Raw genomic sequence first — 227,800 nt, 5'->3', positions numbered from 1 at the left:
CAGGAAATTTGAATTTGTACGATCCCATATCAAACATACTTTTTTCTGGAGATATCGGTGCTGGTGCTCAAGGCTGTCCTCATAACGATGTATGGGTAACAGATTGGCCTATTTACAAAAGATGTATTACACCATTTCATACAAGATATATGTCTTCAAACAAGACTTTAAGGTTGTGGGTAAATTATGTAAGAGAACTAAATCCGCATATCATCGCTCCTCAGCATGGATATTTGTATAGCGGTGATAATATAAATAACTTGTTAGATTTCTTATGGGAATTAAAATGTGGTGTAGATATAGCTGAGGAATTTTATCCTAAAACATTGGATAAAAACAAGATTTTATGAGCACGTATAAAGTTTTTAAAATAAAAGCCGATTTAGGGAACATATGATGAATGAACTTAAGGAAAAAGTTTTAAACTGGTATAATTCCCTTACGGAAAGGGATAAAAACATAGTTATTATCTTTATAGCTGTTTTGTTGCCAGGGATATTTGTATATTTTTATTTCAAGCAAACAGCTGAAAGAGGTAAAATAGAACGAAAGATATCAAGCTTACCTTCTTTGGAACAATTGAAATTGCAAAGCATTGCCCTAGAAAAACAACTTCTTTACTATAAAAGCCAAATACCAAAGTTGCAAGCAGAGCTTTTAAATCCCAACATAAATTATGCTTATGCCACTACACCAAATCAAATACCAATAGTTTTATCTTCTGCTATATCAAAAGCAGGAGGCTATATTACATCTATGGAAGAAGGTATACCAAGAGATGTTACAGTTGATAAAAACGGGAAAGAGGTTACAGTATTAAAACCTAAAGCAAACAATAAGAAATCCAAAAATGTTGAACATATGCAAGAACTTTTTGATGTTGAAATTTTACCAGTGAAATTAACAGTGGCTGTATCACAAAACAATATAAAAAGCTTTTTATCTTCTTTGAATAAACCAAACCCAGCTTATCCGTTTTTATTTATTAATAGCGTTAAATTTGGATTCGGCAAATCTCAATGCAGCAACAATATTTTTGAAGATAAAAGCTTCTACATTGTAGATACAACAAATGTATATTCTCAATTTTTAGATACATCTAAACCAGTAATATTGTGTATGTCAGGCTATGTTGTTTCTAGTATTACAAGCAAAGAGCATTTTAACGAAAAACAGGGAGTCAAAAATGCCAAATAAAAATAAACTTAAAAAGCTAAATGTCAACTTGCTTAAAGACAGACTTTCCAATGAGAGTTCTTTCATTTCAAAGATTCCTACTCAAGCTATATTTTCTTTGTTACATGTTAGTTTAGACGAAGAGAAGATAAAAAGCCCCAGTTTTATAATCTTGTCTTTATCCCTAATCGCTACTATAATTTTTCTAATTTTAGACACTTTTTTGTTTTTCTCTAACTTATCACTTAAACATGCTTATAATGAAAAATTACAGGCTGTCAAACCTTATCAAGATAGGTTATCTATGCTAAACAATCAAGTATTTTCTTTAAAAGCTAAATACGATAAATTAAACGAACTCGTTTATAGCTTTAAAGATATAAATAATATATTTGATAACTATTATAAGCAATATTCTTCTTTATATCATTTTGTAGATTTTGCTTTAGATAGTTTTACAGCTAATGGTATATATCCATCTTATATAAGCATAAATACCAATCCTGTTAATATAAATCCAAATATTGTAAATATATCCATAGAAGCTAGCTCTTTTAAAAATAGTTCTCCATTTTCTTCTTTTAAGTATGTTAATGGTTGCTACAATATCGATATAAATGGATTATGTGTTGGTTCTATCCAAGAAAAAGATACGCTCAAAGTAAATAAATTCGGATTTGTATATTTTGATAAAAATTTCAATTTAACTGCCAATTTAATATCTACTTTTCCCCAAGAGCAAGGAGGATTAAAAAATGAAAAAAAGAAATAACATTTTATTTAGTATTGGTAAAGGTATTATAGTTTTACTGCTAATTGGTTTAGTGAACATGTCTTATTCTCAAGGTTTACCAAGTTCTATAAATGGTTATAATCTACAAAATGCCGAAGGATATGTAAGTGTAGAAAAAAATGGTGTTGTAAAACATTTTATAGTAGTATCTAATGGAAATGGCATAGGGCTTATTCCGGTAAAGGAAAATCCAGCAAAAGTTCTGAAAAGCGTAAACAACATAGTCAGCAACATAAACAATCAAGGAGGAAATACCGATGAAAAATAAATTGAAGAACAGATTTAAACATAAACTTTTGGCTACACTATCGTTTTTTGCTTTTAACCTAATGATTATGAACAATTCTTACGCTGTAACTATAAGAAATATGAAATTTGAGAATGCTAATCTATCTGATGTAATTAAAACAATAGCAACTATAGATAATAAAAGCATTATATTTGGTCCAAAATTTAAGGATGAAAAAGTGAATATAAGTATTACAAAACCTATATCAGCAGATCAACTATTTCATGACATTATAAGAGAATATTGCTTAACTTATACTACAACAAATGGTATAGTAGTTATAAACTCTGGAAAATGTGAAGCGAGCACATCACCTAGTGGTTTGCCACCTTTGTCTTCCCTTTTAAAAAGTGGAAGCTTGGCTACTACACCAAGTTCTTTGCAAAGTGTTAATAGAGAGGAATTAGTAAACACTGAAACGATGATATTAAGAGGTATATCTGCTGAAGAAGCGTATTCACTAATTAAACCTATTAAAGGTATACTTAAGGTTTATAGAGCTGATGAACTTGGTGTAATAATAGTTAGTGGTTCTCCAAAGGCTATAAAGCAAGTAAATGAAAAGCTAAAACCATATTTTGCACAACCACCAAGACCTGGAGAAGCAATGATAAGTGTTCCGCTTTATGTTTACAACATAAGCCCTGTTAACTTTGAAAAACTTATAACTCATTATCTTTCAAAAGACGCCGTTATAATACATGAAGAAGGTAACAAAATCATTTTAGAAGATTATCCACAAAACATTGAAGATATATTAGATTATTTTCCTCAATATGTGTCTCTTAAACCAAAATATATTACAGAGGTTTTATTTATAAAAAAAGACTTGGAAAAAGCGTATAATTTAGCAAAATCCTGTAAACTTAAAAAAGTAGCTAAAAGCGAAGAGTTTAAAGCCATAATACTAACTGGTAATCCAAGTAACGTTATATCTTGTGAAAAAGTGCTTTCAGCCTATGTCTCAAGCGCTCCAAGACAAAACGTAATGAAATCCCAAACATTTTATATAAAATATATCACGCTTGATAAGTTTGAAAAGCTTATAAAACCTTATCTTTCAGACAAAGCTATAGTAACACCTATAAATAAAATGGATGCTGTAACGGTAGTAGATTATATTCAAAACCTTGAAGATATAAAAAAACATCTAAAAGAATATATATCCACCAAACCACTATATATACAGATAGACGTAAAAGCTGTTGAGATAAGCAAAGACTATCAGAAACAATTAGGCTTAGGCATAGGCGGTTCTTACGCAGGTAGAGGTATCACGATTTTAAATACCAGCAATTTTAATCCAACAAGTCCACTGGCAAATGCTTTTAGTTTTATAGGTAGTGGTGGTAGCCCAGAGGTTACAGCTACACCTATAAACGCTCCTAACGGTTTGATATCAGGCATATATTCAGAAGGCAAGTTTCATGTCCTAGGTTTTGAGATTCAAGCGTTAGAATCTATAAACAAAGCAAAGAGCGTTTTCAAAAGTACTTTGTTAGCTATGAATGATCAGCCAACGTCTTTAACCCAAGGCATTGAATATCCATTTACCACAATATCAACTCCGGGCCAAGCAGTGCCTACAGTTACATTACAGAATGTTCTTAACTCCATAAAAGTTACACCTCAAGTGCTGCCTAATGGTAAAATATTGCTAAATATAAATATTCAAAACATGTCTTTAGGTCCTTTAGCGGCCAATGGACAACCTACTATAAACCAAAATAGCAACTCTCTATCGATAGTTTTATCTGACGGCGCAACTTTAGCGATAGGAGGAGTGGGGCTTAAGAATGAAAGCAATGGTTTACAAGGAATACCAGGATTGGATAAGGTTCCAATTGTTGGTAATATTGGTATGACAAAAAACGAATCAAAAAATAACACAAATCTTTTTATATTCATAACCGCTAAGAGGGTTGAGAAATGAAGTTAAGTTTAGGTTTAAAACATAAAAAAGCTTATAGTATTTTTCTATCTAATACTTATTTTAGTTTAACGCTTTTAAAAAAAGATTCTTGTGAATTGATAACAAAGCATGAGAAAAGTCAAGATTCTTATACTATAATTGATGATATAAGATCAAATGCTTCTTTATTTAAAAATATAGAGCCAGGCGACGCCCATATAATTTTAGATGTAGGACTTAGCATAGTTAAGACTAGGTTTTTACCAAAAGCTATAAAACAAAAAGATATTGAGAATGCTTTAAAGCTATCGCTTGAAACTGATATTGGTCATAAATTAAACAAGCATTATTTAGCTTATGACATATTGTTGAAAACTGATGATGGGAATATATATTTGGTGGCTTATGCGGAAAAAGAGGATGTGATACTTGCTGAAAAATCTTTTAAAAAATATGGGTTAAACGTAAAAAGTGTATCTCATTTTGTGGTATATTTTATAAACGCCTTGATAGAATTGAATGTAAATATACCTATAAATGCTGTTTATATTAATAAAGATTATTATTTTTTATTAAAACTAGGAGAAAGATTTATAGATTATAAAAAAGTAGATATAACTAACTTTAATGAGCAAAAGGAAAGTATTTTGAAAGATATTGACAGTTCAGCACTTTTTCTAGGGTTAGAAGATGTAAAACTTGTGTATTCAAGCTTGTTTGCAGAAGATCATGATTTTTACGACAGATTAAGAAATCTTTTGCATGTTAGAGGGGAGATCTTTCCTCCTTACGATTTTGATTGTTATCTTCTACAGGTTAACAGAAGCATTTACTGATGCCTAAATTTCAATATGTAGCTTATACAAAAGATGGTAAAGTAGAAAAAGGCGTTATAGAAGCTCAAAATCAAGATGTGATAGCTCAAATATTATCTTCCAAAGAACTTATTCCTGTATCTATAGAGCTTGCCAAAGAGAGAACTCTTTCTTTTTCCTTTGGTAAGAAAGTGAAAGAAAAAGAATTATCTTTAGTATTGCGACAGCTTGGGTTTTTAATTCAAGTAGGTATAAGTGTACCACAAGCTTTTGAAATGGCAGCAAAACAAATACATAACAAATATTTTCAAAAAACGCTTTTAGAAGTTGCTAAAGATGTTAGTGAAGGGCTTACTGTAGGTCAAGCGATGCAAAAAAGAAAAAATGTTTTTCCACCGCTTCTTATAAGTCTAGTAATAACAGGAGAAGAAACCGGACAGCTAGATAGATCACTAATTTTGGCTTCAGAATATTATGAAAAATTAGCTAAAATAAAAGGTAAAATAAAAAGCGCTTCTTTTTATCCTTCTTTTGTACTTATAATAGCCACCATTATAACAACAGCCATTATTTACTTTTTGGTACCAATATTTGCTAGCATATACAAAGGTTTCGGCGCATCGCTACCTCTCCCTACGTTAATGCTTTTAAAAGCTTCTAATTTTTTACATGAAAATATATTAAAATTTGTAATTCTTCTTTTTATTTCAGGTTTTGTTTTTAAGCGCCTTTATCAAAATAATATGAAGTTTAAAAAACGAATAGAAAAAACACTGTTAAAACTACCTGTTTTAGGCAATGTTTTCCATAAAATAATGATGAACTCCTTTGCTACATCGTTATCGTCTTTGTTTTCTAGCGGTGTGTCTTTGGATAGATCTATGGAATTAATATCTCAAACTAGCACAATGCAAATAGTAAAAGAGGGGATAGAAAAAGCCTCTAAATCTGTAAAAGAAGGAAAACCGCTATGGCTATCTCTAAAAGAGACAGGGCTATTTGACGATCTTTTTATATCTATGGTTAAAATAGGCGAAGACACCGGACGCCTTGATGATTTGTTACAAAGTATCGTAAGGTTTTACGAAGACGAAGTAGATAAAGCAATAGATGCTATGATATCTTTGATAGAGCCTACTATGATTGTAATAATAGGAGGTATAATAGGTGTTATATTAATAGCTCTATATATGCCAATATTTAAAATAGGCTCGTTGATAAAATCTTAACTATTTTATATTTTTTTCACAACTATATGGTATATTTTATGTATGCATAGGGATTGGTCAAATACTTATAAATTTTTACATTGGACTTTTGCCCCTTTGATAGCATTGCAGCTGTTGCTATCGCTTTTCATGAGCTCTAAGAAACAAGGGCTTCCATATTTGCTATTTAACATTCATATAACAATAGGTCCTATTCTAGCTGGTGTTATAATAGCTCTATGGATATATATATTAACAAATGCTTCTATAAGATCTCACTTTTTCCCTTACAATAGATGGGATGAAGTAGTCAATGATTTTAAAAACCTTACAAAGTTTAAACTAGCAGAGACTGGACCAAGGCCTGGGCTTCCTGGTTTTGCTCATGGGCTTGGTTTAATAGACGTTAGCATAGTGCTTGTAGCAGGTGTTATAATGCACTTTCTGTTTCCATTTTCTTTGAAAGATCCATCTTTAAAACCAATCATTCATTTTTTTATGGAAATTCATGATTTTTTTGGAAATTCAATGTGGGTTTATATGGTAGGTCATATGTTTATGGCTTTGTTGCATAGAATAGTTTCTAAATAACTTTGCCTGGATTAAATAAATTTTTTGGATCAAAACTTTGTTTTATGGCTTTTAAAAGCTCAATACCAACATCTTTTAACTGCCATTCTAAAAATTTCTTTTTAGTAAGACCAACACCATGTTCGCCAGTGATAGAACCTTGATAATGAAGAGCTAACTCAAATACTTCATCTACTGCCTTTTCTGCTCTTTCTAATTCTTCTTTGTTTAATTTATCGTAAAGTATGTTTACGTGGAGGTTGCCGTCTCCTATATGCCCAAAGTTTACTATAGTAAGGTTATATTTTTTTGCTATTTCGTTTATTTTTTGCAGTGCTTCAGATAGATATATCCGTGGGAAAACTATATCTTCGTTTATCTTACCGGATTTGATGTTAGCAAGGGCTGGACCTATATTTTTTCTTGCACTCCAAAGTTTTTGTTCGTGTTGAGGGTTTTGGGCTGGTATAACATCAGCTCCTAAAGACTTTAGTATGTTGGATACCTCCATTTTTTCTTTTTCTACACTTTCTTTTTGTCCGTCAAGCTCTATCAGCAAGACTCCTTCGGCATCTTCTGGAATACCTGCTGGATAGAATTTTTGTACAGCTTGTATAGAATTTTTATCCATAAATTCCAATGCACAAGGCAATATACCAGACGTCAGTATTTTAGTTACAGATTTACCTATATTTTCTATGTTGTTGAATATGCCCATTATGGTTGATTTGTAAGGTGGTTTTGGTATCAATTTTAATATAGCTTTTGATACTATACCAAGTGTTCCTTCCGAACCAACTACAAGTCTAGTTAGATCATATCCTGCTACATCTTTTATAATGGGATTTCCAGTTTTTAACAGCTTTCCTTCTTTTATGTACATTTCTAGCCCTAACACATATTCCCTTGTAACCCCATACTTCAAACACCTTGGACCACCGGCATTTTCTGCTATGTTGCCACCTATAGTAGAATATTTAAAGCTAGAGGGATCTGGCGGATAAAATAATCCTAGAGACTCCACGTAGTCTTGCAACTCCGATGTAACAACCCCTGGCTCCACGTAAGCTGTGGTGTTGTCTACATCTACATAAAATTTATTCATTTTTTCAAGGGATATCACGATAGACCCCTCTACAACAGGTGTAGCGCCACCTGTCAAACCTGATCCGGCACCTCTTGGTACAATGGGTATATCTTCTTCATAACAGATTTTTACTATTGTTTCTATATCTTCTGAAGATGTGGGAAAAGCTACAGCTATAGGAGTAATATGTTCTATTGGAATGGCAGTGGCATCGTAAGAGTAGAGTTTTCTTTCTACTATAGAATCGTTAATTTTATCGCCCAAAGCGTTTTTAAGTTTTTTTAATTTTTTTTCCATGTATTAGATAATAGCTTAAATCTTAAGCAAGTCAAGGGTTTTAATCATTAGAGATTATGTACCATGTTCCCAGGAGGACATATAAGCTATCTGTTCTGGTGTAAGTATATCAATCTCTATGCCCATGGAATCAAGCTTTAGTTTAGCTACTTTTTGGTCTATGTCATCTGGCACTTTATACACATCTTTTCCTAATTTGCTATGGTTATTTAAAATAAATTCTGCTGATAGTGCTTGATTGGCAAAAGACATATCCATAACAGAAGCTGGATGACCTTCGGCTGCTGCTAAGTTTACAAGTCTTCCTTCTGCCAACACGTATATACGTTTTTTACCGCTTTTAGTGTTGATAATATATTCTTTAACCATAGGCCTTCTTTCGTTTATTTCCAATGCAACACTTTCTAAATATCTGACATCTATCTCTACGTCAAAATGTCCTGAGTTTGATACGATAGCTCCGTCTTTTATCACTTCAAAATGCTCTTGCCTTATCACTTTTGTATTTCCTGTTACGGTTACAAATATATCTCCCAATGGAGCTGCTTTTTCCATTGGCATAACCAAAAAACCATCCATCCTAGCTTCTAACGCTTTTAAAGGGTCTACTTCTGTAACTATAACATTAGCACCCATGCCTCTTGCTCTCATAGCTACTCCCTTACCACACCAACCATAACCAGCAACTACAAACGTAGAACCTGCTATAAGCCTGTTGGTGGCTCTTAATATACCATCCAGAGTTGATTGGCCAGTGCCGTATCTGTTGTCAAACATATGCTTTGTAAGAGCATCATTTACTGCTATAACTGGAAATTTAAGAGCCTTATCTTTTGCCATAGCTTTTAGTCTTATAACACCTGTAGTTGTTTCTTCCATTGCTCCAAAAATCTTTTTGGTTAGCTCTTCGTATTCTTTGTGAGCAGTAGAAATCAAATCAGCTCCATCGTCTATTAGTATATTTGGATTTTTATCTAGGATGCTTCTTAAATGTTTATAAAATGTATTGTTATCCTCACCCTTTATTGCAAATACAGGTATGTCATAATCTTTTACCAATGAAGCAGCTACATCATCTTGAGTTGAAAGCGGGTTTGAAGCACAAAGATATACGTTTGCTCCTCCTTCTTTTAATGTTATCATAAGATTTGCTGTTTCTGTAGTTACATGAAGACAGGCTCCTATGGTTATACCCTGAAAAGGTTTTGTCTTAGAAAACTCTTCTCTTATAGATTTTAATACGGGCATATCAATGCCAGCCCATTCAATTCTATCCTTTCCTTGTTTAGCCAAATTAATATCTTTTATATCGTAGTTCATTATTTAGCCTCCTTTTTTATTTTGAAAGTGCATTTTTCATGTCCTTGAGCTTGACAGGATACCTCTACAACGTTATATTTTGTCTGTAATAATTCTGTTAAAAAACCGCTGAAAAATCCAGCCATTGGCTCACAAACAGGTTTTTTGCTTTGTGGTATAGCTTCTACAAGTATAGAGCCCTCTACATATATTTCCATGTTTTCCACCGATGTTTCCATAAACGTTATTAGTCTTGATGATTCAGCTATTATAGTGAGTAAGTCTAAAGCCTCTGAAAGCTTATCTGTGGTTACTTCATACCGTTCTTTCAAAGTTATTGCACCCTTCTTCCCTCCAAGCTCTGCTGCCTTTTTAATAAAGGTACCTATGCCTAGCTTGTTTAACTTGAAAAGCTCTTTATAACCATCTATAAGAGCTGATCTATGTATTAAAACGGACTCCCTTTCTATAGCTTCCGCTAATATCCTTAGATTATCTCTAAATTCCATATTTTCACCCACCCTACTATTATAACATCATAAAATAGCTTCGTCGTAATCTATGTAATCGTAAGTTTCCCTGCTTCTTATAAGCCTATATTTTCCATTTTCTACAAGCACTTCTGCAGCTCTTGGCCTTATGTTGTAATGGCTTGACATAGAAAATCCATAAGCACCGGCGCTTAATACTGCAAGATAATCTCCTCTGTCTACTTTATGTATTTCTCTGTCTTGAGCTAAAAAGTCTCCAGTTTCACATATTGGTCCTACTATATCGGTTTTAATAAAATCTTCTTTATATTTGTTGTGGGTAGGAACTATGTGGTGATAAGCTCCGTATATGGAGGGTCTTATAAGGTCATTCATGCCAGCATCTACTATTACAAAATGTTTATGACCTTTATCTTTTAAAAATTGCACTTCTGTTATCAAGATACCAGCGTTGCCTACCATCGATCTGCCAGGTTCTAAACAAAGCCTTGCTTTTATATCTTTAAAAGCCGGATACAAAGCTTCTTTTAAATCTTTAGGATGTGGTTCCTGCTCTTCGGGTTTATACTTTATACCTAAGCCTCCTCCCATATCTATATACTTAATATCAAACCCATCTTTTACAAGCTTGTCGTAAAGCTCTCTTACTTTCTCAGAAGCTTCTATATAGGGTGATACATCCAAAAGCTGGGAACCTATGTGACAGTGTATACCTATTACATTAAGGTGTTTTAGGCTTTTAGCATACTGATACTCTTTGTAAGCAGTTTTTATATCAACTCCAAATTTGCTTTTTTTCATACCAGTGGATATATAAGGATGGGTTTTAGGGTCTACGTCAGGATTTACTCTTATTGCTACGTTGGCTTTTTTCCCAAGATTTTTTGCTATATCGTTTAATATATCGAGTTCCATTGAAGATTCTACGTTAAACATTTTAATCTCTGCTTCAACGGCAGCTTTTAACTCTTGTATAGTTTTACCAACACCAGCATAAACTATCTTAGAAGGCTCTATCCCGGCTTTTATAGCTTTTCTAAGCTCGCCGCCAGAAACTATGTCAGCTCCAAAACCCTCATCCTTTAAAAGCTTTACAATGCTTAAATTTCCATTTGCCTTCAAAGCGTAATGAAAATCCGTATCTTCGAACGCTTCTTTATAGGCTTTAGCTTTGTCTTTTATGTAAGAAGCCGAATACACGTAAAGAGGTGTCCCAAATTCTTTAGCAAGCTCCTCTAAATCCACATTTTCTAAAAATAACTTATCTTCTTTGTAATCTAAATACTTGTTGTAATCTTTTAGCATATTCTCTCCTCTCTTGTGATATAACAAACGGCCACAGAAAACTCCTTCTCATGAGATATGGATATAAAAGGTTTTAATTTTTGAGCCTTTAGGAAATCATTTGTATGAGTATCTTTAATCCTTAACTCCGGTATCCCGTTTTTAGACTTTACTATTTCAAAATCTTTAAAGCTAAAACGTCTAACGGATAAAAATGAGAAAGCTTTTATAGAAGCTTCTTTAGCAGCAAATCTACCAGCTAGACATTCAATATTCATTTTGCATAAATTTATTTCGTACTCTGTATATACCCTATTTAAAAAATGATAACCAAACCTTTCTAGGGCTTTAGCTATCCTTATGTTTTTTACAATGTCTATACCTAACAATCCTCTTTTAACCCTAGATTCTTAAGCATTGTAATGGCTGGGCACCAATTTGTAAAAGCAGATTGTATTTGATTTATAGCCATAAACAGTATGAGAAGTTTCCAAAGGAAACCTACATCAGAACCCAATATACCAAATAGGAAAATAAAAAGAAGCATACTACCAGATAACAATCTTAGGCCTTGATTAATTGTTAGGCTTTTAAGAAAATCCATATTTACCTCCTTTATACTAATACTTCAGAAGCTACTTCTTCAGGATGAGCAATTCTACCCAAAACAGCACTCGCAGCAACTACGGCTGGGCTTGCCAAATAAGCTTCACTTTGTGGATGACCCATACGACCAGGAAAGTTTCTATTGGAAGTAGATATACATCTTTCTCCTTTAGCGAGTATTCCCATATGCCCACCTAAACAAGGACCACATGTTGATGTGCTAACGGCACACCCAGCTTCTATAAATATATCTATCAAACCTTCATGAAGAGCTTGCAAGTATACATTTTTTGAAGCTGGTATGACAATGCATCTCGTGTAAGGATGAACTTTTTTACCCTTTAATATGCTTGCCGCTATTCTCAAATCCTCAATACGACCATTTGTACAAGAACCTATAAAAGCCTGATCTATAGTTATATGAGTAGATTCAGATACTGGATGTACATTTGATGGTAAATAAGGCCATGCCACCATAGGTTCGATAGAAGAAGCATCCCACTCGTATACTTCTACATAGTGTGCATCTTTATCGCTTTGATATATCTTGTAGGGTTTCTTTGCTCTTTTTTCTACATATTCTATGGTTTTTTCATCTGGAGATATGATACCGCTTTTTCCACCAGCTTCTATCGCCATATTTGCTATGGTTAGTCTCTGGGATATGTCCAAGCTTCTTATGGCTTCTCCGTCAAACTCCATAGCTCTGTAAAGCGCACCGTCAACACCTATTTGACCTATCGTATAAAGTATCAAATCTTTACCACTAACCCACTTATTAAGCTTTCCGTAGAATATAAATTTCATCGATTCTGGCACTTTTAACCATATCTCGCCAGTGGCTATAGCATAAGCTAAGTCTGTACTTCCTACACCTGTAGAAAAAGCTCCAATACCTCCGTAGGTGCAAGTATGAGAGTCAGCTCCTACTACCAAATCACCTGGCACGACTATTCCGTTTTCTGGCAACAATGTATGCTCTATACCTTCACCTTCCCCAAAAAACCATTTTATATTGTGTTTTTTAGCAAAATCTCTCACTATTTTGGCTTGTTCTGCAGATTTTATATCTTTTGCTGGAACAAAATGAGATAGGACAAGTGCAATTTTGTCCTTGTCAAATACTTTTTCTATGCCGTATTTTTCTAAAGTTTTTATGGACAAAGGAGCAGTGACATCGTTGGCCATTGCCAAATCTATTTTGGCAGTAACAAGCTCTCCAGGAAACACTTCCTTTTTCCCAGCATGATCTGCAATTATTTTTTCAGTAATAGTATGTCCCATATAATCACCTCTTAAAATCTAGCTAACTATTTTACAATATGAGAAATTTATTGTCAACAGTGGTTTCCTCATATGTTAACCACATCTTTATCAACTTTAGGCTCTACGTTATTTTCTTTTTTCTCTAAAGATTCCTCTTGTTTACAAGCATTTTTTATCTCAACGCCGTGTAAGCTAAGTATCTCTACAAACTCTTTACAGTCTATGGTCTCTTTTTCTATTAGTCTTTTGACCACACTGCTTAAGGCTTCCTTGTTCTCGGCTATAACTCTTTTTGTTTCTTCATAAGCAGATGCGAGGAGTTTTTGTACTTCTTTGTCTATCTCTTTTAGAAGATCTGGGCTACCTTCCATGACTGTAGAACCACCAAGGAAAGGGTTGATATTCCTTCTTACAGATATTGGTCCTACATTTTCGCTCATTCCCCAAGTAGCTACTATACGGTAAGCTAAATCGGTAGCTCTTTGAAGATCGTTTTCTGCTCCTGTAGTTATACCATCCTTACCATAAAACACTTCCTCTGCACATCTTCCACCCATAAGTATATGTATTCTTGAAAGAAGATCTGCTTTGTCGTAAATATGCTTATCGTCTAGTGGAAGCTGTGTAGTCACTCCTAAAGCCATACCTCTTGGTATAATTGAAACTTTGTGAAGAGGATCAGCGTTTGGCATCATAAGTCCCATTAAAGCGTGCCCTGCTTCATGAACGGCTATTTTTTCTTTCTCTTTTGGTGATATGGCCATACCTCTTCTTTCCAATCCCATCATAACTCTATCTATAGCCTCTTCCAAATCCTCCATATGTATAAGATCTTTTCTTTTTCTAGCCGCCAAAAGTGCCGCTTCGTTTAATATGTTCTCAAGGTCAGCTCCAGTAAACCCTGGTGTTGCTCTTGCTATAAGTTCCAAATCTACATCCTTTGCAAGTGGTTTATTTTTAGCATGGACTTTTAATATCTCGTATCTTCCTTTTACGTCTGGCTTTGGAATAAATATTTGCCTATCAAACCTTCCAGGTCTTAAAAGGGCTGGGTCTAAAATATCCGGTCTATTTGTAGCTGCTATTATGAGTATGCCTTCAGAAGTGTCAAAGCCATCCATCTCGACTAGAAGCTGGTTTAACGTTTGCTCTCTTTCATCGTTACCACCTAGGTTGATAGCCCCTCTGGTTCTTCCTACCGCATCAATCTCATCTATAAATACTATACAAGGAGCATTTTTACGAGCTGTTTCGAACGTATCTCTCATTCTAGCTGCACCTACACCTACAAACATCTCAACAAAATCTGATCCAGATACCGATATGAAAGGTACATGTGCTTCTCCCGCAAGAGCCTTAGCCAAAAGGGTCTTTCCAACACCTGGTTCTCCATAAAATAGTATGCCTTTTGGAGGTCTACCACCTAATTTTCTAAATCTTGCTGGGTCTTTTAAGTATTCTATAACTTCAGCCACCTCTTCTTTAACTTCATCCATACCAGCTACATTGTCTAACTTTACGTTTGGTTTTTCTTCTATATAAACTTTTGCCTTTGATTTTCCAAAAGAGAAAGCTCTTGTGGGTCCACCATTTCCCATTTGTCTCATCATTAAAATCCAAATACCAGCAAACAAAAGCACTGGAAACCAAGATATTAGCATTGATACAAGCCAGTTTCCACTGGAGGATATATCTTCTCCGCCAGATGGGGAAGCTTTTACCTTTACTCCATCTTTTATCATTTCATCTATAATAGATGTATAACCTTTTGGAATATAGGTTTCTACTTTCTGGCCGTCTTTGGTATAAGCTATTATCTTATCGCCTTTGATATCAGCCTCACCTATCTTGCTTTGTTTTACCATGTTTACCAACGTTGTTAAAGACATAGGAGTTGCACTTGGTGAGGATGAACCTTTTTCCTCAAACAGATTAAAAGCCACTATCATAAAACCTATAATTAGAAACCAAATAAGGATATTCTTAGCTGTTTGCAAAGCACTTACCTCCAAAACGAAGTGATAAATATAAATTTAAAATAAAATTAAAAATTAGCAATACTTTTCCAGATATTTTCTGCAAGGTTAATTCTCTGATTTTTGTCTGGGTTTTTATCTAGTTTCCATATGTTAATATGCTCTTCTATCATATCTTGAAGTATATCAGCATTTGAATATTGCGAGGGTTCTTCATAATCAAAACCATTTAAAATAAAGCCAAGAGGTTTTATATCGTGGCTTTTAAGATAAAAATAAGTTAAAAAGCTATGGTTAAGCGTCCCAAGATAAGCTCTTGCTACAATAAGAGGTAACGCATTTAAAGATTTGATTAGATATGCATAATCTATCAAAGGTTTTACCTTTATAGGCACAGCAATACCACCTGCTCCTTCCACTATAAGCACACTAGCTTTTTGTTCTCTTTCTTTTATTGTTTCAACGATTTTATCAACATTTATATCTACTTTTTCATCTAAAGAGCAAGCATAGGGCGACATTGGTTTTTTGAAGGTATATATTACGCTTTCTTGCCATGGTTTACCTAAAATACTACTTATTTTGTAAGCATCTTCTGGTTTTTCATCAACACCAGTTTCTATAGGCTTTATATAATCAACGTTTACACCTTTATTTTTTAAATATTCCACCAAAATAGAGCTAATATAAGTCTTACCAACGCCTGTATCTGTGGCGCTTATAAACAATATCATCTTTTATTTTGAATAGCAGTTTTTAGCTTTTCTATAAAATCATAAACATTCATAACACCTTGGAATTCTTCATTTTTACTTCTAACAGAAAGTGACTTTTCTTGCACCTCTTTATCCCCAACCACTAAAAGTATCGGTATCTTTTGAAGTTCGTTGTCCCTTATCTTTGCATTCATTCTTTCTGGTCTATCGTCTATATAGGCTCTAATGTTTCGGGCTTTTAAAAGCTCAAAAACTTCTTTGGCATAATCTAAATGTCTATCGGCTATAGGTATTATAGCAGCTTGTATAGGAGAAAGCCAAATTGGTAAGTGGCCTGCATAATGTTCTATCAAAACACCTGTAAATCTTTCTATAGAACCAAGCAAGGCTCTATGTATTATGTATGGTCTATGTTTTTTGTTGTCTTCTCCTACGTAGGTAAGATCAAAACGCTCCGGAAGATTAAAATCAAACTGTATGGTAGAGCACTGCCAGAATCTACCTATAGCATCTTTTATTTTTATATCTATCTTAGGACCGTAAAAAGCACCACCGCCTTCGTCTATTTCGTAATTTTTATCAAGGGCTTCTAAAGCTTCTTTTAAAGCCTCTTCCGATATTCTCCAGTTTTCTTCCGTGCCTATGGCATCTTTTGGTTTTGTGGATATAAATATTTGATAGTCTGAAAAGCCAAAATCTTTCAACACATCAAAAGCTAGTTCAAGCGTTTCTTTTATCACACTTTTTACATCTTCTTCTTTGCAAAAAATATGTGCATCATCTTGGGTAAAACCTCTTACTCTCATCAGTCCATGTAAAACTCCTGACATTTCGTATCTATAGACAGTACCAAGCTCAGCTATTTTAATAGGAAGCTCCTTGTGACTTCTTATCTTTGATTTGTATATAGCCATATGAAAAGGACAATTCATAGGTTTTACATAATAAGATTCTTCTTCAATCTTCATTTCTGGAAACATGTTTTCTTTGTAATAGCTAAGATGTCCACTTGTTTCCCAAAGTGTTGATTTTCCTACGTGAGGTGTATATACAAACTGATAATTTAAAGCTCTATGCTTTTCTTTAAGATAGTCCTCTACCACCTGTCGTAGTATGGCACCTTTTGGAAGCCAAATTATAAGCCCTGGACCCACTTGTTCATCTATTGTAAAAAGCTCAAGCTCCTTCCCTAATCTTCTATGGTCTCTTTTTTTGGCTTCTTCGTAAAGTTTTAGCCTTTCTTCAAGTTCTTTTTCCGTCCAAAAGGCTATGCCGTATATTCTTTGTAGCATTGGTTTTGATGCATCCCCTCTCCAATAAGCACCAGCTATAGAACTGAGTTTAAAAGCCCCAGCCAATGCTGTGTTTGGAATATGCGGCCCTCTACATAAATCTACAAATTCTCCTTGTTCGTATACACTTATTCGTGCATCGTTTGGCAAAGAATTTATTATGTCTAACTTATAAACTTCTTTTTTGTTTTCAAAAAACTTCAGAGCCTCTTCCCTTGAAAGTTCTTTTCTTTTAATATCTAAGCTTCTTTTTATTATCTCTCTCATTTTATCTTCTATGATCTTTAAATCTTCTTCGCCTATGTGATGCCCTTCTACTTCTACATCGTAGAAAAAACCATCCTCGGTGGTTGGTCCTATCCCAAGATGTACTTTTTCATCTCCGTATATTTCTTTTAGGGCTTGTGCCATAATATGTGCTAAAGAATGCCTTAGTATGTCTAAGCTTTCTTTGTCTTGTTTCGTTATAGGTTTTAACGTTCCACCGTGGTATATTGGTGTTTGAAGATCGTAGATAATACCGTCTATAGATATTCCTATAATATCTTTTGAATCTAAGTTTAAAGCTTTTAAAAGCTCAATACCAACTATACCTTCTTGTAAATCGTATTCTTGATTGTTAAATACTATTTTCATACTAGAACCTCTTTATACGTTGAATCTAAAGTATATTATATCACCATCTTTTACAATGTAGTCTTTTCCCTCCAACCTTATAAGCCCTTGCTCTTTTGCCTTTGTCATGGACTTAACTTTTATATAGTCATCGTAGTTTATTACTTCTGCAGCTATAAAGCCTCTTTCTATATCAGAATGTATTTTGCCAGCAGCCTTTTGAGCTTTGGTATCTTTTGCAATAGCCCAAGCCCTAGACTCTTTTGGGCCGGCGGTAAAAAACGTTATAAGTCCCAAAAGTTTATATCCGCTTTTAATAATAGAAGATAAGCCAGTTTCCTTTAAACCATAAAGGTTTAACATTTCTTGAACTTCTTCTTTTGACATATCAATCATTTCTGACTCTAGCTTTGCACACACTGGAATTACTGGAGCGTTTTCTTTTTCTGCATATTCCAATAGATTTTTGTAATGTTGGTTGGAAGTAGGTTCTTGAATTTCTTCTTCAGATAAATTTGCTACAAACATTGTAGGTTTAATACTAAGAAGAAATAGCTTATTTTTTGCATATTCTTTCTCTTCTTCTGTAAGATCAGCTCTTCTTAAGGGTATCATTGAGTTTAAAATATCTTCAAAATTTTTTAAGTATTCTAACTCTTGTTTTGCTTCAGCGTTCCCACCTTTTGCAATTTTTTCTATTTTTTGAATAGCTTTTTGTACAGATTCTAAATCTTTTGCTATAAGCTCCAAATCTATAATTTCTATATCCCTTATGGGATTTACAGAGCCTTCAACGTGTGTAATATTGTCGTCTTCAAAACATCTTACCACTTGTACTATGGCATCTACGTTTCTTATGTGTGATAAGAATTGATTTCCAAGGCCTTCACCTTTGCTTGCACCCCTTACCAAACCAGCTATATCCACAAACTCTATAAATGTCGGTACTGTTTTGGCAGAGTTTTCTAGTCTTGCTATTTCGTAAAGTCTTTCGTCTGGGACTTCTACTGTGCCTATGTTTGGCTCTATTGTACAAAATGGATAATTGGCAGCCTGAGCTTTGGCCACCTTTATAAGAGCATTAAATAACGTAGACTTTCCTACGTTTGGTAAACCAACTATACCGCAACTAAGGGGCATTTACTCTTTTTTTTCTCCTTCGTTTTGCTCCTTATTCTCCCCTTCTTCTAAAGCTTTTTTGGCTCCTTCTATAGCACCGTTTGCAGCTGCTGAAGCAACCTTTATGATACTTTGAGCCATATTCATAAGCTTGGTGGTTATTTCTTTACCTTTTTCTAGTGGTATCTCCACTATGCTTTTGCTTTCTTTGTCCAAACCAAGCTCTTTTTTAATCCTTGCTATTTCCTCTTCTAAGCTCTCAATAGCTTTTTTTACATCTACTTTCTCTTCCATATTACACCTCCTTATTTATATTATAAAGCTTTTCATATAATTTAGCTATGTGTTTAAACATTAAAAATACTTTTAAGCTCTTTTGATAGCATTTTACATCCAAGTTCTTCAAAATATTTGTCTAGTTCTTGGTGATCAAGTTTAGCTATTTGCCATATCAAAGAATCCAAATGTATCATGTTTATGTTGGGTACATTTTTCAAGATCTCTTCAAAAAAAGTTATTATTTTATTATCATCAACGTTTTCTAAGCCTATTCTTGTTGCAAAATGCTTTATCCTTGAATCCACAGGTATAGGTATACCGTCAAAGTCAAAATCTTTGCAACCTTTCATAATAAGCCCTACACCTAAGCACTTCATTGCAAAAGCTATGGTTTTTCTCTCTTTTTTAGACTCCATCGTAAAAGCCAACTCTTCCCATATATCTTTGAAATATCTTTTAAAATAATGGGTATTTTCTTGTTTCCACATTGTTTTTGCAAGGTTTGAATCAAAAAAGTTGTTCACTCTTTTAAGCTTTCCTTTGTAAGATCTTTCTTTTTCATAAAAGCTTAAAAAAGTATTTCTAAGAGCTTCATAATCTTTCTTGTTTTCATTTAGCAACAAGATATTTTTTAATATTGGAAAATACTTTTCTTGAGCTTTTCCCTTTAGCTGATAAGCGTTTAAACCGCTCATAACCATTATGATTGCAAAAGCCCCAAAATGATAAAAAGGCATAAGATCTTTAAAGTAAAGATACTCTGGTTCTTTTGATATTATTTTATCCCAAGCTTTTGGTGGTATTTTTTTTAAAATTTCTTCAAGTTTTTTTCTTTTCATTATCTTGAATCATATGAAGCATATTTTTTGCTGCCTCTTGTTCCGCGTTCTTTTTACTGTTGCCTTTTCCTGTAGTTCTTAGATCTTTAAATAGACATTCAACTGTAAAGGTTTTCCTATGCTCTGGACCTTCTACGCTTATGACGTTGTATATAGGTCTTTCTTTCCACTTTTTTTGAGTTATCTCCTGTAAAGCTGTTTTGTAGTCCTGCTTTAAGCTATTTGAGTTTACTATCTCAAGTATTTGGCTTTTAAAATGATGCTCAAACAAACTTTTTGTGAGCTTACAATCGTATCCACTGTCTATGTATATGGCAGCCCAAAAAGCTTCAAACACATCGCAGAGAATAGAAGGGTTTTTGTTAGAACCCTTTAGCTCTTCACCCTTACTTATAAGTATATACTTTTCAAAGTTTAGAGATTTGGCGAGACTAGCTAAAAACTCTTCGCTTATTAAAAAAGATTTCAATTGAGATAGCTCACCTTCCTTTTTATTTGGAAAAGCCTCCACCAATATATTTACTGTCATAAAGTTAACGAGAGCGTCCCCTAAAAATTCTAATACTTCGTAGTTTTCTGAGCTTTTGGAAAAAGATATATGTGTAAAAGCTTTTTTTACTAAATTTTTATCCCTAAATCTATAACCTATTTTTTCTTCTAAAAGCTCAAAACTATCCATTTAATTGTGTTTTTAATCAACTTTGCTAAGTATTATGCAGGCGTTTGTGCCTCCAAAACCAAAGGAGTTGGATAAAACGTTTCTTACATCGTACTGTATAGCTTTGTTTGGTACATAATCCAAATCACATTCAGGATCCGGATTTTCGAGGTTTATAGTGGGTGGTATCGTGCCGGTTTCAATGGTTTTAACAGATGCTACTGCTTCTACAGCCGATGCAGCTCCCAATAGATGCCCAATCATGGATTTGTTGGAGCTTATCTTTAGCTTATAAGCATGATCTTTGAAAACTTTCTTTATCGCCAAGGTTTCTATTTTATCGTTTAGAGGTGTAGAAGTGCCGTGTGCATTTATATAATCTATATCTTCTGGGTTTAAAGAGGCATCTTCTAAAGCCAATCTCATACACATAGCGGCACCTTCTCCATCTGAACAAGGTGCTGTCACGTGGAAAGCATCGTCTGTGGCAGCGTACCCTTTTATCTCAGCATATATCTTAGCGCCTCTTTTTTTAGCGTGTTCGTACTCCTCTAATATCAATATCCCAGCTCCTTCTCCCATTACAAAGCCGTCTCTATCTTTATCAAAAGGCCTTGAAGCTTTTTGAGGTTCATCGTTTCTAGTGGACAGGGCTTTTAACGAAGCAAAACCAGCTATACCGAGTGGGGTTATGGCACTTTCTGTACCGCCAGCTATCATAATATCTGCATCGCCTCTTTGTATAATCCTGAAAGCATCTCCTATAGAATGATTACCAGTGGCACAAGCAGATACTACGCAGTAGTTTGGCCCTCTAAATCCATATTTTATGGCTATGACTCCAGATGCCATATTTGCTATACCGTAAGGTATGAAGAAGGGAGAAACCCTTCTTGCACCCTTTTCGTTTAAAATATCGTGTTGTTCTTCTATATCTTTTAATCCACCTATACCTGTACCTACTATTACACCAACTCTATCTTTATTTATGTTGGCATTTTCAAGATCGGCATCTTTCATGGCTTCCATTGCGGCTGCGTAGGCAAATTTTATAAAATCAGAAAATTTTTGGGCATCTTTTTTATCGAAATAATCTTCTGGGTTGAAGTTTTTTACTTCGGCAGCTATTTTAACTGTCAAACCATATTTGTCTGGATCAAAAGAAGAGATGGTATCTATGCCGCTTTTACCAGCCACAAGGTTTTGCCAAAAATCATTTACGTTGTTTCCTATAGGTGATACAACACCTATACCTGTTATAACCACTCTTCTCATTTTAACTTTTCATTTAGATAGTTTATAACATCACCAACAGTCTTTATCTTTTCAGCGTCTTCGTCTGGTATTTCTATGTTAAACTCTTCTTCAAAGCTCATAATAAGCTCTACAACGTCAAGGGAATCAGCGCCTAAGTCTTCTACAAATTTTGCGTCTGGAGTAAGTTTATCAACTTCTACTCCAAGCTGATCAGCTATTATTTCTTTGATTCTTTGTTCTCTGTCCATAAAATGCCTCCTTTAAAAATATTTAATTTTACAACATACCACCGTTTACGTTGATTACCTCACCTGTTATGTAAGATGCTTTTTCAGAAGCTAAGAACAACACAGCATTTGCAACATCTTCTGGTGAGCCAAACCTTCCCAAAGGAATTTGCTTTTTATAAGCTTCTTTTATATCCTCTGGCAAGCCTTGAGTCATGGGAGTATCTATAAAACCAGGAGCTACTGCATTTACCGTAATACCCCTAGAACCAACCTCTTTTGCTAAAGACTTTGTAAAACCTATGAGAGCTGCTTTTGTGGCGGAATAGTTTGTCTGACCTGCGTTACCCATTATGCCCACCACTGATGATATGTTTATTACACGACCCCAGCGCTTTTTAATCATTTGCTTAACAATGGGCTGTGTTATATAAAATATAGATGTAAAGTTTACTTTTATCACATCTTCCCATTCTTCTTTTTTCATCCTTATAAAAAGATTGTCTTTAGTTATGCCTGCATTGTTTACAAGTATATCCACTGTTGTTGTTTGTTCTATTTCTTTTACGGTATCTTCTATAGAATTTATATCTAACAAATTTAGCTCAAAAGCGTAAGTTTTGACGTTGTATCTTTCTTTTATCTCGTTTGCCGCTGATTCTGCATCGCTTTTGATAGGGGCTGTTATTATAATGTCTGCTCCATTTTCTGCAAGCTTTTGAGCAATGGCTTTTCCAATGCCTCTGTTAGAGCCTGTTATCAAAGCAGTTTTACCGGCCAATTCCATATCTTAATATTATATCAAAAATATAAAATTTTTTCATTAGTTGAAATATTAATAGTTCTATATAATAGATTTAATGAGGATTAAAGATATAGCATCACCAGAGGATTTTGCAAATATAGCTTGGTTGTGTGCTCTTGGGGCTAGAGTTTGCTATACAAAGAAAACTTTGGAAGAGCTTTTACAAGAGTCTAAAATAACAAATAAACAAGAAACAAAAGAATTTCTTTTAAGACTTTGCTCTTACAAGCATTTCTCCGTGTTTTCTCATGCTTTTACATATAAAAAGTTAGAAAAAGAAAAGGCTATCTATCTGGCGGCAAAGTATTTTAAAACCTACTGGAACGAAGAAACACCAGATATAATAGGTTTTAGTTTAAGGCACTATTTAGAAGATTTAACAGAAGAAGAAAGAGATAAAGCTATCGAAGAAATATTAACACTAAATAAAGACTCTATGATTCCTAATATAGTTGATTCGAACGACAATGTAACTCTTGTTTATATATCAAGAGAATATTATGGATATGCGGTATTTTATCTTGAGAATATATCAAGGGTAATGACTCATCAGCTAGTAAGACACACTTTTTTGAATTTCTCTCAGCGTTCTCAAAGGTATGTGTTGCAGTTTCCAAAAAAGAAAGATGTCCCAAGGCAAGATATGATGATAATCCCACCTACCATTAAGAATAACCAGCAAGCTTTGGATATCTTTCTAAAAGCTACAAAACAATCTGAAGAGGCTTACATAGACCTTGTAAATATGGGAATACCAGCAGAAGATGCAAGGTTTATCTTACCTCATGGTCAAAAAACAAACATAGTTGTATCTGGCACAATACCCCATCTAATGGATTTTATAAGTAAAAGGATAGAAAAAGGCGCTCAGTGGGAGATAAGAGATACCGCTATTAAGATGAAGGAGCTACTTGATCGTGGCAGACTTGTTGATCGTGGTAGACTCGTGGAAAGAAATTGACATATGTCTCAAAACGTATTATATTTATCGTGATATATTATATTTATTATGATATTAAGTTATAGGAGGAAAAGTTTATGAAAAATGGACAAAGGCTAGAAAGGTGGTTTAATAAGGGTTTCTCAATTATTGAGTTTCTCTTGGTTTTAACGGCCTTCGTAATTTTCTTAGGAGCTGCCTTTATAGGCTATAGGACATTAAAAGCCAACGGCAATGAAACTCAGATAGCCAACAGGTTTAAGCTATTTGCCACAGGACTCAAGAACTATGCACATGACTTTTACAATGCGTATCCTTACGTTAAATGTGCAAGCCCAAACGATTGGACAACAGGTACAGCACCAACCAACAACGTAGCTTCATGTGCAGCTTTAGAGCAGTATATTGGCAGTTTTGTGGAAATAGGACCAACCGCATCGAACATATGGACTTACACTGCGTATACTGGACCAGTTGGAGCTGGAACACCAGCTACTGCCAACAACGGTGCAAATTCTAACGTTTCTGTAACCCAAGGCTATTACACATTCACAACTGCTCCTATAGACAACGCTTATGTTCAATCTATACTTAATCAAGCTAATGCTTACGGATTAAATTGTGCAACAGTTCCTGCATCTGGTGTTACTGGTTCTTCTGTTATCTCTTGCACATCTCAACCAGTACTTGTATCTGGTTCTAACACTGTAAATTATTTCTAATCAAAGCTTATGGCCGTGGTTTCCCGGCAGTTTACCACAAATTTGTTTTTTTAAAATATAAGCATGCCATCTCCGTATGAGTAAAATCTATATTTGTGTTTTACAGCCTCTTTGTAGGCTTTTAGTATGAACTCTCTACCATTTAGGTTTTTTGTATTACAAAAAGCACTAACAAGTATAAGAAGTGATGATTTTGGAAGATGAAAGTTTGTAATAAGACCATCTAGGACTTTAAATTTAAATCCAGGTTTTATATAAAGATCTGTAAAACCAAAATATGGTTTATCTATAGCGGTTTCTAATGCCCTTGTAACTGTAGTGCCAACCGCTATTACCCTTTTACCCATTTCTTTTGTCTTTTTAATATTTTTTATGAGAGATTCTGAGACCTCTATATACTCTTCATCTACTTTGTGCTCTTCTATGTTTTGTACGGTTACTGGTTTAAAAGTTCCGTAGGATACATGAAGTGTGACAAAATCTATATTTACTTTTTTCTTTAGTTTTTCTAAAAGCTCTTTTGAAAAATGCAAAGATGCCGTTGGGGCTGCTACAGAAAACTCTTTTTTTGCAAATACCGTTTGATAAAACTCTTTATCTATTGGTTCTTCATCTCTTCCTAAATATGGTGGTATTGGTATCTTGCCGTATTTGTTTATGGCCTCAATTTGATTTTGGTTTTTAGCTTTTAAAAGCACCAAAAACTTTGATTTTTCTATTTGAGAATGTATAATTGCTTCAAAATCATCAGATATTTCTATCACGAGCCCTGGTTTTATATTTTTGCCCCCCACAAGAGCTTCCCATTTTTCATTTTCTAAGTGTCTTAAAAGAAGTATTTCTACATTTGAGTTTTCTATCCCCTTTTTCTTTCCTAAAAGTCTTGCCGGAAGGACTTTTGTGTCGTTGAATATCAATAAATCCCCTTCTTCCAAAAACTCATCTATATGCCAAAACGTTGAATGAGTTATATTGGAGCTTTTTCTATCTAAAACCATCAGCTTAGCGCTATGTCTTGGGTTTACTGGGTATTTGGCAATGAGCTCTTCTGGTAAATCGTAATCAAAAAGTGATATATCCATTGTAAATTTCCAACAAATCTGTGGTATCGTCTATAATCTCAATCCTTCCTTTGTATATTTTTGAAAAATCGCTATGAAAATCAAGACTTATGCCCTTTCCTATAAATTTATAACCTCTAAATATAAGCATCTTATCCCACATATTTTCTTCTAAAAATCTTGATATCGTATAAGCTCCACCTTCTACAAAAATGTGCATTATATCTATCTCGTATAGAGCTTTTAATATGGATTTTATATCAAAACTTTCTAATTCTAAAAGCCTAACACCAAGAGATTTAAGGTATTCTTTCTTTTTTTCATCTGCTTTTGTGGAAACTATAATAATAATTTTTTCGTATCCTTTTTTAAACATGTTTGCATCGTAGGGAACATCTAAGTTTGGGTCTATGACAACGCTGTAGGGCTGATATTCATTCCCTTCAAGCCTTACGGTAAGTTCTGGATTATCGTTTAAGATGGTGTTTATACCTACTAATATTGCGCTTGAATGCTTTCTATATATATGAGATATTTTCCTTGCTTTTTCTGAGCTAATCCATTTGCTTTCTTTGTTTTCTTTAGCAAGTTTTCCATCCAAAGACATAGCGCATTTTAGGGTTACAAAAGGTCTTTTTCTTGTTATATAAACAAAAAAATCTTCATTTAACTTATCACATTCTTCTTTTAATATACCTACTTCTACTTCAATACCAGAAGATTTTAGCCATTCTATGCCTTTTCCAGAGACTTTTGGATTTGGATCCACTGAGCCTATAACAACTTTTTTTATACCACTTGAGATTATAGCAGGACAGCATGGGGGTGTTTTACCATGAAATGAGCAAGGCTCTAAAGTTACATACATCGTAGCCCCTTTTACATCTTCTTGGGCATTTTTTAAAGCTACGATCTCAGCGTGATCAGTGCCTGCTTTTTTATGAGCTCCTATTGATAAAATCTTGCCATCTTTTACTATAAGTGCTCCTACGGCAGGATTTGGATGGGTTTGTCCCTTGTATTTGTAAGCTTCCTCTAAGGCAAGTTTCATATAATAAATATCTTTATCCATTTTTTAAAAGATCTTCTACAATCATATCTTTTATTCTATCCATAGCATCTTCTAAAGCTTGTCTTTTTGGCAAATCTCCTTCCCCACCGGTAGGCAAAGCGTAATAAGAGCTTTGAAAGTAAGTATATTTTTTGTTACCTATATCAAGCTCTATGCTTAAGTTTAAAATATAGTTGTTTGCCCTTTGATATATAGAATATCCTATTGGCATATCAGATAAATTGGTGACTTTTAAGAAAACGGTTTTATGGCTTTTAGAGTTACAATCTAAAGGTTTTTTTGCTTCTATAAAAGCATCTTCCACAGACTTTATCACATACTCTTTTATATAAGGATCTTCTATAAAAGCTCCTTCTTTTTCTTTTATACAAAAACTTTGAGCGTAGGATATAACTATAAAACAAAGATATAAAGGAATTATAAGTTTCTTCATATAAAATAATATGATATCATAAAAAATATTTTATGCTATAATATTAATAACCTTGCAACGGGACAGGGTGAACCCCGCCAGGTCCGGAAGGAAGCAACGGTAAGCCTGCCGTCTCGGGTGCAAGGTTTTTTATGAAAGTAATAGCGCTTGTAAGCTCTGGTTTTGATAGTGTCTCGCTTTTAAACTATTATATAAATAAAAACTATGAAATATATCCAATATATGTAAAAAGCGGATTTAAATGGGAAGAGGAAGAGCTAAAACATCTAAAAGATATAATAGATCATATATCTAAAAGCTATAAACTCATAAAACCTTTAAAACTAAGCCATGCTCCTAATGATTTTTTTGAGGACTTCAACAAAAGAGCATTTATAAATGATGAAGACGTAGAGATTCCTTTTAGAAACCTAGATCTTTTGATAAGTGCTTTAAAATATGCTTACGCTGTTGATGCAAACCTTATAGCCATAGGTATCATGGGTCTTGTGGCTTTTAAAGATAATTCTTATAATTTCATAAAAACCATAAACGATCTATTTTCTATGTATGGAGATTACAAGGTAGAGACGCCTTTTTTGGGTATGTCTAAAAAAGATGTATTCGATAGATACTTCATAAAAGAACTGTTTGATAAAGCCTTTTGCTGTATGAATCCAATAGACGGTAAAGAATGCGGTGTTTGTTCAAAGTGCAAGGAAAAAGAAAGTTTGATTTTATAAATCTTACATATTGCTTTTAAGACAAAAACAAATTATAATAATATAGTGGATAGAAAGAGAGAGATTTTAAAACTAATAAAAGAAGGCGAGCAAAATACCAAAAAGTTGGCGGAGAGATTTGGCGTTTCTTTGATGAGCATATATAGAGATTTAAAGGAGCTTGAGAAAGAAGGCCTAATCGTAAGAAAGTATGGAAAGTTAGAAGTAGCAACTAGAAACATCAAAGAATCTCAAGAAAAGCAAAAAGATACATGTGCTTTTTGTAATAAAGAAAATGACGATAGATTGAGGTTTACATTCCATTTAGAAAACGGCAAACAGATACACACTTGCTGTCCTCACTGCGGGCTTCTTTTATACAAAAGCATATTGGATCCCATAGATGCAATAACCACCAAAGACTTTATAACCTGCAACCTTTTAAGCGGTACTTCTGCTTACTATGTGCTAGGTTCCGCAGCAGTGTCTTGTTGTTCTCCTTCTGCTTTGGCTTTTGCAAGAAAAGAAGATGCTATTATGTTTAAAACAGGATTTGGAGGGGAAGTTTTTGAATTTGAAGAAGCTACAAAGGTGATATGGGATCTTATGAAATACGGCAGTATTCTTAAAATCGGAAAACTTAATAAATAGGAGTTTAAAATATGGCAGGACACAGTCATTGGGCACAAATTAAGCATAAAAAAGCTAAAGTTGATGCGCAAAAAGGAAAACTGTTTGGTAAGCTTATAAGAGAAATAACAGTAGCTACAAAGTTAGGCGGGCCAGATCCAAACGCAAATCCAAGGCTTAGAATGGCTATAGAAGCTGCAAGAAAAGTAAGTATGCCCATGGATACCATAGAAAAAGCTATAAAAAGAGGCTCTGGTAACGATAAAGAAGGAGCTTTGGAAGAAATAGTTTACGAAGGATATGGTCCTGGCGGTACCGCTATAATGGTAGTAGTGGCGACTGACAATAGGAATAAAGCTACATCGGAAGTAAGACACGCTTTTTCAAAACATGGCGGAAACCTAGGCTCTTCTGGATGCGTGTCTTACTTGTTTGAGCAAAAAGGTGTAATAGAGATTCCAAAAGAATCCACAGACGAAGAAAAGCTTATGGAAGCTGCTTTAGAAGCAGGAGCTGATGACGTAGAAACCACTGAAGATATGTTTATAGTATACACAAACCCTAAAGATGTATACACTGTAAAAGATATTTTAGCCAGCAAGGGATTTGCTATAGAAAGCGCTAAAACAAGCCTTATTCCTACAACAACTGTAGAGATAAAAGATATAGATACCGCTAAAAAGCTTCTAAACTTACTAGAGCACCTTGATGAGCTTGATGAAGTCCAAGAAGTTATATCAAACTTTGAGATAGACAAAGATATATTAGCAGCTTTAGGTTAATGATATAATAAAAGCATGAAACTATCGATAGTAGGCACTGGATACGTAGGTTTGGTTACAGGTACTTGCTTTGCTGAAATGGGCAATGAAGTTTACTGTGTAGATATAGACAAAGAGAAAATAGAAAAGTTAAAACAAGGGATTATACCCATTTATGAACCAGGTTTAGAAGAACTTGTAAAAAGAAACACATCTCAAGGAAGGCTATTTTTTACCACAGACATAAAATATGCTGTTGAAAATACAGATATTATCTTTATAGCTGTTGGTACACCAATGGGAGAAGATGGTAGCGCAGATTTAAAACATGTGTTAAGCGTAGCAAGAGACATAGGAAAATACATGAATAGGCATAAGTATGTTATAAACAAATCCACGGTACCCGTTGGCACAGCTATAAAAGTTAGAGAAGTTATCCAAGAAGAGTTAGACAAGCGTGGTGTAAATATAAGCTTTGACGTTATATCAAACCCAGAGTTTTTAAAAGAAGGGGCAGCAATAGAAGATTTTATGAAACCAGATAGAGTAGTAGTAGGGGCAGATTCAAAAGAGGCAATAGAGCTAATGAAAGAGCTTTATGCACCTTTTACCAGAAATCATGAAAGGTTTATAGCTATGGATGTGAAATCTGCAGAAATGACAAAATACGCCGCCAACGCAATGCTCGCTACGAAAATAAGCTTTATGAACGAAATAGCAAACATATGCGAACGAGTAGGGGCAGATGTAAACAAAGTGAGAATTGGCATAGGCTCAGACCCCAGAATAGGATATCATTTTATATATCCAGGGTGTGGATATGGAGGTAGCTGTTTTCCTAAGGATGTAAACGCTCTTATAAAAATAGCAGAAGACGTAGGCTACGAACCTAAGATACTAAAAGCTGTAGAAGATGTAAACGCAAGACAGAAAAAAGTACTAGTAGAAAAAGCAGTAAAACGCTTTGGAGAAGATTTAAAAGATAAAACCTTTGCAGTATGGGGTCTTAGTTTTAAACCAGAAACTGACGATATGAGAGAGGCAAGTTCTATAGTAATAATAAACGAATTAACCAAAAGAGGAGCAAAAATACAAGCTTACGACCCGGTAGCAATGGATCAAGCAAAAAACTTTTATTTAAAAGACAATCCAAATGTATCTTATTTTAAGAGTAAGTACGATGCTCTTAACAACGCCGATGCTTTGTTTCTTATAACAGAATGGAAAGAGTTTAGAAGCCCAGATTTTGAAGAGATGAAAAAAAGGCTTAAAAATCCAATCATATTTGATGGTAGAAATCAATACAACAAAGAAAAGATGCAAAGCTTAGGTTTTGAGTATTATCAAATAGGTGCTTAAGGAGGTTTTTTATGCTTTTAAAAGCCAAAGACAAAGAAATATACGATGCTATAGTAGGAGAGTTAAATAGACAGAACTCTTACCTTGAGATGATAGCATCGGAAAATTTTACATCTCTTGAAATTATGGAAGCTCAAGGGTCTGTGCTTACAAACAAATACGCAGAAGGATTACCTCATAAACGTTATTACGGTGGTTGTGAGTATGTAGATATAGTAGAGGATCTTGCAATCCAAAGGGCTAAAGAGCTTTTTAAAGCAGAACACGCCAACGTTCAGCCTCATTCTGGTTCTCAAGCTAACATGGCAGTTTATATGGCAGTGTTAAAACCAGGGGATACAATACTAGGTATGAGCTTAGCCCATGGAGGACATTTAACGCACGGTGCTACAGTAAACTTTTCTGGCAAGATATATAACGCAGTTTATTATGGTGTTAGGGAAAGCGATTATCTTATAGATTACGATCAAATGTATAAACTTGCTAAAGAGCATAAACCAAAAATGATAATAGGTGGAGCCTCCGCTTACCCAAGGGTGATAGATTGGGCTAAGATGAGAGAAATAGCTGATTCTGTAGGGGCATACTTGATGGTAGATATGGCCCATTACTCTGGTTTGATAGCTGGTGGTGTGTATCCTAGTCCAGTGGAAGTGTCTCATTTTGTAACTTCTACCACTCATAAAACACTCAGAGGACCAAGGAGCGGATTTATCTTATCAAAACAAGAATTTGCAAAAGATATAGACAAAAGCGTATTTCCAGGTACTCAAGGTGGACCTTTGATGCATGTTATAGCGGCAAAGGCTGTTTGTTTCAAGGAGGCCATGAGCAACGAGTTTAAACAATACGCTGCCCAAGTAGTGGAAAATGCAAGGGTTTTGGCAGAGGAACTTTTGAAAGAAGGAATAAATGTATTAACAGGTGGGACAGATTCCCACATGGTGCTTGTGGATCTTAGAAACATAGGCCTTACTGGAAAAGAAGCAGAGAATAGACTTGGAGAAGCTGGTATTACAGTTAATAAAAACGCTGTACCCTTTGATCCATTGCCACCTACAAAAACAAGCGGTATTAGAATAGGAACACCGGCTCTTACCACCAGAGGTATGAAAGAAGATCAAATGAGGATTATAGCAAAGATAATAGCTAAGGTGCTAAAAGATTACTCAGAAGATACACTGCAAAAAGCAAGAGAGCAAGTAAAAGAGCTTTGTGAAGCATTTCCCCTTTACAAAGAGCTAAAAGATGAAATTTGTGTTTGAAGGGCATGAGTACGAGCTATCTGATTTAGAGCTAAAAATTCTAAAATACCACAAAATAATGGGGCCAGATTACTCAAAGCTCATCTCCCATAGATTTCATATAAGTTTACAAGAGGCTTTTGATATACATAAAAAACTTCTTTCTATGGGGCTGCTACAAAAAGTGACAGCCCCCATTATAAACTACCATTCAAAAGATAAGAGGTTAAAATCTCTAAAACATAGAAACCACACCTACTACGATTTATCAAGAACTGGCAAACTCTTACTAAGAGAGTATGAAAGACAAATAAAAGAAATAGAGTTAGAACTAGAGTTTCCTTATAAAAGATAATTGATTTTATTTGGTAATTTTATAAAAGCTATCAAAAGCAATATATAAGAAATATAGACTATAAGTATACCCACAAAGAAGATTACCAGCGTAGAACCAAAAAACATCAAATTTCCAACAGTTTCAAAAAGCTTATGGTTTGTGGCTTTTGAAAGCTCATAAAAAGCCTTTTTATAATTGTAAGATATAAACATGCCAACCAGATAAACCCCTACAAAAATCATCAGGCTAACCAAAAAGAAAAACGTCCCTTCGTTAAAACCTGTTTTATAAACTTTTGATAAAACAAATCCAAAACCAAACATAATCTCAAAGATGAGTACTGCAAAACTAAGTATTATACTTGGCACAAAAGCTTGTAAGAATTTACTAAATAACTTGTTATTGTTAAAAACCTTGCTAAATCTATTGAAAGCCATCAAAATCAAAGACATCCCAGCAAAAAAAGCAAACACACCCAAAAAAGGTATAAAAAAAAGACAAAGAAACAAACTACCCATTATACCAAGCCTTTTAGCAGAGGAAATATCTATCTCTTTAGTCATAGTACTCATAACGATTGCTCTAAATTTTCAATAACTTTTACAAGATGCTCAGGCACTTCCATCACAGAAAGCCTTGGCATCTTAACCAAATAAAAATCTTTAAAAGCATCTATGGATTTTATCTCTGAAAGACTTATCTTTCTTTTTAATCTTCTTACTGGTACTATATCAAAAACAAACAAACCAGAAGGATCTTGATAAGCTGAAGATACTATCTTTGCCAAACCTACAATGGCTTTTTCATCACCTGTATGATATATATAAGCCATATCTTCTGGTTTTGCGCTTTTAATAAACTTTTGAGCCAAAGGGTTTTTAACCCCGTCCCAAACGGTTTTACCTTCTTTTTCAAGCATATCGTAAGAATAAGAGCTTGGTTCTGTTTTTAAAAGAAAATATTTCATAGGCTCTCCGTAATAGCTTTTATAGACTCATACAAAACATCTAAAACCTTGTCCATCTCTTCAAAGCCTATAGAAAGTGGCATCACAAGTATCATATTGTTTCCAAGAGGTCTTAAAAATACTCCTTTTTTCTTAGCGTAATTTGCCACTTTAAAGCCTATTCGTTCTTTTATTTCATAGGGCTCTTTCTTGTCTTTGGCTAGTTCAATGGCAGCCATAAATCCAAGCTGTCTTGTTTCTTTAACGTGTTTTAAAGATTCAAACTCTTTTAAACGCTTTTCAAGATAGTCTATTTTTTCTTTTAAAAGCTCCAATACGTTTTCTTCTTCAAAAATCTCTATATTCTTAAGAGCCACTGCACATGCTAAATTGTTGCCAGTGTATGTATGTCCATGGAAAAAGTGCTTTAGTTCTTCGTACTCACCTAAAAAAGCTTCGTATATTTCTTTTGTGGTAAGTGTGGCTGCCAAAGGCATATAACCACCGGTTATACCCTTACCAAGTGCCATAAAATCTGGGCATATGCCTTCTTGTTCTACATAAAACATACTACCGGTCCTACCAAAACCAGTGGCCACTTCATCGGCTATAAAAAGAACACCGTAATGCTTAGCTATTTCATAAACGCTTTTCATAAAACCCTTAGGATATACCAAGAATCCAGAGGCTGCTTGCATACCAGATTCCATAACTATAGCTGATGTTTTATCATGTATATCCTTTAAAAGCTTTTCAAGCATATCAAGAAGTTCTTGAACACTATGGGTTCTTGTAAAATAATATGGAGATGGGAGCTTGTAGGTTTTAAAAAGTAAAGGTTTATAAGTGTCATGAAACAAAGAAACACTGCCAACGCTTACACTTCCTATGGTATCACCGTGATAAGCCCCTTCAAAACTTATAAAATAAGGCCTTTCTTGGCCTAGGTTTTTAAAATAATGATAACTAAGTTTTATAGCTATTTCCATAGCTTCAGCGCCGTCTTCAGAGTAAAAAACCCTTTCAAGGCAAGAAGGTGTTATGTCTACTAGTTTTTTTGCCAGCATAATAGCCGGTACATTGGAGTTTCCAAGGGTTGTAGTGTGAGCTACTTTGTTGAGTTGGTTTATAAGGGCTTGGTTTAATTTTGGATGATTGTGCCCGTGGATATTGCACCACAAAGAGGATATAGCATCTATATATTTGTTTCCATAAATATCGTATAGATAAACCCCTTCTCCTCTTTCAAATATAATACCTCCTTCTTCTTCATAAACTTTCATTTGGGTAAATGGATGCCAAAAATACGTTCTGTCTGTTGATTCTAAAAACATTAAAGATTCAATCTTCATGGGGTTTTGCCATCTTCTCCGGTCTTACGTATTTATCAAACTCCTCTTCTGTAAGTATACCAAGCTCTACCGCCGCTTGTTTTAACGATATATCTTTTTCATAGGCAGTTTTGGCTATTTTTGCAGCGTTATCATAACCAATGTAAGGATTAAGCGCTGTCACAAGCATAAGAGACTCTTGCACATAAGAGTTTATTTTCTTTAGGTTTGGTTTTATACCCTTTACCATGTGATCGGCAAAGGATCTCATAGCATCTGAAAGAAGTTTCGCAGAGTTTAAAAAGTTAAATATAATAACTGGATTAAACACGTTTAGTTCAAAGTTTCCCTGAGAATCGGCAAAGCCTATAACTGTATCGTTTCCCATCACCTGCACACAAACCATCGTCATAGCTTCTGACTGGGTTGGGTTCACTTTTCCTGGCATTATTGAAGAACCAGGTTCGTTGGCTGGGAGTATAAGCTCTCCTATGCCAGCCCTTGGACCAGAGCCAAGCCATCTTATATCGTTTGCTATTTTCATCAAAGCCGCCGCTAAAGATTTCATAGCACCGCTTGCCATCACAAAAGGATCGTGAGAGCTCAAAAATGCAAACTTGTTTCTAGACAGTTTAAAATCTATACCGGTAAGCTCTGATAAAACTTCTACCATTCTTTTATCAAAACCTTTTGGAGCGTTTAGACCAGTGCCTACTGCTGTAGCACCTATACCTATTTCTTTTAACTCTGGTAGCACCAACTTTATACGCTCAAGGGCTGTGTCTAACTGATGCACATACCCCCCAAATTCTTGTCCAAGGGTCATTGGTACAGCATCTTGAAGATGAGTCCTTCCTATTTTTACAATATCCTTAAATTCTTCGGCTTTTTCCTTTAAGGCATCTCTTAGATATTGTATAGATGGTATAAGCTTATCTTGAAGGATTTGAACTGCAGATATATGCATAGCGGTTGGGAATGTATCGTTGGAAGACTGAGACATATTAACATGATCGTTTGGATGTATTGGGTCTTTGGAGCCTAAGGGTTTACCCGCTAGCTCAGCCGCTCTATTTGCTATTACCTCATTTACATTCATATTGCTTTGGGTTCCAGAACCCGTTTGCCATACTTTTAAAGGAAAATGTTCATCTAGTTTGCCTTCTAATATCTCATCTGCTACTTTTATAATAAGATCTTTTCTATAATCATCTAGTTTTCCAAGTTCGTTGTTTACAATAGCTGCTGCTTTTTTTATAAGTGCTAAAGCTCTAATTACCTCTATAGGCATTATATCGTTTGAAATGTTAAAATACATTAAAGATCTTTGAGTTTGAGCTCCCCAGTACTTATCGGCTGGGACTTTTACTTCACCCATGGTGTCTTTTTCAATCCTATACTCCATACTACGCTCCTTAAGGTTTTTTAATATTATATATCAAAAGCCATATACAAAGTATTTTTCATATAAACTGATACGTATCATATTGCATAAAAGATGATAATGTGATATAATGAAAATTCTAAGCGAGCGTAGCTCAATGGTAGAGCACCACGTTGCCAACGTGGTTGTTGCGGGTTCGAGTCCCGTCGCTCGCTCCATTTAATATGAAAAAATATATACTGACAGCTTTTGGAAAAGATAAACCTGGGATTGTAGCCTCTATTACAGAGATTTTGTACAAGATGGGTGCCAACATAGAAGACTCATCTATGAGCAGATTATCTGGTCAGTTTGTTATTATGCTTCTTTTTACTTCTAAAAACCCCATACAAAAAGAAGATTTTAACCTAGAGGATATAGAAGTAGACATAAAACCAGTAGAAGACAAAGAACCCCAAGAAGAGTCAAATTGCAACGCTATTATATCCATATATGGAGCGGATAAAGCCGGCATAGTTTACAGCGTTTCAAAGCTTTTAGCATCAAAAAATATAAACATAACCGATCTTAGGACTCACAAGGTGAAAGATATATATATAATGCTTATGGAAGTAGAGCTTAAAGACGTTAGTTTATCATCTTTAGAAAAAGCTTTAAAGGATTTGTCAAAAGAGCTAAACGTAGATATATCTTTGCAGGAGGTTTGCAAAGAGGTCCTTTGATATACGAAATCCTTGTTTATCCAAATCCTTTACTCAAAGAAAAGTCAAAAGATGTTAATAAAGTAGACGACAATATTATTAAACATATAGAAAACCTTAAAGAAACTATGTATTCAAAAGATTTTTGTACCGGCATAGCCTCTTCTCAAGTGGGTGTGTTGCAAAATATAATAGTAATGGATGCTTCTCGCTTTAGAAAACCACCAAAAAACCACCATGGCCTTATCACACTTATCAACCCTGTCATAATAAAAGCTGAAGACAGCATAATTTTTAGAGAAGGATGTCTTAGTATACCCGAATACACCGCCAACATCCAAAGGTATAAATACGTATCAGTAAAAGCCTTAGACGAAAAAGAAAATGAAATAATACTAGATTTAGAAGGTCCAGAAGCGGTTTTATTTCAACATGAGTTAGACCATTTAAACGGTATATTGTTTCTTGATAGACTCACCTCTTTAGATAATTTATTTAAAAGAAAAACCTAAGTAGTATATTCAGCGTTTATTTTAATATATTCATATCCAAGATCAGAAAATCTATAGCTAAAATGTTCTTTACCCTCTTTTAAATCTAAAACAATCTCTATATCTTGGGATTCTCTCATTTTTTGGCTTAGTTTTTCTTTATTAAAATGAATCGGTGCCCTATCGTATACTTTTACACCCATTATATGTAAACTAACTTTTAACGGGTCTATAGGAAAGATGGTAGAACCGGCGGCAGCCAATATACGACCCCAATTTGGGTCAGCTCCAAACATTGCAGTTTTTACAAGGTTAGAAGTGGCTATGGCATTTGCTATAACTTTTGCTTTTGTCTTAATGCTAGCGTGTTTAACTTCTATAGTTATTATCTTTGTGGCTCCTTCTCCATCTTTTACTATCATATCAGAGACTTCTTTGCAAACTTTATATACACAGTTGTATACATCATCAGAATAATCTAAGTCTCCGTAAGATATAACACCAAAAGAATCGTTGGTGCTTTGACACCCATCTACATCTATAGAGTTAAAGGTTTTCTCTAAAATATCATCAAAATGTTTTCTTGGCATAAGTTTTGAGTTTGTAAAACAAAAAGCAAGCATAGTAGCCATATTAGGATGAATCATACCCGCTCCTTTACCAAAGCAAAAAGCTTCATAGTTGTCTTTTTTGCAAAAAGCGTACTTTGGAAATCTATCGGTGGTGGATATTGCCTTAGCAGCCATTTCAAGGTCTAAAACCTCTAAATGATTTACAGCATATTCTATACCTTCTAATACATTTATTATAGGAAGGGGCTTTCCTATGATGCCCGTAGAAAATACAAGCACTTCTTCTTTTGGTATATCAAAAAGCTCTGCTACTTTTTCTCCCATCATCTTTGCATGTTCATAACCCTCTATACCAGTACCGCAATTGGCATTTCCACTGTTTATAACCATAGCGCTTACCCTGTTACCAGAAGCCTCAAGCATGTTCTTAGAATATATCACAGGAGCTGCTGCAAAATGATTTGTAGTAAATACAAAGTGAGCTTCACAAGCAAAGGGAAGTTTTATCACAAGCAAATCTTCTTTACCAGATTCTTTTATACCAGCTTTTGCAATACCCATTAAAACGTTGTTCATAATCTATACCTCTTTCTTTTGATGCTCTTTTAATATTATATTTAAAGGTGCATAGTTTATATTTAGTTTTTCTCTTATTTTTTTTTCAAAAAACCTAAGATAATCCTCTCTCCAAAAATCTTTGTTGTTGGTATGAAGCACGATGGTTGGTGGCTTTGGCGAAAACACTGTATAATAAACTTTTATAGGTTTTGTAGAGTTTTGCGGATACTCTTCTAAAATTTTTTCTACAGTTCTATTTACATAGGAAGTCTTGATAGGTCTTGAATATTCTTCGTAAATATCTATAGCTTTTTGCAATATAGAAAAAACATTTATACCTTCTTTTGCAGATACGTAAACTCTTGGAGCAAAATAAACAAACTCCAACTTTTTATCTACGTGTTTTTTAAGAGCCTCGATGTCTTTTATCAAATCTATTTTATTTAATACCACTATAAGCCCCTTACCTTTTCTATTCACAAGACTGGCAAGCCTCATGTCTTGCCTTGAAACTCCTTCTGTGGCATCTATCACAAGAGCACAAACATCTGATTTTTCTATAGCTTCTAAACTTCTATTTACCGCAAAAAACTCTATCCCATAATCTATATTTGAAGGCCTTCTTATACCAGCAGTATCCACCAAGATAAAATCTTTACCTTCATAACTAAATTCTACATCAACAGCGTCTCTTGTAGTACCTGCTATGTTTGAAACTATTACTCTATCTTGCTTTAAAATAGAATTTAGCAAAGAAGATTTTCCGCTGTTTGGCTTTCCAATAAAGCTTAGTTTTATAAAATCAGCCTTTTCTTCTATCTCTTCCATTGATGGTAAATCTTTTGTTATCTCTTCTAAAAGCTCAAAAACACCAGTACCATGAGTGGCTGAAATCTCAAATACGTTGTCAAACCCAAGCTCGTAAAACTCTGAAGCGCTGGCTTTTTTACTATCTGTTTTGTTTACCGCCACATAAACTTTTTCTTTGTAAGGGTAAAGAAGCTTAGCAATATCTTTATCTTCTGGTATAAGCCCAGCTTTGCCATCTACTACAAATATTATCTTATAAGCTTCTTTGTAAAGTTTAAGCACTTTATCCCTTATAGCTTGAGATATTTCTTCTTTAGAATCTGTCAAACCACCGGTATCCACCAGCTTAAAAACCTTATCTTGAAAAACAGCTTTAGACTCTATCACATCTCTTGTGATCCCTGGTATATTTTCTACTATCGATATCCTTTTTTTGGAAATCTTGTTAAATAGTGTAGACTTACCGACGTTTGCTCTTCCGGTTATAACGATTTTCTCCATTTATTAATTATCTCACAAAAGCCGTTCTGACATCAAAGACTTTAGTATAAAATTCTCATCGTATTTGGCTTTTAAAGATAATAAAGCTTTTATTTGGTCTTTGTATATATGCCAAAACACGTCTTTAGGAAGCCTTGAATCCTTTGCCATGTATATAAGTCCGTTATAACGCACAACGACATCGTCAAATTTATGAAGCATCTTAAGGACATCATCTTTCACTGGAAAATCTAAAGCCAGCGTAAAGCCCTCTTTCGCAAAAGAAAACACTCTATTTGAAGCGTTTTTCATTCTTTTTAACACCACTAGATATGGATATATCTTATGAGATTTTATAATATCAAAAACTTCAAGACAAGCCTCTTTTGGTCCTACAAGCTGATATTGCAAAAAACCTCTTTTACCGTAAAGTCTGTTCCAATTTTTTATATTATCCAAAGGAAAGAAAAAATCAAAATAATGTACCAAAGACTCGCCTTTTGGCATCTTGGTAAAATAATAAACATTGTAAGCTTTCATATTAATATCGTTTAAAATAAAGTTTGGCATCACAAAAGGTATATCTATTGTTTTTTTGCTTTTAAAAGCCTTAAAACTAAATTTTAAATCAAGAGGAAGCTTTTCATAATACTCATAATCCCCAAACATTACCAAAGCATTTTCGGTAAAAGCGTCTATCCAACATACTGAAAATTCGTAATCTTTGTCAAATGTTTCCAACAACTCTATAGCCTTGTCTATGCCTTTGGTAGGTATGATATTTTGTCTTATATACTGACTTGCCTTTACTATCTTTAGCTTAGCTTTTGTGATAACTCCAAGAAGACCCATTGATCCTATGGCACCCCAAAAAAGCTCACTGTTTTTTTCTTTAGAACATAGATAAACATCTCTTGGTGTTATTATTTCAAAACCTTCTACAAAATCTCCAAAAACCCCCTTTGAGCTTTTACCGTGTATATCGTTTGCTATAGCACCACCTACGCTTATAAGAGAAGTACCAGGAACTATAGGCAAAGCGTATCCTCTTGGTAATAAAAATTCCAATATTTTTTGAAGTTGTATACCAGATTGAACTTCTATACATTCTTTTTCAAAATCTACATTTAAAAATAGATTTAAACCCGTTGTATCGTATACGTTTTTATACAAAGCTTCATCGCCGTAACTTCTACCGTAAGCTCTTGGTATAAAGATTTTAGAAAAATCTACTTTATCTAAAACATTTGCTTCTATACAAGGAAATCTACCCCACCCACAGAGAAAGCTAAGGTTTTTTGATGTATTCATCAAGAGGTTTTGCTTGTTCTACAAGAAGAATTGGTATATCTTCTTCGATTTCATAAACGAGTTTACAATTACCACAAATTAGTATATTTTTCTTTTCATTGTAAAGAAGCTCGCCCTTGCATTTAGGGCAAGCTATGATATCTAATAGTTCTTTGTTTATCATAAAGTAAGTGTTTTTATCCTATCGGCTGCTTCTTTTAGTCTATTTGTATCTACGGTAAGAGATATCCTAAAATAACCTTCTCCCGCTTCACCAAAACCACTACCCGGCGTTACCACTATGGCAAGTTTATCTAACAAAAGCTCTGCAAAACCAGCAGAGGTAAAACCTTTTGGCACTTTAATCCAAAGGTAAAATGTGGCATCTGATTCGAATACGTCAAGGTTTATGGCTTTTAAAGCCTCTGTCATAACTTTTCTTCTTTCTTTATATATATCTCTAAGATTTTGAACTACGCTATCGTCTAAGCTAAGGGCCTTTATACCTGCTTCTTGTATGGCTTGAAACTGCCCTGAATCTACGTTTGTCTTGATCTTGCCAAGACCAGCTATGAGACTTGGATTACCAACTGCCATACCAATACGCCAACCAGTCATGTTGTAAGTTTTGGATAAAGAGTGAAACTCTATAGCCACATCTTTAGCTCCTTCAAATTCAAGAATAGAGCGAGGCGGTTCTGATGCGTATATTTCAGAATAAGCCAAATCAGAGGCTATTACAATACCGTATTTATGAGCAAAGTCTATAAGCTTTTTATAAAAAGAGTCCGGGGCTTTTGCAGAGGTGGGATTGTTTGGATAGTTTACCCATATTATCTTGGCTTTTTGTAACACATTTTGAGGTATAGAATCTATATCTGGCAAGAATCCATTTTCCTCTTTTAGGGGCAACATGTAAGGAATGCCACCGGCAAAGATAGTGGATATCTTGTAAACCGGATAACCAGGATCTGGACAAAGCACGTAATCTCCAGGATTTACAAAAGCAAGAGGGAAATGAGCTATACCTTCTTTAGAACCTATAAGCGTCACAACTTCTTTATCTGGGTCTAGCAATACACCAAAACGCTTTTTATACCAATCTGCTACAGCTTTCCTAAAAGCATACATACCTTCATAGGATGGATACCTATGATGCTCTGGTTTTTCTAAAGCCGCTTTACCAGCTTCCACTATAGGCTTTGGCGTTGGGAGGTCTGGATCGCCTATACCCAAATCTATTATGTCTGCTCCTTGAGCAGCCTTTTCCCTTTTCTTTTTATCAATAGCCGCAAACAAATAAGGTGGTAAAACCTTTAGCCTTTCAGAAAACTCAAATTCCATAGGAATATTATAAAATATTTTTTAAAATTTTACATATTATCTTATTAGTAAACTTATGTTATAAGCTAAGATTAATACTATATCTTTTCCCACTCAAAACTTACAATGTTCTTATCTTTTTTGCTAAACTCTATCCCTATTAGATAGATCTCTTGGTATTTGCCTTTATACTTTTCATAATACCTTTTTTCTTTTATCTGTTTTAAAGCAACGCCTTCTTCTTTGTCTTCTACCACTTTAAACTCTATTATATAAACGCTGTCTTGGTTAAAGACACTAAGATCTATTTGGCCTTTGCTGGTGTTGTCTTCTGCTATTACATTTAGCCCTGCTCCGTTAAAAAGTGCATATACAATAGATGCATAAAAACCTTCATACGAGTCTATATCGTTTTTCCTATACCAATCATGTGGAATGCTTGCAAAAAATCTATGTAAGATGTCTTTTAATTTTTCTACTTGTCTATTCTCAAAAGCCTCTATTAGACCTATTTCAGTTTTATCTTTTAAAGAAATATTTTCTATCACATAGCCTAAGAAAAAGTCGTTAAAACTCATTTTTACTTCAAGGTTTGGAAAAGATAGTGTGTATAAGTTTTTGTTGCCTTTTGTTTTAAATTCTTTTATGGTAAGATAACCAGCTTGAAACAAAAGATTTTCTACCCTTATATTATCCACATCAAGGTTTGACAAAATCTCATCTCCTACTTCAAGGTTTTCAAGCTCTGGGATGTAGTATCTATTTTTCATAAACATCTTAATAAGAAATGTAGGTGTCCCTGTCTCAAACCAGTAAGGTTTAAACATTTTCTTATCAAACAAAAGCAATATATCAAAAGGATTGTAAACACTCTCTCCAAGCCAAGCGTAGCCGTTGTACCAGACTTTTATCTTTTCTTTATCAAAATCCTTTAATCTGTCTTCAAACACACTTTCAAGCTCAGATTGGGTATATCCGCAAACAGTGGCAAAGCTTGGGTCTATGGTTATATCGTTTAGCTGGTTTAAACCGCTAAAGATTGATACTTTTGAGAACCTCGATACACCTGTTAGAAAGGCAAGCTTTAGATAAGGATCGGAGGGCTTTAGTATCTCAAAAAACTTTTTTAGTATATCTCTATTTCTTCTTGCTTTTTCTATATCTTCTATTACATCAAGTATTGGTTTATCGTATTCATCTATAAGTACCACCACTTTTTGATTGTATTTTTCGTATAGCTTTTGGATGAGTTCTTTAAATTTTAGGCCTAGTATCTCTTCTTCTAAGGTTATTTGATGCTCTTTTGCTACAGCTTTTAGGAAAGAATCTAATGATTTTATAAGATTTTCCTCTGTATCTGGATAAGCTTGGCTTAAATCAAGCTTTATAATAGGATATCTTTTCTCCCAATCCCAATTATCGTATAGATAAAGCCCTTTAAATAGTTCTTTGTTGCCAGAAAATGCTTCTTTTAGTGTATCAAGAAAAAGAGATTTACCAAACCTTCTGGGACGGGATAGAAAGTAATATTTGCTTGTTAGTTTTGGTATAAAATGTGTTTTATCTAGTTTTATCTACATAGTAAAAACCACCCTCTATAATATCTCTTAAGGTTTGTATACCTATTGGTAAAAGCTTCATGATGTAATTATACCATAGTTAATTATTCAGATTAATGAGTCAAGGTAGGTTATAAATTTAATTAAAAAGTTTTAGAAAAATCTTACAATGTGTTTAAGTTATAAACTTTTGTTTTTGAAGTATAATAATATAATGGCAAAAAGAGTGATACTTGCTTATTCTGGTGGTTTGGATACATCTATCATAGTAAGATGGCTTACGGAAAGGGGTTTTGAAGTTATAACCTACACAGCAGATGTAGGGCAAAAAGAAGAGCTTTCAGAAATACCAGAAAAAGCTAGGAAAGCTGGGGCTATAGAGGCTATAGTGGAAGACATAAGAGAGGAGTTTGCCAAAGATTTTTGTCTTCCAACCCTTAGAGCTTTGGCTTTGTATGAAGGTAAATATCCTTTGACGGCTTCTTTATCAAGGCCTTTGATATCCAAAAAACTTATAGAATACGCCAAAAAAAGAAATGCAGATTATATAGCCCATGGGTCCACCGGAAAAGGAAACGACCAAGTGAGATTTGAAGTATCTGCTTGGGCTTTAAATCCAGACATAGAAGTATTAGCACCTGTAAGAGAATGGGAATTTAAATCAAGAGAGCAAGAGATAGAATATGCTTTAAAATACAACATTCCTGTAAAAGCTACAAAAGAAAACCCATACTCTATAGATAGAAATCTCTGGGGTGTATCTATAGAATGTGGTATCTTAGAAGACCCTTATCAAGAGCCACCAAAGGATGCCTATCAAATCACAAAAGATCCAGAAGAAGCACCAAATACTCCAGAATATGTAGAGATTACCTTTGAAGAAGGAACTCCTGTAGCTATAAACGGTAAAAGCTTTGATACTCTTTATAAGCTTATAGAACATCTAAATGATATAGCAGCTCCTCACGGCGTAGGACGTATAGATATGGTAGAAAATAGGTTGGTGGGCATAAAAAGTAGAGAGATTTACGAAGCTCCAGGGGCTATGTGTTTATACAAAGCTTACAACGACTTAGTATCTTTGACTTTGGACAAATACACTTATCAGTATCTAATAGGACATGTATCAAACACCTACGCAAATTTAGTATATGAAGGGCTTTGGTTTTCTCCTTTAAGGGAAGCTTTGGACGCTTTTAACAACAACATATCAAAATATATAAACGGTACAGTAAGACTAAAGCTATACAAAGGTAATATAGATGTGGTGGGGAGAAAATCTCCAAACGCTCTATATATTGAAGAGCTTTCCACCTACACAGAAAAAGATGCTTTTGATCATAAAGCTGGTGCTATGTTTACAAAGGTTTACGGCTTACCTTTAAAAGTTTTAGGTCGTGTAAAAGCTAAAAATCAAAAATAAGATGGGAAATGCCTATATAGAAAAAATTGTAGTTACAAACTTTAAATCCTACGGCACAGAAAAACTAGAAATACCAATAGGGGAGGGCTTTGTAGGGATAGTGGGGCCAAACGGTGCTGGCAAATCAAACATAGGTGATGCCATATCCTTTGGTCTTGGGCTTTCCACATCAAAAACCATGCGGGCTAAAAACCTCACACACCTTATATATTCAAAACAAGGCCAAAGAGAAGATTTTGCACAGGTGGATGTACACTTTTCAAACCCACAGATATTTGGATACGATGAGTTTGTAGTTACAAGGATTATCTATAAAGATGGTAAAAGCTTATATAAACTAAACGGCAAAATTATAAGAGAAAAAGATTTGCATCTAATACTTGCAAGAGGTGGCATATACAAAGAAGGCTACAACATAGTATTACAAGGAGATATAGTAAAATTTGTAAAAATGACACCTTTAGAGCGAAGAAAAATAATAGAAGATGTAGCAGGTATAAGCGAATACGAGCAAAAAAGACAGTTTGCTTTAGAAGAGCTAGGAGAAGCTGATATAAAAATAAGAGAACTAAAACCCTTAGTAGAAGAACTAGAGGCAAATTTAGAAAAATTTGAAAAAGAAAAAGAAAGGCTCCGTCAATACAAAGCTTTAATGGAGAAAAAACATATACTTGAGTGTGTTTTGCTTTTAAAAGAAAAACAAAACCTTTTAAAGGACTTACAAAAGACTTCCGAGGAAAAAGAAGCTTTAGAAACTAAAAGCTCAAAACTTTTAGAAACCATAGATATTAAAACCAAAGAACTAAAGGATGTAGAACAAAAAATAACAAACTTACAAGAAACCCTTCTTCCTTACAGAGAATCTTCTGGTAAGCTATCTGCAAAGATAGAATATATAAAAGAGCAAAAAGCCTTAAAAGAAAAAGAACTAAAAAAAGAGTTATCCCATAAAGAAGATATTGAAAAAAAGATTGATTTTCTTCAAAAAGATTTACTTAATCTAGAAAAAGAGCTTTTAGAAGTAGAGCAAGAAAAACTTTCAAAAGAAAAAGAGATTTATAATATAGAACATATAATAAAAGAAAAAGAAAAAGAATTAAAATCCACCGAAGAAAAGCTAAACCTTTCACCAGAGGAGATAGAACAAATAGAAAAAAAAGAAAAAGAATTAAAATCTATTTTAGAACAAAAGAAAAAACAATACCAGCAATATATAGACCAAATTCAAGATATATCCCAAAAACAAAATAGATACAAAGACGACATACAAAGACTAAAAGCCGATTTACAAGCGTTAGAACAAAAAGACTCTGTTGAAGAAAAATTAAAAACATTCCAAAAAAATATAGAAGAGGCAAGACTTTCTATAGAGGCGATACAGCAAACTATAGCCAAATATACAAGTTCTTTGACAGAAACAAAAAAAGAAATAGAGCAAATCATATCAGAAAAAGCAAGAATAGAGTCTCAGCTTAGATACAACGATGATGATACTTATATATTCCAAAATATAAAAGGTGTTTATGGTAAAGTAGAAGATCTTATAAGCTTAAAAGACGAAGAATACAAAACAGCTATAGAAGCTGCGGCTGGGGCTAGGCTTTCTTATGTGGTTGTAGAATCTGAAGAAGTAGCAAAAACTTGTATTGAGCTTTTAAAAAAGAACTCTGATAAAAGAGTAAGCTTTATACCCTTAAACCGTATAAAAACCCAAAGTTTACCACCTTATCCAAGACAGCGCGGATATATAGACTTTGCACTAAAGCTTGTTGATTACGATAAAACATTGGAGCCTGCCATAAGCTTTGTTTTTGGTGATACTCTTGTGGTAGAGAGCTTTGATGTGGCTAAAAGCCTACAAAACTATAGATGTGTAACATTAGAAGGAGAGGTATTTGAAAAAACCGGTGTTATAACAGGAGGAAAAGCAAAACAACACTCAAACATCGGCAAAAAAGCCCTTTTAGAAAAACTAGAATCTTTAAACGAAAAATATAACCTCTTAAAAGAAAAAGAACAACAACTCGATCAAAACATTAGCAAAGCAAAGTCTACTCTCATAGAAAAAGAAGGCATAATAGCAATAAATACAAAGTATATCAAAGATTTGGAAAATCAAAAAAAAGATACGCTTTTACAAAAATCAAATATATTAGAGCGTATAAAATCTGGTGAAGAATACATAGAGCACTTAGAAAACAAGAAAAAAGAGTTATTGGAGATGTTAGAACCTTTAAAAGAGGAGATAAAGTATATAGAAGAAAAGCTTACAAACTTAGAACTTAGAAAAAAAGATATACTTTCATACTATACTAGCAAAGAGATAAAAGAGCTTAAAGATAGCATAGAATATTACAAAAAGCTTCATTTAGACAAAACAAAAGAACTAAACACCGTAGAACTAAAGAAAAATGACATCTCAAAAAATATAGAATATGTAAAATCCTCTATAGACCAAAAAAAGCAAGAACTTATTGGAGCTCATTCTCAAATAAAGAGTTTAGAACAAGAGCTAATGTCTTTAGAACTTGAACTAAAAAGCGCAGAAGAAGAGTTAAAAGAATCAAATGCAATGTTTTATAAGCTTTACGAAGAGAAAGAGCTTTTAGAAAAAGAGCAAAAAAATTTACAATCAGAACTAGGTGGTCTTAAACTAGAGCACGAAAGGCTTTTGGAGGAGATTGGCTCTTTATCAAACGACATCACAAGAATTCAAACAAAGATAGAATCTATAAACGAAGCTCTAAAAGAAAAGGAGTACGACGGTACCATCTACGAAGAGCAAAACCAAAGCGCTTCAAAATTAAAAGAAGAATTAGAGCGTACCAAAAAACTTTTGGAGAGCATGAGCGATATAAATCTAAAAGCCGAAGAAGAATACGAAGAAACCCTAAACAGATTAAAAGACTACAAAGAAAAATTAGATCAACTCATCAAAGACAAGCAAGCGATAAAGGCTATGATAGAGGAGATAGATAGAAAAAAGTACAGCGCTTTTATGGAAGCTTTTAACAACATAAGAAAAAATTTCAAAGAAATATACGCTAAAGTATCTTATCAAGGAAAAGCGGATTTATCTTTGGACAACGAAGAGGACCCATTTTCTGGCGGTGTTTCTATATTTGTAAAACCAAGAGGAAAAGATGTGCAGTACGTAGAAGCAATATCTGGAGGAGAACAAACATTAGCGGCAATATCTCTAATCTTTGCTATACAAGAGTATAAACCATCGGTGTTTTATTACTTTGATGAGATAGATGCTCATTTAGACGAGGCAAATGCATATCTTCTTGGCCAGATGATAAAAGAAAAATCAAAAAATGTGCAGTTTATAGTGGTAACCCTCAGAGAAAACCTAGCAAACTTTGCAGACAAGCTTATAGGAGTAACCAACAAAGACGGTATTTCAAAAACCCTTACCTTCAAATCTTTAAAAGAAGTGTCTTAAAATCTGTGCTATAATTAGATTCCATGTATAGATTTCAAAGAAAAAACGATAGCATCTGGCTTTTAGGAAAAAATGAAGAAATAGAATTTAAGCCCACAAAAGTTGTGTGCGTTGGACTAAACTATAAAGCCCATGCCAAAGAGCTCAATATGGATATACCAAAAGAACCCCTTTTGTTTTTAAAGCCCACAAGCAGCATCATTTTAGATCAAGAAGATATAATATACCCAAAAGCCTCTACAAGAGTTGATTACGAAGGAGAGCTTGCTATAGTTATATCTAAAACATCCAAAAAACTCTCTTACAAAGATGCAAAAGATGCAATACTGGGCTTTTCTATAGCAAACGATGTCACGGCAAGGGATCTGCAGAAAAAAGATATCCAGTTTACAAGAGCAAAATCTTTTGATACGTTTTGTCCTGTAGGACCAGTGGTAGTAAAAGACGTAGATCCATCTAATCTAAATATCAAAACGTATCTAAACAACCAATTGAAGCAACGTGGCAACACTTCAGATATGATATTTGATGTATATGAGATTATAAGCTTTGTATCGCATATTATGAGTCTTTATCCACACGATATTATCATAACAGGTACACCACCGGGTGTTGGTCCTATGCAAATAGGAGACAAAGTAAGTATAGAGATAGAAGGTATAGGTATTTTAACAAACATCGTTAAAGAAGATGTGGAAAACTAAGTTTGCACTTAGTGTAATTGTATTCTTAACAATCCTTGCTATAGGTGCAGATTTTATAGCCCCTTACTCGTATAAAAAGCAATTTAGAGACTATGTATTTGCCCCACCTACTCCTCTACATTTATCCTTACATGGGCTTTATATATACAAATTAAAACCTGTCCAATCTCTAACTAGAACCTATATGGAGGATAAAAATAAAATCTGTTATATAGATTTTTTCATAAAATCAAAAAACGGTTTTAAGCTTTTTAGACCAAACTGTGGGCATATATTTTTACTTGGTACAGATGCCCTTGGAAGAGATGAATTTTCTAGACTTTTATACGCTTTAAGAGTCTCACTTGCAATATCTATAATAGGTGCTATTACCACAATTACAATAGGTACTTTAATAGGTAGCTTGGCCGGATATGTAGGTGGTATTTTAGATAACATAGTGATGAGATTGGTAGAAGTTATGATGGCTATGCCTACATTCTATCTTATGCTATCTATAAGAGCGCTTTTCCCACTTGATATATCTGGGGTTTATGTGTTTGGAATGATTGTTTTTATTTTGTCGTTTTTTGGTTTTGCACCCTTTTCAAGGATTATAAGGGGAATGGTTTTATCAATAAGAGAATACGATTATGTAAATGTTGCAAAATTTTACGGAGCAAACCCTTTTTATATCATATTTAAACATATTCTACCAAACATAAAAAGCTACATCGTGATAAGCGCAGTTTTATCTATACCTGCTTACATAGTAGCTGAAGGTTCTCTTAGCTTTTTAGGGCTTGGTATAGAAGAACCATATCCATCTTTAGGAAACATGCTACCAAAAAGCATATACACTATACTGCTCTATCCTTGGACGCTATCCTCAGCTATTGTGATATTTTTACTTATAGTGGCGTTAAACCTCTTAGGAGACGGGCTATCAGAGCAAGGATGAATGTAAAGATAACCCCACTTGGTATATTTTATATTATCATCATGCTTCTTTTTGGATTTGCCGCCATAAATACCGCCAACAACCTCCTTTACATGATCACATCCTTTATGATGGCTTTTATGATAATAAGTGGCATTATATCATACTACAATATTAAATTTTTAGAACTTACATTTATAAAAGCTTATGATTTTTTTGCAAATGAACCAGGGAAAGTTATCATATCTATAAAAAATAAAAAAAGCTGGCCTTCTTTTCTTATAAATATATTTGTGGCAAAAGATTTAAATAAAGATGTAAAAAGATTTTTTAAAACATATAAAACCTTTGAAATAGTTTATGAAAAATCTCTTTTTATGCTAAAAGCCAAAGAAGAAAAACAGATAGAGCTTATAATAACTTTTGAAAAAAGAGGCAATTACAAAGAGCTTGAGGTTTACATATCCTCTGATTTTCCTTTTGGTTTTGCATATAGAGAGATAAAGTATACAGTCCCAGCAGATATATACGTATATCCAAACCCAAAACAATGCAAAATAAATACAGCTAACTACAAATCGGAAAAAGGTTTTATAAAGACGAACGAAGGACAAGATCTTTATCAAATAAGAGAATATCATAACGAACATCCAAAGTATATAAACTGGAAAGCTTCCGCCAAAGTGCAAAAGTTGATGGTAAATGATTTTTCGGATTTTATAAGCAAAGAAATCATACTAAAACCAGAGGATTTTGATATGGACTTAGAACAAAAGCTGTCTTGCATGAGCTATATACTGGTAGAAGCTTCCAAAGAAAATGCAAAAGTGGGTCTTGATTGGTATGGATTTAAAATACCACCCGGGGATTCTTCGTTTCATTATATAAAAATTCTAAGATTTTTATCCACTGTATAATGTTATAATCTTAAAGATGAATTATTTAAAGCATATTTTTAGTGGTGGTGATTTCATAATAGTGGCTGGGGTATTTGGCATTTTATTTTACTTTCTATACGATGCCATAAGAAGAAAAAAATGGGGATGGGCTATTTTCATAGCTATTTTACCCCTTGGCTTTATGAGCGTTCCGTTATATATTTTATTTGGGTTTAACGATGGAGCAAAAACCGATGGGGAAACTGAAAATAGAAACGATACCGACCAAACCGATTGATGAAAACTGCACTGTTATAAAAAACGAAGATACAAAAGAAGCTATAGTGATAGACCCAGGTTCTGATGTAGAAAATATATTAGAAACTATAGGTGATTTTAAAGTAGTAGCCATACTGGCCACACACGGGCATTACGATCATGTAGGACAAGTAGCCACATTAAAAGAGCGCTACAACGCTCCTTTTTACATGCACAAAGAAGATGAGTTTTTATTAAACGATGAGTTATTCCCTGGGTTTTCAATCTATCTAAACGCAAAAAAACCTCCAAAACCAGATGTTTATATAAAAGATGGTGACAAGCTCAGTATTGCCAATGTAGATATAGAGATTATCCACACACCAGGTCATACCCCAGGCGGGTGTTGTTTTTATCTACCATCTCAAAATACACTTATAGCTGGGGATACGCTTTTTAAAGGCGGTGTTGGAAGGACAGATCTACCAGGTGGTTCTTGGGAAGAATTGTCAAAGTCTTTAAAAAAGATTTTTTCTATACTTCCAAAAGATACCCATGTTATATGTGGGCACTATCAAGATACAAGCTTAGAGCATGAGTTAACATTCAATCCATTTTTGAGGGGTTTATGGTAAAGCTTTTAGTGGGTTTATACGCTGGTGAGATATTTTCAATAGTTTTTATAGTCTCTTATGTGCTTTTTAAAAAGATAGATTCAAAGAACTTAGCCGGTAGGATATATGGTCAAATCCTTTGGAGATTTTACAAAATAGCACTTTTAGAGCTTCTTTTGGTGTTTATTTTAAACATAAGCTTTTATACGTTTTTTATGCTTTTGGGACTTTTGGCAAATGTATATTTATCTTATTATACCAAAAGCCTAAAACGAAGCTTAGGAGATATAGATAAGATAGATATAAACGATCCAAGAAGGGTAAAATTTAGAAAGGTTTCTAAAACATCCTCGTTTTTATTAGTTTTTAATATGATTTTAGCTATACTTTATATCTTAAAATAATAGATTAAGATGATAGGTGAGTTTGAGCTTATAAAAAAACTAATCTCAATCCTTGGAGAAAATACTATAGGAGACGATACAGCTTATATAAAGATTGGAGAGACTGGGCTCAATATCACCTGCGATGCTTTTTTAGAAGATGTTCATTTTTTAAGAGATTATCCACCAGAAGCCATTGGCTTTAAAGCCATATCTATAAATGTATCCGATGTTGTGGCAAACGGAGGCAAACCTCTTTATGGACTTATCTCTCTTATGATACCAGAAGATATAGATGAAAGATTTATAGAACGTATATACGAAGGTGTAAAATATGCCTGTGATTTTTATAAACTTAGGATAGTAGGGGGCAATGTATCAAGAGCTTCAAAGCTTGGTATAGATGTATTTTTAATAGGTGAAATAGATAGGTTTGTATCAAGAGCTGGTGCAAACGTGGGTGATGATGTGGTAGTAAGTGGAACTCTTGGGGATTCGTACGCTGGTTTTAGGCTTTTAACAACAAAAAAAGATTATGAGGATTATGAATTAAGACTCATAGAAAGGCATTTAAGACCCACTGCCAGAATAGACTATATAAATCATATAAGAAAATACGCCAGTGCCTCTATGGATATATCCGATGGACTATCTTCTGATTTATGGCATCTTGCAGAGCGCTCAAGCGTTGTAATAGAGATAGATTTAAACAAAATACCTATTTCTCGTGAACTAAAGCTTTACGCTTCAAAAGAAAATCTAAACCCTTACGATATAGCTTTGTCTGGAGGAGAAGATTATCAGCTTTTATTTTGTCAAAAAAAAGAACACTTTAATCCATTTTTAGATAACACAGTAATAGGACGTGTGATAGAAAAGGGTAAAGCGTCGGTACTTGTAAATGGAAAAGAGCTTGAAAGAACGGGTTTTGATCACTTTAAAAAACGATAAAAGATTTTATATTTTAAGCGAGCGATATCAAGAAATACTTTTAAAAGAACTTTCAAACATATATAAAGAAAATGCCTACACACTTAATACAGATCAAGCCAACATATACGATGAATACTACAACGAGTTTTACCACAGCATTACTACAGGACCTTTAGAAGAAGCATACAGCAAATTTGTAAATCCTGTTTTGGGGCTTTTAAAAGAAAAAAGCGTTATAAACGTATTGGATATAGGCTCTGGTATGTTTGTAAACTCTGGAGTATTGGCTTATGAGCTTTTAAAACTGGGCAAATCTGTAAACATAATAAGTGTAGATAAAAAAATACCTTCTTTTATAGCTTTAAATCACGACTCAGACGAAGTAAGATATATGCTTTATAAAAACAACTTTTATATAAACAGCAAAAACCTAAACTGGCAAGTGGTTTTAGAAGATGCAAGAGCGCTTAAAACAAATATGATGTTTGATATCATACTACACGACGGGTTTTCACCATACAGAAATCCGTCTTTATGGACACTGGATTTTTTGTATTTGCTTTATAAAAATATAAAAGAAGAAGGTGTTTGGATAAGCTATACATCAAACAAAAGCGTTCAATCTTCTCTTAGTTTTTTAAACTTCAAAATAGATTTTATAGCACCTGTAGGTCGAAAAAGACCTTCTATAATGGCTTTAAAAACACCTAAACATAAATCAAACATAGACTTTCAAAACCCTTACGCTATACCTATGAGAGATACAACTCTTAATACCGATGAGGAAGAAATAATATCTGATTACTTCATAAGGGTTTATCTCTTAAAATCCAAATATTATTCACCTTCAAAAGATTGAAGCTCTTCCATCAAGGATTTTACTTGATGCATAATAGCTCCAAGGAGTGATTCTACAGAAGAGTTCCAATAAGATTCGTTAAAGACCACCTTTTTAGAGGGTCCATCACCATCATCTCCTAAGTAAGAAACCAAAACATAGGGGTATTCTTCTTTATCTTCACATTCGGCTTCTTCAATACCAGGAAAACATATAGCCAAATCTATCTCTGGACTTATAGCCATACTTTTGATGCGCCTTGCTAATTCTTTAAATTTTTCCTTAGGGTATTCCATGCTTAGAAAATATAAAATTTGTATAAAAGCTTTCCATAATAAAATGCATAAAATCTATGCTAAAATAAAAATTATGGAATGTATTTTTTGTAAGATAGCAAACAAGGAGATTGGGTCGGATATAGTTTATGAAGATGAGCTTTTGGTGGCTTTTAAAGATATAAAACCAGTGGCTCCAACGCATGTACTTATAATACCAAGAAGGCATATAGAAGGGGTGCAAGCTCTGAAAGAAGAAGATGAAGCTCTGGTGGGGAAGATGATACTAAAAGCCAAAGATATAGCCAATACGCTAAACTTAAAAGAAGGCTATAGGCTTGTTTTCAACGTAGGAGAGTATGGAGGTCAAACGGTTTTTCATATACACCTACACATAATAGGTGGAAGGCCGATGATGTGGCCCCCGGGTTGATGCCAGAGTATTTTATAGGCGAAGGCACTCTTATAAACGCCCTTTTGGTATTTGTTGGTGGATACTTTGGGAGTTTGTTTGGAAAATATATTCCACATTCCATAAAAGAAGCTACTCTAAAAGCTTTTGGGTTATTCTCCTTTGGTATGGCTTATCATCTTTTTAGAGAAGGCTCAAAAGCAAATATTATAGAAGTATTGGCTTGTCTAATAATAGGGGGCGTAATAGGATATTATTTTGATTTTGAGTCAAACTTAGATAAGGTTTTTTTAAAAGCATTTAAAAATATAGGCTCTCCAGAGGGGTTTAATACAGCCACAATAATGTTTTGTGTAGGGCCTATCACTATACTTGGTTGTATCATGGAAGGGGCAAAGGCTCAGAATAGCCTTATTTTGTCAAAAGCTATAATGGATGGTATAAGCGCAGTACTTCTTTCTTCTTCGATGGGTAGATCTGTGGCGTTTTCATCGTTTTCAATACTTCTTTATCAGGGTTCTCTTACTTATATAGCTTACTTTTTTAAAAGCTCAATAAGTAGTGGTTCTTTAGAAAATGTAGCTTTTATCGGTGCTTGTCTTATAGTGGGTTTGGCTTTGAAGCTTTTAGGAATAACCAAAGATCTAAAGCTTTTAAATTTTATTCTTTCTCCTATAATAGCTATTTTTATAAAATCTTAACTGTAAAATCTTAACGCCAATTTAATAAAAATATCTTATAATAAAAATATGAGTGTAAGAATAGGTATAAACGGATTTGGGCGTATTGGTAGGGCATTTTTTAAAATAGCCTTTGAAAGAGGGCTTGACATCGTAGCCGTCAACGATTTAACAGATACAAAAACCTTAGCACATCTTCTAAAATATGACTCTGTGCACAAAATATGGAAAAAAGATGTATCATACACAGAAGATTCTTTGGTAGTCGATGGTAAAAGCGTAAAAGTATTTGCCAAAAAAGACCCAGCAGAGCTTCCTTGGAAAGACCTTGGGGTAGATATAGTAATTGAGTCTACGGGGCTTTTTAGAGATAGAGAAAATGCCTCTAAACATCTATCAGCAGGAGCCAAAAAAGTACTCATCTCAGCTCCAGGTAAAAATTCAGACATTACTATAGTACTTGGGGTCAATCAAGATAGCTATAACCCAAGCGAGCATCACATAATATCAAACGCATCTTGTACTACAAACTGTATGGCACCTACATGCTATGTGCTTGATAAAGAATTTGGTATAAAAAATGGTTATATGGTAACGATACATGCTTACACAAACGACCAAAGAATACTAGATCTTCCCCACAAAGATTTAAGAAGAGCAAGGGCCGCAGCAATAAACATAATACCAACCACCACAGGTGCAGCCAAAGCCGTTACTGAAGTTTTACCACACCTCAAAGGTAAACTTGGAAGCACATCAAGAAGAGTACCAGTATCAGATGGTTCTATTATAGAATTAACAGCTATATTGGAAAATCCTCCTCAGGATGTGACAGCTTTAAACGAAGCTTTCAAAAAAGCCAGCGAAACATACCTAAAGGGTATATTGGAGTACAGCGAAGAACCCCTGGTATCTTCTGATATAGTTGGTAATCCTCATTCAGCTATATTTGATGCAGAGCTTTCTTTTGTAAACGGGGATTTGGTGCACGTTGTAGCCTGGTATGATAACGAGTGGGGATATTCTAACCGTCTTGTGGATTTGGCAGAGTTTGTTATAAACAAAGGCGTATAAGAATAATTTGAACTTTATAGACATAGCCCAGATAAAGGTAAAAGCTGGAGACGGTGGAAACGGAGGGGTTTATTTTTTAAGAGAAAAGTATAGACCCTATGGGGGACCTGCGGGTGGAAATGGGGGAAAAGGTGGTTCTGTTATATTAAAAGCGGATTCTTCAAAAACAACGTTTTTAGATTTTAAATATAAAAGGCATTTTGTAGCTCAAAACGGAGAGCATGGAAAACCAAAAAACCAGCACGGTAAAAACGGTAAAGACATTGTAATAAAGGTACCAGTAGGAACTATAGTAATAGACAAAAAAACCAACGACGTTCTATGTGACCTTGTAAAACATGGTCAAAGTTGCGTAGTAGCAAAAGGCGGCGATGGTGGTCTTGGTAATGCTCACTTTGCAACACCTACAAATCAAACTCCAAGAAAGTTTACACATGGCAAAAAAGGAGAAGAAAAAGAGCTTGTTCTTATATTAAAAACAATAGCCGATATAGCCATAGTAGGCCTACCAAACGTTGGTAAATCAACGCTATTATCGGTCTTAACCAATGCACATCCAAAAATTGCCGATTATCCTTTTACTACGCTTTATCCAGAGTTAGGAGTTATTAAAACAGATGATAAATCTTTTACCATCGCCGATATACCAGGAATTATAGAAAATGCTCATAAAGGGGCTGGGCTTGGACTTGATTTTTTAAAACATATAGAGCGTTCAAAATATTTGGTTTTGGCTATAGACCTGTCTAGTGAAAACCCTGTTAAAGATTTTGAAATTCTAACTACTGAACTTTCTCTTTATGATAAAAGCTTGATACAAAAAATTAAAGCCGTTGTAGGTACAAAGCTTGATATAGCAAAGAAAGAAAATTTGGAGCTTTTAGAAAAATTAGCCAAAGAAAAATCACTTGATTTTATACCGGTTTCTTCTACTACCGGACAAAATATAGAATACTTAAAAGAATACATAACAAAATTAATGAACTGAACTATTAAAGGCATAAAAAATCAGCTGCATCAGATACTTATAAATATATATAATATATATCATAGTTATCAAATATTCTTAATGATAAATTATCTATATATTAAAAAGCCCCTCAAAAGAGGGGTAAAAGAAGGATAGGAATGGTTGCATCAAGACGCTTCAAGAAAATTAATAATAACTCTTTTCTCCACTTACTTTTCCACTAAATACCTTATACGCATACCTAGTATAATATATAACTATAGGCATAAATATAACCGTTACAATAAGCATCACTGTTAGAGTGAGGGTAGAAGAAGAAGCGTTAAACACTGTTAGACTGTAATCTGGATTTATACTTGAGCGCATTAGTACTGGGAAAGAAGCGCAAGCTACATTTAGAACAGTGAAAGCGTTAACAAGCCCAGATGCATAAACCATCTTTTCGTATTTACCAGATTTTAGTAAGCTTACATAGAGCACAACACCTACAAACATCACTAGAGGTATAGCAAAAAGTATTGGATAAGCAAAATAGTTTTTATACAAAAATGGGGCTTCTTGCATGGCTAGTACGTTTGTTAATATTACAGATATTACATATCCTATAACACTTATGCTAGCATACTTTTTAGCCATCTCAAAAACAGAACCTTCGGTTTTAAGCAACAGATAAGCTGCTCCATGCATAGCAAACATGAAAAGACTTACCAATCCCATTGCAAGAGGTACTGGTCTTAAAAGCGTGAAGAAAGTGCCGTGATATACAGCGTCTTGATCTATAGGTACTCCTACTACAGCGTTTCCTACGGCACATCCAAAAAGAATAGCAGGTAAAACATTACCAAGCCAGTATATAAAATCAAAGGTATGTCTCCAAGCCATGGACTCTCTTTTGTTGCGGTATTCAAAAGCCACAGCTCTACCTATTAAAGCCCACAAAACAAGGAGTATAGCCAAATAGAATCCAGAGAAAGAAGCGGCATACACGGTGGGGAAGGCGGCAAAGAGCATACCCCCACCAGCTATAAGCCAAACCTCATTTCCATCCCATACTGGTGCAACAGAATTATAAAGAGCTATTCTGTCATATTCGCTTTTCATAAATATCATAGGGAAAGCACTACCCAAATCAAATCCATCGGTTATTGAGTAGCCAATTAAAAATACACCTGCTATCAAAAACCACAAACCTTGTAAGGTAAAAAGTCCATCTGGTAATATACCCATAGCATTCACCTCCTCAAGAAATCCTGTTATCGTTGTTCAAATCTGTCTTAGAAGCTTGCAAAGCTGTATTTATCGAACCCATAGCTGGAGCTGTAGAAGGAGCCTCGGTGTCTGCGTATTCTCTTACCTTCTTTATCATAGTGGTTACATATACGTAGAATAGTAGTATGTATATTGTTACGAAAGTAAGCACGGAGAACATTACATTTGAAGTAGCGTTGAAAGATACCGCATCGGCAGTTTTAAGCACGCCAGTAACTATCCAAGGTTGACGACCTATTTCGGCAGTCATCCATCCTAGCTCAGAAGCTATAAATGGAAGGGGGATTGAATATAAAACGGTCTTTAAGAAAGCTTTGTTGGTATAAAGAGTACCTTTTTTATAAAGATATAGACCCCACAAAGTTACAAATGCAAAGAAAAATCCAAGACCAACCATTATATGAAATGGCATGAAGACAAGATTTATAGGTGGTAAATCTTTTAAAGAAATGTTGTAAGCTTTGGCATAAGCTTTATCGGCCACTAGCTTATCTTTCAAAGCTGGGTTTGGATTTGAAGCGTATTGGGCTTCTAATGTTTTTGCTTCGTTTGCATAGTTTTGGGCTTTTTGATCGTACATAGTTATCAAATCGTTTATACCGTATACTTTTGCATCGAAGTTATGATAGGCCAAGAAAGACAACAAACCGGGTATTTTTATAAAAGGATAAGTCTTTTGAGCGCTTTGATCTACATAACCAAAAACATCCAAGGAAGCTGGTTGTTCCGTTTTCCATTTACCTTCCATCATTGCAAGCTTGAGGGGTTGATATTCTGCTACCAAGTGTCCAGCTGTATCTCCTATTATAATTTCAGATACGGATACTATTGTGGTAAATATAAGGGCTACTTTTAAACCAGCTTTGGCCATATCGATATTCTTGTTTCTTAGCAAGAAATAAGCCATTACACCCATTACAAAAAATCCGGCTGTAATTTGACCAGCTGTTACGGTATGTAAAAACCTTATAACAGTGGTATGGTTTATAACAGCTGCCCAAAAGTTTGTAAGCTCAGCTCTTATACCTTGGGGGGTTTGGACTATTTTGTATCCAGCAGGGGTTTGCATCCATGAGTTTGCTATTAAAATCCAAAGAGCGGATAAGTTACTACCAAGAGCTACCATCCAAGCGGAAAAAGTATGCATACCATCAGATATTCTATCTTTTCCAAATAAGAATATACCTATAAAGGTTGACTCCAAGAAGAAAGCCATAAGACCTTCAATGGCAAGAGGTGCTCCAAAGATATCACCTACAAACTTTGAGTAGGTAAACCAGTTTGTACCAAACTCAAACTCCATAGTAAGACCTGTAGCCACACCAGCGGCAAAGTTTACTGCGAAAAGCTTCATCAAGAACATAGCCAATTTGTCATACTTAGGATCTTTGGTTTTGTAGGCTATGGTCTTTACTATGGCTATGAACACAGAGAGCCCCAACGTAAGAGGCACATAAATAAAGTGATTGATCGCCGTAAAGGCGAACTGAAACCTGGACAAGTCAAGCAAGTCCATAAGCTATACCTCCTTTTAAAAGATTGCTGGTTGATTAGCATCAACCAACCTACATCAATTTAATTTAACTTAAAAATTATCTTATAACAATGAAATATATCATATGATAATAGTAAAATGAAAATAACTCATAATATATAAGCATTGTGAAATATGTGTGTAAAACTATTTTTATATAAAAAGTATATACATACTAACCAAAAATAAATTCTAAAAAGACTTTTGCTACTATGCAGGCACATTAGCTTTTAAAATCAAGTTTTTACTATTTGAAACTAGCGTTTAGGGCTACACCAAAATCCAGCTGAGGATCGTTTTTATAAAGTTGAACAAGTTCATTGCCTTTGTTGGTAGGTCTTATATATGTATTTTTGGTAATAATATCTTTTTCGTAATAATCAGCATGTCTTCTTATATCAGAGGTGTATATCTCTGGGGGTGGTTCTTGATAAGTTTTTGATAAATTAAGAGATCTGATATTGTCCACTATAGCGCTTACAGAAGGAAGTCTATTGAAAAAGAATGAAAATCCTACACTTTGCTTTTCATCTCTTGGTAAAGGGGATGATACACTTGTGTATGCACGATGTTTAGTTTTGAAATTTACATCCTTATATGGTATTTTTATATCAAGTTTTAGTGGTTTAGAAAAAGATAAATGTCCAAGTAGAAAAAACCCTAAAACAACCACTCCCCGCTTTAACATAAAATTTATTATATACCTATCAAATAAAATTTCAATGATATAAGTTTTTAGTATATAATATAAGCATGTTAAGAGATACATATATAGGCTTAGTAGACGATAGCTTTATAGGAAAACACGTTAAATTAGCAGGATGGATAGATTCCATAAGAGATCACGGCGGTGTTTTGTTTATAGATTTAAGAGATAAAGAAGGTAAGCTTCAGGCGGTTTTAGAAGAATCAAGCAATAAAGAACTTTATGATATAGCAAAACACTTTAAAGAAGAAAGCGTTGTATTGGTAGAAGGTTTGGTAAGAAGAAGACCAGCTGGTACAGAAAATCCAAAAATAAAATCTGGCAACGTAGAACTTTTAATAGAGCGTATTGAGCTTTTAAACGCATCGGAGACATTGCCGTTTCCAATAGATGATAATGTAGATATTTCAGAGGAACTGAGATTAAAATATAGATATCTTGATTTAAGAAGGCCGAAGTTTCAAAAAGCTATAAAAACAAGAAGTAAAGCCCTTAAGATAACAAGGGATTTTTTTGAAGAAAACGGCTTTTACGAGATAGAGACACCTTTTTTAATAAAATCAACCCCAGAAGGAGCAAGAGATTTCTTGGTGCCATCAAGGCTTCACCCTGGTAAGTTTTACGCTTTACCTCAATCCCCACAGCTTTTCAAACAAATACTTATGATATCTGGCTTTGATAGATACTTTCAAATAGCAAGATGCTTTAGAGATGAAGATCTAAGGTCTGACAGACAACCAGAGTTTACCCAGATAGATTTTGAGATGTCATTCGTAGAAGAACAAGATATTATGGAAATTTCGGAAAAACTTCTTTCTAAACTGTTTTTAGAGCTTTTAGACATAGAACTAGTTACACCCTTTAAAAAGATCACCTACAAAGAAGCAATGGAACGATATGGCTCCGATAAACCAGATACAAGGTTTGGTTTAGAGCTTGTAGATCTTAGCGATATCTTCAAAAATACCAACTTCAACGTATTCAAAAGCGCTATAGAGCAAAAAGGTATTATAAAAGCTATAAAAATAAACAAAATTTTATCAAGAAAAGAGATAGACAATCTTACAGAATATGTAAAAGGATTAGGGGCAAAAGGGCTTGCTTGGGGCAAAATTGAAAATGGTGAGTTTAGCTCCCCTATTGCAAAGTTCTTATCCCAAGAAGAAATAAAAGCGATGCTTTCAAAGCTTGAGGCCAAAGATCAAGATATGATATTTTTCTCAGCAGACAAGCCCAAAAACGTATATAAAATACTTGGGAATTTAAGATTGCAACTTGGCAGGATGTTAAATCTTATAGATGAATCAAAATTTGAGTTTCTGTGGGTAGTGGATTTTCCAATGTTTGAATACAATGAAGAGGAAGGAAGGCTTGAGGCTATGCACCATCCTTTCACATCTCCAAAAACAGAGGATTTAGATAAAATAAAATATATTGTTGACAAGCCAGATAAAGAAGATATAATTAATATTGGTGAGAGTATTGGTGCAAGAGCGTACGATGTTGTGTTAAACGGTGTTGAAATAGGAGGAGGTTCTATAAGGATACACAACAAAGATGTGCAAAAACTTGTATTTAAGGTTTTAAATATATCAGACGAAGAAGCAAATATGAAGTTTGGATTTTTGTTAGAAGCTCTAAAATACGGAGCACCACCGCATGGGGGGTTGGCTTTTGGTTTTGATAGGCTAATGGCTATGATGCTTGGTTTTGACTCTATAAGAGATGTTATAGCTTTCCCTAAAACCCAGAAAGGTACTTGCTTGCTTACCGGTGCTCCAGATGTAGTTTCAGATAAGCAACTTAAAGAACTGCATATAAAAATCACTTGATGGAACTTTACAAAACACTGTTAAACCTTGGCTACGAAAGAAGAAAAAGCCAAGAGAAAATGTTTAGCATAGTAGAAGAATGTATAAACAAAGAAGACTTTGATGATGAGGAACAAAATGTCGTTTTAATAGAAGCTCCCACGGGAGTTGGCAAAAGCTTTGGATATTTACTACCTATCATAGAGCATGGTAAACAAGCAATCATATCCACCAAGACAAAAATCCTACAAGAACAACTAAGAAGGGACCTTGAACACTTATCATCTATAAGAAAAAACTACTTTGGTAAAGGTATAAATTATCTTATATTAAAAGGTAAAGCAAATTACCTTTGTCTTGATAGATTTTACGATAAAGAAAACGAATTAAAACAAACCACAATATTTGGAAAAGTAAGCCTCGCAAATACTATAAGAGAGCTTATAGAATCCTCAGGATGGGACGGAGACGTAGAATTTACCAGCATACCCTTAGAAGTATGGACCGATATAAATATAGATGAAAATTACTGCGACTCCAATTATAGAAAATCTTGCCCTTATCTAAAAGATTGTTTTTACTATAAAAAGCTAAAAGACAAAGAAAAACTAGCGGATATCTTGGTAGTAAACCATAGCCTTTTGGTTTTAAAAAACTTTGACGATACAAAAGAGAAAATCCTTGTAATAGATGAGGCCCATGAACTTGATGAAGCTTTGGTAAAATCCCTTACTTCTGGATTTTCTGTAATTGGCCTAATGAGACTTGCAGCATCTATAAGAGATATGCTTGATAACGATAATAAAAATATGCTTGATAATGTTGATATACTTAGCATATTTAAAAGCTTGTTTGAAGGTATCTTTGAAAGTAAAAAACAAAAACCAACTAATAAGCCTACTATAGGTAAAGCTCCAAGCTCAATACCTTTAGATGAACCTTTTTTTGTAGAACCATTAATTAGTATGGTATATGAACCTTTAAACCAAGCTGTAAACGTCATAAAAAATTATGTCATAAACACAGTCAAAGAAAGGCTTGAATACAAAAATACCATAAGCAGAAAGTTTAAGGCTTTTTTGGAAAGCTCCTTGTTATTTGAAAATGAATTTTTAAATAGATTTAGCATAGATACAAGCGAACTTCAAGAAGATTTTGAAGATAAATCAGCAGATAGGCTAGAACATGAAATTATGAGGCTTATAGCCAAATTCAAATCTATCTCAAACCGCGTATCAAACATTTATAACACTCTAAAATACATGGAAGATGAAGAAAACAAAGATATTATAGGTTTTGTGGTAAGTAGAGAATTTTCTAAAAAACTTGGGGATTTTAACTACAAAATAGAGGCTTTTCCAATATTCCCAAGAGATGCTATAGATCTATCTAATTACAAATGCGTAATACTAACTTCAGCAACTCTTGACAAAGATCTTATAGAGCTTACCACAGGCATAAGCGGTGAATATTACTCTTTAGAGCATGTATTTAATTATGAAGATGTTAGTTTTATCATAAAAAATGTAGTGCCAAAAAACAAAGATTTATGGAAAGAAGAGCTAATAAATAGTCTAAGATATTTAAGAACATTCTATAGCAAAGTTTTGGTGCTTTTAACAAGCTATGAACAAATGGAATACATACCAAAAGACGAGGATATCATATTCCAAAACACAACAACCTTAAGAAAAGCCATAGAAATGGTAGAAAACGGAGATAAAAACGTATTGGTAGGGGTGGATTCTGTATGGACAGGTATAGATCTAAAAGGGGATAAGGGGCTTTTGATGGCAAAGCTTCCTTTTGACTCTCCTGAAGATCCCATAAACTACCACAGAATGAGGTATTTCAAAAAACATAATAAAGCGACGACATCACATTTTGGATCTATGAAACAGGCAATGGCACATAGTAGCTCAGAAAAATGCTTAAAGCACACTATGGATAGTTTTATTTATGCGAGGAAAAAGGCGTTTTTGCAGTTTAAACAAGGATTTGGAAGACTTGTAAGAAGCAAGAAAGACAAAGGCACCATCATAATATGCGATTCTAGGATATGGAGATATGAAGAGTTTATAAATTTTATTAAAAGCTTAAGAGTTAAAATATATTATCGCCAGCAAAGAGGCGACTAAAAATATCTTTGCGATAAGAAGAGGTAAGTTTTGCAAGAGTATAGGATCAACGAAAAGATCACAGCAAGAGAGGTAAGGCTAATAGACGAGAATGGAAATCAAATAGGCATAGTACCAATAGAAGAAGCTCTTGAAGTGGCCAACAGAAAAGGCCTTGACCTTGTGGAGATAGCACCGCAGGCAAATCCACCGGTGTGTAAGATCTTAAATTACAGCAAGTTTAAGTACGAGATTCAAAAGAAAGAAAAAGAAGCTAAGAAAAAGCAAAAAGAATCTGCTATAAATGTAAAAGATATAAACCTTAAAGTCATGATAGACAATCACGACTTGGCTATCAAAATAAAGCAAATGAGAGAGTTTTTAGAAGATGGGGACAAAGTAAGGGTGCGTATAAGGTTTAGAGGAAGAGAAAACATATACCCAGAGCTTGGTAACAAACTTGTGGATAAAATTGTAAACGAGTTAGCGGATATTGGTGTTTTGGAAAAGCCTCCTGTACGAGAAAACGCATTTTTAACCTTTACGTTGCTTCCTAAGAAAAAATAAGTTATAATAATAAGCTTAAACTAAGTTTGGAGGTTTTTATGAAGGTAAAGATGAAGACGAATAGAACTATGGCAAAAAGGTTTAAACTCACCGCCAACGGCCACATTAAAAGGGCCAAAGCAAACGGAAGCCACTACAACACCAAAAAACCAAAAGATAGAAAAAGAAGACTAAAAAAGAAAACCCTTATCACAAATCCAAAAGTAGAGAGGAAGCTAAAACCACTTTTACAAAATATATGATATAGATAATGATCTTTGTTATCAAAATTGGTTCAAACGTCTTATCCACAGAGGGAGGGGATTTTGATATAAGCTTTATCTCCTCCATCGCCGAGGATATAAAAACTCTACAAAAAGAACATATCAAGTTTCTTATAGTATCCTCCGGGGCCGTCATGGCTGGAAAAAAAATCCTAAATATAAAAGGAGATTCTATCCTTTCAAGACAAATACTCGCCTCTGTTGGCCAATCGAGGCTTATGTCTTTGTACGACAACATATTTTCAAATTATAACCTTACTATAAGTCAAATACTTATAACCTCTGATATTTTTACAAATCAAAACATGTTTTCAAACGCCCAAAGGACGATAGAAGGACTCTTAGATCACAACATCATACCCATTATAAACGAAAACGACGCCATAGCCACCGAAGAGCTTATCTTTGGAGATAACGATTTTTTAAGCGTTTATGTATCTTATATATCAAAAGCCTCAAAACTTGTAATATTTTCAACTGCCGGCGGGCTTTATACAAAAGATGGCAAAACCCTCATAAGAGAAGTATCAGATTTTGAAGAGGCCTTCAAAGAGGTAAACCCCTCCAAAAGCACCTTTGGAAGCGGTGGCATGCTTAGCAAACTCCAAGCTTCCATGATGGCATCAAACATCGGTATAGAGGTTTTTATAACCTCTAAAAGCCAAAGACTTATAGATATATACACTGACAAAGCCATAGGCACAAAAATACCACCAAAACAAAACTCAAAACTAAAACCAAAAGATCTTATCAAATTGGCCCAGTATTCAAAAGGCATCATATACATAGATGAAGGGGCTAAAAAAGCACTTTTAAACAGAAAAGCACTCCTTGCCATAGGTATAAAAGGTTTTGATGGAGTTTTCAAAAAAGGGGATATAGTAAGTATATCAGACGAACAAGGTATTATGATAGGTAAAGGAAAAGTCCAGTACGATTCCAAAGAGCTAAAAAATATAATAGGTAAAAAAAACAAAGAAGTCATAAAAACAGACGATATCTATATCATACACATATAAAAAATTTTTTATATATTAGTTTTTATCTTAAAAGGAGGTTTTATTTGTGGAAAGCAAAAGCCTAAAGGATATAGCTAAGATAAAGGAGTCCACCGACGGCGTAAATATAGAAATAACAGAACATGTAGATGAAAACAAGATAGAAAACATGCTAAACGCTTGCAAAACAGGGCAATGTGATTGCATGAGCACTGATATGAAAAACAAAATAACGTCTATGTATCTTAAAAAAGAAGATGGCAAACTAAACATCGTAATAGTTGGCAACGTATCAAAAGAAGATATAAAAGCTTCTATGGAAATATGTGAGTGTTATGAAAATACCGAGTGTTCAAAATAAATGCTAAAAGAGATAGAAAGCGTTATCATTTTTCTTCTTACGATGTTCCTTGTTATAAAACAACCAAAAAATATACCCATTGGTATATCTGCTGTTGTTGGAGGGGTTTTGAGCTTTTTGCTTGGGATAGTAAATATAAACGATATATATGAGGTTATAAAACTCGTATGGGATGCAAGCTTGGCTTTTATAGGCATTATCTTCATATCGGTGGTGCTTGACAACATAGGATTTTTTGAGTGGATTTCGCTAAAAGCCATAGACAAAGCCAACGAAGATGGCATAAAGCTATATGTTTATATGCTTCTAATAGGAGCTTTGATATCTATATTTTTAGCCAACGACGGCGCTGCTTTGATGCTAACCCCTATCGTTTATTCTAAGATAAAGCATTTAAATCTTCAAGATGAACAAGCAAGAGCCTACATGGTAGGAGGAGGTTTTATATCTGATACTGCAAGTATTGGGCTTGTAATATCAAATTTAACAAACATCATCACAGCGGATTTTTTTCACATAAGCTTTTTAGAGTATGCCAAATCTATGCTTCTTGTAAATATTGTATCTATCGTAAGTTCCATAGCGGTTTTACTTATTTATTATAAAAATCATCTTCCTAAAAGCTACAAAAAAGAGATTTTAGAAGACAAAAACCCAGAAGAAGCCATAAAAGATAGATTTTTATTTTATTTGGCTTGGCCAATAGGTGCTTTAGCTATAGGGCTTTTGATGGTATCCCACATATACAACATCCCAACATCTTTTATAATCATATTTGCCGGGATTTTGATATCTATAGGAAGTTTAAAAAATAAAAAAGTAAATCTAAAACATATCATTTTCAAAGAAACCCCTTGGCAAATACTTATATTTTCAATAGGTATGTACGTGGTGGTGTTTGGTCTTCAAAAAGCGTTTTTGTATCAGATAATGCCTGGTGTAATAAGATTTTTTATAGAGGGTGGTAAATTTGTAGCAATTATGGGCGTAGGTGTGTTGTCAGGGGTTTTATCGGCTCTTATCAACAATCTTCCCACCGTTATGCTTATAAATCTAAATATAAAACTTGCAAACCCGGCTGATCATATGAGCCATATTTTAGCCTTGGCAAATCTAATAGGTACAGATATAGGTCCTAAGATGACACCTATTGGTTCTTTGGCAACACTTTTATGGCTTCACGTATTAAACAAAAAAGGTTTAAACATATCTTATGCTTATTATATGAAAGTTGGTATTATCCTTACAATACCGGTTTTGATACTTACGCTTCTTAGTCTTTATGTTTTTAGTTTATTTTAAAAGCTTATAAAACAACCCCCAAAATGGGGGCGTAAATAAATTTATCCGTTTGAAAGTGCTGCTATTAAATCTGGTGTAGAACCATCAAATACATATACGTTTGTATAGCCAAGAGCTTCCAGATAGCCCATAGCTCTATTGGCAAATTTTACAAGCTTACAAGTGGTTATAATTGGTGCTTCCTTATCCTTTGGAAGCTTATCAAGGTGTTTCATTAGCTCAGTAATTGGTATGTAGTAAGCATTTTTGATACTGGCTTCTTCTACATTTTTGCCTTCTACTTTGCCTACAGGTCTTACATCCAGTATGAGAGCTCCGTTTTGATAAAGCTCTTTTACCTTTTCAATGTCTATAAGCCCTAAGTTTGGCTTTTTCTTGTCTTGCTCAATGGCTTTTTCAATCTTGTCCACAAGCATTCCAAACATAAACGTACCTCCTTTTAGAGTTAGTTTTAATCAATAAAATATATTAATTTAGAATTATTTGAAAATGATATTTCATAGTTTAAATATAAATATTAGAATATTCTTATATAACAATTACTACGAAGTATTATAAGAAAATAAAAAACTAAAATCACAAACATTTCACTATAATGATAGTCAAGTATTTTGAAGGAGGTTTTTTCATGAAAAAGAGGCTTCTTGTTTTGGCGGTGTTTACAGGTTTAATTGGAGTATGGCAAACAGGCGCTTTTGCCACAAACGGCGATGATCTTATAGGCGTTACACCAAACTCAGAGGCAATGGGTGGCATAGGTGTTGGTATGCCTGTGGGTTCTGTGGACTCTGTCTTTAGAAACCCAGCTTGGATGAGCGTAGCAAGATCAAACAAAGTTCAGTTTGGCGGTATGCTTTTTATGCCAAGCGTAAAAGCTGAAAACAATAGTGCTTCTGCGGATAGCGACGCAAACCTCTTTTTAGTGCCAGAGGTAGGTATAGTAGATAAGATAAACGATAAACTTGTATTTGGTATAGGTGCTTTTGGTGTATCTGGTATGGGTACAGATTACACCAGTCAAAATCCGGATTATTTCTACAACATGAGAACAACGCTTCAATTTATGCGTATAATACCAGCTTTATCTTACCAGATAAACCCAATGATAAGCGTAGGTGCCGGTATAGATTTTGCCTACGGATCTCTTGATATGAACGCTACTATGCCAAATGACTGTGGGCTTGTTCCAACCCCTCAAGGTCCAGTTTTCAATTGTACCAGCGAAGCATCTTACGGTGGAGGTCAAAGTTCGGCACTTGGTATAGGCGGTCAGCTTGGTATAGCTTTTAACTTTGGGAATTTTGTATACGCTGGTTTAAACTACGAATCACCTATATCTATGACATATAGACATGTATTTGATTTTCAAGGAGCATCTATGGGTAAATTTAGCGGGAGTTTCCAAGACCTTAAGCTTGAACAACCCCAAGAGCTTGCCTTTGGTGTAGGTGTAGCACCCACTGACAAATGGAACGTAGGCGCTGATGTTAGATGGATAAACTGGTCAAATGCCGATGGCTACAAAGAGTTTGGTTGGGAAGACCAATGGGTATTTGCTCTTGGTACATCTTACAAAGTAACACCAAAACTCACACTAAGAGCTGGTTTTAACTATGCAAGAAGCCCTATAAGAAGCAATAGTTTCGGAACAAACATGAATCCGCCATCTACTTCTATAAGTGGGGGACAGTTTAATCAATATGATATAGACCTCTTCAATCTATACGGATTCCCAGCTATTACAGAAGAAGCGGTTACGGTTGGTGGAAGCTATCAGTTTACAAACACCTTTGGCGTATCGCTTGCTTATGAGCATGATTTCCAACATAGCGTAACAGATAGTGGACAGTGTTATAATGGTCAACCTCTTACATCTCAAGATCCTTACAGTCCATGCTCTATAGGTGCAAAAAATGCAGAAGATGCTCTAAGCGTAGCTCTTGAATGGAGATTTTGATATAAACTTTAAAGGAGGCCTTTGGCCTTCCTTTTATCCAAGATATATAACTCTATCAAAAAAGGGTTTTAGTTCTTCGTTGTGGGTAGCTACAATTATAGTTATATTTGATTCTTTGTTTAGGGATTTTAACAAAGAAAAAATTTTATGAGATTCTTTGTGATCAAGGTTTCCAGTGGGTTCATCAGCTATGAGGATTTTAGGTTCTCTTACAAGGGCTCTTGCTATAGCTACCCTTTGCTGTTCACCGCCGGAGAGTTCGTAAGGTTTGTAGTTTAGTCTGTGGTCCAATCTAAGAAAGCTAAGAAGCTCTATGGCTTTTTTCTTATCTCCAAACAAAGATACATTTTCAAGCACATCAAAATCTTCTAAAAGATAATAAAATTGAAATATAAAAGAAATGTATTTTTTCCTAAGCTTTGACACAGCTTTTTCGTTTAGTACTTTTCCGTCTTTTGCATACCAAACACCAAGTATATTTACATCACCAGAAGAAGGGGTTTCTATACCACCTATTATATGAAGGGTTGTAGATTTACCAGAACCAGAGGGTCCCATTATACCTACAAACTCACCTTTTTTTATAGAAAGGTTTAAGCCTTCAACTACAGGCTTATCTTTGTATATCTTTGATACGTTTTTTAGTTCTATCACGCCGTCAGTCATTTCTTAGTATCCTTACTATGTTTTCTTTTACAGCGTGATAAGAGGGTATAAAAGCTGCCACAAGGCTTAAAAATATCACCAACAAAAAGACCTCCATCACATCTTTAAAAGATATAGAAACTGGCACATAAGACATAAGGTATATGCTTTTTTGGACATGTATTAGTTTAAATTTGTTTATGAAAAACTCCAAAACAAAAGACACCAAAACACCCACCAAAAACCCACTAAGGCTGAGTAAAAGCCCTTGTATAAGTATTATAACCATGATAAAAGATTTTGGTTCTCCGTAAACTCTAAATATGGCTATATCTCTTAGCTTTTCTTTTACTTTTATAAAAAGAAGGCTTGTAATATTAAAAGATGCCACTACTATCATGAGAGTAAGTACAAAAAATATACCTCTTTCTTCGGTTTGAAGAGCTTCAAAAAGCGGTTTATTCATATCTATCCAAGTGGTTATAACAAATTTTTCTCCAATGAGCGGTTTTAGGCTTTTAGCAAAAGAAGGAGCATAAAAAGGATTTTTTAAATTTATCTCAACGACTCTTGTGGGCGGATTATTTACAAAAAGCTTGTCTGCAACACTGTTATCCATAAGCACGGTAGAATAATCTATATCAAATATACCACTGTTAAGAGTACCCACCACAGGCAAGTTTTGAACCTTTGGCATGTATCCAAAAGGCGTTTGTACACCCACAGGCGATATGATACTAACATAATCACCTTTTGACACCCCAAGCATAGCAGCCAAATCTTTACCTACTATCACACCTTTTTTATCCAAAGAACCTTTTATCTTGTTTGCAAAAAAACCCAAATTTTTAGTGTTGCCAAAATCCATAGCATCTATATTGACAGCACTTATATAAGAGCCCCTTTGAATAGCCCCGTGATATATCTTGAAATATGAAAACATCTTTATATCTTTTTTGTTTTTTTCTAAAATCCCCAAAACTTTAGGTATATCGGCCTTAGAATCATCTCCTACGTATGTAAGTATAATATTTGGCATAGACCCCAAAAGCTTAATTCTAAGATTGTCTTGAAATCCTTCAAAAACGCCGTTTGTAAGAAGTATCCCAGCGGTGCTTATCACAATCCCAAAAAACGATATCAAGCTTATAATAAATGTACTTCCTTTAAAACTGAGTAAATATCTTATCGCTATCTTTAATGCTTTAAATCTCACAAGATATAATTATATAGATTAAAAATGAAATTAGCATGTATAAGTTCACTACATCGTGAACACATAAACCGTTGTAGACTTGTAAACCGTGGTAAACTTGTGTTGAAACCCCACACGGCGTTTTTAATTTTTTAGTTAGGTTTTGTTGGGCTGTTTATACAGCAAGTTTCATCTAAACCGTGTGGGTTATGAACAAATCACTAACAGCCGCACTGGACTAAAACCCCCATAATTAGCCGTGGTATAATTACATTATGAAGCTTTTACCAATAGGCATACAAACCTTCAAAGATATCATAGAAGGCGGTTTTTACTATGTGGATAAAACACATTTTATACCAAAGCTAACTAGCAAATATTACTTTCTATCACGTCCAAGAAGGTTTGGTAAATCTCTTTTTCTTGATACATTAAAAGAAGCTTTTTCTGGCAACAAAGAATTATTTAAAGGGCTCTATCTATACGATAATTGGGATTGGAATAAGAAATATCCAGTGTTAAAAATAAGCCTTGGAAGAGGGGTAAATAGAAGCTCAGAAGATTTAATGATAAACTTAGAAGAGATATTTTTAAATATCCAACAAGATCACAACCTAAAACTTAGCTACAAAACACCAAGAGGTAAATTAGAAGAAACAATAAAGATATTATCAGACAGGCACAACCATCAGGTAGTAGTACTCATAGATGAGTACGACAAACCAATATTGGATGCGATAGAGAATATAGAAGTAGCAAGAGAAAATAGAGAAATATTGAAAGATTTTTATTCGGTGTTAAAAGATGCTGATCCCTATCTTAAACTTGTATTTCTTACAGGAGTATCAAGGTTTTCAAAGGTATCAATCTTTAGTGGATTAAACCAGCTAAACGATATTACCATAGACCCAAGCTTTGCCACTGTTTGCGGATATACCCAATCTGAGCTTGAAAGTGTGTTTGAAGACAGATTAAAGGATTTTGATAAAGAAAAGATAAAAGTCTGGTACAACGGCTACGCTTGGCTTGGAGAGAGTGTTTACAATCCTTTTGATATATTGCTTTTGTTTGATAAGAAAATGTTTAAACCTTACTGGTTTGAGACAGGGACACCTACATTCCTTATTAAGATGTTTATGAAAAACAGATACTACATCCCAGAGCTTGAAAACCTTGAAGTAGGAGAAGAGATATTATCAAACCTTGATGTGGATAATATAAGAATAGAAAATCTTTTGTTTCAATCAGGATATCTTACGATAAAAGAGTTTAAAACAAAAGGCAACAAAAACTTATACACACTATCTTTTCCAAACCTTGAAGTAAAAATGAGCTTTAACGACTTTTTCTTAGGCTATGTGATAGAAAATCTTTCTTTAAAAGATAAAACTGAAATAGGTCTAATAGAGGCTTTTGAGAATAGACAAGTAGAAAAATTAAAAGACATCTTACATAGATTTTTTGCAAGCATTCCACATGATTGGTATAGGAAAAACGATATAGATTCCTATGAAGGTTTTTATGCATCTATTGTATATGCACTTTTTAACGGAGCAGGGCTAAACGTAATAGCAGAAGACAACACCAACAAGGGGCAAATAGATTTAAGTGTACTAAGTGATGACAGCGTTTATATAATAGAGTTTAAAGTGGTAGAAGACAAAGAAGAAGGCGTTGCTTTAAAACAGATAAAAGAAAAAAAGTATTATGAGAAGTATATGGGCAAATATAATGAGATATACCTAATAGGGATAGAGTTTAGCAAGAAAGATAAAAACATTGTTGGCTTTGAGTGGGAGAAAGTATAATACTGAAATGCAATGTTGTCGCTCTAGTGTGCTAGGCCGTGGCATACTTGTAGCATTTCTTACATAATATCATGAGAGCGTAAATACAAAACTTATAATATTAAAACAAAAAAATATGGTAAAATATTTATTTAAAGTTTTAAACTTTGATTAATTTTAAGGAGGTATTATGAGCTCAAAACATTATCGTGCACAGAGGATGTACGAAAGTGTGGTGGTGTTTAAACCCACACTTACCGAGGATGAGTACAATACAAAGCTAAATGAAGTGAAAGACTTCATAGCCAAAAAAGGTGGAAATATTGTCCATGAAGAAGATTGGGGTACTAAAAATTTGGCCTATAAAATAAGTGGATTTGGGCATGGAAGATACCACTTCTTCAAAATATTTTCTACTAATCCACAACTACCAAACGACCTTGATTTTTACTACAAGATAAACGAAGATGTTATAAGATGGTTAAACATACTATCCAAAGAAACCAATGAGGAAAAAGTTTCTCAATAAATAGGAGATTTTATGATAAACAAAGTTATTTTGATAGGTAGACTGACAAAAGACCCAGAACTAAGGATACTTCCGTCTGGCAACAAGACAATTGATATATCCATAGCCTACAACAGAAGCTACAGAGTAAATAACGAGTGGAAAGAAGAAGCTCACTATTTTGATGTAAAAGCTTATGGAGCGTTGGCTGATAGGCTATCTACACAAATATCAAAAGGTTATATGATACTTGTAGAAGGAAGACTCGCTCAAGATAGGTGGACTTCTCAAGATGGTAAAAATATGTCTAAAGTAAGCATAGTAGCCGAAAGCGTTAAGATAATTTCAAGACCACAAGGAGCACAAAATAAACCTTCTACGCAAGAAGATTTGTCTTATGGCTTTTACAATGATGAAGATATAAACGGTATAGAAAATATTAGGTCTGACATAGAAAAAAGCTTAGAAGACGATGATGACGTACCATTTTAAAAACTTTAAAAAAGGAGTGTGAAGTATGATGGAAACTAAGATGAAAAAAGCTAAAGTTTGCAAGTTTTGCATGGAAAAAAGAGATCCAAACTACAAAAACTACAACGAACTAAGAGAGTTTATGTCTGAGCATGGCAAAATTCTTCCAAGAAGAATGACTTTCGTATGTGCCAAACATCAAAGAAAGCTAGCCAATGAAATAAAAAGGGCTAGACAGCTTGCTTTGCTACCTTACGTAGTAGTATAAGGAGGATATCATGAAGGTGATTCTTTTAGAAGAATTGGAAGGACGTGGAAGCTTTGGAGATATCATAACTGTAAGAGATGGTTTTGCCAACAACTACCTAATACCAAGGAAACTGGCATTGCCAGCCACAGAGGGCAACATAAAACATATCCAAAGCATACTTTCCCAAAAAGCCAGAAAACTTGAAAAAATAAGAGCTCAAGCTCAAGAGTTAGCCAAAAAGCTCGATGGTGCAGAAATAACCATTAGAAAACCGGTAGGTCAAAATGGTAAACTCTTTGGTGCTATAACCACTTCAGACATCGCCAAAGCTCTTAACGAAAAAGGCTTTAACGTAGACAAAAAGCAGATCATAATAAGTTCACCCATTAAAAACTTAGGTTTATATACCGTAAAAGTTAGACTACACAACGACATATACGCTAGTGTAAAAGTAAATGTTCAAGAAGAATCAAAATAAACATCCTTTGCTGGCTTTATGCCAGCTTCTTACAATAACAATATCATAGATTTTTATAAATACATAAGTTATCATTTACTTATGAATGTTTTTATACTTTTTATACATATAACATTTGCTTGCTTGTGGGTAGGTGGTATGCTATTTATGGTGTTTGTATCTTCTCCTTATATAAGAAGAACCCCTTTCAAAGATGAAGCTTTTCAAAACATAGGAAAAAGATTTAGCAACATAGGTACTCTAATAGGTCTTCCGACGCTTTTCATAACAGGTCTTTTAAACATGCATTTTTTATCAGTACCTTATACTTCATTACTCCATCCGGAGTCACTATATCAAAAAACGCTTCAAATTAAAATCCATACTTTCTTTTTGGTGGTGTTGATATCAATTCTTCATGATTTTTATTTTAGTCCAAAAGCCAAAAACTCTAAAAAATATGCAAAAATAACAAGAATACTAGGTATATTAAATTTAATTTTAAGTCTTGGTATAGTTTTTCTAGCAAGCGCTTTGAGATATAACATGTGATAAAATTGTTTTATGGAAAAAAATCATTCAATAGTGTCTTTGGCCTTTGGCATACTTTTAGTATATTGGCTTTTAGTAATAACAATAAATGCTATAAAAATAAAATTAGGAAATAAAGAAAAACTAATTCAAAAATACCTAACCGAGGATGAACATATAATAGTAGAAGGAGAGATGGTATACATAAAGGAAATCATCAAAGCCACATTGATAGGTGTAATCGGTCTTATAATAAGCATATTGGTATTAGTTGCCAAAGATATAAGCCTATTCTTCTTGGTATTTTTATACGCTTTAAGCTTTAGCTTATCTATGTTGATAAAGCCTTATGTTTTAAAGAAAACCACAAAGCTTTTTATCACAAACAAAAGACTCATTTTAGCTTATGGGACTTGGGGCAACAACGTAATCGATTATAGCCTTGATAAAATATCAAACATAGTGTTAAAACAAAGCCTTTTAGGTAGAATCTTTGGCTTTTCAAAAATTGCTATAATAAGCACATCTGGAGCAGAATTAAAAATCTGGAATAGAGAACTCGAATTAAAAAACGCTGAAGAGTTTATAAAAGCTTTTGTATCAATGAGAACGTAGTTTTATAAGATAAATTATACTCTAACATGCACGTTATTTTCTTTCAAATAAGCCTTTAACTCTGGTATAGATATTTCTTTAAAGTGAAATATAGAAGCCGCTAAGCAAGCGCTTGCTTCAGTTAGCTTAAAAGCTTCTAAGAAATGCTCTTTTCTACCAGCCCCACCAGAGGCTATAACTGGTATATTTACAGCTTTTGATATAAGATTTGTTAGTTTTATATCGTAGCCTGATCTTGTACCGTCTTTATCTATAGATGTTAGAAGAATCTCACCAGCCCCAAGAGATTCTACTTGTTTAGCCCATTCTATAGCGTTTAAATGTGTATTTACTCTACCACCGTTTATGTAAACATGCCAAGTATCATCTTCTGCATGTTTTGCGTCTATCGCCACCACTATGCACTGAGAGCCAAACTTTCTTGCACTCTCGTAGATAAGCTGAGGGTTTTTAACGGCAGCTGAGTTTATAGATACTTTATCGGCACCGGCTTCTAGAAGTTTTCTTATATCATCTAAGGTTCTTATCCCGCCTCCTATGGTAAAAGGGGTGAAGATATTTTGAGCTACTCTTTTTGCCAAATCTACCACCGTATCTCTATTTTCGTAAGAGGCTGTTATATCTAAAAACACTATTTCATCAGCTTTTTGCTCTTCATAAACAATTGCATTTTCCACTGGGTCCCCAGCATCTTTTAAATCTACAAAGTTTATACCTTTTACCACCCTACCATCTTTTATATCAAGACACGGTATAATCCTCTTAGCGAGCATTGTTTAACTCCTTATCTATATTTTTTGTTTCGTTATCTATTTTATTAGTCTCTTTGTTTATTTCTTGTATTATCTTAGGTAATATACTGTTTGGATTTTTTGAGCTAGGATTTGTTGAAGGCTTAGCAGGTGATGCAGTGCCCTGAGATGGTTGGGAATTGGGCTGTGCGAATTGTGATTGTGAGGAATTGTTGTTTAAAGGTTGCAAAGGACTTCCTGGGTTTTGAGGTTGATTTGGGTTTAAACTTTGAAGAACCGGCAAGGAAACGTTTTGACAAGTTGTTTCTGGTGCTGTACCTTTTACAAAAAGTATAGGCTCTCCGGGACAAGAAGGAGTAGCTCTTAAATGAGTTTTTGGGTCTATCTCCACATACTCTACCCCATCTGGTAAAGGAAACGGCTTTTCCGGATATATGCTTAGTGCTTCTTTCATATAGTTTATCCAAGTAGGAAGCGATGCTGCAGCACCAGCCATATTGTGACCTATTCTTTTTCTTATATCAAACCCAGTCCAAACACCAGTTACTACATCAGAGGAAAAGCCTTCAAACCAAGCATCGTCGTAATGGTTTGTAGTACCTGTCTTACCAGCTATATAAGGTCCCAACACATGGGCAGCATAGCCAGTCCCCACTTTTACCACGTATTCTAACATAGATATCAAGACCCTATCGTAAGGAGCTGGAAATACGTTGTAGCAAACTGGATGACCTATATATACCACTTGGTTTTGAGAGTTTACTATCTTTGTTATAAAATACGGTTCACAATAAGTTCCTAAGTTGGCAAAAGCTTGATACATGTTTGTAAGTTGAAGCGGAGTAACGCTTGTGCTACCAAGCACCATAGAATAATAAGGAGGAAGTTTTATACCCACCTTTGCTGCTAAAGATATCGGTAGATCAAAACCCACCTGGGCCAAAAGATTAACACTCGCAGTATTAACGCTGTAAGCCAAAGCCCTTCTCAAGGTAATTGTAGTAAAACTCTCTCCCTCATAATTTCTAGGTGTCCAAAATCCACCAGGGGCAGACGGATCTTTATAAGCATGAGGCGTAGCGTCTATCTCGGTTATCTGAGTATAGCCTTTCATCAAGGCTGATAGATAAACTATAGGTTTTATAGCAGAACCAGTCTGTCTTAAAGCATAAACTGCTCTATTGTAAGAAGAAAGCTGATAAGAGTACCCACCCACCAAAGCCAATATAGCACCGTTGTGCACGTTCATGCTAACCAAAGCCGATTGAAGCTGTGGTATTATCTTTGCATTAAATCCGTTATTGGGGCGTGGCATACTTGTAGATCGTGGCATACTTGTGGTGCGTGAAAGTTCTACCATTACGTACTCGCCAGCGTTTATACCGGGGAAAATTTTAGCTGTGACCTCTGTGCCGTTTATATCTATATTTGCCTGATTATTTTTTATGCTTTTAACAAAACCTATATAATACCTGGATTTCTTAAGATCTATTTTTTGAGCCTTAAATTTTGCTATAGTATCGGTAATAGACCAAGGTAGAACTGGATAATGTTCTAGTTTAGATATATACAATATTTGGTTTCTAACAGCATTTTCCGCTGCTTGCTGAAGCGTTTCATTTAAAGTGGTATAAATTTTTAATCCACCTTGATAAATAAGATCGGGAAAATTTCTATACATATAATCTTTTAAAAAACTAACGAAATAATCGCTATTGGTGATGGGGTTTGTATGTTTGTTTAAAACAATAGGTTTCTGAGAGGCTTTAAGGTACTCTTCTTTCGTAATATAGCCATCTTTATACATTCTATACAAAACGTAGTTTCTTCTCTGAAGAGCCAAGTTTGGATTTATATATGGATCATACTTTGTAGGAGCCCTAGGAAGCCCTGCCAAAAGAGCAGCTTCATCAAGGCTTAGTTGCCAAACGTGTTTTCCAAAGTAAGTTTCCGATGCAGCTTCTACACCAAAGGCACCATGCCCCAAATATATCTGGTTGAGATACATTTCAAGTATTTTGCTTTTGGGAAAAGTATGAGTTATCTCTATAGCAAGGATTGCTTCTTTTATCTTCCTTGATATTGTCTTCTTAGGGGTAAGGAAAAGGTTTTTCGCCAGTTGCTGGGTTATAGTGCTTCCGCCTTCTACAGCCTTTCCCTTTTCTAAATCTACTATTAAAGCCCTTATTATACTTGTTGGGTCTATTCCTATGTTGTGATAAAAAGTCTTATCTTCAGCAGAAACAAAAGCATCTTGAACTATTTTAGGTATTTTGTCTATTGTTACATAAATCCTATTCTGAGCTCCTATCGTACCTATAAGTTTACCGTTTGAGTCATACACCATTGACGCTTCCGGCGGATGCCAATTCTCTAAAGCTCTAACATCTGGAAGCCCAATACTTACGCTATAAACATATACTCCTAAAAGCACAAATACAACAACTATAAAAAAACCTAAAAAAGAAAGTATGTTTTTCATTTTGTCTTATTATAATCCTTTAATATGAAATAAGTAAAAAATTCTTCGTTTCCTTTGGTACCTTTTGGTCTTGCTTTTGTATATGCTAAAAGCTCAAAACCTATAGATTCAAAATGAGATATGACACTTTCAAGAGCAAGCATTTTAGCACTATCATCTTTTACTATTCCTTTTTTTAGATGCTTTGGAGAAAGCTCAAATTGAGGTTTTACAAGCATAAGAAGTTTTGTATAATAAGAGCAAAGATTTTTAATATACTCTCCTATCTTCTTAAGAGAGATAAAAGACACATCTACAGTAACAATATCAAAATCGATATCATCTGGCTTTTTAAAAACTCTTATGTCTGTATCTTCAAACAACATCACCCTTGGATCTTTTCTTAGCTTTTCATGCATTTGAAGATGCCCTACGTCTACAGCATAAACCAATTTTGCACCGTATTGAAGAAGACAATCCGTAAACCCACCCGTAGAAGATCCTATATCAAGGCATATTTTCTCAGACACATCCACATCAAACTCTTTTATGGCATTTTCGAGCTTATAGCCTGCTCTTGATACAAATTTTTCTTCTCCTAAAAGCTCAATACCATCTTCTTCTTGCACAAGGGTACCAGCTTTTAAAACAGCTTTACCATTTACAAAAACCCTTCCCTCCATTATAAAAGCTTGAGCTTTCTCACGAGAAGAAACCAAGCCCTTTTCCACCAACAATAGATCTAGTCTTTTTTTCACAAAAGCTCAGATAATTTAAACACAGAATAAAATTTAAAACCTTCCTTTTCTATATTTTCTTTGGCGCCTTCTTCTCTATCTACGATGGTAAATATACCTACCACGTTCAAAGAAGCGTTTTTGCAAACGTTTGCAGCTTTTAAAGAAGACCCACCTGTAGTAGATACATCTTCTAATATAGCCACATTTTTAACGTTTTCTAGCTTACCTTCTATTTGCTTACCCATGCCGTGATCTTTTGGCTCTTTTCTTACTACAAAAGGTTTTATAGGCCTGCCTTTTTCAAAGGATATAATTGAAACCGCATATGCCATAGGATCGGCTCCTAGCGTAAGTCCACCTGCAGCATCAACGTCAAAAGGTTTTAGCATATCATACAAAACGTTGCCAAGTATGTATATGCCTTCTGGATCAAAGGTAACTTGTTTTAAATCTATATAATACTTACTAAGCTTACCAGAAACTAGTTTAAACTTAGGTTCATCTGCTACCAAAAGAGAATATTTTTTTATAAGTTCTTTTAACTTAAGAAGATAATCTTGATTTTGCATATTCCATCAGCCCACCAGCTCTTAGTATAGCCATAAGCTCTTCTGGAAATTTAGTAGAAGAATAGGTTTTATTTTTTGTAACATTTTTTACTATACCATTTTCAAGGTCTATTTCAAAAATATCTCCATCTTCAGCTTCATCTACAGCTTCTTTGCACTCTACTATCGGAAGACCTATGTTTATTGCATTTCTAAAAAATATCCTTGCAAAGCTTTTAGCCACCACCACTGGTACACCAGCATACTTTATAGCTATAGGAGCATGTTCCCTAGAAGAGCCAGAACCAAAATTTTTACCAGCTACTATGATATCACCTTCTTGATGCTCTTTCGCAAAGTTTGGTTTTTCAGAGTCTTCCATTACGTGAGATGCAAGCTCCAAAGGATCTGATGTATTTAAATATCTTGCAGGTATAATCTGATCTGTATCTATATTGTCTTTAAACTTCCATATTCTACCTTTTATAATCATGCCACTTCTCCATGCTTTTTCATATATTCTACAACAATTAACTCCATTTCGTCTTTTAATTTAAGCCTTTCTTTTTTGAGAGCTTCTATTTGAAGTTCCAAATCATAAGTCATAGGATGGTGCTTTTCCATTTTCATTATTTCTTTGTCTAGTTCATCGTGTTTGTCCTTTAAATGCCTATAATGATGATCTTCTTTGTATAACTTTTCTTCAATAGCTTTTCTATCCATATTAAAACCTCCAGCTTGATGTTAGTATATTATATCACCTTTTTTGGGCTTTTGATAAAAAATAAGTAAAAAGCTTATAAAAAACCCCACGCTTAAACTTATCAAATCAGCCACTAAAAGGTAAAATATCCCAGCAAACAAAAAAGGAGCAGAAGCTATGCTATAAGGCCAGAAATAACCTTTCATAGCTTTATAACTCCAATAAGGCTCATGAATCGATACAGGTATGTATTGCTTTTTAACAAAATAAGATAAGAAAAACACTATGATACCCAAAAATATCTCCCCTCCAATCAAATAAAACCTAATTTCAAGAGGAAGTTTTATAGGCAATCTTATTATAAAGTAAGACAACAAAAGCGCTATATAAGATATTGTTATTAAACCTAAAAAACTTTTCCAAAACATTATAGCTCTCTTATAAAAAATATCCACAAGTTCCATAAAAACATTGTAAACTATTTTCTATGAAAATACTAGTGGATTTAGATGGTGTATTGGTAAAAGATAAAGAGTTCAACCTTTTTGAAGATTCAAAAGCGTTTTTAAGCTTTTTAAAAACCAAAAACTTTAAAATATTATCAAACAACTCCACAAGACCACCTGAAGAGCTGGTAAAAATACTAAACGAAAAAGGATTAAACGTTGAAGATAAAGATATTCTGACACCTTTAAAAATACTTCCAGATTATCTTAAAGAAAAAGATATATCTTCTTGTTTTGTAATAGGTACAGATCACTTAAAAGCCTATTTATCAAAATTTGTAGAGGTAAAAGACGATATAGATGTAGAAAGTGTAATCATAGGTCAAGACAAACGGCTAAGCTTTGAAAAGTTAAAAAAAGCAATATCAGCAGTATTTTTAAACAAAGCAAAAATAATACCTATAAATCACAGCAAAATCGTAAAGGACTCTGACGGGCTTTATTTTCAAGGTTCTGGTTCTTTGGCTTTTATGATAGCAAATGCCACAGATTACAAGGAAGATATACCAAACTTAGGAAAACCATCAGAACTATTTTTATCAAAAGCTTTAAACAACGATGAATACAAAGATAGTGTAATAATAAGCGATGATTTTTATACAGACTTGATAGGAGCTAAAGCTCTTGGCATAAAGACTATATTTATTACCACTGGTAAATATAAAAAAGAAGATTTAGAAAAAACCGATTTTAGACCAGACTTCATAGTAAGCTCTTTAAAAGAAGCGGAGGAGATATTATTAAGTTTAGAATCTTAGTTTTTTTGCTTTTAATAGTAGCTTTATCATACGGAACTGAGCCTGTAAAGATACTATCTGATATTTTGATAAAAGAACCAAACAACCAAGTGATAGCAAAAAAAGATGTGGTGATATACTACGAAGATTATACGATATACTGTGATAAAGCCATATACGATAAAAACTCAAAAACTATAACTTTGATTGGGCATGTGCATCTTATCAACGTTGTAAATCAGGAAAACATTTATGGTAAAATGGGAAAACTAAACCTATCAACAAAGCAAGGATACTTTTTAGACGCTTACGGAAAACTTCACAACATATATTTTGTAGCTAATAAAATAACAAAAGATGATAAAGTTTATTTTATAAAAAAAGGAGTGGTAAGCACTTGTAAAATAGATAAAGAATTAAAGGATAAAAAGTTGCGTCTTTGTGTTTTTAGTGCAAAAGTAACCAACAAATACGTATATGCAAATTCAAACATTTTAGCTTACAAAAAACTACCTATTCTTTATATACCTTACGGCATATTTCCTGTAGGCAAAAGAAGAAGTGGCTTACTTCCACCTCTTATAGGCTCAAATACCTACAATGCATTTATATATCAACAACCCATATATTTTGCAATATCTCAAGATAAAGACATGACAATAACCCCAGAATACAGAAACAACGAAGGTGAAGGACTCTCTTTCCAATATCGACAAGCTTTTACAAAAAAAGATTATATAAATTTCAACACATACTACTTTAAAGAGCCCTCCACACCAGGAGAATGGTGGTATGGTAGAGATTTGTCAACATTTAGGTCTAACCGATACAGATTAGACATCTTTGGAAGATACGACGGTATTGATTTTAAGCTAGATACAATATCAGATCCTTACTTTATGCAGGATATGTATTTCAAATCCATCCAGAGGACTATACCTTACTTAACTTCTTATGTAAATTACGAAAAAGACAATAAAGACTTTTTTGCAGATGTAAGTTTTCACTTTTTTTACGATACTACATCAAACACAAATGCCTATACACTCCAAAGGCTTCCAGAAATAGATTTTTTATGGAAAAACCATCCTCTTTTTGATAACATCTACTATAACATAAGTGCTCAAAACACATATTTTTACAGAGAAGATGGACTAAAAGGAGATAGGCTTATCGTAAATCCAAACCTAACAAAAACCCTTAGCCTCGGACCTTTTACCAACAGCACAAATATAAACTTCTTAGGTACAAAGTATATAGCCTTAAATCAAAGCGGCTACAAATCCTCAACATATCAAGTTCTATTTCAAAACAAAACGTTTTTTAGCAAAAATTTTCATATTAAAAGCCTAAATATAAACAACTTTTACGAGCTATCTTACAACTATCAACCTATCAACAATACCAACAACCCAATATTTGATTACAAAGATTACCAGTCAAATCAAAATTATTTAGATTTTAAAATAAACAACGCTTTTACTTACAACGGTTACAACTTTGCAAACGTATATTTAGAAGATGGTTATACGTTTTTAAAAGAGTACGCTTTCCCCACATATCTTAGTTCACTAAATTCATTTGTTACATCCGCTAGTTATCAAAATTCAAACCTCATAGTGCATAAACCTCTATTACCTCTTAGGACCACAATAACATTTAGACCTTTTCAAAATTTGTCTTATACAATAGATAGTTTTTATGATTTTAACAAAAATGAATTTCCAGAAGAAAACCAATATATAAACGTAAATTTTAAAAAGTTCAACTTTTACCTTGGTGATAGCACAGCAAAAGATATAAACAGAAAATATACACTAAATCAGCAAAGCTACGGCGCATCTTATGCTTACAAAGCTTTTAACATAAACGGTGGTATAATCCATGATGATATAAGTGGACACGATGTGTCTAGGTATTTAAACCTAACTTACAACGGAGAATGTTATTCTGTATCGTTGTCTTTTCAAGAGTACTTTGATGGTACAAGAAATCAATATATAAATTATGTTCTTTTGACTTTTAATGTATTTAACTTAGAGCATCTAACCGTACCAATATCTAGGTAATTATATTTTCTCCAATATGGAAGAAAGATATATGGCACCACCGCACGCTTTTATATCTAAATTATAAATATTTTTTAAAATCTGATATTCACCACCAGAGGCTATTGCAAAAGGATGATTTGGGGAATAGAAAGAAAACGTTATACCATCGTAGTAAGGGATAGATTTTAACTCTGATATATCAAGTCTTACGTTTAAAGACTTATTTTTTAAAATATAAAAAACATTTTGGAGCCTAGTGCTATCGATGTTAAAAGCGCTTAGTTTTTCAAAAACTACATTTTCATCTTCCAAAAGCATCCAATCAAGGTCATATTTATAAAGTGTATTTAGATTTTTTGATGTAAGAGCGTATTTTACATCTTCTTTATGTTTATCATCAAACTTTGACAGAAGCTCCTTTAGTATGGCTTCATCGTTTATATAAATGAAAATATCGTTGTTAAAAAATGCTAAAAGCTTATGTATAATATCAATTACTTCAAATATCCCATCGTCTTTATCGTATCCTATGTATTCTAAACCAAGCTGATAATCGGATTTTATTTCATTTTCCCAAGAAAACACTTCACCTTCATAATATATCCTTATTGGTAAAGTTCTTTCTTTTAAAGAAGCTATATAGCTTGCCACTTGATAAGTCATATCTCTTCTTAAAACAAACACCTCTTTTGAAGACCTTATGGTGATAAGTTCATTGTAGTTGGTGGTGGTTCTCATTTGATTATAAAAGCTATCAAACATTGGAAGCTTTATAAAACTATATCCTTTTTCACTTAATATCTCTTCTGCAAACACTATAAATTGTTTAAACACTTTTGAAGCTTTTAAATCTAAAAAACCATTCACAGCAACTATTTTATCATAAAATATTAACATGAAAGTAAACGTCATAGGAGCAGGGCTTGCTGGTTCAGAAGCGGCTTATTTTTTAGCAAACAAAGGCATAAAAGTTAGACTTTTTGAAATGAGGCCAATAACTACTACAGAGGCTCACAAAACGGATAAATTTGGAGAGCTTGTTTGTAGCAACACCCTTGGAAGTTTTGAAATAACTACTGGGGCAGGCCTTCTAAAAAAAGAGATGGAACTTTTAAACTCCCTTGTTATAAAAGCTGCAAAACACTCTTATGTCAAAGCCGGAAGCGCTTTGGCGGTAGATAGAAACGAGTTTTCAGATTTTATGACAAAAACGATATTGTCTCATCCAAATATAGAAGTTGTAAGAGAAGAAGTAGAAAGCCTAGATGAAAACGAGCTAAATATAGTAGCCACAGGGCCTCTTACCTCAGAAAAGTTTTCAAAATACTTAAAGAATCTTATAACAGATGATTATCTTTACTTTTACGATGCGATAGCTCCAATCGTAGAAGCTTCAAGCGTTGACTTTTCAAAGGGATTTTGGGGTTCTAGATATGACAAAGGAGATGATTATTTTAACTGTACAATGACCAAAGAAGAGTACGATATATTTTATAATGAGCTTTTAAAAGCAGAAAAAGTACCCACCAAAGATTTTGAAAGAGTGGTGCACTTTGAAGGATGCCTTCCTATAGAAGAAATGGCATCAAGGGGTTATGAAACGCTTGTTTTTGGACCAATGAGCCCAAAAGGTTTAAAACATCACATATCAAAAGATGTATATGCAATAGTACAGCTAAGAAAAGAAACAAAAGAAGGAGAAGCCCTTTCTTTGGTGGGATTTCAAACAAAACTTACCTATAAAGAACAAGTAAGAGTATTCAGGCTTATACCTTGCCTTAGAAATGCTGTTTTCTCAAGACTTGGCTCTATGCATAGAAACACATTCTTACAATCCAACAAACTTTTAAGATCAACTCTTGAATTAAGAAAAAATCCAAACATACTTTTTGCAGGACAAATAACCGGTGTTGAAGGCTATTCAGCTTCCGCTGCCACTGGTATTATAGCAGGTATAAACGCATGGTTAAAATTAGAAGGCAAAGAACCTATAACACCACCAAAAACCACCATGTTAGGAGCGCTCTTAGACTATATAAGCTCTAAAGAAGGAGAGCTTCAACCTATGAATCCAGTTTTTGGGCTTTTACCAGACATAGAGGCTCCCAAAAAGCATAAAAAATTATTAAAAGCTTACAGAGCACTTTTTGATATGAAAAAGTTTATAGAGCATCACAAGATACATGATTGACTTTTGGTCAGTTTTTTCTTTTATAAACTTGGTTGGTATAGTAGCCTTTTCGATATCTGGTACTTTAAAAGCCATAAAAGAGGATTTAGATCTTCTTGGTATAACGGTTTTAGCTATCACCACAGCCCTTGGGGGCGGTATATTAAGAGATGTCATAATAAATACCATTCCAATAGCTTTTAAATCTAAAGAAAATATGATATTTGCCATTTTAGGGCTTTTGATAGGGATATCTATTTACAAATTTGAGGGTATTGAAAGCTCAATGCTCATACTAATACCAGATGCTGTAGGATTGTCGGCTTTCAGCACCACAGGTGCCATGATCGCTTATAAGGCAGGCGTAAACGTGTTTGGAATTGTTATACTGGCTACACTGACAGGAGTAGGTGGGGGTGTTATAAGCGATATACTTCTTGGAAAGATACCATCTGTTTTAAAAGATGACTTTTACGCTAGTTGTAGCATCATAGGCGCCGTTATTTTTTATATTACAACAACGTTTTTCAAAAACATAACGCTTGCGGCATCTTTTTGTGTAATATCGGTTTTTTCAATAAGGATGTTGGCTATAATGCTAAAATGGAAACTTCCTAAATTCAAGTAGGCAATTTAACTGTTAAACATTTTCTTGCATTTACTTTGAAAACCACTGTATAAGTTCAGATAGACTGTGAACACAGAGTGCGTGAGCACGTTTCAGATAAGCATGTTTTTAGAATACACTTATCATACGACAAGTATGCCACGCAATAGTAAGAAATGCCCTTGGCACACTAGAGTGTTGGAGAAGTACATAGAAAAATACAACTTTGTAAGACCTACAAGTCTACCACGGTTTACAAGTCTACCACAGTTTTGTAAGACCTACAAGTCTACCACGGTTTACAAGTCTACCACAGTTTCATTGTTCGTTAGGTTATAGAACACCTGCTGAAGTAGTTTATGGTAATGGTATAAAGAATTCTGAGGTGGTGGATCGTGGCAGACTTGTCCTATGGTAATGTGTTATAATTTTTTTGTGGGTATGTGTTCACGGTGTAGCGAGCTTGTAGTATATTAGTATGGAAAAAATAACAATCACCAGACACCTAATGTTATTAGAGCTCCTGGGCCACGTTTTTAAAATTATAGAAGAATACGGTTTATTGGTGTTTTGTTTTAGTTTCTGGAGTATTTTATTCTTTTGTATAGGGTTTTTAATAGGAATATCTCTAAATGCAGTTTTCAAAAGATTTAAAACCACCAACAAAATAAGCATAAGCCCGTTTCTTATAGGAATTTGGTTAGCTTTCTTAGTAGCTTATATATTTTCTGATTATCTTTACATCACAAAAAAAGATCATGTTGTAATAAAACATCATTTAATAATAGATAGGACTATAATATTTTTTTTCGTTATTATCAATTTTTTGATACTTTCAAAAATTATAGGATTGATACTTTCAAAAATTATAGGAAAGATAATAGATTTATTTATAAAGCCTGAAACCGATGAATTAAATTCTCCCATATTAAAAGATTTGATAGTGTTATTTGTTTTCATTATCGGGCTTTTTATAGCTTTTCAAATTATAGGAATCTCTATAACTACTCTTATTACAACCTTAGGAGTTGGTACAGCAGTAATAGGTTTTGTCGTTCGGGATACCCTATCAAACTTATTATCTGGGTTTTATATACTGGTTAGTAAAAATATAAGAGTAGGGGATTATATAAAGTTTGACGAATACGAGGGTTATGTAAAAGATATACATTGGCATACTACTCATATAAGAACTCTTTCTAAAAACATTATAGCGGTGCCAAACTCAAAACTCACATCTTCTGTCATTACAAACTATAACCTCACTTACGAACATATGTCAGTGGTGTTCTCTTTTTCTGTGGGTTATAAAGAAAATCTTGAAAGAGTAGAAAAACTTCTTATAGAAATAGCAAAAGAGGTTGTAAACAAAGTAGAAAGTGCAGACAAAAGCTATGAGCCAGTCGTAAGATATAGATCTTTTGGTAGTTCTGGCATAGAGTTAATTCTTGTAGTAAGAGTAGTAAAAGAGTTTCAAAAGCAATATTTTATAGTCCACGAGCTTATAAAAGCCATAAAAAAGCGATTTGAGGAAGAAAACATAGAAATACCATATCAGACGATAAATGTAATAATAAAAGACGAAAGTTGATATAGTTTTCATATGGAAAAATACAACAAAATAGTCCTTCCAGGTGGTGCTGGGCTTGTGGATCAAAATCTTGTGGCATTTTTAAAAGAAGCAGGGTATTCAAATATAGTGGTTATAGATAAGCATAAGAAAAATTTAGATAGAGACTTGTCAATAATTTTGTATCTAATAACAAAATCTCCTGTTGAATATTTGCAGAACTCCACTTATTGAAAAAATCTCTAGACAAGGATATTTATTTAAAGAATCGCAGCAGAGCGGTTGGACCGCATTTCAGAGCTAAAAAACAGGACAAGTCTGCCACTGTTTCAAAGCCACCTAAAAGATTTAAGAAATGCTAAAGCACACTAGAGCGATGGTATTGCATTTTACTTATAGCGTGGCAGACTTGTCGTGGGTTGACAAGGGAACAGGCACTGGTAGTGTAAGAAATGCCTTTGGCACACTAAAAAATAGCTATTTCTTATAATTCTCTGGTTTTGAGATAAAGACCCAAATTATTCAAGGTAGACTATATCTTGCTCTCAGAGTATCCATTAGCCACAAGGCTTATTAGAAGATTTACAACCCAACTTTAACTCTGACAAGTATGCTATGGTTCTAGAGCATTCTCTGGTGAATGAACGTGTCAAATGCAACTCTATCAATGATTTTTACAAGTAATCATTTGTTATAAAATCAAAGACGCTACTTGTATATGACGAGTATGACCAGTATGACGAGTATGAAAATTGATTCGAAAATGCGTCTAAAATATACCCTGTACAAAAAAATGAAAGAGGTTTTTAATTTATTACATAAATAAAGCATTTCGTCAAGTAAAAAACACTCATAAATTCAAACAATGCTGTGTTGTGTAAGTTATTTATAACACTTAGTTTTTTAAGATTTTGATAACAAACTAACAGTTTTTACAAAAGCAAAAAATTTTATAAAATCCACCACTATACTGTCAAAAATCATAAATAAACTGAAAATTTACTAATTAGCATCATTGCAAATAAGAAAATTCACATGATTTGATTACTTGTATGACTTGTATGATAGTTATGATTAGTATGGTGAGTATGACTTATTAAACTATACAATATCGCCAAAACCTATGGTATAATTGATGTTTAAAGGAAAGCGTGAAAATGAAATAACAATTGTTTAAAGAAACGCTTCAAAGTTTGTTTGTCGGTCACGCCATAGAAGGTAAAGGTGGCTTTGTAAACTTAGCTAAGATAAGGACTAAGTACTATCAAAAGATAGAGAAGGTGTTAAACGAGGCTAACTAACGTTTATTGTAGGCAAGTTCTTTGATGTGCTCCATTGTGGTGTTTGCCACAAGTTTGTAGCTTTGGATGTTATCTTCTAAATCTCCAAAATGAATGGGCTTTCCAAAGTATACGTTTATAGGCACTTTTGGCACTGGATACTTTGCTCCTATAGGAAAATTTATATCCGTATTTTCAATGTATATTGGTATCACTGGTTTTTTGGTTTTTACAACCATTATACCAACACCAGTTTTTGGTTTTAAAAACTCCCCAGCCGGCGCTCTTCTTCCCTCTGGGAATATGCAAACATTACAACCGATATTTAAAAGCTCTATAGCCTTTTCAATAGCTCCAAAATCTCCAGAACCTCTCTGGACTGGTATAGCCCTCATATGTTTGTATAAAAACCCTATGACAGGTGCTTCAAAAAGCTCCTTTTTGGCGATAAAATAAAGAGGTTCTTTTACCAAAGCGTTTAACACCGGTGGGTCTAGATGAGATCTGTGGTTTGATGCAAAAATAACCCCTTCAAGCCCTTCTATATTTTCTATATTAAAAGCCCTAATATTGAATACATTTCTAAAAATACCTCTTATACCAAACCAAAGAGGTCTTATCACATATTTCCCAAGTTTTGTATCTGGGCATTCCATCTTAGAGTATTATAGCATAGTAATGATATTTTTATATTTCTCGCAAAAATAAGATTTGGAATAAGATTGTGAAAACAAAAATGCATTTTGAGATAAGCTATCTCTTAAATTCTTATTTTGGTAAATTTTTATGAGAGCTTTTGAAAGAGCCTCTTCATCTTCTTTTGGCACCACCAAAGCGTTAAAACCATCTTTGGCAAAGGGCACCACATCTGTACATATAACTGCTTTACCAAGACCCATTGCTTCTAACACCACCATGGAAAAAGACTCTCTTTTTGAAGAGCTAACAAACACATCACAAGCTCTTACATATGGAAATGGGTTTTTCTTAAAACCTAAAAACTTAACCTTATCTTCTATTTTTAGGCTTTTAGAAAGATTTAAAAGTTCTTCTTTCTTGGAGCCCTCTCCTATTATAAAAAGATGTGCATCTATATTTGCTATTTTAAAAGCCTTTAAAAGTGTGGGATAATCTTTATCCTCGCTTAGCCTACCAACGCTTAAAAAACTAAATTTATCAAAGGTTATATCTTCTTCTAAAGATAGCGCTTTTATCTTATCGTGATCTATCGCGTTTTCTATAAGAACTGTCTTTTTGACTCCGTATTCTTCCAAATCCTTAACAACCTTTTCTGATACACCCACTCCTATATCTGCATATTTATAAAGACTTTTTATATACTTTATCTCTTTTTTAGAGTAAAGCTCTTTTGTTACATGCTCTACTATTATAAGCTTTGCTTTTATAAGATTTTTACTCTTAAGAAGGCAAAGCCTTGTATTCATATCCCTTAGATGGGATATTATCACATCAAAATCTTTTAAAGCCTTGGATAGCTTATTAAGAAGGATTTTCTCATATATAAAAGCTGGTATATAAAAGGGCTTCTTTTTAATATTAAACAATATCTTAGGTCTAAAATCTATTTCATAATCTATGATGTTTTTAGCCACTATAAACTCTTGATCATATCCTTTTAAACAATCAAAAACATCTAAAGCGACCCTTTCAGCGCCTGCACCTGCAAGTGTATTTATCACATGGGCTATCTTCATCATATGATTATATATCATAAGCTATTGTTTTTGAATTATTATATTTATGATATGCTAAATGTTTTAGGGGCTTTGGATAGCTTAATAGGAGTAAACTCTATACCTTTACCACCTCCAACGCCGGCGGATTCTACAAACTCCGCTTATGGTGATTTTTCAAACTTACTTGATAGTTTTTCCCAAAAGCCAAAAAACGATTCAAATATACCAAAAGACATAAACAAACTTTTTCAAGATATACTAACACTTTTTCAAAATATAAGCTCTCTTATGTCAAACGCTATAACAAACATCCACCAAGAATCTTCTAAAGACAATATAAAAATAAATATATCAAAAATAGATAGCATTGCCAAATCTCACATTGTAAATGTACTAAAAGATGTTGAAAACCTGCTTAAAGATACCACTAAAGATAACCACGTCCTAAGTACGATAGATGATATCATAAAAGATATCCAAAACCCAAGCAAAAACCAAGATTTTGTTTTATCTATATCAATAAAAGAAGAATATGTATCTACTACTACTAACGATTTTCTTGGCTCTACCTTGTCAAATCTTGACAAATACATTTTATCAAACAAAGATATATCATCTTACATATCTTCTTTTTCTTTTAGCGTGGTTTTAGAGCAAGATGATACCTCTATTCCTATTTTTTCCATAAAAGCCCAAAAACCTGAATCTAAAGATGAAAATGCCAATAATATACCATCTTCAAAAATATCTAACCAAGATCCTGCTCCTACCGAAGATCTTGGTAACAATGCGGACACTACCCCAAAAGAAGATGATCAAGCTATCAAGACAAACATCTCCAACACTGACAATCTCACCTCATCTCAAGCATCAAATGATACCAACATCAAAAGGGGTCTTGATTTTCTTACTATCAGCGCTCGTTATATCAGCGATACTTCAAATAAAAATGTTTTTGAATATTCTTTTAAAGGTATAAAGATTACAATAGATACTTCATATAATAAAAATATCAAAATAGATAAACCCTTAAGCACAACAAAAGATGACCCAAACAAAAAATTATCCAACAACGATATAAAGCCAAGTATAGATTTAAAATCTAAAGATAGCGCCAAAGATCCATCTTCAATAGATAATAAGATTTTAGGCAATGACGATACCACAGCTGACAATTCTATTACGGTTTACAAACCCAATGAAACTACCAAACAAGCCATACCACAAGATCCTTCTTTAAAATCTGATACTCCAAATATACAAGTTAAAAGCTCCGATAGCCAAAATATAGCACAAGCCGATGTTCAAGCTCCAAAAGATAAACCAATACCCCCTCAAAATCAAGACGCTATAAAAACCGATACAAGCGATATGAAAAATACCGATACCACAAACAAAGCACTAACTAATAACGTTGATAGCTCAATCCAAGATGTAAAACAACATATACAAAAGCATATGAACGCTTTGAATCTAGATAAAACATATAAAGATGTATTTGATAATTCCATTTTAAACGGAAAACCTATTTTTGAGACACAAAACCTAAAAAATCCTATAGAAGGTCTAGTGAAAGATATTTCAAGTTTACAGGCTTTTAAAGAAGAAAATCAAAAACAAGATAAAAAAGATCAAAGCGATGCTCAAAACTTCAACATGGGTCAAAACCTGCAAGCAAATGTTCAAGATAAAACAAACGAGATAAAAGCAGATAACCTATTTAAAGAAATAGAAAAAACTGTGCTAAAAGAGTCAAAAAATCCAGTGTTGATGAAAAATGTATCTATCAAACTTGACGACGGAACGGATCTTCAGATAAGATTTAATGCCAACAATTTATCTATAACAATAAATACAAACACAGAGCTTGTATACAAAGATTCTCAAATAAAAGATTTGCTTAAAAATCTACAAAACCTTGGTTTTAGCGTAGAAAATATAACCATCAATGGCACCACCATAGAATCTCAAATGGAATTTTCGCAAGACAAAGAACAAGGCAAAGACGATAAAGAAGATTACAAAAAACACAGCTCTGAAGAAAGCGACTTTGAATTTATAAATGCAATTTGACCTCAAAGAGTGTATAGTCTTAGAAAGACTAAACAGGTTTGTAGCAAAAGTTATCGTTGACAACGAAGAAACCCTTGTCCACATTAGAAACACTGGAAGACTGCCAGAGCTTTTGGTAAAAGGAGCAAAGGGTCTTTTGGAGAAAAAAGAAGGTGGCAAATACAACTGGCATTTAAAAGCTGTGAATAAAAATGGACATTGGGTTTATATCGACTCTTTGCTGGCTCCTAAATTGTTTTTAGATTTTATAAGAAAAGAGAATTTGTTTGATATTAAAAGCCTAAAACTAGAACCAAAATATGGTGATAATCATAAGTTTGATATACTAATAAACAACGAGGTTCTCATAGAAACAAAATCTGTAAACCTTGTAAAAGATGAAATAGCCATGTTTCCAGATGCACCATCAGAACGTGGCACAAAACACATTGAGCTTTTAAAAAATATACACATCACAAAAGAATATAAACCTATGATAGTGTTTGTGGTACAAAGACCAGATGCAAAAGCCTTCAAACCAAACGAAGAAACAGATCCAAACTTCTCAGAAGCTCTAAAACAAGCCAAAGAAATTGGTTTAGACATACTTTGTTTTGATTGTTATACCTCAGAGAATGAAATTTTTATAAAAAGCCAGATACCAAAGGTTTTTTGATTTATAATATTTCTATGCTTGCAGATAGAGTTAAAACATTAAAACCATCGCCCACTTTAGCAGTTAGCGCTAAAGCTAACGAGCTAAAAGCAAAAGGTATAGATATAATAAGCTTTGGAGCAGGTGAACCAGATATAGATACGCCTGATTTCGTCAAAGAAGCTTGCATAAAAGCTTTAAAAGAAGGTAAAACCAAATATACACCATCCTCTGGTATTCCGCTTTTAAGAGAAGCACTATCACAAAAGCTAAAAACTGAAAACAACGTAGAGTATAGTCCTTCGGAAATAGTAGTATCCACTGGAGCTAAGATGGTTTTATTTCTTATATTTATGGCTATATTAAACGAAGGAGATGAGGTTATCGTACCTTCACCTTATTGGGTAACATATCCAGAACAGATAAGGCTATTTGGTGGAATACCTGTGTTTGCAGAGCTTCAAGAGGATAACAATTTTGAACTAACGCTTGACATACTAAAAAGATACGTAAGCCCAAGAACCAAAGCCGTTATAATAAACTCACCCTCAAACCCCACAGGTGCTGTCATATCAGAAGAAAACCTTAAAAAGATTGTGGAATTTTGCATAGAAAGGAATATATTTATTATATCCGATGAATGTTATGAACACTTTGTATACGACGGGGCTTATATGGTAAGTCCAGCATCTTTTAGTAAAGAAGCAAGAGACATCACTTTCACAATAAACGCTTTTTCCAAAACCTTTTCCATGACAGGCTGGAGAGTAGGATATGTAGCTTGCCCTTCTTCTTATGCAAAGGTTATAGCTGATTTAAACAGTCAAAGTGTATCAAATGTCACAAGCTTTGCCCAATGGGGTGCTTTAGAAGCTTTGAAAAACGATAATTCAAAAGCTTTTATAGAAAATATGAAAAATACGTTTTCAAAAAGAAGATCACATCTTATAAATATTTTAGAAAACTACCACATACCTTATTCGAAACCAAAGGGCGCTTTTTATATGTTTATAGATTTAACAAAGTATAAAAGCAACTTCAAAGACGATATAGAAATGAGCTCTTATATTTTAGAAAAAGGTAACGTAGCTTTAGTACCTGGTTCTTCCTTTGGAAAAGACTTCTGGGCAAGGCTATCTTACTGCGTATCTGAAGACACCTTATCAGAAGGTGTTAAGCGTATAAACGAGGCTTTAAGAAGTCTATGAGAAAGTTTTTAAAAATATCTTTATTTTTTAGTATTGGGCTTTTGATAGCTTCTTGTTCTAAGCAAAACGGCGTAAATGAATATCTAAAATCAAGCTCCAGCAAAAATGTACCAATAGTGAGTTTGATACCTTCAAAAGATTACGAGATGCTTATAATAGAAAGTAGCGATTGTCCATATTGTCATAAACTCCAACACGATATCACCACAAACCCAGAGCTTATAAAAGCTTTAAAAAACGTTGAAGTAGCACCAGTTTTGGCAGATGATACTTCAAAACTTTACAAATTAGTTATAAACAACCATAAGCTCATTGGCACTGGAGAAGATATAGCTTCTGACCTTGGAGTAAACGCCTATCCAAATATATTTTTCTTAAATAAAGAAGGTAAGGTTATACTAAACGTGCCAGGCTATGTAAAACCAAAAACGATGGTTTGTGTTATAAACTTTATAACTACTAAAAGCTATAAAAAAGAAGATATAAACTCATACATAAAAGCCAACAACTGTTTATCTTAAAATATATGAAATTTGATGTGGTAGTTGTAGGGACAGGACATGCCGGTATAGAGGCAGCTATAGCCGCTTCAAAGCTATGCGATAGTGTTGGGCTTTTTACAATAAACATAGATAACATAGGACAGATGTCTTGCAATCCAGCCATAGGTGGTATAGCAAAAAGCATTGTAGTAAGAGAAATAGATATACTAGGTGGGGAAATGGCAAAAGCCATAGACGCTACAGGCATACAATTTAAGATGCTAAACAGAAGAAAAGGTGAGGCTGTATGGGCACCAAGGGCTCAAGCGGACAAGCTAAAATACAAAGAATATATGAAAAAAGCCCTTATGAACATACCAAACTTATACCTTGTGCAAGATGAAGTAATAGATATACTTGTAAAAGATAATAAAGTAATTGGAGTAAAAACAAAACTTGGCATAGAATATCAATGCAAAGCTGTAGTGGTAACCACAGGTACATTTTTAAACGGAAAGATATTTATAGGTGATAAAGTTTTTCCTGGTGGTAGAGCTTGGGAACCCCCATCTACAAATTTAGATGAGTTTTACAAAAGATTTGGTTTTACTCTAAAAAGGTTTAAAACGGGAACACCTGCAAGACTTGATAAAAGAACAATAAATTTTGATGAGCTAGAGATAGCCCCCGGCGATGAACCAGCACCCAAATTTTCATTGTTTTCAGACCCAAGAGGAAGCTATTGGTTTGAGCCAAATAAAAAGCAAATAAATTGCTATATTACCTATACAAACCCAAAAACCCATGAGATAATAAGAAAAAATTTACATAGAACAGCTCTTTACGGTGGTCTTATAAAAGGAGTGGGCCCAAGGTATTGCCCGTCTATAGAAGATAAGGTTGTAAAGTTTGAATCAAAAGCCCAGCATCAAATATTTTTAGAACCAGAAGGAGAAGATACTATAGAAATATACCCAAACGGGCTTTCCACATCCTTACCAGAAGACATACAGCAAGAGATGTATAGGACTATAAAAGGGCTTGAAAACGTAGTGCTTATAAGACCCGCTTACGCTATAGAATACGATATAGTGGATCCTTTGGAGCTATATCCAACGCTTGAAACCAAAAAGATAAAAGGGCTTTTCCACGCTGGAAACTTCAACGGCACCACAGGCTATGAAGAAGCCGCAGGACAAGGAATATTAGCAGGTATAAACGCCGGCTTAAGGGCAAACAACAAAGAACCTATAATATTACCAAGGTCTATCAGCTATATAGGACTTATGGCAGAAGATCTTACTACAAAAGAAATAGTAGAACCTTATAGGCTTTTTACATCAAGATCCGAATATAGATTATCGGTAAGACAAGACAATGCACCAGAAAGACTTTTAGAGCTATCTCACAATCTTGGGCTTTTAAATGAAGAAGATTACAAACTTGCCAAAGAGCTTTTAAACGGGATCAACTATTATGTTGATTATTATAAAAGCCAAAAAACCGTTATAAACTTGGGTGAAAACCCAAAACCCTATACTTTATCTCAAATAATAGCGATAGAAGGCATTGATAAATTAAAAGAACTTGGCTTTGACGTGCCTCAAAATCCTTATATAAAAGATGAAACAGAAATAATATTAAAATACGAATATTACATAGAAAAAGAAAAGAAATTAAACGAAAAGCTCAAGATGTTTGAACATATAAAATTACCACCAGATATGGATTATGAAAACGTAAAAGGTCTCACCAAAGAAGCTATAGAAAAACTAAAAAAACTTAAACCAGCCACTATAGCTCAAGCAAAAAATATAGATGGTATCACACCAGCCTCCATAAGCGCAATACTAATACATATGGGCATTTTAGGCTAACAAACGGCATACAAAAAATATAAAATTAGTTTATAATACATAAGATGAAAACCAAAGGCTTTAACATATCGCTTATAGTACAAAGCTTCATAAACCTTGAAAAAGCCTATAAAGATATATTAAAAAATCTCAAACTCCCAAAAGAATCTTTTGTACAAAATAAACTTGCAATAGACAAAGTAAGAACAGATTTCAACATAGCTTTTGAAGCCGCCATGAGACCATGTAGACACATATCCCAAGTGTTAAATATAAAAACCACAAAACACTGTCTTTACGAGCTTTCTGAAAGCTTAGGATTTCCTTTTGCCAAAGATATGAAAGATTTATCGGAGTTTTATATAAACTATAGAGATCTTAAAAAGGATATAGACCCTTCTTATTTATACGATTTTCTTAGCACTCACATAAAACTTTTTAGAGATTACGCTGAGCAAATTATAAACTATATAAAAACTACCACAAAGAACTATCTTTTGATAGATTATGATCTTCTAAACGAAAAAGCAAAACATATAAAAGATGCTGTTGAGAAACTAAGGTTTGTACTATCAAAAGACGAAGCAGAGTTCTTATCAAAACCAATGTATTTTGATAGGGCAAAATACTTTTATCAGGTAGCATACGATGCTTTGTTTGATATATGTAGGCATCTATCGCCGAAGTTTAAACTAAAAAATCCCTCTGACGATTGTCTTGTTATAATGGCTCAAGCAAATATAATAGAAAATCCAAATATAGCTTACGATATGATGAGGTTAAAAAACAGACTAATAACCACATGGGATGTTGATCACAAAGAGTTTTATGAAGCTTTAAAAAAGCTGTTACCTTATTTTGAAACATATATAAAAGAGTTATCAGCTTCTGTAAAAGAGCTTGTAAAAAATGCCTAAACTAGCATTAGCCATAGATGACAAAAGTTCTTTGAACATTTTGAAAGAATTGGAAGGTCTTCCACTAGTTGTAAAAATAGGACCTATAGTATTTTTAGAAGAGGGTTTTTCTTTGTTAAAAGCCCTAAAACAATCGGGCTTTGAAGTGTTTTTGGATCTAAAGTTTCACGATATTCCAAACACCGTTTTAAAATCAGTTGAAATTTGTGCAAAAAACAACATAGATTATCTTACCGTACATACGCTTGGTGGAAAAGAAATGCTTAGTCCTTTAAAAGATATAAAAGGAAATACAAATATAATAGGGGTTACAATACTAACATCTCATGACTCATCTTATTTGGAGTTCTTAGGTTCTAGGTATAGTTTAGAAGAGATGGTTTTAAATCTCGCTGGTGTTGCTAACGAGTGCAATTTAGATGGTGTTGTATGTTCTGGTTTTGAGGCTTTTAGTATAAAAAATAAATTTCCAAATTTAAAAACCGTTATACCAGGAGTAAGGCTTGATAAAGACAAAAAAGACGATCAAAAAAGGGTAGTAAGCTTACAAGAAGTCGGTGGGATAGCGGATATAATTGTTATGGGAAGGAGTATATTTAATAGCCCCAATCCAAAAGAAACAATTTTTAGTATATTAAATATGTTAGGAGGTTACCATGGAAGTTAGTATATTTATAGACGGCAAAGAATATAAAGCTCCAAAAGGAGAAAATTTATTAAAATACATGCTTTCTGTGGGTATAGAAATTCCTTATTTTTGCTATCTTGATAGATTGCCAGCGCTTGGTTCTTGTAGGCTTTGTATAGTGCTTGTAGAAAATCAAAACCGCGTTATACCATCTTGCACACTTCAAATACAAGAAGGTCTTAGAGTCAGCACCCAAGCAAAAGCTGTAAAAGAAAATCAGGCTTACTTGTTGCAAGCTTATATGACAAGACATCCTCTTGATTGTCCAATATGCGATAAAGCTGGTGAATGCGATCTGCAAAACTATGGAGCTCTTTATGGACCACAAACTCAGATAGTACCAGTATCAGCTTTAGAAAAGCACAGAGAAGAACACGATTGGCAAAGTGATTACTTGGAGTACTATTCAAATAGATGCGTCGTGTGCTACAGATGTACAAGGGTATGTGATTATATAAACAAAGCAAAAGCCCTTTATGTAGAAGAAAGAGGGTTTGATTCTAACATAGTCCCAACAGTAAGACCCATTGATACATCATCTTGTGATATGTGTGGTATGTGCGTGGATGTATGCCCAGTGGGTGCTATCATATCAAAACCTTTTAAATTCTGGTCTAGAAGCTGGCTTTTAAAAAATGAAGAGACCGTATGTCTCAATTGCCCCACCGGATGCAACATAGAGCTTGAGTTTGGTGTAGGAGACTGGAAGTCAAAAGCTCAAGTTTATAGGACAAAACCAGGAAAAGAACTTGATAGCTGCGCAAAGATATTTTTTGGATACGACATGTTAAACGACAACAGAATAAAAGAACCCATCACAAATCAAAACAGATTTCCCTTCTCAGAGCCAATAGAGATAATAAACAAAAACTTCAAAGAAAAACCTATGGCAGTCATAATATCTCCTTTTATGACCAACGAAGAGATAAGTTTAGCTTTAGAGATAGCTAAAAAAGTAAGCTCTTACGTATCTTCTGTAATTAGTGTTGATTTAATTCCATTTTTAAAAGCCTATAACAAACCAATAGCTCATCTTGACGATATTACATCAAAAACCAAATTCGTGTTTATAGGAGATGATATAAGTTCAGTTGCCCCTGTGGTAAGTTATAGGATAAACGGCAAAGTCTATAAGACATCCAATAAAAAATCAAGGGATGATAAATTTAAGCCAACCTACATAGACATAGAAAAAATCCATGATGTAATAGACAAGGATACAGCTATAATAGTAGATGTTTACAGCTTTAGATATGAAGAGGCTTCAAAGCTTGGGAATATGCTTAACAAAATAGACGCCCCAGTTATGCCAATACCTTTACAAACAAACGCACTTGGTCTTTACGAAGCTTTAAAAGATATACCAATAACAGATATAGGTCTCATATTAGAAATGATTAAGCAAGGTGAAATAAAATCAGTGCTGCTGTTTGGTGAAGATTTATTTGATTATTTTGATAAAGATGTTGTATTTGAGGCTTTTAAAAACACAAAACTAACCCTTGTAACACCTTTCAAGAGCGATCTTTCTCTTTTAGCAGATACCTGTATACCGATGAAGCTCACCGGTGAAAAAGATGGTACTATCCATACGTTGAGAGGCTTAAAAAAAGTTTCAAAAGTCTTACCTTTCCCAATAGACGACGATATACTAAAAGAGCTTCCAAAGTTAGCAGGTATAGGAAATTCCTTCTCTTACAAAGAAGGGATGTTTAAAACAGACTACAAAAAAGAGGTATCAGTTTACAACAGCTCTTGGATATTAGAGCATAGCAAACTGCTACAAAACCTTGAAAACAAAAACAAGGAAGCTATGATCAATGTCTGAAGTGGTGTTTTACCTCAAAGACAAACTAAAAGGTGAACTAATTCAGACTCATAGCTCTTTTGTCATCATCACAGATGAGTTTGTTTATAAAATAAAAAAACCGGTGAACTTTGGATTTTTGGACTATTCAACCTTAGAAAAAAGGCTGTTTTACTCTTACAAAGAGCTTGAAATAAACAAAAGGTTCTGCGAAGATGTCTATCTTGGTGTGATACCTATAATAAAAATAAACAACACTTACGAGCTTTCCCAAGAAGACATTGACGAGGCTTTGGTGGTAGAGTACGCCGTTAAGATGAAAAGGGTAAAAGATGAACTTTTTATGATAAACAAACTAAACTCTTTAAAAGAAGAGGATATAAAAAATGTGGCTAAAAAAATAGCCTATTTTCACTCTCAAAGTAAGAAGATGTATGATTTTGACGTATACAATCAAATGAAGTTTAACACCGATGAGAATTTTGAGCAAACTAAAGAATTTATAGGTAAAACCATAGAACAAGAAGATTACGAGTTTATAAAAGACAAAGTAAATAGCTTTTATAAAAAGCATAAAGACCTTTTTTACAAAAGGCAAAAAAAAGGCTATGTTATAGATGGACACGGGGATATAAGGTTAGAGCATGTGGTAATAGACAAAGATAACATATGTATAATGGATGCTATAGAGTTTAACGATAGGTTTAGAATACAAGATCAGATAAACGACATGTGTTTTTTGTCAATGGAGCTTGATCTTAAGGGTTATAGAGATTTTGCTAAAATATACGAAGATACCTATAAAAGCGCTACAAAAGACGAAGATTTTGATATATTTTTAAACTTTTACAAATCTTACAGAGCTTACGTTAGGGGTAAAGTTACATCGTTTTTACTAAAAGACCCACATATAGAAAACAAAGACAGCGCTATCCAAAACGCAAAAAAACTTTTTAAACTATCAAAAGAGTATGCAGATCTCATTAGGTAAGATAAGGTATACACTCCTTTGGTGTTTAGTTTTTACATTTTTTATATCTATAACAATCTTTGAAGCTTTTGTTGTGATATATCTTTTGGTGCTTTTGTACGACGAGATTAAAAATAAAAATCTAAAAGGTATTTTGACGGCTCCTATATTCACTTATATAACCCCTGGGCTCATATCAAGCATTTTGTTTAATATATCAAAGATAAACCATGCTATTGAAGAGCTTGTTTTTATGCTTTTATATCTAGCAAAAAATTATCTTGATATAGATTATTTAGCTTTTGCTAAAAAGATAAATTTTTACTTTTGTCTTATCGGGATCCCACTTACAATTGTGGGTCTTTACAATATAAAATTAAAAGGCTATGAGATGCTTTTGTTTGGTGGGGCTTTTGATGCTGGGTTTATATTTTCTATTTTAGCTTTTTCTAGCATTGGTATTTTTTTATATAAAAAAGATTGGAAAAGGTTTTTGTTTTTAGGGCTTTTTTTGGTTTATACTTTGATGGTGGTACTTAGTACAAAAAGATCTGATTTGCTTGGGTTTTTGGCAGGGCTAAGCGTTTTTTTAAGTGCATCTTTGGGTAGTTATTCCAAAAAACTTGTGCTTTCAATATTAACCGCTTCGGTGCTTGTGCTTTCGATAGGCGGGTTTTACGTTTTTAGAAAAGATCCTAGGTTTGATGTAATTGTTAAAATCCTAAAACACGAGCAGATTACCACAAAAGAGTTAAACACAGTTTCAAGTTTAAGATATAAAATTATGATACACGCTTTTAGAGTAATAGATAAGGATATTAAGGATAAAAATATAGTAGCTATTCTAATAGGACATGGGGTTAGAAGTGGATTAAAATTAGATCCAAAGCTTGGTCTTGAAAAGTTTGAATCTTTTGAAGGTTTGTCAGAATACATAGAAAAGGGTCTTATTGGGCTTATAGGACTTATTTGGTTTTATTGGAGGGTGTTAAAATTTAGTTTTAGCTTAAAAGCTTTTAAACAAGAGGATTTTTTATTTATACCTTTTGTGGCTACAATGGTGTATCAGCTTTTTGGATCTTTGTTTACTTTTTTTTGGAGCCTTTATCTTCCTTTGATTTTGCTTTTATTTGGTATTGCTGAAAATTGGTTTTTAAAACAACCACTAAGCAAAAATGAAATGCATCGGGCTGCTCTATGAAGATGGTACATGATAAACCACTACTTGAATATGAAATGCGTCGGGCCGCTCTATGAAGAATGCTAATATACATATTGGCATAAGTGGATATTATTATAAAGATGCCATAGGAAGATTTTACCCTAACGGCATAAGACCATCGGAGTTTATACTTTATTACCAGAGATTTTTCGATAGTGTAGAGCTAAATTTCACATTTTATAGATATCCACAAAAGCATCATATAAAATCTATACTTAAAAAAGCACCAAATTTAAGGTATTCAATAAAACTTCATAGAAGCTTTACACATTTTAAAAATTACGATAAAAAAAGCTTGGAGAAGTTTATAGAAGACATAGAACTAATAGTATCTTCTGGGCGTTTTATAGCACTTTTAATGCAGTTTCCACCATCTATGCACTACAAAGAAGAGTCTTTAGAGCATATCGAAGATCTTATAAAAAGCTTAAAACCAATACCTTTGGCCATAGAGTTTAGAAGCAAGTCTTTTAACAGAAAAGATGTTTTTGAGCTTTTAAAAGAAAACAACGTCAGCATAGTAAATGTAGATGCTCCAAAAAAAGAAGATGCTTTGGTAGGACCTTGGATTAGCACAGCAAACTTCAACTATATAAGAATACATGGAAAAGATGAAGAAAATCCTTACAAATACATATACAGCATAGACGAGCTGAAAAAATTAAAAACAAAAATAAGAAAAATAGAAGAGTATAAACCTACTTACATATTTTTTAACAACACCTTTGGAGCAGGAGCTTTTCTAAACGCTTTAGAACTTAAAAAGCTTTACGGATTTGATGTGGAAATACCAGACAAGCTTGAAGCTATAAGAAATCAAGGTATATGGGTATAGCGTTTTTTGGTGGTAGCTTTGACCCGATACATATAGGGCATATACTTGTGGCAAGGGATGTATGCGAGCTTTGTGATGTTGATAAAATATATTTTATGCCAGCTTTTATATCTCCTTTTAAACCAAAACCTATAGCAAGTCCCAAACAGCGGTTTGAAATGTTAAAGCTTGCCTTGGAGGATGAGCCTTGGGCTTTTATAGAAGATATAGAACTAAAAAAAGAAGAAATATCTTATACTTATAAAAGTGCACTGATGCTAAAAGAAAAGTATAAAGAAAATCCAACCTTCATAATAGGCTACGATGCTTACCTAACGCTTGATAAATGGTACAGATATGAAGATCTTGTAAAAATTGCAAATTTTATAGTGGTAAAAAGAGGCAAAGAAGATATTTTTATAAACAACGATATAGATGCAATTTTTTGCAACACAAGAACTATAGATATATCCTCTACTGAAATAAGAGAGCGTATAAAGCATGGTAAGAGTGTAAAATATATGATACCAGATAAAGTATTAGAATATATATTGAAAGAGGGTATTTATGCCAAAAGCTGAAAACTATGTAAGTTTAGACATTTTTTCTTCAAACATACCGGCTTTTAACTATGAAGATAGTGTTGATTTGGTTTATAAGTTTTTCAAAGAAAAGCCCTTCTACAAATACGTTGTTATACTAAAAAATCAAACACCTATAGGTATTGTCAAAAAAGATGACATAGCTTTTGCAAATAGAAATTTAAATGTAGGAGAACTATCAAAACCTCTTCCAAAAGTCAAAAACACCAACATAAACCCACAAAGACTTTCAGATGTTATTGAGGTCCTTAGACTCCAAGTGTCTGATATATTTTTGGTAAACAACAAAAATCAATACATAGGAGTAATAAATTACGACACAGTAATCCATTATCTAAGCAAATTCCCAGACTCTTCTCAAGACAAAATATCTAACATGTTAGGGAAAGATTACTATGCGGTGGTTATAGGTTTTCAGGATTTTAAAGAACTAAAAGAAGAGCTTAGTTATAAAATAGACTCGCTGTTTAAGCTAATAAGAGATCTATTAAAAAATATGTCTAACGAATGTTGTACATATATAGAAAAATCCGATAACGAAATATACAGTGTACACAAAACAAAAATCACAAAAGATGTTATAAATAAATTCTTTGATGAATTTTATAAAGAATACAACGTACTGTTTCAAACCCATAAAACCCCTGTTATGTACGCCATCGTACTAAATTTAAACAACATAAAATCTTACGATGCTTTCCTAAAACGAATAGATATATTAAAAGTATATATAAAAGATATGAAAAATACCGTAGCGATAATTGATGGATTACAGCCTCTTCTGATAACGCACTTATCAAAGCAAGATTATCCAACAGTCCAGCTTATAAAAGAAAAAATATCATCCTCTATACAAGATATTGCCAACAATCTAGTGAAAACTGAAAAAAATCTATGGGAATTTGTGGTCTACGATATGTTTAAAAAGTATCCTTTTTACGACCTTATCTATATAATGAACGAGTCTGGAATCCAGATATCCAACAATATAATAAATCCAGACATATCCAAAAGCATAGCCACAGGGAAAAAGGGGGCAGATAGATCAAAAGAAGCTTATTTTAAAAATGCATCGGAAACCCCTTATATAACAGGAGTTTATCTTTCTAAAGCCACAGATGATTTTTGTATAACCGTTTCACTGGCTTTTAAATATCAAAATAAATCTTATGTAATAGCCGGAGATATAGCATATTCTGATATAGGTAAAATTAGCCTACAAAGTGAATGAGTTTGGATAGGATATAAATAGAATGCTGTAAGCATGTTTTAAATGCTTTTATATTTTTAACAAACTTTTTACTTACGATGTAAGGAGTATCGTTGGCATACTATAGTGTATAAGTTCACTACATCGTGAACACATAAACCGTGGTAGATTTGTAGATCTTACAAAGTTGTATTTTCTATGTACTTCTTCAAGAGTCTAGTGTGCCAAAGGCATTTCTTACTATTGTGTGGCATACTTGTCGTGTGATAAGTGTATTCTAAGAACATGCTTATCTGAAACATGCTCACGCACTAGTGTGCCAAGGGCATTTTTTACATCATGAGATTAGTGTCTTTTAAGAAGACAGGCATCTGAAACATGCTCAGGCACTCTATGTTCAGTCTATCTGAACTTATACAATACGTTTTCTTTTTCTTAACCCACACGGTTCAGATGAAACTCAGATTATTGCAACTGTATTTGATGCTGTCAAATCAGCTTCTTAACCCACACGGTTCAGATGAAACTCTTCAAACGTGCTTGTAAACGGCAAAGGTGTTGTGCTTCTTAACCCACACGGTTCAGATGAAACCCCAGAAATCACTACTCCTAATATTATATAGTGTATCAATGGTTTTGTCAAGGGGGTACCCCCCCGCAAATGAAGGTAATTTTCCGAAAATGCCAGATTCTGCAAAGTTTAGTGTACCGTTATCAAGTTTAAATAATTGTCTAACAAGCTTTTTACAAATTCGCCGTAATTACGGCTTTACGGTTTTATGTAATTACGGCTTTACGGTTTTACGGCAAAATTAATTGCTTGTCAGACAATAAGTTGGAAGGCTAATAAAACTTATTTTTGTATAAACAACCTACTAAAAACCCTAACTAAAAAAGTTAAAAATGCCGTGGGGTTCAACACAAGCATACCAACACTCTCTACGCTTATTCAGCTATTGAAGTGCGGCCAGCTCTTAAGAAAAACTTAAGAAGCTCAATAAGCCCCAATGTAGATAGTATAACATATTTTAATCCGAAGGTGTATAAGTTGAGTGAGCACCTATAAAGACAAGTATGCCACGATTCACAAGTCTGCCACACCCTACAAGTATGCCACGATTCACAAGTATGCCAAGGTTCACAAGTATAACACGGTTTACAAGCATACCACATGTATGTGTTAATGATATAGTTAACTAGTACACAAAACTAATTGCTTTTGATGTAAAATGATAAGTAGGAGGTGTTATGAAATTTTACAAAAGCAAAATACTAACAAGCGCTATATCTATACTAACCCTAATAAATATTACATTTGCAGGCGCTAAGACTGATAAAAACGTTGATAAAAGCCATAAAACTATAAACCAACAAAGCGCTACCAACAACAGCTTTGAAGAGCTTTTACATAGCACACCTGGAGTTTTAGTAAATAGAGTTGTAGCTTCCGTAAACGGTGAACCAATTTTAGAAAGCGATTTGAAAATAGCAATGGTTTATTTTGGTACAAAAGATGCAAAATTAGCTTTAAAAAGGCTTATAGATATATACCTCATATACCAATATTTGAGTGAAAACCATATGGCCACACCAGAGAGCTTTTTAGACCAAACTATAAAAGACTTGGCCTCTCAAAACAACCTTACCATTGAACAACTTTACGAAGAGCTAAAAAAACAAGGTATATCACCAAAAGAGTTTAGAGACTTTTTAAGAAAAGAGATCTTGGCAACAGCTGGCTTTGGAGAATACTTAAGAAAAGCTGTTAAGATTACACCTTCTGATATTGAGCTTTTAAAATTAAAATACGGCAAACCTAAAATAGAAAGAGATATTGAACTTCTTATAGTGCCCAAAAAAGACAAAGATAAACTAAGTAAGCTTTTAAACAACACCACAAGCTTAAAAACGATAGCCAGCAAACTAAACCTAACTCCTCAAGAATTAGAAGTAGCAAAAGGAGATTTGAAAAAAAACTTAGACGAACAAGTCTGGAAAGCATCAAAAGGTGATATAGTCTTTGCAGAAGGTAAAAACAACATATACATTGCTAAGGTTAAAAACATAAAACTTGTATATAAAAACATAGACCTAGACAAGCTAAAGAAAAAGCTTTTAGAAGAAAAGATGAAGAAAAAATACGATGAGATTTTACACAAACTTAAAAAAGAAAGCTACATAAAGGTATATTTACAGTAATGCGTGTGAAATTATGTATTTTAGCGAATCTTTTGAGAATGACGCATACGTAGTTTTAGACATAGAAACCACCGGCCTTAATCCAGATGAGCATGAAATAATAGAGATTTTTGCCTTTTTGGTGGAAAAAGAAAGAATCACAAAACAATTTCACAGACTCATAAACCCAGGTTTTTTTATTCCAAGAAGGATAACAGAAATAACAGGCATAACAAACGCTATGCTGGTAGGCCAACCCAAGGTTGAAGAGGTTATATACGATTTTGACAACTTTGTAAAAGACTATATCATAGTAGGTCACAACGTAAAATTTGATTTATCGTTTTTAAACAAAGCTTACAGCATATATCTTCATAAAAAACTACAATCTCCAAATATCTGCACCCTTGAACTTTCCAAAAAACTCATCCCTAACCTAAAATCCTACAAACTTTCTGCAGTAGCAGATTACTTTAACATAAAATACGAAAGACTTCACAGAGCTAAAGACGATGCTCTTCTAACTTACAATATATTCAATAAGTTAATGGATATAATAAGGCGTCAATACAAAAAAGAATTAAGCTATTTTTATCTTAAAAGCCTCATAAACTCAAGGATATAGTGTTAAAAATTTTTAAAGCTTATAGCATAGATAGTTTCCTCTTTAACTCTTCTATCTCCCGCTCTTTCTCAAGTATCTCTTTTTCTTTATCAAGGATTATTTTTTTCATATCTATGTCTGCTCTTTGATATTTGTTGTCTAGATCTTTGTACTCTTTTTTACAATCTTCTAACTCTTTGCTTAGGTTTTTTAGCTTTTCAGATAATGATAAGTTTTCTTCTTTAAGCTCTTCTATTTTGCTTTTATAACGGTCTAAATCCTTTGACAAAAACTCTATCTCTTTCTCTTTTACAGCCAGCAAAGCATACAGACTAGAAAGCTCTTGCATAAGCTCTTGCTTTTGAAACTCGGCATATCTTTGAATATTGATATATGTGGCTATAAGAGCACCATCTGGAAGAGCTTTCAATTTTTCTATAGAGTCTGAAATAGCTTGTTCTCTTTCTTGAGATTTTTCTTTGCTGTTTTGCAGATTTTCATATTCGTCTGATGTCAAATACACATACCATATACCATCTTCTTCTTTGGCACCATTTAGTATTCCAGCTTTTATCCTATTTTTGACAGTATTTAATGACACTGACATCATTGCCGCATACTCGCTTGCCTTCATTTTGATATCACCCATTTGACTTACCTCCAATATTTTGATAACATTAATATATCATTTTATATCATTGATGTCAAATTTTCTTGATATCAAGATATAAAAGCTTTCATTTGTTAACATAATGGTAATTATATTAACATAAATATGAGAAAAATTATTTTGAAATAAAAAAGTGGTGACAATTTATACACTTCAACACTTATATGATAAAAGCATCAAGGTAAAAATAAGACTAACTGAAGATAAAAGCTATTAAGGAATCAGGTATAAATATTTGGAAGTAGAGCTACTCTGGAAAAAAACATAATTGAGATAACCACGCCCCCAAGGTTATAGGTTAAATATGAAGGTTTCAATCCTCTATAGGTACAAGTAAAACTTATACAGATCAAAACACAAAACGTTGCGCTGTGATACACCTGCGCCAAAAGCCAAACTGGAAGAGTCAAAATTAGAACTAACTTTTTAACATCCTAATGCTTCCTTTAATAAAGTAATAACTTAATAGTTGATAAACAATGTCATTGGTATTATGTAGTATATTTGTTATCTATTACTTATTATTACCTTTTCAGGTTTTGGCAAAACAGGCCTATCTTTGTATTCATTACACTTGTCTTTATTCGTACCAGCGCAAATACACTCATATCCAACTGTTGGTTGGCATTCTATCATCATATATCTTGTTTTCTCAAGCCAGTCTCTAGTCTCAGGATTATTCCAACTTAGCATTATCTTTAATTGGCTTAACCTTTCGGTTTGCCATAATAAATCTGCACTTTTTTTGTCATCATTTGCATTTCTTTTGTTATCATTAGAAATTTTACTTAAAATGTACGTTCCAAATGCATTTTTAAATTCATTTATTTCACTTGTTTTGTCCTCTTCTGCTAAATTCCAAGCATCATCTTTAAACAAAGATTTATATCTTTTCTCTCTATCAACAATAAATACCTTAGGTTTTATTTCTATACTACCCAAACCCAAAGGTTTACCCATTCCAATCTTATGATAATGATTTTGTGGTAAGTCTAATACAAAAAGCAATGCACCTAACTCTTCCTTCGTAAGATTTTCAAATCGTATGCGTGATTTGAATTTAATATTTCTTTTGATTGGTTTTATAACGGTATGCTGAGTATCATCTTTTACTTCTCCTTCATTCCAGCTGTATTTATCTTTTGGATTATCAGGTGTATCCCTATGCCAGTAAAGTTTGTGGCCTCTAATAAGTGCGTCTTTGTCGTCCCAATGTTTTAGATTTCTTAAATAAGTATTTTCTTCGTAAGGTTGTTCTAAGTAAAGCTGAAAAGCTGTAGGTTTTGGTGATGCAAGTATCTTAGGCGAGGTCTCATTCATGAATACATCATTTTGCTCTTCTCCTAAAAAAGCATCCTCAAAAAACACTCTGCTTGCCCATTTGCTCTCTTTTCCAAAGATTGCTTCAGCAAAATCTGTTTTATCCTCTGACCTTAGTTCTTCAGGTATATGGTCGCCTATAGTTAATTCATAAGGTAATCTAAAAAATCCTGTATGGCCAAAAGCTAAAACATTATTTTGATTGTCTGTATTTTGATTGTCTGTGATATAAAAACACGGAACACTTTTGCCGCTATCAGCTATTTTAAGCAAATCAAATTTTTCTTCTCTATTAACATCAGATTTATATTCTTCAATAACATTCTCAGGGATTTTAATTTCTTTATTTGTATCTTCTTCATTTATTACCCAATGCATATGTTTTTTATTTCCAAATAGACCAGAAACAATTATGTATCCTTTATTTGGGTGATTCTCATCTTTTTTGAGACTAACAGATTTTAATTTTGGGGAGTTAAAATATTTATGTGTCTTAAACTTAAACACTTTATCAAATTTTAGGAGGTTTTGTTTATGAAAGAAGAAGAAAGAATAGGGAAGTTAAAAGCTTCTTTAGAAAGCCTAATAGAAGATTATCTTGGTAAAGACATCAACAACTACCAGAAGCTTGGTGTAAAGGAGTTCATTGAGTTAGTTATGGAAACGCTTATGAAGTCTGAAAGAAAGATATTCTTAAGCGAAGAAGAAGACAACAAAGCTAACGGATACTATGGAAGAACTTTAAACGCAGGATCTTTTAAGATAGACTTAAATGTTCCGAGAGATAGAAAAGGAAGATTTAGGCCTAAAGCTTTACCAGAGCCCTATAGAAGAGTCAATGAAGATTATATAAATCTTCTAATGAGCCTTGTGGCCAATGGATACTCTGAAAGTAAGATAGAGTCTACCTTAAATAGCTTGGGTCTTGATTACTCCAAACAACATATGAAGATAATTAAGCAAGATCTTCTTGAAAGGTTAAACGATTTCAAAACCAGAGAATTACCATCAGACATAGCTATACTATATATAGATGCCTATCATTGTGAAATAAGAGAGAAGGGTAAAGTAAGAAAATCAGCTGTTTATATTGCTCTTGGCATAGACCTTCAAGGAAACAAAGATATACTTGGGTTCTATACTTTCTTTAATAACGAGAACAGAGCAGATTGGCTAAAGGTTTTCAACGACCTAACAGAAAGAGGAGTTAAAAGAGTAATGATTATAGTAAGCGATGATTTCCCTGGTATTGCTAACGCCATTGAAAAATTTTTTTCCAGATACAGACCATCAATTGTGCTTCATACATCTTCAGAGAAATGTGACAGCTCAGATGAGTAAGCAAGATGCTCAGTTCTTTAAGAAAGAGTTAAAGAATATCAAGAACAATAGCTTAGATTTTGAAGATGGTTTAGAGAAGTTTGAAGCACTGTGTGAGAGATTTAAGTCTATTTATCCAAGCTTCATAAAAAGGATAAAAGCTAACAAAGAAAGGTACTTATGCTTCTTGAAATATCCAGAAAATCTAAGAAAGCATATTTATACTACCAATCCCGTAGAAAGTATAAATAGCATGATTGAAAAAGCAAGGATAAACTTAGGAGGCTATTTCCAATCTGCTGAGATTCTTGAAATAAATATCCTTGTCCAGAGAGATATTTTAAAGAACAATAAGTGGAGTAAGCCAGTTCCTGCATTAAAAGGGTCCTCATATGAAGTTTTACAAATATTCAACAGGAGATTTTGTTATGAGACACAAAATTATTGACAAGTCTCCTTAAATATCTTAATTTATATTTTCATATTATAGTATATTATATGACAACTTATGCATTTTGTCAATGTATTTTACAAATTCACTACATTGTGAACGCATAAACCATGACATTCTTATATATCTCAGCAATTATTCTATAACCTAACAAAAACTCTTTTCAATCCCCTATAGGTACACAAAAAACCTCATTGCAAAATGTAAAAATGATGTTATTCACTATAGTTTCAATCCCCTATAGGTACACAAAAAACCATTTTTTAGCAGTTTTTGTGCAGTTTTTGTGCGTGCGTTTCAATCCCCTATAGGTACACAAAAAACTTATTGGTCATGCACTACAGTTTGTTGTCACTAGCGGTTTCAATCCCCTATAGGCACAAACAAAACCTAAAACTTAGTGAGATGTTCCCAGGGTTAGAATCTTGTTTCAATCCCCTATAGGCACAAACAAAACATATTTTTGTATTTTATTGTTGTATTTAGCTTTTCTTCAAAACTTCTTACAAATATCTCTCGCCCTGATTCGTTTAGGTAAGCAAAACTTATATCTTTGTCAAAATGCTTTTCAGTTATTTGATTTTTATTTAAAAGCTGAAAAATTACTCTGTCCACAATCACCGGCTTAAAAACTTCTGCAATATCAAGGTTTAAAGTGAAGCTTCTTTGGTTTGTTTCGTGAAGGTATCCTATGCGCGGGTCCAAATGCGTTTTATATATCTCACTAAGCACTGTAGTATAAAGTAGTGAATTGCCAAAAGATATCATGGCGTTTAAAGGGTCTTCCGGTGGTCTTTTGGTTCTTTTTTCAAATTCCATATCTTTTAGTATACTGTTAAAAGCCTGATAATAGGTTTTCCTTACATCGCCTTCGGTCTGCATAAGCGTTTGTATATCTTCTTTCAAATCCAAAGCCTTTAACTTTTCTGTTATATAAGAAGAGATACTTTTAAGCTCTTCGTTGCCACGATTTTCGTAGTATTTTAGGTTTTTAAGCATATTTGATATAGCACCCACAAGAAAATTCTTTGCTATGTAAAACCTTTTGTCTTTATCCATGTAATGCTCTGCTTGTTTTAGGATTATGATACCACAGTTATAAGCATTTCTTGGGTAAAAAGAACCTACATAATATCCATAATAATTGAAAAAGTGTATAGGAATATCGTTCTTATCAAGAAACTCCAAAAGTCTTTTGTTTAGGTCTATTTCACCAAATACTTTTATATCGCTTATTACCGCTACAGGTATAGTCTTACTCCCTTTTTCCGATTCCCAATGAAGGGTATTGTCTTTTCTTTCCAATCTTCCGCTGCTAAAAAGATAAAGAGTTTTTGCCATAGCCTAAGCAAAGCACAGTTCTTTATAAGCACAATTTTTACAAAAGGGTATTTTAACAAACGCTGGCGGTTTATCAAGTGCCAAAATCTCATTTATATGTCTTATCTTATCCTCAATCTCCTTTTCTATATCATCGGTAAGCTTCACATCGTAAGATTTTTTCTCTGTGGGGACAAGGACCTTCCCAGAAAACATTTTACCCTTTTCTTTCTTTAGATAATAAAGATAAAAAGCCATTTGCATCATAGCACTGCGAAGATGTTTTGAGCTAGATTTTAACTCCGCTATAAGCTCTTTTCCTCTTACAACATCTATCATAATAGTATTATCCACAAAAAGTTCTTTGGCGCTGTTTTGATAAAATATCTCATGAATGGCTCTCCCTTTACCAAGATATTCATTTTCTTGAGGTGGCTCTATAGAGTGCCCTATAAACCACACTTGTCTATCGCATATGTAACTATACCACATAAGGGTTCCATTTATCCTATCAAAATCCATAAAACTATACCTTCATTATACATCCAAGCCCGGCGCTGTTTTTGACGCCAAGCCCACACTCGAGGGCTACTTTTAGCATATCTTTATCCGCTCTTATATAAAACTGTCCATCGTAGCCTATTATGAAGGTTTTATCAAAAAACACCTTTCTCATATATTCTTTTTTTACCTTGGCAGGGGTTATCTCAAAATCCCCATCGTAATCTCTTCCGTATATTATCCGGTATTTTTTAGTATGTTTATTCTTAAAAGCTCATAAAACTCGTTTTCAAAAGGGCTAAAATAAATATGTCTTTTGCTACCAATGGGTGTTCTATAAACTACTATAGGAGATAGGCACTCTATCTTTATCTCATCTTGATCTATCGGTTCTTCTGTTATCTCTATCTCAGAAAGGTTTATGATGTTTTTGCTTAGTCTAAGCCTATCGTTTCTTATAACCCGGTTTACAATGGATTTCATAGCCCCTATAACAGGTGTTGAAAAGTATATGTACATATTTGGAGGTTCGTATACGATTTGATTTTGGTATTCGGCTTTTAGATTGCCTATGATATTTGAAAATGTAAACAGTTTAAAGGTTCTATTGTTGTAAGGAAACCCAATATCGTGGAAAAACCTTGAGAGCATCCTATCCATATTTTCATAGAAAAACCCCTGAAGTGTATGATTGTAATGCTTTGGCAACACAAGCTCTTTTTCAAAAGAAAATCCAAGCTTAAGCTTATACGCCACTTTCATAATTTTTTACCCTTTATCAATTATAACATTTAGATAGTAATTAGCTCACAATGATCTGTGGTATAATCACATTATGAAGCTTTTACCAATAGGTATACAAACCTTTGAGAAAATAAGAAATAGCAACTATTATTATGTAGACAAGACGATGTTTGTTAAAAAATTAGAAGAAGGCGGATATTATTTTTTATCCCGCCCCAGAAGGTTTGGTAAATCTCTTTTTCTTGACACATTAAAAGAAGCCTTTTCTGGCAACAAAGAATTATTTAAAGGGTTATATCTATACGATAATTGGGATTGGGAGAAGAAATATCCGGTGATAAAGTTTGATTTAAGCCAGGCTTACCCAGATACAGAGGAAAATCTCATAGAATCTTTAAAATCATTTTTGGATGATATAGCAACATTACACCATATAAAACTAACCAAAAGGCTTATACCCTTAAAATTCCAAGAACTCATCCAAAAACTATATGAAAAATACAATCAAAAAGTGGTAGTGCTTATAGATGAATACGATAAGCCTATTCTTGATGTGATAGAGGATATAGAAAAAGCCAAAAGAAATAGAGATATACTAAAAAAGTTTTTTGAGATACTAAAGCCCTCTGACCCTTATCTAAAGCTCGTCTTTCTTACAGGGGTTTCAAGATTCTCAAAAGTATCAATCTTTAGCGGTTTAAACCAGTTAAACGATATAACCATAGACCCAAGCTTTGCCACTGTTTGCGGATATACCCAATCTGAGCTTGAAAGTGTGTTTGAAGACAGACTAAAGGATTTTGATAAAGAGAAGATAAAAGTCTGGTACAACGGCTATAGTTGGCTTGGAGAGAGTGTTTACAATCCTTTTGATATACTTCTTCTTTTTTCAGAAAAAAGGTTTAGAGCCTTTTGGTTTGAGACAGGAACACCTACATTCCTTATTAAGATGTTTATGAAAAACAGATACTATATCCCAGAGCTTGAGAACTTGGAAGTAGGAGAAGAGATTTTATCTAATCTTGATGTGGATAATATATTTCCAGAAAATCTATTATTTCAAGCAGGTTATCTTACCATAAAAGACTACAAGGTTTTAGGTAGTAAAAACGTATTTAAATTATCTTATCCAAACTTTGAAGTGAGGATGAGTTTTAACGATGCTTTCTTAACTTACATAGTAAGAAACCCACCTTTAAAAGATAAGGCTGAGATAAATTTAATAACAGCCATTCAAGAAAAGAATATAGACAAAATAAAAGATGCTATATACATGTTCTTAGCAAGTATCCCCCATGATTGGTATAGAAACAACGATATAGCATCATACGAAGGCTTTTATGCATCTATTGTATATGCTCTTTTTAACGGAGCAGGGTTAAATGTGATATCAGAAGACAACACCAACAAAGGCCAAATAGATCTTAGCATCTTTAACCAAGACAGCGTTTATATAATAGAGTTTAAGGTAGTAGAAGATAAAGAAGAGGGCGTTGCTTTAAAACAGATAAAAGATAAAAGGTATTATGAGAAGTATATTGGTAAGTACCAAGAGGTCTATCTAATAGGGATAGAGTTTAGCAAGAAAGATAAGAACATTGTAAGTTTTGAGTGGGAAAAAGTATAGTATTCATCAGAATAGTTTAGGTTCCAATGTCAAGACACTAATCTAACGACGAGTATGCCAAGCAATAGTAATAAATGCTAAGCATGCTAGCCTTTTGAAAAGCATATAGAAAAATAACTTTTTAAGACCATAAGTTTAACACAGTTTTTATATATTAGAGATATAGTGAACTTATAAAAAGCATTGACAAGTTAATTGTGTTGTAGTATTTTAAATATAAATGCAAGCTTGGGAGGTTTTATGGATTTAAATTTAGACTATTTATCACATTTGTTATCTCTTAATGAAAGTGAACTTTACAATCATATTTTTCAAGAGATAAAACCAAATTTTTACTTGAATGATATGTATTTATACCTGCACAAAGATGATAATTTACCCTGCTTGGTGGCTCATATAGACACGGTTCACAAACAAAAACCAAAATTAGATGATATCGTTTTAGAAAATGATATTTTATTTAACCGTGGTTGCTATGGTCTTGGTGCTGATGATAGAGCTGGTGTTTATGCACTGCTTACACTGAAAGATCTGCCTTACAATTTATTGTTTACAAACTATGAAGAAACCGGCTGCATAGGTGTAAAGAAAGCAATACATGACTTGCCAGAGCTTCTATCAGCTAACACCTGTTTTATAGAAATAGATAGAAAAGAAACTGGGCACTATGTGGATTATGTTGGTGCAGAGGATGAGTTTTTAGATATATTCAACAAAAGAGGACTTGATAAAGAGCGTGGCTCATATAGTGATATAACTGATTTGAGCTCTGAGCTTTCTATAGCTAGTGTAAACCTTGCTTGTGGATACCGCAACCCGCATACAGACGAAGAATATCTAAACATAAAAGAGCTACAGGTGGTTATAGATTTACTTAAAGACCCATCGCTAATTAAAGAAGTGTCAAAAAGGCAATTTAGAACATGTTGAATTGCAGCAAACCTAATAGTTGTTAGCTCAAAAGCATAAAAATACCGCATTTATCCAAATGAATAGCAAAAGGCAATATTTGTTAAAACTTTTGTCTGTTTAAGATTTTTGTATAATAAAATTCCTATGTTTACACTTGCTAAAATTTAGTTAACTTTTCCTCTAATAACTCCATCCAAAATATTTAAAAGCTTGCTTTGCCTCGATTACATAGTTGTAAAATTCTTTAGCACAAGGGTTTTTATCGCCTTTGTAGGTAAGGGATATATCCATATCTCTATATATCACATGGCGCTTTGGTATATAGTAATCTTTTATGTGATGGGCTATAGCCCATATGTTGTATATGATAAAAGCGTTTACATTTTTATGGGTATTCCAATATTCCAACGCATCTTTGGAGTTATAAGATATGTGAGATATATTTTTTTCTATAGCTTTTAAAAGCTCAAAATTTCCATACTTCATCGCCATATCCTGCCAAAGCCCCACTTGACCAGCACCATTTACCACAAGTATTTTTACACCAGGTTTAGCCAAATCTTTAAAGCTTTTTATCGTTATATCTCTATATATGATAGCAGAAGGCCTATAGTAAACTGGTTTTATACTAGATTTATCTATATTGGGTAATTTTCTTAGAAAATCTTCCATCATATCTTCTGAACCACTGTAAATAATATCTCCATTTTTCAAAGCCTCTTTTTTCCAAACTGGCAAAGGTCCAGCTTTTACTACGGCCCTGCACTTATTTTGATATTTGTTAAACTTTTTGGCTACATAATTCATTGCTGGATATGGTCCCCCTGGACCATATATGTGTATTAGCATAGCTAAAACCTCCAATCTCTTTACTACAAAAAATAATATATATGCAACTTGGCTGTAAGACAAGTGGATTCCGTACCAGTCAACGAAAACAATGGTACTAATTTGGTAGGCAAAGGGCTTTACGGCCCTTTGTTTTTACATCATCTCTGGGGCTTTTATATTCAAAATATCAAATATAATATCAAATATCTTTTGAGTGGCATAAACTAAGGATATACGTTTTTTTGTGGTGATTTCATCTGAAGTGATTACTTTGTGTGTGTTGTAAAATTTATGGAAGCTTTTAGCTATATCAAGAGAGAGCTTTACCACCAAGCTTGGGTCTTTTTTGATAACTCCTTCAAAAAGCACGTCCTTTGAAGAAAGAATTCGTTTTATAAGATCTAACTCCTCTTCTTCGTATGTATATTTATCCTTGTAAAAGCCAAATACAAAGGGCTCTTTTAGCTGTCTTTTTATACCCATAGTCCTTGCATAAGCGTATTGCACATAAAACACTGGGTTTTCAGAGTTTTGGGCTTTTACTAAATTTATATCTATATCAAGGGGTGTATCGGCTTTTTTGGTTAAGAACATAAACCTTAGATTATCTGCTCCTATATCCTCTATTACATCTATTAGCTTTAGCATCTTGCCGGTGCGTTTTGACATCCTTACTTCTTGACCGTTTTCAAAAAGCTTTACGATTTGGAAAAGCTCCACACTAAGCCAATCTTGTGGTATATCAAGAGCTTCCAAAGCTGCTTTTAAACGTGGTATATATCCATGATGATCTGCTCCCCATAGGTCTATAGCTTTTTTGTATCCTCTTTGGTATTTGTCAAGATGATAAGCTATATCAGAAGCAAAGTATGTATAAGACCCATCGCTTTTTCTTAGCACTCTATCTTTGTCTTCATCTTTTGATTTAAACCAAATAGCCCCATCTTTTTCTTCTATAAGATTTTTCTCTTTTAAAAGCTCTAAAACTTTTTCTACCTTATCTTTTAGGGTCTTTTCACTAAAATATATATCAAACTCTACATTTAAAATCTTCAACGTATTCTTTATATCTTCCATCATCTTTGATATGGCAAAATCTTTGACGCTTTCTAGGTTTATGTCGCTTTTGTTATGCTCTTTTAAAAATGCCTCTGCTATATCTTTTATATAATCTCCTTTATAGCCATCTTCTGGAAATGGGTATAAATCCTGGTTTATATAATGCATTACACTTTTTGCCAGTAAGTTTACCTGATTGCCTGCATCGTTTATGTAGTATTCTCTATCTACTTTTATATCAAAAAATCTAAACAACCTATAAAGCACATCACCTATGACAGCGCCTCTTCCGTGTCCAAGATGAAGGGGTCCTGTGGGGTTTGCGCTCACATACTCTAAGTTTATCTCATCTTCTTTTTTTATACCAAAAGCCTCAAAAATAGCATCGTCTTTTATATAGTTTATAGGATTTTCTAAAAACTCAAATAAAAGTTCCTCGTAAAATGCACTTGATAGTTTCATATTTACAAAGCCATTTAGCGCTTCTACTTTTTCAAAGTAAGGGAGGTTTTTTAGGTTATCTGCGATAGTTATTGCTATATCCTGAGGTTTTTGTTTTAGGGTTTTTGAGAGTATAAAAGCTACGTTTGAGGCAAAATCTCCGTAAGATTCTTCTTTTGGAAGCTGTATCTGGGGTTCTATCTCAACATTGTACAAATTTTTAACGGTTTTTTTAATAATTTCTTTTATTAGTTGTTTCATATATACTCCTCAAGAGGGTCTTATCACCGCTAGAAGTATCACACATATACCAGCTATTATCAAGAACGGGCTTACTATCTTTATAAACTTTCCGTAGGTTTTTATATCGTTTTTTACATGTATAAAATATACGTTTAGGGCTTCCATTGGTAAGAAAAAACCAAAAACTATGGGAAGTTTCATCATAAGCCAAGGGATTGGTTTAAATCCAAGCATAGAATACATACCTATGCCAAAAAATATCACTAAGAAAAAGGCAAAAAGCTCTAAGTTTACAAGCTTTTTATAAAATCTCCACATATAATCGTAATCACAGTTTATACCTTTTGCGTAAGCCACTATTGTAAAAAGCCCCAAAGACGAAGAAGCACCAGCCCATAAAATGACAGACATAATATGAAATGCTTTTAAAACAAGAAACATCATATAAGCTCCTTTGGAAACGGTTCTAAATAAGTTTGTTTTAATATATATTCATCATCAAATCTAATAGCAAAAGATTTTAGCATGTAAAGAGGCACAAAAATATCTACTTTATTCTCTTTAAAAAGTTTAAGCACTTCCATAAAGTGTCTTCTTTCGGCGTTACTCAGCTTTCTTGAAAAATAACCAAAGATATGTTCCATAACATTTATATGGTTTAATCTTTTTCTTTTGGAGTTTAGAGCTTTTAAAAACTGCTTTTTATATGTATCTTTCACGCTGTTAAAATCTTCATTTTTAGAAGATGCCACAAATCTACCTAAAAATCTCATAATATTTTGATTGTAATACATAAGCATAAACTTATACCTTGTATGAAATTCTATAAGCTCAGAATAATCTTTCATATGTTCAAAGTTTTCTCTTAAGTCTGCTATAGCAAATATTTTTGTAAGAAAATCATACCTTATACCATCATCCAAAAGCCTTTTTTCCTCTTCTATAGGATAGTCTTCAAAAGCATCAAGAAGTTCTTTTGCAAAAAACCCTGGGCCTTTACCAAGGCTTTGACCGTTCTTATGAAAATACTTTGCACTGTAAACCCCGCAAGAGGGAGATTTTGATTTTAGTATAGCCCCGTCTATGTTTAGGTTTTTAACAAAGTTTTTTGAAAAGTTTGTCATCTTTTCGGTTAAATCAAGCCCTGTGGAAGGCTGGATAAGTTTTAGATGATCATCTTCTTTTTGTATTAGGATAGGGTCTCTTGGTATGCCAAGCCCTATCTCCACTTCTGGGCATACTTTGATTATGTTTACAAAGTTTGATAGGCTTTTAACAAAATCATCGGATATATAAGCGCCGTTGTATCTACAAGCCTCAAAAAAACAAGCGCTTACAAGAACATTAGGCTTTGCCAAGGGCTTCATCCAAAGCGCTTAAAAATATATCTATACGATTTTCTACCTTGTCTTTTTCTTTTTCTTCTTTGAAATGCTCTAAGGCTTTTTGTTTTAGGGCATTTTTGTCTATAGATGTTTTACCTTTTAGCTCCTCGCATAAGAAATCTGAGACCGCTAAGAGTTTTTTACAGCGTTTTGTAGCTTTAAACTTACAATCTACTATAGCATCGTTTTCTTTTTTTATGAAAAGCTCAAGACGATGACAACCCTCTTTACAAAGCCCATACATCAAACCTTCTAAGCTTTCTGAAACTTCATTTTTAAGACCAGCCTTTAGATACTCATCCACCTTCATGAATCAGCACCTCCGCTATTTGGATTGCATTTGTGGCAGCGCCTTTTCTTATGTTATCTGCCACTACCCACATAGATAAACCGTTATCAAAAGCCCTATCTTTTCTTATCCTTCCTACAAATACCTCATCTCTTCCTTCTACTACAATTGGTATTGGATACACACCGTCTTTTGGTTCATCCATAAGTATAACACTTGGGGCTTTTCTTAAAAGCTCTCTTATTTTTGGTATGTCTGGTTCTTTTTTTAGTTCTAAGCTTATAGCTTCAGAGTGTCCGTAAAACACAGGTACTCTCACAGCGGTGGCAGATACTCTTATATCGTTGTCGTGAAGCATCTTTCTTGTTTCATTTAACATCTTTGTTTCTTCTTTGGTGTATCCATCCTCTAAAAATACATCTATCTGAGGTATCACGTTAAAAGCTATTCGCTTTGGCAAAACATGATTTGGTTCTATCCTTTTTTTCTGGCACCAATTTTCCGTTTGGATTTTTAGCTCTTCTATAGCTTTAGCCCCAGCTCCTGATACCGCTTGATAAGTAGATACTATAATCTTTGATATACCAAACTCATCGTATATGGGCTTTATAGCCACAAGCATTTGAATGGTAGAGCAGTTTGGATTTGCTATTATGCCTTTATGTTTTTTTATATCTTCTTTGTTTACCTCTGGCACCACCAGCGGTACGTCATCATCCATCCTCCAAGCGGAGGAGTTGTCTATCACCACAGCACCATCTTTGGCAAACCTATGAGCCCATTCTTTGCTAACTGAAGACCCAGCTGAAAAAAGCGCTATATCTATACCTTTAAAAGATGTTTGTTTTTCAAGAGCCTCCACCTTATACTCGTGGCCTTTAAAACTCATTGTTTTGCCTTCTGATTTTGAAGATGCAAAAAGCCTAAGCTCTTTGACGGGAAAGTTTCTTTCTTCCAAAACCTTTAAAAACGCTCTTCCTACTTCACCAGTAGCACCAACAATAGCAACATTTACCATATAGATAAGTATTATAATAAATTAAGAGTTGTTCTGCAACGAATTTTCTGTATAATATACTATATGGAAACAAAAGACGTATTAAAATATCTATGGAAAGGCTTTTCTTATATCATTGTAGCCTATGGATACTATCTTTTATATACATTTTGCCTTGATACATTCTATAGGTTTTACAGTTATACAACATCTCAATACTTTGCAATGTTTGTAACTTTAATAGCCATAAGCATAGGCTTTGGTATTTGGTTTTTAGGAAAAAAGAAAGAACAATGAGATTTTTTATAGGGATTTTTACCACCAAAAAACTAGAAGAGCATGTAAACAGGCTAAAAAACGAAATTTCTGATGCAATATTGGGTAAATGGGTAGAGCCTCAAAACCTACATATAACACTTCAGTTTATAGGTGATGTTGAAGAGTCAAAAAGGATTAATCTTCTTTATAATTTAGAAGAAATATCAAAAAACTTATCACCTTTTACAGTATCCTATACTGGTATTGGGGCTTTCCCAAACACGAGCAAACCACGTATTCTTTGGATAGGTATATCTAAAGGAGCAAATAACCTAAAGGCTTTGGCCAACAAAATAATAAAAGCAAACGCCAAAAGCGGTATAGAACCAGAATCAAAACCTTTTTACCCACATGTTAGTATATGTAGAATACATGAGATTACCTCAAATAAAATATATCCATTCATGAGAAAGCACAAAGATATATTCTTCTTGGAAGAAGAGATAAGTAAAATAGCTCTTGTTAAAAGCTCACTAACAAGCGTAGGGCCTATATACACAGTTGTAGAAGAATTTTATCTAAAAGGGAGCGATGTGAAAGCATGAGCACTTACAAAGAAGCAGGTGTTGATATAGAAAAAGCAGACCGTTTTGTAAGCTTTTTAAAAGAAAGACTTAACAATCTTAATAAAAACCTAAAACAAGCTCTCCCTTTCGGGGCTTTTGCGGCAGGTTTTTTGGTAGAAGATTGCGATTTAGTGATTACATCCACCACAGATGGGGTTGGCACAAAGCTAAAAATAGCCCAAAACGTAAATGTACACAACACGGTAGGCATAGACTTAGTGGCAATGAACGTAAACGATATAATTACCACTGGCTCAAAACCAACGGCATTCTTAGATTATATAGCCATAGGCAAGATTGAAGAGTCTATAATAAACCCACTGATAGAAGGTATTATAACAGGTTGTGAGGAAGCAAATACACCTCTTGTGGGTGGAGAAACTGCAGAAATGCCTTCTTTCTACAAAGAAGACGAATACGATTTAGCTGGGTTTTGTATAGGCGTTTGTAAAAAAGATGAAATTGTTACAGGGCAAGATGTAAAAGAAGGTGATATTATAATTGCTATACCCTCTTCTGGATTTCACAGCAACGGTTTTTCTCTTATAAGATATATATTAGAAAAGCACAACATTAAATACAAGGATTATATAAAAGAGTTTGGAAAAGAGCTTTGGGAAATACTACTAACCCCAACAAGGATATACGTAAAAGATGTTTTGGAGCTTAAAAACAAAATAAAGATAAAAGCTATGGCTCATATAACAGGAGGCGGTATACCTGGGAATCTTGTTAGAGTAATACCAGATGGTCTAAGAGCAGTGATTGAAAAATACCCTATACCGGATTTATTTTTATGGTTTCAAAAGCTTGGAAACATAAACAAAGAAGAAATGTACAAAACTTTTAACATGGGAATAGGGTTTATGATTATCATCAAAGAAAAAGATAAAGAGGTTGCTTTAAGCACTATAAAAGATTCTTTTGTTGTAGGGCATATAGAACAATCAAAAGATAATAGTAAGATTGTTTTAAATGACATATAGTCATAAAAATTGAGTATAGTCATAACTATTTAAAAATTTGCTTATAGATTAATATTATCAACTCAAAGGAGGTTGCATTTATGTTTGAATATAGTGATATAGTTTTGGATCACTTCCTTAACCCAAGAAACGTAGGGGTTTTGGAAGATGCCAACGGCGTAGGCCAATGTGGAAACCCAGCTTGCGGAGACGCTATGCTTTTTACCATAAAGGTAAATCCTCAAAACGATGTTATAGAAGATGTGAGGTTTAAAACCTTTGGATGTGGTTCTGCCATAGCGGTTTCTTCTATGCTTACAGAGATGATAAAAGGAAAAGATATAAACTATGCTCTAAATCTAACCTATAAAGATATATTTGACCAACTTGGTGGGTTGCCACCTCAAAAGATACACTGTACAAACTTAGGCCTTGAAACCCTTCACGTAGCCATAAGAGATTATCTTACAAAGCAAGGAAGACTTGAAGAAGCAAACGCTATACCAACATGCTTTGAAGAATCAGAGGAAGAAGAGTCTCAAGAGTTTGGTTTCTTAACCACATAAAATGAGTCATAAACCAAAAGCGCTTGTTCTATTTTCTGGTGGGCTGGACAGCCAGCTCGCCGCAGTTAACATTAGCAAAGTTCAAGGCATAGAAGTAAAGCTTATTCATTTCTACACTGGTTTTTGTATAACAGAGCATAAAAGAAGACTTGGCATTCCAAACAAAGATGGTAAAATACCTCAAAATCCAGCTTTGAAAGCTGCCGCAGCTTTAGAATTACCTATAGAAATAATAGATATATCTCAAGAGTATATAAATGTAATTTTAAACCCTAAATTTGGCTACGGCAAGAATGTCAATCCATGTCTTGATTGTAGAATTTTTATGCTTTTAAAATTAAAAGAAATAATGGAAAAAGAAGGTTATGATTTTATAGTCACCGGAGAAGTACTGGGACAAAGACCAATGTCTCAAACAAAAGATAAACTTTTTATAATAGAAAAAGAAACAGGCCTTAAAGGCCTAATAGTAAGACCTTTGTCTGCTAAGCTTTTACCAAAAACAATACCAGAAGAAAAAGGTCTGATAAAAAGAGAATTAATGTGGGATATATCAGGACGCTCAAGAACAAAGCAGATAAATTTAGCAAAAACCTACAATATAGATTACGAACAACCATCTGGAGGATGCTGCTATCTTACCGATGAGCACTTTGCAATAAAGTTTAAAGAAGAGTTAAGCTTTAAAAAATCTCTAAATTGGGACGATCTAAGTCTTATGACAGTAGGAAGGCACTTAAGGTTACCAAACGGCACCAAGATGATCATTTCAAGAAACGAAGGCGAGACAAAGTTTCTAAGTGGTTTTAAAAATAGGTTTGACTGGGCTTATGTAGAAAATAAAGCTATTGCCATATTAAAAGATTTAAACGAAGAAGATATAGATTATATAGCAAGGATAATGGCAAGATACTGTGGCAACAAGCCTACATATGTAGATATATCAATAGATAAAAATATGATAAAAAAAATTGCAGAGCCTTTAGAAGATGATATAATTAATTCCCTTAAGGTAGGAGCAGAAAGCCATGTTAGATGACATTAAGGCAGATGTAGAGCATAACGTATGCGGTACCTATTGTCCGATACCTATATCAGAGTTAAGCAATCAAATGAAACAGATGCAGATAGGACAAGTGATTGAGCTTATAGCAGATGATCCTGGTGTAGTAGAAGATGTGCCGGCGTGGTGCAAAGCCACCGGACAAGAGTTTTTAGGAATTTATGAAGAAGATGGTGAGTTTCACGCTTTTGTAAAAAAGGTTAAAGAGTAAGGAGGCCTTATGAACAACGTAAGGTTAAGCATGGATATGGTTTTGGTGGAGCTGTTTGAAGTGGTGCCAGAAAGCAGAAATTTACTGATGGATTACGGTCTTAAAAAGCTCATAGAAGAGGATGTCTTAGATGTATTGGGAGATAAACTTTCTGTTCATGGTCTTTTCAGAATATCAAGGGTGCCAGAAGAAGAAAAATACGAAGTCTGGAACAAGATAGTTTCTTTAGCTTCTTAAAGGAGTGTGTTTATGGAAGACAAGCTTCAAGAAGTAGAAAGAATTTTACAGATGATAAGGCCAGCTTTAGATACTCATCATGGTAATTTAAAATTGGTGGACGTAAAAGACAACGTAGTTTATCTCCAATTTGAAGGTGGATGTTCCGATTGTCCTGTAGTGGACATGTCGGTAAAAAATGTTATAGATACATCTATCAAAGGTAATCTTAGATGGGTTAAAAAGGTAGAGATTTTATACCCTAAGATCAATATAAGCCATTAATAATAGCCATTTATTAAAAAATACACAGGTAAATTGATTGTTATCTTCTTTGGTGGTTTTCTAAAAGGGGAAAGTTCGTATATGATTTTTGGTGCACTTTCGTCTAAAATCTTGTAACCGCTTGATTGTACAACTTTCAAAGAAGACTTATCTATTGTTCCATCTTTGTTTATAGTAACTCGTACCACCACCTCGCCCTTTATACCAAGTCTTTTAGCTTCTTTAGGATACAAATCTCTTTCTCTAGCCTGTCTATTAAGATATCTAATAAGCCAGCTAAGATATTGATAAACACTTTCTTCTTTTTTTACAAATTGTTTTATGTTTAAATTTAGATTTGCCTTTGCATTGTAGTGTTTTTGTCCTTCTTTCGCCATAGGAGTAGAAGGTAAAGATGTCTTTGTGTTTGGTTTGGAAGATGGTGCTGGTGAAGAAGCTGTTGGTTTTGATTGAGATTCAATATGGGGTTTGTAGCTACTTTTGGGCAAAGAGTTTAAAATATGAGAAGGAAGTGCTTCGTACTTTTGAGTAGAGGGTCTATTAACATGGTTATGAGTTGACGGTTTTATTGATGGTTTTGAAATGCGATGAGGCTTTGAAGGTTTTTGTAAAGGGACTGGGGGCATCGGTATAGCAGGTGGGACTATAGCTCTGTTCGGTACACCTTTTTGTACTAGTGTTATCTCTATTGGTTTATTTTTCTTTGGTTTTTTGGTTTTTATATGGATAAAAGCTATTAAAAGCCAAATATGAAGTAGTAAAGAAATCAAAATACCTAAAATAAAATACTCTTTTTGACGGGTTTTAAGACGTGGGGTCATTCTTTCTTCGTTTCTATCATATACTTATTTATACCAAGCTCTCTGCAAGCGTCTATTACACTTACTACATTTTGAAAAGGTGTATCCTTAGAAGCCTGTAACACTATGGTAGAATCTTTATTAGCCACTTTTGATAAAGCGCTTTCTAAATTACCGCTTATAACGTTATTATCTATTAGTATTGTACCGTCTTTTTTTATAGCCACAACTACAGGTTTTGTAGATACGGTGGTTCGTTCTGAAGTTTTAGCCTTTGGAAGATTTACTGGAATTTTACCTTCCACCATAAAAGTGGCAGTAGCCATAAATATTATAAGTATCACAAGCACAATATCCACAAAAGGGGTCATGTTTATTTCGGATATCTCTTTATCTTGGTCAAATTCTTTCATGGATTTTCCTTTTGCTTTCATGTAGCAAGAGCAAGTATTTCATTTTTCTTACAAAATAATTATAAGCAACAACAGAAGGGATAGCCACAAAAAGTCCCATTGCAGTAGACACCAAAGCCTGAGAAATGCCTTCCATTACCACTTTTACACCAAATTGAGAAGAACTTCCCAAATCGTTAAAAGCTTTTATAACCCCTAACACTGTGCCAAAAAGCCCTATAAACGGTGCGTTGTTGCCAAATGTGGCCAATATGCCAAGTCTTTTGTCAAGGGTTATTCTTAGTTCTAATTCTTTAAAAAGCTCAAGCCTCTTGCTTACATACCTGTAAGTTAAAAATCTCTCTATCATAACAGCCACAGAGAAAATACTCATAACTATGAGAAGGTAAAGCACCGGGTCTCCACCTATTAGAGCCAATTTTAGTAAAAACTTTGTAATCATAGCATTTATTATAAATTAAAATAGCTTTTTCATGTTATAATATCTGTATGAACTTTGTAAGGTTAAGACTTATATATCCAGAAAACGTAGCTAAAGAACCTATTATATGCAACATATGTAAGAACTTTAACATCATAGTAAACATAAAGATGGCAAAGGTCACCCAAGATAGCGCTATACTAAATATAGAAATAGATGGAGATATAGAAGAAATAGAAAAAGCTATGAAGTTTATGCAAGAAAAAGGTATAGACGTTCAACCTATAGAAGGTCAAATATTTACAGAGTAATCTCTGATATAATTATTTTGTGCAAATTATAATATCTTTAATTGTTGTTTTATTTTTAAGTATAGGGGCTTTTTTTATATACGAAAAAGAACATACAAACAACCATTTTATAAATTCTCCACAGGTGTTAAAAAAAATAGACATTCACATATACTCAAATGACCATGATCAATGGAATGTTGAGGGCGATATATTGATAATAAAAGGACAAAATATAACGCTAAAGAACATAAAAGCTACAGACTATCCTTATACAATTACGGCAAAAGAAGGTGTTATAAACAAAACCTCTGGTGTTGGATATTTAAAAAAAGATGTAGTATTTTCAAAATCTGATAAAACTACCCAAGACAAAATATATACCCAATACACAAACATAGATTTGAAAAATTCACACTTTTGGGCCAACGATGATATAATAATTTCGGAAGATAAATTTATCTCCTACGGGAAATCTTTTGATATAAATTTAAAGCCATCTCTTCATGTTGTAGTTTATAATATTAAAAGCTATGAAAAATAAAGCAAATAAAAAATTAGTTTTTGTGATATTAAGTTTTATGTTGTCGTTTTTAGCTTTTAGTAAAGTAGAAAAACCAATGCAAAGCGTAAAAGCTCAAAACACCCAAAACAATAACAAACCTATATATATAGAAGCAAACAAAATGGATTATAACAACAATATAATCACATACACCGGCAACGTAGTAGCTACAAGGGGCAACGGAAAACTAACTTGCCAAGAGCTAAAAATATTTTTAGACAAAAACAAAAAAATAGAAAAAATAATAGCCACAGGAAACCCTGTTTATACTGAACCTAACAAGCTTATAAAAGGCAATGTTATAGAATACGACGCTCCCCAAGATGAGATTATAGTAACTGGTAATGCTTACTTGGAAAACAAAGGCGATGTAGTACAAGGAGATAAAGTTATATATTATAGAAAATTGGATAAAGCTATAGTAACTGGCAAAAGAGTACAATCTATATTTATACCAAACGGTAACGGAGCAAAACCTTGACCATCGTACATGCTATTATACTTGGCATAGTAGAAGGAGCTTTGGAATTTTTACCAGTATCGGCAGCAGGGCACTTAACACTGGTGGGAAAGCTTCTTGGTATAAATACAGAAAACCCTGCCTTTAAAATATATGAAATATTCATGCAAATAGGAGCGGTAATAGCAGTAATAATACTTTATTCAAAAAGGCTTATAGTAGATAAAGAAATATGGCTTAAAATAATAGCTGGATTCGTGCCAACAGGTGCCATAGGATTTTTATTTTACAAACCAATCAAACACTATCTTCTTGGTAATCCACTCATTACCGCAAGTATGGTATTTATTGGTGGTGTTATTATCATAATAGTAGAATCTTTGTCCAAAAAGCCAAAAATCACAAGTTTAAAAGATGTTACCATAAAAGACGCAATAGCCGTAGGCTTTATTCAATCTCTTGCCTTGATACCTGGAGTTTCTCGTTCTGGTGCTACTATCATAGGCGCTATGCTTATAGGCTTTGAGAGAAAAACTGCCGCTGATTTTTCTTTTCTAATAGCAATACCAACAATACTTAGCGCTGGTTTATATTCACTTCTTAAAGACCATAGTCAAATTCGTCACCAAGATATATTACCAATGGGTATTAGCTTTATAACAGCCCTTGTTTTTGCAATTGTTTCTGTAAAAACTTTCTTAAATTTCATATCTTTCAACAATCTTAAAATTTTTGGATATTATAGAATAATTACTGGATTAGCTTATTTAGCTTATCTTTTGAGGTGACACTTCCAAAGCTCCCAGCTGATTCTCCTTATCCTATAGTTATTGCTATACATATGCCAGATACATTTACAAAAAGCTTTGCAGAGCATCTAAATTCAGATTCTATAATATATGTACCATCTGCCAACTTGCTTTTGTCTTCTTGTGCCAAGGTTTTTAAGGAAAACACCTGCGGTATAGTAATGACTGGCATGGGCGACGACGGGTCTAAGGGTATAGTGGATGTTAAGAAAAATGGCGGTATTACGGTAGCCGAAGATCCAAAATCTGCTATATTGTGGGCTATGCCAGAAAATGCCATAAAAACCGGTTGTGTAGATTTTGTGCTTAAAAAAGATGAAATACCAGAATTTTTGGTTAAAATAGCAAAATAAAAACTTTATCATTCTAAAAGATTAAAAACGCATTATATTTATAACGTATGGATGTTGAGCAAAAACTCAGAATATTAGCTGATGGTGCTAAATACGACGTATCTTGTGCCAGCTCTGGAGGAGTTAGAGAAACTATAGAAGGTGGTATAGGAAACTCCTATGCACCAGGGGTTTGCCATACGTTTACATCCGATGGAAGATGCGTCTCGCTTCTTAAAGTGCTTTTTACAAACGTATGTATATTTGACTGCGAATATTGTATAAATAGAGCGTCCAACAATATAAAAAGAGCTTCTTTTACACCAAGAGAGCTTGCCGATATCACTATAAACTTTTACAAAAGAAACTACATAGAAGGTTTATTTTTAAGCTCTGGTATAGCAAAGTCCCCAGATCATACGATGGAACTAATGTTAAAAACCGTAAAAATTTTAAGAGAAGAATATAAATTTAACGGATATATACACCTAAAACTTATACCAGGAGCTTCCAAAGAGCTCATAGAAGAAGCTTCTAAACTAGCAGATAGGGTTAGCTCAAATATAGAGCTTCCTACTGAGCAAAGTTTAAAGCTTTTAGCACCGGAAAAAAATAAAGACAACGTCTTAAAACCTCTGATGTTTTTAAAAAATCTAAGAGAGAGCAGTGAAAAGCCAGTAGCAAGCACCTCAACACAGCTTATAGTGGGGGCTACCAACGAGCCAGATTATCAGATTTTAAGGCTTGCCTCTTATTTTTACGAAAAGAAAATACTAAAAAGAATGTATTACTCAGCTTATATACCAGTTCCAAACACAAAGCATATAAAAGTGGATAAAACACCTCTTTTAAGAGAACATAGGCTTTACCAGGCTGATTGGCTTCTTAGATTTTACGATTTTAAGTATGAAGAGATTGTTGAAAAAGATTCAAACTTAGACTTAGAGCTAGACCCAAAAACCGCCTACGCCATTAAAAATATACATCTATACCCAATAGATGTAAACAAAGCCTCCTACGAAGAGCTCATAAGAGTGCCTGGCATCGGTAGAAAAAACGCCATGAAAATAATACAAGCAAGAGCATTTAAAACCTTAGAATATATGGACCTTATAAAGCTTGGAATATCTATTAAAAAGGCAAAGCACTTTATAGTGGCAAAAAAATACTTAGGTTATAGCCTGTCTCCAGAATATATAAGAAAAGCCATCATAAAAGAAAGTTCCCAAAAGCCTTCTTACACTCAGCTAAGGTTATGGTAAATATAGTATTTGAAGATAGTTTTGAAGGTTTTTTAAGTGCCTTGTATTGGGCTTTTAAAAACGATATAAAAAATCCTATATTCTTAAAAGCCAAAAAACCATCTCTTTTTAAAACTGTAAAAGTACAAATAGAAGATGATATACTAAAAAAATTCAAACAAATGTTAGACGAAGAGACGATAGAACTCTTTTACGATTGCTTTTGTTATGATGAAGAAAAGGCTTTTTCTGATACATACAGAAGTTTTTTATTCTACTTGGAGTATAAGCACCTAAAGGATGTAAATCAAGATTTTATAAGAAATCTAATTTATTATAGAAAATCGGTAAATAGAGAAAGGCACAAATACATAGGTTTTTTAAGGTTTCATCAGGTAGATAATATTTTATATGCAAAGTTTGAGCCAAAGCACTTTGTATTAGATTACTTAGGGGAGTTTTTCAAAAGAAGATATAAAGAGGAGAACTTTGTAATACACGACGTAAAAAGGAAAAAAGCAGCTGTTTACCACGAAAAACATCTTAGTATAGAAGCTTTTGACAAAGAGATAAATATAGAAAAAGATACATACCAAAAACTATGGAAGGCATTTTTTGAAGCGGTTACAATAAGAGAAAGGTCCAACGCAAGGTTGCAAAATCACTACGCTCCAAAGTACTTTAGAAAGTATATGATTGAATTCGATAATTAATCATTGATTTTTGTCTTATGATATATTACAATAGTAAAAGTATACGTTTATATTTAGCAATATCATACAATCCCAGGATAACTTAGATAAATTAATAAGATGATGATTAACACACATTTAAAGATTAATCAAGGTCTTTGTGGTACTCCCGTTGAGCTTGGAGAAGGCTACGCTGTAGTGAGCTTAGAAGCCAAAGAAAACATGGTAGCAGATGAAAAAGGGCTTATACACGGTGGGTTTATATTTGGACTAGCAGATTATGCATCTATGCTTGCTGTAAATCATCCAAACGTTGTATTGGCAAAAGCGGAGGTTAAATTTTTAAAACCGGTAAAATTAGGAGATGTTATGACCTCTTATGCCAAAATCCAGAAAATAGACAACAACAAATATACTGTGGAGGCTTTTGTAAAAGTTAACGATATAAAAGTTTTTGAAGGTGTTTTCCTTTGTGTTGTAACTCCTAAGCACGTTTTAGAATAAACATACAATTATCATTGATAAAATGTAAAAAATACTGTAAATTATAAAAATGTTTATAGAAGCTTCATATTGGAAAACTACAGAAGATGGTAGAGTAATATGTGAACTTTGCCCTGATTATTGTAAATTAAAAGAAGGCCAAGTAGGCGTATGCGGTGTTAGATTGAATAAAGGCAGAAAGCTTTTAAGCGCTACATATGGATCTTTGGTATCTATAGCACTTGATCCAGTTGAGAAAAAACCGTTGTTTCATTTTTTACCAGGACATAAAACCCTAACGATAGCAACACCAGGATGCAATCTACATTGTCTTGGTTGTCAAAATTATGAAATATCTCAAGTAAAAATAGATGAGTCTAACAAATCGTTTTTTGAAAACTCCTATATATCTCCAGAACAAATAGTACAAAAGGCGATAGAAACAGGCTCTAAGAGTATATCTTACTCATACTCTGACCCTATAATATTTTATGAATACATGTTTGATATAGCAAAGTTAGCTAAAGAAAAAGGCTTAAAAAACATCATGGTAACCGCTGGATACATCACAGAAGAACCTGCTTTAAAGCTTATGGATGTTATAGATGCTTTTAGTATAGATTTAAAGTTTTTCTCAGAAAAAGCCTATGCAAAATATTCCAAAGGAAAACTTGAACCTATTTTAAACTTCATAAAACTGTGTTTAAAGCACAACAAGTGGATTGAGCTTACCACTCTTTTGGTGCCAAAATACCTTGACGAAGAACAACTAAGGTTAATAGCTAAATTTATAAGCAAAGAGCTAGGTCCTCATATGCCCTGGCATATATCAAGGTTTTTCCCATACTACAAAGCCCTAGATTTATACCCTACGCCAGAGTCCATGATAAAAACTGCATATGAGATTGGAAAAGAAGAGGGTCTATACTATGTATATACTGGCAACATAAAATCAGAGCACGAACATACTGTATGTCCAAATTGCAACAATGTAGTTATAGAAAGAGATAGATTTTTTATTAAAAGCCTAAAATTAGAAAAAGGAAAATGTAGTTTTTGCGGTTATAAAATAGAAGGTGTATTTGAATAACCTTATCTGATATAATATTAGATTACACATATGGATAAAGATAGTTTAAGGAGTCTTATTTTATTACAGGAAAAAGAAGAAAGATTTTTTAGGCTTTTAAAAGAAAAAGAAAAAATATTGAAAGAAATACAACACTTTGAGCAAGAGCTTAGCAACGTATTAAAAGAGGTAGAAAGCATAAACAAAGAAAAAGAAAATATCAAAAAACTAATAGAAGAACTACTAAAAACCATAGAAAATCACGAAAAAAATCTCAAAAAGATAACAGAATCCCTAAGAACCATCAAAAGCAAAGAGCTGTATAAAAATGTGTTGAGAGAAAAATCAAAAACAGAAAACGCTATTATAAATACAAAAAATAGGTTAAAACAAGCGTATATACAACTTAGCAATATAGAAAACTCAAACGAATTAAAAGATTTACTTTTAAAACAAAAACGCTTACAAGAAGAGATAAGAAATTTAAAAGAAGATCTAGAAAGCATAGAACAATCTATACTCAAAGCGGAAAAAGATATAAAAGACTACAAAGATACTTTAGAGAAAAGCCTTATAGATTTTTATGAAGATATTAAAAAAAGAGTACAACCTGTTTTTGTACCAATAGATAACAAAGCCTGCTCTTATTGTGGAACTATATTGCCAATAGACTTTTACAACAGGCTAATCCAAAATAACATACCTAGCTTTATGTGTCCTAACTGTCAGCGCATTATATATAAACAATCTGATATAATAAAATAATGAACTTTGAGCAAATAGTAATTACTATACCGGCTTTAATGATGGCTGTTATATTTCATGAAATAGCTCATGGGGCAGCGGCCTATTGGATGGGGGATAAAAGCGCCAAGGAAGCTGGAAGGCTAACAATAAATCCAATTCCTCATATAGATTTGCTTGGTACTATTATATTACCTGGGATTTTGATGCTTGTAGGTTCTCCTATACTTTTTGGATGGGCAAAACCAGTACCTATAAACCCATACAGATTTAAAGACTTAAGGATGGGTATGCTTATTGTATCGTCAGCTGGTGCTTTGGCCAACATAGCGATGGCAATATTAGGTGCTGTTTCTTTTAGGCTTTTAGAAAGCACTATAGCATCTGATATAAATCCATTTTTTTTCGCAAGCGTTGTAGAACCTCTTTTGTGGTTTTCTAGAGAGCTTGTTATAATAAACTTAGTGTTGGCGTTTTTTAATCTTTTGCCTATACCTCCTTTGGATGGAAGCCGTATTGTTATGAGTTTCTTTTCTGTAAAGTATTGGGAAGAGTTTTATAAGTTTGAACCTTATGGGTTTTTGATACTTACTGTGCTTATTTTTACTGGTGTAATAGGTAAAATTATATATCCTTTTATAGCCATTGCCTATAGAATACTATTGGGTGGATTCGGTATATGAGAATAGTAAGTGGCATGAGACCCACTGGAAAACTTCATATAGGGCACTTTTTTGGAGCTGTTAAAAACTGGGTAGACTTACAAAAAGAACACGAGACTCTATTTTTTGTGGCAGATTGGCATGCTCTTACCACTTCTTATAAAGATATATCAAAAATAAAAGAAAATACGCTTGAGATGGTGGCAGATTGGATTGCAATGGGTCTTGACCCAAATAAATCTACGCTGTTTGTTCAATCAAAAGTAAAATATCATGCGGAGTTAAATCTTATACTTAGTATGATAACCCCAAAAAGCTGGTTAGAACTAAATCCCACTTATAAAGATACAAAATACAACCTACTAAAGATAAACCATGTAGAAAAAGAGTACTCTGAAAAATTGACACCTCTTGTAGATATTATGCTTAAGCACGCTCCTGCAATCGTAGAAGATGAAGCGATGTTTAAAAAAGTTTTGTTGGATGGACTAACGGATATTTTTATAAAGCTTTTAATAGAAGGGGCAATAGATAAAGAAAAACTTGGAGAGCTAAACATATCAAAAAGAGATTTTTACGAGACAGATACCTTTGGATTTTTTGGATATCCTGTTTTGATGGCCTCAGATATATTAATTTACAACGCTGATGGTGTACCAGTAGGAGAAGATCAGCTTCCACACATAGAAATAACGAGGGAGATAGCCAGAAGGTTTAACTATCTTTACAAAGAATTTTTCAAAGAACCAAAAGCCATACTTACAGAAACTCCAAAACTTCTTGGCACAGATGGACGGAAGATGAGCAAATCTTACAACAACACAATTATGATAGATGAAACAGAAGAAGAAACCACGTCAAAGATTATGAAGATGTTTACAGATCCAGAAAAACTTAGAAAAAACGACCCTGGTCATCCTGAGAAATGCAACGTGTTTAGCTATCATAAGATTTTTACAAACTTAGATGAAACCTCAAATATAGAGCTTGATTGTAAAAGCGGTAAACTTGGCTGTGTAGAATGCAAGAAAATACTTGCTAAAAATCTAAATAACTTTTTAGCACCTATAAGAGAAAAAAGAAAAGATATAGACAAAGATATGGTAAAAAACATATTGGAAGAGGGCAACAAAAAGGCAAACCAAATAGCAAAATCAAACATGGACTCTATAAACGACATATTGGGTCTATGAAGTTCAAAGGTTCCTATGTAAAAGATTTTCCAGAAGACAAACCTTGTATACTACTAACTGGGCGCTCAAACGTAGGTAAATCATCTTTAATAAACGCCATTGCCAACACAAAAATAGCAAGGGTAAGCAAAGACCCTGGTCTCACCGCTACTTTAAACTTTTATATAGAAGAAAATATTTATATAGTAGATACGCCTGGCTATGGATATGCTAAAAGATCAAAAGAAGAAAGAAACAAATGGGCAAACATAATAAACGATTTTATAGAAAACTATGGTGAAAATATATTGTGTGTTTTTGCTTTAATAGACTCTGTGGTAGGTCCTACGGAACTTGATAATATGCTTATTGATTATCTTGATAGTAAAAGCTTAAACACAATATTAGTCTTAACAAAAGTAGACAAAGCCACTCAAAAAGAACTTGCCAATACGCTAAATCGTTTAAAAGCTTTTGATAAAAACATCATACAAACCTCTTCAAAAGATGGCATAGGCATAAAACAGCTAAAAGCTATAATCAAAGAACTAAGCCATGCTAAAAAAAGATAAGAAGATAAACATAAGTTTTACAATATTTTTAATAATACTTATAATCCTTGCAATATACACGATAGCTCCTTTTTTTACACCTATCGTTTGGTCTATGATAGCTATAATAGTATTTTATCCGCTTCACAAAAAACTTTCTCATATACTAAAATCTGAAAACTTAAGTTCTTTAATTATCACAATCCTTATATTGCTAATAGTAGTAATACCGTTTTCTGTGTTTGGAGTACTCATAATAGAGCAAGGCATTTACCTTGTGCAAAACGCTAGTGCATTCTTAATGAGCCTTGACCAACAAAAAGTGTATCTTATATCCAAAAAATTGCCAATCATTGGCAAACATATTACCTACTACAAATTTTTGAGGTTTTTGCATCTTAATGCCCCCACTATAAACCAAGCTGCTAACTCTATACTTACCTACGCTGCCTCTTTTTTGGGTGATCAACTAAAAAACATGGTGCTTTTTTTGGGTAGTTTTATGTTAAAAGCTCTTATATTTCTTATGTCAACATTTTTTATGTTAAGAGATTGGGATAAGTTTATAGATTTTGTAAAAGATATAACCCCAATAAACACAAAAGATTTTGATACAATACTAAAAACTGTATATTCCACAGTACTTAGCGTAGTATATGGTTTCGTTGGTACTGCGCTGATACAGGCTATATTTGGATTTTTTATGTATTATTACTTTACTCCAAACTATGCTCTGGTGCTTGCTTTTGCAACATTTATGTCTTCTTTTATACCACCTCTTGGTACGGCTTTAGTATGGATACCCTATGGATTTTACGTAGCTTATCAAAGTGGTTTGTTAGCATCGTTAGAAGCATTTGCCTATTCAATCTTATTTATAATAGGTTCAGATAACTTTGTAAGACCTCTTCTTATGAAAAAAGCCATACACATACCTTATATACTGCTATCTTTGTCTGTCTTGGGTGGGTTGTTTAGTATGGGATTTTTGGGTATGTTTTTAGGTCCTATAGTATTTACAACCCTTATTACAGCCTTTAACATATACAAAGAAAAATTTTCCTAAAACGGTATATAAACTGTTATAGTGGTGCCTTTGTTTTCCTCAGATTCAATATGCAATTTACCTTTTAATATACCAACTGACTTTGATACTATGAAAAGCCCAAGACCAAAACCAGGTTTATCTGTGTTGGCTCTTTCAAACTCTTTGGTAATTGTAGAGAGTTTTTCTTTTGGTATGCCAACACCAGTATCTTCTACCTTAATAATTATATTTTTATTATCAGATACAACCGCTATTTTTATATAACCTTCGTTTGTATATTTTACAGCATTTTCCAATAAATTAGATACAATAGCTTCATAAAGCTCCCAAGAAGATGTAACCTCTATAGGCTCTATGTTAAGCTCTATCTTTAAACCTTTTTCCTCTATAATAGGCTCAAGTTCTTTTAGCGCTTTCATTACAACATCTTCCAGCATAAACGTTTGTTTTTTTAACATAGAATACTCATCTGCTTTTGCTATGAAAACTACTTTATTTAAAAGGTTGTTTAATTGTTTTAGAGCTCTTGAGATCCTTTCTATATAAGCTTTATCAGGATTAATTTCCAACAAAGAAAGGTTTGTAGATATTATAGCTAGTGGTGTTTTTACCTCATGAGAAAAGTTAAGAGCCATAGTGTATATTCTTTCCATGAAATTTATAAAGCTATTTGTTATGGCTTTCGCTATAAAAAATCCTGTAAAAGCTATTATTACAGAAAGTATTACCAAGGCTAATATAAAACTGCTCAACAGCTTTTTCTTAATAGATTCAAATTTCGTCATGTTTCTTGCTACTATCACAGTAAAATGATTAGGTAGTAAAGCCCTTATATACATAATCTTTTTACCGTTTATATATCCAAGATGAAAACCAGGTTTAAATTTTGAAAACCTAAAACTAGGAAAGTTCTTTGATATGCTTATTATATTACCGCTTTTATCTAACACTGCTATTGATTCATCGCTAAAAGTAAGCCATTTCGTGTTCTGGGTAATATTCTGAGAGCTTATGTATCGCAATTCTTGTCTCAAATCTGAAGCTACAAAGTTATCTACCAATATACTAAAAGCCAAATACGATGATATAGAAAATATAAAAACTATAGCAAAAATAACCAGACTATATACTACGGTAAGATAGGCAAGTGTATTTTCTTTTTTCTCTTCTAATCCCAATCTGTCTCTTCTGTTTTACCGGAGCTATCTTTGGGTTCTATAGAATATCCTATACCGTAAACCGTCCTTATCTGACATCCGGAGCCGTCTATAAGCTTTCTGATTGTTCTAATATGGGACCTCAAAGAAAAAGAAGACGGCTCTTCGTCTATTCCCCACGCATAACTAAGAAGCTGTTCTACTGTTACAACTCTTCCAACGTTAGAAATAAGCTTTTCTAATATCAAAAATTGTTTTTTAGTAGCTGGTATCACCTTACCATCTATTTGAATTGTAAAATTAGAAGTGTCGAGTACAAGTTTATTGCAAATTAACTCAGCGCCACTAGTTTGTCTAGTTCTTCTTACAATGGCTTCTATCCTTGCAAGAAGCTCTTTCATATCAAAAGGTTTTGTAAGATAATCATCGGCTCCTATGTTGAAAGCAGTTAATTTATCGTTTATACCATCTCTTGCGGTAAGTATCAAAAATGGTGTTTTTAAGTTTTCTTCTCTAGCATTTTTTAAAAGCTCAATACCATCTTTAGGACCAAGCATCAAATCTAGTATCACTATATCGTAAGACTTATCTTTTGTAGCATATTTGGCGTCTTCAAAGTTTGATACAAAATCCGCAAGCCATCCTTTGCTTCTTATAATATCCTTTATGGAAAGTGCTAAGTCTATATTGTCTTCTACTATAAGAACCTTCATGCCTTTACGTTTAATTTTTCTCCTGTGTTTGGCGGATTGTTGTTTGTATTTGAAACTTCGCCCAATAGCTGTTGTACTACGTTGGATTGATTGTCCAACATAGATTTTAAGCCCCATAATTGCTGCTTGTTTACATCTTTAGCTTGCTGCATGTCTGTTGCTATGTTTGCTATGTCCATGTAACTCATATTGCACCTCCTTTGATTAATATAAGTTATATCGGTTCAAAAAGCAAGTTTTTTAGCCTTTACTTTTTAAAAGTTTTTTTATGTAAGAAGCCATATAACTTGGGTTTTGGTCTTTGTCAAAGAATATTGTTTTTAGGCTTTTATTATAAATTACATATATGTTGTCAGTATGATCTATCAGATAACCCTGTGTTTTTGAAGGCACTATTTTGTAAACCACACCATAGCTATCGGCTACTTTTTTTATATAACCTGGATCCCCGGATAAACCGCTAAAATTTTTGTTAAAGAACTTAGCATATTCATCAGCAACGTTTGGAGTATCTCTTTTGGGATCTAAAGTTATAAAAACAACTTTTACATATTTTTTATCATCACCAAGCATATTGTACATAGAAGATAGCCTGTGCAACACCGTAGGGCATACATCAGGGCAATGAGTATAACCAAAGTAAATCAAAACTACCTTATAACGATTTTCATAATCTTTCAACGATACTTCTTTATTACCAGAAAGAAGCTTAAAATCAAAAGGTTTTGCGTTTATGCTTGGGTTTACTGGCTTTTCGCAAGAAAATAGCAAAATACTAAATATAACAACAAAAATTAACGTTAATTTTCTCACAAAAAATATTATAGCATACAAAGTTAATTTATTTCTCTATTTATACCTTTTATATATATTTGTTCCAATATTCTTTTTACAATAGGAGCAGCTGTGAGATTTCCTTCAATACCGTGCTCTACTATAACTCCCACCACATACTTAGGGTCTCTATACGGTGCAAAGCCCACAAACCAAGCATCTGGTTGATATTTCCACGGACTGTTTGGGCCTACATGTTTTCCAAATACCACTTGAGCTGTGCCAGTTTTGCCTGCTATATCCACAATAGTAGAAAATGCGTTTGTACCAGTACCTTTTAAAACAACTTCCCTTAAGCCTTTTTTAACTATTGAGTAATCTTCTAGCGGTGCTCGTACATACTTGTAAACCTTGCGGTGATTCTCAAATACAATCTTTCCATCGGCAGTTTTTATTTCTTTTAGCAAAGTAGGTTGATATATCACGCCGTTGTTTGCTATACCTTCCATCATGGTAACTTGCTGTAGAAGAGTAACCAACACATAACCTTGACCTATACTCATGTTAACCGTATCACCTTCATACCAAGGTTGATGAAATTTCCTTAGTTTCCAGCTTTTAGTAGGTAAAAACCCAGGAGAATTGTAAAGTTCAAAAGGTATACTAGAGCCGTATCCAAAGTCTTTTTCTATTTCGTATATCTTTCTCTGGCCGAGCTTCATACCAAGTTGATAAAAGAATGTATCACAAGAGTTTTGTATAGCCTGGTCTATTGTCTGATATCCTGTATCGTATCTAATCCAGTTATAAAAAATATGATTACCTACTTTAATGTACCCAGAACAATCAAGGGTAGAAGATGGAGTTATAACACCGTATTTTAGAGCAGCTATTGCAATAGGGATCTTAAAAACAGAGCCGGGTGGATATATAGCCTCAGTGGCTCTATTTAAAAAGGGCCTCAAAGGGTTATTTATAATCTTATCCCAATCTTTATAAACATCGTTTGGGTTGTATTCAGGAAAGCTATCCAATGCCAATATCTCACCGTTGTGAGCGTTCATAACTATAACTGCACCCACTTTCTGACCAGAGCTTAAAAACACATTATGCACTATGTCTTGAATCTGAGAGTTTATAGTAAGTACTACTGTATCACCCTGTACGGGTAATTTTTTATCAATAGTGTAAAGCTCTTTTCCCAAAGCATTCACCATTATTTTTTTATAACCGAGCTCACCTATAAGATATTTATTGAATCGCTTTTCAATACCAGCTTTACCTACAAGGCTTTGAGGACCTATCTTGTATTCTTTTAAATCCTTTTGAGATGGCAAGCCTACATAACCTAGGATATGAGCGTATTCATCTCCATAAGGATACACCCTTTTTGGTACTATACCTACAAAAATACCAGGAAACTTGTAAGAATTTGCATAAAATGTTTCCAGCTGCTGGGTGCTTAGGTTGTCCATAATTTTTATAGGTGTTATAGAATTTTTATTTACCTTGATAATATTAGTTATATCTATACCAAACATGTTCTTAAATTTTTCTATCTCTTTTGATAAATCTTTATTTTCAGATATTTCTTGAGGATCTATATAAAGATCGTAAGTGGGAACGTCATAGGCAAGCTTTTTGCCATCTGAACTTTCTATAGCACCTCTTGGAGGGTAAAGTATCTGAAGTCTGGTATAGTTTTGCTTAGACTCTTCGTAATATTTGTCTCCTTTTATTACCTGTAAATAAAATAATCTGGCACCTATTGCAATATAAGCTAATAATATTAAAAGCGCAAAAACGATGTAATTTTTCTTCATACATTTTTATAAAACCTATCTAACACAAAAAATATTATACAATCTATAAAAATTGACATGAAAAAACTTAAAAATCCAAAATCAATATGATGGTACTTTATATAAATAATACCAACGTTCGTTAGCTTTACAAGTAGATCAAAGATAAGAAACATGGGTAATTTTAGAAAACCGGTTTCTAAAGTGTAGCTAAGCAAAACTCTTATTATTACACTATAAAGCGTATAGCTGAAAGTAAAAACTCCCAACGTATTTACACTAAGATCCATTAAAATACCCATTAAAAATGACCAAAGCGGAATATACTTGTTTTCTAAATTTAAAAATATCAAAGGTAAAAATGCTTCTGGAAATGGATATACACTGTTTCCCTCTAAAAAGAAGAATTCCAATATAAAAATTACAAAAAACCAAACAACAAAACGCTTACCAATCATCTATTAATTACCACCACAAAATCGTATATGTTAGGATTGGCCATAGGTTTTAATTTTATGTTTAAAAAAAATAAATTTTTTGATCTACTAACCTCTATAACTTTGCCCACCAATAAATACGGTATGTTTTGGTTTTTCAAGCTTCTAAAATAAACTAAATCTCCTACCTTTATATCATCGTTAGAAGTAGCGTTTATTATGCTACCATAAGGGTAACCACCTTTGTAAATATAAGTATCTCCAGTCCTATAATTGTACACTATTGTATTGAACATTTTGTTATAAACCGTCATAACATAAGCCACATCTTTATAGACTTTATAAACTACGCCAACAAAATATCCATTGGAAGACACTAGGCTTCCTTCTTTTATTTTACCGTTGTTTTGTATTTCTAATAAACTTTTCTTCCCAGACATATCATAGCCAACAACTCTTGAGATATATACGTTTGGGTTTGATTGTTTGTTTATGAAAGCTAAACTATTTGATATATAATATAATTGCCTAGCTTCATTTTGGCATTTTTGAAGCTCGTAGCTAAAGGTTTTATAATAACTTAGCTCTTTCTTTAGGATAATATTTTCTTTTTTAACATCAACCAAATCAACATATAATTTAAACATGTCGCTAATAAAAGCATAAAACGAGAGTCTATAGTTGGTTATATAGTTAAAAGGATCGTATTTGACCAAATAAGCCGTATTTGGAATAAAAATAAAGATGAAAGATGAAAAAAGCAAAAATATATATAAAAAAGTAAGCCTCATGCAAAGGATACTTTCTTTAAAAGCTCTATATCGTCCACAACTTTACCAACACCTCTTGCCACAGCTCTCAAAGGATCTTCACAGTAGTATGTTTTTATACCAATGTCTTGAGTTAATTTATGATGCATATTTTTAAGCAAAGACCCTCCACCCGCTAACACAATGCCTCTTTCTACTATATCGGCAGCCAATTCCGGTGGAGTTTTTTCTAAAGTAGTTTTGACAGCGCTCACTATGGCATTTAACGTATCTTCCAAAGCTTCGTATATTTGTACAGAATCAACAACTATAGACCTTGGAAGTCCAGTGGCATCTCTTCCCCTTACCTCCATTTCTTTCCTCTCCGTTGGCATTGTGGCAGAGCCAAGATCTAATTTTATTTTTTCAGCGGTTTGCTCACCTATAAGCATACTAAACTTTCTTTTTATATATTCAATGATAGCTTCGTTCATCTCATCACCAGCTATTTTAAGAGAATGGGATATAACTATACCTGACAAAGATATAACAGCTACATCCGTGGTTCCTCCACCTATATCCACTACCATATTACCTATAGGCTCAGAAATTGGCAAATCTGCCCCTATAGCAGCTGCCATTGGTTCTGCTATGAGATATACCTCCCTTGCCCCAGCTGACTTTGCAGCATCTATAACTGCTCGCTCTTCTACTGGTGTAACACCAGAAGGTACACCTACTACAACTCGAGGCTTAGGTTTTAATATACCCTTACCCAACGTTTTCTTGATAAAATGAGATATCATAACCTGAGTTATTTCAAAGTCTGTAATAACACCATCTTTTAAAGGTCTCACAGCTTTTATATAATCAGGGGTTTTTCCAAGCATTTCCTTAGCTTCCGTCCCCACTGCCAAAACTTTATTCTTTCTCGAATCTATAGCTACTATAGAAGGCTCTTCCAATACAATGCCTCGTCCTGGAATGAATACCAAACTGTTAGCCGTACCCAAATCAATACCTATTGCACTATTCATGAATCCAAACATACTAATATTTTAACCTATTTTGCATGTAATCTTTTACTAAGCTCATAAAGGTTATCCGCTAAATATATGTAATACTGATGGTTTTCTAAATTTTGTATCAAATCCTCTGGTAAAAACTCATATCCATGGTAAGCACCCAACAAAGCTCCTGTAATAAAACCTATAGCATCTGTATCACCGCCAAATTCCCAATAGGAATTTATAGCACTAACAAAAGTATCAAATGGATACTCAATACCTTCCGTTAGAAAATAATACAAAGATAACCCTAAACTCTCCAATACAAAATTACCATTACCTATGTTTACAATAGCTTTTTCTTTGGAATATCCTTCTTCTAAAGCATCTATCAAAATATCTAACATTTTTTTTGTATAAAAGCTTTTAACACAAGATTTTAACTCCTTTAAAAGCTCTATTCTATTTTCTAAAGTTTCCAAAGATTCATCGTTTTTTATGGATTTTACTAAAAAGCGATTAAACAAAATAGCACCGTCCAAAGCTTCGTCGCTTCTATGGGTAAGCATTGTAACCAACTTAGCCGCTTCTTCGGATAGGGCTTCATTTTCAAAGTGAAGCATAGAAGTGGCTATAACCCTAAGTATGCCTTCTACAGAAGAAAATCGCAAGCCTTCTATTATGTTATTTGACAAATTGTATATGGCTTTTAGTATAAATGGATCTGGATATCTGTGCGTTGTCTCATCAAAAGCCCAAGCTTTAAGTTTATCGAAATAATTATAAATATCAAGTTTCTTAGATTCTAATATAGATTCTATCAAAAGCTTTGCAACAGTAGTTTCATCTGAAGTTTCGTTTGGCTTTTGGAAAAACGCCGGAGAGCTAGGGTGGGGTTCTACAAAGTTTGTTATAGGCAAATCCCTATAAAACTCTTCCACCTGATAAATATCTAAATCCTCAAAAGATTTTCCTATAGCGTCTCCTATCGCAGACCCAAGAGCGATACCCCTAAACTTTGCTTTCATAAAAGCCCTTTCGTAGAAAGGATGCCTTTATCTTGTTTTGCTACAGCTTGTCTTACACTAAAAGCTAAAGACTTTATACTACACTCTGCTATATGATGAAGTATGTGTCCATCAAGAATTTTTATATGCACGGTGGCTCTTGACTCCAAGGCAAACCCTTTTATAAACTCCCATATTAGCTCGAAATCAAACTCAGTAATCTTACCTCTTAAATCTTTTCTATCGTAATAAAAGAGCCCTCTACCTGAAAAATCAAGAGAACATAGCACCAAAGCTTCGTCCATAGGTAAAATTGCAAATCCATATCTATTTATACCAGATCTATCTCCTAAAGCTTTAGATACAGCTTGTCCTAGCGCTATACCTAAGTCTTCCACGAGATGATGGTAAGATACATGGATATCGCCTTCTGCTTTTAACTTTATGTCTATAAAGCTATGCTTCGAAAAACTCTCCATCATATGATTTAAAAAACCTATAGGTGTCTCTATCTGATAAACACCAGAACCATCTAAGTCAATATCGATATCTATAGCCGTTTCTTTTGTCTGTCTAAAAATATGTGCTTTTCTCATATGTACTCTTCCTTTATGTAATCTTTTAAAACCTTTGGTATTCTAATCCTATTATCTTTCGTTTGATAATTTTCCATAATAGCCACCAGCGTCCTACCAACTGCCAAGGAAGAACCGTTTAAAGTGTGAACAAACCTATTTTTGCCAGTTTTATCTTTAAATCTTATGTTTGCCCTTCTTGCTTGAAAATCTTCGCAGTTAGAACAAGAGGATATCTCTCTATACTTATTTTGAGAAGGTATCCACACTTCTATATCGTAAGTTTTAGAAGCTGAAAAACCTATATCACCAGAACAAAGAGCCACTACTCTATAAGGAAGCTCTAAAAGTTGTAAAATCTCCTCCGCATTTGATAAAAGTTTTTCTAGCTCATCGTAAGAATTATCCGGATGAACTATTTTTACAAGCTCCACTTTATCAAACTGGTGTTGTCTAATGAGCCCTTTCACATCTTTTCCGTGAGAACCCGCCTCTCTTCTATAGCAAGGAGTGTAAGCTGTAAGGTTAATGGGCAAATCATCTTCTTTTAATATGGTGTCTTTGAATACGTTTACAAGAGGCACTTCAGCAGTAGGTATAAGATAAAGATCATCATCTTTTACATAGTAAAGCTCTTCTTGAAACTTTGGAAGCTGCCCAGTACCCACTAACGCTTGAGGTTTTACAAGGTGAGGTACTGTCATTTCCTGATAGCCATTCTTCGCATTTACTTCAAGCATAAAGTTTATAAGAGCCCTTTCTAGCTTTGCCAAAGGACCTTTCAATATGCTAAACCTACTACCAGATATAGCAGCAGCTTGGTCAAAATCTATAAAACCTCTCAAAACACCAAGATCAGCATGATCTTTGATTTCGAAATCAAACTTTGGTATTTCGCCCCATCTTTTAATCTCTACGTTATCGTTTTCATCCTTACCGTAAGGAACACTTTCGTGCAATAGATTTGGTACTCTAAGAAGAAGGTCTTCTGTATATTTTTCTATGCGGGCTAGCTCTTCCTCTAATGTTGATATTTCCTCTTTAATTAACCTTATCTCTTCTTCAAGAGCTTCGGTGTTTAGTCCTTGCTTTTTTAAACTACCTATCTCTTTGCTTTTAGCGTTTCTTAGAGCCCTCAAATCCTCAATTCTTTTTATCTTATGCCTCCTTTCTTCGTCTAGTTTTAGTATGTCATCTATCCTGTCTTTCAAAAAAATATCTCTTTTGGCTAAGTTTTCTTTTACATACTCTGGATTTTTTCTTATAAGCTCTATACTAATCATAACAACACCACCCTATAGATCTTGTCATCTTTCAAATCAATCACTTTTTCCTCAGGCACACCTATACCAGCAGGTACTTTCATACGCTGTATTAAGCTTTTAATATCAAGCTTTATATGAGAGCCGTTTAAAGTGGATATCAACACATCAAAATTATCATCATCGTTGTAAAATATCAAATCGCAAGCGTTTAAAAACTTTTGCTTTAGTACGTTTATACCTTGAGATGTCCTAGATTTTTTTGGAATATCCTCTAGCTTTATCTTTTTAGCGTATCCTTCTTCTGTTATTAAAAGCCCAAAAACCTTGTCATCTAAAGCTTTCACCGAGATAGCCTCATCATTTTCATTAAGCTTTATGCATTGAATGGCTTTTGAGCTAGATGTGGTGGCTCCTACGTCCTGGGTTTGAATTCTATTTATATAACCTTTTTTGGTTAAAATAAGTATTTCGCTCTCATCTTGAGAACCGCTTATATAAACCACCTCTTCACCTTCTGAGAGCTTCAATATTTGAAAGCCTTGAGTTTTGTATTCAAACTCCACAAGAGGTATCTTCTTTATAGAGCCTTTATTTGTCAAGATAAGAAGTCTTGAGTTGTATTGCTCTCTCACAAAGGCACCTACAACGTACTCGTCGGTATCCTTCATATGAATGGAGCTTCCAGACAAAGCTTCTGACCCAGCAGTCCAATAAACTCTTCCTTTATTTGATACTATGAAAAGACCTTCTGTAAACTTCAAACTTGCCACATTAACAATAGGAGATTTTTCCTCTTCTAAAAGCTCTATAGGTTTTACAAATCCATTTCTCGTGACAAAAACATCCACATAGGTATCTTCTTTTATCATACCTTCAATGAAAGTTCTTCTTGGATCTTTGAAACGCTCTGCAAGTTCTTTTGTCTCTTTTATAAAGATGTTTATCCTTTCTTGTTTGTTTTCCAATATATTTTTATAAGTTTTGATATTTTCTATAAGCTCATCGTGCTCTTTTTGAAGCTTAGAAGTTTCTAAAGATGTAAGTCTTTGCAATCTTAAATCAAGTATTGCCTGAGCTTGTTTTTCAGTTAGACTCCAGCTATTCATGAGTTTTTCTTTGGCCTCTTGGGTATCTTGTGAAGCTCTAATGGTTTCTATAATTTTGTCTATATCTTTTATACAAATCAAAAGTCCTTCTACTATATGAAGTCTTTCTTCGGCTTTTCTTAAGAAAAACTCAGTCCTTCTATAGATCACATTTAGCCTATGTTTGAAAAATTCCAGCAAAATATCTTTTAGATTTAAAAGCTTTGGCTCAAGCCCCACCAAAGCCACCATATTTATAGGAAAGTTTTTTCTAAGGGAGGTGTTTTTGTAAAGCTTCTTCAATACAGCCTCTCCTTTGGCATCTCTCTTTAGTTCTATTACTATTCTTATACCTTCTTTGTCAGATTCGTCTCTTAAGTCAGAAATCTCTTTTAGCTTACCAGACCTTGCTAGTTCTGCTATCTTTTTTATAAGCTCTGCTTTGTTGACCATGTAAGGGATTTCTGTTATTATTATTTGTTCTCTTCCAGAGCTTGTTTTTTCTACCCTTGCCTTTGCTTGAACAGTAACCTGTCCTCTTCCAGTTTTGTAAACCTCTGGCGACACTTCCCCCACTATTATACCGCCTGTGGGAAAATCTGGTCCTTTTATATATTGCATAAGCTCTTCTACAGTTATATCTTGGTTTTGAGCCAAAGCCACCAACGCATCGCAAACTTCTTTTAGATTGTGAGGGGGGATAGAAGTAGCAAGACCTACCGCTATACCTGTAGTACCATTACAAAGGAGGTTTGGCATCTTTGCCGGAAGAACCTGGGGTTCCATGACACTCTCATCAAAATTTGGTACAAAATCTACAGTATCGTTTTCTATATCTTCCAACAAGCTAAGGGTTATTTTAGATAGCTTTGCCTCTGTATATCTCATTGCAGCAGGAGGGTCTCCATCTATAGAACCAAAATTTCCCTGTCCTATTACAAGAGGATATCTAAGATTGAAATCCTGAGCCATTCTTACAAGAGCATCGTATATAGCTTGATCTCCATGGGGATGATATCTTCCCATCGTATCCCCTACGATACGGGCACATTTTTTAAAGGGTTTGTCTGGGGTTAGGTCCATTTCATACATTGCATACAGTATTCTTCTTTGAACCGGCTTAAGACCATCTCTAACGTCTGGTATAGCCCTACCAACTATAACAGACATCGCATAATCAAGATAAGATTGTCTTGCCTCTTCTTCTATAGGGATTTCCAATATTTCCATAATTAAAATTTTATCATACTAAAAGCATAAAACCAATTAAACTTTAATAAAGCTTTATGCTATAATGTAATGGCTATGGAATTTGAGCCAGTTATAGGGTTGGAAGTGCATGTGCATATGGACACAAAAACAAAGATGTTTTGCTCTTGCAAGATTGAATACGATGCTCCTCCCAATACAAACGTATGCCCAGTGTGTATGGCGTTGCCAGGGAGTCTTCCGGTTATAAACAAAAAAGCAGTAGAATATGGTATCAGGACATCCTTAGCGTTAAACTGCAATATAAACCTAACATCTATAATGGCAAGAAAACACTATTTTTATCCAGATTTACCAAAAGGATACCAGATATCTCAATACGAAAAACCTTTAGCTGAACATGGTTTTGTGCTTTTAGAAAACAAAAAAGTAAGGATAAGAAGACTACACTTAGAAGAAGACGCCGGGAAAAACAACCACTATGAAAACAGTTCTTTGGTGGACTTAAACAGAGCTGGTACACCTCTTATGGAAATAGTTACAGAACCAGATATAAACTCCGCAGAAGAAGCAAAAGAGTTTTTAGAAAAACTAAGAGCTATAGTAAGATATGCTGGTGTTTCAAAAGCAGATATGGAAAAAGGCCAGTTAAGATGCGATGTAAACGTATCTCTAAGACCAAAAGGCTCTCAAGAACTTGGCACGAGAGTAGAGGTAAAAAACGTAAACTCTTTTAAATTTGTGCAAAAAGCTATAGAATATGAGATAGAGCGCCAAAAAGCTATATTGCTTGAAGGAAAAGCTGTAGAACAAGAAACAAGAGGCTTTGATCCTCAAAGCGGTAAGACCTTTGTAATGAGAACCAAAGAAGAAGCAGAAGATTACAGATATTTTAAAGATCCAGATTTGTTTCCTCTTGTCATAACTAAAGAGCTTTTAAAGAGCATAAAAGATAATATGCCTGAGCTTCCAGATGAGCGCATAGAAAGGTTGATGAAAGATTACGGTCTTAGTAGATATGAAGCGTCTGTGCTTACAAACCTAAAAGAGTTAGGAGATTTTTTCCAAGAAGCCACAAAGTATACTAAAGAGTATAAGGCTCTTAGCAATTGGCTTTTGAACGATGTACTTGGATTTATGAACGAAAATCAGATAGAAGAAATACCCATAACACCACAACATTTGGCAAAACTAGTGGAACTTATCAAACAAGACGTCATATCTACAAAAATAGCAAAAGAAGTTATAAAAGAGATGCTAACAAGTAAAAAAGACCCAGATGTTATTATAGAAGAAAAGGGCTTAAAGCAAATATCAAACGAAGATGAGATAAAAGCGGTGGTAATAAGCGTATTAGAAAAATTCCCACAAGAAAGAGAAAGGCTAAAAAACGGCGAAGAAAAACTAATTGGATTTTTAGTAGGGGAGGTTATGAAGATTACCAAAGGCAAAGCTAATCCGAAACTTGTAAACAAGCTTATAAGAGAGTGTTTATGAGAATAGCCATAGGCTCAGATCATGCTGGGTTTGACTTAAAAGAAGCCTTAAAAGAACACATAATATCAAAAGGCCATGAGCTAATAGATTGCGGTACACATTCCAAAGAATCCACAGATTATCCTCTTTATGCCAAAGAAGTGGCTCTTCATATTAAAAACCAAAAAGCCGACAGAGGCATACTAATATGTGGAAGTGGGCTTGGTATGTCTATCAGTGCCAACAAGATAAAGGGCATAAGAGCTGCTCTTTGCCTAAACGAATATATGGCAAGGATGAGCGTAAAAGATAACAACGCAAACATCCTATGTTTAGGCGGTAGAGTAATAGGGGTTGAATTGGCAAAATCTATAGTGGATGCTTGGTTTGATGCCCACTTTGAAGGTGGAAGACACGAAAGAAGATTAAGGATTATATCATCTTTTGAAGAAGAAGGTATATAAATGAAAAAAATAGCCATCACCGGAGGGGCTGGTTATATAGGCTCTCATATGCTAAAAGAAGCTCTAAAAAGAGGGTACGATGTTCTTGTTATAGACAACCTATCTACAGGGCATAAAGAGTTTATAAAAGGTGGAAAGTTTTTGCAAGCTGATATACAAAGTAAAGAGACATTAGAAGCACTTTTAGAGTTTAAACCAGGTGCAATAGTACATTTTGCAGCCTATATAGCTGTTGAAGAATCTGTGCAAGAGCCTATAAAATATTATGAAAACAATTTTTGCAACAGTTTAAAGCTTTTAGAATACGCTTTAAAAGCAGGTATAAAAAACTTTATATTCTCATCCACTGCAGCCGTTTACGGTATAAAATCCGATAAACCTGTAAAAGAAACGGATTCAATAGAACCAATAAACCCCTATGGCAGAGCGAAGGCAAACTTTGAAAAAGCCCTAGAAGATGTATCAAGAGTAAGCGATTTAAAGTATGTGGCCATTAGATATTTTAACGTAGCTGGGGCAGATCCAGAAGGAGAGCTTGGGCAAATTTCCAAAAAACCAACACATCTTATATTAAGGGCTTTAAAAGCTGCAAAAGGTGAGATAAAAGATTTTGGTATATACGGCACAGATTACAACACAAAAGACGGTACTTGCATAAGAGATTATATCCATGTATCAGATCTTGTGGATGCTCATTTTGAGGCAATGAGATATCTCGAAGAAGGTGGCAAATCAGATTTATTTAACTGTGGCTACGGAAGAGGTTTGAGTGTAAAAGAGGTAGTGGATATAGTAAAAGAGGTAACAAGTGTTGATTTTCCAGTATACAATTACGATAGAAGACCGGGAGATCCACCTGTTCTTATTGCCAACGTTGATAAGATAAAAAACAATTTAAACTGGAAACCAAAATACGACGATCCTTACTTTATAGTAAAAACCGCTTGGGAATGGGAGAAAAAACAACGTTAATTTTAAGCTTTTCTTATATGATCTAAAGTATTTATTAAAAGTCCCAATAAAATAAAAGAAGACCCAACTATTTCGTAAAAATCCATACGCTCTTTTAGAATAATCATAGAACTAATCATACCTATTACAGGTGTCGTAAGCATAGTAAGCCCCATAAAACCAGAAGGGAGCCTTTTTATCGCATAACTCCATATAACCCAAGCTAAAGCGTTTGCTAAAACCGCATTATAAAATATAGCAAACAAAAGAAAATAAGAAAACTTCATATAAAATCTCTCAAACATTAAAGCACATATCAAAATACCTATACTTCCTATAAGCATCTGCCATGCGTTTAATGAGACTATATCGGCATTTAAGTTGTGATGTCTTTTTTGCCAAATTACCGCAAAAGCCCAAGAGATACCGCTTAAAACAGCAAGAGCATCACCTAAAAACCCCTTGTTGCCCATCATATCCCAAGGTTCTAACACAAGAAAAAGTCCTAAAAAAGCTACGACGTTGCTAATTATTTCCTTTCTATCTGGTGTTTCTTTTAAAATCTTCCAAGAAAACAACACTAACCAAAAAGGCATGGAGTAAACCAAGATGGCGGTTTTACCAGCCTTAGCAAATTTAAGAGCCAGGATAGTAAGGCCTACAAAACCTGTGGTTTGCAAAAGCCCTAGTATGCTCACATATTTAAAATGCGTTATTTTTAGGCTTTTCTTATTAAAAGCCAAGATACCAAAAAGCAAAAAAGCACCAAATATAGTTCTAAAAAAGGCAAAATAAAGCTCTGGCATATAACTTATAGCCTGCTTCATCAAAACCCAGTTGTAACCCCATATAAAAGATAATACTATCAACAAAAAGAAAGCTTTTTTATCTATAGACCTATGCATAAGATTTTTATTTTAGCATATAATATTAGTTGTAAATGAGAAGCATAGAAGAAATTAAAAAGCATTACAATTGGAATGAAGAAGATGAAAAACACCTTAAACAAATGAAAAATATAGCGATTAAATACAAGGATGATTTTGTCAATAAGCTTTATGAATATTTTAATATCTTTGAAGATAAAGACAGGTACTTAAAAGATGAAAAAATAAAAGAAAGACACAAAGCCCACTTACAAGCTTGGTTTTTGGAGCTTTTTGAGGGAAACTTAGATCATCTTTATATTTCAAAAGTTCAGCGTATAGGCACAAGACATGTTCAGATAGGTTTACCGCCCCACTATCTAAACTCTTCAATGAATTTTGTTAGAGAGTTCATAGAAACCCTAGTCATAGAAAAAACCGCCGATGCAAACGAAAAGACAAAGATTTTAAAGTCTATAGATAAAATTCTCGATATAAACCTCGATATTATCACAGAAGCTTATAGAGAAGAAGAATTTAAAACTTATTTAGGTACTTCTAAAATCCAAAAAATATTTATAAAAGGCATTCAAGGAGTTTCAAGATCAATAGATCTTTTTATCGTTACCATAATGAGCTTTTTGGCTATAGTGGGTGGTGGATGGATACTGTACGAATTGGTAAACTTGGTACTTGGTAGAGTGTCCCCAGAGTCTACAGCCCTTGAGATACTTGGTTCTACGCTTATTTTGTACGCTATATCTGAGCTTTTAAACGAAGAATTAAAACATTTAAAAGGAGCTCCGCTGTCTCTTAAAGTGTTTGCAGGCATAGCTTTAGCTGCCATTATAAGAAAAATACTTATAATATCTTTGTATCCAAAAAAAAGTATTGAGCTTTTAATACTTGGTATACTGATGCTTTTTATAGGTATAGTTTACTTTATAATAAACAAAGTGGAGAAAAAGTAAACATGGTAGAGTTTATAAACGCTTTAGGAGAGGCTTTTTATATTTTCCTAACGGCGCTTTTGCACATTTTTAAAGATAGGCCGAAAATAAGGCACTTTGTAGATAGAGTAATTTACATAGGAGCTGATACTGTGCCGGTAGTGGTTATAACCTCTATGTTCACCGGTGGGGTTTTGGCGCTACAAACTTATTCTACACTTCATAAGTTTAACTCCGAATACCTCATTGGGGCACTCGTAGCTCTTTCTATGGGCAGAGAGCTTGGACCTGTATTAACCTCTCTTATGGTAGTGGCAAGAGTAGGCTCAGCCATCACAGCTTCTATAGGCACTATGAAAGTTACCGAACAAATAGACGCTCTTGAAACACTGGCTATAAACCCTTACGCTTATATTACAAGCCCAATACTTTTTGCTTGCATGGTTGATTTACCACTTCTTACAATACTATCAGACATCTCTGGCATAATTGGTGGATACCTCGTAAGTACCATAATATTCCATATAAACGGGCATATGTACTGGGATAAAACAAAGGAAATTGTAGATTTTTACGATATATACGGGGGATTGTATAAAGCTTTTGCATATGGTATAGTAATTGCCATAGTTAGCAACTATTTTGGTTTCAAGGCAAGCGGTGGAAATCAAGGTGTTGGTAGAGCTACTACATCCTCAGTTGTAATCTCTTCTATGTTAATTCTTATACTTGATTACTTTTTAACTGCTATCATATATACATGAGGTATTTTAGGATATTTTTAACGTTTTTGGCTTTTAGTATTATGGTATTTGCCGATGACACCACAAGCAATGTATCAAACGCTAACCCTACTATATGGCACGGGCTATATATTTATTACTACAACCAAGCCAAAGAGCTATCAAAAAAAGAGCATAAACCTGTGCTTTTATACTTTTACGGAAACGATTGTACGTACTGTGATCTTTTTGACCAATACGTGTTACAAAAGCCAGACGTAGTGGATTTTATAAACAAGCACTTTGTATTTTCTTCGGTAAATGTAGACGACTCCGGTGGAAATAAGTTTATTAGAAAGTTTAGATTGTTTGGTACCCCTGCTTTTGCTGTTGTATATCCAAACGGGCATTTTAGAGTTTATCAAGGGTACAAAACAAAAGAACAATTTTTATACATACTAAGTAAGCTTTACAAGTAAATATGAGAATTGCCGTTGGTATGAGTGGCGGCGTCGATTCAAGCGTAGCCGCATACTTGCTAAAAGAACAAGGTCATGATGTAATAGGCGTTACATTAAGGTTTTATAAAGAAGAATGCAAAGAAAACGCCAGAGTATGCTGCTCTCCAAAAGATGTGCAAGATGCAAGGCTTGTTTGCGATATCCTTGGTATACCACATATTACGCTTGATTGGGAAAATCTATTCAAAGAAAGAGTGATAGATTATTTTATAAAAAGCTACAAAACTGGCCTCACGCCAAATCCTTGTGCCATATGCAATAAAGATGTAAAAACTGCGTTTTTGGGCTTTTATCTAAAACAAACTGCAGATATAGATTTTTTAGCTACAGGGCACTACGTGATAAAAGAAGAAGGTAAAATAAAAAGAGCTAAAGAAAAAGATCAATCTTACTTTATGGCGCTTATTCCTAAACAAAGTCTTGATTATCTTATGTTTCCTGTGGGTTATATGACAAAGCAAGAAATTAGAGAGATTGCAAAGAAAATAAACCTTCCAGTGGCTAACAAAATAGAATCTCAAGATGTATGTTTTTTAAAAGGTATGGACTTAGAAGATTATCTGTCTCAATTTATAGACATGACGCAAGGCGATATAGTGCATATAGCCACTCAAAAAAAACTTGGAAAACACAAAGGCATACATAGATATACCATAGGCCAAAGACATGGATTAGGAGTGTCTTATCATAAACCGCTTTATGTGGTAGAAAAAGATATTGAAAACAATATACTTTACGTAGGTGAAAAAGAATATCTTTTCAAAGATACAATAACATTAAAAGATTACAACAAGTTAGAAGATTTTGAAAAAGATAATATGTATATTCAAATTAGATACAACTCAAAACCCATACCTATAAAGCATATAGAAGAAGACAAAGATGATTTAAGAGTTTTTCTAAAAGAACCAGCAACGCAAGTAGCAAAAGGACAAGTAGGAGCTATTTATTTTGGGGATATACTTTTAGGAGGTGGCATCATATCTTAAAAAAGCTTGTTTTTTTGGCTTTTACTATGATACTAAGCTCTTGTTCTTACATAGTTATAGTACACGATCCTCTTAGTGCTAAAGAGCATGTAGAGCTTGGATACACCTACGAAAAACAAAAGGATTTTAAAGACGCTATATATCAATATAAAATGGCGATAAGAAAAGATAAACACTATGACATTGCATACTTTGACTTAGGAAATGCGCTTTTTAAAGAAAAGAATTACAAAGACGCTATAAAATACTATAAAAAAGCCATAGATATAAACCCTAAAAACACAGATGCCATGAACAACTTGGCCTACACTTACTATAAGCTCGGTGATTTTGATAAAGCAAAGTTTTATATATTAAAAGCCTTAAAACTTGAACCCAACAACAAAGCTTATCAAGATACCTTAAAAGAAATAGAAAGCGAAACTAACCAATACTAAGCTATAATACTTTTATGGTGGTAGGTGTGATCATCATAGATTTTTATATTCCACAGGCTCTTTCTTTAAAAGAAAAAAGACATTACATAAGATCTATAAAAGATAAGCTAATTAGCAACTTCAAAATATCTGTATCTGAGATAGATTTTCACGATTCTTGGCAACGTTCAAGAATAGGGGCAGTTGTGATAGGAAGAGACAAAGAAGGCGTAAATCAAGTTTTAAGCTCAGTGGTAAAATTTAGCGAAAAACAGTGGCCAGATATACTTTTTAACGTAAGTTTAGAGTTTGTAAACATCTAATCTTCATCTTCATCTTTATGACCAAAAAGCTCAGATATATCTTTTCTCCAGAAAGGTACATTCTCTATCCTCTTTTTAAGCCTGTTGTATGCTTTTTCTTTTTCTTTAAGCTTAAATTCTAAGGATATTTTATCGTACTCTAATTGTTTTATCTTTTCATACAAAGACATTATCTGTTTGTTTAAATCTAAAATAGTATCGTTGGATTCTTTTAACTTGTCTACTATTTCGTTATATTTGTCTATGGCTATACACTGCAAGCCTTTTATCTCTTTAGAATAGAATTCTTCTACAGCTCTTTCTATTACTTCTGTGGCAGATATATCAAGTTTTTCAACCAAAGCTTCTATCTTCATAATAGCTTTTGAACTAAGCCTATAGGTTTTTGAAACTTTCATAACCATATTATACATCTTATTTGGCTTTTAAAACAAAATAAAGTATGTTATATTGGTATCTATGAAATTTTACATAACAACACCTATATATTATGTTAACGATGTACCACATATAGGACATGCTTATACCACCATAGCAGCAGATACCATAGCCAGGTACAAAAGGCAAAAAGGCTTTGATGTATTCTTTCTAACAGGTACAGATGAGCATGGGCTAAAGCTTCAAAAAACCGCTGAAGAAAAGGGGATGATTCCAAAAGAGCTTTGCGATAAAAACTTTGAAAACTTTAAAAACCTGTGGGATTTTCTAAAAATATCTTACGATCATATCATAAGAACCACCGATGATTACCACAAAGCTTACGTACAAGAGGTTATAACAAAGGTCTATGAAAGAGGTGATATATATAAAGGATACTATGAAGGATACTACTGTGTCGGGTGTGAGGAATTTAAACCTGAATCCGAGATAAAAGATTTTGATTACAGTTGCCCTATACACAAGAAAAAATGCGAACTTATAAAAGAAGAGACGTATTTTTTTAAACTATCAAAATATCAAGATAAACTTTTAGAGCTTTACGAAACAGATTTTATAAAACCAGATTATAGAAAAGAAGAGGTTATAGCTTTTGTAAAACAAGGCTTGAAAGATTTATCTATCACAAGACCAAAAGAAAGAGTAAGCTGGGGCATAGAGCTTCCTTTTGATAAAAACCATGTTATTTATGTATGGTTTGATGCTTTGTTTAACTATATATCCGCTTTAAAGTTTAAAAATAAATTAGAGTTTTGGCCAGCGGATTTTCACATAGTAGGTAAAGATATACTGAGGTTTCACGCTGTTTATTGGCCAGCTTTTTTGATGTCTCTTGATATGGAACTTCCAAAACACGTTTACGCTCACGGATGGTGGACTGTAGAAGGACAAAAAATGTCAAAATCTTTGGGTAACGTTATAAATCCCTACGACGTAGTCAACGAATACGGTTTAGACGAAACAAGGTATTTCTTGCTAAGAGAAGTGGCCTTTGGCCAAGACGGGGATTTTTCCAAAGAAGCTGTAAAAAGAAGAATAAACGGAGAGCTTGCAAACGGCATTGGAAATTTGATAAGTAGAACGTTTGCTATGTGTATCAAATACAACATAGTTTCAAAAGAAAATATAAGAGAAGATGAAGGTTATAAAAAGGTAGCTACAGAAGTTTTGGAGGCTTTTGATAAATATATGAACGAGCTTCAATTTCACAAAGCTTTGGAAGAGGTGATGAAGCTTGTAGATTATCTAAACAAGTATGTGGATGAAAAAGCCCCTTGGACCTTAGCCAAAAATAACGATCCATCTTTAAAAGATGTGCTTCTTACGCTGATAGATGGCATACTCTTATCTTGCTGGATGTTAAATCCTTTTATGCCAAACAAGATGAAAGAGGTTTTTGATGCTTTGGGAGTAAAGATATACTACATAACATCTCCAAAGCCTTACTCCATAGACTTTGAGGCTATAAAAACCAAGATAAACCTATTTCCCAAGATAGAATAAAAAACCAAATATCAATTTTTAGGTTATATTATTAGTATGTTAACAGGAAGCATAACAGCCATAGTAACACCTTTTAAAAACGGCGAGGTAGATTACGGGGCTTTTGAGAGGCTCATTGAATTTCAAATACAAAACGGTACAGACGGCATATTGGTATGCGGGACTTCTGGCGAATCACCTACTTTAAGCTACGAAGAGCACGAATCTGTTATAGAGTTTGCCGTTAAAAGCGCAAAAAAACGCATACATATAATGGCTGGAACCGGTGCAAACTCCACCGAAGAAGCTTTGAGGTTTACTACGTTTGCAAAAGCAGTAGGAGCAGATAGCGCCCTCTTAGTGGTACCGTATTATAACAAACCAACTCAGGAAGGGCTTTATAGACATTTTAGCAAGATAGCCAAAGAAGTAGATATAGACATATACATCTACAACATACCTTCTCGTACAGGTATAGAAATATCTGTAGATACTTTAGAAAGGCTTGCAAAAGACCACAAGAATATAAAAGGCTCAAAAGAATCTACACCAAATATGGATAGAATATCTGAGATTTTAAAAAGAATGCCAAACTTCACGGTATTTTCTGGAGATGATTCTTTGACACTTCCTATGATGAGTTTAGGGGCTAAAGGTGTGGTCTCTGTTATAAGCAACGTGATGCCAAAAGAGATAAAGGAGTTTACCTCTTACGCTTTAAAAGGGGATTTTGAAAAAGCAAGAGATATGCATTATTATCTTTTGGAAATATTTAAGATTATGTTCATAGAGACAAACCCAATCCCTGTAAAAACCGCTCTTTCTTTGATGGGTATGGTAAAAAAAGAGTTTAGACTACCTCTTTGTGAAATGCTTCCTCAAAACGAAGAAAAATTAAAAGAAGTCCTAAAAAGATATAACCTTATATGAGTTTAGAACTAAAAACCTTTTTGGCTTTTAGGATAATAGAAAAAAACTTAGAACCCATCAAAAGACCAGATCTTATAAACCCAGATGATCTTCTTTTCATAGATGACCAAAAAGAAAAACTTATAAAAAATACACATTGCTTTGTAAAAGGGTATATGGCAAACGATGTTTTACTTTGGGGAAGAAGGGGAAGCGGCAAATCTGCCTTGGTAAAATCTATGCTTTTTAGATTTAAAGACGAAGGGCTTAGGATGATACAAGCTTACAAATCAAACCTTGAAGATTTGGCTTTTATATACGAATACATCTACGATAAACCTTATAGGTTTATACTGTTTTTTGATGATCTTGTTTTTAGTGAAAAAGATGAAAGGTTTTCTTTGATGAAAGCCCTTTTAGAAGGAGATATAGAACAAAGACCAGATAACCTCATAGTTTATGCCACTTCAAATAGAAGAGACCTTACCATAGAAAAGCTACAAGACGAAAAGTTTCCAGAAGATAGCCTAAACGACGCTTACGCTTTGGTGGATAGGTTTGGTCTTAGGCTTGGTTTTTGGGGCTTTTCAAAAGAGCAGTATATAAATATTGTAAAACATTATGTTAAAAGCCTAAACCTAACATGGAACGAAGAATTTGAGAAAGAAGCCGATAGATTTGCCCTAAACGCCGGTGGTTATTCTGGTAGAAGTGCAAAACAATTTGCAAAATATCTAACGGTAAATTTATGCTATAATAAAAACCATGGCTGAAAAGATTGATATAAACCGCATTCAAAGGGATATGTTTATTGAGTACAAGGGTGAGCCCTACAGAGTTGTGGATTACGACCACGTAAAACCTGGTAAAGGCCAGGCTTTTGTCAGAGTAAAAGCCAAAAACATGAACACTGGCAACGCTATCGAAATCACCTACAAGTCTTCTGATAGTATAGAACTTGCAGATTTTGAGCAAGTATTTGCAGAGTTTTCTTATAAGGATGCAGACGAATATCACTTCCTTACCCAAAACACTCACGAAATGATAAGCATAAATGCGGAAGATATAAAGGAAGAGGCAAAATTTTTAAAAGAAGGTATGACCGTAGTAGTTTTTATCTACAAGAATAAACCAATAGGTATAGAGCTTCCAAAGGCAGTGGAGCTTGAAGTAATAGAAACAGACCCAGGCTTCAAAGGAGATACCGCAGCTGGTGGCTCAAAGCCTGCAAAACTTGAAACCGGAGCCGTTATTCAAGTGCCATTTTTTATAAACGAAGGTGATATAGTAAAAGTGGATACGAGAACAGGCCAATATTTAGAAAGGCTTGATAGAGCCCAGAAAAAGTAATATGGATTTAGAACCTATACTAGCCCTTATAAAAGCCTTAGATAGCTCGAGTTTACATAGATTGAAGCTTACCTCTGGAGATTTTACGTTAGAACTTGAAAAAGGCCAGACTTATATAGTAGAAGAAGTGCCAAAGGATACAAGGCCATTGGAAGTTTCAAGACAAAAAGAAGAAGCCCAAGCACCGAAAGAAGAGCAAAAATCTAACTATCACGTTATCACAAGCCCATTGGTGGGTACTTTTTATAGAGCGCCTTCTCCAGATGCACCACCTTTCGTAGAAGTAGGAGACATAGTATCACCAGGCCAAACCTTGTGTATAATAGAGGCTTTAAAAGTTATGAACGAAATAGAATCCGATGTAAGAGGGAGAATAGAAAACATTTTGGTAGAAAACGGTGAAGTAGTAGAATACGGTCAGCCTCTCTTTGAAATATCCCCTCTATAATGATATTGGAAAACGATTTAGTTATAATAAGATACAGCGATAGAGTCTATATAAAAAGAGTAAAAAAGGGCGAAAGCCTAAACGTAAAATCTCACATACTAAAATACGATGACATCATAGGCAAAGAAGAAGGCATTTTCTTAAACGGATTTTTTGTAGCAAAACCCACGCTTGAAGAAATTGTAAAATATGGGTTTAAAAGAGAAACTCAAATAGTATATCCAAAAGATGCTTTTTATACGACTATAAAATTAGATATACCATCTTGTAAAAGAATCCTTGAGTTTGGTATGGGAAGCGCTGTAATGAGTGCCATTATATTAAAAACCATGAAAGAAGATGCCATTTTATACACCCACGAAGAAAACCAAAAAGCTTACGACAACGCTATTAAAAACCTAAAAACCTTTGGATTTTTAGACGATAGGTTAAAAGCCACACTAGCAAACTACAACGATGCAAAATACGACGAAGGATTTTTTGACTGTGCTTTTATAGACACAAAAGAACCTTGGGAATACATAGATAAGTTGCATAAAGAGCTTAAACCTGGTGCAAACGTATGTTTTTTGGTACCCACCTACAACCAAGTTTCAAAGCTTTTAGAATCATTAAAAGATAAATTCTTTGTTTATGAAATATCTGAGATATTACTTAGAAAGTTAAAACCAAATCCAGATAGGCTAAGACCAGAAGATTTTATGCCAGCTCATACAGCTATACTGATATTTAGCAGAAATATAAATCATAGCTGTTAATGTTTACTTATGTTAATATCTTAACATGCCAAGAAGAACAAGAAACAGGATATTGCACGAGGCTCTTAAAATATTTTCAAATAAAGGCATTAGAGAAACTACCATAAAAGACATAGCAAGAGCGGTGGGCATAACAGAAGGAGCCATATATAGGCATTTTGACAGCAAAGAGCAAATAGTTAAATCTCTTTTTCTAAATAGCTCACAGGAGTTTTATAACCATTTAAGTAGCGCCTTATCAAAAGCCCAAAACTTTGAAGAAGCTTTAAAAAATCTATCCGAAGCGTTTTTAAATTATGCTTTTACAAACCCAGAGGCTTTTAAGTTTATAAATCTATTTCATTATTTTAAAATAGACTATGAGCTAAAGCTAAAAGATGGTAAAATGCCAAAAGATGTTATATACGAATTTTTTAAAAGCCATGAAGAGATAGGCATACAACCAGAATATGCCACTGCGCTTTTCATAGGCACGTTAGAGCGTATATTTTTATTCTATGAGATGGGTTTCATAGACGACATAGAAGAAGATATACAAGAAAAAGCTTATAGGCTTTTATTAAATATTTTTAAAAGCAGCAAAGAAGGAGTCTAAAATGAGTATAGAAAAAATAGAGTTTTTATTTTTCCAAGGTTGCCCAAACTCTGAACCCACATATAAAAATCTAATGGAGGCTTTGAAAGAGCTAAACATAAATATACCAATAAAGAGTATAGATGTAAAAGATTTAGAAACAGCTCAAAAAGTTAAGTTTATGGGCTCACCGTCTATATATGTAAACGGTATAGATATATATACGAACAAGGAGCCAGACCAGATATCATATTCTTGTAGGACTTTCAACATAAATGGTAATATAAGCGGTGTTATACCAAAAGAGTTTATAAAAGAAAAACTAAAAAATTTTCTATAACTCACAAATATTTTATTTAGGGGATATAGATTATAATAAAAAGGAGGTAAGTTTATGAGCTTTTTAGAAAATCTAATGACCCAGATTAAAGGGGCTTTAAACGATGCTTTAGACAAAGCGTCAGAGCCTGGAAGAACCGCAAGACAAGTGATAAGGGATTTAGAAGAGCAGATAGAAAAAGCCAATGCCAGCATGGTAAACGTAATGGCCGAGTATGAGCTCTTAAAACAAAAGAAAACCCAATATGAGGAAGAAGCCAACGAATGGCATGAAAGGGCTAAAAAGGCTTTACAAGCAAACAGGGAAGATTTGGCCAAAAAAGCCTTAGAGCAAGAAGAACAAGCGAAAAAACAAGCAGATATCTATCAAAAACAGATTGAAGCTTTAGAACCATCTATAAACGAGTTAAAAGCCAAAATACAAGAGTTAAAAAATAAAAAACAAGAACTAGAATCAAAGGCAGATATCCTAAGCACAAGGTACGAAGTGGCAAAAGCCCAAGAAAAAGCTTCCGAAATCACCACAGGTATAGGCGATTCTCATGCTAAGGAAAAGCTTGACTCTGTTGAAGAAAAAGTCCTAAAAGAAGAGGCAAAAGCAAAAGCTATGAAAAATATAGAAGATGAGCAAACCGGTGCCGATATAGAAAAAGAATTTGAAAACCTTGAAAAAACAAGCACCGTAGACGATAAACTTGAAGCCCTAAAGAAAGAAATGGGATTAAAATGATAGAACAAGTTATTTTGCTAGCCATTGTGCTTGTAATAGGTATAATAGTATGGAAGATTATGGGATTTCTTATGCTTGGGGCGTTTTTGTTTGCGGTGTTTTTGGCTTTTAACATAGGAAGAAAAAGGTTTAATATATGAAAAAATATATAATATTCTTTTTGATGTGGTTTAGCTTAGCTTTGGCACTACCAACTCCTTCCGATATAGCTAAAGAAGTTCAAGCTGGGCATTATCATAAAGCAGAAGAGCTTTTAAAAGAAGTGTTGCAAAAAGACCCAAACTCCGCAAAAGCCCATTATATGCTTTCTCAAGTTTACTATATTGAAGGAAAATACAACAAAGCTCTAAACGAGTTAAACATAGCAAAAAAACTTGACCCTTCAGAGTCCTTTGCCCATAAAGGTTATTTAAAAAATTACGAAAGGGATTTAGAAAAATCTGTCAAAGTCAAAAAGGGTACTTTTGGAGGTGCTATGATATTTTTCTTAATAGGTGGTTTGCTGATAGCGGGGGCTGTATTTTTATACATATCAAACAAACTTACAAACAAAAACAAAGAAGATATAAAGACAAAGCTTATGCAAGAACTTACGTTGTATCTTGAAAATATTGAAAAGGTGAAAACAAAACTATCTATAGATTTGGTGTCTTTAAAAGACGATGATCCAGCCAAAAAAGATTTATCAGACAGATTAAACGAACTAAGCGAAATAAAACAAAAGATGATAGATTTACTTCAAAAGCTTAAAAACAACGAAATTCAAGATATAGAAGGCTCTTATATATACTTTGAAAATCTCAAAGACAAACTAAAAGAAGTGGCTACAGGGGTCAAAAACACCTATGAAACCCACGATGATTTAAAAAACCTTCAAAATACAAATCCCCAGCAAAACTATCAAAACCAGCAAACTATGGGACCTGGCATGATGGGCGGTGGGATGTCTTTTATGGACCTGCTTGGCATGATGGCGATGGGCTCTTTGATGGGTTCTGTGTTTAGTGGTGGTTTTGGAATGGGTCCTACTATCGTAGAAAATAACTATTACAACGAACCGCCCATAGATAACACCCAAGACATAACAAACCAAGATACAGACAACAACATAGATTTTGCAGGTGGAGATGATTGGGGCAACGATATAGATACAAATCAAGATGATTCTTGGAGTTAAATATGGAGAAATTTATATACCATAACACAAACTCTGATTTTGATATAGTGGCTATAAACATTTTTTTAAAAGGCGGGGCTATGTATGAGCCTATAAAGGGCCTTACAAACATCACCACATCACTAATGGGTAAAAAAACCACTTCAAAAACTTCCCAGGAAATAAACGAAGTATTTGAAAATGTTGGGGGATTTCTAAGATTTAAAACCTACGGAGATTTTATAACAATATCAATAGCTACAAAAAAAGCCAATATAAAAGAATCTATAGATACTTTAAAAGATATACTTACAAATAGCGTATTTGAAGAAGAAACTTTAGAGATAGAAAAACAAAACGTATTATCTACTTTAAAATCAAGAAAAGAAAGGCCTTTTGATTTTGCTTTTGACAATTTAAGAAAAATATTGTATAAAAATACTCCCTATGAGATATCAAGTTTAGGCACTGAAGATAGTGTTAAAAGTATATCCCTTGAAGATGTTAAAAAAAGATACGCCGATATATTAAACCAAGAACCTATCATAAGCGTAGTAGCAGACAATTTAGAAGATGAAGATCTTGAAACAATAAAAAGCGTATTGGATATTTTTTCTAAAAGCCAAGGAACACCACCAGCAAACATCTGTCCTAAAGTAGACAAAGATGAAGTTATAAATATAAAAAGGGGCGGGGCTCAGGCTAGTATTATGTGTGGATACGATGCTCCTTTGCCAATAGATAAAAATGAGTATTTTGCTTTTAAAGTGTTAAATGCAATCCTTGGAAACGGTATGAGCTCTATACTTTTTAAGATTTTAAGAGAAGAAAAAGGTTATGCATATGCGGTAAATAGCTCTATTTCTACAAATATTTACTGCTCTAAGATGATAGCTTACATAGGAACATCTGTAGAAAAATCTCAAAGCGCTTTGGAAGACCTTAACGACATCATCAAAAACCTTGAAATAGATGAAGAGGATATAACGCTTGCCAAACAAAAGCTAATAGGAAACTTTTCTTTGGAGCATCAAACGAGGTTTAGCAAATCTTACACCATGGGATATTATGAGCTTATAGGACTTGGTAAAGACACAGTTTTTGATTACGAAAATCTTGTAAACAAAGTCTCCAAAGAAGACATAGAGCATGTTTATAAAACATACATAAATCATCACAAGTGCGTAGTGGTAACATAGTGAAAAAAGATTCAAGGATATACAAATATATAAAAACCCTTATTACCAACAAAAAATATCTTACCACAGAAGATATTATGCTTATGCTTGAAAAATATTACCATTTACCAATAAAAGTACCTAGTGTATTCTATAAATACAAAAAATTGATAAAAGACATAAGACAAGAGGTTTACAAAGAACGAAGAAAGAATAAAATTAAAAATAGCAAAAAGGATAGGAGTAAGGAAGATGAAAGAATATGACATAGTTATATTTGGAGCCGGGTCTGGTGGTTATGAGGCTATACTCCATGCTAAAAGATACGGAATGCACGTTGCAATGATAGATATATCCGAAAAAACCATAGGTGGCAATTGTCTAAATAGAGGCTGTATACCATCAAAATATATGAGATTTGGTGCTAAACTAAGAGAGCATCTTTCAAGAGGTATAAAATACGGTATCAAGATAGACAGCCAAGATATAGACTGGCTTGCTTTTAAAGAGCATAGGGACAACGCCGTCAGCGATATAAGGGAAAGTTTCAAAGCTTATGCTAAAAGCTTAAAAATAGATATATATTATGGAAAAGGTAGATTTAAAGACAACAACACCATAGAAACCACAAGAGGGGATGTAATAAAAGGCAAATATATACTTCTTTCTACTGGTTCTTCTGTGGTTAGCATACTTCATTACGACAAAACAAAGTTTAAAATATACAACACGGATACCATCTGGGGTATCACAGAAAAACCGAAATCAGTTCTCATAGTAGGGGCAGGCGTAGTGGGTGTAGAGTTTGCGTATATATTTAGAATGTATGATATAGATGTATATTTAGTAGATATTTCAAAAAGGATAATACCTTCAGAATCAGAAGATAGCGCTTCTTATCTTAGTAAAAAGCTTAAAAGCTTAGGTGTAAAGATATTTACTTCAAACACTATAGAAAATCTTATAGAAGAAGATGGTAAAAGAAAAGCTATTTTAAAAGACGGCACTATTATAGAATACGATATTATATTGGAAGCTGTTGGAAGAGCTCCAAACACAAAAGACATAGGTATAGAAAATACAGATATAGCTCTTACAGAAAAAGGATATGTAAAAATAGATGAATACGCCAAAACATCTGTAAATCATATATACGCCTGTGGTGATGTGACATCGCCTTTGATGCTTGCCCATAAATCTATGTACGAAGGAAGAACCGCTGTAGCCCATATAAACAACGATGCAGAAAAATTAGATTATAAGCTTGTGCCAAAGATTATATACTCAGCTTATGAAATTGCATCTTTTGGTATAAATATAGATCAAGCGGAAGATATGGAATTAGACTATGAAGTAGGTACTGCCACCTTTGCTAAAAATCCAAAAGCTATTATAGACGATGAAGCTGAAGGATACGCAAAGGTAATATACGATGCCAACACAAAAGAGATTTTAGGAGCAGAAATACTGGGACCTCAAGCTGGAGAGCTAATTCATCAATTGGTACACATAGTAAAAGCTGGAAAAGATTTAGAGTTTTTATCAAGATGCATGTACACTCATCCTTCTTTATCTGAAACTGTTGTTATGTCTTCTCAGAAAAAACTTTTATGAGGCTTTTAAGATGGAACAGCTTTTAGAAAAAGCCCTTATACTTCAAGAGGCACTACCTTTTATAAGAGATTTTTACGGTAAGATTTTTGTAGTAAAATACGGCGGGGCTGCCATGGAAGAAGAGGAACTAAAACATTCTTTTGCAAAGGATATAGCCCTTCTTAGGTACGTAGGTATAAAGGTAGTGCTTGTGCATGGGGGTGGTAAAGACATTACAAACATGTTAAATAAGCTAAACATACAAACAGAATTTATAAACGGCATAAGAAAAACCGATAAAGAGTCTTTGGACGTAGCAAAGATGGTGCTCATAGGAAAACTAAACAAAGATATAGTATCAATGCTAAACAAAGAAATGTCAAACATGCATGGGGCTATAGGGCTCTCTGGTATAGACGCAAATCTTTTGATATGTACAAAGTACTATCAAGACAGCGAAGATATAGGATATGTGGGGAAAGTAAAAACTGTAAATACAAAACTTATAAGGGAGCTTATACAGATGGACTATACCCCTGTTATAGCACCAATAGGCATAGACCCAGAATCAAATCAAATGTACAATGTAAATGCCGATATGGCAGCTACAGAAATCGCCTGTGAGCTTGGAGCTGAAAAACTCATATTTTTGACAGATACAGATGGTATTTTAGATAAAAGCGGTAAAACTATATCTTCTATACATAAAAACCAATACAAAGAGCTTATAGAAGATGGTACTATTACAAAAGGTATGATACCCAAGATAAACTCTGCCATAGATGCTATTTTAAGAGGCGTTAGAAAAGTGCATATAATAAACGGTAAAATAAAACACTCAATACTTATAGAAGTATTTACAAAAGAAGGTATAGGCACCGAGATATCTTTATGAAAATCCTTTCTTTTGTAGGATATCACAACAGCGGAAAAACCACCTTAATAGAGTATATTATCAAAAGCTTCCAAGACAAATACAAAATAGCCTACATAAAACACGACCCCAAAGGCCATGCTGTTTTTGATAAAGAAAACTCCGATACTTCAAGAATATTTAATATAAACCATCAAAGTGCTATTTTATCAAAAGACACGTTTGTTTTATACCAAAAGCCAAAAACCATAGAAGAAGCTATAGAGTTTTTTAAAGATTACGATTTGATAATATTAGAAGGTTTTAAGTATATGGCTTTTCCTAAAGTAAAAGTAGGCGATATAAAAGAACCTTTAGAAAATATAGTTTATGAATATAACGGCGATAAAGAAGCGCTTAAAAAGTTTGTAGAAACTTATGTCAGTGGATTTTAAACTTCCAGAAGACCATCCGTTTAGCCTTTTGATACCGCTTGTAGAAGAGGGTAAAATTGACCCCTGGAGTATAGATATAGCAAATTTAGCACAACTTTACATAGAACAAATAAGAAACATGGAACTTCTTGATATGCGTATACCAGCAAATGCCCTTTCTGCTGCCACATTTTTATTTAAAAAAAAGCTTGAGATACTATTTCCAAAACCAAAAATACACCGTCAAAGACTCACGTTAAAAGAGCTTGTACAAATGTATGATGAATCTCAAACAGAACCTATAGATGAACCTAAAGAACAACAAAACACGCCAAAAATACCAAAAGAAAGAAAAAAGTATACTCTCACAAAAGAAAGACATCGTTCTTTAATGAAAAAACGCAAAATTCCTCTTCATAGATCCATATTAAAAGATGTGATAGAGCATCTAAAAGCTACCATAAATCAAAAACCAAAGCTATACTTTTCTGAGATAGTAGAGCAAGACAAAGCCTCAGTCCAATTTACAGCCCTTATGTTTATCCAATACGACAAACATGCAGATATATATCAAAAAGAACACTACGGAGACATTATAATAGAAAAGCTTTAAATCTCTATAAGCTTCAAAACCTGGTTTAAATCCGGTGGTACTTCTATAGGGCTTTGGGCGGATTTCATAGCGGTATCTGGGTCTTTTAAGCCAGAACCAGTCAATGTGCAGACTACCACATCGCCTTCTTTAAAAATACCTTCTTTGGCGCTTTTAATAAAGCCTGCTACAGATGCAGCGGAAGCTGGTTCACAAAAAACCCCTTCACAAGAAGCCACAAGGTTGTAAGCGTAAAGTATCTCATCATCTGTAACCGCATCGATTTTACCGTTTGATTCTTTGGCGGCTTGGATGGCATTTCTCCAGCTGTAAGGATTGCCTATTTTTATAGCGGTGGCTATGGTTTGAGGGTTTTTTATAGGATAACCTTTTACTATAGGAGCTGATCCTTCTGCCTGATAACCCATCATAATGGGAAGTTTTTTTGATTTTCCTATAGCATGATACTCTTTATAACCTTTCCAATAGGCTGTTATGTTACCAGCGTTTCCAACGGGTATAAAATGATAAGTGGGAGCATCCCCTAAAGCATCCACTATTTCAAAGGCAGCGGTTTTTTGACCCTCTATCCGATAAGGGTTTACAGAATTTACCACTTCTACTGGTAATATTTCACCTATTTTTCTTACTATAAATAAAGCATCATCAAAATTTCCAAGAAGCGCTATTACCTTGGCCCCGTATATAATAGCTTGGGATAGTTTACCAAGAGCTACAGCACCCTTTGGAAGTACCACAAAAGCTTTCATACCAGCTCTTGCAGCGTAAGCAGCAGCCGAAGCTGAGGTATTGCCAGTGGATGCACATATAACGGCTCTTTTACCAGATTCGGCGGCTTTTGATATAGCCATTGTCATACCTCTATCCTTAAAAGAACCAGTGGGGTTTAGGCCTTCAAACTTAAAATAAAGCTCCACCCCTACTTTTAGCATGTCTGGTATTCTTTGAGCTTTTATAAGAGGAGTGTTGCCTTCGTAAAGGGTTATAATAGGAGTTTTCTCAGAAACCGGCAAATATTCTCTATATGCGTGTATTAGTCCTTTCCAATATCCCATATCCAAATATTTTACCACACCGTTTATGTTTTAGATACATAAAAGAGGCTTACACCTTTTCCACAAAAACTACCATTCTCTCTTTTGTCTTATCTCTTCTATAGCTTGGAATTTCTTTGTTGCATATACTACATGTCTCATATACCAAAAGCTTAATATCTTTGTTAAGAGCTTTTAATTGATTTATAGCTTCTTTTTGCGTATCAAAAAATAGTTTGTTATCAACAACTTTTAAGCTTTTAAAATAGTCTTTAAATTCTGGTCCTACCTCATAACAGCATTCTTTAGCAGATGGGCCTATAAAAGCAAAGTAAGGTTTTTCTGAAAAGCTTTCAAACAGCAAAAAAGCATTTTTTAGTATGCCGTTGTAAAGTCCTCTCCAGCCAGCATGTATAGCTCCTACAAAGTTTTTGGATTTTAAAATTATAGGTACGCAATCGGCCGTTTTTATACCTATTTTAAAGTTTATCTTATCTGTTATAACACCATCGGCCTCTACGTTTTCAGTAAAACCCTTTATATAAACTACAACGTTTGAATGGATTTGTTTTGGTAAAAATACCTCTTGTGGGTTTTTTGTTATACCTATCTTAAAATCTTCAAACTCACCATAAAAAAGCATTAAGCTAAAGCTTCTTCAAAAACAACGCTTTGTTGATCCATATTAGAAGCACAACATCCACCACAAGAAGCACACTTTTTAACAGCTACTTCATAGCCTTCTGGCACAATATCCAAAATATTTACATTTATCTTTTCCTCTTGAGAGTTTAATGTTATAAGGTTTGTAAGTGGATCTATGTAAGAGACAGTGTATTCTTTGCCGTCAAAACAAATATTTGTGCCTTCTGGGGGAAGTATATACTTTATTACATAGTTTATCTTCTCAAAAGACATGCAACAAACAAGTTTACCACATGGACCTGTAAACTTTGAAGGAGACATGGGTAAGTTTTGCATTTGTATATCTTTTAAGTTTACAGATTCAAACACATCTATAAAGTTTGAACAGCAGGTCTTACATCCGCACATTCCAACGGCACCAAGCATCTGGACGGCATCTCTGGTACCTATTTGTCTCATCTCAATCCTTTTTTTTATGGCTTTAGCCAAATCTTTTACAAACTGCCTAAAGTCAATCCTTGTTTCAGCGGTATAAAAGAAGTAAGATTTTAACCCATCTATTGGAGTGTAAGCTTTTATAAATTTGAGAGATAGATTATGCTGTTTGGAAAGTTCTTTGGCAATTTTCATATAGCTTTGAGAAACTCTATTAAAATGATGCATTTTAGATATATCTTGTTTTGTGGCTTTTCTTATAAAAAAAGAAGGTTTTACGTCGTAAAGCTTTTTAGATGCTCCCACCACCTTAGCAATATCCGTAGAGTCATCTTTGCTTATGATTACGTAAGAGTCTTTTGGTAAAACCTCATTTGTACCTTCCAAAAGGCCTATCTTGTTTGTGTCCATATATCTTATATATGTATACATAAACCATCTCCTATCCTAAAACATATTCTATCATAGCCATACGGACAAACACGCCGTTTTCTATCTGATTTGCTATCAAAGATTTATCTTTATAGAGCAAATCACCATCTATATCAACATCCCTATTTACAGGGCCAGGATGCATCAAAAATCCTCTTATCTTATTATACCTTTCTTTTGTTATACCATATATGTCAAAATAACTTTCTAAATTGTAAGCTTCTTTGTGTCTTTCTTTTTGAATGCGTAGAGCTATCACATGATGAGCCCAATTAAGCGCCTCGTCCAAATTTGTAAAAGCTTTGTCCATAAAAGGATAATCTTTTGGTATAAAGCTTGGATATCCACAAACACCTATATTTGCCCCTTCTAACTTGAAAAAGTAAGCGCCTGACCTAAACACTCTACTGTGGTAAACATCTCCTACGTATAGTATATTTTGATTTTCCAAACTATTTACTTTTTCTAAAAGCGTAAAAACATCAAGAAGACCTTGAGATGGATGCTCATGGGTACCATCTCCAGCATTTATAAGGCCTATATCTATATTTAGAAGTGGCTCATAATCAAATACGATATCAGATGTACGAAAAACAACGATATCTATGCCAATCTTTTTAAAAGATAAAAGTGTATCAAAAAAACTTTCACCCTTTACAGCCGATGAAAAATTGCCTTGTATATAATAAGTCTCACAACCCAAATTCTTGGCGGCTTTTTCAAAAGAAAGCCTTGTCCTTGTGGATGGTTCTTCAAAAAAAAGAGCACAGGATGCTTTGTAAGTGGGATATATCCTTTTTTCCTTAAACTCTTTAGCCCTATTTAATATAGTTTTGTATATATCTTTTATGTTTTGGGCTTCTATTATATATTTCATGTTAGCCTCTTTCTGTTTCGTAAGGCCAATTTAATATACCACCTATCATATTAAAAGCCTCAAAACCAAGTTGTCTCAAAGCGTAAGTGGCAAAAGCGCTTCTGTTTCCACTTCTACACATTACAATATACTTCTTGTTCTTATCAAGCTCTTTAAACTTAAACCTAAGATCATCCACCGGTATTAGCACACTACCCGGTACCCTTATCTGTCTATACTCTTGAGGCGTCCTTACATCCAAAAGTACAGCGTTTGGATCTGATTCCAATATCTTCTTAGCTTCTTCAGGTGTAATCTCTGGTATATTAAACATCTACATTAAACCTCCAATTTCAAATATTATAATATACCTAAAGCCACAATAAATCAATCTGATAAATAAAATATGCAACAATAATTATTATATTAATATTTATATTAATATTTGTTATAAACTACAACTTTTTGCAAGGCAGGTAGAGCTTGCTTACAATGATGCAAACATAATAGACCATCTTTTTATTTTTTATATAATAAGTAAGATAATTTTTAGGATTTTAATATAAAGATTATAACCCCCGAAAAAGGGGGCTCTTGGTGATTAATGAAGAGATAAGATAAATCTGGCAAGCTCTTCAGCTTGAGCTTGGGTAACGTTTTGAGGTGGCATAGGCACTGGACCCCATACACCAGCATTTCCGTTTTTAATCATTTTTGCAAGGTATGGGACGTATTTTAGGTTGTGGTGATATTTGGCTGCCACATCTTTAAAAGCAGGTCCTACTACTTTGTGGTCAATGGCATGACAGGCAAAACATCCCTTTTCCTGAGCCAACGCTTGTGGGCTTATTGCCATTGCCGTTCCAGCACTTACAAGTACACCACAACTCATTAGCGTAGCTAAAGCCAATCTTACGTTTACGATACCTTTCATAGGCACCTCCTTTGAATCAAATATATAATTATTTTATACCAAAATCATGAAAAAACGATTAAGCTTTTAGAAAATTTAGTATATATACTAAAAACGTTGCTATGCTATACTATTAAAACCTTGGAAGCTAATCTTGTTGTCGATGAGTCTAAAAAATCAAAAGATATATTAAAGGCGGTGCTCAATGTCGCAACGCCGGTAATTATCTCAAATTTACTTTACACCGTTGAAACGCTTGTATCGCTTCTTTTGGTGTCTCATCTTGGTAAAAGCGCCATAGCCGGTGTTGGTTATTCGATATCCATGATGTGGTTTGTTTATTCTTTGATGGCTCTAACTTACAACGGCACATCTATTATGGTGTCCCACAGAGTAGGAGCTGGTAAGCCGTTTTTTGATGTATTTTTAAGCGGTATGGTTTTATCGCTTTTACTATCAATACCAATTGCTCTTTTTGGCACAAAGTTTATACCAGAGCTTATGCTTTTGTTTGGGGCTAAAAAAGACATAGCAAACATAGCCACGATATACTTAAAACCCATATTTTTAGCGGCTTTTATACAGTTTGCCACAGAGGTGTTTTATGCTACATACAGCGGTATGGGTCAAACAAAATTTCCCTTTAAAGTATCTGTAATTATGAATATAACCAATATAGCAAGCTCTTATGTCCTTATAAACGGAAAACTTGGTTTTAGGGCTTTTGGTATAGAAGGTGCTGCTTTTGGTATTGTGATATCTGAAGTGGTTGGATTTCTAATATACACTTATGTACTCTTTGTTGATAAACCTTTTGGTAAATTTTCTTTTAAAAGCCTAAAAACTATTTTAGAAATGTTGAAGCTTGGTATACCTGTTACAGTAGATAGAGGTCTTACAAGTTTATCCTTCAATCTTTTTGTAGGGTTTGTGGCAAGATTTGGTAATACCATTTTGGCAGCCTATCAAATAGGCCTTAGATTAGAAAGCATATCTTTTATGATAGGTTATGCTTTAAGTATATCGGCAAGCGTGTTGACTGGACAAAATTTTGGAGCTGGCAACATAAAAGGAGCTTTTAGAGGAGCAAAGATAATAGCAAACTTTAGCGCTTTGGCAATGGGTATAGTTGGTCTTATGGTGATTATTTTGTCAAAATACATGGCTATGATATTTACAAGCGATAAAAATATAATACACTATGCCGAAATATATCTTATTATGGTAGGTTTAACACAGGTGTTTTTGTCTTATAGTTTTGTTTTATCTGGTGCTATAAAAGGCTTAGGCAAAACTTACATACCTATGTTTGTGAATATACTATCTTTTTGGGTTTTTAGAATAATACCTATAGTTGTTATGTTAAAATATATCTTTAATCCTTATATCCCGTGGGTGTTTATGAGTGTTGAAACCGTAGCAAGGGCTATTTGTTTTTTGGTAGTATTTAAGATTTTAGAAAAAAATATGCTTGAGATAAGATATGGATAGTATTCAAAGTATAAATACAGAGCTTACAAATTTGAGGCTAAAAGTAGAAGAACAAAAGAAAATGATAGAAGAAAAAAATAAAACCATCGAAACGTTGGATAGAGAGTTGGTAAAGTGTAAAACCGAATACGAGCTTTTAGAAAAAAGAAACAAAGAGATAAGACAAGAACTTGACAAAATACTAAAGATAGTAGAAGATGTAAAAGCTCTTATAGAATCAAAAGACCAATATATAAAATCTTTGGAAGAAGAAAAGAAAAGACTTACTATGTTAAACGTTGGGCTTTTCATAGCAACGCTTATCTTGATAGCCATTGTCATAGTCTTTTCTCTAAGATCATGAAAACGCTTATAGTAGTACCTGCCCGCATAAAATCTACAAGGCTAAAGCATAAGCCTCTTTTAAATATATGTGGCAAACCCCTAATAAGATGGGTGATTGAAAATCTAAAAAAAACAGGATTTGATATACTTCTTACATCAGACAGTGAAGAAGTTTACAAAGTAGTAAAAGACCTAGATATAAACTTTGTAAAAACAAGAGAGGATTTACCCTCTGGAAGCGATAGGGTTTATGAGGCTTCAAAAGATTTTGATGTAGATTTTATTATCAACCATCAAGGGGATGAAATTTTTTCATACAAAGAGGATATAGAAGCTCTTCTTAAAAGCCTACAAAACGCTCCTGTTTCAAGCTTATACACAAAGCTTGATTTAGACTCACCAGCCAATGTAAAGCTTGTGCTTGATAAAGACTCAAACGCCCTTTATTTTTCAAGAGCTTTGATACCTTACAAAAGAAACGATATAACATCTATTTATCCACTCAAACATATAGGTATCTATGCTTTTAGAAAAAATATATTAGAAACGTTTGTAAAATTACCCCAAAGCCAGCTAGAACAAATAGAAGGCTTAGAACAGCTAAGATTCTTAGAAAATGGTATACCGATAAAGATGGTTTACACAAAAAACTTTTACCATGGGGTAGATGTAGAAGAAGATATAGATATTGTAAAGGAGATATTAGAACGTTTTAACGTGTTTCGGAAGGAGACGGATAAATGATTCATATCCTCAATAAAGATAAAAATATGAGAGTATTAGTTGTAGATGATGAATGTTTTGTATTAAATTTCGTAAAAAAGATCCTTAGTACAAAGGGTTTTGAAGTAATAACACTACAATCCTCTAAAGGTTTAGAAGATTATCTACCAAATAGCGACCTGCTTTTGATAGATATAAAGTTGGAAGATGAGAATGGAATAGATGTAGTAGAAAGGTTGAGGACAAAAGGTTTTAACATCCCAGTAATTTTTTTAACCGACTATACAGATGCGGATACAGTAATAAGTGCATCAAGACTTTCTGCTACAAATTTACTTAAAAAACCTTTAAACGCCGAAGAGCTTTTACGAGTTGTAAAAGAGATGTTGGGATTTAACCTAAATCCTGATATTCCACATAGTAAAGAGTTTAAAGTAATCGGCTCTTCAAAGGCCATGTTTGAAGTTTTTAAAAAAATAGGTTTAGCTTGCCAAAACGATCTCAATGTTTTGATAACCGGAGAAACAGGTGTAGGAAAGGAAGTGGTATCACGGTTAATCCACGAAAATAGCCCGAGAAAAGAAAAACCTTTTGTTATATTGCATTGCCCTGCTATACCTTGGGACCTCTTCGAAGCAGAGCTGTTTGGATATGTAAAGGGAGCATTTACGGGTGCCTTGGTAGATAAAAAGGGAAAGGTAAAGTTAGCTGAAGGTGGAACCCTTTTTTTAGACGAAATAGGAGACATTCCTTACAAACTTCAACCAAAGCTTTTGGCTTTTGTCGAAAGAAAGAGCTATTTCTCATTGGGAAGCTCCAAGGAAGAGAAAGCAGACGTTAGACTTATTTTTGCTACAAACAAGGACCTAAAAAAAATGGTAGAAGAAGGAAAATTTAGAGAAGATCTGTATCATAGAATAAGTCAAATGGATATCTACATACCACCTCTTAGAGAAAGAAAGGAAGACATAAAACAGTTAGTCGATTATTTTATAGCTTTTGCTAACGCAGAAATAGGAACCATGATTGAAGGAGTGGAAGAAGAAGCTATGAAAAAGCTAATGGATTACTCATTCCCAGGGAATGTACGTGAGCTAAAAAACCTGATTTATAAGGCAGCTATTGAAACAAAATTTGGGAAAATAAAAGATTTTGATATACATCAAGAAAAAACAACTGTTTACAGTACAACATGTTCTTTTGATAGATTTATAGAGATGTTGCTTGATTCAACACCGGAAGAGGATCTTCCTAATCTTCTTGAAAGGATAGAAGCCTATCTTATAAAAAAACTTCTCGAAAAATACTCAGGCAACAAGTCAAAAGTGGCAGGTCTTTTAGGAATATCTCGAAATACCTTAGAAAATAGGTTAAGAGAGATTTTTTCAAATTAGACGTGTAAAGTGTTCTGTTTATTATTTTGTCGCTGATAACTTATCAACTATTACTCTTATATTTCGCTGCTTTTTCATTTTGTCACTTTGTCATAATACTTCCATTCCAAATGAATTTTTAAATCTATTTTAACGTTGCTCAATTTTTGAGCATAACCCTATAAAAATTTGAACATTCAAAAAAATCTACTGATAAAAATCCTTAATTTTTAAAGGTTTTAAAATTTGGCACAAAGTTTGCATAATTTATTGTGTTAGTTAAAACTTGTTAGGGGGTACAGCGATGTTTATGACGAAGATCTCACGAAGGACTTTTATCGGTGGAAGTGCGGCTATGGCTGCACTTTTATCTACACCAGAGTGGGCAATGGCTCTTATAACCCAGCCATACCCAAGAGTAAAAATAGCCAACATTAAGGACTTAAAGGTAGGAGAGCCGGTAATCTTTAATTACCCAGATGAACAATCTCCAGCAATTCTTATTAAGCTTGGAGAGAAGGCTGATGGTGGTGTGGGACCAGAAGGGGACATCGTAGCCTACTCGTCAATATGTACCCATATGGGCTGTCCTGTTGTCTATTCTAAAAAGAGGTTTGTTTGTGCTTGCCATTACTCAATGTTTGACCCTGCAAAAAATGGGCAAACATTCCAGGGGCATGCATCTGAATGGCTTCCTCAGATGATTTTGCGTTTTGAACCAAGAACTGGAAACATATACGCAGAAGGGGTAGAAGGACTTATATGGGGAAGAATTAGAAACATTTTAAAATTTAGCAAAACAAGCAACTTATAAAGGAGGTACAAAATATGGCAGTATTTGAAAGAAGGGATAGCATACCAATTCCACCAAAAGACGCACAAAAATTTATATCACCTTGCCAGTACTGCGGCGTAGGTTGTGGTTATAACATTTATAGATGGCCTGTGGGCAAGGAAGGTGGGCCAAAGCCAAACGAAAATGCACTTGGTATAGACTTTACTAAACAAGGAGTAGCCCTGCAAAGTCAATCAATAACCGAAACTATGTACAGCGTAGTAAAAGGAGAGGACGGCAACCTTTACAACGTATTAATAATACCAGCACAAGACTCGCCTATAAATAGAGGAAACTACTCTATAAGGGGAGGGGCTAATGCAGAGACGTTATATTCACCTACAAAGCCCACAAGAGAAAGATTACGCCGACCATTAATTAGAGTTGGGGATGAGTTCATGCCAGTTACCTGGGAAGAAGCAATAGATTTAGTCGCAAGAGTAACCAAAGGCGTCGTGGATAAATATGGCCCAGACTCAGTAGCTATGAAAGGACATGACCATGGAGGCGCTGGTGCTGGATACGAGGCGAACTGGGCACTTTGGAAATTCTTCATGGTAGCAGTTGGTACAAGAATGTTATCTATACACAATAGACCGGCCAACAACGCCGAGGTTTGGGGTCAAAGAGAAAGAGGAGTTTTTGAGCTTAACTATACTTATGAGGATGCAAGGCTTGCTGATACCATAGTACTTTGGGGTGCCAACACTTTTGTCAATGCTACTGTTTTCTACACAGAACACATGATGCCAAACCTTCAAGGTGCAACCATTGATGAAAAGAAAAAAGAGTATTTAGAGGGAGAGCCAGCAGAACCTGCAAGAATGGTTATTGTAGACCCAAGAAAAGGAGCCACCGTAGAAGTTTCAGAGATTGTTGCACCTGGTAGAGTTCTTCATTTAAGACCAAATCTTGGAACAGACTACGTACTTGCAAATGCTGTAGCAAGAGCCGTATGGGAAAAAGGATGGTGGGATAAAGACTTCGTAGAGAAGAGGACAGATTTAAATCTTTTTGAAGAATATAAGAAGAAATCATTAATGCTTGACGTTCCTTATGAAGAGTTTATGAGTAGAGTAGAAAAGCTAACCGGCGTAAAGAAAGAAGATATAGAAAAAGCGGCTGAATGGATAGCAAGTCCAAAACCAGGAAACTTTAGAAGAAGAGCGTTTATCCTATACGAAAAAGGTGCTATATGGAACTATAAAAACTATGATACCATAGCATCTATCGCACAGCTTGCTGCCCTCACTGGAAACTACGGAAAGCCAGGTTCAGCATGCGGAAGACAGGGAGGACATGCGGAAGGTTATGCAGGACCTGATAATATATCCAGAGCGAAGCTTGTTGGTTCTATATATCATGGCGGACCGCCTCCAAACGTCGATGAGTATGTAAAAAATGACCCAAAAGCAAAGATCTATTTTGTAGCTGGAACAAATCCATACCTATCTACACTAAACTCACAAGCTTTCAGGGAAAAAGTCAGTGAAAGAATCATGACACTTAATAAGTATCTATCAGAGCTGGCAAGGTTATATGGAGAACCAGCTGGTTCAGAAGAGAGAGCTAGAAGAATATTAGAAGGTCTCGAAAAAACAAATGGTTTATTTATGGTAGTTGTGGATATTTATAAAACTGAAACAGCAAAGGATGCACATGTAATACTTTCTGCCGCGGGTTGGGGAGAAAAAACTAGTACCTATATAAACTGTAACAGTAGACTTATGAGAATTTCGGAACAATTTATGGCACCTCCAGGAGATGCAAAACCAGACTGGTGGATATGGGGAAGAATTGCTACAAGAATGAAGGAATTATATGAGGCTGAAGGAAACTATGAGGCAGCTAAATACTGTTCTGGAATGGATTGGAAAACTTCTGAAGAAGTTTTCTTACAGAATTCACATTATCTCCCAGACAATAGAGTTCCAGCGGCAGATGAAGCACTTCTACCACAAGAATCCTTCAAAGGTGTTACATATGAATATCTCAGAAAAGTAGGTCAGAAAGGTATACAAGTTCCTACTCGCATAGACCCTGAAACCGGAGAGCTTGTCGGCACAAAAAGAAGATACGTATACAGATTTGGAACTCCGGATGGTAAGTTTAAATGGTATGGATCTGACCCATGGGAGCCAGATCCCATGAAGTTCTACCCACCCCAGATTACCAAGTACTTCCAAGATGGAAACGATAGTAAATACCCATTCTGGCTTACTACGGGAAGAACCCAAATACTCTGGCAATCAGCCTACAATGACAGATACCTTCCAGAAAAGGTTGCAACTATTCCTTTACCATACATACAAATGAACCCAGAAGATGCAAGAAGACTTGGAATTAATAGCGGAGATATGGTTGAGGTTTATAACTTAGAAGGTAATGTAGTGGCGTTGGTATATGTAACCGATGCTCCTCCTCCTGGAATGGTACTTGGTTTAATGTACCACTGGAACGGTACTTTCAATCACCTTACCACCAGCTATACCGACCCAAAAACTAATATTCCTTGGTATAAGTGTTCAAGGGTTGCGATAAGAAAGCTTAAAGGAAAGCTTGAAGATATCCTAAAGAATACATCATTGTTGCCGACAAATGATGTTAGAATCTAAGGCTGTAGGGGGGCATACGCCCCCCTTTAATAAATAAAAAATTTTAGGAAGTTGAAGATGAAAAGAGTAGCATGTGCAGCACTTTTAGGTGCAGTCATTTTATCCCCAGCGTATGCTGTGGAGATCACAAGTCTTAAAGACAAGGGCATTGGTATTGATTTCGACACTCAGTACCGTGCAATGTACAACAACTCCAACATCAAGTCTAACAACCAGCATGATTTCTCAAATTAAGACTTAAAATTAAGACTTAACTTTGACGTAAAAACTCAAGCAGGCGCTGGGTGTATAAGTTTCATTACAGCGTGAACACATAAACCGTGTTATACTTGTAAGCTACTTCAGCAGACGTTCTATAACCTAAAGAACAATGAAAACCGTGGTAGACTTGTAAACCTTGGTAGACTTGTAAACCGTGGTAGACTTGTCGTGTGATAAGTATATTCTAAGAACATGCTTATCTGAAACATGCTAAAGCACTCTTGACATATCGAAGCTTTCCTATTAAACTTTTTGAATAGAGGTTGAATAATGTGGTTTGACAAGTATGCCACGGCTTAAAGCACACTAGAGCGATGAAATCGCGTTTTGGAGCTAATGGAGATCCAATAACCAAATTGCAGGAGAAAAGAAAAATGCTAAAGCACACTAGAGCGGCAAAGACGCATTTTGGAGTTAAAGAACAGACAATGACACTAAGGAGATGTGAGAAATGCGAGAGCACACTAGAGCGATGAAATCGCGTTTTGGAGCTAATGGAGATCCAATAACCAAATTGCAGGAGAAAAGAAAAATGCTAAAGCACACTACGCAAAACTACGTAATATGGGGAAGAAATCCAGTTATAGAAGCGCTTGTAGCTGGTCAATCTATGGAAAAAATACTTATAGCGCATGATTCAAAAGCACCAAAAGAGCTTTTAGACCTTGCCAAAGAAAGAGGTATAAAAGTCCAGATTGCACCAAGGCAAAAACTAGAAGAACTTGCAAACACCAAAAAAACCCAAGGAGTCGTAGCCATACTAAGCCCTATCACCTATGTGTCAGAAGAAGAGCTTTTTAGAAAAACCATAAAAGAAAAAGGCTTTTTTGCGGTGCTTGATCATATAACAGACCCACAAAACGTAGGTTCTATAGCAAGAACTGTTGAAGTATTTGGAGGTATAGGGCTTTTAATACCAAAAGATAGAAGCGCTCCTATAAATGCAACCGTTGTAAAGTCTTCATCTGGTGCTATATTTCATCTTAAAATCTCAAAAACCCCAAGCATCAGCAAGGCTCTAAAAACCTTTAAAGAGATGGGTGGCTGGGTTTACGCCCTTGAAAAAGGTGGAAAAGACATAACAGAAGTAGATTTTGCATATCCTATGTGTATAGTGCTTGGTTCCGAAGGTGAAGGCGTATCAAAAAATGTATTGGAGCATTCGGATGTTAGAGTATCAATACCCATGAAAGGCAAAGTAACATCTCTTAATGTAAGTGCAGCTGGAGCTATATGTTTATGGGAAGTTTACAAGCATCAAACAAACACTGGAGCATCAAAAAAGTAATATCCAAGATAAGCTCTGAGATAGCGTTCCAAAGCACTTATAGGGGCTAAATTTTGAGGAGCTCTTTGTTCATACAATGGACTTGATGCAAACTTTCTTAAAATAACACAAACAGCGTTAGCCAAATAAGAGGCTTCTTTTATATCTATATTTGCCAGCGTCTCAATTCTAACAAGTCCAGTTATATCGTTGTTTAATGTGGTATACCAAGTGTAGTAAAAGTTTTTTTGGTCTTGACTCGTGTAGTGTATAATAGGTGTTCTTTGAAAAGCCTTTATCTCATACAAAAGCTCCAAGTTTTTAGGATTTACAAAATATTTTCTATGAGATTTAATAAAACCAAACACAAGCTTACTATCCAAACCTGAAAACGTAATAGGTAACGAGCCGTCCCATATTATAAATCTTGTGTGCGAATAACTTACATAATCTATTAAAGTCTCATATTCTAATTGTTTTAATAAAACAAGATGGTCTTGGTCTTTGGCCACTAAATCGTATTTTGCGTTTTTTACAATGATTTGGTTTTTTGGTATTTCTTTGTCTGGTATTGCTATTTTCTTTGTTTTTATGCTTTTAAAAGCCTCAAAATCATTATAAAAATTGGGCTTCATCTCGCATATACCACTTGCCAAACTAAACAACCTAAGCCTAGATTTGTTTTCTTTATAAAAAATTTCACTATCAAGTCTTACTATACCATCAAGAAAAGCTATATCATCAGAAATATCAACATCTTTAACCTCTATAAGAGTCCAATCAGAGGTCTCTACATATTCATCTATACCCTGGACTGTCTCTTCCCATTGGTTTTCGTTTATTTTATCGCTATCCCAAAAAGAGTTAAAAGTATCCGTCATAGTTTAAACCTGTTAATAAATTGCTTTCGTTTTAAATTTCATATAAATATTTTAGATCAAAATTTGATAATTATCAATGACAATCTATTTCAACAAATCCAATATCATATTTTGAAGGTTTTTCTCTTTTTGGCAGATTATACATAAGCTTTGATTATCTTCTTTTGTATAAAATACTTTACCGCAATTTTCACATATATGTTTGTGAGATATGGATATCGGTTCATAATCTTTTGTATATTTTGATGGTATAACAGCTTTTCTTAAAGTTAGAGGTCTTGAAGGATGGCTTAAACCACAAGCGTATTCACACAAACCACATGCTATACAAAGCCCATGAGAAAAGTTTATAAAAGCGTTTTCTATCTTTATAGCTCTTTGGGGACATATGGCCTCGCAAGCCCCACAAAGATCGCAACCTTCAGATATTTCTATGTGGCCAAACTTCCCTTCAAAAGGTATTTTGTTAGAACATAGTTCTTCTTTATTTGATACTGAAAATTCTTCTTTTTGTTTGTTTTTAAAAGAAGTATGTCTAAACTTTGGCTTATAATCTTCTTCCGCAAAAGAAGGTATATTGCCTATTCTAAAGACTTTTGATAGGTATATAGCTTTTGAGATTAAATTTTTAATATCTTTTGAAAAGCTATAAACACAGCTCTCACAAGGGCTTATATCAAAATAAAGCTTTTTCTTTGTGGATATATTTAAAATGTCTTTTTCATTTAAATTTGCTATACATGGCAATATAACCTCGGCTTTATCTGATCTTACACACCCTATACATATTTCTTTAGCTTCAAAATCCTTTATAACCCCTACATAATCTATTTCAACGCTTATAGCCTCAGTAGGACATACTAAAGAACATGCACCACAAAGGGTGCATGAGGAAGATTCTACGGAGAATGTATTTAAATCTATTGCCTTTGTGGGGCATATCTTCTCACAAAGATTGCACTCTTTTTGCGGTTTTATAGTGTTTACGCAGCGCTTCTCATCAAGAGCCAAAGGCGCATTTAGCTCTAAAAGCCCAAAAACATTTACCATGGGTATGTGTAATATCCAAATTTTAGAATGTAAAATCTAAGCAAAAACCCGCCCATCAGGACCAGTAAAGAAGCCAGGATTACCAAAGATTTTGAGTGCTTTTTGATGGCATAAATTTCAAGCAAAAACGGCACCAAAAGACCAAGTATTACAAAAAAGCCCATGAAACCAACAGAAGAAAGCATTTTAGAGATTATATATTTACCAGCAGCACTTGATATAAATAGGTAGTTAAAGAAAGCAGATATTATAATAATCTCTAATGCAAGCAAAGCTATATCAAGTTTTTCATTTTCATGAGCTATATGAGAAGGAGATACCAGCATAAAATAAGCTGTAGCAGTAGAAAGAGCAGATACCATAAAAAGCACCGGTAAGCCAGGGTTTGACCAAAGTGTTATGGCTGGTGCAGTAGAAAGCAAAAGCCCGGTATAAACGGCCGTTAAAAGTCCCATAACACCGCTTATATAACCAAGTTTATCCACTAAAGAAGGGTTTAGGTTTTTAAGCTTTTGAGAAAAAGGAAAGTTAATATGAGTTGATATGAGCGAAAGTCCCCAAATGGCACCTGTGATAGTGTATATCATAATAAAGGATGCACCCCAAAATATCCAGCTGGTAGGATGAGCCCATACAAAAAACGCAAACCAAGGTTTAAGCATATGTATAAGCAAAAATATACCACCAAAGTTTACAAAACCTATACCAAGAAGTGTAGAAAGCCCAAATAGCACCGGGTTATTTTCTTTTTTTATAAGGTAAAAATAAGAAGACAAAGCACCCATGGCACCGCCAAGGCCACCTAAGAAAAGATAAACAGCTATCATCCATCCCCAAGCTGTTTGATGCACAAAGTGCTGATAATTACCAAAATACATAGTAAGTCCGTCCATGTTTTACCTCCTTTTAAATAGTTTGTTTGTAAGGTGGTTCATCAAGATGATGAGAGACAACGCCCACAGGTGTTTCTTTTGAGGTTACATAAAACACCTTTGGCTCTGTACCAAGCTGAGGACTTAGTGGTATAGCCTTACCTTCTAATACAAGCCTAGATACGTAAGAATCTACGTTTAAATCTCCAAACATACGGCAGTTGGTAGGACATGTTTCCACACAAGCTGGTTCTAAACCTTCTTTTAGCCTATGATAACACCATGTGCATTTGTCTATGTGAGGTGTGGTATGCCTTGCCTCTTCACCGTACAACTTTTCACATTCATCTACATCATCAGATTCATAAGGATATCTAGCTCCGTAAGGGCAAGCTATTACACAAGCCTCACAACCTATACATCTTTCGTGGTTTACAAGCACAATACCCTCTTCGGTTTTATAAGTAGCGCCAGTAGGACAAGCGTAATAGCAAGGAGTGTTTTGGCATTGCATACAAAGATGTGGGAAAAATACGCGTTTTGCCTCTGGAAACTCACCTATTTCTATTTGCTCTACTTTTGTTCTCCACTTTTCTGACCAATAAGGCGTTTGATTTTCTTGGGCGCAAGCTGCCATACACGCATTGCATCCTACACAAGAGTTTAAATCCACCACAAACACCCATTTTGGTATAACTTTTTCCATAAAAGCCTCCTAAAATATTTAAGCCTTCACAACTTTTACAGTAAATTCGTTTGCTCTATATCCACCTATAACCGGTTCTGGCCTATAGGGTATTAGATCATTTAACGGAGTTCCCAAACCACCGCCGTATGTTAGCTTTTTAGAAGAAGCTCCAAAAGCCGCCGGTATAAATATCGTATCTGGTCTTATTAGTTTTGTAAGATGAGCCTTGCCTTTTACTTTTAAATTTGGATACATAGCGTTTATTACCAAAATATCATCACCTTCTTTTATACCAAGAGACTTAGCTTTTTTTTCGTTAATCCATATACCATAATAAACACCTTCTCTCCACTTTCCTATGCTTACTAATATAGGGTTATCTACTGTAGCAGCACAAGTATGAGATTGTATTGGTACTTTACCATGTGTTATAAAAAATTCGTTTTCTTCAAGCTTTACATCTTCTGGAGCTATATCACCTTTCCATTTTGGTGGTATATATGCTATCAAAGGATCGTAATTTGGCTTATAACCAAACATGTTTTGAAGTGTGGCAAATATATTTGAATAGATTTCCATGCGTCCACTTGGAGTAGGCACTGGTTGATGCCATGGCACAGAGTATTTAGCCATAAGCTCTTCTCTATCCATCACCGTTATCACACCTTTTTTAGATATCTCTTCTTCCAACTCTTGTACTGTTTTCGATATGCCTTTATATTTTTTTAGCTCAGGGGCTACTTTGTTTTTAAGCTGAAGTTCTCTTATAGCTGGTATTATGGTGCCGTATTTGTTCCAAGATTCTTCGCATTTTTGATTGAGCTCTTTTTTATCCCACTTCCAGTACTGATAAAGCTCTGCTATCGTATCAAGCCAAGGTATATTCATGGCTTTTGATAGCATGTACATAAAATCTAAAGCGTGCATTTCATCGCCGTCTTTTGGCATAGCAGCTTCTCTCGTGCCAAAACTATAATCGTGAGATGTATTTATATCAAAAATAACATCTTTTTTTAGTATATAAGGAATATCTGGGAATATTACATCTGCATAGAGCATGGTATCTGAAGGCATAGTATCAAAACCCACCACCAAATCAAGATTTGTTAAAAATTCTTTCCATCTTTGAGATTCCACATCGCCTCTTACTAAGTTAAGGGCGTATATAAAAACAGCTTTTATTTGATAAGGCTGGCCGTTCCAAAAAACCTCTTTTTTGGTAGATTCGTAAAAACCGTTGTCAGTAATAAAAGGAAATACGGTTGCTTCTTTGCCTTTGGAAAGTTCAGTTTGCAAATAAGCCCATTGTACGGATGGATATCCATGTGTCCAAGCTTTTGGATTAAAAAAGTATTTAAAACCAACATCCAATACCCTAAGTATGCCGGGTATATCTACATCTGGATATCCTTTTACGGGAATGGTGATCTTATTTCCATTTTTCTTGGTAAACTCAAAAAAGTCATTTATAAGCATCTTGTAACTTCCGCCTGTAACCCAAGTACCTGGTTTATCGTATCCACTTGTTATAGCCTGTATGATAGCCAATGTTTTCCTTAATTGAATGGTGTTTTCATACCTAGAGTCGTAAATCCCTGGTTCTATTATGGCTGGTTTCATAGTGGCAAACTCTATAGCTATTCTTCTTATGGTAGATGCTGGTACATCGGTTATCTTAGAAGCCCATTCTGGTGTAAAATTTTGCGTATAATCCATAAGATACTCAAATACAGTTTTTACGCTTTTACCGTTTACATTGAGATTTTTTGTAAAAAGAGCTGGTTTCAATACTTTGTTGTCTTTAGATATTTTGTTTGTATTGTAAAAGCCAAATACTTTCTGGACAGAGTTTGAAAGTTCATCGTAAACGTACCAAGCCTCCACAGCCCCGTCTTTATCTACATCAGACAATAGTTGCAAATTTCCTTTTTCATCCTTATAAGCCAAAAAAGGAGCGTTTGTAAAAAATCTAAGGGTTTCTTCATCGTAAAGTACTTTTCCATCTTTTTGGTCTCTTAGTATCACATGAAGCATAGCCAAAGCAAAGGCGTTGTCGGTGCCTGGTCTTATGGGAATCCATTCATCCGCTTTGGCAGCAAGCTCCGATGCTCTTGGATCTAATACCACCACTTTGGCACCGTTTTTAATGCCTGCTCCAAACCTATGAGCTCTTCCAGTGGAAATACCGGCCAAAGAGCCGTTGCTTCTTACTGCCAATATATATTTTGCTCTATCGTAATCACACACCACCTCATCGTGGGTATTGTAGTTGCCAAACACGGTATGAAGACCAAGATGCTCAGAACCAACACAATGCTGTATCGGAGAGCCAAAAAGCGTTGGGATTTGAGCAGCTACCACAAAAGGAAGCAAATAAGTACCATAAAAAGCACATCCTTGCCATCCTCCCATAAGAGCCATTTCATAAGGTTTTATATCTTTTAACTTGTTCATCATATAATTAAAAGCCTCTTGCCAAGAAGCTTCTCTAAATTTCCACTCGCCTTTTTTAGAGCCTTCAATTCTTATAAGGGGTTTTTTAATGCGGTCTTTGTCGTATATGTAAGATATACCACTTTGACCTCTAGCACAGGCAACACCTCTATTGTAAGGATGATGTATATTGCCCTCTATCTTCATAAGTCTATTTGGTTTACCGGAGATAGAAGCAACCCTTACTTGTATACCACAGGCATTTGCGCAAAAATTACATATGTTTGGTTTATAAGCGTATTGGATGTTTTTTGCTTGGATTGCCTTTGCCTGTTCTGGAGTTAGTAACTTTTTGCCAACCAGCGTAGCAGCACCAGTTGCAGCCATTCCTTTTAGAAATCTACGCCTCGTAATGTTCATAGCGAACCTCCAAGTTAATACTAACTAAATAAAACTCTAATAATATAATGACACCAAATAGAAGAAAAGTCAATATGTTTGTTTAAAGATAACGCTTAACAAATATTTTTATAAAAATTTTATATTTTAAGATAAAAGGACATCTTTTTCTATAATAGGATGCACAAAACCTTTTAAAGAGGCTTTGTATCTTATTAGATCCCTAACGATGGTGGAGCTTATATGTATGTGCTCTTGGCTTGGCATCATAAAAAGTGTTTCAATACCACCCAGTATATAATTACTCATTGATATTTGAAGCTCGTACTCAAAATCCGTAAAAAGCCTCACACCTCTTATCACAAGCTTTATATCTTTTGATTTGGCATATTCAACCAGTGTAGTATCAAAAATCTCTACATAGACATTTTTTAAATTTTCTGCTTTTAGTATTTTATCAAAAAGATTTTTCCTAAAATCGGCTTCAAACATTGGGTTCTTGTGAGGATTTTTCGCTATTGCTATAAATACCTTATCGAATATAAAAGAGGCTCTTTTTACTATATCAAGGTGCCCTAAATGAGGCGGATCGAAGGTCCCTGGGTATATAACTTGACTCAACTATTAAGCAGCTCCCTTATCAAAGTAGCAGGTTTTACCTCTTTAGGACATGCGTTGTTACACTTGTTGCAAGAAAGACAGTGAAGTATAAGGCTATCTTTTGCTTCTAAAAGCCTAATACCGTGCTCACGGTCTCTTGGGTCTATAAAGAGTCTATAGAGTTTGGCAAAAAACAGCGGTCCTGCATAATCTTTATCAGCTACTTCTGGACAAAAGCTCTGACAAGCATAACAAAGTATGCAATCAGATGATTCCTCTATTTTCTTACTAAGCTCTTGATCTATCTTTAAATTGGTTTCAATGGGGGTTATCCAAGCTTTATAAGCTTTTATTCTATAAGACATATTTGAGGTATCTATTACCAAATCTTTTACAACTTCAGCGTTGTTTAAAGGTTCCAAAAGCGTTGGATTCTCATCTAAAGCATAGGATAATGCCTGTTCTTTACAGATAAGCTTAGGAAAACCATTAACGTTTATAGCGCAAGTACCACATATACCAGCACCGCAAAACTGTCTAAAAGCCAAAGAAGGATCTATATACTCTTTTATATACTTTAAAGCGTCTAAAAGCGTCATACCCTCTTTGTAGGGCACTTCGTAAGTTTCAAACCTATCTTGTCTTTTTATCTTAAGCCTTATCTTCATCGCTCTAAATATGTATTTACTATATATTCTCTTCTCATAACGTTTGTTTGAATAAGTTCCCACAATACATCAAGCCTTTTAAACCAATAGTTGTTTATAGGCTTTTTAGAAGCTAGCACTATACCAAATTGACCATGTAGGGAAAAAGCGTTAAATATGGGTTTCATATAGTTATAAATATATGTCTCCATGCCAGCTGGGTTTATGTTCATTTGCTGGTTGTTGCCGGTATTTAAAGTCAACACTGGAGGTGGACCCATAATTTGTACTATATCACCCGGGAAAAGCAGGGTGGCGTTAGCATATGTATAGCCAAATCCAACTTTCTTAAGTGCTATCTCTAAACCTCTTGCGCTTACTCTATTAAGAGTATACTTATAATCATTGTCTTCCACAGACCAATCTAAACCTTTTCTAACTTTTATATAAGGTCTATCTTTGTTAGGAAATGTAAATATAGCTACTCCATCTTCTTCTATCAAATCTTTAACAGCTTCAAAAAACTCGTACGGGTATTCCAAGTTTCCTATTATATTTTCTAAAATCACAATACCAAAGCTTCCCCATTTTTGTTTTAGGTTTTTAATATATTTATGATCTAGGGCTTTAGCAATATCTATGTTTATATCTTTAAGAGCTTTTTTAACCTTTTCTGCTTGGTTTTCTGAGCGCTCTACTCCATATACATCTAAGTTTAAAAGTTCGTGGGCTACAGCTAAAAGCTTACCGCTGTTAAAACCTATATCAAGCATTTTTTTGCCTTTCAGTGTGGGCTCTACATCCAGCAAAGCTCTTATAGTAGGATAGGTGTATATGGTAAAGATATTGGTAATGCCAAGTTTTTCTTTATTGTCAAGATTATCAAGATCTTCTATATCCTTTGTATCGTAAAAAGCTTTTAACTGTTCCTTGTTTATTATATCATCTAAAGTTTTTTCCGCTTTTCTTGGCAAAGAGAATATAGAACCACAAACGCTACATTCCCACAGCCTATAACCCCAAGATTTTTCTATCTCTTCAAAATATATATTTGTTTCTTTACATATTGGACACTCGGTAGGTACATCTTTATCCGGATTTTCTATATAATGGACTATAGTTTTAAACTTGGAAACAACTTCATCTACATCTATGTTATCAAAACAAGGGCTATAAAATTTTTGTTTTATTTGGGCTTCCTGACAAGGTCCTGCTATAGCGTGCATAATACAAGGGGCAGAACATGTATTGCCAAGATATTTGGCATACACTGGCTGAGATGTGGTATAGCTCATTTTAGGAAAATGCTGGGCTTCTGGGGCTACACCACCAGATATTACTACACATGGTTTTTTAAGGGCTGCTGCTATGTGTGGTACAACTGTATCGGCAGATATAACTCCATCTACTTCTTGAATTGCCGCTACAAGATACTGGGGTTTTTCCATGTAAGGGGATAAATTCTCCACATCCATCATGTAAAGCTCTTTTGATATATCTACAGCTGGGGCTTCCCATTTTGGATGAGCGGTAATAAAAACATACTCATCCTTCATTTTGTCTATTATTTTTGATACAAGATAAGGAGGTAAACTTCTATGTATAGATGAAGCTACCATGTGTGCCATTATTATCTTTTTACCAGGATTCTCATCTCTTATCTTTTGAATGATGGGTTTCATATAATCTATTGCTTCTTGTTTTGGTACTACAACCGGGTCTTTGTCTTTTATATCAAACTGTCTTAGCTTGGCTGCCCAAAAATCTACAAGGTTCATATAGTTGTAGAAATAAGATCCAACGTATTCGTAGCAGTCTGTATAATAATCTACTTCTTTAAACCTTGTGTAAGGAACTGGGGTATATATAAACTCATCCACATAAGGGTTGCCTTCCAACAAATTATACCCCTGCCTTGTTTCCATTATTATGTAGCTTTTAGGATACTTCATTTTAAGATGCTTTAAGATTGGTGTAAACATTAAAGAGTCACCAAGAGCAAATAAGTTTAAAATGAGTAGACTTTTTCCGTTTAAATCTTCACCGTAGTATTCTTTAGGAAGCTCTGGCACCTTCGTTTGTTCATAGTTATCTCTTGGAAGCTGCGCCATTAGGTCACGAGCTATCACATATCTGCTTTTTTCCATGAATGTATGAAAATCTGCACCACCAGCGTAGGGCTGTTTAAATGTTTTTTTTACTCTGATTATTTCCATATCAACCGCCCATCTTCTTTAAATATCTTATAAATTCCACATTCATAAGAGAAGATGCAACGTTGTATATTACAGGTGTAACACCTCTTCTTGTAAGATCGTAAAGTTTCTCCGGAGAGATACCAAGAAGCACACCAGGGTCTGGCATCACTGCACCTTCTATAATAAACTTTTCATCGTTGTCTATTTTTAACTCTAAATCTGTTTGTCTTAAGATTTTAAGATCATGCATCTCTTTTATAAGATTTGCCGCTACTTCAAAATCCTGATAAAAACCAACAGCCATTTGAGATATTCTTTGAAGATGTTCTGTGGCTTCACCAAGCACATTTATAAATTCTATGTCCTCACATTCGGTAGACTCTTCTGGCATCTTATCGTAAAAGACCACTATGTTGTTGGTAGCCCTATCCCTTATAGCACCAAAAGGATAAAAGTCAAGCACTCTTGGCTTATGGTCTATCTTCCATTTGCCATCTTTTGTGAGATAGTGGTTTGAATCGCCTCCTAAAACAGCAAACGCTGCAAAAACACCTTCATGATGAGCGAATACAACAGGATAAAGAGCCGCTAAATAAACCAACTCAGACATGCCCACCGGTACTATCGTAAAATCTCTACTAAAAGAGTAGTTTTTTGGCATGCAAATTCCTAAAGGTTTATCCTCCATTGTATTGATAACTTTTGGATAGTTGTATATACCTAACATAAAACAATTATATCATATATATTATAAAAGCTTGAAAAATTCAAAAAATTTTTATATTTAATATGATATGAGAAAGGTAAATCCATTATGGCTTTTAATGCTTGCACAAATAGGACTTATACTTTATGGCTTTTATAGGCTAACACTTACAAGGTTAAACGTAAGATGGTTTGAAGTTGTTTGGGTTGTTTTAGGCCCCGTGATATTGATGTCTTTTTTTGGTATCTATACATATTACAATATAAAAAACGCATACAAAGAACCTTCTGAGGTAAGAACATCAGACAGATGTCCCGTTTGTGGGGCTTTCGTATATTCACACCTAAACACCATAACAGAAATTTACTTAGATGGTAAATATATGTATTTTGACTCTTTTAAAGATATGTTAAAATTTATTAAAGATATGGATTTTTATATATCTTACAGAAAGCTAAATATAAAAGATAAAAACATCAAATCTATTTATACAAAAGACTTCCAAACAAAGCAGTGGATAGATGGTAAAAAAGCTTTTTACGTCAGCATAAACGACGACATATATGCATTTTCATCCTTAGAATCTGCCAAAGATTTTGCAGCGTTAAACAACGTCCACGAAATAAAGACCTTTGATAAATTGCTTACATAGATTTTTATGATAGAAGTATCAAATATTTCTAAAAGCATCAAAAACAACCCTATAATATCTGATGTATCGTTACAAATAAACCCAGGCGAAATAATAGGGCTTATGGGTCCAAACGGTGCTGGTAAAACCACAATATTTAATGCTATTTCTGGTTTTATAAAAGTTGATAAGGGAACTATAAAAATAGACGATCAAGAAGTAACCCATTACCCACCTTACAAAAGGGCAAAGTTTGGTCTTTCTTTTTTGCCTCAAGAGCATTCTTTGTTTGAAGAGATAACAACCTGGGACAACATGCTTATGTTTGCAGATTTTATATACAAAAACAAAAAAGATGCACAAAATATATCTGAAGAACTCCTTCAACATTTTGGGCTTTTAGAGCACAAAGATAAAAAAGCAGGTGAATTATCCGGTGGTATGAAAAGAAAATTAGAGGTGGCAAGATGCCTTTTGATAGAACCATCTTACATAATGCTTGACGAACCGTTTGCTGGAGTAGACCCAGTGGCTATTTCAGATATAAAAAGAATGCTTTTAGATTTAAAAGAAAAAAACATCGGTATACTCATCACCGATCACAACGTTTTTGAGCTTTTAAGATTGATAGATAGAGGTTATATAATAAACCACGGGAGCGTGTTGGCAGAAGGGACTCCAAAAGATTTGTTAAAAAACAACAAAGTAAGAGAAGTATACATAGGATATGAAATAGAGCTATGAAAAGTATAGTGCTTGTGTTTGCAGGATATGACCAAACCTCTGGGGCAGGAGTTATAGCGGATGCCAGGACAATAACTTGTATAGGAGCTCACCCGGTTTGCATAACCACCTCTTTTGTGATTCAAAATACAAAAGGGGTAAAAGAAGTAATATTTTTAGAACCAGATATTATTAAAAAACATATAGATATACTAGATGTAAAGCCTAAAGTTGTAAAAATAGGCGTAGTAGGAGATGACAACGCCATAAGGCTCATATCAAAAGCTATAGACACATTAAAACCAGAACACGTGGTATTGGATACACCTCTTTTTTCCAAAAACGATACACCTCTTTTTAAAAGCTTAGAACTTTATAAAGATTTAATAGTATCAAAAGCCACCATCATAACACCAAACATAAAAGAAGCCTCTTTTATAACAGGCATTGATATAAAAACTAAAAAGGATATAGAACAAGCGGCAAACATCTTTCTTGATATGGGAGTAAGGCACGTAGTTATAAAAGGTGGACATAGAGAAGATGAACCAGGCGTTGATTTTTACAAAAGTATGGAAGAAAGCTTTGAAATAAAAAAGGATTTTATACAAACAAGAACTACACATGGCACAGGATGTGTCTACGCTTCTTCTATAGCGTCTTATTTAGCTATTGGAAACGACGTAAAGGCTTCCATAATAAAAGCCAAAGATTACGTAGATAGAGCAATAAAACAAGGGTATATGCTAAACAACGACAAAGATAGCTGGGGTGTACTCAACATAAGCACCCCATAATTTTTTATTTTTCAGCTTTTATCAAAACGAACGCCACAAACAACACAGCGCTTACAAAAATCGCAAAAGCAAACACATAAAGTAAAATAGTCATAAATATATTCTATAATATAAACATAAAAATAAAATAAAATTAAACCGATATTTTTGACCTAAGCTTTTTTATGCGTAAAAGCGCTTTGGAATCTTCTGGACATATTAAAGAAAACGCTTTACCGCTTTTGCCTATTCTACCAGTTCTTCCTATCCTATGTATGTAAAGCTCTGGATCTTCTGGTATGTTGTAGTTTATTACAACTCCTACGTCTTTTATATCAAGGCCTCTGGCAGCAACATCGGTAGCTATCAATATGCTAACAGCACCAGATTTAAATGCACTTAGAGCTTTTTCTCTTTGTCTTTGCGTAAGATCTCCATGAAGAGCTTGAACTCTTATGCCTTTTTTCGTAAGCAAGAAAAATAAATCTTTCGCATCTTTTTTAGTTTTTACAAAAACAAGCATTTTTTCCATAGGATGGGTGTCTATTATATGCATAAGCTCGTGTATTTTTTCTCCAGGTGAAGATAACTTTATCATCTTCTCTTCTATGTTTGGTTTTAACTCTACCGATGGCACTTTCTCAAATTTGAAATCACTCTTTAAAAATCTTTTTGCTAAAAGCTCAATACGGTTTGGCACAGTGGCAGAAAACATATAAGTGGTCCTTTCTTTTGGTAAGAAGCTTATTATATATTCTATGTCTTCTATAAAGCCCATATCAAGCATTTGATCAAATTCATCCAAAACAAGATATTCTACGTTTGACAAATTTAAAGCCTTCCTATCAATAAGGTCTTTTATACGTCCAGGAGTTCCTATTAAGATATCCACGTTTTTATTTTGCAAAATATCCAAATTCTGTTTTACAGAAGTCCCACCATAAAATACGTAAGAAGAAAGCCTTTTATATTTGGTAAGCATGTATATTTGCTCTTTTACCTGTATAGCTAGCTCTCTAGTGGGTGTCAGCACAAGAGCTTTAACACCTGGTTTTCCCTTTTGAAGCTTTTCCACTATTGGTATAGCAAAAGCTCCTGTCTTCCCGGTCCCGGTGGCAGCTTGTCCCAAGATATCGTAACCTTCCAACGCTAAAGGAATGGTATCCCTTTGAATGGGTGTTGGTTCTTTGTATCCAGCATCCTCCAAAGCTTTTTGTAGTTCTAAACTAAGTTTTGAGAATAATGACATTTTGTCTCTCCTTATAAATCTTTTGATATAAATATATTATATTTTATAAAATAGGCAACATATATTTTTATTATCAACAAACACCGCCCACATTTAATGGGCGGATAGTCTTATGAATTATTACTCTATAATCTCTAACATATATTTTTTGCCGCTTTTTCTACCCATAGCCGATACAAGCGTTCTCAGGGCCTTAGCTATGCGCCCTTGTTTACCTATGACCTTACCTATATCTTGAGGGCCAACCCTTAGCTCTATAACAACGGTTTGCTCTCCCTCGACCTCAACTACGTTCACCTTTGATACGTCCTCTACTAGGCTTTTTGCGAAGATTTCCACAAGGTCTTTAGCTTGACTCATACGTTACCTCCTGTTAAGAATTTGCATTAACGTTAGCGTTGGTTTGTTTCAAGATAGCTTTCACCCTATCGGAAAGCTGAGCACCCTTTTTAATCCATTGATCTATGGCTTCTTTGTTTAAGTTTATTACGTTGCCAGATTTTGGATCGTAGGTGCCTAAAATATCCAAATAATGCCCCTCTCTTGGGGACTTTGAATCCATAGCCACTATCCTATATATAGGATGATGTGTTCTACCAAATCTAGCCAATCTTATCTTTACCAAAGCTCAGTACCCTTTTATTTGGCTTTTAACAACCAAATAGAGTGGATATTTGTAATCGCCTACCACTCTGGCGATATTTATATTTGAAATATTCTTCATAGTTAAAACGGAAGCCCCAAACCACCAAACGGTGATTTTTGATTTTTCAGCTTTCTAATCATCTTTTTCATATCCTGATATTGTTTTAAAAGCTTGTTAACATCGGAAACGGTAGTACCGCTACCTTTGGCTATCCTTTGTTTACGACTTAAGTTTATAATGTTTGGATTTGCCCTTTCTTCAGGAGTCATAGAATCTATCATAGCTATAATACGTTTAAATATCTTTTGATCAATCTTTATATTTTTCAGTTGGGAACCAACCCCTGGTAACATTGAAAGCACTTTATCAAGAGGACCCATATTCATCATAAAACTTATATTTTTCTTCAAGTCATTTAAATCAAACTCACCTCTCATCATTTTATAGGTTATAGCTTGAGCCTCATCCTCACTAATAACCTGCTCGGCTTTCTCTATAAGACTTTGCAAATCACCAAGACCTAATATCCTTTGAGCAATTCTATCTGGATAAAACTGATCTATATCCTCTAACTTTTCACCCACACCTATATACTTTATGGGGATACCTATGGCATCTTTTATAGAAAGCGCTACGCCACCTCTGGTATCACCATCCATTTTGGTAAGAATAGCTCCAGTAAGCCCTACAACTTCGTTAAAAGTTTTTGCTACAGAGAGAGCTTCTTGCCCTTGCATGCTATCGGCTACGTATATAACCTCAGACGGCTTTACAGCTTCTTTGATAGCTCTTAACTCTTCCATCAATTCGTTATCTATATGAAGCCTACCGGCGGTGTCTAAAAACAAATAATCGTATTTTTTGCTTTTAAAAGCCTCAAACGCCTCTTTGGCTATATCAACAGGGTTTTTGTCTGGACTAAATTCTAAATATTCTACACCCGCTAACTCAGATACACGCTTTAATTGAAGCATGGCTGCTGGTCTTCTTACGTCTGTAGATACTGTCATAACGCTTCTACCGTTTTTCTTCATGAGGTTTGCCAGCTTACCTATTGTTGTAGTTTTACCAGTACCTTGAAGACCAACAAACATTACCACCCCTTCTTCTAAAGGAGAAGCATTTCCCCCAAGCGTTTTAACAAGCTCATCGTAAACGCTCATTATAATCATATCCGTGGGGGATAGGTGGGTTTTTATCTCTTCAGAAAAAATACGTTCTCTTAGTCTTTTAATAAAATCTTTTGCTACATCGTAATCTACATCAGCTTCCAACAAAGCAGCTCTAATGTCTCTAAGTGTATCGTTAACTAACTTTTCGTTTAACTTTTTAGCACCTTTTAGCTTCTCTAAACTCCCGCTAATCTTTTCCGTTAAAAGTTCCAGCATAGCCTATATTATACCATAATATGACGCTATCTCAAAATATGCTGCAATACCACCAATATAAATATAAGCGCCGCTGGGGACAAATCAAGCCCAGCCATAGGTGGTATAACCTTTCTTATAACCTCAAGAGGTGGCTCTATTATCCTTGCTAAAAAATCAAAAAAACTGTTGTTTGTAAATTGCGGAAACCAAGAGCCAAGAGAATATATAATTACAAAAATTATATAAACCTCAATAAGAGCGTCTAGAAGTCTTGCTATCATTCAACAAACTCTATTATTGCAAGCTCTGTACTATCTCCTGGCTTCCGGTTTGGTAGCTTAACGATCCTTGTGTAACCACCGTTCCTTCCTTCAAACCTAGGAGCTAGTTCTGTAAAAAGCTTTCTAATTGCCTCTTTATCTGGAAGAAGCGACAAAGCCCTTCTCCTAGAAGCCAAATCGCCTTTCTTAGCTAGTGTTATAAGCCTTTCCACAAACGGTCTTAAAGCCTTTAACTTGGCTTCAGAGCTTTCTATCTTCTCAAACAATATTAGAGACCTTGCCAAAGACCTCATCAAAGCGGTTCTTTGTTCAGCAGTTCTACTAAAATGTTTTTTCTTAACTCTATGTCTCATACCATTACACCTCTGAACCTCTTTGTTCTCCTATGTTCATACCTAAAGAAAAACCCATATTTTTAAGAGCTTCTTTTATCTCGGTCAAAGCTTTTCTACCTATGTTTTTAGAGCTTTTAAGCTCATCCTCTGTAAGCTGTACAAGTTCTCCTATGGTAGTTACCCCTATTCTTTTTAGTGAATTTAAAGCTCTTTGAGAAATATCAAGCTCTTCTATAGAAAATGTAAGTTTTTCCATTAGCTCATCAGGGGGCATAGGCTCTGGCAAAGTAGGTACTTCATAGGATATATTTGTAAGCATGTTCATATGTTTCACTATAAGTTCTACAGCTTGTTGAACAGCAGTCTCTGGAGATACAACACCGTTAGTGGTAAGCTCAAAAGTAAGCTTATCGTAATCTGTTCTATCGCCTACTCTAGTAGCCTCTACTCTAAAAGCTACAACTTTTATAGGAGAAAAATCAGCATCAAGCACTATCCATCCAGCTTCTCCTATTTGCTCCATTTCATCAGACATGACATAACCTTTGCCTCTTTCTATACGTATTTCCATTTTAAGAGTTGTATTAGCAGAGTTTATCGTAGCAATGTAAGCATCTTTGTTTATAATGGTGACATTTGGAGGAGTTTTGATATCGGAAGCTAAAACAACACCTGGCGCATTTTTTTCTAAATATAAAATCTCTAAATCAGAATCTTTCAAGTCAAATCTAACATTTTTAAGATTTGCTATAATCTGTAAAACATCTTCTTGGACACCTTCAATAGTAGAAAACTCGTGTTGAACACCTTCTATCTTTACAGCGGTGATAGCACTACCGTATATAGAAGAGAGTAAAACCCTTCTAAGAGCATTGCCTATTGTGGTGCCATAGCCCCTTTCTAAGGGTTCCACAACAAACCTACCGTAATTTTTATCTTTTTCTTCCCAATATATTTTCATCGGAAAAATAAACTCTTTCATATCTTTCCCCTTACACCCTTGAATAATACTCAATGATGTACTGCATGTTTATAGGCACTTCCAAAACAACATCCTTAGGTTTATCCACAACTTTACCTCTAAAATTATCTTTATCTATTTCAAGCCAGTGAGGTACGCTTCTTGGATCAAGGTTTTCAAGGTTTTGCCTTATCTGAGGTATATCTTTAGAGTACACCTCTATTATATCTCCAACGTTTACCTGATAGGATGGTATGTCAACTTTCTTTCCGTTTACCATTATATGGCCATGTACTACAAACTGACGAGCTTGCCTTCTGGTACAAGCTATACCCAATCTATAAACTACGTTATCTAAGCGTCTTTCTAAAAGCTCTATCATTACAGAAGCTGTATTACCTTTTGCCTTTGAAGCTTTATCAAAGTACTTTCTAAATTGAGACTCTCTTAAACCACCGTACAACATTTTAAGTTTTTGTTTTTCATTTAACCTAAGCCCAAACTCTGTAGATTTAGCCCTACGACCTTTGGTTCTACCGTGTTGACCTGGTGGGAAATTTCTTCTGGTTAAAATCTTGTTGCCGCTTAACTTCCCTGAAACAACAACGCCAAACCTTCTATCTACTTTAGACCAAGCTTGTATTTTTCTTCCCATATATCACACTCTCCTTCTAGAAGTTGGTCTACAACCGTTGTGAGGTATGGGGGTAACATCCCTTATAGCCTTTATTTTAACGCCGGCGGCTTGGATAGATCTTATAGCAGATTCTCTACCGGCACCTGGGCCCTTTACCCAAACCTCTGCTTCCTGTAAACCATATTCGTTCATAGCTTTCTTTATAGCCTTCTGAGCAGCTACTTGAGCAGCATAAGGAGTACCTTTTCTAGTACCCTTAAAACCAGTGGTACCACCGGATTCCCAAGCTAAAGTATTTCCAAGAGGATCAGTTACAGTTACTATAGTGTTGTTAAATGTACTGTAAATATGTACTATCCCACTGCTTACATTACGCTTTTCTTTCTTTGTTTCTTTAGTCCTTTTCTTAGCCATTACAAAACCTCCTTACTTTGTTACCTTCTTCTTGTTGGCAACGGTACCTTTTCTCTTTCCTTTTCTGGTTCTAGCGTTTGTCTTGGTTTGCTGACCTCTTACCGGTAGCCCTCTAACATGTCTAAGGCCTCTATAGGTACCTATATCTACCAACCTTTTTATATTTAACTGCACTTCTCTTCTTAAATCACCTTCAACTTTTATATTTTGCTCTATATACCTTCTTAATTGATTTAACTCTTCCGGCGTAAGTTCACCAAGTCTCTTTGTAGACGGTATACCAGTTTGCTCACAAACCTCTCTAGCCTTAGACCAACCTATGCCATAAATGTATGTCAACGCCACTTCCAATTTCTTATGATCTGGTAAATCAACACCTGCTATTCTAGCCATATAAAACCTCCAGCTTAACCTTGCCTTTGCTTATGCTTAGGATTTTCACAAATCACCATAACACGTTTTTTCCTTCTTATAATCTTACACTTTGGACATATCGGTTTTACAGATGGTCTTACCTTCATAAAAGCCTCCTAAACTCTATAAATAATTCTACCTTTCGTAAGATCGTAAGGTGTCATTTCCACCTTAACCCTATCACCTGGTAAGAGCTTTATAAAATGAATCCTCATCTTACCAGACACGTGGGCTATTATAGTATGCCCATTGTCCAATTTAACTCTAAACATAGCATTTGGAAGAGCCTCTTCTATAACACCTTCAAACACGATGCCCTTTTCTTTTTCTGGTTCTTGGTTCTTGTTCTTCTTTGCCATATTACCACTCCGTTAACACTACAGGACCCTCTTCAAGTATAGCTACCGTATGCTCAAAATGACAAGCGTACTTACCCTTTGCTTTTATAGTCCATCCATCGTTTGCTTTATAAACAGCACCGTTACCAGTGGTAAACATAGGCTCTATGGCTATAACCATACCAGGTTTTAACTGCACATTCATTTTAGAAGTGATAACCTCTGTACAATTGGCTACAAAAGGTTCCTCATGGCTATTTCTGCCTATTCCATGACCACCGTATTCGCACACTACACCAAAACCATACTCTTTTGCCACGGTTTCTATGCTTTTAGATACATTATAAAGGTAGTTTCCCGGTTTACATTGTGCAATAGCCTCATACAAAGCCTTTTTAGTAGCCTCGATAAGTTTCTGGTTTTCTAAAGAAATATTACCAACTCCTATCGTCATGGCTGCATCGCCTGCATAGCCATCGTATATAGCGCCAAAATCAAGACTTACAAGGTCTCCGTCTTTTATTTTTTTTGTTTTCGATGGAATGCCATGCACTACTTCATCGTTTATAGAAACACATAAAGCAGCTGGATATTTTTTCTTAGAAAAAGGTGGTTGATAGTTCAAAAAAGCCGGTATACCACCAAGCTCTTTAGTCTTTTCTCTAGCCGCCATCTCTAAATCGTAAGTTATAACTCCTGGCTTTACCATAGAAGCTATATATTTTAGCACATCACTAACTATTTGACAAGCTTTTTTTATCTTTTCTATCTCAGATTTTGAATAAAGCTCTATCATAACATACTTTTTAGTTTTTCAAATACCTCTTCTTGGGTACCATTAGCAGATACCACAAAAAGCTTGTTTTTTGATTTGTAATACTCTATGAGCGGAAAGGTTTGTTCTTTGTAGACTCTCAGTCTATTTGCTATAACCTCTTCTTTATCATCGTCTCTTTGAATTAGAGGTGTAGCATCGTTATCGCATAAAGTATCATTTTTGGGCTTTTGATAATAAATATTGTAAGTGGCGCCGCACTTTGGACACACTCTTCTACCAGAAAGACGTTTTATTATAACATCATCGTCTAGATCAAAGTAAAATACCTTATCTACTTGTAATCCCATAGTATTTAGCATTGTTTCAAAAGCTTCCGCCTGATTTACATTTCTTGGAAACCCATCGAAAACATAATTCTTATTAGGGGCTTGAATCAAAATATTTTTTATCATGGCTATAATTAAATCATCCGGCACCAAAAGTCCCTGCTTCATATACTCCTCAGCCTTTAGACCGAGAGGAGATTTCTTAGACACTTCGGCTCTTAGCATATCACCAGTAGATATGTGCTCAAAACCAAGCCTATTTTTCAAAAGAGCCCCTTGTGTACCTTTACCAGAACCAGGAGGACCTAACAACACCAAAATCATCATTTTTTCCTCGTATAAGCTTTATACTTTTTAGTTATTATTTGAGCATCTATTTGATTTAAAGTATCAAGAGCTACTCCAACCACTATAAGAGCGGTAGTACCACCAAAGTAAAAAGGTACTTTTAGCCAAACCGTCAAAAACAAAGGTACAATAGCCACTACTGACAAGAAAACAGCTCCTATAATAACCAATCTGTTGATAACACTTTCAAAAAACTTTACAGTTTGTTGACCTGGCCTTACGCCTGGTATAAAACCATTCGCTTTTTTCAAATTCTCAGCCACATCGTATGGGTTAATCAAAACAGCTGTATAAAAATATGTAAAAAATATTATTAGTACCACGTAAGCAAAATTGTAAGGCAAAGAAAGAGGATTAAAAGCATCGTGTATAGACTGAGCTATAGGATTTTTTATAAATCCTAGTATTGTAGAAGGAACAATTAAAAGAGATTGAGCAAATATAATAGGTATAACACCAGCTGGGTTTAGCTTAATAGGTAAATATGTAGCACCACCAACAAATTCTTGTCTTCCCACTTGTCTTCTTGGATATTGTATAGGTATTCTTCTCTCTGCTTCTTGAAATATTACAATAGCGGCTATTACGGCAATTACTATAAGTATAGCCCCCACAAAAGCAAAAGGACTAATATCGCCATGCCTAAGCATAGATACAAACCTTATGGTAGCCTCTGGAAAATTGGCAACTATACCGGCGAATATAAGCATAGACATACCGTTGCCTATACCTTTTTCCGTTATCATATCACCAAGCCATACCAATATCATAGTACTGGCTACTATTCCAAGTACCGCAAGAACTACAAAAAGTATTCCCCCATGAGGAACAACAGGATATCCGTGAGGAGAAGTCTGATGTTCCAACCAAGTAGCTATACCCAGCGATTGAAAACCAGCTACAAACACAGTTATATATTTTGTGTACTCGTTTATTTTCTGTCTTCCGTAATCACCCTCTTCCTTTGCCAATCTTTGAAGCTCTGGTATTGCGCTTGACAAAAGCTGCATAACTATAGAAGCCGATATATAAGGCATTACACCAAGAGCAAACAATGTCATCCGCGAAAGGTTACCACCAGAAAATATATCGTACAAAGAAAACAAAGACCCTTTTAAGTTGCTCATAAAGTCTGATAGAGCTACAGGGTCTACACCGGGAATCGGTATATGGCTACCAAGTCTATATATAGCAAATACTATTAAAGTAAATACTACTCTTTTTCTTAAGGTTTCTAGTTCAAGTATTTCTTTTAAAAAATTATTCACCTGCTGCCTCTAAAATCTCCACACTACCACCAGCAGCTTCTATTTTCTGCTTGGCGGATGAAGATATAGCATCCACTTTTACTTTAAATTTTTTAGTGACTTCACCCATACCTAAAATTTTTACAGGTTTACCCTTTTTTATCAAGCTTTTAGCAAGAAGAGTTTCTTTGGTAATCTCATCACCATCGTTAAAATGTTTCTCTAGCATTGACAAATTTATTACAGAATATTCCTTCTTAAAAGGACTTCTAAAACCTACCTTTGGCACTCTCATATGAAGTGGTGTTTGACCACCTTCGAAGTAAGGAGCTACTCTGTTATCACCAGACCTAGATTTTTGACCCTTATATCCTCTACCTGCCGTTTTACCTTTACCAGAACCTAAACCCCTACCTACACGCTTTTTATCTTTTACAGCACCTTCGTTTGGTTTTAACTCGTGCAAATTCATGACAGTTCCTCCACGCATACAAGGTGTTTTACCTTTTCAAGATTTCCACATACCATAGGATTTTTCTCTAATATAACGGTTTCACCAACTTTCTTTAGACCTAAACTCCTGATAGCTTCTTTTTTTGCTTTATCTTTGCCAGCCAATCCTCTTTTCAAGACTATCTTAAGCTTCATAAATCACCTCGCATATATGTTGTATCTTTCTCTCAAATCCTCTACAGTTGTGCCTTTTACTTTAGCTATTGTATCTATATCTCTTAATTTTAAAAGCGCATCAAACACAGCCCTTACTACGTTATGATGGTTTGAGCTTCCCACTATTTTTGTAAGCACATCCGTATAGCCTGCCAATTCAAATATAGGCTTAGCAGCACCACCAGCTATAACACCTGTACCTCTTCTAGCTGGAAAAGCTATAATGCGAGCAGAACCATACTCTCCAACAACGTCGTGAGGTATAGTGCCATTTACTATAGGAACTCTTATAGTTTTCTTTTTAGCATCTTCTATGGCTTTTGCTATAGAAAGCGGAACCTCTCTAGCTTTACCAAGTCCAAACCCTACATAGCCTCTTCTATCGCCTATTACCACCAAAGCGCTAAAAGAAAAACGCTTCCCACCTTTTGTAACACGGGTAGTTCTGGCAGCTTCTAAAAGCCTCTCCTCAAACTGAATATCATCAAGCGTGGTTATACCTTGCTCTATCCTTTTGGCATCTATCCTTTGGTTTAAATCCTTAGCGCCCACGTTAACCTCCTAATTTATAAGCCCTAACTCTCTGCATTTTTCCGCAAAAGCCTTTACTTTACCGTGATAAAGATAACCAGACCTATCAAAAACCGCTTTTTCTATACCTTTTTCTTTAGCTTTTTGAACCAAAATTTCAGCTACCTTTTGAACAGCTTCTATAGACTTACCGCCTCTTTTACCAGTAGCTTCCACATATTCTTTGCTCAAAGATGATACTGTAAGAATGGTGTTACCAGTAGTATCATCTACCAAAGAGGCGTAAAAAGCATTTAAACTCCTATAAATACACAACCTCGGCCTTAAAGCTGTGCCGCTTATTTTCTTTCTTATCCTTCTATGTCTTTTAATACGCTTTTCTTCTCTTGTAAGCTTCATACCTTAACTCCTTACTTCTTACCTTTACCTGCAGATTTTCCTGGTTTTAGTTTAAGCACTTGACCTTCATATCTTATACCCTTTCCTTTGTAAGGATCAGGTTTCCTAAACTTTATAATTTCAGCAGCCACTTGACCAACCAGCTGCTTATCTATACCAGACACAGTAATCTTATTTTCTTTAACCTCGAGTTTAATACCAGCAGGTGGTTTATAGTATATTGGATGTGAATAACCTAAATTTAACTCCAGCTCTTGGCCTTTCATGGCTGCTTTATAACCAAGGCCAACCACCTCTAAAGTCACTGAGTATCCCTTAGAAACACCTTCTATCATGTTTTTTATAAGAGCTGCAGTGGTACCGTGCATAGCTTGGGCAAAAGGAGAATCTTGATTTTTTGATACTGTTATTTGATTGTTGTCTATCTTTACATTCACAATCTCATGAACAGGCATTGACAACTTACCTTTGGGACCTTCTATAGTTAAAACATTACCATCTAAAGAAACCTTAACGTTGTTAGGTATAGCTATTGGTTTTTTACCTATTCTAGACATAGCACTCTCCTTTTAATAAACGTATCCTATAATTTCGCCGCCCTTTTTAAGTTTTCTGGCTTGAGCATCTGATATTATACCACTATCACAAGACACTATAGCCAAACCAAGGCCTCTTCTCACGTGAGGCATCTTCTTTATAGGTGTATAAACTCTTCTACCTGGAGTAGATACTTTTTCTATCTTTTCTATTGCAGGACGTGTTTTTCTTTGATCAAGATACTTTAAATAAATCCTTATAGTGGGTTGATTACCCTTTTTATGGACATCATCTTCTAAAATTTCATAATTTTGTATATAACCTTCTTGTTTTAAAAGCTCTAAAATACGTTGTTTTAATTTAGAGTGCGGTACATCCACAAAATCTCTTTTTCTTTGAATACCATTTCTAATTCTAGCAAACATATCAGCAATAACATCCATACATTACCACCTCACCAACTGGATTTTCTCACTCCGGTAATCTCACCGCTTAAAGCCATCTCTCTAAAACACAACCTACACATGTTGAATCTCCTTAAAAACCCTCTAGGTCTTCCGCATATAGGACATCTATTTTTTTGTCTAGTGGCATACTTAGGGAAATGCTTCAAATCCTTTACAACTTTCGCTTTTCTAGGCATACATCCTCCTTAATAAGCTCTTATAGGTAATCCAAGCAAAGCCAACAAATACAAGGCTTCTTCATCAGTTTTTGCGCTTGTATGAATAAGAATATCCATACCTCTTATGGCATCTACTTTTTCGTAATCTATCTCTGGAAACACTATTTGCTCTGATAAGCCAAAAGCATAATTTCCTCTACCATCGAAAGACCTAGGATTTAAACCTTTAAAATCTTTCACACGAGGTAATGCTACAGATATTAACTTATCTAAAAAGTTCCACATTCTATCCTTTCTTAAAGTAACCTTTAAGCCTATTGGAAGACCCTTTCTTAACTTAAAAGAAGCTTCTGATTTTTTAGCTTTTCTAACAGAAGGATATTGGCCAGTTATAAGCTTTAAATCTTCCATAGCTCTATCTAGATTTTTTATATCGCTTATAGCTTCTCCTACACCCATATTTACCACTATCTTTATTATCCTTGGAACTTCCATCGGGCTTTTATAATTAAACCTTTCCATCAATCTAGGTACTACGACTTTCTCAAATCGCTCTTGCAATCTTTGTTTTTGCTTTACCTCTGTAGACATAAGTCTTACCTCTTCAGTTTATTTTTCTCATAAACAAGATCTATATTTTCATTACACTTTTTACAATATCTATATTTTCTAACCACACCATCTTTTTCTTCTATTCTAAAGCCTACTCTCGTAGGTTTTTCACATTTTGGACATACAAGCATAACCTTAGATATAGGCATAGGAAGTTCTATCTCGTATATACCGCCTTCTCTTCTTCCTTCTATAGCCTTAACGTGCTTTTTAGCTATGTTGACGTTTTTAACAACAACTTTACCGCTTTTGGTATCCAAAAATTCAACAGTACTGATCTTGCCTCTATCTTTACCTGCTAATACTTTTACTTTATCACCTCGTTTTATCTTAAAAGCCATTATACAACCTCCGCAGCCAAAGAAGCAATCTTGGTAAAACCTCTATTTCTCACTTCTCTCGCTATAGGTCCCAATATACGAGTACCGAGGGATTCACCATACTGATTCAAAAGTATTACGGCATTATCATCAAACTTTATATAAGAACCGTCGCTTCTTTTTAGCTCTTTGGCAACCCTTACCACGACGGCTCTATAAACTTTACCTTTCTTAGCTGCACCATTTGGGGTTGCTTCTTTAACAGTCACCGTTACAACATCTCCAACACTAACATACTGCCTTAGAGCATAAGGTATACCTATTATCTGCACCTTTTTTGCTCCAGAATTATCAGCCACATTCAAATAACTCTGTCTCTGTATCATAAGCTCTCTCCTGAATAAAGCATTCTAAAACGAATATTATAGCATAATTTATCTAAGACTGCAAAGAAGAATTTTTAGATAAAATTTTAACTACCACCCATCTTTTTGTTTTGGATATCGGTCTAGTCTCTCTAATAAGCACAACATCGCCAATAGAGCAAGCGTTCTCTGGGTCGTGAGCATGGAATTTAGTAGATTTTATAACTCTTTTGCCATACAATGGATCGGGCATTTCTCTATTTACTTTTACAACTACAGATTTGTCCATCTTGTTGCTAACAACAACGCCTTTAAACTCTTTTCTCTTCTGATGCCACTTTTTCTCTTTCATACCGCTTGGCCTCTCTTCTTTTCGTTTATCACCGTCAAAATCCTTGCTATATCTCTCTTAGTATCTCTTATTTTAGAAGGCTCTTTAAGACCCTCAATCTTTTTTGTAATACGGAGTTTAAACAACTCTGTTTTCAACTCTTTAAGCTTAGCCTCAAGCTCTTGTATGCTTAGCTGACGAAGATCTCTAGCTTTCATACGCTCATGCCTCCTGCCTTAACAAGTCTTACCTTTATAGGCAGCTTAGCAGACACTTTTCTAAAAGCTTCTTCGGCCATATCTTGAGGTACATCTGAAAACTCAAACATTATCCTACCAGGCTTTACAACGGCTACATAGCCTTCTGGATCACCTTTACCACCACCACCTCTAACTTCTGCAGGTTTCTTGGTATATGGCTTATCGGGAAAAATTCTAATCCATACCTTTGTACCCTTTCTTAGATTTCTCACCAAAGCTATACGAGAGGCTTCTATCTGCCTTTGAGTAATCCAATGACTTTCCAATGCTTGAATACCGTATTCTCCAAATGCCACTTGATTTCCTCTAAAAGATTTACCTTTTAAAGTGCCTCTTTGGGTTTTTCTATACTTTTGCCTACTAGGTTGTAAAAAAGACATTTCCTTATACCTCCTTTGCTTGGCTTACAAGGTCTTCTTCTATCTTTTTCATTATCTCTTCTTTTCCACCTTTTAGTATATCGCCTTTATAAATCCATACTTTTATACCTAAAATACCGTATTTCGTATAAGCGGTAGCATAGCCATAATCTATATCAGCTCTTAGTGTTTGTAAAGGCATCCTACCCACCAAGAACCATTCAGCTCTAGCCAAATCAGCACCACCTATTCTGCCTTTTACTTGAACTTTTATACCTTTTGCACCGCTTTTAATAGCGTTATCTATAGCTCTTTTCATAGCTCTTCTATGAGATACACGCCTTTCAATTTGAAGAGCTATATCTTCAGCCACAAGTTGGGCATCTAGCTGCGGTACTCTAACCTCATCTACACTTAAGCTTATATCTTTGTTTTTAACAATTCTTTCCAAATCGTTTTTTAATTGATCAACTTCAGCACCTTTTCTACCGATTATGATACCTGGCTTAGAAGATAAGATCCTTACCCTTATCTTCTCCCCTGATCTTTCAATGGTTACCTTTGATATACCGGCGGATTTATATCTTTCTTTAATATATTTCCTAATAACAATATCTTCATGTAAAGTATTTGGATATTCTTTCTTAGAAGTACACCATTTGCTTAACCAATCTTTTGTAACCCCTATTCTAAAACCTATTGGATGAGTTTTTTGACCCATTACTTAGCCTCCTCAGTAGCTTCTTTCAACTCTCCTAAAGCTATAGTGATATGAGATGTATTTTTTCTCATCATAGTGGCCCTACCATGAGCTCTTGGCATCCACTTCCTAAACATTATACCTTTATCAGCTTTCGCTTCTAATATCACCAACTTTGTAGGATCAATACCCTTTTGCTCAGCGTTTGCTATAGCGCTCTTTAAAACATTTTTTATTATCACAGCGGCTTTCTTGTTCATAAAACTAAGTTGGTACATAGCATATTCTACAGGTTTTCCTCTTAAAAGCCTCAACACTTGAGAAGCCTTAAGGGGTGAGATCCTAGCGTTTTTATGAACAGCCTTGCTTACCACTTCTATACTCATAATCTATACCTCACTTCTTCTTTACCACTTTAGCAGATTTATCTGGGTGAGATCTAAAAGTCCTGGTAGGAGCAAATTCCCCTAGCTTATGACCCACCATTTCAGGGGTTATATATATGGGCACAAAAGTCTTACCGTTATGAACAGCTATAGTATGGTTAACAAACTCAGATATCACTTGACTATCCCTAGAATATGTCTTCACCACTTTTCTATCACCAGTTTGATTCATCTTTCTAATCGTCGCCCATAGTTTTGGATCTACCCAAGCTTTTTTGTTTACAAAAGCTCTAAATTCATCCCAAATTTCTTGATATCTTTTTTTGGCGTTTTCTATAAGCTCATCGTTGTTAGAAAATTCAACCTTTCTAACCTTTTTATAAGCTTTTTGAGTTTTTTTATAAAGTTTCAAAAATGTATCTAAATCCTCTATCAATTTGTTTCTTTTATTCCAAGCACCTCTAAAACCCATTATACCTTACCTCCAGCGTTCCTTTTGGATATTATGAACCTATCAGAATATCTCTTTCCTCTCTTGGTCTTATAGCCTTTAGTTTTCCAACCCCAAGGTGATTCTGGATGCTTACCTTTTGTTTTACCTTCACCACCACCATGTGGGTGATCTACTGGGTTCATAGCTGTACCACGAACATTTGGCCTCATACCTAACCATCTAGCTCTACCGGCTTTTCCAAGTTTAACAAGCTCGTGCTCAGCCAAACCCACAACACCTATAGTAGCCATGCATTTATCATTTATAAGCCTTACCTCACCAGAAGGTAAGCGTACTTGAGCATATCCTTCTATCTTACCTATCACTTGGGCTGATAAACCAGCGGCTCTTACAAGCTTTGCACCTCTACCAGGATTTAACTCTATATTGTGAATAAAAGTACCCACAGGAATAAATCGCAAAGGCATAGCGTTGCCGGGCTTTATATCAGGAAGCTCCTTGCCTTTAATAGCATCTTCATAACTTATAGAAACCACTGTATCGCCCACGTTAAGTTTATCAGGCCATACGATGTACCTTTTTTCACCGTCTTTATAATGAAGCAAAGCTATACGAGCGCTTCTAAACGGGTCATACTCTATAGAATAAACTTTTGCCGGTATAAGACTTTTATCTCTTTTAAAATCTATCAAACGATACCTTATCTTGTTACCAGCGCCTTTCCATCTGGAAGTAATTTTACCTTGTTGCCTGCTTCTACCTAAAGCCCTTTTATAATAATAAGTAAGGCTTTTTTCCGGTTCTCTTCTAGTAAGCTCAGAATAATCGTAAAGTATAGCATGTCTTTGTCCGTTTGTTACAGGTTTTAACTTTCTTACACCCATATATATAACCTCACAAGCTCATAAAATCTATTTTCGAATTCTTATCAAGGGTAATGATGGCCTTCTTATAACCTCTTGTGGCACCGTAAACTCTGCCTCTTCTTGTTATTGTCCTTTTTACCCTTGGTCTTGCATAAAGAGTGTTAACAGCTTTCACTTTTACTCCAAACAGCTTTTCCACAGCATGCTTTATTTCATGTTTGTTGGCGTCTTTGTGAACTTCAAATACATACTTATTTAAATCTTCCATCAATCTATTTGTCTTCTCAGTGATTATAGGACGTATAATAACTTCTTCAGGTGCTCTCATAAACTTACCCTCTCATAAATTTTTTCCAAGGCTCCTTGCTCTATCAACAAAGCATCAGCCCAAAGAATATCGTAAACGTTAAGACCTACAACGGGTAATACTTTTGTATTTGGTATATTTTTAAAGCTTTTAGAAACAATATCGTTTTGATCTTCTGTCACCACCAAAACTTTCTTATCAGATAGACCTCTTTCTTTTAAAAGCTCAAAAGCCACCTTAGTTTTGGGCTTTTCTAAAGAAGATAACAAAGATTCTAATACATAAACAGAGTTGTTCTTAGCTTTTGTGCTAAGAGCCATAGCAAGAGCTATTTTTCTGTACTTCTTAGATAGCTTATACTCATAATCTCTAGGCTTAGGGCCATGTACAACACCGCCACCAACAAAGATATTTGCAGACCTGGCACCGTGTCTAGCGTTACCAGTACCTTTTTGAGGTAATATCTTTTTCTTACTACAATTTACTTCAGCTCTAGTCTTTGTGGAATGAGTACCTTGTCTTCTTTTAGCAAGCTGCCATCTAACCACATCCCACAAAATATGCTTTTTAGGTTCTACATTAAAAACATCATCTCTTAATTCTACACCATTCACCAACATATCACACTTCCTGCCTTAAAAGATTTGATGGTATAAAAGACAAACGCTCCTGCTTCCTTTGAGCTTTCTTTCTAAAGGCAATATGACTCTTTTCTATATATACAATTCCATCTTTATGACCAGGCACAGAGCCCTTTACAAGAATAATTCCTTTGTCCTTCAAAACATCCACAACTAAAAGAGCTTGAACCCTTATAGTTTCATTACCGTGTCTTCCTGCCATTCTTTTGCTCTTCCAAACTCTACCAGGATCAGTACGATTTCCTACAGAACCTACAGCCCTATGATACCTATGACCGTGAGATTTTGGAAAACCACCAAAATCCCATCTTTTCATGGTACCTGTAAAACCTCTACCTTTTGACCTTCCAACTATATCCACCAACTCACCAGGTGAAAATATATCAACACCTAGTTCCTGACCTAACGCGAAACTAGAAACATCATCTACTCTAAATTCTTTTAAATATTTTAATGGTGTCAAATTGGCTTTCTTAAAATGACCAACCATTGGCTTTTTAAATCTACTTTGCTTTAAAGGAATGCTACCTACCTGTATGGCATTATAACCGTCTGTTTCAGAGCTTTTAATATAAATTACATAGTTAGGTTCTACTTTAATAGCAGTTACTGGAATAGCTGTGCCATCATTTAAAAAAACTCTCATCATTCCAAGCTTCTTACCTATAAGACCTATCATATCCTCAACCTCTCATCTTAACTTCAATATCAACACCAGCTGGAAGGCTTATCTCCATAAGAGATTCTATAGTTTGTGGTGTAATCTTTACTATATCTAACATTCTTTTGAACTCTCTAATTTCAAAATGTTCTCTAGATTGATCAAACTTATGAGGTGAGCGCAAAACAACCCAGCGCCTTCTAGAAGTAGGCAAAGGGATCGGCCCCTTTACGGAGCTTCCCGTTCGTTTAACTGTTTCCACTATTTGCTTAACAGATTGATCCAAAAGTTTATAATCGTAAGATTTAAGCTTTATACGTATTTTATCCTGCTCCATACTAACTTCCTCACTCTATAATCTTGGTGACAACACCAGCACCTACTGTTCTACCACCTTCTCTTATGGCAAATCTAAGACCTTCTTCCATAGCCACTGGATGTATTAGCTCTACTTCAAGCTCTACGTTATCACCGGGCATTACCATTTCTTGACCTTCTGGAAGTTTTACCACTGTACCTGTTACGTCAGCGGTTCTTATGTAGAATTGTGGTCTGTAGTTTAGGAAGAATGGAGTGTGTCTACCACCTTCTTCTTTAGAGAGTACGTATACTTGAGCTTTAAATCTTTTGTGTGGGGTTATAGAACCTGGTTTTGCTAATACTTGACCTCTTTCTACTTGGTCTTTGCCTACACCTCTTAACAGCACACCTACGTTGTCACCTGGCAATGCTTCATCGAGGATTTTTCTAAACATTTCTATAGATGTGGCTGTGGTTTTTAGGGATTCTTCTTTTAGACCTACTATTTCTACTTCTTCACCTGGTTTTAGTACACCTCTTTCCACTCTACCTGTTACAACGGTACCTCTACCAGAGATGGTAAAGACGTCTTCTATTGGCATTAGGAATGGTTTATCGATTTCTCTTTGAGGAGATGGTATGTATTCATCTAGGGCTTTCATGAGATCTACTATTGCATTGCACCATTTGTCTGGTTTGCCTTTGTCTAGTTCTTCAAGGGCTCCTAAAGCAGAACCTCTTATAATTGGCACATCATCACCTGGAAATTCGTACTTGTTTAGTAGGTCTCTTACTTCTAACTCTACTAGATCTAATAGCTCTGGGTCATCTACCATGTCACATTTGTTCATAAATACCACTATGTAAGGAACGTTAACTTGTCTTGCTAACAAAACGTGTTCTCTGGTTTGGGGCATTGGACCATCTGCTGCTGATACAACAAGTATTGCACCATCCATTTGAGCGGCACCTGTAATCATGTTCTTTATGTAGTCTGCGTGTCCAGGACAGTCAACGTGAGCGTAGTGCCTTTTTGGTGTTTCGTATTCAACGTGAGTTATGTTGATGGTAATACCTCTTTCTTTCTCTTCAGGTGCTTTGTCTATTTCTTCATAACGGTAGCATTTTGCCTTACCACCTGGTAATACACCAGCAGCTAACACACAGGTTATAGCAGATGTTAAGGTAGATTTACCATGGTCAACGTGACCTATGGTACCTACGTTAATGTGCTCTTTCTCTCTAACAAACTTTTCCTTTGCCATAAGCTACTCCTTTTTAAGTATGAGTTCTTTCTCCAACTACTTTCTCTGTAATACTTTGAGGTGCTTCACTGTAATGGGAGAATTTCATTATAAACGTACCACGCCCCTGTGTTAAACTTCTAAGGTTAGTAGCGTAACCAAACATTTCAGACAGCGGCACGTGTGCTTTTATAGAAGTAATGACGCCTTTATTTTCCATGCCCATAATTTTGCCGCGTCTTGAGTTTAAATCTCCTATAACATCTCCAACATAATCATCTGGAGTTTCAACTTCCACTTCCATTATAGGTTCTAAAAGCACTACACCAGCTTTCTTAGCGGCTTCTTTAAAAGCCATTGAACCAGCTATTTTAAAGGCTATTTCAGAAGAGTCCACTTCGTGGTAAGAACCGTCAAAAAGCTTAACCTTCACGTCAACCACTGGATAACCAGCCAATACACCATTTTCCATGGCTTCTTTTATACCTTCTTCCACAGGAGGAATAAACTCTTTTGGTATAACACCGCCTACTATAGCATTTTCAAATACAAAACCGCTTCCTCTTTCTAACGGTTCTACCTCTATAACAACGTGACCGTACTGACCTCTACCACCCGTTTGTCTTATAAACTTACCTTCAGCCACAGCTTTGCCTTTTATAGCCTCTTTGTAAGCCACCTGAGGCTTACCTACATTTACCTCTATGTTATATTCCCTCTTCATCCTGTCTACCATTATTTCAAGATGAAGCTCACCCATTCCATGTATCAACGTTTGTCCAGTTTCTGGATCCATAGAGGCTTTAAACGTCGGATCTTCTTTCATGAATTTATTTAACACTTGAGAAAGTTTCTCTTGATCTTTCTTTGTTTTTGGTTCTATGGCCATAGATATAACAGGCTCTGGAAACTCGAGTTTTTCCAAAATAATAGGACTCTTCTCATCGCATATGGTATCACCAGTAGCAGCATCAACACCTACAGCCGCAGCTATCTCACCAGCCGCAACTTCTGTAATATCTTCTCTTGTATTAGCATGCATCAAAAGAAGTCTTCCAATACGCTCTTTTTTATCCTTAGTAGAATTTAACACATAAGAACCAGCTTGAACTTTTCCAGAAAAAACTCTAAAATAGCTTAGCTGACCTGCGTAAGGGTCTGATACAACCTTGAATATATAAGCACAGAAAGGCTGATCGTCTTGGGGCAATCTAATTTCTTCTTGATTTGTTTTTGGATTTATGCCTGTTACAGGTGGCACATCCAAAGGAGATGGAAGATAATCTACTACAGCATCCAATAGAGGTTGAACACCCTTGTTTTTAAAAGCAGAACCACATAAAACAGGTACTAACTGTTTATTTATAGTAGCTTTCCTTAAAGCTTGTTTTAGCTCATCTATAGTTAACTCTTGACCTTCCAAATATTTTTCCATCAAAGCATCATCTGTTTCAGCTATGGATTCTACCATTTTCTCACGCCATTCTTGAGCCTTAGCTTTATACTCTTCTGGAATATCTCTTATTTCGTATTTTGCACCTAAGGTTTCTTCAAGCCATATAATGGCTTTCATATTCATAAGATCCACAACACCAACAAAATTATCTTCTGTACCTATAGGGATTTGAATTGCTACTGGCTTTATCGTAAGTTTTTTAGCTATCTCATCGTAAACCCTGTAAAAATCTGCACCCAATCTATCTAATTTATTTATAAAAGCTATACGAGCAACGTTGAACTTATCTGCCCATCTCCAGTTTGCCTCAGACTGGGGTTGTACACCTTCAACGGCTGAGAAAATAAATATAATGCCGTCCAAAACACGCATTGACCTAACAACTTCCACAGAGAAGTCCACGTGTCCCGGAGTATCTATTATGTTTATCTGCTTGCCTGCCCAATAGCAAGCTGTAGTAGCTGCTGTAATGGTAATACCTCTTTCTTTTTCTTGAGGCATCCAGTCCATCGTTGCAGCACCTTCATGAACTTCACCTATCTTATATGTTTTACCAGTATAATAAAGTATACGCTCCGTAGTGGTAGTTTTACCAGCGTCTATGTGAGCTACTATACCTATGTTTCTCAAATCTTGAATAGGAACTGTTCTTGGCATATTCTATCTCCCCTTTACCACTTAAAATGAGCAAAAACTTTATTAGCTTCCGCCATCCTGTGAGTATCTTCTTTTTTCTTCACAGCAGCACCTTTATTCTCTATGGCGTCCATAATTTCTGCTGCCAACCTTTCTTCCATCGTATAAGAACCTCTATGTCTAGCTCTTTCTCTGGCTGCATCCACCAGCCATTTGATACCCAATGATTCTCTTCTATGCTCTTCTACTTCCACTGGCACTTGATAAGTAGCACCACCAACACGACGAGGACGCACTTCCCAAACTGGCTTCACATTTTCAAGAGCCTTTTCAAGCACTTCCACTGGCGATAAACTGAGCTTCTCAGCCACTCTCTCTAAAGCAGTATAGACTATATATTCGGCCGTGCTCTTCTTGCCATCTTTCATGACCTTATTTATAAGCTTGTGAACTATAATACTGTTGTATTTAGCGTCTGGTAATATCTCTCTTCTTGGAACTCTTCCTTTCCTAGGCATTACTTCTTACCCCCTTTTGTAGCTTGAGCGGCACCAGCTTTAGGTCTCTTAGCACCGTACTTTGACCTAGACTGTCTTCTATTAGCAACACCGGCAGTATCTAAAGCTCCGCGAATTATCTTATATCTAACACCTGGTAAATCTTTTACCCTACCGCCTCTTACAAGCACTATAGAGTGCTCTTGAAGGTTATGCCCTTCCCCTGGAATATAACAAGTAACTTCTATACCGTTTGACAATCTTACCCTAGCCACTTTTCTAAGAGCAGAGTTTGGCTTTTTTGGCGTAACAGTATAAACACGTACACAAACGCCTCTTTTCTGAGGATTGCCCTGCAAAGCAGGAGCCTTACTCTTTTTCTTTATCTTCTCGCGTCCTTCTTTTATAAGCTGGTTCACCGTAGGCATTTACTTTCTCCTCCTAAACAATAAGCTAATATTTTAGCATAAAAGCTCAAAAAAAGCAAGCGTTTTAAGCTTACTTCTTAGACTGTGTAGCATGCTCTACAATCTCTATTTTCACATTTTTGTACTCTTCAAGACCAGTACCGGCAGGTATAAGATTACCAATTATAACATTTTCTTTTATACCTGACAAATCATCAACTTTTCCTTCGCTAGCAGCTTCTGTCAAAACTCTAGTAGTCTCTTGGAAAGAAGCAGCAGATATCCAGCTTTTGGTAGACAGCGCAGCCTTAGTAATACCCACCAATATAGGCTCTGCTTTTGGTATTTTACCACCTTCTTTTCTAATTCTTTCCACCTCTTTGTTGAACTCTGTTACATCAACCTCTTCGTTCGCCACAAATCTGCTATCCCCTGGATCTACTATTACTCTTTTCCTTAGCATTTGACGAATTATTATCTCTATATGTTTATCGTTTATATCAACACCTTGAAGTTTATACACCATCTGAACTTCTTTTAATAAGAACTTTTGAAGCTCGTCTATACCCTTTATTTTAAGTATCTCTTCAAGAAGCGGAGTACCATCCGTTAATTGATCACCAACTTTTACATAATCACCGTCTTTTACTTGTAAAAACTTACCTTTTGGCACAGAATAAACTTTTTCTTGGCCTGTCTGCTTGTTGTAAACCACTATCTTACTACCTTTTGCCCTTACTATAGCTTTGCCGCTAACATCGCTAACTATGGTATCTGTAATTTTTGTACCCTCTTTCACCTCTTGACCATGTTTAATCAAAATAAACTCGTTCTTTATATCGTATTTTTTGGTGCCTTTTGGCGATATTATCATTACTTCATCTGCGTCTTCGTATATCTTAACTATACCATCTATCTCAGATATAATAGCGGGGTTTTTAGGTTTCCTGGCCTCAAACAACTCCTCAACCCTTGGAAGACCTCCTACTATGTCTCTGACTTTCGTTGTTTCTTTAGGAATACGAGCTATAATATCCCCTGGGTGTACTACAAAGCTATCTAAATAATAGTAATTGTGCTGAACATCATTCTTTTCAGCCTCAGAACAAGCTAAACACTTATCCCATACGGTTTTAAGCTTTTCGAATGGTACATTTAATATAGAGTTTACCGGTAAATCATAAGAATACTCATGACCATCTTCAGACTTTATAACTATTCTTGGTGAGTGCAGTTGAGCGTCTTTAGCCCTTAAGAAAGATACTACTATGGCTGTTTTACCAGTAAGAGTGTCTTTTTCTTCTCTTACTGTAACATCTACTATAATATCCTTTAAAATAAGCTCTCCGCTTGACTCAGCTATTATGTATGTGTTAAATGGATCCCATTTTGCCACTATATCCCCTTGTTTTACTTCTGAGCCATCTTTAAACAAAATCTCTGCAGCATAAGGAACTGTGTGTCTTTCTATAGTTCTTCCGTTTGAATCCAATACAAATATTACACCTTCTTGAGATATGTTTATAAACTTACCGTTTCTATTCTTTAAAAGCTTTAAACCTTGGAATTTTATAATACCACTATTTTCTATAACGAGTTCGCTCTGTACCTTTTGAGCGGTAGCAGCACCACCTATGTGGAATGTTCTCATCGTAAGCTGAGTACCAGGCTCACCTATTGATTGAGCAGCTATAATACCTACAGCCTCTCCAGGAGAAACAAGTTTTCTTTGAGATAAATCCCATCCATAGCACATAGAGCATATACCGTTTTCAGATTCGCAGGTTAGTACGGACCTGGCTTTAACTTGCACTACACCGGCTTGCTGTATCCTAGCTGCAAGCTCTTCATCTACAACTTCGTTGGCTTTTGCTATAAGCTCTTTGCTGTTTGGGTCGTATATATCTTCAGCCAAAACTCTTCCTATCAATCTTTCTTTTAAAGATATTCTTTCTTCACCACTTTCTACTATCGCTTCTATAACTTCATATTTCTTAGTACCACAATCGTATTCTGTGATAACCACATCTTGAGCCACATCTACAAGTCTTCTAGTTAGATAACCAGCAAAAGATGTTTTTAGAGCGGTATCAGCAAGACCTTTTCTAGCACCGTAAGTTGATATGAAGTATTCTAATACAGATAATCCTTCTCTAAAGTTTGAGGTAATTGGCGTTTCTATAAATTCACCGGAGTGCTTTGCCATAAGACCTCTCATACCTGCTAACTGTCTTAACTGGTCTTTGTTACCACGAGCACCTGAGTTTGCCATCATATATATAGGATTGAAAAGACCTGGCAATTTCTTGTTGTTCTCTATTTGTTCAGATTTTTCTATTTCAGAGAACATAGCCTTTGTAACATCTTCCGTGGTTTGTGACCAAATATCTATAGTTTTGTTGTACCTTTCTTTGTTTGTTATTATACCTTTTCTATATTGATCAAGGACTTCATCCATTTGGTTAAAAGCTTTATCTACAAGACGTTTCTTGGCTTTTGGTATCTTCATATCTTCAATACCTATAGATATTCCAGCCCTTGTAGCCATTTCAAAACCAAATTCCTTGAGTCTATCAAGAGTTTGAGCAGTGATTTCCGAACCATAAATTTTGTGAATATCGGCTATAAGCTTCGATATGCTTTTCTTATCAAGAACTTCGTTCACAAATCTATAACCCTTTGGCAATGCCTCATTTATAAGAAGTCTACCTATGCTTGTCTCTACAAAAGTATCCCCTATCTTCACCTTTATAACAGCATGAATATCTATCTTTTTGTTTTCAAAAGCCAAAAACGCCTCTTCTTTAGAGAAGAATACTTTGCCTTCTCCCTTAGCACCTTTTACATAGTTTGAAGCGTAAAAAAGTCCCAACACCATATCTTGAGATGGCAACATAATTGGCTTTCCGTTAGCAGGTGAGAGTATGTTTTGAGTTGAAAGCATTAGTATATAAGATTCTAGCTGAGCCTCTATACCAAGAGGTACATGCACAGCCATTTGGTCACCATCAAAGTCTGCGTTAAATGGAGGGCATACCAACGGATGAAGTTGAATTGCCTTGCCTTCCACCAAAACAGGTTCAAAGGCTTGAATAGACATCCTGTGTAGCGTAGGAGCTCTGTTTAGCAATACTGGATGTTGCTTGACAACTTCTTCTAAACATTCCCATACTTCTGGCTGTTTTTGATCTACCATCTTTCTAGCATTTTTTATAGAAGTGGCATAACCTTTTTCCTCAAGTCTTCTATAAACGAACGGTTTGAACAACTCTAAAGCCATTATCTTTGGCAAACCACACTGATGCATCTTCAAAGAAGGTCCTACCACTATGACAGAACGGCCAGAATAATCGACTCTCTTACCTAAAAGGTTTTGTCTAAATCTGCCTTGCTTTCCTTTGAGATAATCTGATAAACTTTTAAGTGGTCTATTGTGTTGACTTACTACTTTACCTCTCTTGCCGTTGTCTATAAGAACATCCACTGATTCTTGGAGCATTCTCTTTTCATTTCTCACTATGATATCAGGAGCATCTAAGTCTATAAGCCTTTTCAAGCGGTTGTTTCTATTTATAAGCCTTCTGTAAAGATCGTTTAAATCAGATGTAGCAAACTTACCCCCGTCTAAAGCCACAAGTGGCCTTAACTCTGGAGGTATTACTGGTAAAACTGTTAATATCATCCATTCGGGTCTGTTGGAAGATTTCAAAAAGCCTTCTACAAGTTTTAAGGTTTTTACTAAATTTTTAACCCTTGTATCCGAAAAGTCCTTCAAAACTATATTTCTAACATCTTCTTGTATTTTATCAAAAACGGGGATATTTTGATTTTGTCCTCTTACGTATTCAAATCTATACCTTATAGCATCTTTTGAAGTATACCAGTCATCCCCTAAATCCTGATTGGCAATTTCTCCAGTTTTTATGTTTAAGTATATTGACTCGCTTATAATACCATGAATCACGTCTTCAAGAGACATTTGCACACCGTTAAGCGATGTAGCGATACCTATACTGTAAAGCTTTATCCTGTCTGCTAAAAACATTATTATCTTTTCGTAAAGCTTTTTATGCTCTGCTTCCATCTTTGGACCCAAATCCTCGAATCCAAAGGTGTAAGGCTTTAAAATTTTCTTTAGCTTAAAAGCAAATGTTTCTAAATCTAAAATAGATAAAACATATCTTACAAATTCAGCTCCCATTCCGCTTTCGTACCTGTTGTCAACGCTGTAAGCAAACTCCTTCTCATATTGTTCTTCCGTAACAACATGTAGTTTTACATGATAAGTAATACCATCTTTTATAACAGGGATAGTATTTTCTGAATTTGAGAAAGTAGCCTCCATGTCAGGGGTTGGGTATTCTACCACCAAGTAAGACTCAAAATATATAACCTTTTCTATATCTCTAGCAGACAAACCGAGCAATGCACCTATCTTAGATGGAGAAGATTTTAAAAACCATATATGAGCACAAGGAGTAGCAAGGGTTATATGGCCAAAACGCTCTCTTCTAACGTAAGCTCTCGTTACTTCAACACCGCATCTATCACAAATAGTACCTTCAAATCTCTTACCTTTATATTTTCCACACAAACATTCGTAATCTTTCAAAGGCCCAAATATTTTTGCACAGAAAAGACCTTCTTTTTCAGGTTTTAGAGTTCGATAATTCAAAGTCTCAGGGCGCTTAACTTCTCCGTGGCTCCAACTAAGTATTTGCTCTGGTGATGCAAGTAAAAGCTTTATCTTATTAAAAGGTAACAAACCTCTCTTCATTAACGTTCCTCCTCTTTCTTATCCAAATCAACACTATCGCAGCTTTTAGCCTCTCCATTCTCACATACAACGTTTAGTCCCAACGATTTCAATTCTCTTACTAAAACTTTGAAAGATTCTGGTATACCGGGTGAGTAGAAATATTTACCTTTTACTATAGATTCATAAGCTCTATTTCTGCCTTCTATGTCATCGGATTTCACCGTTAGCATCTCTTGTAACGTATAAGCTGCGCCGTGAGCTTCCAACGCCCACACTTCCATTTCACCCAAACGTTGACCACCAAATTGAGCCCTACCTCCAAGAGGCTGCTGCGTTACTAAAGAGTAAGGACCAGTGGAACGAGCGTGTATCTTATCTTCTACCATATGTATCAACTTCAACATATGCATATAACCTGTGGTAACTCTAAAATCAAAAGACTCACCAGTCCTACCGTCGTACAACACAAATTTACCATCCTCTGGCAAACCAGCTTCTTTGAGTAGCGTTTTCAAATCCTCTTCACTACAACCTTCAAAAGCTGGAGTAGCCATAGGGATGCCGTTTTGAGCAATAAAACTCACAACGTTTTTAAACTCTTCATCGGATAAGCTTTTTAGCATATTCTTGATGAAATTCTTATTCTCGTTGTTCTTATCACCTATGGCGTAAATGCTGGCTATATACTCTGTTATTTCTTCTCTATCAAAGTATTCATCTATCATCTCCTGAATTTTCTTACCTATGTATTTTGAAGCCATTCCAAGGTGCGTTTCCAAAATTTGACCAACGTTCATACGAGATGGCACACCAAGAGGGTTCAACACTACATCTACAGGAGTACCATCTGGTAAAAATGGCATATCCTCAACTGGAAGCACTACAGATATAACACCTTTGTTCCCGTGCCTACCAGCCATCTTATCCCCCACCCTTATTTTACGCTTTTGAGCTATGTAGACTTTTACCATTGTTATCACACCGCTTGGTAAATCGCTTTGCTTTCCAACATTTTCTATCTTTTCTTCGTATATCTTATCTATAACCTTACGCTGGGCTTGAGCTTTATCCCTTATTTCCTCTATCTTCTTTATAAGCTTTTTATCGGAGAAAAAGTTTTCTGGCTTTGTTATAACAAAATTGGCTATGTTGTCAAAAAGAGCTTCATCTATTACAGTGCCTTCTTCGTATGTCTTTTTAGCCAACTTTATAGGTTTGTTTATAACCTTACCAATCACAAGGTCTTTTACTATCTCGTTACGCTTTTCTATAACGAGGTTAAGCATGAACTCTTTCTCTTTCTTTATGCGGTTTTTCTCTTCTTGCTCTACATGCTCTACTAGAGGGTTTTTCTTGCTTTCGCTTAACTTTCTGGTAAACACCTGTACATCTACCACAACACCTTCAACACCAGGTGGGCATCTTAAAGAGGAGTCTTTAACATCTCTAGTCTTTTCACCAAAGATGGCTTGCAAGAGTTTCTGCTCTGGAGTTAATTGAGTTTCTCCAATGGGAGTAACCTTACCCACCAATATGTCGCCTGGTTTTACATATGTACCAATCTTAACTATACCGTACTCATCAAGATAAGCCAACGCTTTTTCTGATACCCCAGGCACTTGTCTAGTGATCTCTTCATCACCTATCTTTGTTTCTCTGGCTTCTGCTTTTAGCTCTTCTATATGAACAGAAGTGAGCACATCTTCTTTCACCAACCTTTCTGATATTACTATAGCGTCCTCGAAATTATAACCACGCCACGGCATAAAGCAAACAAGCAAATCTTTTCCAAGAGCCAATTCACCCATAAAGGTAGATTGACCGTCTGCTATACAATCGCCCTTTTTTACCTTTTGGCCTTTATGCACTATTGGTCTTTGGTTTATAGATGTGTTTTGGTTTGTTTTTACAAATTTTAAAAGCTTATAAACATCAATACCCATATCAAGAGGGTCTTTTTCGTTTATTTCATCAGGATTTACCCTTATAACAATACGATTTGAATCTACCTCTTCTACCACGCCTCCTCTTTTGGCTAAAATGACAGCACCACTATCTATAGCCACTCTTGATTCCATTCCTGTACCTATCAAAGGAGCTTGTGTAAATATGAGAGGTACTGCCTGTCTTTGCATGTTGG

General features: G+C 34.5%; 265 protein-coding genes, 1 tRNA gene, 1 other RNA gene, 1 pseudogene and 1 CRISPR repeat array (2 of these 269 cut by a window edge). Of the genes and pseudogenes, 135 read left to right on the top strand and 133 right to left on the bottom strand.

Translation table 11 applies throughout. From position 1 onward, the window contains the following. The 8 genes in view from HYD3684_RS02615 to HYD3684_RS02580 are tightly spaced (at most 43 nt apart) and all read left to right on the top strand, a layout consistent with a single transcriptional unit that may run on beyond the window. A protein-coding gene (locus tag HYD3684_RS02615) for an MBL fold metallo-hydrolase (protein ID WP_015419141.1) crosses the window boundary here: on the top strand, positions 1-350 show its final stretch. The gene continues 433 nt to the left of window position 1, outside the view; only the last 350 of its 783 coding nucleotides appear in the window; its start codon lies beyond the left edge, outside the window; it ends in the stop codon at positions 348-350. A 43-nt stretch (positions 351-393) separates the two neighbouring features. Next, positions 394-1,197, top strand: a complete 804-nt coding sequence (locus tag HYD3684_RS02610) for a hypothetical protein (protein WP_015419140.1) — start codon at positions 394-396, stop codon at positions 1,195-1,197. Beyond that, complete coding sequence (locus HYD3684_RS02605) at positions 1,187-1,948, top strand: hypothetical protein (protein WP_015419139.1); 762 nt, start codon at positions 1,187-1,189, stop codon at positions 1,946-1,948. Before HYD3684_RS02610 ends, HYD3684_RS02605 begins: the two co-directional genes overlap by 11 nt. Further along, a complete protein-coding gene (locus HYD3684_RS02600; RefSeq protein ID WP_015419138.1) occupies positions 1,932-2,237 on the top strand; it encodes a hypothetical protein in 306 nt (101 codons plus the stop codon). The genes HYD3684_RS02605 and HYD3684_RS02600 overlap by 17 nt, the downstream gene beginning before the upstream one ends. Further along, complete coding sequence (locus HYD3684_RS02595) at positions 2,227-4,191, top strand: type II and III secretion system protein (RefSeq protein ID WP_015419137.1); 1,965 nt, start codon at positions 2,227-2,229, stop codon at positions 4,189-4,191. Before HYD3684_RS02600 ends, HYD3684_RS02595 begins: the two co-directional genes overlap by 11 nt. Then, positions 4,188-5,006, top strand: a complete 819-nt coding sequence (locus HYD3684_RS02590) for a hypothetical protein (RefSeq protein WP_015419136.1) — start codon at positions 4,188-4,190, stop codon at positions 5,004-5,006. The genes HYD3684_RS02595 and HYD3684_RS02590 overlap by 4 nt, the downstream gene beginning before the upstream one ends. Then, the gene (locus tag HYD3684_RS02585; RefSeq protein ID WP_015419135.1) at positions 5,006-6,214 is read left to right on the top strand and encodes a type II secretion system F family protein; all 1,209 of its coding nucleotides are present in this window, start codon (positions 5,006-5,008) and stop codon (positions 6,212-6,214) included. Before HYD3684_RS02590 ends, HYD3684_RS02585 begins: the two co-directional genes overlap by 1 nt. Positions 6,215-6,256: 42 nt before the next feature. Next, complete coding sequence (locus HYD3684_RS02580; RefSeq protein WP_015419134.1) at positions 6,257-6,784, top strand: cytochrome b/b6 domain-containing protein; 528 nt, start codon at positions 6,257-6,259, stop codon at positions 6,782-6,784. Here the strand turns inward: HYD3684_RS02580 and HYD3684_RS02575 are convergent. The 17 genes from HYD3684_RS02575 to fabG all read right to left on the bottom strand — a co-directional run bounded on the left by HYD3684_RS02575 (position 6,777) and on the right by fabG (position 22,858). Continuing rightward, positions 6,777-8,147, bottom strand: coding sequence for an FAD-linked oxidase C-terminal domain-containing protein (locus HYD3684_RS02575; RefSeq protein ID WP_015471343.1), 1,371 nt, complete (start codon positions 8,145-8,147; stop codon positions 6,777-6,779). The two genes, HYD3684_RS02580 and HYD3684_RS02575, sit on opposite strands and share 8 nt — an antisense overlap. A gap of 54 nt (positions 8,148-8,201) precedes the next feature. Next, positions 8,202-9,467 (bottom strand): adenosylhomocysteinase, encoded by a 1,266-nt coding sequence (ahcY, locus tag HYD3684_RS02570; protein ID WP_015419132.1) that lies wholly within the window; start codon positions 9,465-9,467, stop codon positions 8,202-8,204. Further along, positions 9,467-9,955: a V4R domain-containing protein gene (locus HYD3684_RS02565; protein WP_015419131.1), complete on the bottom strand. Its 489-nt coding sequence runs from the start codon at positions 9,953-9,955 to the stop codon at positions 9,467-9,469. The genes ahcY and HYD3684_RS02565 overlap by 1 nt, the downstream gene beginning before the upstream one ends. A 27-nt stretch (positions 9,956-9,982) precedes the next feature. Further along, positions 9,983-11,242, bottom strand: coding sequence for a diaminopimelate decarboxylase (lysA, locus tag HYD3684_RS02560; RefSeq protein ID WP_015419130.1), 1,260 nt, complete (start codon positions 11,240-11,242; stop codon positions 9,983-9,985). Continuing rightward, positions 11,236-11,610: a holo-ACP synthase gene (acpS, locus tag HYD3684_RS02555; protein WP_015419129.1), complete on the bottom strand. Its 375-nt coding sequence runs from the start codon at positions 11,608-11,610 to the stop codon at positions 11,236-11,238. Before acpS ends, lysA begins: the two co-directional genes overlap by 7 nt. Then, positions 11,604-11,825: a DUF2892 domain-containing protein gene (locus HYD3684_RS02550; RefSeq protein WP_015419128.1), complete on the bottom strand. Its 222-nt coding sequence runs from the start codon at positions 11,823-11,825 to the stop codon at positions 11,604-11,606. The genes acpS and HYD3684_RS02550 overlap by 7 nt, the downstream gene beginning before the upstream one ends. An 11-nt stretch (positions 11,826-11,836) precedes the next feature. Beyond that, entirely contained in the window at positions 11,837-13,111 is a 1,275-nt protein-coding gene (leuC, locus tag HYD3684_RS02545; protein WP_015419127.1) for a 3-isopropylmalate dehydratase large subunit, read from the bottom strand. Between the two features lie 68 nt (positions 13,112-13,179). Continuing rightward, on the bottom strand, positions 13,180-15,090 hold the full coding sequence (gene ftsH, locus HYD3684_RS02540; protein ID WP_015419126.1) for an ATP-dependent zinc metalloprotease FtsH: 1,911 nt from the start codon (positions 15,088-15,090) through the stop codon (positions 13,180-13,182). 47 nt (positions 15,091-15,137) lie between these two features. Further along, positions 15,138-15,803 carry a dethiobiotin synthase gene (bioD, locus tag HYD3684_RS02535; protein ID WP_015419125.1) on the bottom strand — a complete coding sequence of 222 codons (666 nt, stop codon included), beginning with the start codon at positions 15,801-15,803 and terminating at the stop codon, positions 15,138-15,140. Then, a complete protein-coding gene (gene thrS, locus HYD3684_RS02530; RefSeq protein WP_015419124.1) occupies positions 15,800-17,713 on the bottom strand; it encodes a threonine--tRNA ligase in 1,914 nt (637 codons plus the stop codon). Before thrS ends, bioD begins: the two co-directional genes overlap by 4 nt. A 12-nt stretch (positions 17,714-17,725) precedes the next feature. Continuing rightward, positions 17,726-18,832: a redox-regulated ATPase YchF gene (ychF, locus tag HYD3684_RS02525; RefSeq protein ID WP_015419123.1), complete on the bottom strand. Its 1,107-nt coding sequence runs from the start codon at positions 18,830-18,832 to the stop codon at positions 17,726-17,728. Further along, positions 18,833-19,105 (bottom strand): hypothetical protein, encoded by a 273-nt coding sequence (locus tag HYD3684_RS02520; RefSeq protein ID WP_015419122.1) that lies wholly within the window; start codon positions 19,103-19,105, stop codon positions 18,833-18,835. 53 nt (positions 19,106-19,158) lie between these two features. After that, positions 19,159-19,929: an N-glycosylase/DNA lyase gene (locus tag HYD3684_RS02515; protein ID WP_015419121.1), complete on the bottom strand. Its 771-nt coding sequence runs from the start codon at positions 19,927-19,929 to the stop codon at positions 19,159-19,161. Next, positions 19,910-20,608 carry a ribonuclease III gene (rnc, locus tag HYD3684_RS02510; protein WP_015419120.1) on the bottom strand — a complete coding sequence of 233 codons (699 nt, stop codon included), beginning with the start codon at positions 20,606-20,608 and terminating at the stop codon, positions 19,910-19,912. The genes HYD3684_RS02515 and rnc overlap by 20 nt, the downstream gene beginning before the upstream one ends. Positions 20,609-20,620: 12 nt before the next feature. Then, positions 20,621-21,862, bottom strand: a complete 1,242-nt coding sequence (gene fabF / locus HYD3684_RS02505; RefSeq protein WP_015419119.1) for a beta-ketoacyl-ACP synthase II — start codon at positions 21,860-21,862, stop codon at positions 20,621-20,623. Then, on the bottom strand, positions 21,859-22,092 hold the full coding sequence (gene acpP, locus HYD3684_RS02500) for an acyl carrier protein (protein ID WP_012513553.1): 234 nt from the start codon (positions 22,090-22,092) through the stop codon (positions 21,859-21,861). Before acpP ends, fabF begins: the two co-directional genes overlap by 4 nt. 28 nt (positions 22,093-22,120) lie before the next feature. Beyond that, complete coding sequence (gene fabG, locus HYD3684_RS02495) at positions 22,121-22,858, bottom strand: 3-oxoacyl-[acyl-carrier-protein] reductase (protein ID WP_015419118.1); 738 nt, start codon at positions 22,856-22,858, stop codon at positions 22,121-22,123. Between the two features lie 73 nt (positions 22,859-22,931). Between fabG and thyX the strand changes: the two genes are divergently transcribed. Both thyX and HYD3684_RS02485 read left to right on the top strand, forming a co-directional pair. Continuing rightward, a complete protein-coding gene (gene thyX, locus HYD3684_RS02490; RefSeq protein WP_015419117.1) occupies positions 22,932-23,837 on the top strand; it encodes an FAD-dependent thymidylate synthase in 906 nt (301 codons plus the stop codon). A 77-nt stretch (positions 23,838-23,914) separates the two neighbouring features. Further along, positions 23,915-24,538, top strand: a complete 624-nt coding sequence (locus tag HYD3684_RS02485; protein WP_015419116.1) for a hypothetical protein — start codon at positions 23,915-23,917, stop codon at positions 24,536-24,538. Positions 24,539-24,588: 50 nt separating this feature from the next. Here the strand turns inward: HYD3684_RS02485 and queA are convergent, their stop codons facing one another. From queA to HYD3684_RS02470, 3 genes are read right to left on the bottom strand one after another with little or no spacing between them, the layout of a single operon-like run. After that, positions 24,589-25,620, bottom strand: coding sequence for a tRNA preQ1(34) S-adenosylmethionine ribosyltransferase-isomerase QueA (gene queA / locus HYD3684_RS02480; RefSeq protein WP_015419115.1), 1,032 nt, complete (start codon positions 25,618-25,620; stop codon positions 24,589-24,591). After that, positions 25,601-26,671: a bifunctional diaminohydroxyphosphoribosylaminopyrimidine deaminase/5-amino-6-(5-phosphoribosylamino)uracil reductase RibD gene (ribD, locus tag HYD3684_RS02475; protein ID WP_015419114.1), complete on the bottom strand. Its 1,071-nt coding sequence runs from the start codon at positions 26,669-26,671 to the stop codon at positions 25,601-25,603. Before ribD ends, queA begins: the two co-directional genes overlap by 20 nt. Then, on the bottom strand, positions 26,664-27,104 hold the full coding sequence (locus tag HYD3684_RS02470) for a hypothetical protein (protein ID WP_015419113.1): 441 nt from the start codon (positions 27,102-27,104) through the stop codon (positions 26,664-26,666). The genes ribD and HYD3684_RS02470 overlap by 8 nt, the downstream gene beginning before the upstream one ends. A 41-nt stretch (positions 27,105-27,145) precedes the next feature. Here HYD3684_RS02470 and ffs point away from each other — a divergent pair. The 7 genes from ffs to HYD3684_RS02440 all read left to right on the top strand — a co-directional run bounded on the left by ffs (position 27,146) and on the right by HYD3684_RS02440 (position 32,154). Further along, positions 27,146-27,242, top strand: an RNA gene (gene ffs / locus HYD3684_RS08260) — signal recognition particle sRNA small type. After that, positions 27,236-27,826, top strand: a complete 591-nt coding sequence (locus tag HYD3684_RS02465) for a 7-cyano-7-deazaguanine synthase (RefSeq protein WP_015419112.1) — start codon at positions 27,236-27,238, stop codon at positions 27,824-27,826. The genes ffs and HYD3684_RS02465 overlap by 7 nt, the downstream gene beginning before the upstream one ends. Positions 27,827-27,871: 45 nt before the next feature. Next, on the top strand, positions 27,872-28,456 hold the full coding sequence (locus HYD3684_RS02460; RefSeq protein ID WP_015419111.1) for a DeoR family transcriptional regulator: 585 nt from the start codon (positions 27,872-27,874) through the stop codon (positions 28,454-28,456). Positions 28,457-28,467: 11 nt separating this feature from the next. Beyond that, positions 28,468-29,217 carry a YebC/PmpR family DNA-binding transcriptional regulator gene (locus HYD3684_RS02455; RefSeq protein ID WP_015419110.1) on the top strand — a complete coding sequence of 250 codons (750 nt, stop codon included), beginning with the start codon at positions 28,468-28,470 and terminating at the stop codon, positions 29,215-29,217. 15 nt (positions 29,218-29,232) lie between these two features. Next, a complete protein-coding gene (locus HYD3684_RS02450; RefSeq protein WP_015419109.1) occupies positions 29,233-30,555 on the top strand; it encodes a UDP-glucose/GDP-mannose dehydrogenase family protein in 1,323 nt (440 codons plus the stop codon). 11 nt (positions 30,556-30,566) lie between these two features. After that, the gene (glyA, locus tag HYD3684_RS02445) at positions 30,567-31,820 is read left to right on the top strand and encodes a serine hydroxymethyltransferase (protein WP_015419108.1); all 1,254 of its coding nucleotides are present in this window, start codon (positions 30,567-30,569) and stop codon (positions 31,818-31,820) included. After that, positions 31,804-32,154, top strand: a complete 351-nt coding sequence (locus tag HYD3684_RS02440) for a DUF2250 domain-containing protein (RefSeq protein ID WP_015419107.1) — start codon at positions 31,804-31,806, stop codon at positions 32,152-32,154. The genes glyA and HYD3684_RS02440 overlap by 17 nt, the downstream gene beginning before the upstream one ends. Here the strand turns inward: HYD3684_RS02440 and HYD3684_RS02435 are convergent. Genes HYD3684_RS02435 through fumC form a run of 4 tightly spaced genes read right to left on the bottom strand, consistent with a single transcriptional unit; the run spans position 32,142 to position 35,818 of the window. Next, on the bottom strand, positions 32,142-32,708 hold the full coding sequence (locus HYD3684_RS02435; protein WP_015419106.1) for a DUF996 domain-containing protein: 567 nt from the start codon (positions 32,706-32,708) through the stop codon (positions 32,142-32,144). The genes HYD3684_RS02440 and HYD3684_RS02435 overlap by 13 nt on opposite strands. Next, the gene (locus HYD3684_RS02430) at positions 32,705-33,103 is read right to left on the bottom strand and encodes an EVE domain-containing protein (RefSeq protein ID WP_015419105.1); all 399 of its coding nucleotides are present in this window, start codon (positions 33,101-33,103) and stop codon (positions 32,705-32,707) included. The genes HYD3684_RS02435 and HYD3684_RS02430 overlap by 4 nt, the downstream gene beginning before the upstream one ends. Beyond that, complete coding sequence (bioA, locus tag HYD3684_RS02425; RefSeq protein WP_015419104.1) at positions 33,100-34,434, bottom strand: adenosylmethionine--8-amino-7-oxononanoate transaminase; 1,335 nt, start codon at positions 34,432-34,434, stop codon at positions 33,100-33,102. Before bioA ends, HYD3684_RS02430 begins: the two co-directional genes overlap by 4 nt. Next, positions 34,424-35,818 (bottom strand): class II fumarate hydratase, encoded by a 1,395-nt coding sequence (fumC, locus tag HYD3684_RS02420; RefSeq protein WP_015419103.1) that lies wholly within the window; start codon positions 35,816-35,818, stop codon positions 34,424-34,426. The genes bioA and fumC overlap by 11 nt, the downstream gene beginning before the upstream one ends. Before the next feature lie 122 nt (positions 35,819-35,940). Here fumC and HYD3684_RS02415 point away from each other — a divergent pair. The 3 genes from HYD3684_RS02415 (at position 35,941) to def (ending at position 37,010) form a co-directional block, all read left to right on the top strand. Continuing rightward, positions 35,941-36,015 (top strand) — tRNA-Gly (locus HYD3684_RS02415). A gap of 6 nt (positions 36,016-36,021) precedes the next feature. Beyond that, complete coding sequence (locus HYD3684_RS02410) at positions 36,022-36,519, top strand: ACT domain-containing protein (protein WP_015419102.1); 498 nt, start codon at positions 36,022-36,024, stop codon at positions 36,517-36,519. Then, positions 36,516-37,010, top strand: a complete 495-nt coding sequence (gene def, locus HYD3684_RS02405; RefSeq protein WP_015419101.1) for a peptide deformylase — start codon at positions 36,516-36,518, stop codon at positions 37,008-37,010. Before HYD3684_RS02410 ends, def begins: the two co-directional genes overlap by 4 nt. Here def and argJ read toward each other — a convergent pair. From argJ to HYD3684_RS02375, 6 genes are all read right to left on the bottom strand, one after another. Continuing rightward, positions 37,007-38,137, bottom strand: coding sequence for a bifunctional glutamate N-acetyltransferase/amino-acid acetyltransferase ArgJ (argJ, locus tag HYD3684_RS02400; protein ID WP_015419100.1), 1,131 nt, complete (start codon positions 38,135-38,137; stop codon positions 37,007-37,009). The genes def and argJ overlap by 4 nt on opposite strands. A gap of 3 nt (positions 38,138-38,140) precedes the next feature. After that, positions 38,141-39,430, bottom strand: a complete 1,290-nt coding sequence (gene der, locus HYD3684_RS02395) for a ribosome biogenesis GTPase Der (protein WP_041112949.1) — start codon at positions 39,428-39,430, stop codon at positions 38,141-38,143. Positions 39,431-39,442: 12 nt separating this feature from the next. Further along, positions 39,443-40,720 carry an FAD-binding oxidoreductase gene (locus HYD3684_RS02390; RefSeq protein WP_015419098.1) on the bottom strand — a complete coding sequence of 426 codons (1,278 nt, stop codon included), beginning with the start codon at positions 40,718-40,720 and terminating at the stop codon, positions 39,443-39,445. After that, the gene (locus HYD3684_RS02385) at positions 40,698-40,883 is read right to left on the bottom strand and encodes a Trm112 family protein (RefSeq protein WP_015419097.1); all 186 of its coding nucleotides are present in this window, start codon (positions 40,881-40,883) and stop codon (positions 40,698-40,700) included. Before HYD3684_RS02385 ends, HYD3684_RS02390 begins: the two co-directional genes overlap by 23 nt. After that, positions 40,880-42,043: an LL-diaminopimelate aminotransferase gene (locus HYD3684_RS02380; protein ID WP_015419096.1), complete on the bottom strand. Its 1,164-nt coding sequence runs from the start codon at positions 42,041-42,043 to the stop codon at positions 40,880-40,882. The genes HYD3684_RS02385 and HYD3684_RS02380 overlap by 4 nt, the downstream gene beginning before the upstream one ends. A gap of 77 nt (positions 42,044-42,120) precedes the next feature. Continuing rightward, the gene (locus HYD3684_RS02375; protein WP_237698643.1) at positions 42,121-43,572 is read right to left on the bottom strand and encodes an ATP-binding protein; all 1,452 of its coding nucleotides are present in this window, start codon (positions 43,570-43,572) and stop codon (positions 42,121-42,123) included. 223 nt (positions 43,573-43,795) lie between these two features. Here HYD3684_RS02375 and HYD3684_RS02370 point away from each other — a divergent pair, with 223 nt between their 5' ends. Genes HYD3684_RS02370 through HYD3684_RS02325 form a run of 10 tightly spaced genes read left to right on the top strand, consistent with a single transcriptional unit; the run spans position 43,796 to position 54,000 of the window. After that, a complete protein-coding gene (locus HYD3684_RS02370; protein WP_041112948.1) occupies positions 43,796-45,004 on the top strand; it encodes an argininosuccinate synthase in 1,209 nt (402 codons plus the stop codon). 1 nt (position 45,005) lies between these two features. Beyond that, positions 45,006-48,452 carry a chromosome segregation protein SMC gene (smc, locus tag HYD3684_RS02365; protein ID WP_015419094.1) on the top strand — a complete coding sequence of 1,149 codons (3,447 nt, stop codon included), beginning with the start codon at positions 45,006-45,008 and terminating at the stop codon, positions 48,450-48,452. Positions 48,453-48,475: 23 nt separating this feature from the next. Continuing rightward, positions 48,476-49,156 (top strand): fumarylacetoacetate hydrolase family protein, encoded by a 681-nt coding sequence (locus HYD3684_RS02360; RefSeq protein ID WP_015419093.1) that lies wholly within the window; start codon positions 48,476-48,478, stop codon positions 49,154-49,156. Further along, complete coding sequence (locus tag HYD3684_RS02355; RefSeq protein ID WP_015419092.1) at positions 49,143-50,096, top strand: ABC transporter permease; 954 nt, start codon at positions 49,143-49,145, stop codon at positions 50,094-50,096. The genes HYD3684_RS02360 and HYD3684_RS02355 overlap by 14 nt, the downstream gene beginning before the upstream one ends. Then, a complete protein-coding gene (locus HYD3684_RS02350) occupies positions 50,093-50,992 on the top strand; it encodes a DUF58 domain-containing protein (protein ID WP_015419091.1) in 900 nt (299 codons plus the stop codon). The genes HYD3684_RS02355 and HYD3684_RS02350 overlap by 4 nt, the downstream gene beginning before the upstream one ends. A gap of 16 nt (positions 50,993-51,008) precedes the next feature. Beyond that, the gene (locus HYD3684_RS02345) at positions 51,009-51,251 is read left to right on the top strand and encodes a hypothetical protein (RefSeq protein WP_015419090.1); all 243 of its coding nucleotides are present in this window, start codon (positions 51,009-51,011) and stop codon (positions 51,249-51,251) included. Further along, positions 51,208-51,846, top strand: coding sequence for an MBL fold metallo-hydrolase (locus HYD3684_RS02340; protein ID WP_015419089.1), 639 nt, complete (start codon positions 51,208-51,210; stop codon positions 51,844-51,846). The genes HYD3684_RS02345 and HYD3684_RS02340 overlap by 44 nt, the downstream gene beginning before the upstream one ends. Continuing rightward, complete coding sequence (locus tag HYD3684_RS02335) at positions 51,840-52,229, top strand: hypothetical protein (protein WP_015419088.1); 390 nt, start codon at positions 51,840-51,842, stop codon at positions 52,227-52,229. Before HYD3684_RS02340 ends, HYD3684_RS02335 begins: the two co-directional genes overlap by 7 nt. 9 nt (positions 52,230-52,238) lie before the next feature. Then, the gene (gene thiL, locus HYD3684_RS02330; RefSeq protein WP_015419087.1) at positions 52,239-53,159 is read left to right on the top strand and encodes a thiamine-phosphate kinase; all 921 of its coding nucleotides are present in this window, start codon (positions 52,239-52,241) and stop codon (positions 53,157-53,159) included. Next, positions 53,110-54,000, top strand: coding sequence for an MnmC family methyltransferase (locus HYD3684_RS02325; RefSeq protein ID WP_015419086.1), 891 nt, complete (start codon positions 53,110-53,112; stop codon positions 53,998-54,000). The genes thiL and HYD3684_RS02325 overlap by 50 nt, the downstream gene beginning before the upstream one ends. On the opposite strand, the gene HYD3684_RS02320 is transcribed toward HYD3684_RS02325, so the two are convergent. Beyond that, positions 53,979-54,275 carry a hypothetical protein gene (locus HYD3684_RS02320; RefSeq protein WP_015419085.1) on the bottom strand — a complete coding sequence of 99 codons (297 nt, stop codon included), beginning with the start codon at positions 54,273-54,275 and terminating at the stop codon, positions 53,979-53,981. The genes HYD3684_RS02325 and HYD3684_RS02320 overlap by 22 nt on opposite strands. 64 nt (positions 54,276-54,339) lie before the next feature. On the opposite strand from HYD3684_RS02320, the gene HYD3684_RS02315 reads away from it, so the two are divergent. Genes HYD3684_RS02315 through obgE form a run of 4 tightly spaced genes read left to right on the top strand, consistent with a single transcriptional unit; the run spans position 54,340 to position 57,408 of the window. After that, on the top strand, positions 54,340-54,687 hold the full coding sequence (locus tag HYD3684_RS02315) for a histidine triad nucleotide-binding protein (RefSeq protein ID WP_174256047.1): 348 nt from the start codon (positions 54,340-54,342) through the stop codon (positions 54,685-54,687). Then, complete coding sequence (locus tag HYD3684_RS02310; RefSeq protein ID WP_237698624.1) at positions 54,672-55,367, top strand: DUF554 domain-containing protein; 696 nt, start codon at positions 54,672-54,674, stop codon at positions 55,365-55,367. Before HYD3684_RS02315 ends, HYD3684_RS02310 begins: the two co-directional genes overlap by 16 nt. Positions 55,368-55,415: 48 nt before the next feature. Further along, a complete protein-coding gene (gene gap, locus HYD3684_RS02305; protein WP_015419082.1) occupies positions 55,416-56,420 on the top strand; it encodes a type I glyceraldehyde-3-phosphate dehydrogenase in 1,005 nt (334 codons plus the stop codon). A 7-nt stretch (positions 56,421-56,427) separates the two neighbouring features. Then, positions 56,428-57,408 (top strand): GTPase ObgE, encoded by a 981-nt coding sequence (gene obgE, locus HYD3684_RS02300; protein ID WP_015419081.1) that lies wholly within the window; start codon positions 56,428-56,430, stop codon positions 57,406-57,408. Between the two features lie 168 nt (positions 57,409-57,576). On the opposite strand, the gene cydB is transcribed toward obgE, so the two are convergent. The 3 genes from cydB to HYD3684_RS02285 all read right to left on the bottom strand — a co-directional run bounded on the left by cydB (position 57,577) and on the right by HYD3684_RS02285 (position 60,881). Then, positions 57,577-58,617, bottom strand: a complete 1,041-nt coding sequence (gene cydB, locus HYD3684_RS02295) for a cytochrome d ubiquinol oxidase subunit II (RefSeq protein WP_015419080.1) — start codon at positions 58,615-58,617, stop codon at positions 57,577-57,579. 13 nt (positions 58,618-58,630) lie between these two features. Continuing rightward, a complete protein-coding gene (locus tag HYD3684_RS02290; protein ID WP_015419079.1) occupies positions 58,631-60,175 on the bottom strand; it encodes a cytochrome ubiquinol oxidase subunit I in 1,545 nt (514 codons plus the stop codon). Between the two features lie 265 nt (positions 60,176-60,440). After that, positions 60,441-60,881, bottom strand: a complete 441-nt coding sequence (locus tag HYD3684_RS02285) for a hypothetical protein (RefSeq protein WP_015419078.1) — start codon at positions 60,879-60,881, stop codon at positions 60,441-60,443. Between the two features lie 65 nt (positions 60,882-60,946). Here HYD3684_RS02285 and aspS point away from each other — a divergent pair, with 65 nt between their 5' ends. From aspS to HYD3684_RS02250, 7 genes are read left to right on the top strand one after another with little or no spacing between them, the layout of a single operon-like run. Next, complete coding sequence (gene aspS / locus HYD3684_RS02280; protein ID WP_015419077.1) at positions 60,947-62,731, top strand: aspartate--tRNA ligase; 1,785 nt, start codon at positions 60,947-60,949, stop codon at positions 62,729-62,731. Next, on the top strand, positions 62,731-64,848 hold the full coding sequence (locus tag HYD3684_RS02275; protein ID WP_015419076.1) for an ATP-dependent DNA helicase: 2,118 nt from the start codon (positions 62,731-62,733) through the stop codon (positions 64,846-64,848). Before aspS ends, HYD3684_RS02275 begins: the two co-directional genes overlap by 1 nt. A 30-nt stretch (positions 64,849-64,878) precedes the next feature. Continuing rightward, complete coding sequence (gene infC, locus HYD3684_RS02270; protein ID WP_015419075.1) at positions 64,879-65,394, top strand: translation initiation factor IF-3; 516 nt, start codon at positions 64,879-64,881, stop codon at positions 65,392-65,394. A gap of 38 nt (positions 65,395-65,432) precedes the next feature. Next, the gene (gene rpmI / locus HYD3684_RS02265; RefSeq protein ID WP_015419074.1) at positions 65,433-65,636 is read left to right on the top strand and encodes a 50S ribosomal protein L35; all 204 of its coding nucleotides are present in this window, start codon (positions 65,433-65,435) and stop codon (positions 65,634-65,636) included. Positions 65,637-65,644: 8 nt separating this feature from the next. Further along, the gene (gene proB, locus HYD3684_RS02260; protein WP_015419073.1) at positions 65,645-66,676 is read left to right on the top strand and encodes a glutamate 5-kinase; all 1,032 of its coding nucleotides are present in this window, start codon (positions 65,645-65,647) and stop codon (positions 66,674-66,676) included. A 46-nt stretch (positions 66,677-66,722) separates the two neighbouring features. Continuing rightward, positions 66,723-67,016, top strand: coding sequence for a hypothetical protein (locus tag HYD3684_RS02255; RefSeq protein ID WP_015419072.1), 294 nt, complete (start codon positions 66,723-66,725; stop codon positions 67,014-67,016). Next, entirely contained in the window at positions 67,017-68,318 is a 1,302-nt protein-coding gene (locus HYD3684_RS02250) for an arsenic transporter (protein WP_015419071.1), read from the top strand. It begins immediately after the preceding gene. A gap of 41 nt (positions 68,319-68,359) precedes the next feature. Here the strand turns inward: HYD3684_RS02250 and HYD3684_RS02245 are convergent, their stop codons facing one another. Next, positions 68,360-68,743 (bottom strand): rhodanese-like domain-containing protein, encoded by a 384-nt coding sequence (locus HYD3684_RS02245; protein WP_015419070.1) that lies wholly within the window; start codon positions 68,741-68,743, stop codon positions 68,360-68,362. A gap of 203 nt (positions 68,744-68,946) precedes the next feature. Here HYD3684_RS02245 and HYD3684_RS02240 point away from each other — a divergent pair, with 203 nt between their 5' ends. Further along, positions 68,947-70,275 carry an outer membrane protein transport protein gene (locus HYD3684_RS02240; RefSeq protein WP_015419069.1) on the top strand — a complete coding sequence of 443 codons (1,329 nt, stop codon included), beginning with the start codon at positions 68,947-68,949 and terminating at the stop codon, positions 70,273-70,275. Positions 70,276-70,308: 33 nt separating this feature from the next. On the opposite strand, the gene HYD3684_RS02235 is transcribed toward HYD3684_RS02240, so the two are convergent. Beyond that, a complete protein-coding gene (locus tag HYD3684_RS02235; RefSeq protein WP_015419068.1) occupies positions 70,309-70,941 on the bottom strand; it encodes an ABC transporter ATP-binding protein in 633 nt (210 codons plus the stop codon). Continuing rightward, the gene (locus HYD3684_RS02230) at positions 70,934-72,136 is read right to left on the bottom strand and encodes an FtsX-like permease family protein (protein ID WP_015419067.1); all 1,203 of its coding nucleotides are present in this window, start codon (positions 72,134-72,136) and stop codon (positions 70,934-70,936) included. Before HYD3684_RS02230 ends, HYD3684_RS02235 begins: the two co-directional genes overlap by 8 nt. A 254-nt stretch (positions 72,137-72,390) precedes the next feature. Between HYD3684_RS02230 and HYD3684_RS02225 the strand changes: the two genes are divergently transcribed. From HYD3684_RS02225 to HYD3684_RS02195, 7 genes are all read left to right on the top strand, one after another. Next, positions 72,391-73,923 carry an ATP-binding protein gene (locus HYD3684_RS02225; protein WP_015471340.1) on the top strand — a complete coding sequence of 511 codons (1,533 nt, stop codon included), beginning with the start codon at positions 72,391-72,393 and terminating at the stop codon, positions 73,921-73,923. 169 nt (positions 73,924-74,092) lie between these two features. Then, positions 74,093-74,431, top strand: a complete 339-nt coding sequence (gene rpsF, locus HYD3684_RS02220; RefSeq protein ID WP_015419065.1) for a 30S ribosomal protein S6 — start codon at positions 74,093-74,095, stop codon at positions 74,429-74,431. Positions 74,432-74,443: 12 nt separating this feature from the next. Further along, positions 74,444-74,902, top strand: a complete 459-nt coding sequence (gene ssb, locus HYD3684_RS02215; protein WP_015419064.1) for a single-stranded DNA-binding protein — start codon at positions 74,444-74,446, stop codon at positions 74,900-74,902. 25 nt (positions 74,903-74,927) lie between these two features. Then, a complete protein-coding gene (gene rpsR / locus HYD3684_RS02210; RefSeq protein ID WP_012513495.1) occupies positions 74,928-75,149 on the top strand; it encodes a 30S ribosomal protein S18 in 222 nt (73 codons plus the stop codon). A gap of 10 nt (positions 75,150-75,159) precedes the next feature. Next, positions 75,160-75,609 carry a 50S ribosomal protein L9 gene (rplI, locus tag HYD3684_RS02205; RefSeq protein WP_015419063.1) on the top strand — a complete coding sequence of 150 codons (450 nt, stop codon included), beginning with the start codon at positions 75,160-75,162 and terminating at the stop codon, positions 75,607-75,609. 81 nt (positions 75,610-75,690) lie between these two features. After that, on the top strand, positions 75,691-76,140 hold the full coding sequence (locus HYD3684_RS02200) for a CopD family protein (protein WP_237698623.1): 450 nt from the start codon (positions 75,691-75,693) through the stop codon (positions 76,138-76,140). A 12-nt stretch (positions 76,141-76,152) separates the two neighbouring features. Continuing rightward, positions 76,153-76,734 (top strand): PH domain-containing protein, encoded by a 582-nt coding sequence (locus tag HYD3684_RS02195; protein WP_015419061.1) that lies wholly within the window; start codon positions 76,153-76,155, stop codon positions 76,732-76,734. A 14-nt stretch (positions 76,735-76,748) separates the two neighbouring features. On the opposite strand, the gene hisF is transcribed toward HYD3684_RS02195, so the two are convergent. Genes hisF through HYD3684_RS02160 form a run of 7 tightly spaced genes read right to left on the bottom strand, consistent with a single transcriptional unit; the run spans position 76,749 to position 82,402 of the window. After that, positions 76,749-77,507: an imidazole glycerol phosphate synthase subunit HisF gene (gene hisF / locus HYD3684_RS02190; protein WP_015419060.1), complete on the bottom strand. Its 759-nt coding sequence runs from the start codon at positions 77,505-77,507 to the stop codon at positions 76,749-76,751. Then, on the bottom strand, positions 77,497-79,968 hold the full coding sequence (locus HYD3684_RS02185) for a PBP1A family penicillin-binding protein (protein WP_015419059.1): 2,472 nt from the start codon (positions 79,966-79,968) through the stop codon (positions 77,497-77,499). Before HYD3684_RS02185 ends, hisF begins: the two co-directional genes overlap by 11 nt. After that, positions 79,965-80,705: a TlyA family RNA methyltransferase gene (locus HYD3684_RS02180; RefSeq protein WP_015419058.1), complete on the bottom strand. Its 741-nt coding sequence runs from the start codon at positions 80,703-80,705 to the stop codon at positions 79,965-79,967. The genes HYD3684_RS02185 and HYD3684_RS02180 overlap by 4 nt, the downstream gene beginning before the upstream one ends. Continuing rightward, positions 80,702-81,256, bottom strand: a complete 555-nt coding sequence (gene pyrE / locus HYD3684_RS02175) for an orotate phosphoribosyltransferase (protein ID WP_015419057.1) — start codon at positions 81,254-81,256, stop codon at positions 80,702-80,704. The genes HYD3684_RS02180 and pyrE overlap by 4 nt, the downstream gene beginning before the upstream one ends. Continuing rightward, on the bottom strand, positions 81,231-81,728 hold the full coding sequence (gene leuD, locus HYD3684_RS02170) for a 3-isopropylmalate dehydratase small subunit (RefSeq protein WP_015419056.1): 498 nt from the start codon (positions 81,726-81,728) through the stop codon (positions 81,231-81,233). Before leuD ends, pyrE begins: the two co-directional genes overlap by 26 nt. After that, complete coding sequence (locus HYD3684_RS02165; protein ID WP_015419055.1) at positions 81,725-81,958, bottom strand: YdcH family protein; 234 nt, start codon at positions 81,956-81,958, stop codon at positions 81,725-81,727. The genes leuD and HYD3684_RS02165 overlap by 4 nt, the downstream gene beginning before the upstream one ends. Before the next feature lie 21 nt (positions 81,959-81,979). Beyond that, on the bottom strand, positions 81,980-82,402 hold the full coding sequence (locus HYD3684_RS02160; RefSeq protein WP_015419054.1) for a hypothetical protein: 423 nt from the start codon (positions 82,400-82,402) through the stop codon (positions 81,980-81,982). Positions 82,403-82,425: 23 nt separating this feature from the next. On the opposite strand from HYD3684_RS02160, the gene HYD3684_RS02155 reads away from it, so the two are divergent. Continuing rightward, entirely contained in the window at positions 82,426-83,202 is a 777-nt protein-coding gene (locus HYD3684_RS02155; protein WP_015419053.1) for an HAD-IIA family hydrolase, read from the top strand. A gap of 5 nt (positions 83,203-83,207) precedes the next feature. After that, complete coding sequence (locus HYD3684_RS02150; RefSeq protein ID WP_015419052.1) at positions 83,208-85,250, top strand: LPS-assembly protein LptD; 2,043 nt, start codon at positions 83,208-83,210, stop codon at positions 85,248-85,250. On the opposite strand, the gene HYD3684_RS02145 is transcribed toward HYD3684_RS02150, so the two are convergent. Beyond that, entirely contained in the window at positions 85,251-86,099 is an 849-nt protein-coding gene (locus tag HYD3684_RS02145) for an ATP phosphoribosyltransferase regulatory subunit (RefSeq protein ID WP_015419051.1), read from the bottom strand. 28 nt (positions 86,100-86,127) lie between these two features. Between HYD3684_RS02145 and trmFO the strand changes: the two genes are divergently transcribed. The 6 genes and pseudogenes from trmFO (at position 86,128) to HYD3684_RS08490 (ending at position 90,880) form a co-directional block, all read left to right on the top strand. After that, positions 86,128-87,423 carry a methylenetetrahydrofolate--tRNA-(uracil(54)-C(5))-methyltransferase (FADH(2)-oxidizing) TrmFO gene (gene trmFO / locus HYD3684_RS02140; protein ID WP_015419050.1) on the top strand — a complete coding sequence of 432 codons (1,296 nt, stop codon included), beginning with the start codon at positions 86,128-86,130 and terminating at the stop codon, positions 87,421-87,423. Continuing rightward, a complete protein-coding gene (locus HYD3684_RS02135; RefSeq protein WP_015419049.1) occupies positions 87,416-88,030 on the top strand; it encodes a trimeric intracellular cation channel family protein in 615 nt (204 codons plus the stop codon). The genes trmFO and HYD3684_RS02135 overlap by 8 nt, the downstream gene beginning before the upstream one ends. A 135-nt stretch (positions 88,031-88,165) precedes the next feature. Then, positions 88,166-88,348, top strand: coding sequence for a hypothetical protein (locus tag HYD3684_RS08320; protein WP_148233653.1), 183 nt, complete (start codon positions 88,166-88,168; stop codon positions 88,346-88,348). A 139-nt stretch (positions 88,349-88,487) separates the two neighbouring features. Continuing rightward, a complete protein-coding gene (locus HYD3684_RS02130) occupies positions 88,488-89,600 on the top strand; it encodes a mechanosensitive ion channel family protein (protein WP_041112947.1) in 1,113 nt (370 codons plus the stop codon). A gap of 12 nt (positions 89,601-89,612) precedes the next feature. Further along, positions 89,613-89,741: pseudogene (locus HYD3684_RS08515) on the top strand (NAD(P)-dependent oxidoreductase); the annotation flags it as partial. A gap of 1,007 nt (positions 89,742-90,748) precedes the next feature. Next, entirely contained in the window at positions 90,749-90,880 is a 132-nt protein-coding gene (locus tag HYD3684_RS08490; protein WP_255348077.1) for a hypothetical protein, read from the top strand. On the opposite strand, the gene HYD3684_RS02120 is transcribed toward HYD3684_RS08490, so the two are convergent. Further along, complete coding sequence (locus tag HYD3684_RS02120; protein ID WP_015419046.1) at positions 90,877-91,515, bottom strand: lysophospholipid acyltransferase family protein; 639 nt, start codon at positions 91,513-91,515, stop codon at positions 90,877-90,879. The two genes, HYD3684_RS08490 and HYD3684_RS02120, sit on opposite strands and share 4 nt — an antisense overlap. Positions 91,516-91,524: 9 nt before the next feature. Beyond that, positions 91,525-92,577, bottom strand: coding sequence for a glycosyltransferase (locus HYD3684_RS02115; RefSeq protein WP_237698622.1), 1,053 nt, complete (start codon positions 92,575-92,577; stop codon positions 91,525-91,527). A gap of 48 nt (positions 92,578-92,625) precedes the next feature. On the opposite strand from HYD3684_RS02115, the gene HYD3684_RS02110 reads away from it, so the two are divergent. The 15 genes from HYD3684_RS02110 (at position 92,626) to HYD3684_RS02040 (ending at position 109,842) form a co-directional block, all read left to right on the top strand. Then, positions 92,626-94,629 carry a hypothetical protein gene (locus HYD3684_RS02110; protein WP_015419044.1) on the top strand — a complete coding sequence of 668 codons (2,004 nt, stop codon included), beginning with the start codon at positions 92,626-92,628 and terminating at the stop codon, positions 94,627-94,629. Next, positions 94,619-95,284: a DNA/RNA nuclease SfsA gene (sfsA, locus tag HYD3684_RS02105; RefSeq protein ID WP_015419043.1), complete on the top strand. Its 666-nt coding sequence runs from the start codon at positions 94,619-94,621 to the stop codon at positions 95,282-95,284. The genes HYD3684_RS02110 and sfsA overlap by 11 nt, the downstream gene beginning before the upstream one ends. A gap of 14 nt (positions 95,285-95,298) precedes the next feature. Beyond that, positions 95,299-96,471 (top strand): pyridoxal phosphate-dependent aminotransferase, encoded by a 1,173-nt coding sequence (locus HYD3684_RS02100; protein WP_015419042.1) that lies wholly within the window; start codon positions 95,299-95,301, stop codon positions 96,469-96,471. After that, complete coding sequence (locus HYD3684_RS02095; protein ID WP_015419041.1) at positions 96,468-96,992, top strand: thioredoxin fold domain-containing protein; 525 nt, start codon at positions 96,468-96,470, stop codon at positions 96,990-96,992. Before HYD3684_RS02100 ends, HYD3684_RS02095 begins: the two co-directional genes overlap by 4 nt. A gap of 5 nt (positions 96,993-96,997) precedes the next feature. Continuing rightward, on the top strand, positions 96,998-98,830 hold the full coding sequence (gene mnmG / locus HYD3684_RS02090) for a tRNA uridine-5-carboxymethylaminomethyl(34) synthesis enzyme MnmG (RefSeq protein ID WP_015471339.1): 1,833 nt from the start codon (positions 96,998-97,000) through the stop codon (positions 98,828-98,830). 44 nt (positions 98,831-98,874) lie between these two features. Further along, a complete protein-coding gene (locus HYD3684_RS02085; RefSeq protein ID WP_015419039.1) occupies positions 98,875-99,726 on the top strand; it encodes a DUF86 domain-containing protein in 852 nt (283 codons plus the stop codon). Continuing rightward, positions 99,719-100,393, top strand: a complete 675-nt coding sequence (gene pyrF / locus HYD3684_RS02080; RefSeq protein ID WP_015419038.1) for an orotidine-5'-phosphate decarboxylase — start codon at positions 99,719-99,721, stop codon at positions 100,391-100,393. Before HYD3684_RS02085 ends, pyrF begins: the two co-directional genes overlap by 8 nt. After that, entirely contained in the window at positions 100,383-102,242 is a 1,860-nt protein-coding gene (locus HYD3684_RS02075) for a 2Fe-2S iron-sulfur cluster-binding protein (protein WP_015419037.1), read from the top strand. Before pyrF ends, HYD3684_RS02075 begins: the two co-directional genes overlap by 11 nt. Next, entirely contained in the window at positions 102,235-103,212 is a 978-nt protein-coding gene (locus HYD3684_RS02070; protein WP_015419036.1) for a hypothetical protein, read from the top strand. Before HYD3684_RS02075 ends, HYD3684_RS02070 begins: the two co-directional genes overlap by 8 nt. Beyond that, the gene (locus HYD3684_RS02065) at positions 103,193-104,392 is read left to right on the top strand and encodes a hypothetical protein (RefSeq protein ID WP_015419035.1); all 1,200 of its coding nucleotides are present in this window, start codon (positions 103,193-103,195) and stop codon (positions 104,390-104,392) included. The genes HYD3684_RS02070 and HYD3684_RS02065 overlap by 20 nt, the downstream gene beginning before the upstream one ends. A gap of 52 nt (positions 104,393-104,444) precedes the next feature. Further along, positions 104,445-105,248, top strand: coding sequence for a DUF72 domain-containing protein (locus HYD3684_RS02060; protein WP_015419034.1), 804 nt, complete (start codon positions 104,445-104,447; stop codon positions 105,246-105,248). Then, complete coding sequence (gene nadD / locus HYD3684_RS02055) at positions 105,239-105,808, top strand: nicotinate (nicotinamide) nucleotide adenylyltransferase (protein WP_015419033.1); 570 nt, start codon at positions 105,239-105,241, stop codon at positions 105,806-105,808. Before HYD3684_RS02060 ends, nadD begins: the two co-directional genes overlap by 10 nt. Next, positions 105,795-107,060 carry a PDC sensor domain-containing protein gene (locus HYD3684_RS02050; RefSeq protein WP_015419032.1) on the top strand — a complete coding sequence of 422 codons (1,266 nt, stop codon included), beginning with the start codon at positions 105,795-105,797 and terminating at the stop codon, positions 107,058-107,060. Before nadD ends, HYD3684_RS02050 begins: the two co-directional genes overlap by 14 nt. 409 nt (positions 107,061-107,469) lie before the next feature. After that, a CRISPR array of direct repeats spans positions 107,470-107,631; the repeat unit is 28 nt; unit sequence TTCTTAACCCACACGGTTCAGATGAAAC. A 656-nt stretch (positions 107,632-108,287) separates the two neighbouring features. Beyond that, positions 108,288-109,238, top strand: a complete 951-nt coding sequence (locus HYD3684_RS02045) for a SurA domain containing protein (RefSeq protein WP_015419030.1) — start codon at positions 108,288-108,290, stop codon at positions 109,236-109,238. Between the two features lie 13 nt (positions 109,239-109,251). Then, complete coding sequence (locus HYD3684_RS02040) at positions 109,252-109,842, top strand: 3'-5' exonuclease (RefSeq protein ID WP_015419029.1); 591 nt, start codon at positions 109,252-109,254, stop codon at positions 109,840-109,842. A 19-nt stretch (positions 109,843-109,861) separates the two neighbouring features. Here the strand turns inward: HYD3684_RS02040 and HYD3684_RS02035 are convergent, their stop codons facing one another. Then, positions 109,862-110,470 (bottom strand): hypothetical protein, encoded by a 609-nt coding sequence (locus HYD3684_RS02035; RefSeq protein WP_012513462.1) that lies wholly within the window; start codon positions 110,468-110,470, stop codon positions 109,862-109,864. A gap of 528 nt (positions 110,471-110,998) precedes the next feature. Next, positions 110,999-112,318: a TIGR03986 family CRISPR-associated RAMP protein gene (locus HYD3684_RS02030; RefSeq protein WP_015419028.1), complete on the bottom strand. Its 1,320-nt coding sequence runs from the start codon at positions 112,316-112,318 to the stop codon at positions 110,999-111,001. 27 nt (positions 112,319-112,345) lie between these two features. On the opposite strand from HYD3684_RS02030, the gene HYD3684_RS02025 reads away from it, so the two are divergent. After that, positions 112,346-113,152 (top strand): transposase, encoded by an 807-nt coding sequence (locus HYD3684_RS02025; RefSeq protein WP_237698621.1) that lies wholly within the window; start codon positions 112,346-112,348, stop codon positions 113,150-113,152. After that, positions 113,046-113,579, top strand: coding sequence for a transposase (locus tag HYD3684_RS08425; RefSeq protein WP_237698620.1), 534 nt, complete (start codon positions 113,046-113,048; stop codon positions 113,577-113,579). The genes HYD3684_RS02025 and HYD3684_RS08425 overlap by 107 nt, the downstream gene beginning before the upstream one ends. 441 nt (positions 113,580-114,020) lie before the next feature. Here the strand turns inward: HYD3684_RS08425 and cas1b are convergent, their stop codons facing one another. The 4 genes from cas1b to cas6 all read right to left on the bottom strand — a co-directional run bounded on the left by cas1b (position 114,021) and on the right by cas6 (position 116,165). Then, positions 114,021-114,923, bottom strand: coding sequence for a type I-B CRISPR-associated endonuclease Cas1b (gene cas1b, locus HYD3684_RS02020; protein ID WP_015419027.1), 903 nt, complete (start codon positions 114,921-114,923; stop codon positions 114,021-114,023). A 3-nt stretch (positions 114,924-114,926) separates the two neighbouring features. Beyond that, the gene (gene cas4, locus HYD3684_RS02015) at positions 114,927-115,424 is read right to left on the bottom strand and encodes a CRISPR-associated protein Cas4 (RefSeq protein WP_015419026.1); all 498 of its coding nucleotides are present in this window, start codon (positions 115,422-115,424) and stop codon (positions 114,927-114,929) included. A 4-nt stretch (positions 115,425-115,428) separates the two neighbouring features. Next, entirely contained in the window at positions 115,429-115,578 is a 150-nt protein-coding gene (locus HYD3684_RS08485; protein WP_255348076.1) for a CRISPR-associated endoribonuclease Cas6, read from the bottom strand. A gap of 62 nt (positions 115,579-115,640) precedes the next feature. Beyond that, a complete protein-coding gene (gene cas6 / locus HYD3684_RS02010; protein ID WP_051048516.1) occupies positions 115,641-116,165 on the bottom strand; it encodes a CRISPR-associated endoribonuclease Cas6 in 525 nt (174 codons plus the stop codon). Positions 116,166-116,238: 73 nt separating this feature from the next. On the opposite strand from cas6, the gene HYD3684_RS02005 reads away from it, so the two are divergent. Then, positions 116,239-117,774 carry an ATP-binding protein gene (locus HYD3684_RS02005; RefSeq protein ID WP_015419025.1) on the top strand — a complete coding sequence of 512 codons (1,536 nt, stop codon included), beginning with the start codon at positions 116,239-116,241 and terminating at the stop codon, positions 117,772-117,774. A 240-nt stretch (positions 117,775-118,014) separates the two neighbouring features. Beyond that, complete coding sequence (locus HYD3684_RS02000; RefSeq protein WP_015419024.1) at positions 118,015-118,704, top strand: peptidase; 690 nt, start codon at positions 118,015-118,017, stop codon at positions 118,702-118,704. Between the two features lie 162 nt (positions 118,705-118,866). Here the strand turns inward: HYD3684_RS02000 and HYD3684_RS01995 are convergent, their stop codons facing one another. The 6 genes from HYD3684_RS01995 to asd all read right to left on the bottom strand — a co-directional run bounded on the left by HYD3684_RS01995 (position 118,867) and on the right by asd (position 123,952). Further along, positions 118,867-119,535: a substrate-binding domain-containing protein gene (locus HYD3684_RS01995; protein WP_015471337.1), complete on the bottom strand. Its 669-nt coding sequence runs from the start codon at positions 119,533-119,535 to the stop codon at positions 118,867-118,869. 135 nt (positions 119,536-119,670) lie between these two features. Continuing rightward, positions 119,671-121,278 carry an arginine--tRNA ligase gene (gene argS / locus HYD3684_RS01990; RefSeq protein WP_015419022.1) on the bottom strand — a complete coding sequence of 536 codons (1,608 nt, stop codon included), beginning with the start codon at positions 121,276-121,278 and terminating at the stop codon, positions 119,671-119,673. A gap of 9 nt (positions 121,279-121,287) precedes the next feature. After that, entirely contained in the window at positions 121,288-121,704 is a 417-nt protein-coding gene (locus tag HYD3684_RS01985; protein ID WP_015419021.1) for a hypothetical protein, read from the bottom strand. Next, the gene (locus HYD3684_RS01980; RefSeq protein ID WP_015419020.1) at positions 121,701-122,627 is read right to left on the bottom strand and encodes a DUF523 and DUF1722 domain-containing protein; all 927 of its coding nucleotides are present in this window, start codon (positions 122,625-122,627) and stop codon (positions 121,701-121,703) included. The genes HYD3684_RS01985 and HYD3684_RS01980 overlap by 4 nt, the downstream gene beginning before the upstream one ends. Continuing rightward, entirely contained in the window at positions 122,605-122,955 is a 351-nt protein-coding gene (locus tag HYD3684_RS01975; RefSeq protein WP_015419019.1) for an iron-sulfur cluster assembly scaffold protein, read from the bottom strand. The genes HYD3684_RS01980 and HYD3684_RS01975 overlap by 23 nt, the downstream gene beginning before the upstream one ends. Then, positions 122,942-123,952, bottom strand: coding sequence for an aspartate-semialdehyde dehydrogenase (asd, locus tag HYD3684_RS01970; protein WP_015419018.1), 1,011 nt, complete (start codon positions 123,950-123,952; stop codon positions 122,942-122,944). The genes HYD3684_RS01975 and asd overlap by 14 nt, the downstream gene beginning before the upstream one ends. A gap of 63 nt (positions 123,953-124,015) precedes the next feature. On the opposite strand from asd, the gene HYD3684_RS01965 reads away from it, so the two are divergent. The 8 genes from HYD3684_RS01965 to HYD3684_RS01930 all read left to right on the top strand — a co-directional run bounded on the left by HYD3684_RS01965 (position 124,016) and on the right by HYD3684_RS01930 (position 128,121). Beyond that, entirely contained in the window at positions 124,016-124,228 is a 213-nt protein-coding gene (locus HYD3684_RS01965; RefSeq protein ID WP_015419017.1) for a hypothetical protein, read from the top strand. Further along, the gene (gene thpR / locus HYD3684_RS01960) at positions 124,225-124,794 is read left to right on the top strand and encodes an RNA 2',3'-cyclic phosphodiesterase (RefSeq protein ID WP_015419016.1); all 570 of its coding nucleotides are present in this window, start codon (positions 124,225-124,227) and stop codon (positions 124,792-124,794) included. The genes HYD3684_RS01965 and thpR overlap by 4 nt, the downstream gene beginning before the upstream one ends. Then, the gene (gene purM / locus HYD3684_RS01955; RefSeq protein WP_015419015.1) at positions 124,791-125,801 is read left to right on the top strand and encodes a phosphoribosylformylglycinamidine cyclo-ligase; all 1,011 of its coding nucleotides are present in this window, start codon (positions 124,791-124,793) and stop codon (positions 125,799-125,801) included. The genes thpR and purM overlap by 4 nt, the downstream gene beginning before the upstream one ends. 80 nt (positions 125,802-125,881) lie before the next feature. Then, a complete protein-coding gene (locus HYD3684_RS01950) occupies positions 125,882-126,346 on the top strand; it encodes an iron-sulfur cluster assembly scaffold protein (protein WP_015419014.1) in 465 nt (154 codons plus the stop codon). 1 nt (position 126,347) lies between these two features. After that, a complete protein-coding gene (locus HYD3684_RS01945) occupies positions 126,348-127,385 on the top strand; it encodes a hypothetical protein (protein WP_015419013.1) in 1,038 nt (345 codons plus the stop codon). Next, a complete protein-coding gene (locus tag HYD3684_RS01940; protein ID WP_015419012.1) occupies positions 127,375-127,620 on the top strand; it encodes a sulfurtransferase TusA family protein in 246 nt (81 codons plus the stop codon). Before HYD3684_RS01945 ends, HYD3684_RS01940 begins: the two co-directional genes overlap by 11 nt. A gap of 9 nt (positions 127,621-127,629) precedes the next feature. Beyond that, positions 127,630-127,857 carry a hypothetical protein gene (locus HYD3684_RS01935; RefSeq protein WP_015419011.1) on the top strand — a complete coding sequence of 76 codons (228 nt, stop codon included), beginning with the start codon at positions 127,630-127,632 and terminating at the stop codon, positions 127,855-127,857. A 12-nt stretch (positions 127,858-127,869) separates the two neighbouring features. Beyond that, positions 127,870-128,121 (top strand): NifU family protein, encoded by a 252-nt coding sequence (locus HYD3684_RS01930; protein ID WP_015419010.1) that lies wholly within the window; start codon positions 127,870-127,872, stop codon positions 128,119-128,121. Here the strand turns inward: HYD3684_RS01930 and HYD3684_RS01925 are convergent. The 3 genes from HYD3684_RS01925 to HYD3684_RS01915 are packed head-to-tail and all read right to left on the bottom strand — an operon-like array spanning position 128,118 to position 129,776. Continuing rightward, complete coding sequence (locus HYD3684_RS01925) at positions 128,118-128,942, bottom strand: energy transducer TonB (protein ID WP_015419009.1); 825 nt, start codon at positions 128,940-128,942, stop codon at positions 128,118-128,120. The two genes, HYD3684_RS01930 and HYD3684_RS01925, sit on opposite strands and share 4 nt — an antisense overlap. Next, the gene (locus HYD3684_RS01920; protein ID WP_015419008.1) at positions 128,939-129,334 is read right to left on the bottom strand and encodes a biopolymer transporter ExbD; all 396 of its coding nucleotides are present in this window, start codon (positions 129,332-129,334) and stop codon (positions 128,939-128,941) included. Before HYD3684_RS01920 ends, HYD3684_RS01925 begins: the two co-directional genes overlap by 4 nt. Beyond that, positions 129,321-129,776, bottom strand: coding sequence for a MotA/TolQ/ExbB proton channel family protein (locus HYD3684_RS01915; RefSeq protein ID WP_015419007.1), 456 nt, complete (start codon positions 129,774-129,776; stop codon positions 129,321-129,323). The genes HYD3684_RS01920 and HYD3684_RS01915 overlap by 14 nt, the downstream gene beginning before the upstream one ends. Before the next feature lie 47 nt (positions 129,777-129,823). Between HYD3684_RS01915 and HYD3684_RS01910 the strand changes: the two genes are divergently transcribed. From HYD3684_RS01910 to HYD3684_RS01845, 14 genes are all read left to right on the top strand, one after another. Continuing rightward, positions 129,824-130,066 carry an NIL domain-containing protein gene (locus HYD3684_RS01910; RefSeq protein ID WP_015419006.1) on the top strand — a complete coding sequence of 81 codons (243 nt, stop codon included), beginning with the start codon at positions 129,824-129,826 and terminating at the stop codon, positions 130,064-130,066. Between the two features lie 19 nt (positions 130,067-130,085). Beyond that, on the top strand, positions 130,086-130,589 hold the full coding sequence (lptC, locus tag HYD3684_RS01905) for an LPS export ABC transporter periplasmic protein LptC (RefSeq protein ID WP_015419005.1): 504 nt from the start codon (positions 130,086-130,088) through the stop codon (positions 130,587-130,589). Then, complete coding sequence (gene lptA / locus HYD3684_RS01900; RefSeq protein WP_015419004.1) at positions 130,579-131,091, top strand: lipopolysaccharide transport periplasmic protein LptA; 513 nt, start codon at positions 130,579-130,581, stop codon at positions 131,089-131,091. Before lptC ends, lptA begins: the two co-directional genes overlap by 11 nt. Continuing rightward, positions 131,088-131,858 (top strand): undecaprenyl-diphosphatase UppP, encoded by a 771-nt coding sequence (gene uppP / locus HYD3684_RS01895; protein ID WP_015419003.1) that lies wholly within the window; start codon positions 131,088-131,090, stop codon positions 131,856-131,858. The genes lptA and uppP overlap by 4 nt, the downstream gene beginning before the upstream one ends. 53 nt (positions 131,859-131,911) lie before the next feature. Then, on the top strand, positions 131,912-132,232 hold the full coding sequence (locus HYD3684_RS01890) for a chemotaxis protein CheB (RefSeq protein ID WP_237698619.1): 321 nt from the start codon (positions 131,912-131,914) through the stop codon (positions 132,230-132,232). Between the two features lie 47 nt (positions 132,233-132,279). Then, the gene (locus HYD3684_RS01885) at positions 132,280-133,473 is read left to right on the top strand and encodes a putative DNA modification/repair radical SAM protein (RefSeq protein WP_015419001.1); all 1,194 of its coding nucleotides are present in this window, start codon (positions 132,280-132,282) and stop codon (positions 133,471-133,473) included. Further along, positions 133,467-134,165 (top strand): TIGR03915 family putative DNA repair protein, encoded by a 699-nt coding sequence (locus HYD3684_RS01880; RefSeq protein ID WP_015419000.1) that lies wholly within the window; start codon positions 133,467-133,469, stop codon positions 134,163-134,165. Before HYD3684_RS01885 ends, HYD3684_RS01880 begins: the two co-directional genes overlap by 7 nt. A 99-nt stretch (positions 134,166-134,264) precedes the next feature. Next, on the top strand, positions 134,265-134,648 hold the full coding sequence (locus HYD3684_RS01875; protein ID WP_174256041.1) for a hotdog domain-containing protein: 384 nt from the start codon (positions 134,265-134,267) through the stop codon (positions 134,646-134,648). A gap of 49 nt (positions 134,649-134,697) precedes the next feature. Further along, on the top strand, positions 134,698-135,717 hold the full coding sequence (amrS, locus tag HYD3684_RS01870; RefSeq protein WP_015418998.1) for an AmmeMemoRadiSam system radical SAM enzyme: 1,020 nt from the start codon (positions 134,698-134,700) through the stop codon (positions 135,715-135,717). A 30-nt stretch (positions 135,718-135,747) separates the two neighbouring features. Continuing rightward, positions 135,748-136,461: a DNA-binding protein gene (locus HYD3684_RS01865; protein ID WP_015418997.1), complete on the top strand. Its 714-nt coding sequence runs from the start codon at positions 135,748-135,750 to the stop codon at positions 136,459-136,461. Further along, positions 136,461-137,123, top strand: a complete 663-nt coding sequence (locus HYD3684_RS01860) for a site-2 protease family protein (protein ID WP_015418996.1) — start codon at positions 136,461-136,463, stop codon at positions 137,121-137,123. Before HYD3684_RS01865 ends, HYD3684_RS01860 begins: the two co-directional genes overlap by 1 nt. Next, positions 137,120-138,295: a tryptophan--tRNA ligase gene (gene trpS / locus HYD3684_RS01855; protein ID WP_015418995.1), complete on the top strand. Its 1,176-nt coding sequence runs from the start codon at positions 137,120-137,122 to the stop codon at positions 138,293-138,295. The genes HYD3684_RS01860 and trpS overlap by 4 nt, the downstream gene beginning before the upstream one ends. Continuing rightward, entirely contained in the window at positions 138,292-138,846 is a 555-nt protein-coding gene (gene yihA, locus HYD3684_RS01850; protein WP_015418994.1) for a ribosome biogenesis GTP-binding protein YihA/YsxC, read from the top strand. The genes trpS and yihA overlap by 4 nt, the downstream gene beginning before the upstream one ends. Next, complete coding sequence (locus HYD3684_RS01845) at positions 138,830-139,891, top strand: AI-2E family transporter (protein WP_015418993.1); 1,062 nt, start codon at positions 138,830-138,832, stop codon at positions 139,889-139,891. The genes yihA and HYD3684_RS01845 overlap by 17 nt, the downstream gene beginning before the upstream one ends. Here the strand turns inward: HYD3684_RS01845 and HYD3684_RS01840 are convergent. From HYD3684_RS01840 to HYD3684_RS01785, 12 genes are read right to left on the bottom strand one after another with little or no spacing between them, the layout of a single operon-like run. Next, complete coding sequence (locus tag HYD3684_RS01840; RefSeq protein WP_015418992.1) at positions 139,888-141,051, bottom strand: HAMP domain-containing sensor histidine kinase; 1,164 nt, start codon at positions 141,049-141,051, stop codon at positions 139,888-139,890. The genes HYD3684_RS01845 and HYD3684_RS01840 overlap by 4 nt on opposite strands. Next, on the bottom strand, positions 141,042-141,743 hold the full coding sequence (locus tag HYD3684_RS01835; protein WP_015418991.1) for a response regulator transcription factor: 702 nt from the start codon (positions 141,741-141,743) through the stop codon (positions 141,042-141,044). The genes HYD3684_RS01840 and HYD3684_RS01835 overlap by 10 nt, the downstream gene beginning before the upstream one ends. Continuing rightward, entirely contained in the window at positions 141,740-141,931 is a 192-nt protein-coding gene (locus HYD3684_RS01830) for a YjfB family protein (RefSeq protein WP_015418990.1), read from the bottom strand. The genes HYD3684_RS01835 and HYD3684_RS01830 overlap by 4 nt, the downstream gene beginning before the upstream one ends. A gap of 52 nt (positions 141,932-141,983) precedes the next feature. Further along, positions 141,984-142,556 carry an SCO family protein gene (locus tag HYD3684_RS01825; RefSeq protein WP_237698618.1) on the bottom strand — a complete coding sequence of 191 codons (573 nt, stop codon included), beginning with the start codon at positions 142,554-142,556 and terminating at the stop codon, positions 141,984-141,986. A 23-nt stretch (positions 142,557-142,579) separates the two neighbouring features. Further along, positions 142,580-144,340, bottom strand: a complete 1,761-nt coding sequence (mrdA, locus tag HYD3684_RS01820) for a penicillin-binding protein 2 (RefSeq protein ID WP_015418988.1) — start codon at positions 144,338-144,340, stop codon at positions 142,580-142,582. After that, positions 144,337-144,777: a hypothetical protein gene (locus HYD3684_RS01815; protein ID WP_015418987.1), complete on the bottom strand. Its 441-nt coding sequence runs from the start codon at positions 144,775-144,777 to the stop codon at positions 144,337-144,339. The genes mrdA and HYD3684_RS01815 overlap by 4 nt, the downstream gene beginning before the upstream one ends. Further along, positions 144,774-145,547, bottom strand: coding sequence for a rod shape-determining protein MreC (gene mreC / locus HYD3684_RS01810; protein ID WP_015471335.1), 774 nt, complete (start codon positions 145,545-145,547; stop codon positions 144,774-144,776). The genes HYD3684_RS01815 and mreC overlap by 4 nt, the downstream gene beginning before the upstream one ends. After that, positions 145,544-146,554, bottom strand: a complete 1,011-nt coding sequence (locus HYD3684_RS01805) for a rod shape-determining protein (RefSeq protein WP_015418985.1) — start codon at positions 146,552-146,554, stop codon at positions 145,544-145,546. The genes mreC and HYD3684_RS01805 overlap by 4 nt, the downstream gene beginning before the upstream one ends. A gap of 14 nt (positions 146,555-146,568) precedes the next feature. Continuing rightward, positions 146,569-147,540: an ADP-ribosylglycohydrolase family protein gene (locus tag HYD3684_RS01800; protein WP_015418984.1), complete on the bottom strand. Its 972-nt coding sequence runs from the start codon at positions 147,538-147,540 to the stop codon at positions 146,569-146,571. Continuing rightward, positions 147,537-148,115 (bottom strand): imidazoleglycerol-phosphate dehydratase HisB, encoded by a 579-nt coding sequence (hisB, locus tag HYD3684_RS01795; RefSeq protein WP_015418983.1) that lies wholly within the window; start codon positions 148,113-148,115, stop codon positions 147,537-147,539. The genes HYD3684_RS01800 and hisB overlap by 4 nt, the downstream gene beginning before the upstream one ends. Then, a complete protein-coding gene (gene serS, locus HYD3684_RS01790) occupies positions 148,112-149,377 on the bottom strand; it encodes a serine--tRNA ligase (RefSeq protein WP_015418982.1) in 1,266 nt (421 codons plus the stop codon). The genes hisB and serS overlap by 4 nt, the downstream gene beginning before the upstream one ends. Next, positions 149,374-151,674 (bottom strand): DNA topoisomerase (ATP-hydrolyzing), encoded by a 2,301-nt coding sequence (locus tag HYD3684_RS01785; RefSeq protein ID WP_015418981.1) that lies wholly within the window; start codon positions 151,672-151,674, stop codon positions 149,374-149,376. Before HYD3684_RS01785 ends, serS begins: the two co-directional genes overlap by 4 nt. A gap of 69 nt (positions 151,675-151,743) precedes the next feature. On the opposite strand from HYD3684_RS01785, the gene gatB reads away from it, so the two are divergent. From gatB to galE, 3 genes are read left to right on the top strand one after another with little or no spacing between them, the layout of a single operon-like run. Continuing rightward, positions 151,744-153,150 carry an Asp-tRNA(Asn)/Glu-tRNA(Gln) amidotransferase subunit GatB gene (gatB, locus tag HYD3684_RS01780; RefSeq protein WP_015418980.1) on the top strand — a complete coding sequence of 469 codons (1,407 nt, stop codon included), beginning with the start codon at positions 151,744-151,746 and terminating at the stop codon, positions 153,148-153,150. Further along, the gene (gene rpiB, locus HYD3684_RS01775) at positions 153,147-153,593 is read left to right on the top strand and encodes a ribose 5-phosphate isomerase B (RefSeq protein WP_015418979.1); all 447 of its coding nucleotides are present in this window, start codon (positions 153,147-153,149) and stop codon (positions 153,591-153,593) included. Before gatB ends, rpiB begins: the two co-directional genes overlap by 4 nt. After that, positions 153,594-154,565: a UDP-glucose 4-epimerase GalE gene (gene galE, locus HYD3684_RS01770; protein WP_015418978.1), complete on the top strand. Its 972-nt coding sequence runs from the start codon at positions 153,594-153,596 to the stop codon at positions 154,563-154,565. It abuts the gene before it with no gap. Positions 154,566-154,567: 2 nt separating this feature from the next. Here the strand turns inward: galE and HYD3684_RS01765 are convergent, their stop codons facing one another. Continuing rightward, positions 154,568-155,449: a DMT family transporter gene (locus HYD3684_RS01765; protein WP_015418977.1), complete on the bottom strand. Its 882-nt coding sequence runs from the start codon at positions 155,447-155,449 to the stop codon at positions 154,568-154,570. 35 nt (positions 155,450-155,484) lie between these two features. Here HYD3684_RS01765 and HYD3684_RS01760 point away from each other — a divergent pair, with 35 nt between their 5' ends. From HYD3684_RS01760 to HYD3684_RS01735, 6 genes are read left to right on the top strand one after another with little or no spacing between them, the layout of a single operon-like run. Next, positions 155,485-156,381 (top strand): protoglobin domain-containing protein, encoded by an 897-nt coding sequence (locus HYD3684_RS01760; protein ID WP_015418976.1) that lies wholly within the window; start codon positions 155,485-155,487, stop codon positions 156,379-156,381. A gap of 2 nt (positions 156,382-156,383) precedes the next feature. Further along, positions 156,384-157,124, top strand: a complete 741-nt coding sequence (locus tag HYD3684_RS01755; RefSeq protein ID WP_015418975.1) for an ABC transporter permease — start codon at positions 156,384-156,386, stop codon at positions 157,122-157,124. Further along, entirely contained in the window at positions 157,121-157,561 is a 441-nt protein-coding gene (locus HYD3684_RS01750) for a thioredoxin family protein (RefSeq protein ID WP_015418974.1), read from the top strand. The genes HYD3684_RS01755 and HYD3684_RS01750 overlap by 4 nt, the downstream gene beginning before the upstream one ends. 2 nt (positions 157,562-157,563) lie before the next feature. Further along, positions 157,564-158,592 (top strand): tRNA 2-thiouridine(34) synthase MnmA, encoded by a 1,029-nt coding sequence (gene mnmA / locus HYD3684_RS01745; RefSeq protein ID WP_015418973.1) that lies wholly within the window; start codon positions 157,564-157,566, stop codon positions 158,590-158,592. A 14-nt stretch (positions 158,593-158,606) separates the two neighbouring features. Then, positions 158,607-159,029 carry a tetratricopeptide repeat protein gene (locus HYD3684_RS01740; protein ID WP_237698617.1) on the top strand — a complete coding sequence of 141 codons (423 nt, stop codon included), beginning with the start codon at positions 158,607-158,609 and terminating at the stop codon, positions 159,027-159,029. A 14-nt stretch (positions 159,030-159,043) separates the two neighbouring features. Then, positions 159,044-159,331 (top strand): DUF503 domain-containing protein, encoded by a 288-nt coding sequence (locus HYD3684_RS01735; RefSeq protein ID WP_015418971.1) that lies wholly within the window; start codon positions 159,044-159,046, stop codon positions 159,329-159,331. On the opposite strand, the gene HYD3684_RS01730 is transcribed toward HYD3684_RS01735, so the two are convergent. Then, the gene (locus tag HYD3684_RS01730; protein ID WP_162467532.1) at positions 159,328-159,729 is read right to left on the bottom strand and encodes a hypothetical protein; all 402 of its coding nucleotides are present in this window, start codon (positions 159,727-159,729) and stop codon (positions 159,328-159,330) included. The two genes, HYD3684_RS01735 and HYD3684_RS01730, sit on opposite strands and share 4 nt — an antisense overlap. A gap of 61 nt (positions 159,730-159,790) precedes the next feature. On the opposite strand from HYD3684_RS01730, the gene metG reads away from it, so the two are divergent. From metG to HYD3684_RS01650, 17 genes are read left to right on the top strand one after another with little or no spacing between them, the layout of a single operon-like run. Then, positions 159,791-161,272: a methionine--tRNA ligase gene (gene metG, locus HYD3684_RS01725; RefSeq protein ID WP_015418968.1), complete on the top strand. Its 1,482-nt coding sequence runs from the start codon at positions 159,791-159,793 to the stop codon at positions 161,270-161,272. Positions 161,273-161,308: 36 nt separating this feature from the next. Further along, positions 161,309-162,181, top strand: coding sequence for a 4-hydroxy-tetrahydrodipicolinate synthase (gene dapA, locus HYD3684_RS01720; protein WP_015418967.1), 873 nt, complete (start codon positions 161,309-161,311; stop codon positions 162,179-162,181). Next, on the top strand, positions 162,178-162,933 hold the full coding sequence (locus tag HYD3684_RS01715) for a DUF815 domain-containing protein (RefSeq protein ID WP_015418966.1): 756 nt from the start codon (positions 162,178-162,180) through the stop codon (positions 162,931-162,933). The genes dapA and HYD3684_RS01715 overlap by 4 nt, the downstream gene beginning before the upstream one ends. Beyond that, on the top strand, positions 162,926-163,510 hold the full coding sequence (gene efp, locus HYD3684_RS01710) for an elongation factor P (RefSeq protein WP_012513402.1): 585 nt from the start codon (positions 162,926-162,928) through the stop codon (positions 163,508-163,510). Before HYD3684_RS01715 ends, efp begins: the two co-directional genes overlap by 8 nt. 1 nt (position 163,511) lies before the next feature. Continuing rightward, the gene (gene accB / locus HYD3684_RS01705; protein WP_015418965.1) at positions 163,512-163,958 is read left to right on the top strand and encodes an acetyl-CoA carboxylase biotin carboxyl carrier protein; all 447 of its coding nucleotides are present in this window, start codon (positions 163,512-163,514) and stop codon (positions 163,956-163,958) included. Next, a complete protein-coding gene (locus tag HYD3684_RS01700; protein ID WP_015418964.1) occupies positions 163,958-164,716 on the top strand; it encodes a tRNA methyltransferase complex GCD14 subunit in 759 nt (252 codons plus the stop codon). Before accB ends, HYD3684_RS01700 begins: the two co-directional genes overlap by 1 nt. A 25-nt stretch (positions 164,717-164,741) precedes the next feature. Next, complete coding sequence (locus HYD3684_RS01695; RefSeq protein ID WP_015418963.1) at positions 164,742-165,311, top strand: TetR/AcrR family transcriptional regulator; 570 nt, start codon at positions 164,742-164,744, stop codon at positions 165,309-165,311. A gap of 1 nt (position 165,312) precedes the next feature. Beyond that, positions 165,313-165,630: a DUF2703 domain-containing protein gene (locus HYD3684_RS01690; protein WP_015418962.1), complete on the top strand. Its 318-nt coding sequence runs from the start codon at positions 165,313-165,315 to the stop codon at positions 165,628-165,630. A gap of 54 nt (positions 165,631-165,684) precedes the next feature. Continuing rightward, complete coding sequence (locus tag HYD3684_RS01685; protein WP_015418961.1) at positions 165,685-166,359, top strand: PspA/IM30 family protein; 675 nt, start codon at positions 165,685-165,687, stop codon at positions 166,357-166,359. Next, positions 166,356-166,499: a hypothetical protein gene (locus HYD3684_RS08365; RefSeq protein ID WP_015418960.1), complete on the top strand. Its 144-nt coding sequence runs from the start codon at positions 166,356-166,358 to the stop codon at positions 166,497-166,499. The genes HYD3684_RS01685 and HYD3684_RS08365 overlap by 4 nt, the downstream gene beginning before the upstream one ends. Next, positions 166,496-167,536: a tetratricopeptide repeat protein gene (locus HYD3684_RS01680; RefSeq protein ID WP_015418959.1), complete on the top strand. Its 1,041-nt coding sequence runs from the start codon at positions 166,496-166,498 to the stop codon at positions 167,534-167,536. Before HYD3684_RS08365 ends, HYD3684_RS01680 begins: the two co-directional genes overlap by 4 nt. 2 nt (positions 167,537-167,538) lie before the next feature. Beyond that, positions 167,539-168,714 (top strand): pitrilysin family protein, encoded by a 1,176-nt coding sequence (locus tag HYD3684_RS01675; RefSeq protein ID WP_015418958.1) that lies wholly within the window; start codon positions 167,539-167,541, stop codon positions 168,712-168,714. Then, a complete protein-coding gene (locus HYD3684_RS01670) occupies positions 168,714-168,959 on the top strand; it encodes a hypothetical protein (protein WP_237698616.1) in 246 nt (81 codons plus the stop codon). Before HYD3684_RS01675 ends, HYD3684_RS01670 begins: the two co-directional genes overlap by 1 nt. Beyond that, the gene (locus HYD3684_RS01665) at positions 168,946-170,307 is read left to right on the top strand and encodes an NAD(P)/FAD-dependent oxidoreductase (RefSeq protein WP_015418956.1); all 1,362 of its coding nucleotides are present in this window, start codon (positions 168,946-168,948) and stop codon (positions 170,305-170,307) included. Before HYD3684_RS01670 ends, HYD3684_RS01665 begins: the two co-directional genes overlap by 14 nt. 10 nt (positions 170,308-170,317) lie before the next feature. Beyond that, positions 170,318-171,181 carry an acetylglutamate kinase gene (argB, locus tag HYD3684_RS01660; protein ID WP_015418955.1) on the top strand — a complete coding sequence of 288 codons (864 nt, stop codon included), beginning with the start codon at positions 170,318-170,320 and terminating at the stop codon, positions 171,179-171,181. Next, positions 171,178-171,594, top strand: a complete 417-nt coding sequence (locus HYD3684_RS01655) for a molybdopterin-guanine dinucleotide biosynthesis protein B (RefSeq protein ID WP_015418954.1) — start codon at positions 171,178-171,180, stop codon at positions 171,592-171,594. The genes argB and HYD3684_RS01655 overlap by 4 nt, the downstream gene beginning before the upstream one ends. Further along, positions 171,578-172,186 carry a condensin subunit ScpA gene (locus HYD3684_RS01650; protein WP_015418953.1) on the top strand — a complete coding sequence of 203 codons (609 nt, stop codon included), beginning with the start codon at positions 171,578-171,580 and terminating at the stop codon, positions 172,184-172,186. Before HYD3684_RS01655 ends, HYD3684_RS01650 begins: the two co-directional genes overlap by 17 nt. Here the strand turns inward: HYD3684_RS01650 and thrC are convergent. From thrC to HYD3684_RS01620, 6 genes are all read right to left on the bottom strand, one after another. Continuing rightward, on the bottom strand, positions 172,183-173,241 hold the full coding sequence (gene thrC, locus HYD3684_RS01645) for a threonine synthase (RefSeq protein WP_012513370.1): 1,059 nt from the start codon (positions 173,239-173,241) through the stop codon (positions 172,183-172,185). The genes HYD3684_RS01650 and thrC overlap by 4 nt on opposite strands. Before the next feature lie 49 nt (positions 173,242-173,290). Continuing rightward, the gene (locus HYD3684_RS01640) at positions 173,291-173,863 is read right to left on the bottom strand and encodes a polyphenol oxidase family protein (RefSeq protein WP_015418952.1); all 573 of its coding nucleotides are present in this window, start codon (positions 173,861-173,863) and stop codon (positions 173,291-173,293) included. Next, a complete protein-coding gene (ricT, locus tag HYD3684_RS01635; protein WP_015418951.1) occupies positions 173,863-174,732 on the bottom strand; it encodes a regulatory iron-sulfur-containing complex subunit RicT in 870 nt (289 codons plus the stop codon). Before ricT ends, HYD3684_RS01640 begins: the two co-directional genes overlap by 1 nt. A 10-nt stretch (positions 174,733-174,742) precedes the next feature. After that, positions 174,743-175,609, bottom strand: coding sequence for an aspartate carbamoyltransferase (locus tag HYD3684_RS01630; protein ID WP_015418950.1), 867 nt, complete (start codon positions 175,607-175,609; stop codon positions 174,743-174,745). 1 nt (position 175,610) lies between these two features. Continuing rightward, the gene (locus tag HYD3684_RS01625) at positions 175,611-175,922 is read right to left on the bottom strand and encodes a rhodanese-like domain-containing protein (protein ID WP_015418949.1); all 312 of its coding nucleotides are present in this window, start codon (positions 175,920-175,922) and stop codon (positions 175,611-175,613) included. 267 nt (positions 175,923-176,189) lie between these two features. After that, positions 176,190-176,522 carry a c-type cytochrome gene (locus HYD3684_RS01620; protein WP_015418948.1) on the bottom strand — a complete coding sequence of 111 codons (333 nt, stop codon included), beginning with the start codon at positions 176,520-176,522 and terminating at the stop codon, positions 176,190-176,192. Between the two features lie 120 nt (positions 176,523-176,642). Here HYD3684_RS01620 and HYD3684_RS01615 point away from each other — a divergent pair, with 120 nt between their 5' ends. The 8 genes from HYD3684_RS01615 to rlmB all read left to right on the top strand — a co-directional run bounded on the left by HYD3684_RS01615 (position 176,643) and on the right by rlmB (position 185,411). Further along, positions 176,643-177,992: an MATE family efflux transporter gene (locus HYD3684_RS01615; protein ID WP_015418947.1), complete on the top strand. Its 1,350-nt coding sequence runs from the start codon at positions 176,643-176,645 to the stop codon at positions 177,990-177,992. After that, on the top strand, positions 177,985-178,335 hold the full coding sequence (locus HYD3684_RS01610; protein ID WP_015418946.1) for a hypothetical protein: 351 nt from the start codon (positions 177,985-177,987) through the stop codon (positions 178,333-178,335). The genes HYD3684_RS01615 and HYD3684_RS01610 overlap by 8 nt, the downstream gene beginning before the upstream one ends. Then, complete coding sequence (gene kdsB, locus HYD3684_RS01605) at positions 178,332-179,060, top strand: 3-deoxy-manno-octulosonate cytidylyltransferase (RefSeq protein WP_015418945.1); 729 nt, start codon at positions 178,332-178,334, stop codon at positions 179,058-179,060. The genes HYD3684_RS01610 and kdsB overlap by 4 nt, the downstream gene beginning before the upstream one ends. Beyond that, positions 179,057-180,433 carry a sigma-54 dependent transcriptional regulator gene (locus HYD3684_RS01600; protein ID WP_015418944.1) on the top strand — a complete coding sequence of 459 codons (1,377 nt, stop codon included), beginning with the start codon at positions 179,057-179,059 and terminating at the stop codon, positions 180,431-180,433. Before kdsB ends, HYD3684_RS01600 begins: the two co-directional genes overlap by 4 nt. 283 nt (positions 180,434-180,716) lie before the next feature. Then, positions 180,717-181,226: an arsenate reductase (azurin) small subunit gene (locus HYD3684_RS01595; protein WP_015418943.1), complete on the top strand. Its 510-nt coding sequence runs from the start codon at positions 180,717-180,719 to the stop codon at positions 181,224-181,226. 14 nt (positions 181,227-181,240) lie between these two features. Continuing rightward, the gene (locus HYD3684_RS01590) at positions 181,241-183,862 is read left to right on the top strand and encodes an arsenate reductase (azurin) large subunit (protein WP_015418942.1); all 2,622 of its coding nucleotides are present in this window, start codon (positions 181,241-181,243) and stop codon (positions 183,860-183,862) included. A gap of 57 nt (positions 183,863-183,919) precedes the next feature. Next, positions 183,920-184,096 carry a hypothetical protein gene (locus tag HYD3684_RS08360; RefSeq protein ID WP_015418941.1) on the top strand — a complete coding sequence of 59 codons (177 nt, stop codon included), beginning with the start codon at positions 183,920-183,922 and terminating at the stop codon, positions 184,094-184,096. A gap of 559 nt (positions 184,097-184,655) precedes the next feature. Continuing rightward, positions 184,656-185,411 carry a 23S rRNA (guanosine(2251)-2'-O)-methyltransferase RlmB gene (gene rlmB / locus HYD3684_RS01585; protein ID WP_015418940.1) on the top strand — a complete coding sequence of 252 codons (756 nt, stop codon included), beginning with the start codon at positions 184,656-184,658 and terminating at the stop codon, positions 185,409-185,411. Here the strand turns inward: rlmB and HYD3684_RS01580 are convergent. The 9 genes from HYD3684_RS01580 to HYD3684_RS01540 form a co-directional block, all read right to left on the bottom strand. Next, positions 185,381-186,271, bottom strand: a complete 891-nt coding sequence (locus tag HYD3684_RS01580) for a hypothetical protein (protein ID WP_015418939.1) — start codon at positions 186,269-186,271, stop codon at positions 185,381-185,383. The two genes, rlmB and HYD3684_RS01580, sit on opposite strands and share 31 nt — an antisense overlap. Before the next feature lie 84 nt (positions 186,272-186,355). Next, entirely contained in the window at positions 186,356-187,321 is a 966-nt protein-coding gene (locus HYD3684_RS01575) for a 4Fe-4S binding protein (protein ID WP_015418938.1), read from the bottom strand. Continuing rightward, complete coding sequence (gene nrfD, locus HYD3684_RS01570; protein ID WP_015418937.1) at positions 187,315-188,214, bottom strand: NrfD/PsrC family molybdoenzyme membrane anchor subunit; 900 nt, start codon at positions 188,212-188,214, stop codon at positions 187,315-187,317. The genes HYD3684_RS01575 and nrfD overlap by 7 nt, the downstream gene beginning before the upstream one ends. 13 nt (positions 188,215-188,227) lie before the next feature. Then, positions 188,228-188,899, bottom strand: a complete 672-nt coding sequence (locus HYD3684_RS01565) for a 4Fe-4S dicluster domain-containing protein (protein ID WP_015418936.1) — start codon at positions 188,897-188,899, stop codon at positions 188,228-188,230. A gap of 18 nt (positions 188,900-188,917) precedes the next feature. Continuing rightward, positions 188,918-191,734 carry a molybdopterin-dependent oxidoreductase gene (locus HYD3684_RS01560; RefSeq protein ID WP_015418935.1) on the bottom strand — a complete coding sequence of 939 codons (2,817 nt, stop codon included), beginning with the start codon at positions 191,732-191,734 and terminating at the stop codon, positions 188,918-188,920. A gap of 126 nt (positions 191,735-191,860) precedes the next feature. Beyond that, positions 191,861-192,334: a pantetheine-phosphate adenylyltransferase gene (coaD, locus tag HYD3684_RS01555; RefSeq protein ID WP_015418934.1), complete on the bottom strand. Its 474-nt coding sequence runs from the start codon at positions 192,332-192,334 to the stop codon at positions 191,861-191,863. Then, entirely contained in the window at positions 192,331-192,981 is a 651-nt protein-coding gene (locus HYD3684_RS01550) for a succinate dehydrogenase/fumarate reductase iron-sulfur subunit (RefSeq protein WP_015418933.1), read from the bottom strand. The genes coaD and HYD3684_RS01550 overlap by 4 nt, the downstream gene beginning before the upstream one ends. Further along, a complete protein-coding gene (locus HYD3684_RS01545; RefSeq protein WP_015471333.1) occupies positions 192,978-195,176 on the bottom strand; it encodes a methyltransferase domain-containing protein in 2,199 nt (732 codons plus the stop codon). Before HYD3684_RS01545 ends, HYD3684_RS01550 begins: the two co-directional genes overlap by 4 nt. 1 nt (position 195,177) lies before the next feature. Then, the gene (locus tag HYD3684_RS01540) at positions 195,178-195,885 is read right to left on the bottom strand and encodes a SapC family protein (protein ID WP_015418931.1); all 708 of its coding nucleotides are present in this window, start codon (positions 195,883-195,885) and stop codon (positions 195,178-195,180) included. A gap of 67 nt (positions 195,886-195,952) precedes the next feature. On the opposite strand from HYD3684_RS01540, the gene HYD3684_RS01535 reads away from it, so the two are divergent. The 3 genes from HYD3684_RS01535 to HYD3684_RS01525 are packed head-to-tail and all read left to right on the top strand — an operon-like array spanning position 195,953 to position 198,015. Then, positions 195,953-196,516, top strand: coding sequence for a nitrous oxide reductase accessory protein NosL (locus HYD3684_RS01535; RefSeq protein WP_015418930.1), 564 nt, complete (start codon positions 195,953-195,955; stop codon positions 196,514-196,516). A 6-nt stretch (positions 196,517-196,522) separates the two neighbouring features. Beyond that, positions 196,523-197,239, top strand: coding sequence for an LPS export ABC transporter ATP-binding protein (gene lptB, locus HYD3684_RS01530; protein WP_015418929.1), 717 nt, complete (start codon positions 196,523-196,525; stop codon positions 197,237-197,239). Next, positions 197,236-198,015 carry a hydroxymethylpyrimidine/phosphomethylpyrimidine kinase gene (locus tag HYD3684_RS01525; protein ID WP_015418928.1) on the top strand — a complete coding sequence of 260 codons (780 nt, stop codon included), beginning with the start codon at positions 197,236-197,238 and terminating at the stop codon, positions 198,013-198,015. The genes lptB and HYD3684_RS01525 overlap by 4 nt, the downstream gene beginning before the upstream one ends. Positions 198,016-198,148: 133 nt before the next feature. On the opposite strand, the gene HYD3684_RS01520 is transcribed toward HYD3684_RS01525, so the two are convergent. From HYD3684_RS01520 to HYD3684_RS01315, 42 genes are all read right to left on the bottom strand, one after another. Then, positions 198,149-199,243: a DEAD/DEAH box helicase gene (locus HYD3684_RS01520; protein ID WP_015418927.1), complete on the bottom strand. Its 1,095-nt coding sequence runs from the start codon at positions 199,241-199,243 to the stop codon at positions 198,149-198,151. A 120-nt stretch (positions 199,244-199,363) separates the two neighbouring features. Beyond that, positions 199,364-199,603 (bottom strand): KH domain-containing protein, encoded by a 240-nt coding sequence (locus HYD3684_RS01515; protein ID WP_015418926.1) that lies wholly within the window; start codon positions 199,601-199,603, stop codon positions 199,364-199,366. A gap of 13 nt (positions 199,604-199,616) precedes the next feature. Then, the gene (gene rpsP / locus HYD3684_RS01510; RefSeq protein ID WP_015418925.1) at positions 199,617-199,868 is read right to left on the bottom strand and encodes a 30S ribosomal protein S16; all 252 of its coding nucleotides are present in this window, start codon (positions 199,866-199,868) and stop codon (positions 199,617-199,619) included. Between the two features lie 101 nt (positions 199,869-199,969). Then, positions 199,970-201,277 carry a signal recognition particle protein gene (gene ffh / locus HYD3684_RS01505; RefSeq protein WP_015418924.1) on the bottom strand — a complete coding sequence of 436 codons (1,308 nt, stop codon included), beginning with the start codon at positions 201,275-201,277 and terminating at the stop codon, positions 199,970-199,972. A gap of 26 nt (positions 201,278-201,303) precedes the next feature. Then, the gene (locus HYD3684_RS01500; RefSeq protein ID WP_015471332.1) at positions 201,304-201,540 is read right to left on the bottom strand and encodes a YggT family protein; all 237 of its coding nucleotides are present in this window, start codon (positions 201,538-201,540) and stop codon (positions 201,304-201,306) included. Further along, positions 201,537-201,893, bottom strand: coding sequence for a 50S ribosomal protein L17 (gene rplQ / locus HYD3684_RS01495; RefSeq protein WP_015418922.1), 357 nt, complete (start codon positions 201,891-201,893; stop codon positions 201,537-201,539). Before rplQ ends, HYD3684_RS01500 begins: the two co-directional genes overlap by 4 nt. 4 nt (positions 201,894-201,897) lie before the next feature. Next, entirely contained in the window at positions 201,898-202,857 is a 960-nt protein-coding gene (locus HYD3684_RS01490) for a DNA-directed RNA polymerase subunit alpha (protein ID WP_015418921.1), read from the bottom strand. A 10-nt stretch (positions 202,858-202,867) separates the two neighbouring features. Then, a complete protein-coding gene (gene rpsD / locus HYD3684_RS01485; protein ID WP_012513338.1) occupies positions 202,868-203,491 on the bottom strand; it encodes a 30S ribosomal protein S4 in 624 nt (207 codons plus the stop codon). 3 nt (positions 203,492-203,494) lie between these two features. After that, a complete protein-coding gene (gene rpsK / locus HYD3684_RS01480) occupies positions 203,495-203,887 on the bottom strand; it encodes a 30S ribosomal protein S11 (RefSeq protein ID WP_015418920.1) in 393 nt (130 codons plus the stop codon). Positions 203,888-203,899: 12 nt separating this feature from the next. Further along, complete coding sequence (rpsM, locus tag HYD3684_RS01475; protein ID WP_015418919.1) at positions 203,900-204,280, bottom strand: 30S ribosomal protein S13; 381 nt, start codon at positions 204,278-204,280, stop codon at positions 203,900-203,902. Positions 204,281-204,294: 14 nt separating this feature from the next. Continuing rightward, the gene (gene rpmJ / locus HYD3684_RS01470; RefSeq protein WP_012513335.1) at positions 204,295-204,408 is read right to left on the bottom strand and encodes a 50S ribosomal protein L36; all 114 of its coding nucleotides are present in this window, start codon (positions 204,406-204,408) and stop codon (positions 204,295-204,297) included. Positions 204,409-204,417: 9 nt separating this feature from the next. Continuing rightward, positions 204,418-204,660, bottom strand: a complete 243-nt coding sequence (infA, locus tag HYD3684_RS01465; protein WP_012513334.1) for a translation initiation factor IF-1 — start codon at positions 204,658-204,660, stop codon at positions 204,418-204,420. A gap of 1 nt (position 204,661) precedes the next feature. Continuing rightward, positions 204,662-205,435, bottom strand: coding sequence for a type I methionyl aminopeptidase (gene map, locus HYD3684_RS01460; protein ID WP_015418918.1), 774 nt, complete (start codon positions 205,433-205,435; stop codon positions 204,662-204,664). Beyond that, on the bottom strand, positions 205,432-206,067 hold the full coding sequence (locus tag HYD3684_RS01455) for an adenylate kinase (protein ID WP_041112972.1): 636 nt from the start codon (positions 206,065-206,067) through the stop codon (positions 205,432-205,434). Before HYD3684_RS01455 ends, map begins: the two co-directional genes overlap by 4 nt. Beyond that, entirely contained in the window at positions 206,067-207,359 is a 1,293-nt protein-coding gene (gene secY, locus HYD3684_RS01450) for a preprotein translocase subunit SecY (protein WP_015418916.1), read from the bottom strand. The genes HYD3684_RS01455 and secY overlap by 1 nt, the downstream gene beginning before the upstream one ends. Continuing rightward, complete coding sequence (gene rplO, locus HYD3684_RS01445; protein WP_015418915.1) at positions 207,352-207,810, bottom strand: 50S ribosomal protein L15; 459 nt, start codon at positions 207,808-207,810, stop codon at positions 207,352-207,354. Before rplO ends, secY begins: the two co-directional genes overlap by 8 nt. Further along, complete coding sequence (gene rpmD / locus HYD3684_RS01440) at positions 207,807-207,986, bottom strand: 50S ribosomal protein L30 (RefSeq protein WP_015418914.1); 180 nt, start codon at positions 207,984-207,986, stop codon at positions 207,807-207,809. The genes rplO and rpmD overlap by 4 nt, the downstream gene beginning before the upstream one ends. A gap of 3 nt (positions 207,987-207,989) precedes the next feature. Beyond that, a complete protein-coding gene (rpsE, locus tag HYD3684_RS01435; RefSeq protein ID WP_015418913.1) occupies positions 207,990-208,559 on the bottom strand; it encodes a 30S ribosomal protein S5 in 570 nt (189 codons plus the stop codon). A gap of 9 nt (positions 208,560-208,568) precedes the next feature. Then, complete coding sequence (gene rplR, locus HYD3684_RS01430; RefSeq protein WP_015418912.1) at positions 208,569-208,937, bottom strand: 50S ribosomal protein L18; 369 nt, start codon at positions 208,935-208,937, stop codon at positions 208,569-208,571. A gap of 11 nt (positions 208,938-208,948) precedes the next feature. Beyond that, positions 208,949-209,494 carry a 50S ribosomal protein L6 gene (gene rplF, locus HYD3684_RS01425; RefSeq protein WP_015418911.1) on the bottom strand — a complete coding sequence of 182 codons (546 nt, stop codon included), beginning with the start codon at positions 209,492-209,494 and terminating at the stop codon, positions 208,949-208,951. Between the two features lie 12 nt (positions 209,495-209,506). Continuing rightward, positions 209,507-209,917, bottom strand: coding sequence for a 30S ribosomal protein S8 (rpsH, locus tag HYD3684_RS01420; protein ID WP_015418910.1), 411 nt, complete (start codon positions 209,915-209,917; stop codon positions 209,507-209,509). Positions 209,918-209,928: 11 nt separating this feature from the next. Next, on the bottom strand, positions 209,929-210,117 hold the full coding sequence (locus HYD3684_RS01415; RefSeq protein ID WP_012513324.1) for a type Z 30S ribosomal protein S14: 189 nt from the start codon (positions 210,115-210,117) through the stop codon (positions 209,929-209,931). Between the two features lie 9 nt (positions 210,118-210,126). Next, the gene (gene rplE, locus HYD3684_RS01410; protein ID WP_015418909.1) at positions 210,127-210,690 is read right to left on the bottom strand and encodes a 50S ribosomal protein L5; all 564 of its coding nucleotides are present in this window, start codon (positions 210,688-210,690) and stop codon (positions 210,127-210,129) included. Positions 210,691-210,695: 5 nt separating this feature from the next. Continuing rightward, positions 210,696-211,052: a 50S ribosomal protein L24 gene (rplX, locus tag HYD3684_RS01405; RefSeq protein ID WP_015418908.1), complete on the bottom strand. Its 357-nt coding sequence runs from the start codon at positions 211,050-211,052 to the stop codon at positions 210,696-210,698. Continuing rightward, positions 211,052-211,417: a 50S ribosomal protein L14 gene (gene rplN, locus HYD3684_RS01400; protein ID WP_015418907.1), complete on the bottom strand. Its 366-nt coding sequence runs from the start codon at positions 211,415-211,417 to the stop codon at positions 211,052-211,054. Before rplN ends, rplX begins: the two co-directional genes overlap by 1 nt. A 52-nt stretch (positions 211,418-211,469) precedes the next feature. Then, entirely contained in the window at positions 211,470-211,748 is a 279-nt protein-coding gene (rpsQ, locus tag HYD3684_RS01395; RefSeq protein ID WP_015418906.1) for a 30S ribosomal protein S17, read from the bottom strand. Next, positions 211,745-211,945, bottom strand: a complete 201-nt coding sequence (gene rpmC / locus HYD3684_RS01390; protein ID WP_015418905.1) for a 50S ribosomal protein L29 — start codon at positions 211,943-211,945, stop codon at positions 211,745-211,747. The genes rpsQ and rpmC overlap by 4 nt, the downstream gene beginning before the upstream one ends. Beyond that, positions 211,942-212,367, bottom strand: a complete 426-nt coding sequence (gene rplP, locus HYD3684_RS01385; RefSeq protein ID WP_015418904.1) for a 50S ribosomal protein L16 — start codon at positions 212,365-212,367, stop codon at positions 211,942-211,944. Before rplP ends, rpmC begins: the two co-directional genes overlap by 4 nt. Before the next feature lie 4 nt (positions 212,368-212,371). Continuing rightward, positions 212,372-213,067 carry a 30S ribosomal protein S3 gene (gene rpsC, locus HYD3684_RS01380; RefSeq protein ID WP_012513317.1) on the bottom strand — a complete coding sequence of 232 codons (696 nt, stop codon included), beginning with the start codon at positions 213,065-213,067 and terminating at the stop codon, positions 212,372-212,374. Next, positions 213,067-213,432: a 50S ribosomal protein L22 gene (gene rplV / locus HYD3684_RS01375; protein ID WP_015418903.1), complete on the bottom strand. Its 366-nt coding sequence runs from the start codon at positions 213,430-213,432 to the stop codon at positions 213,067-213,069. Before rplV ends, rpsC begins: the two co-directional genes overlap by 1 nt. Before the next feature lie 10 nt (positions 213,433-213,442). After that, complete coding sequence (rpsS, locus tag HYD3684_RS08415; protein ID WP_174256046.1) at positions 213,443-213,739, bottom strand: 30S ribosomal protein S19; 297 nt, start codon at positions 213,737-213,739, stop codon at positions 213,443-213,445. A 164-nt stretch (positions 213,740-213,903) separates the two neighbouring features. Next, the gene (gene rplB, locus HYD3684_RS01365) at positions 213,904-214,770 is read right to left on the bottom strand and encodes a 50S ribosomal protein L2 (protein ID WP_015418901.1); all 867 of its coding nucleotides are present in this window, start codon (positions 214,768-214,770) and stop codon (positions 213,904-213,906) included. Positions 214,771-214,780: 10 nt separating this feature from the next. After that, a complete protein-coding gene (gene rplW / locus HYD3684_RS01360; RefSeq protein ID WP_012513313.1) occupies positions 214,781-215,080 on the bottom strand; it encodes a 50S ribosomal protein L23 in 300 nt (99 codons plus the stop codon). Then, complete coding sequence (gene rplD / locus HYD3684_RS01355; protein ID WP_015418900.1) at positions 215,077-215,679, bottom strand: 50S ribosomal protein L4; 603 nt, start codon at positions 215,677-215,679, stop codon at positions 215,077-215,079. The genes rplW and rplD overlap by 4 nt, the downstream gene beginning before the upstream one ends. A 1-nt stretch (position 215,680) precedes the next feature. Then, positions 215,681-216,379, bottom strand: coding sequence for a 50S ribosomal protein L3 (gene rplC, locus HYD3684_RS01350; RefSeq protein ID WP_015418899.1), 699 nt, complete (start codon positions 216,377-216,379; stop codon positions 215,681-215,683). Positions 216,380-216,383: 4 nt separating this feature from the next. After that, positions 216,384-216,698 carry a 30S ribosomal protein S10 gene (rpsJ, locus tag HYD3684_RS01345; RefSeq protein WP_012513310.1) on the bottom strand — a complete coding sequence of 105 codons (315 nt, stop codon included), beginning with the start codon at positions 216,696-216,698 and terminating at the stop codon, positions 216,384-216,386. 10 nt (positions 216,699-216,708) lie between these two features. Continuing rightward, positions 216,709-217,926, bottom strand: coding sequence for an elongation factor Tu (tuf, locus tag HYD3684_RS01340; protein ID WP_015418888.1), 1,218 nt, complete (start codon positions 217,924-217,926; stop codon positions 216,709-216,711). Positions 217,927-217,939: 13 nt separating this feature from the next. Continuing rightward, complete coding sequence (fusA, locus tag HYD3684_RS01335; RefSeq protein WP_015418898.1) at positions 217,940-220,018, bottom strand: elongation factor G; 2,079 nt, start codon at positions 220,016-220,018, stop codon at positions 217,940-217,942. A gap of 14 nt (positions 220,019-220,032) precedes the next feature. Continuing rightward, complete coding sequence (rpsG, locus tag HYD3684_RS01330; RefSeq protein ID WP_015418897.1) at positions 220,033-220,515, bottom strand: 30S ribosomal protein S7; 483 nt, start codon at positions 220,513-220,515, stop codon at positions 220,033-220,035. After that, positions 220,515-220,922 (bottom strand): 30S ribosomal protein S12, encoded by a 408-nt coding sequence (rpsL, locus tag HYD3684_RS01325; RefSeq protein ID WP_012513307.1) that lies wholly within the window; start codon positions 220,920-220,922, stop codon positions 220,515-220,517. Before rpsL ends, rpsG begins: the two co-directional genes overlap by 1 nt. A gap of 70 nt (positions 220,923-220,992) precedes the next feature. Then, positions 220,993-225,678 (bottom strand): DNA-directed RNA polymerase subunit beta', encoded by a 4,686-nt coding sequence (gene rpoC, locus HYD3684_RS01320; RefSeq protein ID WP_015418896.1) that lies wholly within the window; start codon positions 225,676-225,678, stop codon positions 220,993-220,995. Beyond that, positions 225,678-227,800, bottom strand: the 3' end of a protein-coding gene (locus HYD3684_RS01315) for a DNA-directed RNA polymerase subunit beta (RefSeq protein ID WP_015418895.1). The gene runs 2,290 nt beyond the window's last position; the window shows 2,123 of its 4,413 coding nt (coding positions 2,291-4,413); the start codon falls outside the window, past its right edge; the stop codon is at positions 225,678-225,680. The genes rpoC and HYD3684_RS01315 overlap by 1 nt, the downstream gene beginning before the upstream one ends.

The sequence above is a fragment of the Hydrogenobaculum sp. 3684 genome (assembly GCF_000213785.1).
Lineage (GTDB): Bacteria > Aquificota > Aquificia > Aquificales > Aquificaceae > Hydrogenobaculum.
Note: the sequence above shows the minus strand (reverse complement) of the source record. Positions and strands in the feature narration are given on the sequence as shown.

Bases quoted from the DNA above. Each gene is read 5' to 3' on its own strand.
- HYD3684_RS02610 (WP_015419140.1), top strand. From the start codon at position 394: ATGATGAATGAACTTAAGGAAAAAGTTTTAAACTGGTATAATTCCCTT.
- HYD3684_RS02605 (WP_015419139.1), top strand. From the start codon at position 1,187: ATGCCAAATAAAAATAAACTTAAAAAGCTAAATGTCAACTTGCTTAAA.
- HYD3684_RS02600 (WP_015419138.1), top strand. From the start codon at position 1,932: ATGAAAAAAAGAAATAACATTTTATTTAGTATTGGTAAAGGTATTATA.
- HYD3684_RS02595 (WP_015419137.1), top strand. From the start codon at position 2,227: ATGAAAAATAAATTGAAGAACAGATTTAAACATAAACTTTTGGCTACA.
- HYD3684_RS02590 (WP_015419136.1), top strand. From the start codon at position 4,188: ATGAAGTTAAGTTTAGGTTTAAAACATAAAAAAGCTTATAGTATTTTT.
- HYD3684_RS02585 (WP_015419135.1), top strand. From the start codon at position 5,006: ATGCCTAAATTTCAATATGTAGCTTATACAAAAGATGGTAAAGTAGAA.
- HYD3684_RS02580 (WP_015419134.1), top strand. From the start codon at position 6,257: ATGCATAGGGATTGGTCAAATACTTATAAATTTTTACATTGGACTTTT.
- HYD3684_RS02575 (WP_015471343.1), bottom strand. From the start codon at position 8,147: ATGGAAAAAAAATTAAAAAAACTTAAAAACGCTTTGGGCGATAAAATT.
- ahcY (WP_015419132.1), bottom strand. From the start codon at position 9,467: ATGAACTACGATATAAAAGATATTAATTTGGCTAAACAAGGAAAGGAT.
- HYD3684_RS02565 (WP_015419131.1), bottom strand. From the start codon at position 9,955: ATGGAATTTAGAGATAATCTAAGGATATTAGCGGAAGCTATAGAAAGG.
- lysA (WP_015419130.1), bottom strand. From the start codon at position 11,242: ATGCTAAAAGATTACAACAAGTATTTAGATTACAAAGAAGATAAGTTA.
- HYD3684_RS02550 (WP_015419128.1), bottom strand. From the start codon at position 11,825: ATGGATTTTCTTAAAAGCCTAACAATTAATCAAGGCCTAAGATTGTTA.
- leuC (WP_015419127.1), bottom strand. From the start codon at position 13,111: ATGGGACATACTATTACTGAAAAAATAATTGCAGATCATGCTGGGAAA.
- bioD (WP_015419125.1), bottom strand. From the start codon at position 15,803: ATGATATTGTTTATAAGCGCCACAGATACAGGCGTTGGTAAGACTTAT.
- thrS (WP_015419124.1), bottom strand. From the start codon at position 17,713: ATGAAAATAGTATTTAACAATCAAGAATACGATTTACAAGAAGGTATA.
- ychF (WP_015419123.1), bottom strand. From the start codon at position 18,832: ATGCCCCTTAGTTGCGGTATAGTTGGTTTACCAAACGTAGGAAAGTCT.
- HYD3684_RS02520 (WP_015419122.1), bottom strand. From the start codon at position 19,105: ATGGAAGAGAAAGTAGATGTAAAAAAAGCTATTGAGAGCTTAGAAGAG.
- HYD3684_RS02515 (WP_015419121.1), bottom strand. From the start codon at position 19,929: ATGAAAAGAAAAAAACTTGAAGAAATTTTAAAAAAAATACCACCAAAA.
- rnc (WP_015419120.1), bottom strand. From the start codon at position 20,608: ATGGATAGTTTTGAGCTTTTAGAAGAAAAAATAGGTTATAGATTTAGG.
- fabF (WP_015419119.1), bottom strand. From the start codon at position 21,862: ATGAGAAGAGTGGTTATAACAGGTATAGGTGTTGTATCACCTATAGGA.
- acpP (WP_012513553.1), bottom strand. From the start codon at position 22,092: ATGGACAGAGAACAAAGAATCAAAGAAATAATAGCTGATCAGCTTGGA.
- fabG (WP_015419118.1), bottom strand. From the start codon at position 22,858: ATGGAATTGGCCGGTAAAACTGCTTTGATAACAGGCTCTAACAGAGGC.
- thyX (WP_015419117.1), top strand. From the start codon at position 22,932: ATGAGGATTAAAGATATAGCATCACCAGAGGATTTTGCAAATATAGCT.
- HYD3684_RS02485 (WP_015419116.1), top strand. From the start codon at position 23,915: ATGAAAAATGGACAAAGGCTAGAAAGGTGGTTTAATAAGGGTTTCTCA.
- queA (WP_015419115.1), bottom strand. From the start codon at position 25,620: ATGGATATATCACTTTTTGATTACGATTTACCAGAAGAGCTCATTGCC.
- ribD (WP_015419114.1), bottom strand. From the start codon at position 26,671: ATGGATAAAGATATTTATTATATGAAACTTGCCTTAGAGGAAGCTTAC.
- HYD3684_RS02470 (WP_015419113.1), bottom strand. From the start codon at position 27,104: ATGAAGAAACTTATAATTCCTTTATATCTTTGTTTTATAGTTATATCC.
- HYD3684_RS02465 (WP_015419112.1), top strand. From the start codon at position 27,236: ATGAAAGTAATAGCGCTTGTAAGCTCTGGTTTTGATAGTGTCTCGCTT.
- HYD3684_RS02455 (WP_015419110.1), top strand. From the start codon at position 28,468: ATGGCAGGACACAGTCATTGGGCACAAATTAAGCATAAAAAAGCTAAA.
- HYD3684_RS02450 (WP_015419109.1), top strand. From the start codon at position 29,233: ATGAAACTATCGATAGTAGGCACTGGATACGTAGGTTTGGTTACAGGT.
- glyA (WP_015419108.1), top strand. From the start codon at position 30,567: ATGCTTTTAAAAGCCAAAGACAAAGAAATATACGATGCTATAGTAGGA.
- HYD3684_RS02440 (WP_015419107.1), top strand. From the start codon at position 31,804: ATGAAATTTGTGTTTGAAGGGCATGAGTACGAGCTATCTGATTTAGAG.
- HYD3684_RS02435 (WP_015419106.1), bottom strand. From the start codon at position 32,708: ATGAGTACTATGACTAAAGAGATAGATATTTCCTCTGCTAAAAGGCTT.
- HYD3684_RS02430 (WP_015419105.1), bottom strand. From the start codon at position 33,103: ATGAAATATTTTCTTTTAAAAACAGAACCAAGCTCTTATTCTTACGAT.
- bioA (WP_015419104.1), bottom strand. From the start codon at position 34,434: ATGAAGATTGAATCTTTAATGTTTTTAGAATCAACAGACAGAACGTAT.
- fumC (WP_015419103.1), bottom strand. From the start codon at position 35,818: ATGGAGTATAGGATTGAAAAAGACACCATGGGTGAAGTAAAAGTCCCA.
- HYD3684_RS02410 (WP_015419102.1), top strand. From the start codon at position 36,022: ATGAAAAAATATATACTGACAGCTTTTGGAAAAGATAAACCTGGGATT.
- argJ (WP_015419100.1), bottom strand. From the start codon at position 38,137: ATGAACAACGTTTTAATGGGTATTGCAAAAGCTGGTATAAAAGAATCT.
- der (WP_041112949.1), bottom strand. From the start codon at position 39,430: ATGGAGAAAATCGTTATAACCGGAAGAGCAAACGTCGGTAAGTCTACA.
- HYD3684_RS02390 (WP_015419098.1), bottom strand. From the start codon at position 40,720: ATGAATACATCAAAAAACCTTAGCTTTCTCTGTGGGTGGGGTAGATTT.
- HYD3684_RS02385 (WP_015419097.1), bottom strand. From the start codon at position 40,883: ATGATAAACAAAGAACTATTAGATATCATAGCTTGCCCTAAATGCAAG.
- HYD3684_RS02380 (WP_015419096.1), bottom strand. From the start codon at position 42,043: ATGGAATTTGAGTTTTCTGAAAGGCTAAAGGTTTTACCACCTTATTTG.
- HYD3684_RS02370 (WP_041112948.1), top strand. From the start codon at position 43,796: ATGGCAAAAAGAGTGATACTTGCTTATTCTGGTGGTTTGGATACATCT.
- smc (WP_015419094.1), top strand. From the start codon at position 45,006: ATGGGAAATGCCTATATAGAAAAAATTGTAGTTACAAACTTTAAATCC.
- HYD3684_RS02360 (WP_015419093.1), top strand. From the start codon at position 48,476: ATGTATAGATTTCAAAGAAAAAACGATAGCATCTGGCTTTTAGGAAAA.
- HYD3684_RS02355 (WP_015419092.1), top strand. From the start codon at position 49,143: ATGTGGAAAACTAAGTTTGCACTTAGTGTAATTGTATTCTTAACAATC.
- HYD3684_RS02350 (WP_015419091.1), top strand. From the start codon at position 50,093: ATGAATGTAAAGATAACCCCACTTGGTATATTTTATATTATCATCATG.
- HYD3684_RS02345 (WP_015419090.1), top strand. From the start codon at position 51,009: ATGAATTATTTAAAGCATATTTTTAGTGGTGGTGATTTCATAATAGTG.
- HYD3684_RS02340 (WP_015419089.1), top strand. From the start codon at position 51,208: ATGGGGAAACTGAAAATAGAAACGATACCGACCAAACCGATTGATGAA.
- HYD3684_RS02335 (WP_015419088.1), top strand. From the start codon at position 51,840: ATGGTAAAGCTTTTAGTGGGTTTATACGCTGGTGAGATATTTTCAATA.
- thiL (WP_015419087.1), top strand. From the start codon at position 52,239: ATGATAGGTGAGTTTGAGCTTATAAAAAAACTAATCTCAATCCTTGGA.
- HYD3684_RS02325 (WP_015419086.1), top strand. From the start codon at position 53,110: ATGGAAAAGAGCTTGAAAGAACGGGTTTTGATCACTTTAAAAAACGAT.
- HYD3684_RS02320 (WP_015419085.1), bottom strand. From the start codon at position 54,275: ATGGAATACCCTAAGGAAAAATTTAAAGAATTAGCAAGGCGCATCAAA.
- gap (WP_015419082.1), top strand. From the start codon at position 55,416: ATGAGTGTAAGAATAGGTATAAACGGATTTGGGCGTATTGGTAGGGCA.
- cydB (WP_015419080.1), bottom strand. From the start codon at position 58,617: ATGGGTATATTACCAGATGGACTTTTTACCTTACAAGGTTTGTGGTTT.
- HYD3684_RS02290 (WP_015419079.1), bottom strand. From the start codon at position 60,175: ATGGACTTGCTTGACTTGTCCAGGTTTCAGTTCGCCTTTACGGCGATC.
- HYD3684_RS02285 (WP_015419078.1), bottom strand. From the start codon at position 60,881: ATGTTAAAGCGGGGAGTGGTTGTTTTAGGGTTTTTTCTACTTGGACAT.
- aspS (WP_015419077.1), top strand. From the start codon at position 60,947: ATGTTAAGAGATACATATATAGGCTTAGTAGACGATAGCTTTATAGGA.
- HYD3684_RS02275 (WP_015419076.1), top strand. From the start codon at position 62,731: ATGGAACTTTACAAAACACTGTTAAACCTTGGCTACGAAAGAAGAAAA.
- rpmI (WP_015419074.1), top strand. From the start codon at position 65,433: ATGAAGGTAAAGATGAAGACGAATAGAACTATGGCAAAAAGGTTTAAA.
- proB (WP_015419073.1), top strand. From the start codon at position 65,645: ATGATCTTTGTTATCAAAATTGGTTCAAACGTCTTATCCACAGAGGGA.
- HYD3684_RS02250 (WP_015419071.1), top strand. From the start codon at position 67,017: ATGCTAAAAGAGATAGAAAGCGTTATCATTTTTCTTCTTACGATGTTC.
- HYD3684_RS02245 (WP_015419070.1), bottom strand. From the start codon at position 68,743: ATGTTTGGAATGCTTGTGGACAAGATTGAAAAAGCCATTGAGCAAGAC.
- HYD3684_RS02240 (WP_015419069.1), top strand. From the start codon at position 68,947: ATGAAAAAGAGGCTTCTTGTTTTGGCGGTGTTTACAGGTTTAATTGGA.
- HYD3684_RS02235 (WP_015419068.1), bottom strand. From the start codon at position 70,941: ATGACTGACGGCGTGATAGAACTAAAAAACGTATCAAAGATATACAAA.
- HYD3684_RS02225 (WP_015471340.1), top strand. From the start codon at position 72,391: ATGAAGCTTTTACCAATAGGCATACAAACCTTCAAAGATATCATAGAA.
- rpsF (WP_015419065.1), top strand. From the start codon at position 74,093: ATGAGCTCAAAACATTATCGTGCACAGAGGATGTACGAAAGTGTGGTG.
- ssb (WP_015419064.1), top strand. From the start codon at position 74,444: ATGATAAACAAAGTTATTTTGATAGGTAGACTGACAAAAGACCCAGAA.
- rpsR (WP_012513495.1), top strand. From the start codon at position 74,928: ATGATGGAAACTAAGATGAAAAAAGCTAAAGTTTGCAAGTTTTGCATG.
- rplI (WP_015419063.1), top strand. From the start codon at position 75,160: ATGAAGGTGATTCTTTTAGAAGAATTGGAAGGACGTGGAAGCTTTGGA.
- HYD3684_RS02200 (WP_237698623.1), top strand. From the start codon at position 75,691: ATGAATGTTTTTATACTTTTTATACATATAACATTTGCTTGCTTGTGG.
- HYD3684_RS02195 (WP_015419061.1), top strand. From the start codon at position 76,153: ATGGAAAAAAATCATTCAATAGTGTCTTTGGCCTTTGGCATACTTTTA.
- hisF (WP_015419060.1), bottom strand. From the start codon at position 77,507: ATGCTCGCTAAGAGGATTATACCGTGTCTTGATATAAAAGATGGTAGG.
- HYD3684_RS02185 (WP_015419059.1), bottom strand. From the start codon at position 79,968: ATGAAAAACATACTTTCTTTTTTAGGTTTTTTTATAGTTGTTGTATTT.
- pyrE (WP_015419057.1), bottom strand. From the start codon at position 81,256: ATGCAAAATCAAGATTATCTTCTTAAGTTAAAAGAACTTATAAAAAAA.
- leuD (WP_015419056.1), bottom strand. From the start codon at position 81,728: ATGATTATAAAAGGTAGAATATGGAAGTTTAAAGACAATATAGATACA.
- HYD3684_RS02165 (WP_015419055.1), bottom strand. From the start codon at position 81,958: ATGGATAGAAAAGCTATTGAAGAAAAGTTATACAAAGAAGATCATCAT.
- HYD3684_RS02160 (WP_015419054.1), bottom strand. From the start codon at position 82,402: ATGGAACTTGTGGATATTTTTTATAAGAGAGCTATAATGTTTTGGAAA.
- HYD3684_RS02155 (WP_015419053.1), top strand. From the start codon at position 82,426: ATGAAAATACTAGTGGATTTAGATGGTGTATTGGTAAAAGATAAAGAG.
- trmFO (WP_015419050.1), top strand. From the start codon at position 86,128: ATGAAAGTAAACGTCATAGGAGCAGGGCTTGCTGGTTCAGAAGCGGCT.
- HYD3684_RS02135 (WP_015419049.1), top strand. From the start codon at position 87,416: ATGATTGACTTTTGGTCAGTTTTTTCTTTTATAAACTTGGTTGGTATA.
- HYD3684_RS08320 (WP_148233653.1), top strand. From the start codon at position 88,166: ATGCCACGCAATAGTAAGAAATGCCCTTGGCACACTAGAGTGTTGGAG.
- HYD3684_RS02130 (WP_041112947.1), top strand. From the start codon at position 88,488: ATGGAAAAAATAACAATCACCAGACACCTAATGTTATTAGAGCTCCTG.
- HYD3684_RS02120 (WP_015419046.1), bottom strand. From the start codon at position 91,515: ATGGAATGCCCAGATACAAAACTTGGGAAATATGTGATAAGACCTCTT.
- HYD3684_RS02115 (WP_237698622.1), bottom strand. From the start codon at position 92,577: ATGATGAAGATAGCCCATGTGATAAATACACTTGCAGGTGCAGGCGCT.
- HYD3684_RS02110 (WP_015419044.1), top strand. From the start codon at position 92,626: ATGCTAAATGTTTTAGGGGCTTTGGATAGCTTAATAGGAGTAAACTCT.
- sfsA (WP_015419043.1), top strand. From the start codon at position 94,619: ATGCAATTTGACCTCAAAGAGTGTATAGTCTTAGAAAGACTAAACAGG.
- HYD3684_RS02100 (WP_015419042.1), top strand. From the start codon at position 95,299: ATGCTTGCAGATAGAGTTAAAACATTAAAACCATCGCCCACTTTAGCA.
- HYD3684_RS02095 (WP_015419041.1), top strand. From the start codon at position 96,468: ATGAGAAAGTTTTTAAAAATATCTTTATTTTTTAGTATTGGGCTTTTG.
- mnmG (WP_015471339.1), top strand. From the start codon at position 96,998: ATGAAATTTGATGTGGTAGTTGTAGGGACAGGACATGCCGGTATAGAG.
- HYD3684_RS02085 (WP_015419039.1), top strand. From the start codon at position 98,875: ATGAAAACCAAAGGCTTTAACATATCGCTTATAGTACAAAGCTTCATA.
- pyrF (WP_015419038.1), top strand. From the start codon at position 99,719: ATGCCTAAACTAGCATTAGCCATAGATGACAAAAGTTCTTTGAACATT.
- HYD3684_RS02075 (WP_015419037.1), top strand. From the start codon at position 100,383: ATGGAAGTTAGTATATTTATAGACGGCAAAGAATATAAAGCTCCAAAA.
- HYD3684_RS02070 (WP_015419036.1), top strand. From the start codon at position 102,235: ATGTCTGAAGTGGTGTTTTACCTCAAAGACAAACTAAAAGGTGAACTA.
- HYD3684_RS02065 (WP_015419035.1), top strand. From the start codon at position 103,193: ATGCAGATCTCATTAGGTAAGATAAGGTATACACTCCTTTGGTGTTTA.
- HYD3684_RS02060 (WP_015419034.1), top strand. From the start codon at position 104,445: ATGAAGAATGCTAATATACATATTGGCATAAGTGGATATTATTATAAA.
- nadD (WP_015419033.1), top strand. From the start codon at position 105,239: ATGGGTATAGCGTTTTTTGGTGGTAGCTTTGACCCGATACATATAGGG.
- HYD3684_RS02050 (WP_015419032.1), top strand. From the start codon at position 105,795: ATGCCAAAAGCTGAAAACTATGTAAGTTTAGACATTTTTTCTTCAAAC.
- HYD3684_RS02045 (WP_015419030.1), top strand. From the start codon at position 108,288: ATGAAATTTTACAAAAGCAAAATACTAACAAGCGCTATATCTATACTA.
- HYD3684_RS02040 (WP_015419029.1), top strand. From the start codon at position 109,252: ATGTATTTTAGCGAATCTTTTGAGAATGACGCATACGTAGTTTTAGAC.
- HYD3684_RS02035 (WP_012513462.1), bottom strand. From the start codon at position 110,470: ATGGGTGATATCAAAATGAAGGCAAGCGAGTATGCGGCAATGATGTCA.
- HYD3684_RS02025 (WP_237698621.1), top strand. From the start codon at position 112,346: ATGAAAGAAGAAGAAAGAATAGGGAAGTTAAAAGCTTCTTTAGAAAGC.
- HYD3684_RS08425 (WP_237698620.1), top strand. From the start codon at position 113,046: ATGATTTCCCTGGTATTGCTAACGCCATTGAAAAATTTTTTTCCAGAT.
- cas1b (WP_015419027.1), bottom strand. From the start codon at position 114,923: ATGGCAAAAACTCTTTATCTTTTTAGCAGCGGAAGATTGGAAAGAAAA.
- cas4 (WP_015419026.1), bottom strand. From the start codon at position 115,424: ATGGATTTTGATAGGATAAATGGAACCCTTATGTGGTATAGTTACATA.
- HYD3684_RS08485 (WP_255348076.1), bottom strand. From the start codon at position 115,578: ATGAGAAAGGTGTTTTTTGATAAAACCTTCATAATAGGCTACGATGGA.
- cas6 (WP_051048516.1), bottom strand. From the start codon at position 116,165: ATGAAAGTGGCGTATAAGCTTAAGCTTGGATTTTCTTTTGAAAAAGAG.
- HYD3684_RS02005 (WP_015419025.1), top strand. From the start codon at position 116,239: ATGAAGCTTTTACCAATAGGTATACAAACCTTTGAGAAAATAAGAAAT.
- HYD3684_RS02000 (WP_015419024.1), top strand. From the start codon at position 118,015: ATGGATTTAAATTTAGACTATTTATCACATTTGTTATCTCTTAATGAA.
- HYD3684_RS01995 (WP_015471337.1), bottom strand. From the start codon at position 119,535: ATGCTAATACACATATATGGTCCAGGGGGACCATATCCAGCAATGAAT.
- argS (WP_015419022.1), bottom strand. From the start codon at position 121,278: ATGAAACAACTAATAAAAGAAATTATTAAAAAAACCGTTAAAAATTTG.
- HYD3684_RS01985 (WP_015419021.1), bottom strand. From the start codon at position 121,704: ATGATGTTTCTTGTTTTAAAAGCATTTCATATTATGTCTGTCATTTTA.
- HYD3684_RS01980 (WP_015419020.1), bottom strand. From the start codon at position 122,627: ATGAAGCCCTTGGCAAAGCCTAATGTTCTTGTAAGCGCTTGTTTTTTT.
- HYD3684_RS01975 (WP_015419019.1), bottom strand. From the start codon at position 122,955: ATGAAGGTGGATGAGTATCTAAAGGCTGGTCTTAAAAATGAAGTTTCA.
- asd (WP_015419018.1), bottom strand. From the start codon at position 123,952: ATGGTAAATGTTGCTATTGTTGGTGCTACTGGTGAAGTAGGAAGAGCG.
- HYD3684_RS01965 (WP_015419017.1), top strand. From the start codon at position 124,016: ATGGAAACAAAAGACGTATTAAAATATCTATGGAAAGGCTTTTCTTAT.
- thpR (WP_015419016.1), top strand. From the start codon at position 124,225: ATGAGATTTTTTATAGGGATTTTTACCACCAAAAAACTAGAAGAGCAT.
- purM (WP_015419015.1), top strand. From the start codon at position 124,791: ATGAGCACTTACAAAGAAGCAGGTGTTGATATAGAAAAAGCAGACCGT.
- HYD3684_RS01950 (WP_015419014.1), top strand. From the start codon at position 125,882: ATGTTTGAATATAGTGATATAGTTTTGGATCACTTCCTTAACCCAAGA.
- HYD3684_RS01945 (WP_015419013.1), top strand. From the start codon at position 126,348: ATGAGTCATAAACCAAAAGCGCTTGTTCTATTTTCTGGTGGGCTGGAC.
- HYD3684_RS01940 (WP_015419012.1), top strand. From the start codon at position 127,375: ATGTTAGATGACATTAAGGCAGATGTAGAGCATAACGTATGCGGTACC.
- HYD3684_RS01935 (WP_015419011.1), top strand. From the start codon at position 127,630: ATGAACAACGTAAGGTTAAGCATGGATATGGTTTTGGTGGAGCTGTTT.
- HYD3684_RS01930 (WP_015419010.1), top strand. From the start codon at position 127,870: ATGGAAGACAAGCTTCAAGAAGTAGAAAGAATTTTACAGATGATAAGG.
- HYD3684_RS01925 (WP_015419009.1), bottom strand. From the start codon at position 128,942: ATGACCCCACGTCTTAAAACCCGTCAAAAAGAGTATTTTATTTTAGGT.
- HYD3684_RS01920 (WP_015419008.1), bottom strand. From the start codon at position 129,334: ATGAAAGAATTTGACCAAGATAAAGAGATATCCGAAATAAACATGACC.
- HYD3684_RS01915 (WP_015419007.1), bottom strand. From the start codon at position 129,776: ATGATTACAAAGTTTTTACTAAAATTGGCTCTAATAGGTGGAGACCCG.
- HYD3684_RS01910 (WP_015419006.1), top strand. From the start codon at position 129,824: ATGAACTTTGTAAGGTTAAGACTTATATATCCAGAAAACGTAGCTAAA.
- lptA (WP_015419004.1), top strand. From the start codon at position 130,579: ATGAAAAATAAAGCAAATAAAAAATTAGTTTTTGTGATATTAAGTTTT.
- HYD3684_RS01890 (WP_237698619.1), top strand. From the start codon at position 131,912: ATGCCAGATACATTTACAAAAAGCTTTGCAGAGCATCTAAATTCAGAT.
- HYD3684_RS01885 (WP_015419001.1), top strand. From the start codon at position 132,280: ATGGATGTTGAGCAAAAACTCAGAATATTAGCTGATGGTGCTAAATAC.
- HYD3684_RS01880 (WP_015419000.1), top strand. From the start codon at position 133,467: ATGGTAAATATAGTATTTGAAGATAGTTTTGAAGGTTTTTTAAGTGCC.
- HYD3684_RS01875 (WP_174256041.1), top strand. From the start codon at position 134,265: ATGATGATTAACACACATTTAAAGATTAATCAAGGTCTTTGTGGTACT.
- amrS (WP_015418998.1), top strand. From the start codon at position 134,698: ATGTTTATAGAAGCTTCATATTGGAAAACTACAGAAGATGGTAGAGTA.
- HYD3684_RS01865 (WP_015418997.1), top strand. From the start codon at position 135,748: ATGGATAAAGATAGTTTAAGGAGTCTTATTTTATTACAGGAAAAAGAA.
- HYD3684_RS01860 (WP_015418996.1), top strand. From the start codon at position 136,461: ATGAACTTTGAGCAAATAGTAATTACTATACCGGCTTTAATGATGGCT.
- trpS (WP_015418995.1), top strand. From the start codon at position 137,120: ATGAGAATAGTAAGTGGCATGAGACCCACTGGAAAACTTCATATAGGG.
- yihA (WP_015418994.1), top strand. From the start codon at position 138,292: ATGAAGTTCAAAGGTTCCTATGTAAAAGATTTTCCAGAAGACAAACCT.
- HYD3684_RS01845 (WP_015418993.1), top strand. From the start codon at position 138,830: ATGCTAAAAAAAGATAAGAAGATAAACATAAGTTTTACAATATTTTTA.
- HYD3684_RS01835 (WP_015418991.1), bottom strand. From the start codon at position 141,743: ATGAAGGTTCTTATAGTAGAAGACAATATAGACTTAGCACTTTCCATA.
- HYD3684_RS01830 (WP_015418990.1), bottom strand. From the start codon at position 141,931: ATGAGTTACATGGACATAGCAAACATAGCAACAGACATGCAGCAAGCT.
- mrdA (WP_015418988.1), bottom strand. From the start codon at position 144,340: ATGAAGAAAAATTACATCGTTTTTGCGCTTTTAATATTATTAGCTTAT.
- HYD3684_RS01815 (WP_015418987.1), bottom strand. From the start codon at position 144,777: ATGATTGGTAAGCGTTTTGTTGTTTGGTTTTTTGTAATTTTTATATTG.
- mreC (WP_015471335.1), bottom strand. From the start codon at position 145,547: ATGAGGCTTACTTTTTTATATATATTTTTGCTTTTTTCATCTTTCATC.
- HYD3684_RS01805 (WP_015418985.1), bottom strand. From the start codon at position 146,554: ATGTTTGGATTCATGAATAGTGCAATAGGTATTGATTTGGGTACGGCT.
- HYD3684_RS01800 (WP_015418984.1), bottom strand. From the start codon at position 147,540: ATGAAAGCAAAGTTTAGGGGTATCGCTCTTGGGTCTGCGATAGGAGAC.
- hisB (WP_015418983.1), bottom strand. From the start codon at position 148,115: ATGAGAAAAGCACATATTTTTAGACAGACAAAAGAAACGGCTATAGAT.
- serS (WP_015418982.1), bottom strand. From the start codon at position 149,377: ATGATTAGTATAGAGCTTATAAGAAAAAATCCAGAGTATGTAAAAGAA.
- HYD3684_RS01785 (WP_015418981.1), bottom strand. From the start codon at position 151,674: ATGGAAATATTGGAAATCCCTATAGAAGAAGAGGCAAGACAATCTTAT.
- gatB (WP_015418980.1), top strand. From the start codon at position 151,744: ATGGCTATGGAATTTGAGCCAGTTATAGGGTTGGAAGTGCATGTGCAT.
- rpiB (WP_015418979.1), top strand. From the start codon at position 153,147: ATGAGAATAGCCATAGGCTCAGATCATGCTGGGTTTGACTTAAAAGAA.
- galE (WP_015418978.1), top strand. From the start codon at position 153,594: ATGAAAAAAATAGCCATCACCGGAGGGGCTGGTTATATAGGCTCTCAT.
- HYD3684_RS01765 (WP_015418977.1), bottom strand. From the start codon at position 155,449: ATGCATAGGTCTATAGATAAAAAAGCTTTCTTTTTGTTGATAGTATTA.
- HYD3684_RS01760 (WP_015418976.1), top strand. From the start codon at position 155,485: ATGAGAAGCATAGAAGAAATTAAAAAGCATTACAATTGGAATGAAGAA.
- HYD3684_RS01755 (WP_015418975.1), top strand. From the start codon at position 156,384: ATGGTAGAGTTTATAAACGCTTTAGGAGAGGCTTTTTATATTTTCCTA.
- HYD3684_RS01750 (WP_015418974.1), top strand. From the start codon at position 157,121: ATGAGGTATTTTAGGATATTTTTAACGTTTTTGGCTTTTAGTATTATG.
- mnmA (WP_015418973.1), top strand. From the start codon at position 157,564: ATGAGAATTGCCGTTGGTATGAGTGGCGGCGTCGATTCAAGCGTAGCC.
- HYD3684_RS01735 (WP_015418971.1), top strand. From the start codon at position 159,044: ATGGTGGTAGGTGTGATCATCATAGATTTTTATATTCCACAGGCTCTT.
- HYD3684_RS01730 (WP_162467532.1), bottom strand. From the start codon at position 159,729: ATGAAAGTTTCAAAAACCTATAGGCTTAGTTCAAAAGCTATTATGAAG.
- metG (WP_015418968.1), top strand. From the start codon at position 159,791: ATGAAATTTTACATAACAACACCTATATATTATGTTAACGATGTACCA.
- dapA (WP_015418967.1), top strand. From the start codon at position 161,309: ATGTTAACAGGAAGCATAACAGCCATAGTAACACCTTTTAAAAACGGC.
- HYD3684_RS01715 (WP_015418966.1), top strand. From the start codon at position 162,178: ATGAGTTTAGAACTAAAAACCTTTTTGGCTTTTAGGATAATAGAAAAA.
- efp (WP_012513402.1), top strand. From the start codon at position 162,926: ATGGCTGAAAAGATTGATATAAACCGCATTCAAAGGGATATGTTTATT.
- accB (WP_015418965.1), top strand. From the start codon at position 163,512: ATGGATTTAGAACCTATACTAGCCCTTATAAAAGCCTTAGATAGCTCG.
- HYD3684_RS01700 (WP_015418964.1), top strand. From the start codon at position 163,958: ATGATATTGGAAAACGATTTAGTTATAATAAGATACAGCGATAGAGTC.
- HYD3684_RS01695 (WP_015418963.1), top strand. From the start codon at position 164,742: ATGCCAAGAAGAACAAGAAACAGGATATTGCACGAGGCTCTTAAAATA.
- HYD3684_RS01690 (WP_015418962.1), top strand. From the start codon at position 165,313: ATGAGTATAGAAAAAATAGAGTTTTTATTTTTCCAAGGTTGCCCAAAC.
- HYD3684_RS01685 (WP_015418961.1), top strand. From the start codon at position 165,685: ATGAGCTTTTTAGAAAATCTAATGACCCAGATTAAAGGGGCTTTAAAC.
- HYD3684_RS08365 (WP_015418960.1), top strand. From the start codon at position 166,356: ATGATAGAACAAGTTATTTTGCTAGCCATTGTGCTTGTAATAGGTATA.
- HYD3684_RS01680 (WP_015418959.1), top strand. From the start codon at position 166,496: ATGAAAAAATATATAATATTCTTTTTGATGTGGTTTAGCTTAGCTTTG.
- HYD3684_RS01675 (WP_015418958.1), top strand. From the start codon at position 167,539: ATGGAGAAATTTATATACCATAACACAAACTCTGATTTTGATATAGTG.
- HYD3684_RS01665 (WP_015418956.1), top strand. From the start codon at position 168,946: ATGAAAGAATATGACATAGTTATATTTGGAGCCGGGTCTGGTGGTTAT.
- argB (WP_015418955.1), top strand. From the start codon at position 170,318: ATGGAACAGCTTTTAGAAAAAGCCCTTATACTTCAAGAGGCACTACCT.
- HYD3684_RS01655 (WP_015418954.1), top strand. From the start codon at position 171,178: ATGAAAATCCTTTCTTTTGTAGGATATCACAACAGCGGAAAAACCACC.
- HYD3684_RS01650 (WP_015418953.1), top strand. From the start codon at position 171,578: ATGTCAGTGGATTTTAAACTTCCAGAAGACCATCCGTTTAGCCTTTTG.
- thrC (WP_012513370.1), bottom strand. From the start codon at position 173,241: ATGGGATATTGGAAAGGACTAATACACGCATATAGAGAATATTTGCCG.
- HYD3684_RS01640 (WP_015418952.1), bottom strand. From the start codon at position 173,863: ATGCTTTTTTATGGTGAGTTTGAAGATTTTAAGATAGGTATAACAAAA.
- ricT (WP_015418951.1), bottom strand. From the start codon at position 174,732: ATGTATACATATATAAGATATATGGACACAAACAAGATAGGCCTTTTG.
- HYD3684_RS01630 (WP_015418950.1), bottom strand. From the start codon at position 175,609: ATGAAATATATAATAGAAGCCCAAAACATAAAAGATATATACAAAACT.
- HYD3684_RS01625 (WP_015418949.1), bottom strand. From the start codon at position 175,922: ATGTTTAATATACCAGAGATTACACCTGAAGAAGCTAAGAAGATATTG.
- HYD3684_RS01620 (WP_015418948.1), bottom strand. From the start codon at position 176,522: ATGAAAGGTATCGTAAACGTAAGATTGGCTTTAGCTACGCTAATGAGT.
- HYD3684_RS01610 (WP_015418946.1), top strand. From the start codon at position 177,985: ATGGATAGTATTCAAAGTATAAATACAGAGCTTACAAATTTGAGGCTA.
- kdsB (WP_015418945.1), top strand. From the start codon at position 178,332: ATGAAAACGCTTATAGTAGTACCTGCCCGCATAAAATCTACAAGGCTA.
- HYD3684_RS01600 (WP_015418944.1), top strand. From the start codon at position 179,057: ATGATTCATATCCTCAATAAAGATAAAAATATGAGAGTATTAGTTGTA.
- HYD3684_RS01595 (WP_015418943.1), top strand. From the start codon at position 180,717: ATGTTTATGACGAAGATCTCACGAAGGACTTTTATCGGTGGAAGTGCG.
- HYD3684_RS01590 (WP_015418942.1), top strand. From the start codon at position 181,241: ATGGCAGTATTTGAAAGAAGGGATAGCATACCAATTCCACCAAAAGAC.
- HYD3684_RS08360 (WP_015418941.1), top strand. From the start codon at position 183,920: ATGAAAAGAGTAGCATGTGCAGCACTTTTAGGTGCAGTCATTTTATCC.
- rlmB (WP_015418940.1), top strand. From the start codon at position 184,656: ATGCTAAAGCACACTACGCAAAACTACGTAATATGGGGAAGAAATCCA.
- HYD3684_RS01580 (WP_015418939.1), bottom strand. From the start codon at position 186,271: ATGACGGATACTTTTAACTCTTTTTGGGATAGCGATAAAATAAACGAA.
- HYD3684_RS01575 (WP_015418938.1), bottom strand. From the start codon at position 187,321: ATGGTAAATGTTTTTGGGCTTTTAGAGCTAAATGCGCCTTTGGCTCTT.
- nrfD (WP_015418937.1), bottom strand. From the start codon at position 188,214: ATGGACGGACTTACTATGTATTTTGGTAATTATCAGCACTTTGTGCAT.
- HYD3684_RS01565 (WP_015418936.1), bottom strand. From the start codon at position 188,899: ATGGAAAAAGTTATACCAAAATGGGTGTTTGTGGTGGATTTAAACTCT.
- HYD3684_RS01560 (WP_015418935.1), bottom strand. From the start codon at position 191,734: ATGAACATTACGAGGCGTAGATTTCTAAAAGGAATGGCTGCAACTGGT.
- HYD3684_RS01550 (WP_015418933.1), bottom strand. From the start codon at position 192,981: ATGAAGATAAGGCTTAAGATAAAAAGACAAGATAGGTTTGAAACTTAC.
- HYD3684_RS01545 (WP_015471333.1), bottom strand. From the start codon at position 195,176: ATGGAAATAATCAGAGTAAAAAAAACATTTAAACAGCCCTACGCTGGT.
- HYD3684_RS01540 (WP_015418931.1), bottom strand. From the start codon at position 195,885: ATGTTAGGTATATACAACTATCCAAAAGTTATCAATACAATGGAGGAT.
- HYD3684_RS01535 (WP_015418930.1), top strand. From the start codon at position 195,953: ATGAGAAAGGTAAATCCATTATGGCTTTTAATGCTTGCACAAATAGGA.
- lptB (WP_015418929.1), top strand. From the start codon at position 196,523: ATGATAGAAGTATCAAATATTTCTAAAAGCATCAAAAACAACCCTATA.
- HYD3684_RS01525 (WP_015418928.1), top strand. From the start codon at position 197,236: ATGAAAAGTATAGTGCTTGTGTTTGCAGGATATGACCAAACCTCTGGG.
- HYD3684_RS01520 (WP_015418927.1), bottom strand. From the start codon at position 199,243: ATGTCATTATTCTCAAAACTTAGTTTAGAACTACAAAAAGCTTTGGAG.
- HYD3684_RS01515 (WP_015418926.1), bottom strand. From the start codon at position 199,603: ATGAGTCAAGCTAAAGACCTTGTGGAAATCTTCGCAAAAAGCCTAGTA.
- ffh (WP_015418924.1), bottom strand. From the start codon at position 201,277: ATGCTGGAACTTTTAACGGAAAAGATTAGCGGGAGTTTAGAGAAGCTA.
- HYD3684_RS01500 (WP_015471332.1), bottom strand. From the start codon at position 201,540: ATGATAGCAAGACTTCTAGACGCTCTTATTGAGGTTTATATAATTTTT.
- rplQ (WP_015418922.1), bottom strand. From the start codon at position 201,893: ATGAGACATAGAGTTAAGAAAAAACATTTTAGTAGAACTGCTGAACAA.
- HYD3684_RS01490 (WP_015418921.1), bottom strand. From the start codon at position 202,857: ATGAAAGAGTTTATTTTTCCGATGAAAATATATTGGGAAGAAAAAGAT.
- rpsD (WP_012513338.1), bottom strand. From the start codon at position 203,491: ATGGGAAGAAAAATACAAGCTTGGTCTAAAGTAGATAGAAGGTTTGGC.
- rpsK (WP_015418920.1), bottom strand. From the start codon at position 203,887: ATGGCTAAGAAAAGGACTAAAGAAACAAAGAAAGAAAAGCGTAATGTA.
- rpsM (WP_015418919.1), bottom strand. From the start codon at position 204,280: ATGGCTAGAATAGCAGGTGTTGATTTACCAGATCATAAGAAATTGGAA.
- rpmJ (WP_012513335.1), bottom strand. From the start codon at position 204,408: ATGAAGGTAAGACCATCTGTAAAACCGATATGTCCAAAGTGTAAGATT.
- infA (WP_012513334.1), bottom strand. From the start codon at position 204,660: ATGGCAAAGAAGAACAAGAACCAAGAACCAGAAAAAGAAAAGGGCATC.
- map (WP_015418918.1), bottom strand. From the start codon at position 205,435: ATGATAGAGCTTTATTCAAAATCTGAGATAGAAAAGATAAAAAAAGCT.
- HYD3684_RS01455 (WP_041112972.1), bottom strand. From the start codon at position 206,067: ATGATTTTGGTGTTGTTAGGTCCTCCTGGTTCTGGTAAAGGTACACAA.
- rplO (WP_015418915.1), bottom strand. From the start codon at position 207,810: ATGAATTTGCACGAGTTAAAACCAAACGAAGGTGCTGTAAAAGATAAA.
- rpmD (WP_015418914.1), bottom strand. From the start codon at position 207,986: ATGAAGCTTAAGATAGTCTTGAAAAGAGGATTGGCTGGCAAAGATAAA.
- rplR (WP_015418912.1), bottom strand. From the start codon at position 208,937: ATGAAGCTTACAAGAGAAGAAAAGCGTATTAAAAGACATAGAAGGATA.
- rplF (WP_015418911.1), bottom strand. From the start codon at position 209,494: ATGTCTAGAATAGGTAAAAAACCAATAGCTATACCTAACAACGTTAAG.
- rpsH (WP_015418910.1), bottom strand. From the start codon at position 209,917: ATGGATGTTATTGCTGATATGTTTGCTAGAATTAGAAATGGTATTCAA.
- HYD3684_RS01415 (WP_012513324.1), bottom strand. From the start codon at position 210,117: ATGCCTAGAAAAGCGAAAGTTGTAAAGGATTTGAAGCATTTCCCTAAG.
- rplE (WP_015418909.1), bottom strand. From the start codon at position 210,690: ATGTCTACAGAGGTAAAGCAAAAACAAAGATTGCAAGAGCGATTTGAG.
- rplX (WP_015418908.1), bottom strand. From the start codon at position 211,052: ATGGCTTTTAAGATAAAACGAGGTGATAAAGTAAAAGTATTAGCAGGT.
- rplN (WP_015418907.1), bottom strand. From the start codon at position 211,417: ATGATACAGAGACAGAGTTATTTGAATGTGGCTGATAATTCTGGAGCA.
- rpsQ (WP_015418906.1), bottom strand. From the start codon at position 211,748: ATGAAAGAGAAAAAGTGGCATCAGAAGAGAAAAGAGTTTAAAGGCGTT.
- rpmC (WP_015418905.1), bottom strand. From the start codon at position 211,945: ATGAAAGCTAGAGATCTTCGTCAGCTAAGCATACAAGAGCTTGAGGCT.
- rplP (WP_015418904.1), bottom strand. From the start codon at position 212,367: ATGTCTTTTTTACAACCTAGTAGGCAAAAGTATAGAAAAACCCAAAGA.
- rpsC (WP_012513317.1), bottom strand. From the start codon at position 213,067: ATGGGTCAAAAAACTCATCCAATAGGTTTTAGAATAGGGGTTACAAAA.
- rplV (WP_015418903.1), bottom strand. From the start codon at position 213,432: ATGAGTATAGAAGTGGTAAGCAAGGCTGTTCATAAAAACGCTAGGATC.
- rplB (WP_015418901.1), bottom strand. From the start codon at position 214,770: ATGGGTGTAAGAAAGTTAAAACCTGTAACAAACGGACAAAGACATGCT.
- rplW (WP_012513313.1), bottom strand. From the start codon at position 215,080: ATGAGAGCACCTGAAGAAGTTATTATACGTCCTATAATCACTGAGAAG.
- rplD (WP_015418900.1), bottom strand. From the start codon at position 215,679: ATGTTGGTGAATGGTGTAGAATTAAGAGATGATGTTTTTAATGTAGAA.
- rplC (WP_015418899.1), bottom strand. From the start codon at position 216,379: ATGATAGGTCTTATAGGTAAGAAGCTTGGAATGATGAGAGTTTTTTTA.
- rpsJ (WP_012513310.1), bottom strand. From the start codon at position 216,698: ATGGAGCAGGATAAAATACGTATAAAGCTTAAATCTTACGATTATAAA.
- tuf (WP_015418888.1), bottom strand. From the start codon at position 217,926: ATGGCAAAGGAAAAGTTTGTTAGAGAGAAAGAGCACATTAACGTAGGT.
- fusA (WP_015418898.1), bottom strand. From the start codon at position 220,018: ATGCCAAGAACAGTTCCTATTCAAGATTTGAGAAACATAGGTATAGTA.
- rpsG (WP_015418897.1), bottom strand. From the start codon at position 220,515: ATGCCTAGGAAAGGAAGAGTTCCAAGAAGAGAGATATTACCAGACGCT.
- rpsL (WP_012513307.1), bottom strand. From the start codon at position 220,922: ATGCCTACGGTGAACCAGCTTATAAAAGAAGGACGCGAGAAGATAAAG.
- rpoC (WP_015418896.1), bottom strand. From the start codon at position 225,678: ATGAAGAGAGGTTTGTTACCTTTTAATAAGATAAAGCTTTTACTTGCA.